This window comes from Williamsia serinedens, from assembly GCF_024171725.1.
GTDB classification, from domain to species: domain Bacteria; phylum Actinomycetota; class Actinomycetes; order Mycobacteriales; family Mycobacteriaceae; genus Williamsia_A; species Williamsia_A serinedens.
The window spans coordinates 1-226,285 of the sequence record NZ_JAMTCG010000006.1 but is presented as its reverse complement, the minus strand read 5'-3'; the positions used below and the strand labels follow the sequence as shown (position 1 = coordinate 226,285).

Here is a 226,285-nt window from a genome sequence, read left to right as displayed (position 1 = left end):
CTCGACGCCGACACCATCTCGCCCGCGGCGAGTGACGTCCTCTCCGACCGCATCACCGTCGTGGAGGGCCGCGTCACCGCCGTCGACCCGGACGCGCATTGCGTCACCTACCGGTCCGAGGACGGGGAGCGGCAGGTCGGCTACTCGTCACTGATCGCCGCGACGGGCGCCTCGCAGTCGTACTTCGGTCGCGACGAGTACGCGCACCGCACGTTCGCGCTGAAGACACGCGACGACGCGGTCCGGCTCCGCGAGCAGCTCGTCCGCAACTTCGCCCGACCCGACGACCGCGCCGCCTCGAACTACGTCATCGTCGGAGCCGGGGCCACCGGCGTGGAACTCGCCGGGGAGATCGCGGGGCTCGCCAAGCGTCACCAGCGTGCTGACGTCACCATCACCCTCGTCGAGGGTGTCGACGACGTGTTGCCCGCGTACGGCGGTCGCCTGAGTCGGTACGCGCGACACTCGCTCGAGAAGGCCGGTGTCGACGGGTGCTGAAGTCGCTCGTGACCGACATCGACGACGGTGTGGTCACGGTCGACATCGAGAAGGGCTCGGCGACCCGTCGCATCACCGCGGACACGGTGATCTGGGCCGCGGGTGTCGCGGCGTCGCCGTTCGCCCAGGTCCTCGCCGACGCGACCGGGTGCAGCACCGACCGCGCCGGGCGTCTGGAGGTCAACCCCGACCTGACCGTCGGTGGGTACGCGGACATCTATGCCATCGGCGACATGACCACGCTGAACGGCTACCCCGGACAGAGCCCGGTGGCCATGCAGGAGGGCCGGCACGCGGCGGACACCATCACCCGCAAGATCGGGCCGGGCACCTCGTTCCGGTACTTCGACAAGGGCAGCATGTCGATCATCGGTCGCGGCAAGGCCGTGCTGCAGACGCCGGTCAACGTCGGCCTGACGGGCCTCCCGGCGTGGGGCGCGTGGCTGGCGGTGCACCTCTACTACCTGTCGGGTGTCGGCAACCGCGTCGACGCCGTCGGGCGGTGGATCGGTGCGTACGGCGCGAATCGCCGGCCCGGCATGGACGCCGCCGAGCGATCCGACGATCGAGAACTCGCGCGCACCGCGAGCTGACGCCCGGTCAACCGCCGAACAGGAGATACAGCCCCAGGAACGTGTAGGCCACCATCGTGAGCATCAGCGCCTGCTGCCCCGTCAGACGATGTCGACGGGGCAGCAGGCGTAGAGACGCGTCGTGGGCGCTGACCACCGCGGCGATATGGCCGCCGACCACGAACACCAGTTTCAGCGTCGATGACACCGTCGGGTGCTCCGTCAGGACGTACTCGGGGTGGATGTCACTCAGCCACAGCACGTTCCACCCGCGGCCGAGCGGATCGCCGAGCTGCGCGATCACAGCCTGACTGCGCTCGACGATGTAGTTCAGATAGTGGGCGAGGATGTACCCCACCACGATCGGGATCAGGGTGTGCGCCATCCGCCCGGGCAACTCGGCACGCTGCGCCCGCGTCACGCCCCCGGTCGCACGGGTCGCGACCCAGAACGTCCCCGCGACCACGCCGATGAAGACGAGCAGCGCGGCCGTGGACACCAGCGTCGCGCCGGCCGATCCCTCCCCGAGGTCGTCGATCCATCGGCGCCACAGGGGGAACGACGAGAAACTGTCGAATGCCGTCGACCCCAACAGCACCGCCATCACGGTCACCATCCCCGGCCGGCGCGGGAGTGTCGTCAGGTGGGCGAGCGGGTTCCCCAACACGACCCGGCGGGTGTCGGGGTCCCGGCGGAACGGAGCCAGGCGTGACGCCACGAGGCTGTAGGTCTCGAACGGGTCGGCGCGGGCGAACCAGCGATCGCCGACGAACCACCAACCGAGCAGCAGCACCCCGACGTACGCCGCGAGCCAGATGCGCACGGCCAGAACGGAGTCCGGGTCAGGGGATGCGAGTTCCAGCCACACGAACGTGAACAACCCCAGGGCGGCGGGCCGGTGGCCCCAGGCGGCGGGGTAGGAGCGTGGGGCTCGTCGCCGGGCCCGCGCGGTGAGGGTCCGCAGCGGCGAGAGAACGCGCCACACGGGCCCGACGAGTACCGACAGGACGACGACGCCCACCCACAGCAGGACGTAGAACACCCCCGGCAGCGGGTTCGACTCGGCGTCGTCGGGTCCGGCGACCGCGGCCACGCCCACCCAGACGGTGACCACCAGGGCGAGGAGTGCGACCGTCCGCCGCACCCCGCGGTTGTCGACCGCGCGGGTCACCCACCGCGGCAGCGCGATCCCGCCCCGGGAGGGGTCGAGCTTGGGTGTCCTCCATGCGAACGCCACGATCGCGAACGACGCGGTGAGCGCCCACGCCCCGCCGATCAACGCGTAGGTGTAGGGCAGAGGGAGGTACTCCGCGCCCAGCCCATGCGCTACGACGGTGGTGTCGCTCATCGTCGGTCGTCGAGGTCGGGATCGGCGTCGGACAGCGTGTCGCGACCACCGCCCCAGTCCTCGAGCGGCAGTTCCTCGCCGTCGTCGTCGCCACGCCGGCGGTCCCGCACGGCGACGGTCACGATGACCCCCACCAGCAACACGGCCGGGACGAACGCGGGCAGTGCCAGCAGCAGCGAGTGCGTCGCGAGGATCACGTGCGCGGCTCGACCGGCTCGGGCTCGGTGTCCCGGGCGCGGACCCCCGCGGCGTCGGCGCGGTTGATCCGCGCGGCGCCCCACGCCAGCGCCGTGATGAGGATGATCGAGCACACCAGCACCACCAGGGACGCGGCGCCGTACAGCCAGCTGGGGTAGTCGAACGTCCTCTCGCGCTGGAGGATCGTGATCTCCTTGACGAACGGTCGGGTCATCTGGGGGTCGGCCGTCACCTCCTGCGCGCCGATGCCGGGATCGGCCGGCAGGTAGATCGGCACGGCGGTCATCGTCGTCCCGTCCTGGACGCGCAGCAGGGTCTTCCACGAGCCGGACGTCGGGAACGACTGCGTCGACCGGTAGAGCCCGGGTCCGATCTTCTCGAGCGGGTCGATGAGCAGCCCGCGGGACTTGTCGAGGCCGCCCTGCCAGGACAGGATCGTCACCCACTCGGGGTCGTCGGAGACGAGGTCGGTGGGGGAGATGGCGACGACGGCCGTGGCGCGGGTCTCGCCGTCCACCGACGCCGCCGGCGTCAGGGTCATCGACGCGCGGGCGTCGGCGGGGACGTCGACGCGCAGGCCGTTCGCGACGGCACCGCCGATGATCAGGACGGTGACCGCCACCGCGACGCCGGCGAGCTTCGGCCGTGGCAGACGGTTCCCGGTGAGGACGATGCCCATCAGGGCGCCGCACACACCCATGCCGACGGCGACGGGGACGGCCATGGCGAGCGCCTCGCCCCACATGCTGCGAGGCCACGGGTAGTGGTAGACGCCGTCGATCCAGAACGACTCCAGCCAGAGGCCGACGGTGCCGATGCCCAGCCCCGCGACAGCGCCGAAGAGGACCGGGCGTCGGATCAGGGGTGTCAGCGCGATGAGTTCGACGACCAGGGCCGGGCCGACGTACAGGGCGAAGAAGTTGATCGGTGCGCCCAGCCCGGGGCCCACGACGAGCGCCACGGCGCCACGGATGAGAGCGGCCGAGACAGCGGCGATCAGCGCGGCACCCGGCCCGAGGGTGATGCGGGCGGCGACGAGAGCGAACGCCGCGGCGCCCGCGATCATCATCGGCTGCAACACCAGTCGGAACTGCTCGACGCCGAAGTCGTACTCGATCTGGAACACCGACAGACCGATGACGAGTCCGCCGAACGCGGTGCAGCGCATCAGCCACACCCCGCGGGAGTCCTTCGGGGCGGCGTCGCCCATCGCCGATCGCCCCTCGCGCTCGAGGAGCAGCAGCGCCATCAACGACATGCCCGCGCCACCGATGAGCATGAGGTGCGTGGGCCCCCACAGGGTGACGTCCTGACCGAAGATGCGGTGCCAGATGTCGTCGAGCGGGAACCCGATGAGTGCGTAGAGCCCGCATCCGGCGAGCAGCACGCCACCGACGGGCGCGTACCACCGGCGGGTGATGCGGATGGCCGCACGTCCGGGCCGCTCGTACGGCAGGAAGATCGACAGCATCCCCGCGATGAAGAGGAAGAACAGGCCCACGAGGATGAAGTAGTGGGCCGGGTTCGCCAGGGGCCCGGCGTCGCGGCCCTTGCCGACGTGCAGGCTGACGTCCCAGAGGAAACCGAACAGGGCGCAGACGATCGTCGAGATGAACATGCCGACGGGCAGCGCCGCCCACCCGGGACGGTTGACGATCCGTCCGGCCCAGGCGCCGAGCCGGGAGAGCCACGTGATCCTGCGGGTGCGGTGGCGCCAGCCGATCCACAGCAGGGCCAACGAGACGACGGCGGCGGCCGCGCTCATACCGAAGACCTGATCGAGCGCCGCGCCGCCGCCTTCGGACCCCGGTGCCGCCAAAACCACACCAACCGACGTTGTCATGGTCTCAGTATTGCCCGGTCACGGCGCCCGAAGGAGGCGTTTCGCGGAGATCGCCCGGTGCGGGCCGGTCTCAGGAGTCGGCGGTGGCGAGCCCCGCGTCGCTGTCCGCCTCGACGCGGGCCGCATGGAAGTCCTTCGACCGGATGAGCAGCGCCGAACACAGCGCCGCCGCCACCGCTATGCACGTCGCGACGAGCAGGATGAGGTCGAGGGCGTCGGCGTATCCGCGACCGGCGCGGTCGGCGACGAGCTCGCGCAACGGCGGGGGCACCGCCGCGATCACCTGTCCGGCGGCACCGTTCGCGACCGCGTCGCCGATGTCCCGTCCCCGCGCGGCCAGCGGTGTCCCGGCGAGGTTCTGCTGGACGTCGGAACTGATCCGTGAGGCGAGCAGGCTGCCGAGAAGCGCGACCCCGGTCGCGATGCCGATCTGCCGGAACGTCGAGTTCATCCCCGACGCCATGCCGGCGCGCGCCTGCTCGACGACGCCGACCGCGGTCGACGCGAGCGGCACGTTGATCAGTCCCGTGCCGATGCCGGCGACGACGAACCCGGGGATGAACTGCGTCCAGCCGCCCGTCGGGTCCGTGCCCCGCATGAGGAGGAGGCCGACGGCCACCAGCAGGAAGCCTGGAGTGATGAGCCACCGGGCGGGGACCTTGTCGGAGAGTCGACCGGCGACCGCCGCCGAGACGAACACCAGGCCGGAGAACGGCAGGAAGTAGAGCCCCGCCTGCAGCGCGGAGTAGCCCATCGTCCCCTGCAGGTAGATGACGATGTACGTCAGCAGGGAGAACATGGCCGCCGAGATGCCCCACGCCGCGATGAGTCCGCCGGTGAAGGTCGGCACCCGGAACAGGGAGGCGTCGACCATCGGTTCGGTGACCATCCGCTCCACCACGGCGAACACGACCAGCAGCACCGCGGCGGCGGCGAGGGATCCGGCGACCTGGAGCGAGCCCCAGCCGTCGGCGTGGCTGCGGATCAGTCCGAAGACCAGGAAAGCCAGTGCGGCGCTGAAGGTCACACATCCGAGCCAGTCGATGCCATGTGTGCCGGGCGCCTTCGACTCGTCCACGCCGACGAGGGTGATGACGAGAGCGACCACGCCGACGGGGATGTTGACGAAGAAGATCCAGTGCCAGGACAGGCCGGTGGTGAGCACGCCGCCGAGTACCGGACCCACGGCCACCGAGACACCGGTGACCGCGCCGAAGACGCCGAACGCGGTGCCGCGTTCGCGGGGCGGGAACGCCTGCGCGAGCAGGGCCAGGGCGGTGGCGAACATGATCGCGCCGCCGACGCCCTGGGCGAGCCGGGCCACGATGAGCGTCAGGATGTTCGGGGCCAGACCGCAGGCGAGCGACCCGACGGTGAACACCACGATCCCGGTCGCGAACACGAGACGTCGGCCGACGATGTCGGCGATGGTCCCCGACGTGAGCAGCAGGGCCGCCAGCGACAGCGCGTAGGCGTCGACGACCCACTGCAGGTCCGACAGGTTCGAGTCGAGGTCGGACTGGATGTCGGGGAGCGCCACGTTCACGATCGTGACGTCGAGCAGGAGCATGAACACCCCTGTGCACACGGCGGTCAGGGTGAGCCACTTCCGGGCCATGGAGCCTCCAGGTCTGAGTACGTGCTCAGGAAACATCGCACATTCTGAGTGGATACTCAAGAATTGACTTCCGGTCGGTATCGTGGCCCCATGGCGCGGCGCGGCAGACCTCCTGCGATAGGGCGTGACGAGGTGGTCGCCGCCGCGCTCGACGTCCTCCGTGAGCGGGGTGTGGCGCGGCTGACCACCCGCGAGGTCGCGTCCCGCGCAGGCGTGTCGGAGGGGTCGATCTTCTACCACTTCACCGATCGACGAGGCCTGCTGGCCGCTGTCTTCTCCGAGGCGTTGCGTCCGTTGTTCGCGTTCAAGAACGACCTGGACCCGGCCGCGGCCCGCGGACTCGACGACGTGCGGGTGGTGCTCGAGGAGTACGCCGTCGCGATGCGCGCGTTCCTGGACGACGCGCTGGAGGTGCTGATCGCGGCGCACGGCGACGCCGCGGTCCGGGACGAGGTGGGTGCGGTGGTCACCGCCAACGACTTCGGCCCCCACCGCGGGGTCGCGGCGATGACGCAGTACTTCGACGGCCTGCGCGAGAGCGGTGTCGTCGGGTCCGACGTCGACACCCACGCCGCGGCCTTCCTGATGGTGAGCGCGACGTTCTTGAGGTCGGCGCAGCCGACGCTCTTCGGCCACTCGACCGGCACCCCGCCGATGCCGGAGGTGATCGACGGCGTGCTGCGACTGCTCGGTGCCGGCGCGGTCAGCCGGTGACGCGTTCGGTGACCGCGTACTTCCGTTCGACCCCGTCCTTGACCGGACGCCACCAGTCCTCGTTGTCGCGGTACCACTCGATCGTCGCGCGCAGGCCGGCGTCGAAGTCGGTGTAGCGGGGACTCCAGCCCAGTTCGGTGCGCAGACGTGTCGAGTCGATCGCGTAGCGCATGTCGTGGCCGGGCCGGTCGGTGACGTGGTCGTAGGCGTCGGCGGGATGTCCGAGGATCGTGAGGATCTTCTCGACGACGGTCTTGTTGTCGGTCTCCCCGTCGGCCCCGATGAGGTAGGTCTGGCCGATCTCGCCGCGCTCGACGATCGTCCAGACGGCGTCGTTGTGGTCGTCGACGTGGATCCAGTCGCGGACGTTGGTGCCGGCGCCGTACAGCTTCGGCCGTGCACCGCTCAGGACGTTCGTGACCTGCCGCGGGATGAACTTCTCGACGTGCTGGTACGGCCCGTAGTTGTTGGAGCAGTTCGACAATGTCGCCGCGACGCCGAACGACCGGACCCAGGCGCGCACCAGGAGGTCGCTGCCGGCCTTCGTCGAGCTGTACGGACTCGACGGGTTGTAGGGCGTCGACTCGGTGAACCGCGCGGGGTCGTCGAGCTCGAGGTCGCCGTACACCTCGTCGGTGCTGATGTGGTGATACCGCGTGCCGTGCCGCCGCACCGCCTCGAGGAGCGTGTACGTGCCGACGAGGTTGGTCTGCACGAACGCCGACGGGTCGGACAGCGAGTTGTCGTTGTGGGACTCGGCGGCGAAGTGGACGACCAGGTCGGCGTCGGCGACGAGACCGTCGACGAGGTCGGCGTCGGCCACGTCGCCGGTGATCACGCGCACGCGGTCGGCGACGGAGGCGAGCGTGTCGGGGTTGGCCGCGTAGGTCATCTTGTCCAGCACCGTGATCCGGACGTCGGGACGCTGATCCACCGATCGCAGCACGAAGTTCGCGCCGATGAACCCGGCTCCGCCGGTGACGAGCACACGCATGCGGCGACAGTACCGGCGCAGGGGGCGTCCTCGCGCGGCCGCGACGTCCTCCGGGCACACGACACGCGGACATCTGTCCGCTGATCTAGGGTGATCGTCATGCGGGGAATCATCCTGGCGGGTGGCACGGGGTCTCGGCTGCATCCGATCACGCTGGGCGTGAGCAAGCAGCTGGTCCCGGTCTACGACAAGCCGATGATCTACTACCCGCTCTCGACGCTGCTGCTCGCCGGCATCCGCGACATCCTGGTGATCACCACCCCGACGGACGCGGCGTCGTTCCAGGCCCTCCTCGGTGACGGCAGTCAGTTCGGCGTCGACATCACCTACACGGTGCAGCCGTCACCGGACGGTCTGGCGCAGGCGTTCGTCCTCGGCGCCGACCACATCGGGAACGACTCCGTGGCTCTGGTGTTGGGCGACAACATCTTCTACGGGCCGGGTCTGGGCAACCAGCTGATGCGGTTCGGCTCGGTCGACGGCGGTGCGATCTTCGCCTACTGGGTCGCGAACCCGTCCGCGTACGGTGTCGTCGACTTCGACGACGAGGGCAAGGCCGTTGCGCTGCAGGAGAAGCCGACGAACCCGCGGTCGAACTACGCGGTGCCCGGCCTCTACTTCTACGACAACGACGTCGTCGGGATCGCGCGTGACCTGAAGCCCAGCGCCCGTGGGGAACTCGAGATCACCGACGTCAACGCGACGTATCTCGCGCAGGGCCGGTTGTCGGTGCACGTGCTGCCACGCGGCACCGCCTGGCTCGACACGGGCACGTTCGCCGACCTGCAGGACGCCGGTGCGTTCGTGCGGACCGTCGAGCAACGGCAGGGGTTGAAGATCGCCGTGCCGGAGGAGATCGCCTGGCGGCGCGGGTTCATCGACGACGACTCCCTGCGGCAGCGTGCGGAGACACTGCGGAAGTCCGGCTACGGCGACTACCTCCTCGGCCTGCTCGAGCGGGGGCGGTGAGGCGTGGAGATCCGCCCGCTGTCGATCGACGGTGCCTGGGAGGTCACCCCGCGCCAGTTCGGTGATCCGCGCGGTGTCTTCCTCGAGGCCTTCAAGGCCGACGCACTGCAGCAGGCGACCGGGCGACGACTCGACCTCGCCCAGGTCAACCTGTCGGTGTCCGCGGCGGGGACGCTGCGGGGTGTGCACTTCGCCGATGTGCCTCCGGGTCAGGCGAAGTACGTCGTGTGCCCACGCGGGGCCGTGCTCGACGTCGTCGTGGACATCCGCGTCGGATCGCCGACGTTCGGGCAATGGGACTCGGTTCTCCTCGACGACACCGACCGGCGGGCGATCTTCCTCTCCGAGGGGTTGGGGCACGCGTTCTGCGCCCTCGAGGACGACAGCACCGTGACCTACCTCTGCTCCACCGGCTACAACCCGAGCGGCGAACACGGGATCCACCCGCTCGACCCCGAGGTCGGGATCACCTGGCCCACGACGGCCCGCGACGGGTCGGCCCTCGAGTTCCGCCTGTCGGAGAAGGACACCGCGGCCCCGACGCTGTCGCAGGCGCGCGAGTCCGGATCGTTACCGACCGCCGAGTCGGTCACGGAATTCTTGCGAAGCATCGCGGTCGACTGAGCTGCTGGCCCGGCCCGCGTCGTGCGTGGCAGGGTGGACGACATGAAGGACGACGTCGAGAGCATCTCCGAGGGATCCGACGGGGACTACAACTACGACCCCGACGACCAGCTGCAACCCGAGGACACCCTCGACGACCGGGGTGTCGACGACATCCTCGACGAGGGGATCTCCCCGCCGGAGAAGCCGAGCCCGGCGACGCGGTACGGGTTGACCGCCGAGGAGCAGCGCGAGGGCGAGTCGCTGGACCAGCACCTCGCCGAGGAGGAGCCGGATCCCGCCACCGAGGTCGCGTTCCACGAGGACACGACGCCGCGGGTGCCGGAGAACGACGACGACATCACCGAGGACATCGACGAGATCGAGGAGTACGACCCGGAGACCGGCGACGACCGCTCGGGCCGACTCGTCGGACCCGACGGCGGGGTGGACCACACCACGCACCAGGAGGTCGCCTCCGACGCCGGGATCGACGCAGGTGCGGCATCTGCGGAAGAGGCTGCGGTGCACACCCTCCCGTCCGACCAGCTGTCCTGACCTCGCGGGGGTGACCCCGCCGACCGTGCCGACATCGCGCGCCGAGCGTGCAGTAGATTCCGCCGAGCGGGCAGAAAATCACCGCCGAGTGTGCACTCGATCCGCCGTAGCGGAACGACTGCACGCTCGGCGTGTCTTTTCTGCACGGCCGACGGGATCTACCGCACGCTGGGCGACCGGTTGTGGCACGCTCGGCGGCCGGTGACCCGTCAGGCGTCGGGAAGATCCGGCAGCGGCGTCGAGTGCAGCCAGGCGTCCCACAACTCCGTCAGCGACAGGTCCGTGTGGCGGGCCGCCACCCCGACGAAGTCGTCGGTGGTGACCGAGCTGTACCGGTACTCGTGCGTCCAGTCGCGCAGCAGGTCGAAGAACGCGTCGTCGCCGATGGTCAGCCGCAGCGCGTGCAGCGTCAGTGCGCCACGCTTGTAGACGCGGTCGTCGAACATCTTCTCGGCGCCGGGATCGGACAGCAGCAGGTCCTGGCGCTGCGACGCGAGCCGCTTGTGGTGTGACCTCGCCAGCGCGTCGGCGGTGTCGTCGCCGGCCCGTTCAGCCCACAACCACTCGCTGTAGCAGGCGAACCCCTCGTGCAGCCAGATGTCGCGCCAGCGGGTGAGGGTCAGGGAGTTGCCGAACCACTGGTGGGCGAGTTCGTGGGCGACCAGTCGCTCCGACCCGCGGCGACCGTCGCAGTGGTTGGCGCCGAACGTCGACATCCCCTGCGCCTCGATCGGGATCTCGAGGTTGTCGTCGGTGACCACGACGGTGTACTCGGGGAAGGGGTAGGGCCCGAACATGTCGCAGAACGCGGTCATCATCTCGCGCTGGCGACCGAAGTCGTGCGCGAACGTGTCGGTGAGTCGCGACGGGAGCACCGCGCAGATCGGTACGGGCTTGCGCGCCAACGACTTCTTCTCGTATGGCCCGATCGAGACGGTCGCGAGGTAGGTGGCCATCGGCTCCACCTGCTCGTACACCCAGGTCGTCATCGCGGCCTTGGTGCGCTTGCGGACGAGCGTGCCGTTCGCGACGGCCGTGTACGGCGACTCGGTGGTGATCGCGATCTGGTACGACGCCTTCGACGCCGGGTGGTCGTCGCAGGGGAACCACGACGCTGCGCCGTTGGGCTGGTTCGCACAGAGCGCACCCTCGGTCAGTTCCTCGAAGCCGACCTCGCCCCACGGCCCGCGGATGGGCCGGGGCGACCCGCCGTACTTGATCTCGACGGTCATGGCCGCACCCGGCGGCAGTGCGTGCGCCGGGGTGATCGACAGCTTCCCCGACCGGTGCGTGTACCGCGACGGGCGGGACCCGTTGACGCTCACCTTCGACACCGACAGGTGGCTCGCCAGGTCGACCGTGAACCGGCCGACGTGCGCGATGGCCGTCGCGGTCAGCGTCGCCGTGCCGGACAGTCGGTTGCTGGCGACCTTGTACTCGAGGTCCAGCTCGTAGCGGCTGACGCGGTAACCGAGGTTGCCGTTGCCGGGCAGGTAGGGGTCGATGCCGTCGGTGGGGTCACCGAGAAGGGGCCCGCCGGTCGTGGCCGAACCATGCTTGTGGGACTTGCCCGGCACCGATCCTCCGCTCGCCGGCCGCGCTGCTGTGGTGCACGACGTTACCCGGCGGTAGTGAGGCTCGCGGGACGGGCGGGGTCGTCGGCGTCGGCCCTGGCGCGTAAACGGACCGCGGACCGGTTAGGCTTCCCTTCGTCGCGACCGCACGGTAGCGTCCCCGGCGGGTCGAGTCCGACCAACCGGACACCGGCACACCACCCCGAGAGGACACCCGCCCCATGGATTCGTCACGGAGTCTCACGTCACTGGTCGCCCGCGTGATCCTCGGGATCATCTTCATCATGCACGGGTGGCAGAAGCTGCACACCAACGGGATCTCGGCCACCGAGAAGGGATTCCGGGCCATGGACGTGCCGTTCCCCGAGTTCAGCGCGCACTACGCCACGTGGGTCGAGTTCGTCGGCGGCATCCTGCTCATCGTCGGCGTGCTGGTCCCGCTCGTCTCGATCCTGCTCATCGTCGACATGGCCGGCGCGATCATCACCGTCCACGCCGACAAGGGCTTCTGGAACAGCGACGGTGGCTACGAGTTCCCGCTCGCCCTCATCGCCGCCCTCGTCGCGGTCGGCCTGGTGAACACCGGCCGGACCGGTGTCGACGGATACCTGCTCAACCGCCGCCGCGCGCGCACCTAGACCGCACCCGCTGAGATCTGCCCCGTGAGGCACTCCCGACGGCGATGAGCCGCGGGGTCGCTTCTCGGGGCAGATCTCGTCTGTGCCGCCGCGTCACCGCCCCGACCAGGGCGCGATGGGATTGCCCTGCCATCGGGTGTGCGCCGGCACGACGTCACCGCGCATCACCAACGACGCCGGACCCACGGTGGCCGACTCGCCGAGCCCCGAGGCCGGGAGTGCGACGCAGTGCGGGCCGAGCGTCGCCCCGGCCGCCACGGTGACGGAGTCCATCGCCATCACGCGGTCGTGGAAGAGGTGTGTCTGCACGACGCAGCCGCGCTGGACGGTGGCGCCGTCGCCGAGCGTCACGAGGTCGGCCTCGGGCAGCCAGTAGGTCTCGCACCAGACGCCCCGACCGATCGTCGCGCCGAGCATGCGCAGCCACAGGTTCAGGATCGGCGTGCCGGTCGCGGCGTTGGCGAACCACGGGGCCGCGACGGTCTCGACGAACGCGTCCGACAGCTCGTTGCGCCACACGAACGAACTCCACAGCGGGTGTTCACCCGCCGAGATGCGCCCGACGACCGCCCATTTGGCGGCCGCGGCGATGCAGCAGGCCGAGGCGCCGGCGACCAGCAGCACCAGTCCGCTGACGAGACCGGCCACCCAGAACGCCGACTGCGACGCGATGTACTGCAGGCCGATCAGGACGAAGAGTCCGAGCCCGAAGCTGATCATCACGGGGATCAGGCGCAGGGTCTCGACGGCGGCGCGCGCCACCTTCAGTCGCCGCGGCGGGTCGAAGGTGCGCGAGCTGTCGGTGTCGGCGACGGCGCGGCGCAGCCGCACGGGCGGGCTGCCGAGCCAACTCGTCCCGGACTTCGCCTTGTCGGGCGTCGCCGACAGCACCGCGACGAGGCTGTTCTTCGGGACCTTGCGCCCCGGGCCGGTCATCCCGGAGTTGCCGAGGAAGGCGCGCTTGCCGATCCGCGCCTCGTCGATGTGCACCCAGCCGCCGCCGAGCTCGTAGGAGGCGACCATCGTGTCGTCGGCGAGGAACGCGCCGTCGCCGACCGAGGTGAACTTCGGGATGACCAGTGCCGTGCTGATCTCGGTGCCCTTGCCGATGTCGGCGCCGAGCAGTCGGAACCAGACCGGCGTGAGCAGGCTCGCATAGAGCGGGAACAGGTAGGTGCGCGCGGAGTCCATGAGGCGTTCGGTGGCCCAGACCTGCCACCCGATCCGCGACCGCACCGGGTGGTACCCCTGCCGCAGACCGATCGACAGCGCCCGCACACCGAGTGCGGTGATCGCCGCGAACACCAGGAGGCTGACGACGGTGGCCGCCGGCAGCAGGATCAGTGCACGCAGGGCGACGTCGCGGAGCCGGTCGGCGTGGATCGCCCAGCTCGCGATGACCCCCAGCCCGGCGGCCAACGCCACCAGCGGCACCCCGGCCAGGACCACCGACGACAGGCCGTACACGGGGACCCACCAGCTCCGACGCGGTGGCCGCTCGGTGGGCCAGTGCGTGGTCGCCTTGCCGATCTTGACCGCGGGCGACCCCGCCCACCGCTGGCGCGCCTTCACCTTGCCGATCACGGCGGACCCGGGGTCGACGACGGCGTCGCGGCCGACGCGCGCGCCGGGCAGCAGTGTCGACCGCGCACCGACGGTGGCGCGTTCGCCGATCTCGATGTCCCCGATGTGCACGACGTCCCCGTCGATCCACCAGCCCGCGAGGTCGACCTCGGGTTCGACGGACGAGCCGTCGCCGAGCGTGAGCATCCCGGTGACCGGCGGGAGGGTGTGCAGGTCGACGCCGTGGCCGATCTCCGCGCCGAGCGCGCGGGCGAAGTAGATCATCCAGGGGGCACCGGCGAGGTTGGCGGCGCCGCTGGCCTCGGTGAGCCGCTCGGCCACCCACAGGCGCAGGTGCACCCCGCCGCCGCGCGGATGCCGACCGGGCCGCACGCCGGCGAGCAGCAGGCGACACCCCGCCACCGCGATGGCCATCCGGCCGACCGGCGTGATGAACACGACGAACGCGACCAGCAGCACCCACCAGTTCACCGAGATCAGCCACGGGACGTCGGTGAGCTGGGCGGCCACGTTGTTCGCGACGCCCAGCCACGTCGCCCACTGCAGACCGGTGAGGGTGGTCAGCGGCACCGACAGCAGGATCTGCGCGATCCCCGCTCGCCTCGGCGTCGGGGTGACGTCGCGGGCCTCGACCGCGCTCGTCTGCGGGCTCGTGTCGTCGAGCATCTCGGCGAGCGCCCCGAGACGGGGGTGGTCGTAGAGGTCGGCGACGGTGACCTCCGGGTAGCGCTCCCGCAGCGCGGTGACGAGCTGGGCCGCGGCCAGCGAGCCGCCACCCTCGGCGAAGAAGTCGACGTCGGCGGCGGCGATCGTCACACCCAGCACAGCGGTCCAGCGGTCGGCGACCCACCGCTCGGTCGCGGTGAGGTCGTCGTCGCCGTCGCCGCCGGCCGGTCCCGGGAGGGGCCAGGGAAGTGCCGCCCGGTCGACCTTGCCCGACGTGCGGGTGGGCAACTCGTCGACAAGGGCGAGTCGGGGGACCATGGCCGCGGGGAGCTGCTCGACGAGTAGATCGTGCGCGGCGTCTACGTCGAAGTCGGGGTCGGTGGAGACCAGGTAACCCACGAGGAGCGAGTTCCCGGCGGCGGTCTTCCGGACCGCGGCGGCCGCGCCGCCGACACCCGGCAGGTGCTGCAGCGCGTTGTCGATCTCGCCGAGTTCGATCCGGCGACCACCCACCTTGACCTGGTCGTCGGCACGCCCGGCGAACACCAGCCCCTCGGGCTCCAGTCGGACGAGGTCGCCGCTGCGGTACGCGCGATCCCACCCCAGCGTCGGCATGGGCGAGTACTTCTCGGCGTCCTTGGCCGGGTCGAGGTAGCGCGCGAGACCGACACCACCTATGACCAGCTCCCCGGTCTCGCCCTCGGCGACGGGCCGGCCGGAGGGATCGACCACGGCGAGGTCCCACCCGTCGAGGGGCAGCCCGATGCGCACCGGTCCCCGCCCGGTCAACGGCGCCGCGCACGCGACGACCGTCGCCTCGGTGGGGCCGTAGGTGTTCCACACCTCGCGGCCGGGCACGGCCAGGCGCTCACCGAGCTCGGGTGGGCACGCCTCGCCGCCGAAGATGAGCAGCCGCACGGCCTCGAGGGCCTCGGCCGGCCACAGCGCTGCCAGCGTCGGGACGGTGGAGACGACGGTGATGTCGCGGGCGACGAGCCACGGTCCGAGGTCCATGCCGCTGCGGACCAGCGAGCGCGGTGCGGGCACGAGACACGCGCCGTGGCGCCAGGCCAACCACATCTCCTCGCACGACGCGTCGAACGCCACCGACAGGCCGGCGAGCACACGGTCGCCGGGGCCGATGGGGTCGTCGCGGAGGAACATCCGTGCCTCGGCGTCGACGAAGGCGGCCGCGTTGCGATGGGTGACCGCAACACCTTTCGGTGTCCCGGTCGATCCCGAGGTGAAGATGACCCAGGCGTCGTCGGCGGGGGTGGGCGCCAGGTCGGAGGTGGCGACGTCCGCCGGGACCACGCGGTCGCGCACCGACTGTGACCGGTGCAGGCCGTTCGCGTCGACGACGGCCGCGACACCGGCCTCGCCGAACACCAGATCGGCGCGCTCGTCGGGGTCGTCGACGTCGACGGGCACGTAGGCGGCGCCCGCGGCGAGCGTCGACAGGATCGACAGGTACAGCGACCGCGACCCCGACGGCATGCGGATGCCGATGCGGTCGCCGCGGGTGATGCCCTGCGCCGCCATCCACGACGCGCCCTCCTCGACCGCCTCGAGGAGTTCGGCGTAGCTCAGGACGGCCTCACCGTCGTCGACCGCGGCGGCCTGCGGATGCGCCTGCGCCGTCTCGCGCAGGACGTCGATCAGTGTCCGCGGCGCCGGTGCCGACGCCGAGGCCAGGAACTGCGGTGGTGCGGGAGGACCGGGCTCCGACGGTGCCGGGTGTCGCGACGGTGTGGCGGTGACGTCCACCGGGGTCCTTTCCGCTGCTCGGCCCGAGGCGCTCGGGCGGGTACGCGCCGTCGAGAAGTTTCCCATCAGGTCGCCGGACGCGCCGACGAGGGCGCGCCGGTCCGCGGGTCCGGGCCACCCGGCCCGCCTCAGGTGATGTGCACAACCAGGGGACGCGACACCCTGACTCGTCACAAAACGTGTGTAGCGGCGACCACATCGGGGCACACTGCGAGGTGAGTACCGGCAGGGGTCTCGAGCTCGACAGGCACTGCCGGCGAGGGTGTCGGCGCCGTCGAGCGCGGGCATCGCCGAGAAGACGGCGCCCGACGCGACTCCTCTGCGTCCGCGGGTGACCGCGAGACACCGGAGGAGGACTCCATGCCGGTGATCACCCATGACAACCCGAGCCGCGGTTCGTACGCCCTGTGGTTCGGCACGCGTCTGTTCATCCGGCCCCTGCTGAAGTACTTCCCGCTCACCACGCAGACGATGCGGTTCCTGTACCTCGCGGACGCGCCCCTGGCGCTCGCACCCAAGCCGAAGGGCGTGGTGGGGGAGGAGATCGAGCTCGCCGGCCGTCCGGCCGAGTACATCGTCCCGTCCGGACCGAGTCGGCGGGACAGCGACACCGCGATCCTGTACCTGCACGGTGGCGCGTTCATCGTCTGCGGGTTGGCGACGCACCGATCGGTCGCGTCCCGCCTGTCGCGGACGACGTCGCTCCCGGTCTTCTCGCTCGCGTATCGGCAGCTGCCGGAGGCGGGGGTCGGCACGTCGGTCAACGACGCCTACATGGCCTATCGCGAACTGATCCTGGAGCGCGGCTACCGCCACGTGGTCGTCGCCGGTGACTCCGCCGGCGGGTTCCTGGCCCCCAAGGTGTCCGAACTCGCCGTCGCCGACGGGCTGCCGGCGCCGGATGCGTTCGTCGGCTTCTCGCCGCTGCTCGACCTCGACCTCGCGTCGAACCCCGACCGCAGCAGCCGCAGCGACGCCTACCTCCCGAAGTCGAAGATGGCGGTGCTGGCGAAGCTGTTCGACCGAGGACCGATCGCGCTGCGCGGCACACGTCGCATCCTCGACCTCCCCACCGAGCACCTGGCGCCGACCCTCATCATCAGCGCGGCCGACGAGATGCTCGAGGCCGACATCATCGAACTGGTGGAGCGGATCGAGGCCGCGGGCGGCATCGCCGTGTGTCATCGGTTCCGGTGGCAGGTCCACGCGTTCCCCGTCCTGAACGGGCGGCACCCCGAGTCGTTGGAGGCGATCGCCATCGCCGGCGGCTTCATCGAGGAGGCGATGCGCTCGGCGAAGGCCGCCGAGTTCGACGCGGCGCGGGGCCACGCGGGCTGACACGCCCCCGGTCGACACCGCCGATGGGATCATGCTGGGGTGCGGTCGCGGCAGAAGATCATCGACGCCACCCTCGAACTGATCGGGTCGGGCGGGTTCGACGCCGCGTCGATCGTCGCGGTCGCGGGTGCGGCCGACGTGTCACGGCAGACCGTCTACTCCATCTTCGGCACCCGAGAGCAGCTCATCTCCGACGCCGTCGCCGACCTGGTGCGCACCGTGTTCGACGAGATGCGCGATGTGCACCCGACACACCCCGGCCCTGCCGGTGAACTGGTCGCCGTCATCGTCCGGGGGCGGGCCGTCGTCCATGCGCATCCGGTCCTCGCTGTTCTGCAGGGGTCGTCCGGTCAGAACCCGCTCCTGGACGCGGGAATGGTCGACCGCGCCCGCCCGGTCGCGCGAGAGATGTTGGCGCCCATGGCTCTCCGTCATCCGGAGTTGTCGGACCGATGGGACGACATCGTCGACATCGCTCTCGCGGCGGGGCTCTTCGCGGTCTTCTTCGAGAGCCCGGACCGGGCCGACGACGACCTCGCGGCGTTCCTGATGCGGTGGATAGGGCCGGCGATGTCCCTCTGGGGCACGTCTCAACGAAATTGACACTCGTGGCCACCACTGTCTAGTTTCTCGCGTGACACAGGTCACGGACGAGACGGGGGTCGACGGTGGGTGCATTCGGGCGCAGGACGTTCATGGCGGGGGTCGGCGCCGCCGCAGGTGCCGTCGCCGTCGCGGGCGTCGCGGGCAGGGCGGTTGCCGAGCCGACGGCTCCGCGCCCGGGACGCATCCCCGTCCGTCGCGAGGAGCACCGGGTCGTCGTGATCGGGTCCGGGTTCGGTGGCGGTGTCACAGCGCTGCGCCTCACCCAGGCGGGGGTCCCCGTGACGATGCTCGAGCGCGGGCGACGGTGGGCAACCGGACCGAACGCGAACACCTTCGCGACGCCGACCGACCCCGACAAGCGGATGCTCTGGTACCGCTCGGCGCCGACGCTCTTCGGCCGGCCTCTCGTGGTCGACCCGTACGTCGGTCTCATCGAGGCGGTCGCGGGCGAGAACATGTCGGCGCTCTGCGCGGCCGGGCTCGGTGGCGGATCGCTGGTCTACCAGGGGATGACGCTGCAGCCGAAGGAGTCGGTGTTCTACACGCAGTTCCCGTCGCGCCTCGACTACGAGGTGCTGGCGCGGACGTACTACCCGCGCGTCGCGTCGATGTTGCGGATCGAGACCGCACCCGACGCGCTGATCGACTCGCCGCAGTACCTGGCGCCCCGCGTCTTCCGCGACCACTGCATCAAGGCCGGGTTGCCGGTGTCGAAGATCCCGATGCCCATCGACTGGAGCTACGCGCTGGCCGAGCTGCGGGGCGAGATGAGGCCCTCGTACACCAACGGCATGGGTGCGATCGGGGTCAACAACGGCGGCAAGCACAGCGTCGACGTCACCTACATCAAGCAGGCCGAGGCCACCGGGAAGCTCGACCTCCGCCTGCAGCACGAGGTCACCGACGTGATCCGCGAGAAGGACGGCCGCTGGACCGTCCGTGCGAACCGCATCTCGTCGTCGGGTCAGGCCCTCGAGACCGTCGAGATGACGACGCGTGCACTGGTGATGGCCGCCGGGACGATGAACACCACCAAGTTGCTGATGCGCGCGCAGGCGCACGACACCGTCCCGGACCTGCCTGCGGGCCTCGGCACCGGGTGGGGCAGCAACGGCGACCGCATCTACACCTGGACCGACTTCGCCGACGCGATGGGCGCGCAGGGTCAGGGCGGGCCGGTCGTGTTCGGCAGCCTCGACTGGGACGGGGACCCCCGCAGGGCCGCGACCGTCATCCAGGCGTCGATCCCGACCCTCGGGACCGACCCGCGGACGACGATGATGGTCGGCTACGGCGTCAGCGACGCCCGTGGGAAGTTCGTGTGGGACCGCGCCCAGGACCAGGCGGTGCTGCGCTGGCCGCGCAACGGTGACCACGTCCTGCAGGACACCCGCATCACCCCGCTGACGAAGCGGATCGCCGGGCCGTCGTCGGTCCTGTTCGACACGTTCGTCCCCTACCCGTCGACGTGGCACCCGCTCGGCGGCGCACCGATGGACGTCGTGTGTGACCTGCAGGGACGCGTCAACGGGCACCGTGGACTCTACGTCCTGGACGGTGCTCTGATGCCGGGCAACACCGCCGCGTGCAACCCGTCCATGACCATCGCGGCGATCGCCGAGTGGGCAATCGACCAGATCATCCCGTCCGACGTCGGGACGGTCTTCTGACCCGTCAGGACGCGGGACGGTCTCCGCTTCGTCGCCGTCGGCGGGCGGCGCGCCGGCAGGCCTGCGAGCAGTAGCGGACCTCGTCCCACTGCCCGCGGGAGTTCCACCGCTTCCGGTTCGTGAACGGTCGCCCGCACACCTCGCACACCTTGGATTCGCGGTCGGCCATCAGCCCATTGTGCCGGGGTTAGTGTGGGTCGAGATGACCACGAGAGGGAGTGACCGCTGATGTCCGCTCAGACGATCGGTGAGCTGTTCGCGTTCGACGACATCCTCGACGCCGACGAGCGGGAGATCCGCGACACCGTGCGCCGCTTCGGCGACGAGAAGCTCCGCCCGCACGTCGGCGAGTGGTTCGAGAAGGCCCACCTTCCCGTGCGTGAGCTGGCCGGGGAACTCGGCGAACTGGGTCTCTTCGGCATGCACCTCACCGGCTACGGCTGCGCGGGGATGTCGGCCACGACCTACGGCCTCGCGTGCCAGGAACTCGAGGCCGTCGACTCCGGTCTGCGCAGCTTCGTGTCCGTCCAGGGCTCGCTGGCGATGTTCGCGATCCACGCCTTCGGCAGCGACGAGCAGAAGGACGAGTGGCTGCCGAAGATGTCGGCCGGTCAGGCCATCGGGTGCTTCGGTCTGACCGAGGCCGACTACGGGTCGAACCCGGGTGGCATGCGCACCAACGCCAAGCGCGACGGCGACGACTGGGTGCTCAACGGCTCGAAGATGTGGATCACCAACGGCTCCGTCGCCGATGTGGCCGTGGTGTGGGCTCGCACGGACCTCGAGGAGGGCCCGCGCGGCATCCGTGGCTTCGTCGTTCCCACGGACACACCGGGATTCAGCGCCCCGGAGATCACCCGCAAGCTGTCGCTGCGTGCGTCGGTCACCTCCGAGCTGGTGCTCGAAGACGTCCGGCTGCCGGCGTCGGCGATGCTCCCGGGTGTGACCGGTCTCAAGGGCCCGCTCAGCTGTCTGAACGAGGCCCGGTTCGGCATCGTCTTCGGCTCGCTGGGCGCCGCACGCGACTGCCTGGAGACCGCGATCTCTTATGCCGCCGACCGCGAGGTCTTCGACAAGCCGCTGTCGGGCTACCAGCTGACGCAGGCGAAGCTCGCCGACATGGCGCTGGAACTGGGCAAGGGCCAACTGTTGGCCGTCCACCTCGGTCGCATCAAGGACCGCGGCGAGATCCGGCCGGAGCAGATCAGCACCGGCAAGCTGAACAACGTCCGCGAGTCCATCGAGATCGCGCGACAGTGCCGAACCATCCTCGGCGCCAACGGCATCACGCTGGAGTACCCGGTGATCCGCCACATCAACAACCTCGAGTCGGTGCTGACCTACGAGGGCACCAGCGAGATGCACCAGCTCACCGTGGGCAAGGCCCTCACCGGGCGCGACGCGTTCCGCTGACGCGCCCGGTGACAGGGATCAGCAGGCCGCCGCGGGCGAGGAGATCCCCAGCAGGGAGTACTTCTTCCCGTACGACGTCGACGGCGAGGTGTGGAAGAACCACGGCACGTAGACCTCGTCCTCGAGCGTCCACGTGGTCGCCCCGACGGTCTGGGTGAAGGTCGACGTGTAGACCGGGTCACCCACCTCGAGGTTCGTCAGGCATCCGTACCCCGACACCGAGGCGCCGGGCACCTGGTTGATCTGGCTGCTGCCGACGAACGGGTCCATCGCCCACTCCGATATCTCGTGCGAGAAGGCCTGCAGGTTGGTGTTCCCGCCCTCGACGTCGCTGTAGCCGAACGTGTAGTTGCCGCTCTGGTCGTGGTACCCGCCGAACCCACTGCCGGTGAAGGAACCGTCGTCGCCGTAGACGTCGGGGGCGACGAACATCGTGAGCTGCGTCGCGGGGTAGCGACCGGAGACGCCGTTCGAGGTCACCGCGTTCTCGATGGTCGTGTCGAGCACACCGTACTCACCACCCACCTGCTTCCACTGACCGGACGGGACCGACACGGAGACAGGTGAACTCACCACGGGGTTGAGGAGAAGGTGGTAGGCGGACCCGACCTTGTTCGCGTTCGCCCGGACGTAGGCGTCGAGGTACTGCGTGGTCTCGCCGGCGGGTTTCGTCGTGGCGTTCGTGAACATCGGGCTGGCGGCGACGGACTTCGCGGCTGCAGTCGCGTCGACGGCGGTCGTGGTGCCGTTCGAGTTCGCCAAGCTGAAGTTCAGCGGGACGATGTTCACGGTGACCGTCGAGGTCGTGTTCGCCGACGGGGCGGCGCCGACGAAGTGTGCTGTGTACGACTTCTTCGTGGTCGCGTCCACGTTCGTCGTCGTGTACGACGGCACGGTCGCTGTGGTCGCCTGCGGTGCGGAACGCGCGGCGTGTCCGCGCCGGATGTCGAGCGTCCCGTCCCGCAACGCGAGCTTCTTGTGGGGGACCGCGGGATCGGCGGGCGCGGCGTGCGCTGCCGATCCGAGCGCGGTGGTGAGCCCGACGGCCAGGGCGCATGCGATCACTGCACCCAGCACACGAGTCGACGATGTCATGGAGTGGGGACCTTTCTCGACGGACCGCGGCGCCGGGTCGGCCACCGCAAGGAGGGTGTCCGTATGTTAGGGGCACTAAATGACTCGGCGTGAGGCATTGTCGGAAAGATCCGCTTTTCGGCGTGATCGGGCATGAGGGGGTTGCCGTGGACGGTGTCGCTAGGGTGGCGCCCATGGAGAAGGGGATGAAGACCCTCGCGAACAGCCTCACCCTGATCGGCTCCGTGGTGCTGATCGGGTGTGTCGGCTACCTCATGGGCGGCTGGTGGGACGACCGCCGCTGGGGATGGGTTGTCATCGGTGCGGTGGTCATCGTCGCGAATCTGGGTGTGGTGGTGGTCCGCCTCAAGCCGACCCCGAAGCCGCGCGACTGGACGATCGACGAGGTGCGCGCCGTGATCGAACCCATCCACGGCGAGGTCGCGCAGATCCGGACCCTGCGCCGCGCGGACAAGGGCCTCAGCCTGGTCCAGGCCGCGACGCTGGTGTCCGAGGCCCGCGGGGACGACGACCGCTGATCACGGCCGCCGCCCCGACACGGCTCAGTTCCCGCGGTCGAGCCCCGCTGCCTTGCACTGGGGGATGACGGCCACGCTGTCCGCGCGACCGGGCTGACCGTCGTCGGCCCGGGCCTGGTCGCTGCGAAACTTCGACGGGCTGGCGTCCTGGAGCTGGGCGTTGGCCGTGGTGGAACTCGCCCCGACGCACGCGTTGGGGTTCGTCGGGAAGGTCGACGGCGCGGCGCCGGCAGGCGCCACGGCGACCAGGGCGGCAGCGGCGCCGGCGACGGCGAACGTGAGGGTGCGGAGACGAGGAGACATCGGTGTCCTTCGTGAGTGGGATGCGCCGATCGGGTGTCCCGATCCGGGTGCACGCACGGTAGGCGCCCACGGCGGTGTGGTCCCGTCGATCCGCGCGCATTCGATCGATGAACGGACACCGCGTCAGTCACCGGAAGGGTCTGATCAGCTCCTGCGCGAGCCACTCGGCGACACCCTCGCGGTACGGAGCACCGAGCCCCAGCACGACGTGGGTGAACCCTGCGTGGATCGCCGCGTCGATCGCGGTCCGGGTGTCGTCCGGGTGATCGAGCGACACACCGAGGTGGATGGACCGCGTCACAGCGGCGGGATCGCGGTCGGCCTCGATGCAGTACCGGTCCAGCAGCCGGCTGCGGGAGATCGCGTCGTCGAGGTCCCCGCCCGGGATGTTCCACAGTTCGGCGTGCTCCGCGGCGATCCGTAGCACCGCCGACGACCGCCCGCCCACCATGATCGGCGGGCCCTGTGCCTGCACGGGTTTCGGGTTCTGGAACGCCCCGGTCACGCGGACCACCTCCCCGGCGACGTCGAACGGTGTGTCCTCGGTCCAGATGCGACGAATCGTCGGGAGACCCTCCCGCAGTGCGGTGATGGCTTCCGGCGTCTCGACGTAGGGGAGGCCGAACGCGTCGTACTCGCGGCGCGCCCACGGGACGCCGGGGCGCGAGCCCACACCGATGCCGAAGTCCAGCCGCCCGTCGGAGACGACGTCGACGGTCGTGGCGATCTTCGCCAGCAGGGCCGGCGGGCGGATCCGGTTGCTGGTGACCAACAGTCCGAGTCGGAGACGACGTGTCTGCGCGGCGAGCGCCGCGAGCAACGTCCATCCCTCGAAGATCGGACCGTCGAGGTCGCCGCCGATCGGCATCAGGTGGTCGAACAGCCAGGCGTGCTCGATCTCCGGGATCGCGTCGGCCTCGGTCCACACCCGTGCGATCTCCGCGTACCCCGCGTTCTGCGGCGGCGTCATGAAGCCGAACGAGACCATGTCAGCGCCTCCGCAGCGAGGCGTCGAGCAGCGACGGCGGGGTGTCGAACTTCTCGTCGGGCGCGAGATCGACACCGGGGGCGACGATCTCGTCGATCGCGTCGAGCACGTCCGCGGACAGCACGGTGTCGGCTGCCGCGAGCTGGGTTCGCAGGTGGTCGATCGTCCGCGGTCCGATGATCGCGCTGGTGATGCCGGGGTGCGCGGTGACGAAGCCCAGGGCCAGCTGGATCAGGGTGAGACCGGAGTCGTCGGCGAGGGCGACCAGCTTCTCGACGGCGTCGACCTTCGCGACGGTGGTGGGGGAGTCGCCGGCGAAGCGGTCGGGGAGAAGGGTCGATCGGCGGGTGGTGATCTCCTGACCGGCGCGGATAGCCCCCGACAGGAAGCCGCCGGCCAACGGGCTCCACGCGAGCACCCCCATGTCGTACTCCTGGGTGACCGGCAGCACGTGGGACTCGATGCCACGCTGCAGGATCGAGTACGGCGGTTGCTCGGTGACGAAGCGTCCGAGGTGGTTCTCGCGGGCCGCCCACTGCGCCTGCACGATCCGGTGGGCGGGATAGGTGGACGAACCGAAGTACCGGATCTTGCCGGCCTGTCGGAGGTCGGTGAGCACCGACAGCGTCTCCTCGTCGCTGGTCGTCGGGTCGGCGCGGTGGATCTGGTACAGGTCGACGTGGTCGACTCCGAGCCGGCGGAGGCTGTTCTCGAGCTCGGTGGTGATCCAGCGGCGCGAGCTGCCCCGGTGGTTGCGCTCGTCGCCCATCGGGTTGAACACCTTCGTGGCGAGCACGATGTCGTCGCGTCGTCCGGCGATCGCCCGCCCGACCATCTCCTCGGACTCGCCCTGGCTGTACATGTCGGCGGTGTCGATGACGTTGATGCCGGCCTCGAGTGCCGCGTCGACGATGGCGGTCGCGTCGTCCTGTGTGGTGCGACCGATGGCGCCGAAGTTCATCGCCCCGAGGGCGAGGGTGCTGACGGTGACGCCGGTGCGGCCGAGGGTGCGGTACTGCATGGTGGTCTCTTCTCCCTGACGTGGTGGATTCCAGACGGTGGGTCTGGCATCCTGGCCGTGAAGCGGAACGGTGTTCCGCTCACGGGACCGACGATACGGAACAGTGTTCCGTTTGACAAGACTCACTGAGAGGACAGGGATGACCGGCGAACCGCCACCGCGCAAGCGAGCCGATGCGCGTCGCAACGCCGACGCTCTCGTCGACGCCGCCGCGGCTGCGTTCGTCGAGTCCGGTGTCGGCGTGCCGGTCCGGGACGTCGCGGCCCGGGCGGGCGTGGGTGTCGGAACCATCTACCGGCACTTCCCGACCCGGACCGACCTGATCGTCGCCGTCTACCGGCATCAGGTGGAGGCGCTCGTGGAGGCCGGTCCGCGGCTGCTGGGCGACAGCCCGTCGCCGCACACGGCACTCGTCCGATGGATCGACCAGTTCGTCGACTTCCTCGTCACCAAACACGGACTCGCCGAGGCGATGCGGTCCGACGACGCCGCGTTCGAGGGCCTGCACTCCTGGTTCCTGGACCGTCTCGTGCCGGTCTGCGACCAGATCCTGCAGGCGGCGGTCGCGACCGGTGACGTCCGCGGCGACGTCGGCGCCATCGAGGTCATGCGCGGGGTCGGCAGCCTGTGCATCGGCGCCGGCACGGACAGCCGCTACGACGCCCGTCGCATGGTCGGTGTCCTGCTCGACGGACTCCGCGTGCGCTGATCGCCGACGATCGGCCCGGAGGTAGGGCAGTATCCCCCTGGGCACACCGGGGCTGTGTCCGTCAGACGAGAGGGACACCCATGGACCGCAGGCGCAGGACGTTCGACCGCCGCACATTCGTGAAGGCGACCGGGATCGGCGCCGCCGCGGCGTACCTGGGCACGAAGCTGTCGCCGTTCGCCTGGGCCGAGCCGGCGGTGTCGCGGGCGGCGTCGATCGCGGGGACCACGCTCGACGTCGTCGGCGTCCCGGCCGCGACCGGGCCCAAGCAGTACCGGAAGCTCGTCGCCGGGGCGGGATGGCCGTTGATCGTGCGGTCCGAGCTCGCGGCGCCGAAGGCCGGTCGCGACGACCGCCGTGTCGGCCTCGCCTCCGTCGTGCAGACCACCGACATCCACATCGTCGACGCCGAGAGCCCGGTCCGCGCCGAGTTCATCCACCTGCAGAACGGCTCGGCGTTCCGGCCCCACGAGAAGCTCGGCCCGCATGGCGCGATCACCCTCGTCGAGCGCATCAACGCCCTGGGGTCGTCGCCGTTCACCGGGCGTCGGTTCGACGCGGTCGTGTCCACCGGCGACAACACCGACAACCACGAGTTCGCCGAGCTCGACTGGTTCCTCACCGTGTTCTCGGGTGGGACGTTCCAGCCGTCGACCGGTGACCCGAACCGGTACGAGGGCGTCCAGGTCTGGGGCTCGACCCTGTACTGGCAGCCGGAGACCGCGGTGGACGACATCTACAAGCAGAAGGGTTTCCCGCAGGTGCCCGGGCTGCTCTCGTCGAGCATCCGGTCGATCGAGAGTCCCGGCCTGAACACCCGGTGGTACAGCGTGTTCGGCAACCACGACGACAGTGTCGAGGGCACGCTCCCCAGCGGCATCGGGTTCATCGACGCGCTGTACACCGGCGACATCAAGCTCGACCTCCCCCAGGACCGACGTCAGATCGACGCCATGGCACGCGTGTTCGGCGTCGACCCGCGCGAGGCCGGGAAGGTGTTCGCCGCGCAGGTCGCGTCCGGGCCGATCCGCAAGGTCACCCCCGACGCCCGCCGCGCGCCGTTCACGCCGCGGCAGTACATGGCCGAGCACTTCCGACCGCGCTACACCGGACCCGGTCCCGTCGGACACGGATTCGCCGCAGATGCACCGCAATCGGGGGTCACGTACTACTCGTTCGAGATCGCGCCCGGCGTGGTCGGGCTGTCGATGGACACGACGAACCACGCCGGGTTCACCGATGGGTCGATCGGGCAGGGTCAGCTCGACTGGATGCAGCGGCTGATCACCACGAATCGGGACACGCTGTTCGTCGCGTTCAGTCACCACACCAGCGACACCATGGAACTGCCGATCCCCGACCCCGAACGGCCCCTGGAGCCGCGACGGACCGGGAAGCAGCTCGTCGACTTCTTCCACCGGTTCCCGAACGTCGTCGCGTGGGTGAACGGGCACACCCACGAGAACAGGATCACCCCGCACGTGGGACCCACTCCGGCGCAGAGCTTCTGGGAGATCAACACCGCGTCGCACATCGACTTCCCGCAGAACGCGCGGATCCTCGAGGTGTGCGACAACAAGGACGGCACGCTGTCGCTGTTCTGCACGCTGATCGAGTCGGCAGCGCCGTACTCGGTCGACTACGCCGACCACTCGATCACCGGCCTGGCGTCGATGTACCGCGAGTTCTCCTACAACGACATCGGATACGAGGCCAAACGCCTCGGCGGAGCCGCCGACCACAACGTCGAACTGCTGCTGGTCAACCCCCGCTGACGCGACCCGGCACCGTCCACGGCCCGCCCGTCGGGCACCCGGAACCGTTCGTCGGGCACCCGGAGCCGTTCGTTGGGCACCCGGAACCGTTCGTTGGGCACCCGGAGCGATCGGTTGGGCGGCTGGACCCGGGAGCACGTCCCACCTGCCCATCAAACGGTTCCTGCTGCCCAACATGCGGTTCCTGCTGCCCAACGAACGGGGCTGAGCGGGTCGGTGGGGCCGAGCGGGTCGGTCGGGCCGAGCGGGTGGACGGGTGGGTGGGTCAGTCCGCGTCGGCGGAATGGGTGTCGGTGATGTGGGTGTCGGGGCGTTCGCCGACGCGCAGGACGCCGATGCGTTCGATACCGCCGGCGAGTGACGCCAGACCGGCGCTCGCCCGCGCCGCCAGACGCGACGGTGCCCGCAGGGCGAGCTGGTCGAGGCCGTCGCGCGACCGGTCGATGACCGTCAGGGGGAGCGCGGCCAGCGCGTTGCCCGGTGGGCGGCGCGCGACGACGGGGTGCGGACGTGTCGGCGCCGTCCGTCGGACCGCGAGCCACACCCATCCGAGCCGACGCAGGTCACGGTCGTCGAGGGCGTCGCGCAACTCGGGGAACAGCGAGTCCTCCTCGTCGCGGACGTCCTGGCGCAGCAGGTCGGTGATCTGCGCGAACAGGTCGTCGTAGGCGATCGAGTCGGGTTCGGTGCGCTCGAGCTCGGTGAACAGTTCGTTGATCTGCTGGTGCTCCCGCTCGATCTCGAGGGTCTGCGCCTCGCCGTCGGGCACGACGCGACGGATGACCGGCCAGAGCACCGATTCCCCGGCGAACGCGTGCGGGAACACCAACCGGCACAGCCGGTTCACGGTCTTCTGCCGCTCCACGCCGTGACTCTCGTGCGCGGCACGGATCAGGTGGTCGAGCTCGACGTGGTCCGTGCGCTGGCGGACGAGGACACTCGTCGGCCCGCCGAGTTCGTCGATCGGCCGGTGGGCGATGGAGGTCATGGGGCACCTGTCTGTCGTGGAGCGGACAGGTGACCGGCTACCCGGCCTGACCGCCGGTCACACCTGCGCGGCGGCGACGGCCGGGGCGTCGGGGTCGTCGGCGAACTGGGTGCGGTAGAGCTCGGCGTAGCGGCCGTTGCGGGCCAGCAGCGACAGGTGCGTCCCACGCTCCACGATCCGACCGGCCTCCAACACCAGGATCTGGTGGGCGGCGCGGACCGTCGACAGGCGGTGTGCGATGACGATCGAGGTGCGTCCGACAAGAGCTTCGGACAACGCCTCCTGCACAGCGGCTTCCGACGTCGAGTCGAGGTGTGCCGTCGCCTCGTCGAGGATCACGACCGACGGCGCCGCGAGGAGCAGTCGTGCGATGGTCAGTCGTTGACGCTCGCCGCCGGACAGGCGGTAGCCGCGCTCGCCGACGACGGTGTCGAGGCCGTCGGGCAGCGACGCGATCAACTCGTCGAGGCGGGCGCGTCGAAGGGCCGCCCAGATCTCGTCGTCCGTCGCGGTCGGGTTGGAGAGCATGAGGTTGGCGCGGACCGTGTCGTGGAAGAGGTGGCCGTCCTGGGTCACCAGACCGACTGCGCGGTGCAGCGACGCCGACGTCACGTCGCGGACGTCGAGGTCGTTCACCCGCACCGCCCCGGCGTCGACGTCGTAGAGCCGGGTCGCGAGCTGCGCGATGGTGGACTTGCCGGCGCCGGAGCTGCCGACGAGGGCGACCATCTCACCGGCCGGCACCTCGAAGGAGATGTCGTGCAACACCTCGACGCCACCGCGTGTGTCGAGCGCGGCGACCTCCTCGAGCGATGCCAGCGACACCTTGTCCGCCGACGGGTAGGCGAAGCGCACCCCGTCGAAGCGCATCGACAGCGGGCCCTGGGGGACCGCGACCGCATCGGGCTTGTCGTCGATGAGCGGGACGAGGTCGGTCACCTCGAAGACGCGCTCGAAACTGACCAGGGCGCTCATGATCTCGACGCGCGCGTTGGCCAGCGCGGTGAGCGGGGCGTACATCCGGGTGAGCAGCAACGCGAGGGAGACCACGGCGCCCGCGTTCAGGTGACCGTCGACGGCGAGCACCCCGCCGAGACCGTAGACCAGGGCGAGCGCCAGCGCGGAGACGAGTGTCAGCGCCGTGACGAAATACGACTGCGACATCGCGCGCGCGACGCCGACGTCGCGGACCTGGGCGGCGCGGTCGGAGAAACGTCGCGACTCCTCGTCGGGCCGGCCGTACAGCTTGACCAGGGTGGCGCCGGGCGCGGAGAAGCGTTCGGTCATCTGCGTCGACATCTGGGCGTTGTACTCGGCGGCCTGGCGCGACAGCGCCGCCATCCGACGGCCCATCAGCCGCGCCGGGACGACGAACACCGGCAGCAGCACCAGCGCGAGAAGCGTGATCTGCCAGGAGATCAGCAGCATCGTCGTGAGGGTCAACGCCAGCGTGACGATGTTCGACACGACGCCGGAGAGGGTGTCGGAGAACGCGCGCTGGGCGCCGATGACGTCGTTGTTCAGCCGACTGACGAGGGCGCCGGTCCGGGTGCGGGTGAAGAACGCGACGGGCATCTTCTGCACGTGGTCGTAGACGGTGCGCCGCAGGTCGAGGATGAGTCCCTCGCCGATCGACGCCGACAGCCACCGTACGACGATCCCGACGCCGGCCTCGGCGAGCGCGACGCCGGCGATGACCAGCGCGAGCCAGGTGATGGTGGCCGTCGAGCCGTGACCGGTGATCTGGTTGACCACTCGGCCGGCGAGGATCGGTGTGACCACCGTGAGGACGGCGGTCAGGACGCTCAGTGCCAGGAACACCGCGATCTTGCGGCGGTGCGGCCGCGCGAAGGCCGCGATCCGCCGCACCGTGGACCGTCGCGTCCCCTTGGGCAGCTTCGACGGTTTCCGGCTGGCGGACAGGCCGCGGTACATCGTGTTGTAGGCGACCGACTCCATGGACATGCAGCCGACTGTAAGCGTTCAAGCGGACATGAAGTCTGGTCCGGACGACGCTGTTCGCGACGGGTGAACACGACGATCGCCGACGGGAATGGCCCCGTCGACCGGGACGTTCTTGTACGCCATGGCAACGATCGGCTCGTCGGACCTCGACGTCTTCCCACTGATGCTCGGCGCGAACACCTTCGGGTGGACCAGCGACGAGGAGGAGTCGCACGCTGTCCTCGACGCGTTCCTCGAGGGCGGCGGCAACGCCATCGACACCGCCGACTCGTACTCCGCCTTCGCCCCGGGCAACCACGGCGGTGAGTCCGAGACGGTCATCGGATCGTGGTTGGCGGCCCGGGGGAACCGCGACGACGTCGTCATCGCCACCAAGGTCAGCCAGCACCCCGACTTCCTCGGGCTCGCGCCGGACACCATCCGGGCTGCGGCCGATGCGTCACTGCAGCGACTGCAGACCGACCACATCGACCTCTACTACGCCCACTACGACCGCCCCGACGACGACACCCCGCTCGTCGACTCGCTCGCGGCCTTCGACGAGCTGATCCGGTCGGGCAAGGTCCGCCACGTCGGCATCTCGAACTTCTCCCCGGAGCGGATCGAGGAGTGGGTGACCATCGCCAGTCGCGAGGGGTTCGCCGCCCCGATCGCGCTGCAGCCGCACTACAACCTCGTGCACCGCAGGTCCTACGAGCCCACCCTGCGCGACCTCGCCCAGAAGCACGACCTGGGCGTCTTCCCGTACTTCGCGCTGGCGTCGGGATTCCTCACCGGCAAGTACCGGACCAGGGAGGATCTCGCCGACACGCCGCGCGAGAAGCTCACCGAGGGCTACTTCTCCGACGCCGGGCTCGAGGTGATCTCCGCGCTCGACGAGATCGCGAACGCCCACGAGACGACCATCGCGACCGTGGCGCTGGCCTGGCTGCTGACCCGGCCCGGCATCGTCGCGCCGATCGCCAGCGTCAGCCGCCTGGACCAGCTCCCGAGCCTCCTGGCGTCGACCTCGCTGCGCCTGCGCGACGACGAGATCGACAGACTCACGACGCTGTCCGACGCCGTCGGTCGGTGACCCGGACTCGCGCGAAGGAGTCACGCTCCCGGGGCCGGTCCCCGACAATGATTTCGTGACAACGTCCATTGTCGACATGCCCTCCGGCCGCGGCGAGATGCTGGCCCGCGTGTTCGCGCGCGGACCCGTGCGTCTCTACGCGGTGGGGATGGTCTCCGCGAACGTCATCGGCGCGTTCATCGTGTTCGGCCTGATCCGGTTCATCCTCCCGTTGCCGATCAACCCGGGCAGCGTCCTGTCGGTCCGGAACTTCGTCACGTTCGGCGCGTTCCTGCCGGTCGCCGTGGTCATCGGCTTCGCCCTCGGGGTCCGCGCGGCCGCACCGACGTTCCCGTGGGTCGTCCGGGGTGGGGTCCCGAGCCAGGTCGAGTACGACACGGTGGTCCGCCTCCCCGCGCGTCAGGTGGTGGTCACCGCGACACTCTGGCTCGTCGGACTCGTCGTGTTCGTGGCGGTCAACGCCATCGCGGGTGGCGGGGCGAGCCTGCTGGTCATCATCGTGCTGGCCGTGGGCCTGGGCGGAACCGCGACGTGCGCGATGGGCTACGTCGTCGCCGAGCGCACCCTCCGCCCGCTCACCGCCGAGGTGATGATCCGCGGCGTCCCCAGTCAGCACACCGCCCCCGGCGTCACGTCGCGACTCATCGCGATGTGGGCGCTGTCGACCGTCGTCCCGCTGCTCGGGTCCGGGTTGATCGCCCTGGGCAGCCTGCTCGACGTCGTCATCCGCCCCGGGGACTCGATCGCGGGTGCCGTCTTCGCGCTGTCGGTGATCTCCCTGTGCGTCGGCGCCGGCGGCATGACGCTCACCGCCCGGTCGGTGGCCGACCCGATCACCCAGATCATCACCGCGATGACCCGCGTCGAGGGCAACGACTACGAGATCCGTGTGCCCGTGTACGACGGCTCGGAGGTGGGCCGACTCCAGACGGGCTTCAACCGGATGGTGGCCACGCTCGGGGAACGCGAACACATCCGCGAGCTGTTCGGCATGCACGTGGGCGACGCGGTCGCCAGCAGGGCGATCGCCGAGGAGCCGACGCTCGGTGGTGAGCTCCGCGAGGTGGGGGTGCTGTTCATCGACGTGGTCGGGTCGACCGCGCTGGCCCAGGAGAAGTCGCCGGAGGACATCGTCACGATGCTCAACGAGTTCTTCGACTGCGTCGTGACGACCGCCAACCGGCACGACGGGTTCGTCAACAAGTTCGAGGGCGACGCCGCGCTGCTCGTGTTCGGCGCTCCGCTGCCCCACGACGACGCCGCCACCGCGGCGCTGCGGACCGCGCGGGAGCTCGCCGAGCAGATGCCGTTCGCCGGGGGACTCGCGGCGGGGATCGGCGTGACCTTCGGCACGTGCCTGGCGGGAAACGTCGGTGCCGCGAACAGGTTCGAGTACACGGTGATCGGCGACCCCGTCAACGAGGCGGCACGGCTCAGCGATCTCGCGAAGACGACCTCACCGCCCGCCATCGCGTCCGCCGACGCGCTGGAGGCGGCGAGGACCGACGAGACGCAACGGTGGTCGCCCGGCGAGTCCGTGCAGCTGCGCGGCCGGTCGACGGTGACGAGGACGGCGTCTCCGCGCTGATCGGACCGATCACAGGAAGCCGATGGGCTTGCGTCCGGGCCCGACCGCCGGGGTCGGGTCCCCGCCGAGCGCTCTATCGATGAGTTCGGCGTAGACGTCGCGGAAGTCGGTGGTGACCTTGAGGTCGCCGTCGTCCAGGTCGGTGAGGCTCGGTTCGTCGCCGTAGAAGCCGCCGTGGACGGGCGCGCCGGCGACCAGTACCGGGCCCGCGGTGCCGTGATCGGTGCCCTCCGACGCGTTCGCCTTCACCCGACGACCGAATTCCGAGTAGGCCATCACCACGACATCGCGACCACGCGGGTCGGCGGCCATCTCGGTCAGGAAGCCCGAGAGCGCCGAGTCGAGTTGTCCGAGCAGTCGCTGCTGCGTCTCGCGTTCGTCCGCGTGCGTGTCGAAGCCGCTGATGCTCACCGAGTAGACCTTCGTCGGCACACCGGCCTTGACGCACGTCGCGACGGTGGCGAGCTGATCGGCCAGCGACGAGCCGCCTCTGCCTTTCGCGCCCTGTGTCCCCGATGCCGTGTGCTTCTGCGTGCCCGCCAGCAGAGGCCCGAACGTCGACGTCATCGTCTTCTCTGCGCGGTAGGACGAGCACACCATCGCCTCGGCGGGCGAGTCGCCGGACTGATCCGCCCCCAGGGAGGTGAGCGTGCCGACCGCCGACGTCGCCAGACCCTGCCCCGAGGTGCTCAGCGCGGCAGCGGTCGTCGTCTCGCCGATGGCCAGCATCGGCAGGACGGGCCCGACGCACACCGCCCGCAAGGGGTCGTCGCCGGTCGCGTCGAGCCAGCGGCCGATCCACCCCGTGTGCACCGCCGACTGCGGTCGGGCGGTCTGCCAGATGTCCATCGACCGGAAGTGGCTGTGATCGGGCTCGGGGTAGCCGACGCCGCGCACGATCGCGAGCGACCCGTTCTGCCACTGCTTCGCCAGGCCGGTCATCGCCGGGTTCAGGCCGAGTCGGTCGTCGAGGTGCAGGACGTCCTGCGGCGCATAGGCGAGCTCGGGTCGGTTGTCGTGATAGGCGTTGTCCGCGTACGGGATCACGGTGTTGATGCCGTCGTTGCCGCCGTACATCGTGACGATCACGACGACCCCGTCGCCGATCGCTCGTGGACGCTCGTGGGCGGCCGAGGTCAGATCCTCCCAGGTGACGGTCGTGACGCCGCCGACGACGCCGAGCGCGGCCAGGACACCGGACCCGAGGAGGAACCGGCGGCGGTCGATGGTGGGTGACTTCATGCGGTGACTCCGATGTGGATGAGACTGCCTCAGACGGCGAGGTGTTCGGGACTGTTGAGTGCCGCGGCGGTGAGTGTCACCGGGTCCGAACGATGCTGCGCGAGAACCCGGGCAGTGCGGTCGGTGAACGACCCGACGCCGAGGAGGTGCGCGGCGGCGTCCACGCGATCGGCCGGTGCCGCGTCGTGGATCGTCGTCACCTGCGGATGAGCCGCCAGGCGCATGGCGGTGGTCCAGCGGGTCTGTGTCCCCGCCGTCGACAACCACGCACGTCCGGCGGGCCAGCCCCCCACACTGGGCGGATGGAAGGGCAACTGCCCCAGGTCCTTCAGGGTCGTGCTCATCGCCGCGAGGTCGGCGGAGGTCGGCTCGGGCGCCAGTGCGCGATGCGCCCCGACCACCCATTCCACGGGGGAGGTGACGATGGAGCCACGGCCGAACTCGGGGTCGGTCACGATCGCCGTGATGAGGGCACGCAGGTCGCGACGCGCACCGTAGGCGTCGAGGAGACGGTTCAGCGTCCCGCTCGAGGGCGGTGTGGCGGAGGCCAGTTGCTGCCACCACCGGGTCGCGACGTACCCGGCGGAACCCGGGTGGTCGAGCACCGCGTCGCAGAACGACGCCGCGTCGAGGTTCCCGGTCACTCCGAGCACCGTCTTGGTTCCCGCGTCGTGCCGGCGGCGGATGAGCTGCGGTCGGCGGTCCGCCGTCACCCGCCACCCGGTGAGTGCGCGAGCACCCTCGCGGACATCGATCTCGGTGTACCCGTTGCCGTGGCCGAGGGCGAAGAGCTCCATGAACTCCCGAGCGAGGTTCTCGTTCGGGGAGCCGGCGACGTTGCGTCCCCCGTCGAGCCACCGCAGCATGGCGGCGTCGGTGAGCATCGCGTAGGCGAGGGGTCGGAAGGTGCCCAGTCCCATCGACCGCAACTTCTCGTTCTGCGCGATCATCGCGGCGGCGTCGTGCACCTTGTCGTTCGACGTCGAGAAGTGGTTGTGCCAGCAGAACGTCAGCTTCTCGGTGGCGGGTCGCTGCGCGAGCACCATCCGCTTCAGCCACCAGGTGGTCGCCGTCTGGTCCTGTGCACGGATCTCGGTGTTGCGGGCCTTCTTCTGTGCGGTGGTCCTGTCGGCGGTCGTCGGGACCGGTGGGAACGACGGTGGGGGTGTCGCCGCCACACCGGGATCGTCGCCGGGTCCGAGGGCGTCGGCGACATGGGCCGCGATGCCGCGGGCGACCGCGGCGTCGACCTCGGCGCCCGTCGCACCGAACCCGAGTCGCCGGACCACCCGTGCGGCGGCTGTCCAGTCGGGGGAGGGGATCACGGAGTCGAGTCTGCGAGCACCCGGACCGTGCGTTCCAGACCGGTGGGCCGATCCTCAGCAGTCCTTCAGACTGCCGTGAGCAGGCCTTCCGCACTCTCAGTCGGTCTTCAGCCGCGCGGCGGGGCGCGTTCCTACCGTGGCCGTCATGACCGAACCGCACGATCCGCAGCAGCCGGCCGACCGGGCCCCGTACGAGGCGCCTGTCGACGAGACCCGCCCCTACGCCTCGCCCGCCGGGCCGCCTCCGCCATTCCCTCCCCAGGGACCCCCGCAGCAGGGCGGACCCGTCGACGGACCCCCTCCGCCGCCCGCCCGCCACGGACTGGTGTCGCGCCGCACCCTCGCGGCGACCGGTGCCGCGGCTCTCGTCGTTGGCGGCGTCGTCGGCGGGCTGATCGGCTGGGCGTCGACCGACACGGCCCAGCCGGTCCGCACCACGGTCGCCGAGACCCAGACGCCGGACAGCACCCACGCGCAGCAGGGCGAACACGCCCGGAAGTCCCGCGGTGTCGCCGGCACCATCACGGCGATCAACGGGTCGACCTGGACCATCCAGACCACCCAGGGGGACCCGTTCACCGTGACCATCGGGTCCGACACGAAGTTCGGAACCGCGAAGGCGCCCGCGCAGGCGTCGGATTTCGCCGTCGGTGACCGCATCGTCGCGACGGGCACGCGGTCCGGCACGACGGTCGAGGCGACCCGGGTGGTCAAGCGTGTGGCCCGCACGGCGCCGAGCAGCGGCGGCGCGTCGACCACGGCGCCGAGCTGACCCCTCGTCCCGGTCGGCCGCTGGCAGAATCGGCGCACGTGGACGAGCCCCGTGCAGGTGGACCGGGCGGCGCCCGCGTCCTCGTGGTCGAGGACTCGACGCCGATCCGGGTCGCGATCGAGACCGCGATGGTCGACGCGGGTCACAGCGTGCTGGCCCGTCCCGACGGTGCCCGACTCGAGCACGACCTCCGGGAGTTCCGTCCCGACGCCGTCCTGCTCGACGTGATGTTGCCGGGTTCCGACGGGTTCGCCCTGCTCGAGATCGTGCGGCGCCGCAGCGACGCGGGGATCCTCATGGTCACCGCACGCGACGCCGTCGCCGACCGGCTGCACGGGCTGACCGAGGGCGCCGACGACTACGTCTCCAAGCCGTTCGAGATGGCCGAGCTCGTCGCCCGCGTCACCGCCGTCCTGCGACGGCGCGGGCGGGTGGCGTCGACGATCCTCGTCGACGACCTCGTCATCGACCCCGAGGCGGCCTCGGTGCGGCGCGGCGGGACACCCATCTCCCTGACCGCCACCGAGTTCCGGGTCCTGGTGTTCCTCGCGGGACGTCGCGGACGTGTCGTCACCAAGACGCAGATCCTCACCGCGGTGTGGGGGTACGAGCACTACGACCCGAACCTCGTCGAGGTCAACATCAGCACCCTGCGCCGCAAGCTCGAGGCCCACGGGCCGCGACTGCTGCACACCGAACGCGGCCTGGGGTACCGCCTCGACAGCGCCGACACCGCAGGCGGTGAGCCCGGGTGAGGTCGGGTGGGTCGTTGCGTCTGCGGGTGACGGCGCTGGCGGCGATCGTGCTGGCGGTGGTCCTCGTCGCGATGGTCGTCATCGGGGTCACGCTGTTCACCACCGCCTCCGACCGCGCGGTCGACGGGTTGCTCACCGACCGCGCCTCGTATGCGCGGCAGATCGCGCGCACCGCGGCCACCCCGCAGGCGCTGCTGTCGCGGGTCGACAACCGCTCGGTCCGAGCGCAGGTGATCCTGGCCGACGGTCGCGTCTACGGCTCCCGGCTCCCCGACGACGACTCCGCGGCGCGACGGGTGATCGAGCTGCGGTCGACGAGGGCGTGGGCGCAGGGCGCACGCCTGGTGCTGGCCGTGGACAGTCGACTGCTCGACGACGTCCAGACCCGACTGCTCTGGGGGATGGTGATCGCCGGGGCCGCCGCGCTGGTGGTCACCGTCGGCCTGCTGTGGGTCGGGATGCGGTTCGCGCTCGCACCGCTCGACGCGATGACCTCGCTGGCGCGGTCGATCGCCCGGGGGCACCGCGGCGAGCGGTTGAGCCCCCGTGACCCGGGCACCGAACTCGGCCGCACCGCGGCGGCCTTCGACGACATGCTCGACTCCCTCGAGGGTGCCGAGGCGCGCGAACGCGGTGCGCAGCAGGCGGTCCGGCAGTTCGTCGCCGACGCCGCGCACGAACTGCGGACACCGATCACCGGGGTGCAGGCGGTCGCCGAGACGCTGCTGCAGGCCGACCGCGACACCCCCGTCGAGGAGCGGGAGCGCCTCACCCTGCTGCTGATCCAGGAGACCCGACGCGCCGGACGGCTCGTCGACGACATGCTCGAGATGGCGCGCATCGACAGCGGGATCACCCTGTCGCCGCAACCCACGGACATCGGGGCGATCGCGCGCGAGCAGGCCGACCGGGTGCGCCTGCTGCACCCGGAGCTGACCCTGACGGTGCAGGGATCCGCGCCACCGGCACTCGCCGACCCGGTTCGGGTCGCGCAGATCGTCGCCAACCTCGTCGACAACGCCTGCCAGGCCACGCCGACGGGCGGCCGGGTGCAGCTGACCGTCGACGCCTCCCCGGGTTGGGTGCACCTCGTCGTCGCCGACTCCGGCGTCGGCATCCCGCCCGCCGACCGCGACCGCGTGTTCGAGCGGATGGTGCGTCTGGACGACTCCCGCGACCGCCGTTCCGGCGGGTCGGGCCTGGGACTGGCCGTGGCGCGGGGACTGGCACGGTCGCACGGTGGCGAGGTGGTGCTGGTGTCGACGGACCCGCCGGGCGCGGTGTTCCGGCTGGACCTGCCGGCGGCGCCGCTGCCCGACGGATCACTCGCTCCGTAGGTCGGGCTACGGTGGAGCTGTCGTGGACGCGGCGGTGGATCGTCGAAGGGCGAGGTGAAGCAATGGCTCAGGAACTCAGGCTCGGATACAAGGCGTCGGCGGAACAGTTCGACCCGCGGGAACTGGTCGAGATCGCTGTCGCTGCCGAGGGGGCGGGCATGGACTCCGTCGCCGTCAGCGACCACTTCCAGCCCTGGCGCCACGAGGGTGGTCACGCCCCGTTCTCGCTGGCCTGGATGGCCGCGGTCGGTGAGCGCACGAAGCGCGTCCAGATCGGCACGTCGGTGATGACCCCGACGTTCCGCTACAACCCCGCCGTCATCGCGCAGGCCTTCGCGTCGATGGCGTGCATGTACCCGAACCGGATCATGCTCGGCGTCGGGACCGGCGAGGCGCTGAACGAGTACGCGACCGGGTTCACCGGCGAGTGGCCGGAGTTCAAGGAGCGGTTCGCCCGCCTGCGCGAGTCCATCCGTCTGATGCGCGAGCTGTGGACCGGCGAGAAGGTCGACTTCGAGGGCGAGTACTACACTACCCAGGGCGCCTACATGTACGACATCCCGGAGAAGCCCGTCCCGGTCTACGTCGCCGCCGGTGGCCCCGTCGTCGCGCGGTACGCCGGGCGACAGGGCGACGGGTTCATCTGCACCTCGGGCAAGGGCATGGAGCTCTACACCGAGAAGCTCATCCCGGCCGTGAAGGAGGGCGCGGAGAAGGCGGAGCGGTCGATCGACGACATCGACCGGATGATCGAGATCAAGATCTCCTACGACCCCGATCCCGAACTGGCGCTGGAGAACACGCGGTTCTGGGCGCCGCTGTCGCTGACGCAGGAGCAGAAGCACAGCGTGAACAGCTCGACGGAGATGGAGCGCCTCGCCGACGAGCTGCCCATCGAGCAGGTCGCCAAGCGGTGGATCGTCGCGTCCGATCCCGACGAGGCAGTCGAGGCCGTGAAGCAGTACACCGACGCGGGCCTGAACCACCTGGTGTTCCACGCGCCGGGCCACGACCAGCAGCGTTTCCTCGACAACTTCGCGAAGGACCTCGAGCCGCGGTTGCGGAAGCTGACCGTCACGAGCGGCTAGGTCGCCGCAGGGATGGTTTCCTGGGTCATGACCGAGTTCGCGATCACCTCCCTCGGTGACCGCGTCGCCTTCGACCACCACGGCAGCGGGGGACCCGCGGTGGTCTTCATCGCGGGCGCAGGTCCGCACCGTGCGGGCGACCCGGGTACCACCGCGACCGCGACGCTGCTCGCGCAGCGGGGTGTCTCGTCGATCGTGTACGACCGTCTCGGTCGCAACGAGAGCCCCGCCGGTGGGGACATCACGCTGGAACGCGAACTGGCGGCCGTCGCCGCGATGATCGACGCGGCCGGGGGATCGGCTGTGCTGTGCGGTCATTCGTCCGGGTGCGCGATCGCGATCGAGGCCGCCCGGGCGGGCCTGCCGGTGACCGGGCTCGTGCTGTGGGAGGCGCCGTTCATGAAAGACGGCGCCGACACCCGCGAGTGGATCGACGAGTTCGAGCGTCGCCTCGACATCGGGGACCGCGACGGGGCGCAGCGCCAGTACATGCGCGACATGCCCGCCGAGTTCATCGAGATGGCTCAGCAGGCCGGCATCTGGGACGGCATCGTGGCGCAGGTGGGCAGTCTCCGCGCCGACGGCCGGTCACTCGTCGCGGTCAGTGCCGAACCACTGGACCGTGTCCTCGCGCCGGTGACGGCGCCGGTGTTGGCGGTCGTGGGCACCGACACCTTCCCCGGCATGCCGGAGGCGGCCGACGCGATCGCCGCTGCCGCCGTCGACGGGCGATCCGAGCGCGTCCCGGGGGCGCAGCACATGTGGGACCCGGAAGCCATGGCGCAGCGGATCGCGCAGTTCGTCGGCAGAGGGTGACCGGACGGGGCGTGATCTGGCAGCCACTGTGCGGTCCGTGTCCGGAACTCGCTTGTCGGCGGCCTGGTCCGTCGGCGAGGCTCGACCCATGACCCGTCGTCTCGACGCGGGGACTCTGCCTGTCCTCGCCGCCGCCGTCACGATGCTGCTCTGGGCGTCGTCGTTCGTCGTCATCCGCTCTGCGGGAGGGCATTTCTCGCCCGGCGGGATGGCGTTCCTGCGACTGGTGGTCGGGACCGCGGTGCTGCTGCTGATCGCCTCCCGCAATCGTCGGCCGTTCCCCCGCGGGCGGTCGCTGCTGTTGGTGGTCGGGTACGGCGTCCTGTGGTTCGGGGCGTACACGGTGCTGCTCAACTGGGCCGAGCGGCATCTCGACGCCGGCACCGCGTCGCTGCTGGTGAACTTCGCCCCGATCCTGGTGGCGGTGACGGCGGGGCTGTTCTTCGGGGAGGGCTTCCCCCGGCCGCTGGTCATCGGCATGGCGATCGCGTTCACCGGTGTGGTCGTCATCGCCGTCGGTGGCAGCGGTGGCGGGAGCAACGACATGCTCGGCATCGGACTCGGACTGGTGACCGCCGTGCTGTACGCGTCGGGTGTCCTGATGCAGAAAGCCGCTCTGCACGAGGTCGATTCGATCACCGCGACCTGGGTGGGTTGTGCCGCGGGCATGCTCGCGACGGTCCCGTTCGCTCCGCTGAGCGTCCAGGAGATCGCCGCGGCGCCCACGTCGGCGGTGCTCGGGGTGGTGTACCTGGGGATCGGTCCCACGGCCATCGCGTTCACGACCTGGGCCTACGCCCTCACCCGCACGGACGCGGGGAAGCTGGCCGCGACGTCGCTGGTGGTCCCGGCCCTGGCGATCGGCCTGTCGTGGCTGACCCTCGGCGAGGTGCCGACGGTGTTCGGGTTCATCGGCGGTGCGCTGTGCCTGGGTGGTGTCGCGATCAGTCGTCGGCGCCCCCGGCAGCGGGGCGGGGAAGCACCCGAGACCGCTGTCGCCGACACACCGCCCCCGGTGCGCGTGCCCGACTAGGGTCGGGCGTGTGCCACACCTGACGCGTGACGACACCGTGTTCGTGCTCCACCTGAACGAGGAGGGGGCGACCGACACCGAGAACGTCCTCGGGCCGCCGCAGGTGGCGCAGATCAACGAGCTCCTCGACGAGGTCCTCGCGTCGGAGGGACCCGCCGCGCTGGTCACGACGGGCGCGGGGAAGTTCTTCTCCACGGGTCTCGACACCGCCTGGGTGCTCGAGCACGTCGACCAGGTCGACGCCTACACCCAGAGCGTCCAGGAGCTGCTCGCCCGGTTGCTGACCTTCCCGATGCCGACCGCGGCCGCCGTGCAGGGGCACGCGTTCGGCGGCGGCGCGCTGGTCGCCATCGCGCACGACCACATGGTGATGCGGGCCGATCGCGGCTACATCTGCATGCCCGGCATCACCATCGGTGCGAGCTACGCGCCGGGGAGCGTGCTGCTCGTGGCCGACCGGCTGCCGGTGCGCCCCGCCCACGAGATGCTCATGACGGGCCGTCGCTACGGCGGAGAACTGGCTCGCGATCTCGGGATCGCCGACGCGGCGGTCGCGGCCGACGAGGTGCTCGCCGCCGCCATCACCTACGGGCGGACCCACCAGAACACCCGTGGCCGCACACTCGGCGAGATCAAGTCCTCGCGCTACGCCTCGACCGTCGCTGCGTTGCGGGCGACGGTCTCCGGTGTCGGCGACCAGGCTGCGATCGCCGGCAGCTGAGCGGTCACCCCTCGGCGAGACGCGTGAGGTTCAGCAGCTGTCGTCGGGCCATGACGAGGTCACCGACCGACACCAGAGGCGCGATCGGACGTCCCCGCGCCATGACGACCTTCAGCAGCAGTCGGGTCGAATCACCCTGGGGAATCAGCTCGTAGGACATCGTCGCGCCCGCGATCTCCCCGGTGAACTCCCTTCCCGGGGCCACGTGCAGCACGCGTCCCATCGGGCGCCCGCCGCACGAGATGAAGTGCTCGCCGACCGTGTAATCGGGTGGTCCGGGGCGACCGCCGCCCGAGGTTGTCGACCCGGTCGCCGATCACCCCACGTTCCCACCAGCGGACGCTCCCAGCCACCTCCCAGCCTCCGCGCAGGGACGATCGAGGCAGAACGGACATCGTGAAGACCTCACCGACCGGCACGTGCCGGTCGCCGTCCTACGGAGGCTTCATGACCACCCTCGTCGACCGGGCCCGCCCGCCCGCCGGATCGGAGCCCGATGGTGGTCGCCATCGGGCTGCCCTCGAGTCGTCCCGACCTGTCCGCTCCCGCGTGCTGACGCGTGCACCGCTGCCGATCCTGCTGGTCGTCACCGCGGTGCTCTATCTCTGGAACCTGTCGATGAACGGGTACGCCAACAGCTTCTACGCGGCCGCCGCGCAGGCCGGTGGGACCAGTTGGAAAGCGTGGTTCTTCGGGTCGCTCGACGCGCAGAACTTCATCACCGTCGACAAACCTCCGGCGTCGCTGTGGGTGACGGGCCTGTCGGTGCGGATCTTCGGGATGAACAGCTGGGCGGTCCTCGCGCCGCAGGCGCTGATGGGCGTCGCCGCCGTGGCGCTGCTCTACGCGACGATCCGTCGCACGATCGCGGACCAGCGGCTCGGCACCATCGCCGCGACCATCGCAGGGGCGGTGCTGGCGTTCACCCCGGCCGCCGCGTTGATGTTCCGATTCAACAACCCCGACGCGCTGCTGGTGCTGCTCATGGTGGCCGCGGGCTACGCCCTCATCCGTGCGGTCACGGCGGGGTCCGGGCGGTGGCTCGCACTCGTCGGCGTCGCACTGGGTTTCGCGTTCCTGACGAAGATGCTGCAGGGCCTGCTGGTGCTGCCCGCGTTCGGTCTCGCCTACCTGCTGCTGGCCAACACCGGATGGCTGCGAAGGCTGGCGCACCTCGTCGTCGCGGCGGTGTCGCTCGTCGTCGCGGCCGGTTGGTGGGTGCTCGTCGTCGCGCTGTGGCCCGCCGGGTCGCGGCCGTACATCGGTGGGTCGACGAACAACACGGTGATGGATCTCGTGCTGGGCTACAACGGGCTCGGGCGCATCCTCGGCGGCAGTGGCAACGGTGGCGGAGGCGGCATGGGCGGCAACGGCGCCGCCGGGTCCAGCTTCGGCGGCTCCACGGGCCTCGACCGGCTGTTCGGCTCGGAGATGGGCAACGAGATCTCCTGGCTGCTCCCGGTCGCACTGTTCGTGCTGGTCTTCGGTCTGTATCTCGTGGTGCGGCAGTTCATCCGCGTGCGGGAGACCGCCCGTCTGGATCGCGGGGAGAAGGCCGGTCTGCTGATGTGGGGCGGCTGGCTCGTCGTGACCGGCCTGATCTTCAGCTACATGAGTGGCACGATCCACCCGTACTACACGGTGGCTCTGGCGCCGGCGATCGGAGCGCTCGTCGGCCTCGGTGCCGCGTTCGCGTGGCGCTTGCGTGACCGTCTCGACGGTCGTCTCGCGCTGGCCGCGATGATCGCGCTCGCGGCCGGATGGTCTGTCGTCCTGCTGTCACGCAACGACTTCGGCCCGACGTGGACTCGGTGGGCGATCGGTGTGGTCGCTGCCGTGTGTGCCCTCGGCGTCGTCGTCGGTGGGCAGATGCGGTGGAAGAAGCTCGTCGCGACCATGGCGATCCTCGGTGCGCTCGTCGGGTTCAGTGCGACAGCGGCGTTCGGGATCGCCACCGCCGCAACCGAGCACACGGGATCGATCCCGACGGCGGTCTCGACGTCGCAGGCGTCCGGCATGGGCGGTCCCGGTGGCGGGATGGGCGGTGGCCCTGGTGGTTCGGGCGGCTCCGCCCAGCGCGGCACGCCGCCGTCGGGTGCCGGTGGTCAGCAGGGTTCGACGCCGACCCAGCAGGGTTCGGCGCAGCAGGGTTCGGCGTCGACGCGGCAGTCGGGTGGCGGTGCCGGCGGGATGGGCATGGGCGGTGCGACGTCGTCGGAACTCACCGCGTTGCTGAAGTCGACGACGACCACGTGGGCTGCGGCCGTGAACGGTTCGCAGTCGGCGTCGGGACTCGAGATCGCGAGCGGCACATCGGTCATGGCCATCGGCGGCTGGAGCGGCGACCCCACACCGACACTGGCGCAGTTCATCCAGTACGTGAAGGACGGGAAGATCGCCTACTACATCGGCAGTGGTAGCGCTGGTGGCCCGGGCGGCAGCAGCTCGAGCGCCACGCAGATCGCGCAGTGGGTCGCCGCGAACTACACCGCGACGACCGTCGGCGGCCAGACGGTGTACGCCCTCACCTGACCCGGCCCGACCCACGGTTCCGGTGCGCGTTCGTGTCGCTCAGCGACACGGGCGGGCACCGGAACCGTCGTCGTGTCAGGGCCGCCAGACCATCAGGTCGTTGTCGTCGGTGAACCCACAGCGTCGGTAGAGCGGAATCGACCGGAGGCTGGGCGACAGGACGACCTTCGCATGACCGCGGTCGATGGCCTCGGCGACGACCGTCCGGACCAGCGCGTCGCCCACGCCGCCACCGCGCGCCTCGGGCCGCACATAGAGGTGGCCGAGGTAACCCCACCGGCCGCCCGCCGCGTCCGACGGCGATGGCATCCGGGTGTACTCGGTCAGGCAGACCATCCCGACGGGGTCCTCGCCCGCCGTCCACACGGTGCGCGTCGGGTCCGCCATCCAGTCGCGGACTGCGGCGACGAACTCGTTGTCGGGCTCGGCGGGCAGCGTGGGGTCCGCGCCGCGGGCCCACTCCCATCGAAGCCCAGCGACGGGCCCGGGATCAGCTGCGACGTTCACGACCACTGGTCGAGGATGCCAGCCGGCACTGTCCGCATCTAACCTTCTGGGCCATGACGGCACGCCGGCTGAGCTCACGAGTCGACCTCTCGACGCGACTCTTCTGGCGAACGGTCGGGACGGAGATCGACCCCGGATCTTCCCGCGACGCTTGGCTGCAAGCCCCCTCGAATCGGCTCGGCGGTGCGGGCGACTCCTGGCTCGACGATCTTGACGCGGCAGGATTCGTCGACGATCCGGGAGCCGGCGGTCTCCTGGCCGACATGGCCGCGCTCGATGGCCCCGGCTTCGTGGCCGCGGACCTCGATGATCTCGTGCGCGACTTCTACGAGCGGACGTCCGCGTGGTCGATGGACGTCTGGTCGCAATGGAATCCGGTGTTCGCACCCGGCGGAGCGTTCGTCACCAGGTTCTTCGGGCGCCGTGTCCGGCAGCTCGCACTGCCCACCTCACCGATGTCGGTGAGCCGGGGGATGACCAGTACTGTCCGGGTCGTCCGTCGGGCCGACGGTTCTCGTCGCGGCGCGGCGTGGCTGCGCACGCTGGTCAGCGACGGAAGCCCCGTGTACAGCGGCTTCTACGGAGTCGAGACCCTGCCGGGGGCCGAGGACGATCAGCCCCATGTCAAGGTCGCGTTCCCGCTCGAGATGGGTTCTGTCCAGGTCTTCCTCCGTCCGTCCGTTGTCGACGGCGGCGCCCTGCGACTGCTGTCGCGCTCTCGCGAGTTCGGTTGCGAAGGCGCATACATCACCGTTTGTTCGGGCGATCGATGGTTCGCGTCGCGGGCTCCGTTGCGCGAGGAGTTCCTGGTCTATCGCGACGACGAGTACACGCTCCGGACGGACCACCGTCTGTCAGTCGGTCCGCTCACCGCCTTGCGACTGCACTACAAGCTGTCTCGGGTCGGAGACAGCTGATCATGTTGTGCACAGGCGCGATCGCGTTCGCCCATCTTTGTCGGTGGTCGAATGTATGTTCGGTGCATGAGTCAGGCGGGGGCCACCTACGACACCTCGGGTGTGGTGGCATCGCTGGCTGCCGACGACAAGAACTCCGCGGCTGAGCTCGTCGAGGTCCTCGCGCATTGCCGGTCGATCACCGCCTCGGCGGATTACCGGATGCTGTGCGCTGCCAGCCTGATTTTCGACGAACGGTGCGAGGACTATCTGATCGAGGTCGCCGAGCGGGATTCCGGTGAACGTGTCTCGGTCGACGAGCTGATGGCCGCGGGGATGGAGCACTTCGCCGGTCGGGATCCGCGGGCCGAGTTCGGGCCCGACGGGATGGAGCGTGCGACCGCCGAAGTCGGTGCCGTCCTCAACGTGCCCGCCGCGAAGGCGCGGGAGATCATCACCGCCGGTGACACCGCCCGCTACCGCTTGGTCTTCACCGGCCAAGCCCTCGCCGTGGGACGCATCGACCTGGCCGGGTTTTTGCTCATCTGCACCCGCACCAAGCTGGTCGTCGACCCAGAGCTGGTGAAAATCCTCGACACCCACATCGCCCAAGCCCTGTTCGACCGGCCACCCCTGTCCCGGGCACGCCTCGGCGCGATGGTGGATGCGATCGTGGCGATGGTCGACCCCGATGCCCTGCTGCGCCGGAAAGAACGCGCTGCCGCCGACCGGGACGTCACCATCCGTCCCGACCGGTTCCAGCCCGGCGCGTCGCGGGTGTCGGCGTCCCTGCCGATCACCGACGCCGCCGCGATCGACGCCCGCCTCACCGCCATGGCCGCTTCCGTGCACTCCGGTGATCCTCGAACCCGCGCGCAGCGCCGCGCCGACGCCCTCACCGCGCTCGCCGCCGGCGTCGACCACCTCACCTGCGGCTGCGCCACCTGCACCGGGCCAACCGACACCGAGATTGATGTCGACGTCGACGCGCCGGTCGACCCTGCGCCCGCCGTCGAGCAGCCTGCGCCGCAGCCGATCGCACCGCCCGTCACGGCGGCGCAGCCCTTCTTCCACATCGTGGTCAACCTGTCGACGGTGCTCGGTCTGGACGACCAGCCCGGCTACCTCGACGGGCGCGGGATCATCGACGCCGACACCATGCGCGCCCTCCTCGCCGACGCCGAGCGCGAATTCCTCCGCCGCGACGACCCCGCCCGCGCCGCGACATCGGCATCGACTTACGTGCCGTCGAAGAAACTGCAGGCCCTCGTCCGCGCCGGCGAACTCTGCTGCACCTTCCCCGGCTGCTCCGCACCCGCGTGGTCAGTCGACCTCGACCACACCGACCCGTTCGACCACCGCGATCCGCACACTGGCGGCGAGACGGTGCGCGAGAACCTGAAACCGCTGTGCCGGTTCCACCACCGCGTCAAGACCTTCGACAAACGATGGCGCGACTACCAGTCACCCCTCGGTGAGGCGTTTTTCCAATCCCCCACCGGCCACATGTTCCTCGGCAACGCCTACACCGCCCTCGACATCTTCCCCGCCCTCGGACCACCTGCGAAACCCCAGAACCACCCCGCCAGAACCACACTCGCCACCCGACGCACACAGAAACGCGCCGCACACCTGCGCGCCGTCGAACGCGCCGACGACGCGAACCCGCCGCCGTTCTGAGCGACTCGGTCAGCGCCGGGCGTTGAGGATCACGTCGCCGATGCCCTCGCCGAGGGGAACCGGCCGGCAGGCGCCGGGGAGAGGGGTGCCGCCGAGGTCGTCGATCACCAGGTTCTGGGCCACGGCGTCGTAGGGCATGCGAAAGTGGCCGGTCATGTCGGCGGGGCAGCGCTCCTGCACGACGACGTCGCGCGCGGCACCGTCGCGCAGGATGCCGCTGGTGGACGGCTGGATCACCTCGTCGACCGCGGTGCGGATGGTCAGGTAGCGGACTCCGCGGACGGTCTCGGTGGGCGTGTTCAGTTCGCGCAGGAACTTCGACCCCGTCACCTGCTGCAGCATCGACGGGTTCACCGGCTTCGGCGACACCAGCCGCGACACACCGGGGATGCGAGTGAGCAACCCCAACCCGTAGAACGTGCTGCCGTGACTCGGCGGGGCGAGCCCGATCCACCGATCGGTGACGGCGGCCGCGCCCAGCTTGTTCACCACGTACCGCCCGACCGTGGCGCCCTGGGAGTACCCGACGACGTCCACACGGTCGGCGCCCGTCCAGGCCCGCACCTGGTCGACGAAGGCCCGGACGGCGGGGGCGCCGAGCCGGATGTCCTCGGTCCCGAAGGTGGTGGCGCCGACGGCTCCGCCGTAGTTGATCGCGTACACACAGAAGCCCTGGCCGGCGAGGGTCGGGGCGAGACCGGAGAAGTCGGCATAGGCGCTCGAGTCGGTGCCGTGCAGCAGGACGACGGGCCGCGGATGCACCGCGGACGGTCGGCAGCCGGGGTCGTTGGTGCCGGCGGGCCGGGCGTCGGGGTGGTCGACCGCGTACTTCCGCACCGCCGAGATCGTCGTGAAGGCGGGCGCCGCCGCCATCGGGACGACCGACACCACGCGGTCGGCCGGTGCGGCTCCGGCCGGCGCGGCGAGCGCACCCAGCACGGCCGCCACCGCGATCGCCGTCGACATTGACGTAGCAAACCGTCGCATCGCTTCAGTGAAACGTGTCGAGCGCCCGCCGGTCGAGAGTACGAACAGTCGATCCGGGCGCGACCGCGTCTCGATCGGGTCACGCCCCTAGGCTGTGGCCATGGGCGCAGACAGTCCCGACGGACTCCCCGGCACGTCGAGCAGCATCTACATCGCGTCACCCGAGGGGGACACCGGCAAGTCGACCATCGCGCTCGGGACGTTGCACCTGCTCGCGGCCACCGGTGGGCGAGTGGGGGTGTTCCGACCCATCTCCCGCGCCGCATCGGGGGAGCGCGACTACATCCTCGAACTCCTCATGGAGCACGACTCGGTGGACCTCTCCTACGACGACTGCATCGGCGTCACCTACGAGCAGGTCCACGCCGACCCCGAGGCCACCCTCGCCGAGATCGTCGACCGCTTCCACGCCGTCGAGGAGCAGTGCGACTCGGTGCTGGTCATCGGTTCGGACTTCACCGACGTCGCGAGCCCGTCGGAACTCAGCTTCAACGCACGGATCGCGGCGAACCTGGGCACCCCCATGCTACTGGCGCTGAAGGCGGCCGACCGCTCCCCCGAGGAGATCGTGTCGCTCGCCGAGGTCTGCCTCGCCGAGGTCCGGGGCGAGCACGCGCAGGCCGTCGCCCTCATCGCGAACCGGTGCGCCCCCGACGACCTCGACACGATCCGCGAGCGACTCGAGGCCACCGGCCTGCCGGCGTGGGCGCTGCCGGAGGACCCCGTGCTCGTCGCGCCCACCATGTCCGAACTCATGGCCGCACTCGACGGGAAGCTCTACAGCGGCGACCCCGAACTGCTCGACCGGGAGGCATTGTCGGTGATGGTCGGCGGCATGACCGCCGAGCACATCCTGGAGCGCCTCACCGACGGCGTCGCCGTCATCGCCCCCGCCGACCGCTCCGACGTGCTCCTCGCGCTGGTGACAGCCAATGCCGCACAGGGGTTCCCGAAGTTGTCGGGCATCATCCTCAACGGCGGCATCACGCCGCACCCGATGATCGAGTCGCTGGTGCAGGGTCTCCGGCCGGCGCTGCCGATCATCACCTGCGATCAGGGCACCTACGAGACCGCCCGCACCGCGGCGCTCGCGCGCGGCCGCGTCGGCGTCGAGTCCGTCCGCAAGATCGACGCCGCGCTCACCCTGATGGAGAACCACGTCGACTCGGAGTCGTTGCTCGACAAGCTGCGCCTGTCCGCGCCGACCGTCGTCACCCCGCAGATGTTCGAGTACCAGCTCGTCGCGCGCGCGAAGTCCGATCGCAAGCGGATCGTCCTGCCCGAGGGCACCGACGACCGGATCCTGCGGGCGTCCGGGCGCCTGCTGCGCCGCGGTGTCGCCGACCTGACCCTGCTCGGCAACGTCGACGACGTCCACTCGCGCGCACAGGAACTCGGTATCGACCTGTCCGACGCGCAGGTCATCGACCCGCAGACGTCGGAGTACCGCGAGCAGTTCGCCCAGACCTACGCCGATCTCCGGTCACACAAAGGCGTCAACCTCGACCGCGCGCACCAGGTCGTCACCGACGTCTCGTACTTCGGGACCCTGATGGTCCACGCGGGGATGGTCGACGGCATGGTGTCCGGCGCCGCGCACACGACGGCACACACGATCCGGCCGGCCTTCGAGATCGTCAAGACCACCGAGGGCGTGTCGACGGTCTCCAGCGTGTTCTTCATGTGCCTGGCCGATCGTGTTCTCGCCTACGGCGACTGCGCAATCGTCCCCGATCCGACCGCCGAACAACTCGCCGACATCGCAATCTCCTCGGCCGCGACGGCGGCCCAGTTCGGCATCGAACCGAGAGTGGCGCTGCTGTCCTACTCGACGGGTGAATCCGGGTCGGGCGCCGACGTCGACAAGGTCGGCGAGGCAACCGAACTCGTGCGCGACCGCGATCCCGACCTGTCGGTGGAGGGTCCCATCCAGTACGACGCCGCCGTCGAACCGAGTGTCGCGAAGAGCAAGATGCCCGACTCCGACGTCGCCGGACGCGCGACCGTCCTCGTGTTCCCGGACCTGAACACCGGCAACAACACCTACAAGGCGGTGCAGCGCAGCGCGGGTGCGGTCGCGATCGGTCCTGTCCTGCAGGGGCTCGCGGCCCCGATCAACGACCTGTCCCGCGGCGCGCTGGTGTCCGACATCGTGAACACGGTCGCCATCACCGCCATCCAGGCGCAGGCGCTGGGGGAGTCGCGGTGAGTGACGCCGTCCTCGTCCTCAACGCAGGGTCGTCGTCCCTGAAGTACCAGCTGGTCGAACCCGACTCGGGAGATCGCATCGCGACGGGCATCGTCGAGCGGATCGGGTCCGACGACGCGTCGGCCAGTCACGAGCAGGGTGGTGCCACGCACGAGACCCACGGTGCCGTCGCCGATCACAAGGCCGCGCTCCACACCGCCCTCGACCTCTTCGCCGAGGCGGGCACCGACCTGCGGTCGACGCGGCTGCTGGCGGTCGGGCACCGGGTCGTCCACGGCGGCAGGCGGTTCAGTCAGCCTGTCGTGCTCGACGACGACGCGGTCGCGGCCATCGACGAGTTGAGCAGTCTCGCGCCGCTGCACAACCCCGTGAACCTCGCAGGGGTCCGCGCGATGCGGGACATCTTCCCCGAGGTGCCGCAGGTCGCCGTCTTCGACACCGCGTTCTTCCACGACCTGCCGGCGCACGCGGCCACCTACGCGATCGACGACGAGATCGCGCAGCGGTACGACATCCGCCGGTACGGGTTCCACGGGACCTCGCACGAATACGTCAGCGGCGCAGCGGCCGACTTCCTCGACAGGCCCGCCGACCAGCTGAACCTCATCGTCCTGCACCTCGGGAACGGGGCGTCGGCGTCGGCGGTCCGCGGAGGGCGCGCGGTGGACACCACCATGGGTCTCACGCCCCTCGAGGGACTCGTGATGGGTACGCGCAGTGGCGATCTCGACCCAGCGATCGTCGCCTACCTCGAACGTGTCGCCGACATGGACGTCGACGCCGTCGACACCATGCTCAACAAAGAGGCCGGCCTGAAGGGTCTGTGCGGGGACAACGACTTCCGGACCATCACAGCCCGCATCGACGACGGGGACGAGCGCGCTCGTCTGGCGTACGACGTCTACATCCACCGCCTGCGTCGGTACATCGGCGCCTACATGGTCGACCTCGGTCGCGTCGACGCGATCGTCTTCACCGCCGGCGTCGGCGAGAACGCGTCGAATGTGCGGGCCGACGCCCTCACGGGCCTCGAGGGGTTCGGCATCGCGGTCGACCCCGAGGCCAACACCGTCCGGTCCCGACAGGCCCGCCGCATCTCGCCGGACGACGCGGCCGTCGCGGTTCTCGTCGTCCCCACCGACGAGGAACTCGCCATCGCCCGCAAGTCCGCGGAGCTCGTCCGAGCCGGGTGACGACGGACGTCCTCGTGCCCGGGAATGCCCGCCGGTCCCGGCGAGGTTGATCCGGACACCGCGGGGTACTCCGTGTCGGTCTGCGTCGGTTCGCCGAACAGGCTGCGGCCGACGGCAGCGGTGGTAGAGATGAGGTGAGCGGCCCGGCCGCTCGCACTCGACGACGAGCGAACGAGGAGAGGCACACCATGGCACTCGACGACAACGACATCACCACCTCGAGCGCGGGCGGCGAAGGCCCGGCCGACGGCGGCTCCAACCCGGGCGGTCACGACGGCGGCGCCGACGGCACCGCGAGCGCGGGCGAGGGCCCGGCCGACGGCGGTTCGAACCCGAACGGTCACGACGGCGGCGCCGACGGCACCGCGTCCGAAGGCGAGGGCCCGGCCGACGGCGGTTCGAACCCGAACGGCCACGACGGCGGCGCCGACGGCACCGCCTGATCGTCGGCACCACCACGAGAGCTGAGAGATGCAGAGGTCGGACACCCTGAGCCGGTGCGTCGCTGTCGATCCCGCGACGTTCGGCAATAGTCACTGGGGTGTCCGGCCTCTTCTCACTCGGGCCGCGGACCTGCCGCGTGACTTCGCCGACCTCCTCTCGACGCAGGCTGTCGACGAGCTCCTGGCCGAACGCGGCGTCCGTGCCCCGTTCATCCGGATGGCCAAAAACGGATCCCTGCTCGCGCGGGACGAGTTCCTCTCCCCGGCCGGCGTCGGTGCCGAGATCGGCGACCAGGTCGACTCCGCGAAGGCACTCGCGGCCTTCGCCGACGGTGCATCGATCGTTCTGCAGGGACTTCACCGGCTGTGGCCGCCGATCATCGACTTCGTCCGCGGTCTGGTCGACGACCTCGGACACCCCGTGCAGGCCAACGCCTACATCACCCCTCCGGGCAGTCGGGGCTTCGACTCCCACCATGACGTGCACGACGTGTTCGTGTTGCAGATCGCCGGGCACAAGCACTGGACGATCCACGAGCCGGTGGTCGAGAGCCCGCTGTCGTCGCAGCCGTGGACCGATCACCGCGAGGCCATCGCCGACCGCGTGGCCGGCGACCCGCACATCGACACCACGCTCGCGCCCGGCGACGCGCTGTACCTCCCCCGCGGATGGCTGCACAGTGCCCGCACCACCGACGAGACGTCGATCCATCTCACCATCGGCGTCCCCGCACTCACCCGCGTCGACGTGGTCCGCGCTGCGGTCGATCGCGTTGCCAGGCAGGTCAGCGACCTGCGGACGTCGCTGCCCATCGGCATCGACCCGACCGACCACGCCACCCTCGAGGCGGAGGCGACGAAGGCGCTGTTGGCGTTCGCCGACGAGCTGCGCGACCGTGCCCACGAGTGGGGTGCCGGTGTCGCGACGGATCTGACCCGCGAGATGGCCACGCGCACACGACCGGTCGCCGTCCGCCCGCTGGCCACGCTGGAGGCCATGGCCGATCCCGCCGCCCAGCGCGTACGTCTGCGGCACGGTCTCATCGCCACGATGTCCGACGACGCCGACCGCGTCCACCTCCACCTCACCGGACGGACCATCTCGTTCCCGGCCATCTGCGCCGAGGCGATCAGGCACCTCGTCGACGGTGGCGACGCCGACGTGGCGTCCCTCCCCGGTCTCGACGACGCCGACTCCGCCGTGCTGATCCGTCGGCTCCTGCGGGAGGCCGTGGTCGTGCCGGTCACCTCCTGAGTCGGTTCCGGTGACCTTCCCCTGCAGCGACCGCTCCCTGTCCGCCGACGAACCCATGTTCGCGACGGCATCGGCCGGCGGTCGATGGCTGCTGCTCGAACTGTGCGGGCCGTGGGGTCCGTCGGCCTTCATCGAGTCGCCGTCGGTGATCGACCCGGCGCTCGGGCTGGCGATCGTCCGCCGCGCCGAGGCCGCGTCCATGCGCATCGTCGCCATCCGTCGTCACGGACGCCGTCCCGGGACACGCCGGTGGCGGTGGTTCATCGCCGACACCCGCCTGGACGAGTCGACCATCGTCGGCGGTGAGGTCGACCGCCCCGAGGCGTACCTCGACATCCCACTCGACGGCGCCGCCGCAGACCCGGTCGAGAGGCCGCTCGTCGCGGTCTGCGCGCACGGCAAACACGACCGCTGTTGCGCGGTCCGCGGACGCGCTGCCACCGCGGCCCTCGCCGCCGCGTTCCCCGAAGAGACCTGGGAGTGCTCGCATCTCGGCGGCGACCGCTTCGCGGCGACGATGCTGGTACTGCCCGAAGGGCTGTCGTACGGACGGGTCGACACCACCGACGCCGTCGAGCTGGTGCGGCTGTACCAGAAGGGTCGGGTCGACGGTCGCCATCTACGGGGCCGGACCTGCCTCACCCACGAGGTGCAGGCCGCGCAGCACTTCGCCCGCGAGCGAACCGGGGACGATCGCATCGACGCGTGGCGGCCGCTGGCCGTCCACGCCGGGGACGGCGTCACCCGGGTGACCCTCGACGGCGGCGACGGTCCGGCGCTCGCGGTGACCGTACGGGCGGAGCTCTCGGCCGAGCCGGTGTACACCATGTGTCGGGCCACGGTGCCGGGGACGGTGCGCCGCTTCGTGTGCGAGTCGGTCGTCGAGGCCTGACCAGCGGAGTCGCACCGAAGTCGTTACCATTGCTCATGTGATATCGGTGCTCAGCGTGCTCACCGCACTCGGACCCGATGTCGCCGACCACTTCGCGGAAACGGTCGAATCGGTCGTCGCGCAGCGACTCCCGGCAGGCGTCGAGCTCGAGTGGATCGTCTGCGTGGACGGTCCGCCGGGGGTGATCGATCTCGAACTGCCCGACGATCCGCGCATCACGGTCGTCCACTCAGGTCGACCGGGCGGACCGGGTCTGTGCCGGAACGTCGCCGCGACCCGTTCCACCGGCTCGGTGCTGCGCAACCTCGACGCCGACGACGTCCTGCTGCCCGGGGCGCTCGCCGCCGACGTCCGGACGCTGAGCGATCCGCGCTACGGCTGGTGCACCTCGGAGGCCCTAGACCTCTTGCCCGACGGGACGACCCGGGCCTTCGCGACGGGCGGGCGTGACCGCGACATCGCCCGAGGTGAGATCGTCGAGCAGTGGCGTCGATCGGAGACGCTCGACGTGCACGTGTGCACCCTGGCCGTGCGGCGCCGATTGTTCTGGGCCGCGGGCGGATACACGGCTCTTCCCCGCAGCGAGGACGTGGCGCTGCTGGCGCGGTTGTCTGCGCAGTGCGTGGGACGTCACCGGTCCGAACCGGGTCTGCTGTACCGCAAGTGGCCGGGCCAGATCACCGCCGTCGACCGGGACGAGTCCAACCGCGCTGTGCGGGAGAGCATCACCGCGGCGCTGTCGTCCTGACCGGGCCGGTGATGGGCAACCGTCCGTCGACGCGAGTGGTTCTGCCTCGACAGGTTCGTCCGAACGTGTGACGCCGTCCGGGCGACGACGGTGTTAGACATGTGCACCGGAATCGCGCGCCTGCCTCCGGGTGTCGATGTGGTTCCAGTGAGGTCCGGTGACGCAAGCAGATCGGCGTCCGAGTTCGGGCGAACTCCTCCTCGATTGGATGACGTGGCGACCGGTCGACCCGTTGCCGCCGGGCGCCGGCGCCGGCGCCGCCGAGTCGGTCTCTCTCGTCAAGGCGTCACCCATCACCCGTGACGCGGTGGTGTCGCCACAGGTCGCGGCGCGCCCCGCGTCTCCCGCGACCAGTCAGTTGCCGGCACCCGGTCGAGACGACACGATGCGCGTGCGACTGATCGCCGTGGTGTCGGTCGCGGTCGTCGTGGTCGCGATCGCGACGGGTGGTTGGTGGCTCTCATCCGAGGCGCCGTGGGGGCAGCATTCGGCCGCGTCGCCGGGCGTGGTCCCGCCCGAGGCGGCCGACGCGGAGGGCGCGTCGTCCTCCAGCGTCGGGACGTGCGGCGCGGGACCTCAGGTCAGGCCGGCGACCATCGCACCGGGCGGGGATGGACTGACCCTGGATGCGACCATGTCGACACCCTGTACCGGTGGGGACATCCTGTCGTCGGACGAGACCGGAGTCGTCGTGACCGAGGGATCCCGACTCGTCGCGGCAGCGTCGTTCGACCTGTCCTCGACGCCGGTGGCCCTGACGGGGACGCCGCGGCAGGTCGAGCTCGTCTTCCCGCCGGGTTCCTACTTCGATCTGCCCGACGCGACCGCCGATCTCCAGTCCGCCGTGGTCGCCGTGACGCAGGTGAGCCCGCGAACCGTGACCTACCTTCCCGCTGCTGACCCGAGCGCCGTGCGACTCACTGCTTCGACACAACTCGCCCCCGCCGGCGTGGACACCGAGTCCAGTGCGGCGGCAGGGCTCGCGGCGCGGGTGGCCGCCGATCGGGACGTCGTCGCTGCACAGGACGAAGGCCGGTGGGTTGCGCAACTGAGCTCGAAACGTGCGGGCCTCGTGGCAGACGGGCGCGTCTGGGACAGCAAGTCCATACTCGCGGAGTTCGCCGAGCTGGCAGCGAGATTCGGCGGTGCCCGACTGCTGCAGAGCGACGAATGGAGCGTCTTCACCTCGCCCGGTCTGCTCGTGACCGTCACCGACCAGTCGTTCCCCGATCCGGCGGCGGCGGTGGGGTGGTGTCGGTCGAACGGTTTCGACCGGGACCACTGCCTCGCGAAGATGATCAGCCGTACCGCCCCCGCGGAGGGCACGACCGTCTACACAGATTGACCGCATCAGATCGTCGTGAAAGGAACCACATGACCACCTCGCTCTCCCGGCCCGAACTGCAGTCCGATGAAGTCGTCCGCTTCGAGCAGCAGTTCACGCCCCGAATGTTTCTGTCGCACATCAAGACCACCGTCGTAGTGACGGATCGGCGCGTCATGGTGCACACACCGCACGTGATCTTCGGATTCATCGAACACGGGTACATCAAGCGCGAGATCCCGCTACGCCACGTCTCGCAGATCTCGTCGGGAACGGCGACGTCCACGTCGCGAATCGTCTACGCCGTGGGCTGTGCCTTGTTCGCGCTCATGTTGTTCAGCGGAGGGTTCGCGAGTGGATTCGGAGGCATCGGAGTGCTCTTCGGTCTGGTCCTGCTCGTCGCGTCGGTCGTGCTGTTCCTGAGTGCGCACGTCAACGGCGTGTTCTTCCGCAGCACCGGAGGTGGGGTGCTCGCGGCGAGTGGGTCGAAGTCGGAGCTGCCGCAGATCGAGCGGGCGGGTGCCGAGATCGGCAAGCTCCTGTTCACCTGAGCCCGTCGGCGATCTAGAACAACGTCCGCGGTCGGATGACGTTGGCGAGGTCGACGAGGCGGAAGCGTTGCTTGCGGTCGACGGTCGACCGGGCGAGGCGGCGCAGCGACGTCTCGAGGCCCTCGCGCAGACCGTGCTCGGTGAACGGGAACCCCAGCAGGCTGATCCCGTCCGAGGCGCGGTCGGGGTGGACGGCCAACCAGCCCAACGCGGTTCCCAGCACCATGATCGACAACCGCGGCTTGCGCGGCTCGGTCTCGGGCATCGCGGCCAACCGGCGCGCCGCCTCCCGGAGCTGATCACCGGTCACGGCCTCCGGTGGGCGGCCGTGCACGAGGGCGAGCACCGCGGTGCACGCGGCGGTGTTGAAGTGGCGACTGGTGGCGGGGACCTCGTCGAGCGCCGCGACGGTGCCCGCGATGTCACCGACGACGAACCGCATGCGGGCCAGTCCGAATGCGGCGGTGACGATGCCGCGATCGGTCTGCCACAGTGTCCAGTACTCGTCACGCGCGATCCGGAACCAGCGGGCCACCTGCGCCTCGCGGTCGGCGAGGTCGCGGGCGTCGTCGCTGGACTCGGCACGCAGCCATCGGCCCATCAGCTCCGCGGTGGCCCCGACGGCGAGCTTGGGCGCGACCTCGCCGGGCATGGCCGCGAGCACCGCACAGAACCGGTCGTGTGCGAGCTGCGCCTCGCCGTTGATCAGGGCGCACAGCCCCAGGTACCACTCGATGCGCCAGGAGTGCTGGTGGTGTCGCGCGGTGATGTCGAGCAGGCCCAGCGCGGTGTCGACGTCTCGGAGCTCGATGTAGGCACGGGCCTCGGCGAGGTCGACCTCGAGGGACGGGTGGTCGTCGGAGGGATCGGTGCCGATCAGCGACGACAGCCCGTCCTGCTTCGCCGAGCGGATGGTGTCGAGCGTCTGGTTCGGCTCCGACAGGGCCGCCGAGGTCAGCAGTCCCGCAGCGGGATCGGACTGGTCGACCAGCGGCACGGGCAGTGCGGCCGCGATGTCGTCGGGGTCGAGGAACGTCTCGGAGTTGACCGGGTCGAAGAAGCCGTCGACCGGACCGAGCATGAGGTCGGTCCCGAACGTGGTGCGCTGCGGGGTGAACACCGCCGACAGCGCGGGACGGGGGACGCCGGTGTGCCGTGCGACGATCTCGCGGAGCACGGTGACCATCTGACCGGTCATCTCGTCCGCCGAGGCGAACCGCTCCTCGGGGTCGGGGTCGGTGGCGCGCAACAGGAGTCGACGGAACGACTCGTTCTCCGCCAGCACCGGTGACTCCTCGGCCGAGGGCAGGCCGTCGAGGTAGCGGCCGTTCTCCATCGGCATGTCGACGGCGAGCACCGCGAGCGTGCGGCCGATGCTGTACACGTCGGTGGCGACCTGAGGCCCGGTGGACACGATCTCGGGTGCCTGGAAACCGGGCGTGCCGTAGAGGTGTCCGTAGCCGTTGACCGCCGAGACGGCACCGAGGTCGATGAGCTTGACCTCCTGCCCGCCGATCATGATGTTCTCCGGCTTGATGTCGTTGAACACCAGACCCGCGGAGTGCAGGTACGACACCGCGGGCATGATCTCGAGGACGTAGGCGATGGCCTCCTCGGGCGGGATCTGTGTCCGTTCGCCCGACTCCCCGCTCGGCGCGGTGAGCGACTTCAGCGTCGCACCGCCGACGTACTCCATCACGATGTAGCCGAAGGTGTTGCCGTGGTCGTCGGTGTGCTCGACGAAGTTGAAGATCTTGACGATGTTCGGGTGCGACACCGCGGCGAGGAACTGTCGCTCGGCGAAGGCCACGGCCTGCGCCTCGCGGTCCTTCGAGTTCAACAGGCCCTTGAGGACGACGGCGCGGTCGGCGACGTTGCGGTCGACGGCGAGGTAGATCCACCCAAGACCACCGTGGGCGATGGCCCCGCGGATCTCGTACTGGTCGGCAACCATGGTGCCCGGTGCCAGACCCGGCACGAAGGAGTACCGCACCCCGCAGTTCGGACACGACCCGGTCAGCGGCAGGTCCTCGGCGGTCAGATCGGTACCGCACTGCCAGCACTTGCGCTTGGACTCGGGGATGACGGGGTTCTCCATCACCGCGTCGTCGGGCTCGATGTCGCGGACCCACGTCACGTCGACGAGCCCGGTGCCGAGTCGACGGCGCTTGCGCGTCACACGGCTGGTCAGTGCCTGTGCGTTCGGCGGCACCCGCGTGCCGGCGTCGTCGGTGGTCTGGTCGGTGTCCGACGCGACGTCGGCGGCGAGGGTGCCGACGTCGGGGACGGCCGCCTGGGTGGCCACGTCGAGATCGGGGACCGCGGCCTGGGTCGCGACGTCGAGGTCGGGGACGGCGGCCTGCGTCGCCACGTCGGCATGGTCGTCGTGTCGCACGCGCTGAGTCACCTCGCTCTCAGTCCCGGTATCGCGGCTGGGGCGGGAAGTAGACCGGCCCCAGGATGGAGAGCCACCGATTGTAGATCTCGTACCACGTCCCGTCCGCGCGGATCTTGTCCAGCACGGCGTTGACGAACCGGACCAGATCGGGTGAATCCTTGTTCATGCCAACGCCGTACGGTTCGTCACCGAGGCTGGCGCCGACCACGTGGACGTAGGGGTCCTGCTCGGCGAGACCGGCCAGGATCGCGTCGTCGGTCGAGACCGCGTCGACCCCGCCCTGCTGCAGCACCACCAGGCAGTCCGCCCACGTCGACACCGTCGACATGCGCACGCTGGGCACCTGCGCCTGCAGCCGGGCGATGGACGTCGTGCCCCGTGCCGCGCACACCCGCTTGTCGGCCAGGTCGGCCGCGGAGGTGATGGTGGAGTTGCGCAGCGCGAGGATGCGCTGGCTCGCCTCGTAGTAGACCGTCGAGAACGCGATCTCCTGTTGACGGTCGCAGGTGATGCTCAGCGTCTTCACGACGACGTCGACGTCACGGTCCTGCAGGGCGGTGATGCGGTCGTCGGAGGTGAGGATCCGGTACTCCACGCGGTTCGGGTCACCGAAGATCGCCCGTGCGATCTCCTTGGCGATGTCGACGTCGAAGCCCTGGATGTCGCCGGTGATGGGGTCGCGGAAGCTGAACAGGTTCGACCCGATGTCGAGGCCGACGATGAGCCGACCGCGCTGGAAGATCTGCTCCATCGTCGACCCCCGGGGCATCTGCCCCACGGGCGGCAGCGGGGTGGGACGCAGGCTCCCGGTGTCGCACGACTGCGAGGTGACCGACTCGCGTGGGGCGTTGGTCACCAGGCCGGGCGGCGTCGGGGTCAGGGCCTCGGCGGTGGGTGGCTCCTCCGGTGGGGCCGGCGCCCGGATGCACGCTGCCGCGGTCACCGCGGTGAGCAGCAGCACCAGCACCGCCAGGACCCTGCTCCGCGCGGTGCGGGACCTCACCGGTACTCCCGGATGCGGGGGATCATCCCGAGCACGGTCACGACGGCGGCGATCACGGCGAGGACGAGGGCGCCGGTCCCGGCGTAACCGATCTCGACGCGCGCGGTGTTGATGTCGTCGCGGAACGTGGTCCGGGTCGACCGGATGCCGTCGATGAGGGATTCGTCGAGCGCGGTGTAGGCCGCGGCCGCGCCGTTGGGTGCCGCGCCGACGGCCATGGCCGTGGCACCGGCGATGTCACCGGAGGACGACATGTCGATCGCGGCCTGGTGGGAGTCCCGCCACGCGCCGAGGGCGCTCTGCGCACGCGCGACGATGGTCCGGTCGGAGTCGTCGCCCACGCGGTCACGGTAGTCGTTCAGCGCGGTGTCTATCTGGGCGAACGCACGCCCGACCTGCCGCTGCAGCGCGTCCTGGTCGCCTCGGCGTGCCAGCGACAGCGTCTCCGACGACCGTGCCTGCTGGGCAAGGATGCGCGCCGACGTGAGCTCCTGCAGAGGCTGGGCGCCGCGCCGCTCGGCGGTGTCGACCGAGGACACCGACAGCAACGAGCCGACCAGGACCCACAGGATCGCGATGACCGTGACGACGATCGCCGCGACGAGACCGAGATTGAACCGGCGTCGGGTACGCCGCGAGAGGTACCGGTGGGTGGCGATCAGCGCTATGAGCACCACCGCGAGCGTGCTGTAGACGAGCCAGGGCGGGTCGGTGAAGCGGTTCTGCGGGTCCGCGAGGGCCGCCGTCCGCGCCGCGTACAGGCGTTCCGCGGCGGGCAGGATCGTCGTCTGCATGAGGTTCGACGCCTCACCGAGATACGCCGACGCGACCGGGTTCGCGAGACGGTTGTTGGTGCGCGCCGACTCGATGAGTCCGGTGTAGACGGGCAGCTCCTCGGCGAGGGTCCCGAGGTCGGTGCGCACCGCGTCGTTCTCCGCAGCGGTCCCGCCCGCGGCCTCGATGAGCGCGCGGGATGCGGTGGCGATCGCGTTCGCGTAGCGGTCGCGCAGCGCAGCGGGCTCCAGACCGCCGGAGATGAACGCCGCGTTCGCCGCGGCGTCGGCGATGGAGAGATTGCTGTAGAGGATCTGCGACGACTCGGCGATCGGTTCGGTGTCGGTGATCGTCTGCCGCAGGGCGGCGGTGCGGGCGTCCAGGGAGACCGACGCGTACCACCCGCTGACCAGCGTGACGAGGACCAGCAGGGCGGTGATGAGGAGCAGCCGCCCCGGGGTGGTGCCGGCCAGGCGACGGACACTTGCCAGCGGCGACCGTGCCTGCTCGCGCGCGAGGGTGAGGAGTTCGCGACGCTCGTCGCGGGTGAGACGCGGTGCCCGGTCGCCGCGTCGTGGGGTCAGGTGGTCCTCGCCGCCACGGGTGAGCCGGGAGCGCAGGAACGCCGCGTCGCCGGTCACTACCGGTACCTCTTTCGTCGCCTCACCACCGCCGCCGGGTCGTGCGTGCGGTTGTGGTCGACTCTAAACCCGCGCGGGGTCATTACCGTGGGTTCGCAGGGCCGCCTGCTGTCGACGGCCCGCGATGGTGAGGGAGGCCGGGCGAGCGTGCGTGGAGACGGAGACGGCTGGGTGTTCGACCCGGACGGGGCCCGCTACTGGGGTCTCCACGGCGCGGCGGGCCTGCTGCTGCGGGCGCCCGTCGACGGCGGCGGTCGGGCGGTGCTTCTGCAGCACCGGGCGCTGTGGTCGCACCAGGGCGGGACGTGGGCGCTGCCGGGTGGGGCCCGCGACAGCCACGAGACCGCCGTCGACACCGCGGTCCGCGAGGCAGGGGAGGAGGCGGGCATCGCCCCCGCGGCGCTCACCGTCCGCGACGAGGTGGTCACGCACACCGCGCCCGGCGGCTGGACCTACACGACGGTGATCGCCGAGGTGCCCGAACCGCTGTCGACGGTCGCCAACGTCGAGTCGACGGAACTGCGATGGGTTGGCGAGGACACCGTCGACACCCTGCCCCTGCACCCCGCCTTCGCCCGCGCCTGGCCGACCCTGCGCGATCGGCTCCGCACGCTGTAGCTCAGGCCGTGCGGTCGAGGGCGTGCAGCAGCGCGATCACCCCGGCCCGGTCCCCGGCGTCGTCGATCCCGAGGCCCCAGGCGCGGCGGCCGTCGCGCTCGACCTCGACGAGCATCGCGGTCTGCGCGCCGATCCGCTGCTGGTGCAGCCCGGTGATCTCCACACAGACCCCGGTCGCGTGGAGCATCGCGGTGACCGCGGCCAGCGGCCCGGTCGCCGTCTCCCGCAGGGACCAGATGCGGTCCGCGGTCGCGATCGTCGCGTGGTACTCGGTGAGGTCGTTGCGGGTGGACGTCGCGTGCCAGCTGCCGAGGCGTGTGCCCCCGTCGGGTGCGTAGGTCGCAGAGAACGACTCCCAGCTGAGGGCGTCGGCGTCGGCGCGGACAGCCCGAGGGAGCAGCCCCGGGAAGTGCGCGGACGCGCAGGGAGCGGTGGTGGACCGGTGGTCGAGAAGTGTGGTCATGACGATGGTCTTCTGTCATCGCGCCGCGGCGCGGGGAGAGGGTGACCGAGTGGAGAGAGAGCGCGCTGACGACCCGCAGACGGGGGGTCGGTCGTGTCAGACCCCGCTGCGGCGGGTTACTACGAGTGCGCGTGTCATGGTGCGATCAGGCTAGACCCGGGTCCGTGCCGTCGGCAAGCACGATCTCCCGTAGTCGCCGCGCCGCGGCCTCGGGATCCTGCGCTGCGGTGATCGCGCGCACCACGACGATCCGCCGGGCGCCGTGGTCGCGCACGGTCGGCGTGCGGTCGGCGTCGATGCCCCCGATCGCGAACCAGGGCAGCCGACGGGCGGTGTCGGCGGCGTGGTCGACGAGATCGAGGCCGGCCGCCGCGCGACCCGGTTTCGTCGGCGTCGCCCAGCACGGTCCGACGCAGAAGTAGTCGATGTCCGGGTCGCTGTCGGCGGCGTCGGCCTGGGGCGCGTCATGGGTCGACCGGCCGATGATCACGTCGGGCCCGACGATCCCGCGCGCGGCCGACGGAGGCAGGTCGTCCTGTCCGAGATGCAGCACGTCGGCGCCTGCCGCGGCGGCGATGTCGGCGCGGTCGTTGACGGCGAGCAGCGCGCCGTGGCGGTCGACGACGTCGCGCATGGTCGCGAGGATCTCGAGTTCCTGCCGGGCCTCCAGCGCACCGGACTCCCGCTCGCCGACGGATCCCTTGTCACGCAGCTGCACGATGTCGACACCGCCGGTCAGCGCGGCGTCCAGGAACTCCACGAGGTCGCCGCGCTCGCGGCGGGCGTCGGTGCACAGGTAGAGCCGGGCGTCGTCAAGTCGTGCGCGGAGGTCCACGGTCAGCCACCGTAGTGGCCGATCGTCGGCGAGTAGGCTGGCGAACCGACACACACGGGGGCTCGGGGAACGGCCGGGCTGAGATCGCGACACCATCCGTCGCCGACCGTCACACCTGATCCGGGTAATGCCGGCGAAGGAAGGTTCTCCACCGCCATGGGTCTCGCTCCATCGTCACCGACGCTCGCCGTCGTGGGTGGCGGCGTCGTCGGGTCCGCGATCGCCTGGCGGGCCGCGCGCGCCGGGTGGCGCACCACCCTCGTCGACGACGGTCGTGCCGCGTCGGGCTCGCAGGTGGCCGCCGGGATGCTGGGCGTGGTCGGGGAGGCGCGCTTCGGCGACGACGAGGCGTTCGCGCTGACCGCCGAGGCATCGCACCGCTGGGCGGAGGCCGTCGAGGATCTCGACGCGCCCGACGTCGTCGTCGCGCGTGACACGGTGCTCGTGGGTGCCGACCGGTCGGATCTCGCCGAGCTGACCGCGGTCGTGGACTGGTCGGCGTCACACGGCGCCGTCGTCGAAACGGTCGCCGGTTCCGACGTGCGTTCGCGAGTACCGGGTCTGGCGGGCGTCCGTCGGGGAGTGCTCGTGCCGGGCGAGGGCGCCGTCGACAACCGGGCGGTCCTCGCGGCGCTGTCGAATGCGTGTGCCGAGGTGGGCGTCCGCGTGTGCCGCCACACCGTCACCGAGTTGTCCGCGCTGGACGCGGACCAGGTCGTCGTCGCGAACGGCGCGTGGCTGCCCGCCCTCGTCCCGTCGACGCCGATACGGATCGAGAAGGGCGAGGTGCTGCGGTTGCGTCGCCCGCCGACGGCGCCGCCCCCGCCGACGGTCGTCGTGCGGGCGCGGTGGCATGGGCGACCGGTCTACGTGGTCCCGCGCCCCGACGGGGTCGTGGTCGGCGCGACGCAGTACGAGGTGTCCGACCGCCACGACACCGCGCCCCGCGCCGGCGGTGTCGGCGACTTGTTGCGCGACGTCACCGACCTCATGCCGGGGCTGGTCGAGTACCGGCTCGACGAGGTCGGGGCGGGTTTCCGGCCGCTCACCCCGGACGGGCTGCCGCTCGTCGGTCGGGTCGACGAGCGGACGGTCGTCGCGGCCGGTCACGGACGTGGCGGCATCCTGCTGGCGCCGCTGACCGCCGACATCGCCGTCGGCATCCTCGACGACCGGCCCGACGAGCGCTGGTCGCAGACCCTCGACCCCGGGAGGTTCGCTTGATCACCGTCACCGTGAACGGCGTCGACCACGACGTCGACGCCGACATCACCGTCACCGGGTTGCTCGCGCGGCTCGACCTGCCGGACCAGGGGGTGGCGGTGGCCGTCGACGGCAGCGTGCGACCGCGGTCCACCTGGGATGACGGCGTCGCCGCCGGCGCCCGCATCGAGGTGCTGACGGCGGTGCAGGGTGGGTGACCCGGCTCGGCCGTTCGTCATCGGCGGTCGGGAGTTCTCGTCGCGCCTGATCATGGGCACCGGCGGCGCCGCCAACCACGACCTGCTGCGGCGCGCGCTGGTCGCGTCGGGGACACAGCTGACGACGGTCGCGATGCGGCGCGCGGGGGAGGGCGGCTCGAGCGGCGTCGTCGACCTGCTGCGGTCTCTGGACATCGAGATCCTGCCCAACACGGCCGGGGTGCGGACCGCCGCCGAGGCGGTGCTCACCGCTCAGCTCGCCCGCGAGGCGCTCGGGACCGACCTGGTGAAGCTGGAGATCGCCGGCGACGACCGGACGCTGCTGCCCGACCCGATCGAGCTGCTCGACGCCGCCGACGACCTCGTCGCCGACGGGTTCACCGTGCTCGCCTACACCAACGACGACCCGATCCTCGCCGCCCGGCTCCAGGACGCGGGGGTCGCGGCGGTGATGCCTCTCGGCTCACCGATCGGGACCGGTCTGGGGATCGCGAACCCGCACAACATCGAGATGATCGTGGCCGCGGCGTCGGTCCCGATCGTGCTCGACGCAGGCATCGGCACGGCCAGTGACGCGGCCCTGGCGATGGAGCTCGGCTGCGACGCGGTGCTGTTGGCGTCGGCGGTCAACCGCGCCGACGACCCGGTGGCGATGGCGACCGCGATGGCGCGCGCGGTCGAGGCCGGGCATCTCGCCCGGCACGCCGGTCGTATCCCGCGTCGCTTCTGGGCGCACGCGTCGTCGCCCGACCTCGACTGGACACCCACGCCCGGCTGACACCGTCGACCGTGCCGGAACCCACCGCCGACCGTGCCGAAAAGCACTGCCGACCGGGCCGAAACCGACCACCGAGCGTGCGCCAGATCCCGCCCAGGGTGCACTCGATGTCGTCGACCGTGCAGTCGACCCATAGCCGCCCGTGGCTCGCCGCGTGCTGTGCACACTCGTCGGCATCCACCGCACGGTGGGCGCGCATCTTCTGCACGGTCGGCGGCTGTTGTCGGCACGGTCGACGTGCAGTTTCGGCACACTCGGCGCATCCACGCGGGGTCGAGCGCGTTCCATCCTTTCGTCCGATGCCCGGCCGGGCGACTGCTGGCATAGTCGCCGCTGTGATCAAGGTGCAAGGACTGACGAAGACGTACGGGGGGACCCGCGCCGTCGACGACCTCACGTTCGAGGTCAAGCCGGGCATGGTCACCGGCTTCCTCGGACCGAATGGCGCGGGCAAGTCGACGACGATGCGGATGATCCTCGGGCTCGACAACCCGACCTCGGGGACGGCGACCATCAACGGTGTCCCCTACCGCGAACTCAGCGACCCGCTCCGTCAGGTCGGTGCGCTGCTCGACGCGAAGTGGGTCCACCCGAACCGGTCCGCCCGATCGCATCTGCGGTGGATGGCCGCCGCGAGTGGGATCGGGACCCAGCGGGTCGACCAGGTGCTCGCCGACGTCGGGCTGACCGCGGTCGCCGGGAAGCGCGCCGGCGGGTTCTCCCTCGGCATGTCGCAGCGTCTCGGTCTCGCGGGGGCGCTGCTGGGCGACCCCGGTGTCCTGCTCTTCGACGAGCCGGTCAACGGCCTCGACCCCGAGGGCATCGTCTGGATCCGCAAGTTCATGAAAGCGCTCGCCGCGCAGGGTCGTACGGTCCTCGTGTCTAGCCACCTGCTGACGGAGATGTCGCTCACCGCGGACCATCTCGTCGTCATCGGCAAGGGTCGACTCATGGCCGACTGCTCCGTCGAGGAGTTCACCAGCCAGGCACAGCGGACGGTCACCGTGCGCAGTCCCCAACTGCCGGAACTGCATCGGATCCTCGAGGCCGAGGGTCTGCGACCGGCACCCAAGTCCGACGGCTCGCCAGTCATGACCGTCCCCGACACCACCACCGACCGCGTCGGAGAGCTGGCCGCGGCGAACAGCATCGTCCTGCACGAACTCTCGGGCAGCGTCGCGTCGCTCGAGGAGGTCTTCATGTCGTTGACCGCGGGCGAGGTCCAGTACTCGGGCACCACCGGCCCGCAGGGAGGCGCACGATGATCAGCCACGCCATCGACGCGGAGCGCATCAAACTGCTCAGCACCCGATCGCCCTACTGGTGCGTCGGCATCGTCGTCGTCCTCGGGATCCTGCTGTCCGTTCTCATCGGTGTCATCGCCGGCAGCGACGCCAGTGGCAGTTCCGACCTGCGTGACCCGTCGGCCTTCTCGATCGGTGTGTCCCAGATCGGCGTGATCGTCCTGATGATCATGGCCGTCCTCGCGGTCACCAGCGAGTTCCGCTTCGGGACCATCCGCACCACGTTCCAGGCGATCCCGCGACGCGAGCTGGTTCTGGGCGCCAAGGCGATCGTCTACGGCGGACTCGCCGGCGTCGTCACGCTGATCCTGGGCATCGTCACCATCGTCCTCGGGACGTCGCTCGCCGGCGACGCGGGATCGGCCATCGACCTCGGCGGGTCCGAGGCGGTCCGCCAGTACTGGGGCATCCCGGTCTACGCCGTCCTCTGTGTCCTCATCGGACTCGGGATCGGCGCGCTCGTGCGGCAGAGCGCCGGCGCGATCGTCATCCTGCTGATCTGGTCGCTGGCGCTCGAGGGGATCATCGGCATCATCCCGAAGGTCGGTCCGGCGGTGAGCCCGTACCTGCCCTTCAACAACGGCGCGCACTTCATCAGCGAGAGTGCCGTCGGCGACAGCATCGACTACCCGTGGGGTCCCTACGGATCGCTGCTGTACTTCGCGTTGTGGGCGGTGCTGATCTTCGGCGCCGGCATCGCGGTCACCCAGCGCCGCGACGCCTGAGGCCGGTGCGGTCGGCGTAGATTCACCCCTGTGGAACTGCTGCCGACCGCACCTCTCGGACAGACACCCGTCCGCGCGATGACCATCGCCGGCACCGACTCCGGCGGTGGTGCCGGCGTCGCCGCCGACCTGCGGACCATGGCTCTCGCGGGGGTGCACGGATGCGTCGCCGTCACCGCGGTCACCGTTCAGAACACGCTGGGCGTGACCGGTGTGCACACCATCCCACCGGAGACGGTGGCCGCCCAGATCCGTGTCGTCGCACAGGACATCGGGCTGAACGCGGTGAAGACCGGCATGCTCGCGACCGGGGCGATCATCGACGCCATCGTCGACGTCGCCGCCGAGGTGGGTATCGGCCGGGACCGTCCGATCCCGCTCGTCGTCGACCCGGTCTGTGCCTCGATGCACGGCGACCGCCTGCTCGCGGTGGAGGCGATGACCGCCCTGCGTGAGCGTCTCATCCCGATCGCGACGGTTGTCACCCCCAACCTCGACGAGGTCGTCCTCATCACCGGCATCGAGGTCGTCGACGACGAGACCCAGCGTGCCGCCGCGGTCGCGCTGCACGAGATGGGTGCGCAGTGGGCGATCGTCAAGGGCGGTCACCTGCGCTCGAGCCCGCGAAGCGCCGACATCCTCTACGACGGAACCGATTTCCTGCGACTCGACTACGAACGGATCGACACACCGCACGACCACGGTGCCGGCGACACCCTCGCGTCGGCGATGACGAGCGCACTCGCGCACGGTATGTCGGTGCCCGACGCCGCCCGCTTCGCCAAGGGCTGGGTCAGCGAGTCGATCCGGTGGTCGTACCCGCTGGGCGCCGGCCACGGACCGGTGAACCCGCTCTGGCGGGTCGCGAACTACTGACCCGCCAGAGCGTGATCGTCAGCCGACGGGCTCGATCGGTAGGTAGACGTTCTTGCCGCTCGCGATGAACTCGTCGGACTTGCGGTCCATCTCGCGGGCGAGCATCGCGTCGATGTCGGCCTGGGTTCGCAGGTCGTTCTCCTCGGCGAACGCACGGACGTCGGCGGAGATGCGCATCGAGCAGAACTTCGGTCCGCACATCGAACAGAAGTGCGCCGTCTTCGCCGGCTCGGCGGGCAACGTCTCGTCGTGGTACTCGACGGCGGTGTCCGGGTCGAGGGCGAGGTTGAACTGGTCGTTCCAGCGGAACTCGAACCGGGCGCAGCTCAGGGCGTCGTCTCGCTCCTGGGCACGGGGATGTCCCTTCGCGAGATCGGCTGCGTGCGCGGCGATCTTGTACGTCACCACGCCGACCTTCACGTCGTCCCGATTCGGCAGGCCCAGGTGTTCCTTCGGGGTCACGTAGCAGAGCATGGCCGTCCCGGCCTGCGCGATCATGGCCGCACCGATCGCCGAGGTGATGTGGTCGTAGGCGGGCGCGATGTCGGTCGCGAGAGGCCCGAGTGTGTAGAACGGCGCCTCCTCACACCACTCCTCCTCGAGCCGCACGTTCTCGGCGATCTTGTGCATCGGGACGTGTCCGGGGCCCTCGATCATCACCTGCACGCCGTGGCTCTTCGCGATGCCGGTCAGCTCGCCGAGCGTCCGCAGCTCGGCGAACTGGGCCTCGTCGTTGGCGTCGGCGATCGACCCCGGGCGCAGCCCGTCGCCGAGCGAGAAGGTGATGTCGTACCGACGGAAGATCTCGCACAGCTCGTCGAAGTGGGTGTACAGGAACGATTCCCGGTGGTGGGCGAGGCACCACGCGGCCATGATCGACCCGCCGCGGGAAACGATGCCCGTGACCCGGTGCGCGGCGAGCGGCACGTACCGCAGGAGCACGCCGGCGTGCACGGTCATGTAGTCGACCCCCTGTTCGGCCTGCTCGATCACCGTGTCGCGGTAGATCTCCCACGTCAGCTTCGTCGGGTCGCCCTTCACCTTCTCCAACGCCTGGTAGATCGGGACGGTCCCGACGGGCACCGGTGAGTTGCGCATGATCCACTCGCGCGTCAGGTGGATGTCGTCGCCGGTGGACAGGTCCATGATGGTGTCGGCGCCCCAGCGCGTCGCCCACACCATCTTCTCGACCTCCTCGGCGACCGACGACGTGACCGCCGAGTTGCCGATGTTGGCGTTGACCTTCACCGCGAACGCCTTGCCGATGATCATGGGTTCGGACTCGGGGTGGTTGTGGTTGGCGGGGATCACCGCGCGGCCCGCGGCGACCTCCGAGCGCACCAGCTCGACGTCCACGCCCTCGCGGGCGGCGACGTACCGCATCTCCGGGGTGACGAGACCGGCTCGCGCCCAGGCCAACTGGGTCGACGCGCCGTCGACGGGATCGGGACGGGTCCACGTGTCACGGGTCCGTGGCAGGCCACCGTCGAGATCGGTGTGCGGTGTGGCGTCGGTGTACGGACCCGACGTGTCGTACAGGTCGAGGTGCTCGCCGTTCGACAGCTCGACCCGGCGGAACGGCACGGACATGCCGTCGACGGACTCGTGGTGCTTGTGGCTCCCTCGGATGGGCCCGGTGGTGATGGACGTGACGGAATCGGTCGTCATCGAGTGCTCCCTACGCCGGCATTACCCGGTCAGGTTCATTCGGTCGGCGGCCGCCTGCCGCCATCTCAGCCCTCGGTCCGTGAGAGCCCCCGTGGAAGGTGTGCAGTTGTCGCGGGGCCGCGTCGGGCCCCGGCGCGAGCGTACGCGCTCGGTGGGGAACCGGTGGGACGTCGCGTGCGTCTGATGGGTGTGACGGTCCGCGACCGGTCTGTGACCGACCCCAGAGAGCTCGACTCGAAGTGGTCACGAATGACCGAACAGTTCCGTAACTACGCCTACGTAGGTGTAGTTCGCGCTACTGTGATCGCTGTCACACCGATGAACGACGACCTCGAGGAGGTGGCGATGCACGTCAGGCGGAAGAAGAGGCCCGAACAGTCGGCGCAGTCGATCCTGCACCAGTTGTCCGAGGTCAGGCACAACGCGGAGCGCGATCGGTTCGAGCTCTACGTGGCGGGGGATCTCGTCGGCGTGCTCGGCTACTCGGTCGAGGACGTGGGCGGACAGAAGGTCCTGACGGTGCTGCACACCGTCCTGTACGACGAGTTCACGGGGCACGGACTGGCGTCGCGGCTGACCACCGGGGTCCTGCAGTACGTCGTGGACTCGGGTGCCCGGGTGCGTCCCGTCTGCACCTTCACCCGGCACTTCCTCACGACCCACCCGTCGTACGCGGCGGTCGCCGTCTGACCGGTCCGAGGGGTGCGGTCGGGGTCGTCGACGACTTCCTCCACGCCCTTGCCGAGGCCGATCTCGATCGCGCCGCACGACTCCTCGACGACGACCTGCTCTACCAGAACGTCGGTCTGCCGAGCATCCGTACGTCCCGCAGGACGATCGCGCTGTTCCGGCGATTCGTCCGTGTCGGTCGTTTCGACGTCGTCGTGCACCGGGCAACCGGGGACCCGACCGGGACGGTCATGAACGAGCGAACCGACCTGGTGGCGTTCGGTCCGTTCGTGATGACCTTCTGGGTGTGTGGTGTCTTCGAGGTCCGCGACGGTCGGATCACGCTGTGGCGCGACTACTTCGACTTCCTGACGATGGCCACGGCCACTGGTCGAGCCGTCCTCGGCGTGGTCGTGCCGTCCCGTCGGCCGGCGCTGCCCGCCGCTCAGTCGACGTCGACGACGACGGGCGCGTGATCGCTGGCGCCCTTGCCCTTGCGCTCCTGTCGGTCGATGGCGGCGTGGGTGACCCGCGCGGCCAACGCCGGTGAGCACAGGGCGAAGTCGATCCGCATGCCCTCGCGACGGGCGAACCGCAGCTGGGTGTAGTCCCAGTAGGTGAACTCCCGGGGCGTGAAGGGCCGGACGACGTCGCTGTACCCCGCGTCGACGACGGCCTGGAACGCCGCGCGCTCCGGCGCCGACGTGTGGGTCTTGTCCGCGAAATACTCGACGTCCCACACGTCGTCGTCGGTCGGCGCGATGTTCCAGTCGCCGGTCAGAGCGATCGGTGCGTCGGGGGCGTCGGCCAGCCAGCCCGTTCCCGCGGCCTGCAGCGCGGCGAGCCACTCGAGCTTGTACGTGTAGTGCGGGTCGTCGAGGGCGCGACCGTTGGGGACGTAGAGGCTCCAGACCCGCACCCCACCGCACGTCGCACCGATGGCGCGTGCCTCCTGCGCCGGTGTCGTCTCGGCGTCGCGCGCCCATCCGGGCTGTCCGGGGAAGTCCGTGGCGACGTCGTCGAGGCCGACCCGCGAGGCGATGGCGACGCCGTTCCACTGGTTGTGACCGACGGTGGCGACGTCGTACCCGGCCGCCAGGAAGGTCATCGTCGGGAACTGGTCGTCGGAGCACTTCGTCTCCTGCATGGCGAGCACGTCGACATCCGAGCGCTCGAGCCAGTCGACCACGCGCTCCGCCCGCGCCCGGATGGAGTTCACGTTCCACGTCGCGATGCGCATGCCCACCGAGGGTAGATGGCCGCACCGGTGGACAGGTCCGACCGTCGGTCGTAGCGTTCGGGGAACCACCACGACGGGAGTCGCATGCCGCTGTACGTGTTCCGTTGCGCGACGTGTCCCGACGTCGACCGCGCCTTCACGATGGCCGCGGTGCCGGACGAGATCGATTGTGCGACATGCGGAGCATCGGCGCGCCGCGTCATCACCACTGTCGCGTCAGGCGCGGATCCGCTGGCCACCCGATTGCTCGACGCGACGGGCGCCACCGCCGATCGGCCGGCTGTCGTGGCGTCGGTCCCCGGCGGCGGCAGGCCCACCCGTCGCGTCACCACCGACCCTCGGCACCGACGGCTGCCGCGGCCCTAGATCGCAGTCCCCGAGTCCACCCACCGACAGGAGTCCCCATGCCCGAGTTGATCTTCCCGCTGGACTCGACACGGTCCTTCACCGATCAGGAGAAGGTGGGCCACAACCGGTGGCACCCGGACATCCCGCCGGCGGTGACGGTGAAGCCCGGCGACGAGTTCCGCGTGCACTGTCGGGAGTGGTTCGACGGGGCGATTGTCAACGACGACTCCGCCGACGACATCCGTGATGCCCCGCTCGATGGTGTGCACGTGCTGTCGGGGCCGATCGCCGTGGAGGGTGCGAAGCCCGGCGACCTGCTGATCGTCGACATCCTCGACCTCGGGCCGATCCCGCAGGAGGACTCGGGGCCGCTGGCCGGCCAGGGATGGGGCTACACGGGGATCTTCCCGACACTGAACGGCGGTGGGTTCCTCACCGAGCAGTTCCCCGACGCGTACAAGGCGATCTGGGACTTCAGCGGTCAGCGGTGCACCTCACGGCACGTCCCGCACGTCGAGTTCACCGGGATCGTCCATCCCGGCCTGATGGGCACGGCGCCGTCGAAGGACCTGCTGTCGACGTGGAACACGCGTGAGGCCGCGCTCATCGCGACCGATCCCGATCGCGTCCCGCCGCTGGCGCTGCCGCCGCTGCCGAAGGACGCCATCCTCGGCGGTCTGACCGGTGACGCGTTCGACGCGGCCGCCGCGGAGGCGGCTCGCACGGCGCCGCCGCGCGAGAACGGCGGCAACCAGGACATCAAGAACCTGACGAAGGGGACGCGGGTCTTCTATCCGGTGTTCGTCGACGGCGCGAACCTCTCCGTCGGCGATCTGCACTTCTCGCAGGGCGACGGTGAGATCACCTTCTGTGGCGCCATCGAGATGGGTGGGTTCATCGACCTGCGGGTCGAGATCATCCCCGACGGGATGGCCACCTACGGGGTGACCGAGAACGCGATCTTCCTGCCCGGCACCACCGATCCGCAGTTCTCGGAGTGGCTCGCCTTCTCCGGGACGTCGGTGACCCTCGACGGCGAACAGCGTTACCTCGACTCGCATCTCGCCTACCAGCGGGCGTGCCTGCACGCGATCGACTACCTCACCAAGTTCGGCTATTCACCCGAGCAGGCGTATCTCCTGCTCGGCGCCGCACCGATCGAGGGTCGACTGTCGGGCGTCGTCGACATCCCCAACGCCTGCGCGACGGTGTACCTGCCGACGGCGATCTTCGACTTCCCCGTGACACCCAGCGCCGCGGGACCGGTCACCATCGATCCGGGGATCGGGGCGCCGCACTCCAGCTTCTGACGCGACGGAGTGCCTAGCGCGGTGGCGCCAGGATGTAGCTCATCCCGGGCGTGTTCGTGGTCCACCACCATCGCGTGCTGAACGGCCCGCCGGGCCCGTTCATGTCCCAGATGTGGACGGCCACACCGTTTCGTGTGCGGACGACGCGGTCGACCCATCCGACGTGGCCGTACGGACTCGCGCCCTGGACGCCGGGTTGGAACACGACCATCGAGTTCGGTTGTGGCGACAGTGATGTCGACCATCCCGTCGCGCGCGCGTTCCGGTACCAGTCCTTGGCGTTGCCGGCGAGCGCCGCGTACCGGCCGCTGTAGGCTCGGAACTGGTTCATCGCGCCCCAGGTGCATTGGCCGGGCATGCCGGTGTTGTAGCCGATCGTCTTGCCGACGGCGCGTGGTGCGGGTGCCGCCGCGGCGACACCGGCTGTGGGCGCGACGCTCTCGGGGGCGACGGCCCCGGCCACGCCGATGACGGCGGTCGCGGCGAGCGCGGCCACCGCCGCGCGTCCTGCTCTCAGGCCCGCGCGATGAAGGGTGTGCACCACGCGGGCCACGATCTCATCTCGGCGGTCCGGCCGCACCCTTTCCCGCGTCTCCGGGTCCGCCGGGGCCACCGTTCCCGGGTTTCTGCTGCTTGTCGTCCTTCTTCTGCTGTCCGGGCGCCTGCTGCGGACCGGCCGGCGCCTGCTGCTGCTGCTGCGTCGGCGTGTCCTCGGCGGTCGTCGTGGTGGTGGTCTCGTCCGTCGTGGTGGTCGTCGTCGGCTCGGGCGTCGTGGTCGGGACCGTGCTGGTCACCGTCGTGACCCCGGCGGGCGTCGGGTTGTCGTCGCCGCGGCACGAGACGCCGATGGACAGGACGATCACGATGAGCGCGAGCAGCGCGGCGACCCCGACGAGGATCCGGGTCCGACGACGTCGTTCGTCGTCCGGGGGACCGGGGTCCGGAGGTCCCGGCTCGGGCGGCCCGGGATCGATCGGCGGAGGCATGCGCAGCGTCATCGCTGTCAGGTTACGACCCGGGCCGGCCATCCCTGCCCGTCCTGGCCATTCCGTTCGTTGGGCGGCAGGAACCGTCTGTTGGGCGGCGGGAGCACCTGTTGCGCGTCCGACGCGGTTCGTGGGGCCACATCAAGCAGCCGTGGAGCTCGACGATGCCCGGTCTGTGGTCACCGCGCAGCATCGTCTGGAAACCGCCGTCGAACTCGGCGACCCACTCGGTGAGGTCGCCGTGTGACCTCGGTCCGACCCTGGCTGTCACCCGCGCGCAGATGTTTGCAGGGACCGGGGACTCATAGACCTTGCTCCCGGCATCGAGCCAGAACGTGGTCGGAGAGAAGACGTCGCCGGCAGCGGGAGCGTCCGGGAACGGCTCGAGATCCTCGAGGAACCAGAGTTCGGTCACGATTCCTCGTCCAGCACCACGGTGATGAACAGGTCGCCGAGTACGTCGTCTGCAGGTGTGTCCGCCGCGACGGAGGACAGCATGGTGAATGCCCCTGACCTTGATGGGGTGGCCACCGCGACGTGGGTGACCACGCCGGTGATCGTGCCGTGCACCGGCTCGGCCGGTGTGACGGCGACCCGGGGGTCGTCGAGGTCGACGGTGATCCGATCGTGCGGGCGGGGGATGGCCTGGCCGAAGTATGTCGCGGGGGCTGACATCCGCGCCGTGGAGCGCGCTCGTCGGAGCGTGGCTCGATGCGCGGCGACCTCGGCGAGGGTGGGTTCGACGAGGTCGAGGTCGGTGAGCGTCGCGACGAGGCCCACCAGCGTGTAGCCGTCGGAGCCGACGAGTGGTTCGCGGAACGTCTCTGACTCTTGGACCTCCCGGCGACGTAATGGCGCGATGTCGTCATCGACATGGCGAAAGGTCTGGACCAGGCCGCTGACGATCCCGGACGCGCGAACCCCGGGAGCATCGTCGGGCTGCCACGTGAGGAGGACCGTGACACCATCGTCGGGGCTCTCGCCATCCCTCATCCAGTAGGCGGACCCACCCTTGACGATCACCAGCCCGCGATTTGCGTCCCATCCCAGAGGGCGCAGGTCGGCGATGCCGTTGCCGGGCTGGGCGATCAGCTGTCCCGAGACCCGGTCATCGATCGCGGGTGGCGTTCGGCAACAACAGTATTCCCAGGGATCGATCTGAACGGTCAACGATGACGTACGAGAGATCACATGACCACCGGAAAGTCGACGAACCGATGCGCGAAGGCCTCGGGTTCCGGTGCACCTGGACGTGAGCATAGACGACATCGCGACGACGCGATGCCGAGTCGGCACGACGAGACGCGGAATCGTGTGACTGCAGTGCCGAAAAATGTTGTGCACAGCTGTCTTTCGTCGGCAACTGTTGTCGGAACCCTTGTGTAGACATGTCCGTATGGAGCTCACCGGCATCGTCGACGCGCGCGAAGCGCTGCGGTCGGTGATGGCTGTGCTCGCCGATTTGCCGGTCGCTGCCGATGAGTCCGAGACGGTCGACCGGATCTCGTTGATGGAGTCGATCAAGGCGGCCTGTGCCGCCGGCCAGGCCGCGGACACGCTGCGTCTGCAGGAGTTGCGGTCGGCAGCCGAGGCGGAGGCCGGGGTGCCGGTCGAGCGGCGGTGTCGGGGGTTGTCGGCGGAGGTGGCGTTGGCTCGGCGGGTGTCCGGCAACGCCGGCAGCCGACACCTCGGATTCGCGCGGGCGATGGGCGAGATGCCCAACACCTTCGCCCGGCTCCGAGAGGGGTCGCTGTCGGAGTGGCGAGCGACCATCCTGGTCCGCGAGACCGGCTACCTGCAGGTCGAAGACCGCCGGGTCGTCGACCAGGCGCTGTGCGCCGACCCGGCGACCCTCGACGGTGTCGGGGACCGGGCGTTGGAGGCGCTGGCCAAGCGGATTGCCTACGCTCGGGATCCGCAGGCCGTGGTGGACCGGAACGCCAGCGCGCCGAAGGACCGCCGGGTGACCATGCGTCCGAAACCCGATGCGATGGTGCAGCTCTCAGCGCTGTTGCCCATGAAGGCAGGTATCGCCGCGTACGCCGCAGTGAAGCAGCATGCGGACGCGCTTGTCGGGGATGGCGACCGGACCCACGCGCAGGTCATGGCCGACACCCTCCTCGAACGACTCACCGGCAAGGCCGCGGTGGAGGACCTGCCCGTCGCGGTCGACGTCGTGATCACCGGTGATGCGCTCGTCGGGTTCTCCGACGCCGCGGCGGACGTTCCCGGTTACGGGCCGATCCCGGCTGACACTGCGCGGTCGCTGATCTCCGACGCCCTCGACGCCGATGCGCTGGTCACGCTGCGTCGGCTGTTCGCGAACCCGGATTCCGGCGCGCTCGTCGCGATGGAATCTCGGGCCAGGATTTTCCCGTCCGGCCTGCGGCGGTTCATCACCCGCCGCGACGTGTCGTGCCGGATGCCCTACTGCGACGCCCCGATCGCCGAGATCGACCACGCCCACCCCCACAACGACGGCGGGCCCACCGACAGCGTGAACGGCAACGGCCTGTGTCGGACCCACAACCGACAGAAAGAGAACTCCGGTTGGCAGGTCACGACCGCCATCACCGACGACGGCACCCACGAAGCCCTGATCCGCACGCCCACCGGCCACGAGCACTTGTCTCGCGCACCGGATTCACCGGGTCATGCCGCGGCGTGAGGGACGTGGATCGGGGTGGTGACGACGTGCATGTCTTCCGCCTCGGCCCACGCCTGCGCGCGGACAGGGTCGACGTGGGTGAGGACCGCGGCGGCCTGGGCTGTCCCGGCGTCGGCGGCGACCACCCGCACGACGGAGAGGTCGCTGTGTGGTCGAGGCTCGAATGGCCCGCGGGGGAGGTGGGCGATGTCCGCGGCGGTGACGACCGCGCACGCCCGGCCGTCGGCGATCTCCGCCGGGGACGGACTCCCGGAATCGAGGAACCAACCCCCGAGAGGCGGGTGCCCTGCGGTCGCACTCACCGACCCGACGGTCACCATCACGCCACATTGCAGACGGTCGGCGACGCGGTGCGCGGCGTGGTCGGCGAGGAAGGCGCGCCCGGTTGCCATCAACTCCAGGCGGACGTCGACGGGGACCTCGAGGATCCCGCCGCCGAGGCGCGGCCGGTGCCACACCGGGACCACGGGGTCGGTGGTCACGACGATGGGCGCCGTGCCGTCGGAGGTGAACCGCAGCCGGGTCAGGAACCGGTCGTCGGGGATCGAGCTGCGCCGGACCGACTGGGTCGCGCCGTCGGTGATGTCGGCGAAATGCAGTGCACGGGTGGCGATCTGTTCGAGCACGGCACTGACGAGGACCGGGGTTCCGGCCGCGGCGTCGACGGCGTGGATCTCCGCGCCCGGGTCGGTGCGATCCACGGTGAGCGCGACGTTGTGCACGTGGCGGGCGACCTCCCGCGTCGCGGAGTCGAGCGCGGCGGGCTCGGTGACCGACACCGCGATGTCGGTTCCGAGACCGGTGAACTGTGCGGTGGCGATCATGGCGGGCTCCTGTGTTCTCGTGGTGGTGACGCCCACGGTGCTCGCCGAACCTGGACACCGACTGTGAGCCGACCGAGAACCGGGTGTGACCGTCAGAGCAGGACGTATCCGTACCCGTGGTGCCGCGCGAAGCCCAGGCGGCGGTAGAGCCGGATCGCGGCGACGTTGTCCTGCTCGACCTGCAGGTAGGTGCGTCTGCAGCCGGTGCCGCGGGCCGCGTGCATCAGGGTGGTGATCACCGCGGACCCGATGCCGCGACCTCGGTGGTCGGGGTGGGTCCACAGACAGGACAACCCGAGCCACGGGGCGGCGGCCTCGGCGGACCGGGTGATCGCGCCGCGACCCGTCGCGACGACCACCCCGTCCACGACCACCGACGCGAACAGCAGCGTGCCGTCCACGACGGACCGCAGGACGTCGACCGCGACCGCGCGGTCCACGACCTCGTCGCGCCGACCGATCACCGTCTCGGACCACGCGTCGGACGGTGTGGGGGAGAGGTCGACGGGTACCGCGACGTGCCGAGGGCCCGCGGGGATGTCGCGGGTCATGGCGACCACCCGTATCTGGGGGACGCCGTCGGCCGGCGTACCCGGAGGCAGGACCCGGTCCGGCACCGTGACGAGGGGTGGGAGGCCGTGGTCGTCGTACCACCGGCGGATCACCGACAGGATCGCGACGTCGGCGCGAGCCCCGAAGCTCAGGGGGACAGCGGAGTTCGCGCGACGCGTGTAGCCGCCACCGGCGCGGAGGAGCCACCCGTCGACGGTCTCCCGGTCGGTGCCCGGCCACCCGTGCGCCGCCGCCGCCTCGAGTTCGCGGATCTCGCTGGTGCGCACAGCCCGGTCCGGCAGGACGCGGACGGCGAGGACGAGATCGCCGGGGACGGTGATCCGCTCGCCGTCCCGGTCGACGACGATCGCGTCGGCGTCGACGGACACCAGGGTGCCGGTGACATCCGATCGCGTCGCGGAGGGGTCCCGGCGCCAGTCACCCGGGGCGCCCTCGCCTTTCGCGTAGCGGACGACCACCCGGTCGCCGGGTGCCCCGACGGTCACTCGTCGGCGTCGTCGGGGTCGTCGTGGCCGAACGGATCGGGGTCCTCGCCCGGCGTCCACGTCAGACCCGGTGTGCCCCAACCGTTGCGCTTGATGGCCTTCTTCGCGGCGCGCGCGTTGCGTCCGATGAGGACGTCGACGTACAGCTTGCCGTCGAGGTGTCCGGTCTCGTGCTGGAGCATCCGCGCGAAGAACCCCGTGCCCTCGACGACGACCTCGGCGCCGGTGCGGTCGACGCCGGTGACGCGCGCCCAGTCGGCGCGACCGGTCGGGAACTGTTCACCCGGCACCGAGAGGCAGCCCTCCTCGTCGTCGTCGGGATCGGGCATGGTCTCGGGGATCTCGGACGTCTCGAGCACCGGGTTGATCACCTCGCCGCGGCGGCGGGTCGACGCACGCGTCTCGCCGGACGGGCAGTCGTAGACGAAGAACCGGCGCCCGACACCCACCTGGTTGGCGGCGAGACCGACACCGTGTGCGGCGTCCATCGTCTCGTACATGTCGTCGATGAGGGCGACCACGTCGGCCGGCGGGCGACCGTCGGCGTCGAGTTCGACCGTCGCCGTGGGCTCGTGCAGCACCGGCTCGCCGACGATGCAGATCGGGAGAATCGCCATGCGGGGGAGATTACTCGGCACATCCGGCGCGTCCGCCCGGCACGGCGCACCCGGGAATCCGCCTCCGACCGTGCTTAGATGATCCGTGAAACACATCGGTGTAACTCGGTCGGGACAGACGTGTCGCGCACCCGGTGTGTCCGCAGTGTGTACCTCGAGGGAGCGAGATGGACGGCGCAACCGCGCGTAGCCAGAAGGGGTCGGCAGGCCAGCCCTCCCCCGCCGACACGACCACACCCCAGAATCCCGACGGCCAACAGGTCGACGCGAACGTCGTCGGCCCGGACGGCCTGACCCGCCGTGAACACGACATCCTCGCCTTCGAGCGGCAGTGGTGGAAGTACGCCGGCGCCAAGGAAGAGGCCATCAAGGAACTCTTCGGGCTCTCCGCGACGCGCTATTACCAGGTGCTCAACGCCCTCGTCGACCGTCCCGAGGCGCTCGCCGTCGACCCGATGCTGGTGAAGCGGCTACGGCGTCTGCGTGCCAGCCGCCAGAAGGCACGTGCGGCGCGTCGTCTCGGCTTCGAGATCACCTGACTCTCTTTGTAGAGTGGCGCCCGTGACGACGCCGGAACGCGACTCCAACCGCCTGCCGCTGCGGGCCGGCGCGATGCTGTTGCTGGCCGTGGCCATCGTCTTCGTCGGCCTGGGCTGGCACTCCGCGGCCACGTCGGACAGCAACCCCGAGGCGCAGCTGCAGGCCGCCGCCGCGTCCTCGTCGGCGACACCGAGCACCACCGCGGCCCCGTCCACGTCGTCGACCGCGTCGTCGACAGGGACCCCCGGCGCGGCGGGGGAGAGCAGTGCCTCCGCGTCGAGCCCGCTGGTCTGCGTCTTCAACGCCGGCACCATCACCGGCCTCGCCGTCGAGGTCACCGACGCCCTGAAGGCCAAGGGCTACCGCACCAGCGCGCCGGGCAACCTGTCGACCTCGAGCATCACCGAGAACACCGTCTTCTACACGCCCTCGCAGCGGACGCAGGCGCAGCAGATCGCGTCCGACCTCGACGGCGGCGCCAGCATCGACGCTCGACCGTCGGCGTTCACACAGTGTCGCGGCGGTATCGCCGTCGTCGTCCTCACGCGCTAGGTGGGTGGCCGGGCGGGGCAGACCCGCCCGATATGATCGCCGGGACACATCCGGCCAGGCCCGGCGCCTGCACGCGAGGGAGAACCACCAGCGATGACGTTCCAGCCGACCCACCGCCGCTTCGCTCGTCGCGTCACCGCGGCCCTGGCCTCGGCTGCTGCCGTGGGTGCCGTCCTCGCCGCCTGCAGCCCGGGAGAGGATCCCTCGTCGACGCCGGGCACCACCCCGCCGGTCATCACCGGTGACCAGGCGCCCGGCGGTCTGGGCGAGGGCGAGTCCGGCAACGGCACGTCCGGGTCCGCCGCGGCCTCCGGCCAGTCCGAGTCGGGCTCGGCGCTCACCGCCTCGCTCATCTCGCCGTCGGGTACGCAGGTCGGGACCGCCCGGTTCACCTCCGCCGGCAGCGGCGTCCGCGTCGACGTGACCGTCACCAGCGGCATCACCCCGGGCTTCCACGGCATGCACATCCACTCGGTCGGCAAGTGCGAGAACAACAGCACCGCCCCGACCGGAGGCGCTCCGGGCGCGTTCCTCTCCGCGGGGGGCCACCTGCAGGTGAACGGTCGGACCGGGCATCCCTCCAGCGGTGACCTCGTCTCCATCCAGGTCGACCAGAACGGCCGCGGCGAGACGGTGACCACCACCGACGCGGTGACCCTGTCCGACATCACCGGCAAGGCGATCATCATCCACTCCGGCCCCGACAACTTCGCCAACATCCCGACCCGCTACGCGCCCGCCCCGGACAGCGAGACCCTCGCGACCGGTGACGCCGGGTCGCGGGTGGCCTGCGGGGTCATCGAGCAGGGGTGACCGCCCCGCCCGCCCCGGACGGACATCCGGTCGAGCGGGACCACATCGAGTTCAGCGGCTCGCCCGCCCCGACGCTGGGGGTGGAGTGGGAGTTCGCCCTCGTCGACAAGGTGACCGGCGAGCTGTCGAACTCGGCGGCGGCGCTGTTCGAGAAGGTCGTCGCCCATGACGACCCGGCCCTGCAGCAGCGCGTCCACCGGGAGCTGCTGCGCAACACCGTCGAACTCGTCACCGGCGTGTGCACGACGACCGGCGAGGCGATCTCCGACCTGCGCGGGACGTTGCGCATCGTGTCGGAGATGGCCGACGAGATCGGGGTCGACCTCTTCGGGGCCGGTACGCACCCCTACGGGGAGTGGTCGACGCAGCAACTGACCGATTCACCCCGCTACGCCGAGCTGATCGAACGCACGCAGTGGTGGGGTCGACAGATGCTCATCTGGGGCGTGCACGTGCACGTCGGCATCGACCGCCAGGAGAAGGTGCTGCCGATCGTCAACGCGCTGTTGGCGTTCTACCCGCACCTGCTGGCGTTGTCGGCGTCGTCGCCGATGTGGTCGGGTACCGACACCGGCTACGCCAGCAACCGCGCCATGATGTTCCAGCAGCTGCCGACGGCCGGCCTGCCGTTCCAGTTCACGACCTGGGAGCAGTTCGAGGCGTTCGTCGCCGACCAGAAGACCACCGGCATCATCGACGACATCAACGAGGTCCGCTGGGACATCCGACCCTCGCCCCGGTTGGGGACGGTCGAGGTCCGGGTCTGCGACGGGGTGTCCTCGCTGACCGAGCTCGGTGCGATCGTCGCGCTGATCCATTGCCTGGTCGTCGATCTCGACGACCAGTTCACCGCCGGCACCCTGCCCCGCGAGATGGCCCCGTGGCTGGTGCAGGAGAACAAGTGGCGCGCCGCCCGCTACGGCCTCGACGCGGTCATCATCACCGACGCCGACTGCTCCGAGCGCCTCGTCACCGACGATCTCGCCGACATCCTCACCCGCCTCGCGCCGACCGCCGCCCGCCTGGGGTGCACCGACGAGCTGGCCTCGGTGTGGTCGATCGTGACGGGCAAGGCGTCGTACCAGCGTCAGCGCGCTGTGCTGGAACGCACCGGCAGCATGTTCGACGTGGTCGCCGCGGTCGTCGCCGAACTCGACCGCGGCTGACCGCGACGAGCGGTCAGGACGACGGGCGCATCGCCTGCTGCTCGAGATCGAGGGCGAGCAGGGCGATGTGCGCCCGCGAGATGCCCTCGGGCAGAGCCAGATCGATCCCCGTCGTCTGCGTGATGCGGCGCAGACGGTAGTCGACGGTGTTCGGGTGGATGTGCATCCGTCGGCCCGTGCCCTTGCGGTTGAGGCCGGTCTCGAGGTGGACGCGCAGCGTCTCGAGCAGCTCGGGATGGTTCTCCAGGGGCGCGAGGGTGGCGGCGAGGTGATCGCGCGCCGGCCCGGGCCGGGTGATCTGGTACTCGATGAGGAGATCCTGCATCTGGTACAGACCCGGCGGGCGACGGATGGCCCGCACCAGGTCCATCAGCTCGTGGGTCTCCTCGGACAGCGTCGGGATGGTGTCGGTGGGTCCGGTCGCCTGGGTGGCGATGATGGGCGCCTCTGCCGTCGCGCTGATCTCCTCGAGCAATGCCGACGTCAGCCGCGGCATGTCGGTGTCGGCCGGGATCAGCACGGTGCCGCCCTTGTTCGACAGCAGCGTGAGCGCGCGGCCGTGGAAGAGCGAGCCGATCGCCGACTGCACGCGACGGAGCTTGCGGCGGGCGGCGATCTTGGTGTTGACGCGCGGGTCGAGCTCGTCGGGGTGCGGCGCGATCGCCATCGACACCACCTGGTAGTTCTGCGCCACCGGGAGTCCGGTCTGCCGCGCGACCGCCGACGCGGTGTGGCCGGCCAGCAGCGCCGACATCAGGGTCTGCGTCGCGGAGTGGTGCTGCCCGGCGACGAGGTGGTGTTCCTCGACGTACGCCGTCGAGACGGCGACGGTGAACGTGTCCAGCAGGCCCATCACCAGCCGGAAGGCGGGGATCAGCTCGGAGAAGTCGTCCGGGGACGCCTGCGCGGCGATGAGGTCGAAACCGACCTTGATGCCCTCGTGGTACGTGTGGATGATCGTGTCGAGCGGCACGCCCTCGCGGGCCCACTGCGCCGCGGCCTCCCGCAGGTGGGCGAGCTGGGCCTCGTCCGGCAGGGTGCCCTGGTCGAGGACGTCGACGGCCATCCGCAGGCACGTCTGCGTCACCGCGGTGACGTCACCGTGCAGCTGCTCGCCCGGAAGCGTGTGGCACGGCGCGACGTTGTCGGCGAAGTGCCCCACCATCTGGGTGGCCAACTTGTTGATGTCCGCCAGCGACCGGGACGCGGGGCGACCCGCGACGGTGATGGTCAGCCCTCCGGTACGTGATTCCTCGGCGCCGCTGTTCGACGTCATGACGTGATGACCCTCCCCGGTCGGTCGTCGCCAGCCATCCCCCACAGCGTGACGCGACGTTTCTGTGACGTGAACCATAACCGATGCTCACGATGGGGCAAAGCGTCCATACGAACACATATCGGTGGGACGCCCGTCGAGGCCGACCTGCTCACGTGTCGCGACCGCGGGGGGCCTGCTGCTCCGCGTCGGCGACCCGCTGCTCCTGGTACGCCAGCCGGCCGATGCGGTGGGCGATGACGGGGGCGGTGATCAGCGCGAACAGCCCGGAGAGCACGAGCATGCCGAAGTCGACGCTGCCCGACAGACGGATCATCGCGGCGAGGAGGACGAGCAGCAGACCGAACGTCTGCGGCTTCGTCGTGGCGTGCATCCGCGTCAGGGTGTCCGGGAACCGCAGGACGCCGATCGCGGCGGTCAGCGCCAGGAGCGCACCGAGCAGGACGAGCACGGCGACGACGACGTCGGTGATCACGCGCGGCCCCCGTCCCTGTCGCTCCTTGTGTCCCGTTTCCGCTCGGGGATGCCGTCGGCCTCGTCGAGCGCGCTGTCGGCGTGACCGGCGGCGGTGATGTCGGTGTCGACGTCCGTGCCGGCCACGGTGTCGTGGCCCTCGCCGGAGGCGTAGGCGGTCTCCTCGCGGGGCGGCAGGACGCGCACGACGTCGTCGCGGACGCGGAAGCGGGCGATGGCCGCCGAGCCGACGAAGCTCAGCAGCGCCAACGCCACGACACCGGGCACGACGGTCGAGTCCAGGCTGTAGGCCGCCCATCCGGCGAGGCTGCACATCGACAGCGCGATGAGCGTGTCGAGCGCCACGAGGCGGTCGAGCGTGCCGGGTCCCGCGAGCACCCGCACCATCGTGATCGCGGCGGCCGCGAGCAACATCGCGGCGGCGGCGACCCAGACGACCGTCATCGGTGATCACCTCCTGCGGGCGGGGTCGGCAACGGACGGTGGAACTCGTCGTCGATGCCGTGGTACGGGCTCGGATGCCACTCGCTGTCACGCTCGAACGCCCGGACGAACAGTCGTTCCACACGGGCCATCTGCGCGTGGAAGTCGCGGACCTTCTTCTGCGACGACACGTCGATCAGGTGCACGTACAGCAGCCGCCGACGGTGGTCGATCTCGACGACCATCGTCCCGGGGACGAGGTTGATGTAGTCGACGGCGAGGGTCAGCACGAGGTCGGACTTGATCGCCACCCGCGCGCGCAGTACCGCGCTGAGCGGGGGCCGACCCGGTCGGATCGCCAACCACGCCACCTCGGCGCTGGAGACGAAGAAGTCGCGGATCAACAGCAGGACCAGCAGCAGCACCGTGCCGGGGTGGATGCGTCCCTCGACGGGCACACGGGGAAGCGGCAGCAGGGTGAGGATGACGACGGCGACCGCGATGCCGCCGAGGATGTTCGCCCAGGAGATGGTGCCCCACAACAGCACCCACACGAAGGTGAGCCAGGCGATGGTCCACAGGCGGACGGCCACCTCGCGGCCGTCGGAGCCGAACCACGTCAGCACGTGCACGTGGTTCTTCACCCACACCCCGGCCCGCGTGGTGTACCAGGCGAAGTACATGAAGCCCACCCGCCACAGGTGGTGCAGCGAGCCGCGGACACGGCCCTTCGTCGGGGTGGGTCCCATCGGTCGGGTCATCGCGGACCTCCCAACACCGCGCTGAGGTAGACGCCGCGATCGCTCAGATCGCCTGCGGCGGTGGAGGCGAAGTCGAAGATCGGTCCCGCCCAGATGGTCAGGGCCACTCCTGCGACGACCATGATCATCGTGGGGACCACCATGCCGACGGGCATGCCGCCGACGTCCGCGCGGTCACCGAACGCGATGTCGCCCTCCTCGTCGACGAGCGCCGACGGGCCGATGTCGGCGAGGTCACCCTCGGGGGCGTCGGCGCGGGGACGCCAGAACGCCTTCGTCCACACGCGCGCCATCACGTACAGGGTGAGCAGGCTCGTGACGACCGACCCTGCGATGAGGACCCACGCCAGCACACTGCCGTCCTGGGTGCCGGCCTCGATGAGCGCGACCTTGCCGATGAAGCCGGAGAACGGCGGGATGCCACCGAGGTTCAGTGCCGGGATGAGGAACAGCCCCGCCAACAGCGGACTCGCGGCGAGACCGCCGAGGCGGCGCAGCGAGGCCGACCCCGCCTGACGTTCGATGAGACCGACGACCAGGAACAGCGTCGTCTGCACCAGGATGTGGTGCGCCACGTAGTAGATCGCGCCGGACAGGCCGAACCTCGACGACAGCGCGACACCGAAGATCATGTACCCGATGTGGCTGACGAGCGTGAACGACAGCAGCCGTTTGATGTCGGCCTGGGCGATCGCACCGAGGATGCCGACGAGCATCGTCAGCAGGCCCGCGATCAGCAGGACGGCGTCCATCGAGCCGCCCGGGAACAGCAGCGTGTGCGCGCGGATGATCGCGTACACACCGACCTTCGTGAGCAGGCCCGCGAACACGGCCGTGACCGGTGCCGGTGCGGTGGGGTACGAGTCGGGCAGCCACGTCGACAGCGGGAACACCGCCGCCTTGATGCCGAAGGCGACCAGCAGCACCGCGAACAGCGCCGTGCGGGTGCCGTCGGGTACGTCCTGCAGCCGTATCGCCATCTCCGCGAGGTTCAGCGTGCCGGTCGCGGCGTACGCGAAGGCGATCCCGGCCAGGAAGATCAACGACGAGACCATCGAGACCATCACGTAGGAGACACCGGCACGCACGCGGTCGGCGCTGGCGCCGAGGGTCAACAGCACGAAGCTCGCGGCGAGGAGCACCTCGAACGAGACGAACAGGTTGAAGAGGTCACCGGCGAGGAACGCGTTGCAGACGCCCGCGGTCAGGGCCAGGTAGGTCGGCAGGAAGATCGAGACCGGCTGTTCGGACGTGCCGTCCCGGATGCCCTGCCCGACGGCGTAGAGGACGACGCAGAGCAACACGATCGTCGAGACGACCAGCATCAGCGCGGACAGCTGATCGACGACGAGCGTGATGCCCAACGGACCGTTGTCGGTGCCGCGGGCGTCCCAGCCCCCGACGTGCAGGGCGTAGGTCCCGTGTCGGTCGGTCAGGTACAGCAGCAGGCACGACGCGACGAACGCGCCGGTGATCGCGACGATGGTGACCGCGCGCTGCACCCGCGGGCTGCGGCCCATCACGAGGGTCAGGGCCGCACCGATCAACGGCAGCAGCGTCGGCAGCACGATCAGCATCGCGAACCACGACCGGTCGACGCTCACTTCTTCTTCTCCTCGTCGAGGAGGGACTCGTCGTCGATGAGGTCGTCGGTGTCGGAGTCCTCGTCGGACGGCATGAGGTCGGCCTCGATCCGACTGCGCTTGCGCTCGCGGATCTCCTCCTCCGACAGGGGGTTCCCCTCGTCGTCGAACATGTCGCCGGCGGTGGTGTCGACGCCGGTGAGCGGGTCGTCGCTGCGGTCGCGGTCGGGCGCACCCGACAGCGACTGCGCGGAGACCTTGCGATCCTCGGGGTCGTCGGGGACGTCGTCGTCGGTGTTGATGGTGAACGAGCGGTAGGCCAGCGACAGGACGAAGGCCGCCACACCCATCGTGATGACGATGGCGGTGAGGACCATGCCCTGCGCCAGCGGGTCGGCGTCGGCGGGGCGGTTGTCCGACGTGCGCCCGTAGATCGGCGGGTTCCCCATGCTCCCGGCCGTGACGATGATCAGCAGGTTCACCGCGTTGCCGACGAGGAGCAGCCCCAGCAGCATCCGGATGAGGCTGCGCTCCAACAACATGTAGACACCGCACGCGGCGACGAGACCCACGACGATCAACAGGCCGAGGTTCACGGGGTTCGGGTCGACGTTCATGCGTTCGTCACCACCTCGGTGGTGTGACCGGCCTGCGCCGTCGTCGCCGTCTCCTCGATGTCGAGGCGGGCGCCGAGACTGCGCAGCACGTCGAGCACGAGGCCGACGACGATGAGGTACACGCCGAGGTCGAAGAACAGCGCCGTGACGAACTTGATGTCGCCCAGCACGGGCAGCGTGATCTCGATGGTCGCCGACGACAACGCCGGCGCGCCGATGACGACCGACGCGATCGCCGTGCCGGCGGCGAAGGCGAGACCGACGCCGAGGATGCGACCGGCGTCGAACGGGATGGTCTCGCCGAGTTCGTACCGACCTCCGGCGAGGTAGCGCAGCACCAGCGCCATGCCCATCGTCAGGCCACCGGCGAAACCGCCGCCGGGGGAGTTGTGGCCCGCGAAGAAGAAGTAGATCGAGAGCACCACCATCGTCGGGAAGATGAGGCGTGTGGTCGCCTCGAGGACCATCGAGCGGTGACGCGGGTCGCGCAGCTCGCTGCCCCGCAGCCAGGTGGTGCGCGCCAACGGCATCGGGGGTTCGGGCGGGGTCGACGACGTGTCGCCGGCGGCGACGCCGTCGGGGTCGGCACCCTGGTGGCGGGCCGCGTCGGCGACGCGCGGTGCGGCGCCGAACCGCCTGTGGCGGAACACCATCGACGCAACACCGGTCGCCGCGACGAGGAGTACCGACACCTCGCCGAGGGTGTCCCAGGCGCGGATGTCGACGAGCAGGACGTTCACCGCGTTGGCGCCGTCGCCGTACTCGTAGGCGGCCTTGGGGAGGTCGACCGCGACGCCCTGGGTGCTGCGGGCGGCCGCGGCGAACAGGCCCATCACGACGAGCAGTCCGCCGAACGCCAGCGCGATCAGCGCGCGCAGCGGTCGGAAGCCGGTGAGGTGTCGCTTCTCCGTCTCCGCCGGCAGCTTCCGCAGCACCAGCACGAAGATGACGAGGCTCAGGGTCTCGACGAGGAACTGGGTGAGGGCGAGGTCGGGCGCGCCGTAGAACGCGAAGATCATGCCGCAGCCGTAGCCGGTGACGCCGACGATCAGGGTCGCGGCGAGACGGTTGCGCAGGATGGTCGCCGCGAGCGCGGCCGCGATCATGATGACGCCGACGACGACCTGGATGGTGGAGTCGAACCCGGCCACCGACAACCGGTTCCGGTTGCCGAGGAACAGGGCGACGAGCGGGGTGACCACCAGCGTCACCATCACCACGCCCTGCGTCACGGGCAGCGAACCGGTCTGCGTCACGCGGGTCAGCGCCAGCGACGCGACGTCCGCGCCGCGCAGCACGGCGTCGTAGATGCGGTCGGCGTTGCCCAGCGGCGGGGTGGTGAACCCGAGTCGGCGACGGCGGGCGCGCAGGACGACGAAGGTCGCGACACCACCGACGATCACCACCGCGGTGAGTCCGAGTGCGGGGGTGAGCCCGTGCCAGAACGCGAGGTGCTCGATCTCGTGACCGTTCGCGGGCAGCGTCACCGCGTAGCGCTCCAGGATGTCGCCGAGCGGCGACGCGAGGAACCCGGCGACGACGCCGGCCACCGCGAGCAGCCCGGCGGGCACGAGGAACGCCGGGGACGGCCGGTGCATGCGCGCCACCGCCGCACTCGGCCGGCTCTGCACCTTGCGCCCGAACCCGCCCCACAGGAATCGGACCGTGTAGGCCATCGTCAGCACCGACCCGACGACCACGACCGCGGTGAGGACACCGCCCTCCCAGCCGCCGACGCCGCGGTACTCCAGCAGGGAGGCCAGTGCGGCCTCCTTGCCGACGAAGCCCATCGTGATCGGCAGACCGGCCATGCTCGCCGACGCGAGCGCGGCGATGATCGCGAGAGCCGGTGCCGCCGAGCCGAGTCGGGCGAGCTTGCGGACGTCGCGGGTACCGGTCTGGTGGTCGATGATGCCGACGACCATGAACAGCGAGGCCTTGAACAGCGCATGCGCGACGAGCATGGCGACCCCGGCCAGCGCGACGTTCGCGTCGCCGACGCCGACCAGGATCATGAGGAAGCCGAGCTGCGAGACGGTGCCGAAGGCGAGGATCAGCTTGAGGTCGAACTCCCGCAGCGACCGCCAGCCGCCCAGGATCATCGTCAGCCCGCCGAGGCCGACGCACAGGATCTGCCAGGCCAGCAGGTGCGAGTAACCCGGCGCCAGCCGTGCGATGAGGAAGATGCCGGCCTTCACCATCGCCGCCGCGTGCAGGTAGGAGCTGACCGGTGTCGGGGCGGCCATCGCGCCGGGCAGCCAGAAGTGGAACGGCACGATCGCCGACTTGCTCAGCGCACCGATCACGATGAGCACGATCGCGACGGTGACCGCGGTGCCCGACGGCGGCGAGGCGATGACGTCGGACAGCAGATAGCTGCCGGCCCGCTCGCCGAGGACGATGATCCCGGCAAGCATCGCCAGTCCGCCCGCGGTGGTGACGAGCAGTGCCTGCGTCGCGGCGCGCCGGGACGTCGCGCGCTGCGCGTAGAAGCCGACGAGCAGGAACGACAGGACGGTGGTCGCCTCCCAGAAGATGTAGAGGACGATCATGTTGTCGCTGACGACGAGACCGAACATGGCCGCGGCGAAGGCCACCATCTCGCCGCCGAAACCGGCGACGCGCCGCTTCACCTCGTCGAAGTACTCCGCGCAGTAGCAGAGGACCAGGGCGCCGACGCCGAGGACGAGCACGGACATGACCGCGCCGAGGGTGTCCATCCGCAGGTCGATGTCCATCCGCAGCGCGGGGACCCAGGAGATCCGCTCGGTCCAGGGGTGATCCTCGGTGGGCCAGCGCATCGCGACGACGACGGTCGCCGCGGCGGGAGCCAGTGCCAGCACGTAGAAACCGCGCCGCCCGAGCCACGTCATGATCGCGGGTGCCAGCCCTGCCGTCACGGCGAGGGCGAGCAGTATCGCGAACACGGGGGGCACCTCGTCTCGTCCGGCGTGGGCGGGGTGTCACGGACCGCGCAGGCCGACGCCGCTGCTCATCCGCGGTGACGACTCTACCGTCCGTGTCCGTTTGCCGAGGTGTCGGCCCGACGCGCCCGGCCGCCTGCCGGTAGGTTGCCTCACCGAACGGAGGGACACCATGCACGCCACATCGACCGCCGCCCCGCGGCACGTCCTCTCGCGCACGACGATCCTGATCGCTGCCGTCGCCGTCGCCGTGTGCGGTCTGCTCGGTGCGTGCGGCTCCGGGTCGGGCTCACCGTCGGAGTCGACCGGTCCGTCGGCGCTGTCGCTGCCGTCGGACTTCCCGAGGTCGGACGTGCCCGTCCTCGACGGGCCGCTCCTGTCCACCGGCGGGACGGCCGACGAGGGCTGGAACCTCACGGTGCAGGGCCCGGCCAACGCGACGACCGCCCTCGACGACGCGGTCGCGGACCTGACGAAGGCGGGCTACGCGGTGCAGCAGCGGACCACCGACGGAGGCAACAAGGTGGTGGTCCTCACCGCCACGAAGTCGGGCACCCGGTACACCGTCGAGGTCGGCGCGGTCGCCGGTGCCGCCGGCGGCGGCAACTCGGTCTTCTACCAGGTGACCCGCGGCTGAGGCCGTTCGCAGCGACCTGACAGGTCGGTGGCAGCACCCGCGGAGTGGGGCTGCGCATCGTGTCGACGGGCGGCGAGAAGCCGCTTGTCCGACAGACCGGGCGCGCCGGGCGCGTCCGCCGACCGATTGGCCACACCATGTCCACCGAGACCTTCCCGTCCCATCCGGCCCCCGCACCGATGGCGCAGCCCGCGTCCGCCGGCTTCGCCGACTCGATGCGACGACGCTCCACCGAGTTCAAGAACGCCCTCATCGCCGGCGGCGTCGGCATCGCGATCGCCTTCATGGCCGCCGGGTTCGGGCTCGGCTACTGGGCGGGCGACGCGGGTTCGTCGTCGTCCACGCCGGGCGTCACACAGATGGGCGGGCAGATGGGCCAGATGGGTGGCGGCCAGATGGGCGGGCCGATGGGCCAGATGGGGCAGGGCCAGACCGGCTCGGGTCAGACCGGGTCGGGTCAGACCGGATCGGGCCGTGTGCCCGGACAGATCCAGCAGGGTCAGACGCAGCAGGGTCAGACGGGGTCGGGTCAGACGGGGTCGGGTACGGCGTCGTCGGCCACGAGCTGACGGCGGCGCCGGGTCGGCGTCAGGGCCGGCCCGGCCGCCGCAGCCCGAGGCGCGCCTGGGACCGGATGGGTCGGGTGCGGTCCCGCCCCCGGGCGGCCCGTCGTTCGGCGCGCCGCTCGGCAGGCGGCTTGTCCCAGGTGTGCGGACGCTTCGCCGCCCACCGGCTGGCCCGCCAGGCGAACGGGATGTGCGCGAGGTAGCCCGCGATGAGCAGCAGCATCAGCAGGTACGGGAACGTCACCAGGAGCGCCGCGGCGATGGCGACGAGGATGAGGATGCCGACGAGGTTGCGGGGTGCGACGGACATGGTCTTGATCGAGACGGTCGGGATGCGGCTCACCGCCAGGCCCGCGGTGATCAGCACCCAGGCCCCGACGACGGGCGTCGACGTCCACCACCCGGTCCCGAACTGCTGCTCACACGCGACGGGCAGCAGCGCGATGATGGCCGACGCCGGCGCCGGCACACCGGTGAAGTAGTCCTTCGTGTACTCGGGCGCGGTCACGTCGTCGTCGAGGATGTTGAACCGCGCGAGCCGTAACACGATGGCGCACACGAAGATCAGGACGATGACCCAGCCGGCGTCCTGTCCCCGCAACAGAAGCAGGTACACGGTGAGCGCCGGCACGACGCCGAAGTTGATGGCGTCGGCGAGGGAGTCGAGCTCGGCGCCGATGCGGGTGGTCGCGTCGAGCAGACGGGCGATCCGGCCGTCCACGCCGTCGAGCAGGGCGGCGGCCGCGATCATCCCGACCGCGAGGTCGACGCGGCCGTCGAGGGCGAAGCGTGCCGCCGACAGACCCGCGCAGATGGCGAGGACGGTGAGACCGGACGGGACGAGGAGCCGGCCGGCGGTCAGGTCGGGGACGCGGCGGTCGCCGCCGGTGCGCCCCGGTCGTCGCAGTCGCGACGACGGCGCGCCCGATCTGCGTCGCGACGCCTCGGGGCGCGCGGCCCGTTGCTGGACCACTAGAGCCTCGCCAGGACGGTCTCTGCACCGACCGCCCGTTGGCCGGGCAGCACCTCCGGCTGGGTCCCGGCGGGCAGGTAGACGTCGACGCGCGACCCGAAGCGGATGAGCCCGTAGGTCTCGCCGAGCCCGACCCGGTCGCCGGGCCGTTTGTCGTTGACGATGCGTCGTGCGAGCAGGCCGGCGATCTGCACGACGCCGACGTCGGTGCCCGCGTCGGTGCGGAGGTGCATGCAGGTGCGCTCGTTCTCCGCGCTCGCCTCGGGCAGGTCCGCGGACAGGAACCGTCCGGGGGTGTGCGTCACCGAGACCACCTCACCGGCGACGGGACTGCGCTGGACGTGGACGTCGAGGATGCTCAGGAACGTCGACACCCGCGGCAGCGGTTCCGCGCCGAGGCCCAGTTCCGGCGGCGGCAGCGCGACGTCGACGAGCGTGATCTCCCCGTCGGCGGGCGCGACGACGGCCCCCGTGGCGGTCGGGGGGACACGGTCGGGGTGGCGGAAGAACGCCGCGCACGCCACGGACGCGGCCAGGGCCGGGGTGCGGATCCAGCGACGATTGCGGCCCGCGAGCGCCAGTGCGGCGGGCGCGGCGACGAAGGGCAGCCCGGCCGGGTGGACCGGCGGCAGTGTGTGTCCGACGAGTTCGACGACGTGGGTGAGCCCGCGGGTGTGGCGCGTCAGCCGGCCGCGATCGCCGGCGGGGGCTCCGGGGACGGCGGAGGCGGTGGGCTTCGGGCGTCGTGCCACGTGCCTCGACCGTCCCTTCCTCGCCGGTGCGCCGGGCCTCGGCGCGGGTTCTCGGACCGCCAGCCTAACGGCTCGTCTGCGGGCGCGCGGAATCGTCGGGCGTCGGGATGCGTGCCCAGTCGTCCAGCAGGAGCACGGCGACGGACTCCCCGGCCGCGATGTCGTCGGCGTCCTCGGGGATGTCGATGAGGGCGTTCGCCGAGGCCAGATAGCGCAGGTGATGCGACGACGGGGGTCCGATCGGGTGGACGCGGAGCACACCGTCGGGTGCGGTCTCGACGACGCCCCGGCGGAACTGGCGTTTGCCGCGTGGTGATCGCAGGTCGTCGGTGAGGGCGGCCGTCGTCCGCGGGCGGTCGCGCGGCAGCGACAGGGCGGCGCGCAGGGGCGGGCGGACGAAGATCTCGAACGACACCTGCGCGCTGACGGGGTTGCCGGGCAGCGTGACGATCGCGACGCTGCGTCCGATCGCGGTGGTGTAGCGGCCGCTGCCCTGCGGCATGCCGGGCTGCATCGCGACCTTGACGAACTCGACGTCGTCGCGGGCGAGCGCGTCCTTCACCACCTCGTAGGCGCCGGCACTGACGCCGCCGGAGGTGAGGACGAGGTCCGGCGGATCGGGAGAGTCGACGACGGCGTCGAGATGCGCGCGGAACTCCTCGACGTCGTCGGGCACGAAGTGCAGGGCCGTGGCGCGACACCCGGCCGCGGTCAGGGCGGCACACAGCATGGCGCCGTTCGATTCGTGGATCTGCCCGTGCTGCAACGGTTGTCCGGCGGCCACGAGCTCGCTGCCGGTCGACAGGACGACGACATGGGGCCGGTCCGGGACGACGACGTCACCGATCCCCAGCGCGGCCAACAGGCCGATCTGCGGCGCGCCGAGCACGGTCCCCGCCGGCAGCGCGAGGTCGCCCGCGGCGATGTCGGAACCGGCACGGCGCACGGACGTCCCTGCGTCGACACCGCGACGGATCGCGACCGTGTCCGTGCCGCCGTCGGTGTACTCGACCTGCACGACGGCGTCCGCGCCGTCGGGCATCGGTGCACCGGTCATGATGCGGTGGGCCGTCCCCGGGGACAACGTCAGCACGTCGGTCCGCCCGGCCGGGATGTCCTGCGCCACCGGCAGACGAGTGGGGGAGTCGTCGGTGGCACCCGCGATGTCCGCGGCACGGACGGCGTACCCGTCCATCGCGGAGTTGTCGAAGCCCGGCAACGAGATCGGTGCGTGGACGTCGTCGACGACCACGCGACCGAGGGCGTCGGGGAGCGCGACCCGCACCGGCGGTCGCGGTGTGATGAGGTCCGCGACGCGACGGGCGTGGTCGGCGACGGGACGCAGCGTCTCGCCGGGCCGCAGCGGGTGGTCGTGTCCGCTCACGCGGACGTGTCCGTCGCCGCCAGACCCCGCAGGAACAGCGCCTCCGTCAGTGCGGTGCGGGCGATCTCGTCGGGATCGACGCTCTCGTCGGCGGCGTGGATGCGGCAGCGGGGCTCCTCGACACCGAGCAGCGCGATCTCGGCGCCGGGGCAGATCTCCGACAACACCGTGCACAGTGGGATGGAGCCACCCTGTCCCGAGCGCACGACCGGACGGTCGTAGGCCTCCTCCATCGCCGCGGTCAGGGCCTGGTACCCCGGGCCGCTGGTGTCGGCGGCGAACGGCGCGCCTGCGGCCTCCGGTTCCACCGTGACGCGCGCGTTCCACGGGATGTGGGCGCGCAGATGGTCTTCCAGCGCGTCGCGGGCCCGAGCGGGGTCGATCCCGGGCGGCACCCGCAGGTTGAGCATCGCCGCGGCGTGCGGGGCGATCGCCGACGCGGCGTTCTGTGTCGACGGCGCGTCGATGCCGATCACCGTCACCGCCGGACGCGCCCACACCATGTCGGCGGGAGGGGCCGACCCGAGGAGGTCGACGCCGTCGAGGACGGTGGCGTCGGCGCGGAACGTGTCCGGATCGTACGGAGCCCCGTCGAAGGTGCCGGTCGCGTCGAGTCCGTCGACCGTGGTGTCCCCGTCGGCGTCTCGCAGGCTCGCCAGTCCCGCGATCAGCGCGGCCAGGGCGTCCGGCGCCGCGCCGCCGAACTGGCCGGAGTGCACCCGGGACGCAAGCGTCTCGACCTTGACCTTGACGTTCACCACGCCCCGCAAGCTGGTGGTGAGCGTCGGTGTCCCGATGCTCACGTTGCCGGTGTCGCAGATGAGGACCACGTCGGCGGCGAAGAGGTCGGGTTGGTCCCGCGCGAGGTGGTCGAGTCCCTCGCCACCGGCCTCCTCGGACCCCTCGACGACGACGCGGATCCCCACCGGGAAGCCTGCCGTGTCGTCGTCGCGGAGGGCGCGCAGCGCGGTGAGGTGTGCGACGACGTTGCCCTTGCAGTCCGCGGCGCCGCGTCCGTACCAGCGCCCGTCGCGCTCGGTGAGCGTGAAGGGTGGGGAGGCCCAGTCGGCGTCGTCGGCGGGCTGCACGTCGTGGTGGGCGTACAGCAGGACCGTCGGCGACCCCTCGGGCCCGGGGTGGTGGCCGATGACGGCGTGACTGCCGTCGACCGTGCAGATCGACGAACACGGCACGCCGGCCTCGGTGAAGGCGTCCACCACCCAGGTCGCCGCGTCCTGGCACGCCTGCTCGCGGCCCGGCGCCCCGTGCACCGAGGGGAACGCGACCAGCTCGGCGAGATCGGTACGGGCGCGCCCCATGAGGTCGTCGACGACCGGTCGCAGCGGCGTCGTGGCGGTGGTGGTGTCGGCCGGATCCGGCGTCGGGGGCATGGGACTCAGCATGCCAGTGACGGGCGCGATGCGGCCCGTACAGGGGGCGACTAGATTCGCGTCATGGTCGGGTTGCTGCTGGACATCGACGGGGTGCTGGTCACCTCGTGGCGCCCGCTGCCCGGTGCGGTGGAGGCCCTCGACGCGCTGGAGCGGCAGGGTGTCCCGCGGATGTTCCTGACCAACACGACCTCGAAGTCGCGGCATCAGATCGCCGAGTCGCTGAGTGCGTGCGGTCTGCGCGTCGGTGCGGAGGAGATCCTGTCGGCCGCGCGTCTGACGGCGGAATTCCTCGGTGCGGAGTACCCGGGGCGTCGGGTGTGGGTGTTGAACAAAGGCCCCATCGCGGAGGACATGTCGGGTGTGGAGATCGTCGACGGGCCGGACGACGCCCCCGAGGTGATCGTGCTGGGCGGTGCGGGCGACGGGTTCACCCACGACGCGATGTCGCGCGTGCTGCAGATGATGTTGGACGGGATCCCGGTCGTCGCGATGCACCGGTCGATGACGTGGTCGACCGACGACGGCATCAAGATCGACACCGGCGTCTACCTCGAGGGTCTGGAGAAGGCTGCGGGGCAGTCGATCCGGGCGATCGGGAAGCCGTCGCCCATCGGGTTCCGGTCGGCGGTCGAGGTGCTCGGCATGGAGCCGACGTCGGTGGTGATGGTCGGTGACGACCTGCACAACGACGTGCTGGGTGCGCAGGCGTCGGCGTTGCGGGGAGTGCTGGTGCGGACGGGGAAGTTCCGCGCCGACGAGCTCGACCGTGTGCTCGCCGACGAGTTCGGTCCCGTCCCGGACCACGTCATCGACTCCGTCGCCGATCTCCCCGACCTCGTCGCGTCCCTGGAGATCTGAGAGTTCGTCGGGAGTCAGCCGCGCTCGGCCGCCGCCTTGATCTTGACGAGGGTCTCGCGCATGCCCTCTTCGAGCTCGGCCTCGAACGAGTCGTTGCCGCCGAAGGCGAGGTCGACGAGCGTCGACGAGACCTTCGTGGTCTTGCCGTTCTTCGCCTCACGACGCTCGGTGAGACGCACGCCGGTGTCGGTCGGGGTGATCTCGAAGCCCCAGACCGTGTGGTTCTCGGCGATCCGGTAGGCGATCTGCTTGTTCGGCTCGAACCGCACGACCTTCGCGGTGGTGGGCCACACCAGCAGACCGCGCTTGTTGACGTTGATGGTCTTGGCGCCGAGCTTGACGGTCCCGCCGCGCACGATCACCTTGCGGCACTGCGGGCTCCACTCGCCCATGCGCTTCAGGTCCGACACGATCGACCACACCTTGTCCGGGGTGGCGGCGATCTCGGTCGACTGTTCGATCAGCGGGGCGGCCATGGTGACTCCTTCGTCGCGGGGCGAGGTGAGTGTAACCAGCGGTACCCGGTACCACACCTCGCCCCCGACGGAGCGTGCGTGCCCCTAGATGAGGGTCAGCATGTCGTGGTCGGCCACCGAGTCCGACAGCACGCGCAGGTGGTCGTCGGCGGTCCCGATGGTGCGCGCGATCGCCGTCAGACGGCTGACGACGTGGCCCACCGGGTACTCCGCGGTCAGGCCGATGCCGCCGTGCAGCTGGATGGTCTCCTGCCCGATCAGCCGCGCCGACTTGCAGATCTGCAGCTTGGCGCGTGAGGCGGTGGCCGGGTCGACGTCGTCGTCGGCCAGCCGCATCGTGGCGTAGGTGCTGATGCTCCGGGCGAGCTCGAGCTCGACGTACATGTTCGCCGCACGGTGCGTGAGCGCCTGGAACGTCTTCAGCGGGACGCCGAACTGCTTGCGCGACTTCAGGTACTCGGTCGTCTGGTCGAGCGCCTGCTCCATGGCGCCGACGGCCTCGGCGCACAGCAGGGTCTGCGTGACGACCTCGGCCTTGGTGATGACCGCGGCGGCGTCGTCGACGGGCAGATGCGTCGCGGCCGCGCCGTCGAAGGTGATGCGCGCGGCCCGACGGCGGTCGTGGGTGCGCAACGGGGTGCGGGTGACCCCCGACGCGTCCGCGTCGACGACGAACAGCGTCGGTGCGCCGTCGAGGGTGGCGGTCACGACGATCTTCCCGGCGACGTCACCGGCGAGGACGGGCACCTTGGTGCCGGTGAGCGTGTGTCCGTCGCCCGACGCGGTGGCCGTGGTCGACAGTGCGGCCGCGGGCCAGCGGTCACCCGGCTCCTCGTGGGCATAGGCGAGCACGAGTTCCCCGCCCGCGACGGCCTCGACGATCTGGCCGCGCAGCGCGTCGTCGGTGGTGGCGGCGATCGCGACGCCCGGGGTGGCCATGCCCGTGATGAACGGCTCGGGTGCGAGCGAACGCCCGAACTCGCCTGCGACGACGGCGGTCTCGGCGAAGCCGGCACCGGCGCCCCCGTCCTCCTCGGAGAACGGGAGTCCGAGGATGCCGATCTCGGCGAGCGAACCCCAGACCTTCTCGCTCCAGCCGCGGTCGGTCTCGGCGACGTCGCGCAGCTTCTCGACGTCGTAGGCGCGCCCGAGCACCTCGCGGGCTGTGTCACGCAGGAGCGTCTGCTCCTCGGTCAGTTCGAAATCCATGGGGGAGTGACCCTCTCGTGTGGTCTCGTGGGGGAAAGGTCGGGTGGGTCGGCGACTAGAGGCCGAGGATGCCCGAGGAGATGATCTGGCGCTGGACCTCCGACGACCCGCCGTAGATCGAGACCTTGCGGGTGTTCAGGTAGGTCGGCATGGCCAGGTGGGCCCACTCGGAGTCGTCGACGGCAGGGTCGAACACCGTGAGCGCGTCGTTGCCGGCGAGGTCGGTCATGAGCTCGGTGACGTCCTGCGTGATCTCGCTGCCGCGCAGCTTGAGCACCGACGACGCCGGGTTCGGCTTCCCACCGGTCTCCGAGGCGATGACCCGCAGCTGGGTGAGTTCGAGTGCGAGCAGCGCGTTCTCGAGCTCGACGAAGCGCGCACGCATGTGCGGGTCGTCGAGAAGGGTGCCGTTCGCGGTGGTGATCGACGCGGCGAGCTCCTTCGCCCGGGCCAGGCGGATCTTGTTGTACGAGACGCGGGCGATGCCGCCACGCTCGTTCGACAGCAGGAACTTGGCGTAGCTCCATCCTTGGTTCTCCTCGCCCACGAGGTTCTCCACGGGCACGCGCACGTCGGTGAACCAGACCTCGTTGACCTCGTGGCCACCGTCGATCAGCTGGATCGGGCGGCGCTCGATGCCCTCTGAGTTCATGTCGATGAGCAGGAAGCTGATCCCGGCCTGCTTCTTCGGGGCATCCGGGTCGGTGCGGACCAGGCAGAAGATCCAGTCGGCGTACTGCGCCAGCGTGGTCCAGGTCTTCTGACCGTTGACGATGTAGTGGTCGCCGTCGCGGACGGCCTTGGTCTTCAGCGACGCGAGGTCGGAGCCGGCCTCGGGCTCGGAGAAGCCCTGGCACCACCAGATGTCGAGGTTGGCCGTCGCCGGCAGGAAGCGGTCCTTGATCTCCTGCGAGCCGAACTGCGCGATGACCGGTCCGACCATCGCGGCGTTGAACGCCAGCGGTTCCGGCACGGCTGCCAGGTTCAGCTGGTCCTGCCAGATGTGGCGCTGCACCGGGGTCCAGTCCTTGCCGCCCACCTCGACGGGCCAGTTCGGGACGGCGATGCCCTCCTCGTTGAGGATGCGCTGGGTGGTGACGATGTCCTCGGGGAACTTGAGGGCGCCCTTGGCGGACCGTTCCCGGATCTCCTTGGGGATCTTCGTGGTGAAGAACGTCCGCATCTCGTCGCGGAAAGCTGCCTCGTCGGGCGTGAGCTGCAGGTGCATACCTCCTTGATACTCCCGGGTAGCTTCCGCCGGAAGCACGACCCCGTATCGGGCCCCGGCGAGAAGGTCGCAGGTCGGCAACGCCCGATCCGGGCATCTCGACCCGGCCGATGCGATGTGATGGGGACAGGGGGCGAGCGAGAGGTGGGTGTCGGGTGTCGTTCGTCCTGGGGTTCGCGCCGTGGATCCTCTTCTGGGTGCTCGTGGGCAACACGGGTTTCGTCGTCGCCGTGGCCTGTGCGACGGCCGGCGCCGTCCTGGCGGTCGCGCTCGGCCGGTCGCGTGACCACCGGTGGCGATCCCTCGACGTGGGGACGGCGGCCGTCTTCGTCGTCCTGCTGATCGTCGCGCTGACCGTCGACGACGCGGTGCTGGAGCGATGGCTGCAGCCGCTGGGCAACCTGGGGTTGTTCCTCGTGGCGCTGGCGGGGGTGCTCGTCGGCCGACCGTTCGTGCGGGAGTACGCCGCGGACGCGGTCGACGAGGCCACCGCCCGGACCGACGGGTTCCGCGCCATCACCCTCGCGATGACCTGGATGTGGGTCGGCGCGTTCGCCGTGATGACGCTGGTGTCGTTCGTGCCACCGCTCGTCGACGGGAGCGCCACCGTCCGTGACGCGGACCGTCCGCTGTCCGTCGTCTGCTACTGGGTCATCCCGTTCGTCGTGCTCGGTCTCGCGGGCGCCGTGTCCGGCGCGTTCCCGCCGTGGTTCGACAAGCAGTCGTCGACGGTGGCCGCGCGGTCCCGGCCGGCGACGCCGGTCGATCAACCTCCGGCCCCGCCGGACATCACCGACGAGTCCATGGCGCTGGACCTGCCCGAGGAGAGTCGTCACGACGACGCGTTCGTCGTCACGGTCACCGGACTCGACCCCGACGCCGACGTCGATCTGGAGTGCGCGGGCGTCGACCTGGTCGGGCGACGGTGGACGTCGTCGGCGCGGTTCCGTGCGTCGACCGACGGGACGGTCGACACCGGCCGCGACGCGCCGCGCGAGGGTGACTGGCCGGTCGCGGACCCCGCCGCGCCGATCTGGGCGATGCGACCCGAGTCCACCGACGACCTCGTCGACGAGATGTTCGTCCCGCCGGCCGAGGCCTGGTCGGTGACCGTCACGATTCGTCGGGACGGACGAGATGTGCTGCGGCGCTCCGTCACCCGATCCCACGGCGACCACGGCGTGCGCGTCGAGGACGTCGACCTCGGTGGCAGGCCGGCCGTCGTCGCCCGGCCTCCCGGCGAGCGCCCGGCCACCGGGTGGCCCGTCGTCCTCTGCTTCGGCGGGTCCGAGGGCGGTGTCGACTCGCAGCGCTCGACGGTCGCGATGCTGGCCTCGCGCGGCCACCTGGCGGTCGCGGGATCGTGGGCCGACGAGCCGACCGCGCCGGACGAGGCGACCGTCGTCGACGTCCCGCTCGAACGGTTCACGCGGGCGCTGACGGAGGCGTGCGCCCTCGACGACGCCAACCCGTTGCAGGTCGTCGCGATCGGGATCTCCCGCGGCGCCGAGGGTCTGCTGGCCGCGGTCGCGCTCGCCGGTTCGGCCATCCGGGACACCGTCCTGTCCGGCCTCGTCCTGGTCAGCCCGTCGTCGGTCAGCTGGCAGGCGGTCGGTCCCGACGGTGACATCCCGGAGACCCCGTCGTGGCGATGGTCGGGCGCGCCCGTGCCCGCGGTGCCCGTCCCGACCGGACGGCTGATGCCGCAGCTGGTGGCGGAGGCGGCGACGGTCCGACGCGACATCGCCCGTCGGCGTCCGAGCCTGCTCCGCCTCTGGCCTGCCTACGCCGCCGGGCTCGATCTCGCCACCGACACCCCTCTCCCCGAGGGTCCGTCACTGGGTGCGGGTGTCCCGGTGCCGGTGCTCTGCATCGCCGGGGCCGACGACGCGCTGTGGCCGTCGGCGCGGATGGCGCACGCCCTGGTCCGCGGTCGGGGTCTCGACGAGGACAGGCTCGTCGTGCTGCCGGGCGCCGGGCACCTGATCCGGTTCGGCGAGTTCCCGACCGCGGCGCAGTGGACCGGCGGCATCGCCTTCGGTGGTGATCGCCTCGGTCAGGCGCTCGGCCAGCGTGCCGCCCGGGAGGCGCTGCTGGCGTTCCTCGCCCGGGTGACGGCCTGACCGGTCAGGCCGCGCACTCCGCGAGCTCGGTCTCGACGTCCTCGGCGGTCTCGTCGGCGCCTGCTCGGCGACCCGTCAGGACGGCCGCCGCGGCGGCGATCACGACGAGACCGACGATGAACAGCGCGTACCCGACCGCGGTCGGGGTGAGGCCGACGTGGGTCGCGAGCAGGCCGGCGACCACGGCCGGGACGCTGAACGCCGTGTAGCTGAGCGCGAACACCGCCGCGAAGACGCGGCCACGATCGCTCGGCGCGGTGGCGGTGGCCATGGTCGTCATGACACCGAGCAGCGTCGTGCCGAAGCCGATGCCCGCGATGACCGACCCCGCGACGTAGAGCGGCGCGGACGTGAGCAGCGTCGCCGCCATCGTGACCAGCACGCCGGCACCCAGCGCGCCGTAGCCGAGAGCGATCGCCACCCGCGACGGCAGCCGCGTCCCGAAAGCGGCGGCGGTCGCCGCGCTCCCGAAGAACGAGCAGAGGATCGCCCCCGCGGCGGCGTGGTTCGTCACGCCCAGCACCTTCGCCGCGATCGACGAGCCCAGCGACAGGTAGAGCCCACCGAGTGCCCACGTCGCCGCCATCGCCGGTGCGGCGGCGAGGAAGGTGGAGCGGACCTCGCCGGGCACGGACATCGACGGCGCCAGCGTCGTCGCGAGGTGTCGCCGGGAGTCGAACCCGTGCAGGGGCGACGTCTCGGGCAGGAACGCGACGGCGACCAGCATGACCGCCAGCGCGGTCCCGACCACGATGTAGACGAGCTCGCGCGGCAACGGTGCGTACTGCACGAGCACGCCGGCCAACACCGAACCGGTGGCCAGCCCGAGCGGTGGGGTGGCGGTGGTGATCATCGAGCCCACGTGCGGTGTCGGCGCGAGGTCGACCAGGGCCGCGCTCGCGGTGCCCGTCAGCGCGCCGGTCGCGAGGCCCTGCAGGATGCGCGCGGTCAGCAGCATGCCCGTGCCGTCGGCCTCGACGAACACGACCATCGCGACGATGAGCAGCACGATCGACGCGGCGAGGACCGGACGTCGGCCGATGTGGTCGGAGATGGACCCGACCGTGAGCAGCGTGCCGACGAGCGCGATCACGTACACCGCGAACACCACCGTCAACGTGAAGGCCGAGAAGCCGAACACCTGCTGGTAGACGGGGTAGAGCGGCGACGGCGCGGCCGAGGACAGCAGGACCGTCGCCGTGGTGACGGCGACCAGCCAGAACGCGACGGGACGCGGCAAGCGGGGCATCTCGACCTCCGGGTCTCACTAAAGCAATGATGTTTGCTTTTCAGAACGGTAGCCCAGCCGCGCCGCTAACGCCAACTCGTTTGCAATAATGGTCGCATGTCCACACCGAACCGTCGAACCCGCCGCCCGGGCGGCCGCAGCGCCCGCGTGCAGGCGGCCGTCTACGCCGCGGTCGGTGAGCTGGTCAGCGAGGGGCACCGCGACTCGGTGACCGTCCCCCAGGTCGCCGAGCGCGCCGGGGTCAACCCGACCAGCGTCTACCGCCGCTGGGGATCGATCGACGCTCTGCTGTCGGAGGTCGCGGTGGCGGCCCTCACCGGGGACGAACCGCTGCCCGACACGGGCACGATCGTCGGCGACCTGCGGGAGTGGGCGTCGATCATCGCAACCGACATCACGCGGCCGCAGCGCATCGTCTACCTCCGCGCGATGGTCGGTGCGCGCGTCGGCACGCCGGGTGCGTGCCCGTGCTGGGACGTCCGTGAACAGCAGGCCGAACTGATGCTGGCCCGTGCGGCCGACCGCGGCGAGACCGTCCCCAGCGTGCGACAGGTGCTCGAGCACGTCATCGCGCCGCTGTACCACCACGTGGTGTTCGGGCTCGACGTCGACGACGAGTACGCCCACCACCTCGTCGACGACGTGCTGGCCATGAGCACGAGGGTTCCCGCCGGCCGCTGATCTCTACTGCCGGACGGGGTGTCGGCTGAGGATCGAGACGCGGTTGTAGGCGTTGATGGTGATCGATACCCAGATGACTGCGGCCACCTGGTCGTCGGTCAGCACCGACCGCGCGTGCTCGTACTCGCGCTCCTGGGTGTCGTGGTCGGGCAGGGTCGTGACCACCTCCGCGAGTCGGAGAGCTGCGCGTTCGACGTCGTCGAACAACTCCGTGTCGCGCCATGCGGGCAACGTCGCGAGACGGTTCGACGTCTCGCCGGCGGCGATCGCGCGGCGGGTGTGCAGATCCAGGCAGAACGCGCACCCGTTGATCTGCGAGACACGGACGTTGATCAGCTCGACGAGTGTGCGCGACAGCTCGGCGGCCTGGGCCGCGTCGGTGACCGCCGTCGCCGCCTGACCGAACGCGCGGTAGACCGCCGGTGACTGCTTGTCGATGTAGACGTGTGGCTGTGTCACGGCGCGCCCCTCGTGTCTCGGGTGGACCTAAACTCGGTGTCCGAACGCACGATAGAGGGCAGGGGTCATGAGCAATCTCGAGGTCGATCCCGTCGTGGAGGACTGCGTGCCCGGGCCGCGCGTCGCGGTCGAGGTGATCACCGCCCGTGAGGTGCCGCTCGGCGGTCCGCGGGCGATGCCGGTGCGCCGCACGCTGCCGCAACGGCAACGGTCGTTGATCGGCGCCTGGTGCTTCATCGACCACTACGGACCCGACGACGTGTCGGCGACCGGCGGGATGGATGTCGCGCCCCACCCGCACACCGGGCTCGCGACCGTCAGTTGGCTGTTCTCCGGCGAGGTGGAGCACCGCGACGCCGCGGGCGTGCACGCGATGGTGCGGCCCGGCGAGATCAACCTGATGACCGCCGGCGCCGGCATCAGCCACTCGGAGGTGTCGACGCCGGACACCACCGTCCTGCACGGCGCACAGCTGTGGCTCGCCCTGCCGGACGCGGTGCGCACCGGCGATCGCGCGTTCCACCACCACGCGCCGGAGGCCGTCGCGGTCGACGGTGGGTCGCTGCGCGTCTTCCTGGGCTCGCTCGCGGGATCGACGTCGCCGGTGCCGACCGCGACCCCGCTCGTCGGCGCCGAACTCGTCGTCGATCCCGGCGCGACCGTCGTCCTCGACGTCGACTCGGCTTTCGAGCACGGTGTCCTCGTCGACAGCGGCGTCATCACCGTCGAGGGCGAGGCGTTGGACCGGGCCGAACTGGGCTACGTCGGCGTCGGGGCGGACCGCATCGCGGTGGAGAACTCCGGCGACGAGCCGGGCCGGGTGCTCGTGCTCGGCGGCGAGCCGTTCGGCGAGGAGATCATCATGTGGTGGAACTTCGTGGGGCGGACGCACGACGAGATCGCCGCGTACCGCGAGGAGTGGGAGGCCGCGGCCGACCGGTTCGGCACCGTCGAGGGCTATGTCGGCCCGAAGCCGCGCATCCCGGCCCCGACGCTGCCCACCACGACACTGCGCCCGCGCGTGAACCCCGACCCGCGCGCCCGACCCCGAGGAGCGGAGTCATGACCGTCGACAAGACCGGCGCCGAGGTCGTCGTCGCCGACGCCCCCGATCGTCAGCGGTTCGAGATCTCCCTCGACGGCGGCGTCGTCGTCGGGTCCGCGCACTATCGGGACCACGCGGGTCGACGCATCTTCTTCCACACCGAGGTCGACGAGGCCTACGGCGGTCGCGGACTCGGCACGATCCTCGTGCGCGAGTCCCTGGACACCATGCGCGCCGCCGGCACCCACGTCGTCCCGGTGTGTCCGTTGTTCAAGGCCTTCGTCGAGAAGCACGACGACTACGCCGACATCGTCGACAAGCCGACCCGCGACGACATCGCGTTCCTCCGGGAGAACACGGGCTGAGCCACGGGGCGACCGTCCACAACCCACACCGATACACCGTGGGGTGGACGTATTGCATGGGCCGGACCCCATCGGTGTGGTCTGTGGACCGGCCCGGGTGACCTTGCACTCACCATGGGCGAGTGCTAGAAAAGGCGTTGGCACTCGCGGACCGTGAGTGCCAGGTCGGGACGGTGAGAGCGGGTCCTGCTGATACCCGGTCGTCCGTCGCGGGCACCGAGTCCGGCCAACGAACTTCAGTGTCACCCCCTATCGGAGGATCACTTCACGATGGCCAAGCAGATTGCGTTCGACGAGGAGGCCCGCCGCGGCCTCGAGCGGGGCCTGAACAGCCTCGCCGACGCGGTGAAGGTGACGTTGGGCCCCAAGGGTCGCAACGTCGTCCTGGAGAAGAAGTGGGGCGCCCCCACGATCACCAACGATGGTGTGTCCATCGCCAAGGAGATCGAGCTGGAGGACCCGTACGAGAAGATCGGCGCCGAGCTCGTCAAGGAGGTCGCGAAGAAGACCGACGACGTCGCGGGCGACGGCACCACCACCGCCACCGTGCTCGCCCAGGCGCTCGTGCGTGAGGGCCTGCGCAACGTCGCGGCCGGCGCGAACCCGCTGGGTCTCAAGCGCGGCATCGAGAAGGCCGTCGAGGCCGTCACCGAGTCGCTGCTGAAGAGCGCCAAGGAGGTCGAGACCAAGGAGCAGATCGCTCAGACCGCGGGCATCTCCGCCGGCGACGCGTCCATCGGCGAGCTCATCGCCGAGGCCATGGACAAGGTCGGCAAGGAAGGCGTCATCACGGTCGAGGAGGCTCAGACCTTCGGCCTGCAGCTCGAGCTCACCGAGGGCATGCGCTTCGACAAGGGCTACATCTCGGGCTACTTCGTCACCGACGCCGACCGCCAGGAGGCCGTCCTCGAGGACCCGTACATCCTGCTCGTCTCGGGCAAGGTGTCGACCGTCAAGGACCTGCTGCCGCTGCTGGAGAAGGTCATCCAGGCCGGCAAGCCGCTGCTGATCATCGCCGAGGACGTCGAGGGCGAGGCCCTGTCGACCCTGGTCGTCAACAAGATCCGCGGCACCTTCAAGTCGGTCGCCGTGAAGGCCCCGGGCTTCGGTGACCGCCGCAAGGCCATGCTCGCCGACATCGCCATCCTCACCGGTGGCGAGGTCATCAGCGAAGAGGTCGGCCTCTCGCTCGAGGGCGCCGGCATCGAGCTGCTCGGCACCGCGCGCAAGGTCGTCGTCACCAAGGACGAGACCACCATCGTCGAGGGCGCCGGTGACTCCGACGCGATCGCCGGTCGCGTGGCCCAGATCCGTGGCGAGATCGAGAACAGCGACTCCGACTACGACCGCGAGAAGCTGCAGGAGCGCCTGGCCAAGCTGGCCGGTGGCGTCGCCGTCATCAAGGCCGGTGCCGCGACCGAGGTCGAGCTCAAGGAGCGCAAGCACCGCATCGAGGACGCCGTCCGCAACGCCAAGGCTGCGGTCGAGGAGGGCATCGTCGCCGGTGGTGGCGTCGCCCTGCTCCAGTCCGAGGCCGCCATCGACGGTCTGTCGCTCGAGGGTGACGAGGCCACGGGTGCCAACATCGTGCGCGTCGCGCTCGAGGCCCCGGCCAAGCAGATCGCCGTCAACGCCGGGCTCGAGCCGGGCGTCGTCGCCGACAAGGTCCGCAACTCGCCGACCGGCACCGGCCTCAACGCCGCCACCGGTTCCTACGAGGACCTGCTGGCCGCCGGCATCAACGACCCGGTGAAGGTCACCCGTTCGGCGCTGCAGAACGCAGCCTCGATCGCGGCGCTGTTCCTCACCACCGAGGCCGTCGTCGCCGACAAGCCGGAGAAGAACCCGGCGCCGGCGATGCCGGGTGGCGACGAGATGGGCGGCATGGGCTTCTGAGCCCGTCCGTCTGACTCACCAGACAACCGGAGGCCGGTCACCGTTCGCGGTGGCCGGCCTTCGGCGTTCAGGGGAGGGGGTCAGGCGGCGCGGCGGATGAGGTCGTCGATGAGGGCCGCGGCACGCTCCCCCGCGCGGGCGTCCATCTGCGCGGCGACCGCTCGCGCCGCCGACGTCCGGCCCAACGCCGACAGCACGGCCTCGTGCACCGCCGTCGGCGTCAGGTCGGCCGGCGACATCCGGATCCCGGCGCCGGTGGCCGCGAACCGCGCGGCGACGTCGTGCTGGTCTCTCCCGAACGGCACCACGACGACGGGGACCCCGCGCGCCACGGCCTTCTGGGTGATGCCGAGTCCACCATGCGTGACGGCGACGACGGCCTTCTCGAGGATCTGATCGTGCGGTCCGTTGCGGAGGACGGTGGCGTTCGGCCCGGCTGTGAAACCTGCCGGATGGGTGTCGCCGCACGTGACGACCACGTGCAGTCCCGTGTCGGCCAGTGCGGTGAGCGTCGTCTGGGCCAACCGGGCGTCGTTCTGGAACTCGGTGGAACAGGTGACCAGCGCCACCGGTCGGTCGATGGCGGCGATGTCCGGGTGTTCGGGGGCCGGTGGCGACCAGAGCGACGGCCCGACGAGGTGCAGGGTGTCCGGCCAGTCCGAGCGCCTGTGTTCGATGGGCGGCCCGACGAAGTTGATCGCGAGAGGGGCGATCCGGACGAGGTCGTCGGAGTGTCGCAGCGGCTCGAGCCCCACCGACTCCCGTGCCTCGTTCATCGGCCGCAGGGACAGCAGATCCCACAGGGCGCGTCCGGCAGCAGCCATGACCTCGTCACGGACCCGGTGACGCCGCCCGGATCCCGGCAGCATGCCGGTGCCCACCATGGGCCCGCGGCCGCTGAACAGGGGCAGGAACGTCGGACACCAGACGACCCACGGGAGACCGGCTCGCTCGGCCGCGAACTGTGCCCCGGCGGCGTTGAAGTCGGCGATCACGATGTCGGGTCGGTGTTCGGCGACGAGCCGCTCGGTCAGCGTGAACTGGGCGGGCAGCCGCGACATCACCTCCGAGACGATGGACCTGACCCGGTCCCGTCTCGACGGGGACCGCCAGTCGTCGAGTTCGGCGTCGTTGAGTTCGGGCGGGAGGGGCTCCGCGGAGAAGCCGAGACCCCTCAGCATCGGGACCTCCGACGCCAGCGTCACGATGTGGATGTCGTGTCCTCGATCGCGCAGCGTCAGCATGGCGTCGGTGATCGGGTAGAGGTGCCCGCGGGCGGGTGACGTGACGACGAGGACGCGAGCAGTCATCGGGTCGGGGCACCGCCCGACGTGCCCGGGCACCGCTCCTGCAGCGCACGGGCGTTCCGCGCCGCGTCGACGATGCGAGGGTCGCCGGGCCAGTCCCGGCCGGCGAACACCGAACAGTACGCACCCGTCGTGACGTGGTCGAGGAACGCAGTCTCGATCCCGGCCTGGGGGTTCGAGGCGACGGGGCCGAGGGTGATCAGGTGGGCCGTGTCCCGCAGGATGGCCCACCACGCGGGTCCGGCGTGGATCGCGTCGTAGCTCCGCCGGATCTCGCGTGGTGGTGCGACGAAGTCGCGGGTCCCACCCACGACCAGCGTGGGGAGCGCGACCGCATCGGTCACCGTGCCGACGGCCGGGCCGATCGCGAGCACGCCGACCACGCGCACCCCGTCCGGGACGGTGAACCCCGACGGTGAATCGATCCCCCGCGCTCGGAGCGCGATGAGGTCCGCCGCGTGCAGTGCATTGGTCGCGCCGAAGGAATGGCCGGCCAGAACGACCGATCGCAGGTCGATCCGACCGAACAGCGGCGACGACCGATCGCGGTCGACCTCGACGGCACGACGCAGGCCGCGGAAGGCGCTGTACGGCACCAGCTCCTCCAGCTGGTACGAGACCGCCACGACGTACCCGTGGCTCGCCCAGTGACGGGCGATCCTGTCGAAGTAGCCGGGGTTCGCCCCGTATCCACCGCTGAAGACGATGAGCGGTCGCGCGCCGACCACCTCGGGGAAGTAGAAGTTCACCCCGGTGCCCGGCCCGGTGCCGATGGGGGCGGCGTCGGTGCACTGCAGTGGGGTGAACACACCGTCGCGGCGCGCCTGGCTGTTCTGCCCGTCCGCACGTGTGCCGACGCACGGGTGAACGGTCGTCGTCGACCGCACCCCGAACGGACCCGGGGCGGCCGCGGCTGCGACGGCGGTCCCTGCAGGTCGCGTTGTGTCGGCGTGGGACGGGGCTGTTGCGCCGAGTGCCACCGCGATCACCGTCGCGACGAGGCAGGCGAGTGTGCGCACAGAAGCTCCCGTGGTCATCGTTCGCGGAGTGACTCCGACGACCGGGGTCCGGCAGGTCACGCTCGGATCGACGTCAGCCGACCGAACGTACGACGTGTGATCGGCACGGGTCAAGAAACTTTCGCGCGCCGAAGCACTCCTGCGCGAACGGTCAGGCGGCGCGACGGGGTGCCGGGGCGGTGATGCCGCGGCGGTCGAGGATGGGACGGACCCCCTCGGCGAAGTGGTACGCCTCCTCGAGGTGCGGGTAGCCCGAGAGGATGAACTCGGAGAACCCGGCGTCGTGGTACTCGCCGATGAGGTCGGCGACCTCGTCGTGGCTGCCGACGAGCGCGGTGCCCGCGCCACCACGGATCAGCCCCACGCCCGCCCACAGGTTCGGGTAGATCTCTAGGGAGTCGGTGGACCCGCCGTGGAGTGCGGCCATGCGGCGCTGCCCCTCCGACTGCGACGACGAGTGCAGACGGTGCGCCTCGGCGATCCGCTCCTGCGGCAGCTCGTCCAGAAGTCGTTGCGCCACAGACCATGCCTCGGCTGACGTGTCGCGGCTGATGGTGTGCAGGCGGATGCCGTACCGGAGCCGACGGCCCTCCGCGTCGGCGAGCGCACGCACGCGGTCGATCTTGGCCTTCGCGTCGGCCGGCGGCTCGCCCCACGTCAGGTACGTCTGCACACGACGGGCCGCCACCGACAACGCCGGCTCCGAGGACCCGCCGAACCAGAACTCCGGCAGCGGATCCGGCGCCTCCGACACCCGCGCGTCGGCCACACGGTAGAACTCGCCCTCGTGGTCGACGGACTCCTGCGTCCAGATCCGGTGGACGAGATCGAGGAACTCGTCGGTCCGGGCGTACCGGCGATCGTGGTCGAGCCAGTCCCCGAAGCGACGCTGCTCGGCGTCGTCGCCACCGGTGACCACGTTGAGCAACAGCCGCCCCTCGGACATCCGCTGCAGCGTGGCCGCCTGCTGCGCCGCGAGGGTGGGGGGCGTCAGCCCAGGACGGAACGCGACGAGGAACTTCAGACGCCGCGTGCTCTGCAGCAACGCCGCGGTCGTCAACCACGCGTCCTCGCACCAGGTCCCGGTCGGCGTCAGCACACCCTCGTAGTCGAGCCGGTCGGCGGCCTGGGCCACCTCGGTGAGGTAGCGCAGGCTCGGTCGCCGGAACCCGGCGGGCTCCACCCGGTGTGACGAGGCATGCGAAGCGCCCACGATGGACCGCCCGTCACCGGCGGTCGGCAGGAACCAGAAGACGCGTGCGCTCATCGGGTGGCCTCCGTGACGGTATCGGCATATCGGGTGTCGACATAGTCGGAGAACGGTTTCCCGCGCGGGATCTGCTTCGCGTCGACGAAGGCGTCGTAGAGTTGCTGCTCCGAGCCGATCACCGTGCTGTCGAGTGCGATCGCGGGCCGGAGGCTGCGGGTCTGGGCGACCGCACCGGCTGCGGGGTCGATCTTCACCGCCGCCGAGTACTTCGCCGCCCACTCCGCAGGGTTTGTCTTCGCCCAGGCCGAGGCCTTCGCGATGCGGCCGACGAGGTCGGCCAGGGCGGTGTTCTTCGCGGGATCGGCCAACGCCTGCTGGGATGCGATCCCGAAGCCGTACCCGTTCGCGACTCCCTCGGCCGTCGTGAGGGTTCGAGCGCCGTTCTGGCGTTGCGCGATCGCGGTGTAGGGATCCCAGATGGCCCAGGCGTCGACCTGCCCGGCGGTGAAGGCGGTCAGCGCGTCGGCGGGCTGCAGGTAGATGAGCTGGACGTCGGCGGGGGAGAGGCCGGCTTTCTTCAGCTGCAGGAGGATGTGTCCGTTGGCCGAACTGCCCTTGGCCACCGCCACCCGCTTGCCCCGCAGGTCCGCGACGGACCGCAGGGGCGACGACGCGGGGACCAGCACCTGGTCGCCGGATGCGTTGTTGGCGTAGGCGCTGACGACCTTGATCCGGGCGTCGGCGGCCGCCCCGAAGATCGGCGGCGTGTTGCCGGTCACCGCGAAATCGATACGTCCCGCGGTGGCCGCCTCGACCTGCGGTGGTCCGGAGGTGAAGGTGGAGAACGAGATCCGGTAGGGCAGGCCGGTGAGCTGGCCGGAGGCCTCGAGCAGCGACTGCGTGCCACCCTTCTGGTCACCGACGTTCAGTGTCACCGCGGACAGGTTGCTCGCGTCGACCGTCGACGGAGGCGCCGACGACCGTGCGTCGGAGTCGCGAGACACACACCCGGCCAGGGCGAGCGCGGTGACGACGACGACGGCGACGGCTCCGATGGGGCGGGACAGGGACGAGCGCAGGGACATTCGAGACTTCCGGTCGTGGGTGAAGGGTCGATCAGTGCACGCCGAGTGCGGCGAGCAGGTGGCCTCGCAGCGAGGCGAAACCCGGGGTCCCGCGGTCGCGGGGGCGGGGGAGGTCGACGTCGACGTGGTCGGTCACCGTGCCGGCGTCGAGGACGAGCACGCGGTCGGCGAGTGCGACGGCCTCGTCGACGTCGTGGGTCACCAGCAACACGCCGAACCCGTGTCGACGCCAGAGGTCGAGCAGCAGCGACTGCATCGTCAACCGGGTGAGCGCGTCGAGCGCACCGAACGGCTCGTCGAGGAGGAGGAGTTCGGGCTCGCCGACCAGAGCTCGTGCGAGAGCAGCACGTTGGGCCTGCCCTCCGGACAGCGTCGCCGGCCAGGCGTCGCGCTTGTCGTCGAGGCCGACCTCGGCCAGCGTCGCGTCGGCGGCCTGCTCTGCGGCACGTCCGGTGACGCCCGACGGGTTGAGGCCGTAGGAGACGTTCTGCCGCACGGTCCGCCACGGGAACAGGCGCGGTTCCTGGAACGCGACCGCCGGTCTGCCCGCGACGCGCGTCTCGCCGCTGTGGTCGTCGGAGAGTCCGGACAGCACACGCAGGATCGTCGACTTCCCCGAGCCGGACCGTCCGACGAGTGCGACGATCTCGCCGCGGTCGACATGAAGGTCGACACCGTCGAGCACCTGGTGATCGCCGTACCACTTGTCGACGCCGACCAGCGAGGCGACCGCGGTGTCCACCGGGGCGCTCACGCGCGCTCCGCCCGGTAGCGCAGGGCCCGTCGTTCCAGGACCCGCACGATGCCGTCGGTGACGATGCCGAGCAGCGCGTAGACGACCAACCCGAAGATGATGGTGTCGACCCGGAGGAAGTCGCGCGCCTGGTTGATGATGAACCCGAGGCCGGCGTCGGCGTTGATCTGCTCGGCGACGATCAAGGACAGCCACGCGATGGCCAGCGACTGCCGGAGCCCGACCAGCAGCTGGGGCGCGATGCTCGGGAGGATGACCCGCGAGAACCGTTGCCGCCACGAGAAACCGAGGACCTGAGCCGTCTCGAGGTGACGGCGGTCGATCTGGCGGATGGCCGAGAAGGTGTTGAGGTACAGCGGGAACGCGACACCGAGCGCGACCAGCAGGATCTTCGGCGTCTCGCCGATGCCGAACCACAGGATGAACAGCGGGATCAGCCCGAGGTGCGGGAGTGCGCGCATCATCTGCAGGGGCGGGTCGACGGTGGCCTCCGCGAGCCGCGACAGCCCGACGAGGGAGCCGAGCACCACGCCGACCACCCCACCGAGGACGAGGCCCTCGGCGACCCGTGTCCCCGACACCACCAGCGCGTCGGTCAGCTCCCCACTGCGCGCGAGATCGACACCGGCGTCGAGGATCAGCGACGGCGCGGGCAGGATCCGTTCGGGGATGAGGCGCAGCGCGCTGCCCAGTTGCCAGAGCACGAGCAGCGCCACGGGCGACAGTGCGCGGACGACGGTCCAGCGTTGGCGCCGCCATCCGTCGGTCCGGCGGCGCACGGCCCTCGGCGGCTCGGGACCGGTGTCGGCGACAGGTAGCGGTGTGTGCGCCGGGGCGATCGAGGTGACCATGCGCGAGGTCCTCCCGGTGTCGGCGGGATGTGCCCGCCCACGGGACGCGGCACACCGCGGCGTCGGGTGACGCCGTCCTCCGACCGTCGTGCACCGGGCGCCGTCCGACGAGGGTTCTCACCACGCTGAGCAGATGTCGGGCGGCCTCGTGCTCCCGCGACCCGAACCCCCTTGTGCGACCGTTGCGACGGTCGCGTCAGGTGGGAACGGTCGCGGGACGTGGTTCAGCCCCGGTCGGTCTTACCCTGCAGACGCTCGATCTCGGCGGACGCCTCGGCCTTGGTGAGGTCGGCGGACAGCGTCTCCCCGGCATCGCGTGCGAGGGTGTCCAGGTAGCTCTTCTGCGCCCCGGTCATGGGTTCGTCGCCGGTGACCCAGTCCTGCGGGTCCTTCTCCGTGGTGTTGCCTGCGTCGGCGCCGAGGACCTCGTCGGTCCCGGACGTCGAACTCGTGTTCGAATCGGTCATGACCCGACGGTACGCCCGATCCGACGCGCCGTCGACCGCCCCGACCGATACGGTGAGCGCCGTGATCCTGCGCCGAGCCCGTGTCGCCGTCATCGCCCCTGTGCTGGCCGTCGTGGCGGGAGTCCTCGCCCCGGTCGCGATCGCGCAGGCGGCTCCCGCCACCTGGGGTCCGTGCCCGGCACTGCACGGCGCGTCGAAGGACACCCTCTGTGCGACGATCCGCGTCCCGAAGGACTACGCGCGTCCGTCCGCCGGGTCGATCGACGTGCTCGTGTCGAAGCTGCCCGCGCGCGGCGAGCGGCGCGGTGTTCTCATCGGCAACCCGGGCGGTCCGGGCGGCGACGCGATCGGGATGTTCTCCCTCCTGACCACGCCTGCGGCGCTGCGGGACTCCTACGACCTCGTCGCGGTGCAGCCGCGCGGTCTCATCGACGCGGGCGAACTCCGTTGCGCGCCACCGTCACCGTCGGATGCCGCGTCCTATCTGGCCGCCGGAGGGGCGCTGCGCGCCGCCTGCGACCGCACCGCCCCCGGCTACGCGCGGACGATCACGACCGCGAACACCGCCCGCGACATCGAGTCGGCGCGAACACAACTAGGTCTCGGCGACCGGGTGGACCTGCTCGGCATCTCCTACGGCACGACGCTGATGTCGACCTACGCGACGCTCTACCCGCAGCACACCGACCGCCTGATCCTCGACTCCGCCGTCGATCCCCGTCTCGAGTGGAACGCACTCCTCACCGCGCAGACACCGGGATACCAGAGGCGCATCACCGACCTGTTCACCTGGATCGCCGACCACGACGACATCTATCGGCTCGGCAGTACGCCGCTGGCGGTCTACCGCTCGTGGAGTCGCGTGGTCACCGCCGAGGCGGGGGTGCCGCCGTCGGTGTCACCGCCGCCCGCGCGGGTGGGTGACGTCCCGCCCGGGCTGCGGTCGCAGGTGCAGGCCTACATCACCGGGCAGAACCTGACCGGTCCTGCCCGCGCCCAGGCCGAGAACTTCCTCGCGAGTCTGGTGACCGGCAAGCGGCAGTCGTCGTCGGCCCTGGTCGGACTCACGAGGGCCGCCGCCCCCGATCGCAACGCGTGGCCGCTCGTCGCGCAGCGGATCGTGGCGGGCCCACAGCGGGCCCGCGCGATGTCCGCCGAGTCGCAAAGGGAGCAGCTGAACTCCGTGGCGATGCAGAACACGATCCTGTGCAACGAGAACGCGGTGCCGGCGAACCCGCTGCTGGCACCGGCGTCGTTGCTCGACACCTTCCTCATCACCGATCCCGTGGGCGGACCGGCCCTGCTGTTCGCGTCGGGGCTCTTCTGCTCGGGCGTCGCGCCGTCGGCGCGCCCGGTCGCGATCACCGGGACCGGGCTGCGGGTGCGGCCACTGCAACTCCAGGCACTCGGTGACCCGCAGACGCCGTACCGTCCGAGCCTCGAGCACCGCGCGCGGATGGGTGCGCAGCTGATCACCGTCGGTGGTGGCGACCACGGCCAGTTCGGGCGGTCGAACCCCGTCGTCGACGCGGCGATCGTCGAATACCTGCGGACCGGCTGGACCTCGGTCACCACGGCCCCGCAGGCACCGATCACGACGTCGCTGCGCTGATGGGATCTCCCGTCACCGTCGACATCTGGTCGGACATCGCGTGTCCGTGGTGCTACCTCGGCAAGCGCCGGTTCGAGGCGGGGCTGGCGCAGTTCGACGGGCGAGACGACGTCGTCGTGACCTACCACAGCTTCGAGCTCGCGCCGGACACCCCGGTCGACTTCGACGGCTCCGAGGTCGATTTCCTGGTGCAGCACAAGGGTCTTCCGTCTGCCCAGGTACGCCAGATGCTCGCGCAGATGACCGAGACGGGTGCGCAGGACGGCGTGCGCTACGACTTCGACGCTCTCCGCCACACCAACACGCGCAAGGCCCACGAGGTGTTGCACCTCGCGAAAGCCGATGGCCTGCAACGCCAACTCGCCGCCCGGCTGTTCGCCGCCTACTTCACCGAGGGCCGGCACCTCGGACGCGACGACGAGCTCGCGGATCTCGCCGCCGAGGTGGGCCTCGACCGCGACGAGGTCCTGATCGCGCTGGAGGAGGGCACCTACGCCGACGCGGTGACCGCCGACATCGAGCAGGCCCGGGCGTACGGGATCACCGGCGTGCCGTTCTTCGTCCTCGACGGCCGCTACGGCATCTCGGGTGCGCAGGCGCCGGAGACCTTCACCTCCGCGCTCGAGCAGGTCCGCGACGAGCGGGACGGGTCGAGGTCGCACGGGTGAGTCGGCCCGCGGCGGGGTAGTCGTCAAGGATGCAGACGTTCCTGCCGTACGCGGACTTCCTCCGGTCGGCACAGGTCCTCGACGTCCCGCGGCTCGGCAAGCAACGCGTCGAGACGGTGCAGGTCGTGCGCTCGCTCGAGCTGTACGACTACGGGTGGTCGACGCATCCGGCGGTCCGGATGTGGCGTGGGTTCACCCCGGGCCTCGTCCGCTACGGACTCGACGTCGCGCAGATCTGGACCGACGGTGGCCGCGCGGACACCACCGCGGCGATGATCGCCGAGTTCGCCCCCGACGTCGTGGGGCGGACGCAGCGGGACATGGCCGACGACGGACTGATGCCGCCCTGGCTCGGGGACGAGCGGCTCCACCTCAGCCATCGCGCTGCCCTGGTGCGCAAGGATCCCGATCGGTATCGACCGCTCTTCGGCGACGACGTCCCCGACGACCTGCCGTATTTCTGGCCGGAGCCTCCTGCTGCGGTCGCGGAGCTGGATGTCCCGCCGGCCTCGCACGTGTGGGTTCTCCGTGCGGAGGACGCGGATGCCTGGTCCGAGTTCCGCCGGCGACGGATCGTCGGCCTCGGCACCGCGTCGGGGATCGACGTCGACGCGGGCGACGGGACCGCGGACGGTCTGCGGGCGCTGCTCCGGGCCCACGACCCGCCACGCAGACCGACCAAGGCGACTCGTGTGCTCGCCGAGTTCGTGTCCGACGTCGAGGTCGGGGACACCGTGGTCGTCCCGCTTCCCGACGAGCCGGACCGGCTCGCGCTCGGGGTCGTCGACGGTCGGTATCGGTTCTCGCGATCCGCGACGACCCGCGTGCCGCATCGACGGCCCGTCGTGTGGTCCGGTGTCGTGGGCCGTGAGGTGATCGAACCGGTTGCGCAGCTGCAGAACCCGCGCACGCTGTTCCCGGTGCGGGGTGGTGTTCGCCTGGCGTTCACCTGACGGGTGATCAGCATGGCTAACATCTCGGCGCGTGAGCATCAGAGCGTGGGTCGTGCCTGCCGTCATCGCGGTCGCCGTGGGTGTGGCCGCTCCCACGGCATCGGCTGCGCCGTCCGCGCCGACGACCATCGAGGCGATCCAGGGGACCGGCTTCACCTCGCCGCTCGCCGGTCGGGCGGTGTCCGGTGTCGAGGGTGTCGTCACGACGGTCCGCACGTCGTCGCCGCGCGGGTTCTGGATCCAGTCGCGCACACCCGATCGCGACGACTCGACGTCGGATGCGGTGTTCGTGGTCACCGACCGGACCGCGCCGACCGTCGCCGTCGGCGACGACGTGACCGTGGGCGGGACGGTCACCGAGTTCCGTTCCGGCGGTGCGTCGTCGGCGAACCTGTCGGTCACCGAGATCACCGCGCCCACCGTCGACACCCGTGCGCGGGGCGTCGCGCTGCCCGCGCCGGTCGTCATCGGGCCGTCGACGGTCCCGAACCGGTTCGCGCCCCCGATCGTCGGTGACGTCGAGACCATCGGCAGGGCGGTGCCGCGACGGTCCGCCCAGGAGTTCTGGGAGGCGCACGAGGGCATGCGCGTGCAGATCCCAACACCGAGGGTGATCGCCCCCAGTAACACCTACGGTGACATCTACGTCACGTCGAAGCCGTTCTCCCAGAACACCTACCGCGGTGGTGCGTTGCTCGCCGGCTACGACCTCCCCACCGGGAGGGTGCACGTCACCGCCCTCGACGGGGCGAAGCCGACCCTGACCGTCGGCGACCGATTCGCCGGGCCGCTCACCGGCGTCGTCGACTGGTCGTCGTTCGGCGGTTTCACCGTCGACGCGCCGTCGCTCCCGCCGGTGGTGCCGGGTGGGTTGGGCCGGACCGTCGCCGGCGCCGCGCTGCCGGGCGAGCTCTCGGTCGCGACGTACAACGTCGAGAACCTCGCGCCCGGTGACAGCGACGCGAAGTACGCGGCGCTCGCGACCGGGGTGGTGCGCAACCTGGCTCGTCCCGACATCGTCGCCGTCGAGGAGGTGCAGGACAACTCGGGTGCCCGCGACGACGGGACCACCGCCGCGGACCGCACCGTCCGTCGTCTCATCGACGCGATCGCCGCCGCCGGTGGGCCGCGGTACGACAGTCGCAGCATCGATCCCGCGAACGACGCCGACGGTGGACAGCCCGGCGGCAACATCCGGACCGTGTTCCTGTTCGACCCGGCGCGCGTCTCCTTCGTCGACCGTGGAGGAGCCGCGACGTCGAGTACGGCGACGACGGTGGTGCGGGGCGCCGGTGGCCGCGCGCAGCTCTCACAGTCGCCCGGACGCATCGATCCGTCGAACACCGCATGGACGACGAGCCGCAAGCCGTTGGTGGGGGAGTTCACGTTCCGGGGCCGCACGGTGTTCGTCATCGGCAACCACTTCGCGTCCAAGGGCGGCGACCAGTCCGCCGACGGACGGTTCCAGCCGCCGGCACGGTCGTCGGAGACGCAGCGCGACGCGCAGGCCCGGATCGAGAACGACTGGGTCCGTGCGGCTCTCGCCGTCGACCCGCGTGCGGCGATCGTGTCCGCGGGTGACTTCAACGACTTCCCGTTCAGTCCGGCACTGCAGACGCTCACGTCGGGCGGCGCGCTGACCGACCTGATCACCACGTTGCCGCGTGACCGCCGGTACACCTACGTGTTCTCGGGTGTCTCGCAGGTCCTCGACCACATCCTGGTCAGCCGGTCCGTGCGTCCGACCGCTCGCTACGAGGTGGTGCACCTCAACGCGGAGTTCCCGGATCAGGTGTCCGATCACGACCCGCAGGTGGTCCGCCTCCGTCCGTGACGCGCGGCGTGTCTCATCGGGCCGCCATCCCGCCCACGAGGATGTCGGCCAGCTGTTCGGCGTAGACGTCGGGATCCACCTCGGGGTGGGCGGTGAGGTAGGCGATCATCGCGTCGATCGCCCCCTGGTAGGTGACGGCCATGACACGGACGTCGGCCGGGGCCATCGACCCCTCGGCGATCCCGCGGGCGAAGAGCTCCTCCTGCAGGCGGTACCCGCGTTCGTAGTCGTCGAGCGACAGCACCTGTGTCCCGTCGGGGGCCAGCATGGTGTGGATGATCTGGTCGAGGGCGCGGAGCTCCGCGGCATGTGTCCTCGTCAGGGACGCGAGGTGGCGCAGCGCCTGTCGCACGACGTCGGTCGCGGGGACGTCGAGATCGAGGCGGCCCACCACCTCCGCCCGCAACTGCTCGTCGAGGTGCTCGGCGGTCCGCCGCATCAGGTCGTCGCGGTCGGTGAAGTACCGCCAGACGAGACCCTTCGCCACCTCGGCGCGGGCGGCGATCTCGGTCGCCGTCGCGGCGGCGAAACCCCGCTCCGCGATCACCGCCACCGCAGCGGCCACGATCTGGGACCGACGCTCCTCGGCACTCAGGCGGACGCGCACCCGGGGAGAGTCACGGACGCGGGAGCCCGACGTCGATCCGGCCATGGCCGTCATTGTCCCGTGCGAGGGCGACACGGACGACCAGCGCCACGGATGCGGCCATCAGGACGGCGATGCCGACCATCTCGACGCGCATCCACGTCGGGACGAAGTCGGGGACCAGGGCCTCGGCGACGTTCACGACCACCAGGACCCCCGAGATGATGCCGACCGCGCGCAGGCTGCCCCGGTTCCCGGCGCGGACGCCGCGGAGGCGTAGCGGGAGGACCAGGGCGAACACGCCGACGACGACCGCGTGTACCCAGGCGTCGGCGGGAGCCTCGCGCGGTGCGACGCCCGACACCACGGCGAGGACGACGATCGTCGCGGCGGCGACCGCGGTGTACGAGTACACGACCCGGTGCAGAGCCGAGAGCGAAGACGTCTTGTTGACCATATGGTCATTATTGTTGACCGAGCGGTCATCAGGCAAGGGGTGTCTCGCCGACTACTGTCGGGCGACGTGGGAACCGCACTGCTGATCGTCGACGTCCAGAACGATTTCGCCGAGGGTGGAGCGCTCGGTGTGACGGGCGGGACCGCCGTCGCGGAGGGCGTCACCGCACTTCTTCGCGACCACCGTGACGACTACGCGGTGGTGATCGCGTCCCGTGACTGGCACGACGCCGACTCCGACAACGGGGGTCACATCGTCCTGGAGGGCAAGCCGGACTTCGTCACCACCTGGCCGCCGCACTGCATCGCGGGCACCCACGGCGCCGACTACCATCCCGCGTTCGACACGTCCTCGGTCGAGGTGGAGATCTACAAGGGCCGCGGTGAGCCCGCGTACTCGGCGTTCGAGGGCGCCACCGACGACGGGACGTCACTCGCGGACGTGTTGCGGCAGAGGGGGATCGACAGGGTCGAGGTCGTCGGTCTCGCCACCGACTACTGCGTCCGTGCGTCGGCGCTCGACGCCCTCGGCGGTGGTGTCGCGGTCCGCGTCCGTCGAGATCTCGTCGCAGGCGTCGCCGAGGAGACCAGCGCCGCGGCGGTCGAGGAGATGGTCGCCGCCGGCGCCGAGTTCGTCTGAGATGTGCGGGGTGCGCTCACGCACCCCGGTACTTGGCGAGGTACTCCTGCTCCGACCGGCTGTTGCGGGCGCGCTCGCGCGCGTCCACGAGTGCGGGGTCGAGTCCGTGCTGCGCCAGACGATGCCGCCGGTACACCCGGTTGAGTGCGATCGAGAAGTAGACGTACGGCATCAGGATCGGCAGCGTCAGCATGGCTTTCACGATCGCGTCGGCGGGCAGGACGAGGAACGGGGTCAGCAGGACCAGGCAGGGGACCGCCCATCGTGCGACCATCCGCGCGCCGGCGCCCCTGCCGGCCAGGTCATGTGTCACCCACCGGGAGTACTGGGGGTCGAGTCGCGCGCCATAGGCATAGGGGATCATGCGCCACAGCGGAGGCCGTGCGGCCCTCATCCGACGATCTCCGCCACGACGAACACCCGGCGGAACGGGAACCAGGTCCGGCCCGGGGCGTGCTCGGGGTACTCGTCGCGCAGGACGGGCGCGAGGTCGGCGCGGAAGGCATCCCATCCCGCGTCGTCGAGGACGTCGCGCACGGGTGTCAGCGCGGTCCCGGTGACCCATTCGAGCACCGCGTCGGGACCCTCGAGCTCCTGGAGATACGTCGTCTCCCACGCATCGACGCGGGCGCCGGCTCGCCGCAGGATCGTCGCGTAACCGACCGGGTCCTCGACCGTCTCGCCGCCGCGCAACTCGAGCCCGCCCAGGCGATCGCGCCACGCCGCCGACGCCGCGAGTGTGCGGATCGCGCGATGGGACGGTGCCTCGAAGTTGCCCGGCACCTGGAACGCCAGCCATGACCCGGGTGCCATGACCTCCGCCCAGCGGGCGATCAGCTCGCGGTGCGTCGGGATCCACTGCAGGGTCGCGTTCGAGACGACCACGTCGACATCGGAGGCGGGCATCCACGTCGCGACGTCGGCGACCTGGGCGTCGAGGCCACGATCGCGTGCGGCCGCGACCATCTCCGGGGACGAGTCCACCGCGACGACGCGCGCGTCCGGCCATCGATCACGGAGGCCGACGGTGAGATTGCCGGGGCCACAACCGAGATCGGCGACCGTTCGCGGAGAGGACGCACCGACCCGGCCGATCAATTCCCCGTACGGCCGGCCGCGGTGGTCGGCGAAGGTCAGGTACTGCGCGGGATCCCACATGTCGCCTCCTCGTCTCACAGTACGCGCGTACTGCTTGTAAACAGTATGCGCGTACTGCTACGGCGTCACAAGGGTCAGGCGGCCAGCGGGGTGATCGACGCGCGGGCGCGGACGTCGCCGTCGACGGTCAGCCAGACGAGCATCCCGGGACCGGTCTCGTGGTCGAACCACTCGGACACGATGCGCACGGTCTCGCCGTAGGTGATCGGCTTGTCGTACTCGATGACCAGCCGATACGGGTGCTCGACGAGGGCTCCCGCCTCCGGGAACACCTCCCGCAGCGCCTGCAGGTAGATCGAGTTGTTGACGTGGTCGAGGCGGTCGGTGTCGGCGTGACGGAGCGCGAACACCGGTCCGTCGTCGGACGTCGGCTGCTGGGAGAGCCAGGCCTTCCAGCGCAGGCGCCGCTCGTCGGTGGTGGTCGCGAGCTTCTCGAAGAAGCGGTCCTCCATGCGTCCCGGCGACTTCGTCTCCATGTTCATGTTGATCCAGAAGCCCTCGGTCTCGATGAGACCGCCCGGCTGACCGTCGATCCCGTCGCCGGTGATCCGTACCCGCATCGAGCACCACCGCGGGGAGATCCCGGCACACCAGCGCCACAGCTGGACCGTGTCGGGCCAGGTGATCGGACGGATCACGTCGACGACGGTGCGCCGCACGATCCAGAACTTGTGCGCCTCGAAGGCGCCGGCGTCCACGAGGTGCTGGGCACCCGCCTCCTGCAGGTACCGGGCGACACCGTCGACGCTGAGACGTTCGTGCTGGTCGATGTCGGCACTCGACAGCGGCCACGAGGTGTGGAACACGTAGCCCTCGGAGGGCAGGTCGACGAGGCGATCGGTGAGAGGCATCGCCCCTCAGTCTGGCAACCGTGTGATCGACGCGTGCGACCGGCACTCGCCGCCCACCGAGATCCAGATCAGGACACCGGTGTCGATCGGCGCGGACGTGATGTGGACCTCCTCGCCGACCATGATCGGGGTGTCGAACTCGACGACGAGCCGGTGCGGCCCGGTGATGAGGTCGGCGACCTCCGGGTAGACCTCGGCGACCATCTGCCAGTAGATGGCGTTGGTGACGTGACCGAAGCGGTCGGTGTCGGTGCGGCGGATCTGGAAGGTCCGGTCCGACTCGGGCGGCATCGGCTCGCGGATCGACGGCTTCCAGCGCAGTCGGGTGTCGTCGGCGGTGGTGGAGAGTCGCTCGATGACGTGGTCGCTCATGCGACCGATCCCGCGGGTCTCGATGTTGATGTTGATCCAGAACCCGACGGTCTCGATCAGGCCGCCACCATTGCCCTCGATGCGGACGCGCATGTCGCACCAGCGGTTCGACAGCGCCGAGCACCAGCGCGACACCGTCACCGTGTTCGGCCAGCTGATCGGCTCGATCATGTCGATGACCGTCCGCCGCGCGATCCAGAACTGGTGGTCGGCCAGTGCCTCACCGTCGGCGAGATGCAGCGCGCCGGCCTCCTGCAGGTACCGCGCCACCGAGTCCGCGCCGAGCACCTCGGCCTCGTTCATGTCGCTGGTGCGGACCGGCCACTGCGTGGTGAAGACGTAACCGTGGTCGGGCTTCGCCTGGAGCTGCTCGGTGAGCGGCATGGATCTCCCGGGTGTCGGCGGGCCGTGATGCCCCTGCGGGCGAACGTACCGGGCCGACGGTCAGGGCAGGAGGACGAACTTGCCGATCGGGTGCGACCGCTGGAGCTCGGTGTGTGCCGTTGTGACGTCGCTCAGCGCGAACGTCCGCGCGATCGGGGTGCGCAGGCGCCCGTCGGCGGCGAGGGCGAGCAGATCGGTCCGTGCGGCGTCGCGCCGGCGGCTGCTCTCGGGGTCGCCGCCTCCGATGCTGCGGAACCCGTCGGATTCCGCGCGCCCGAACGCCGCGATGGTGACGATGCGCGTGCGGTCCTCGACCAGCGCGAGCGAGACGTCGACCGCCTCGTCGGTGCCCACCGCGTCGTAGGCGACGGTCACCCCGTCGGGGGCCAGCTCGCGGACCCGATCGAGCAGACCGTCGCCGTACGCGACCGGCTCGGCACCGATCTCCCGGAGGAACCCGTGGTTCTCCTCCCGCGCGGTCCCGATGACCCGGGCGCCGGCGAGCCGCGCCAACTGCACGACCGCCAGACCCACCGCGCCGCTCGCCCCGTGGACCAGGAGAGTGTCGTCGGCGGTGATCCCGACGACCTCGAGGCCGTCGTGGGCCGTCGTCGCGGTGAGCAGCATGCCCGCCGCGACCTCCCACGACAGGGCCGAGGGCTTCGGTACGACCGCCGACGCCGGCTGCACGCTGCGCGCGGAGTACGTCCCGACGCCGCGGAACACGACGACCTCGTCGCCGACGGCGAGCGGACCGGCCGGGCCGGTGGTGTCGGGTCCGACGGCGACGATCACGCCCGCCCCCTCGTTGCCCAGCCGCATGGGCAGCGTGGACTCGTCGGACCCCATCGCGCCGCTGTACGTCTTGTACTCGACCGGGTTGACCCCGACGGCGTGGAAGTCGACGACCACCTCACCCTGCCCCGGGTCGGTGACATCCAGATCGCGGACGGCGAGGACCTCGGGTCCCCCGAAGGCGGTGGCGACGACGGTTGCGCTCATGTGGCGGACAACACGACCGTCGGGGGTGCTCATTCCGCCGACGGTGGTGCACGCGTGAGGTATCAGTGGTGCACGAGTGGCTTCCGGGGCGTCGGGGGCGGTAGTAGATTGCACAACCATGTCGCGGCGGGGCGGGGATGCAGCATGACCCCCGTGTACCGCGCTGCCCTGGGCGGCGACTTCGAGAAGTTGCACCCGAACATCCAGTGGCGGTACGGCGTCGACTCGACGTCGGGGATAGCCCAGGTGACGAGCGGGATCGTCGAGTCGGTCTACTGCACGTCGAAGCTGACCCCGCCGGTGCTGCGGATGTTCCGACGACGCAACGTCATGCCGACGACCACCAGCCGACTGGTGCCGTTCTTCATGGACAACTACTGCTACCGCGACGAGCGGGGTCGGGAGAACCTCGCCGTGATCCGTCGGTTCGCCTATTCCACCGGCGAGCAGAGACTGCACTCGCTGCTCGTGAACGGCTCCGGCGGTCTCGTCGACTACTTCGGCGACGGACCCGACATGCTCATCCCGCTGAACCCCCGGGTCGGCGAGGGCGGATCCCTGGTGTTGGAGAGCGAGCCGATGCAGATGCTCAGCCGCGGGATGAAGCTGGGCATGCGGGGGCTCTTCTCCACCTCGATGCGCTACGTGGAGGAGTGGGACGACGAGGAGCAACGCTTCCGACTCGACGCCACGGTGCGCAACGTGACCCTCGGCGAGATCATGCATTTCCGCGGGTGGTTCACCGCCGCGGATCAGCCGTGCACCATCCACGACATCCCTGACGAGGCGTGGCCGCTCCGCCTCGAGGACCGCGAGTAGCGCGGTCGCCGTTCCGCACAGCGGCGCGAACCGCACGGGGTAACTTCTCCCCATGGCTGTCCACGGAACCACCGACTTCGACGTCGACGCGCCCGCCTCCGTCATCATGGAGATCCTTCTCGACGTGGAGTCGCTCCCCGACTGGTCGGGTCCGCACAAGAGCGCCGAGATCCTCGAGACCGACGACGACGGTCGACCGAAGAAGGTCAAGCTGCAGGTCAGCATGTCCGGAGTCACCGACAACGAGGTCCTCGAGTACTCCTGGACCGACAACAGCTGCTCCTGGCAGCTCGTCGAGAGCGATCAGCTCAAGGCGCAGAAGGGGAAGTACACCGTCACCGAGAAGTCCGCGGACTCTTGCCATGTCGACTTCGAGCTCGAGGTCGACCTGAAGATCAAGCTGCCCGGCCTCGTCGTGAAGCAGGGTCAGAAGAAGGCCCTCGACACCGCCAAGAAGGGACTGACCGCGGAGGCCGAGCGCCGCTCGTCGTGACCGCGTGCCGGTCGTGACCGGATCGATGCGTGTCCCCACCTCGACGCTGCCGTGACGCGGGTACTGTTCACCTGTCCCTGACGGTGGTCGTCCGTCGGTCGCATCGAGATTCATTGAGGTGGTTCATGTTCGGGCATTCCGGTCAAGCCGTTCGTCGTCGTGTCGCGCTGCGCGCGGCCGTCGTCGGTGTCATCGGCACGGGCGCCATGGGCGTGCTGGGGACCATCGGTGCGGGCGGGGCGTCGGCCGCACCGCTCGTCTGCGACACCGTCGGTGCGAACCAGGTCAACCGGGTGGTCGGCGACGGCTCGTGCGGGGCCAAGTCCGACGCGACCTCGTCGGCGCACGGTGAGGACCGGTCGGGCGCCGGCAGTGCCATCGGTGCCGCCGCGAACCGCGGACATGCCAACGCGTACAACACCGTTCCCGGTGGGGCGGCGCTGGCCGGGGCGAGCAACAACTCGACGGCCTACTCGGTGACGTTCGGCCCCGGTGGCTTCGCGCTGTCCCAGGCACGCAACGGCGGCCTGACCGTCGCGATCGCCGGCATCGGTGGCACCACCTACGCCGGCCCGGACGGCGTGCGCTGCTCGGGTGGCTTCGCGGCCGCCTACGACAGCGTCACCGGCAAGTACTGCATCGGCACCGGCCGGAACTACCTGAACAACAGCGTGCGCTGAGCGCGGCGTTCACCCGCCCGCAACCACCACGTCGCCTGCGCGTCCTACATTCACGCGCGTGAGCGAACTCATCGATGCCCCACGGGCCGACCTCGTCGACCTGAGCCGTTCCGTCGGGCGGGACGAACTCGCCCGCGTCGTCGACCTCGCCGACACGTCCGGGTTCACCGTCGACGACAGCGACGACGACGACCCGCGGCTCATCGTGAGTCGTGACCACGCCGTCGTCGACACCTGGCGTGAGGACTACCCGTACGACGAGCGCATGGCGCGCCACGAGTACGAGACCGAGAAGCGCCTGCTGCAGATCGAACTGCTCAAGCTGCAGAAGTGGTCGAAGGAGACCGGCGCGCGCCACGTCATCCTGTTCGAGGGACGGGACGCGGCGGGCAAGGGCGGCACCATCAAGCGGTTCATGGAGCACCTCAACCCGCGCGGCGCCCGTGTGGTGGCGTTGGAGAAGCCGTCGGAGCGCGAGTCCACCCAGTGGTACTTCCAGCGCTACGTGTCGCACCTGCCCGCCGCCGGCGAACTCGTCCTGTTCGACCGCAGTTGGTACAACCGTGCCGGTGTCGAGCGGGTGATGGGGTTCTGCAGCGACGCCCAGCACGAGCGGTTCATCCGCCAGGTCCCGCTGTTCGAGCAGATGCTCATCGACGACGGCATCCACCTCGTGAAGTTCTGGTTCTCGGTCACCGCACTCGAGCAGCGCACGCGCTTCGCCATCCGTCAGGTCGACCCGGTGCGGCAGTGGAAGCTCTCGCCGATGGACCTCGCGTCGCTCGACAAGTGGGACCGCTACACCGCGGCGAAGGAGGAGATGTTCGCCGCCACCGACACCGACCTCGCCCCGTGGACCGTGGTGAAGAGCAACGACAAGAAGCGGGCGCGCGTCAACGCGATGCGCCACGTCCTGAGCCTCTTCGACTACGACGGCAAGGACGACACGATCGTCGGCACCCCGGACCCGCTGATCGTCGGACGCGCCCGCGACCTGCTGGGGGAATAGGCGGCAGTCCCGGCCCCGGGGCGTTCCGCGGAACGCTCGGATTGTCGGTGCACGTTTGTACGGTGGCGGCATCGGTTCGGGATGAGGGGGACTCATGTCGGTGACGGCGCTGCACGCGGTGGGTTCGATGTTCGACGACACCGCGATGGAGGAATTGAGCGACGCGCAGCTCGGTGAGCGCATCGTGGGGTACGCGGGGCAGATCGCAGCGTTGACGGCGCGGTTCTTCGATCTGCTGGTCGAGTTCGACACCCGCCACGGATGGTCGGGACACGGGATCGCGTCGTGCGCGCACTGGTTGTCGTGGAAGGCGGGGATGTCACAGCGGGCCGCCCAGGATCATCTGCGTGTCGCGCATGCGCTGACCGAGTTGCCCCTGCTGCATTCGGCTTTCGCCCAGGGGACGCTGTCGTACTCGAAGATCCGGGCGTTGACCCGCGTAGCCACTCCCGACCGCGAGGAGGAGTTGCGCAACGTCGCGCTGTCTGCGACGGCGGCACAGGTCGAACGGCTGGTTCGCTCGCTCCGGCACATCGACCGGCGTGACGAGGAACGGGAGTCCGGTGCGGTCGAGTCGCGGGGCCGATGGCGCTGGAACGACGACGGCACGCTGTCGGTGACGATGCGTCTCGCCCCGCTCGACGGGGCACGGTTCCTGGCCGGAGTGACCCGCGCGGAGTACGAACGCACCCGCACGCACACAGACGTCGACCTTCCCGCCGCTACGGACAGCGGTACGCCGCCGATCGATCCGGGCGAGCCCGCGTCGCGCGCCGATCTGTGGCGCGGTGTCCCGTCCGACATCGCCGAGGCAGTGATCGCGATGGCCGACACGGTCGCCGACGCGGTGTCGGTGCCCGAGTTCGTGCCCGGAGCGGAAATCCTCGTCCACTCCACCGAGGACGCCGACGGCAACTCGAGCAATCCTCATCTCGACGGCGGACCTGCCCTCGACGACGGTGAGGTCGACGAGGCGTCGTGCGGTGGATCAGTTCGCCGCGTCACCGACAAGCGAGGTCGCCACGGCGTCGTCCTGCGGTGGGGACGAAAGCGGCGGTTGCCGAGCCGACGTCTGCTGCAGGTCGTGTTCCAGCGAGACCGTGGCTGCCGCCACCCGGGATGCGGGCGGACGCGTCACCTGCACGCCCACCACGTGACGTTCTGGCGCGACGGTGGCACCACCGACCCCGACAACATCGTGCTGCTCTGCTCGACCCATCACCGGGCTCTGCACCGTGGGGAGTTCGGCATCGTCGCGCGCGGGCATCAACTCTTCACGTTCCACACACCCGACGGGTCCCTGCTCCGGGACGCACCGGCGATGACCGCACCCACCGGGTGGAGGCCCGACACCGCAGTCCCCGTCGACGGACTGACCACCGTCAACGGCGGGAAACTCGACCTCGGCTACACCACCGAAGTCCTCTACGCCGCGTGGGCCTGGCGACGTGAACAGGCCGAGCAGGTGGCCGCAGCGTGAGCGTTCCGCGGAACGCCCGCACCGACCTCCTGCGTCGCGTGGGGTGACCGGTCATGATGATGGAGGGTGATCGCGTCGTGTGTCTTGTCGTCGAGCCACCCTCGGGTGCTCGCTGACCACGACGCGGTGGCCCCCTCCATCCTCGAGAGCCCGTCCGGGCGTTCCGCGGAACGCGCTCGGTAGCGTGGGCCGGGTGCGCACGTTCGGTTCCGGTCTCGCCGTCCTCGTCGCGATCGTGGCCATGGTGGTGGCGCTGCCGGCCCTGTGGACCCACGAGCGGATCGTCGACCGGCAGGGGTTCGTCGCGTTCGTCGAGCCGATGGCCCACGATCGGCAGATCCAGGACCTCATCGCCGACGAGCTGACCCGGCAGATCACCGACCAGACGTCGGCGCCGGAGATCCTCGTCGCGCCCGCGACGCAGCGGTACACGCGCAGCGACCTGTTCCCACCGGACTTCGCCGACGTGCTCGGGCAGCAGCACGACTTCCTCTTCACCGAACCGACCACCGACGCCGAGCGGTCGAACGTGCTCGAGCTCGACCTCACCGACATGGTGAACCGGGTGGTGCAGCGGTTCGGACTGCCGTCGTCGATCCGTGTCGACGGCCCGATCCGCATCCCGCTCGGGGAGTCGCAGCGCAGCGGCCTCGAGGCCGGCCGGTACGCGCACACCGGCGACCAGGTCACGCGCACGGGGTGGCTCGCGCTCGCCGTCGCGATCGTCGCGGCGCTGCTCGCGCTGGTGATCGCCCGCCGACGCGGTGTCACGCTCGCGATGCTCGGCGTCGGCGCCGTCATCTCCGGCGCCGTCAGCTGGGGAGCCACCGGCATCCTCCGGGACCGCGCGCTCGACGAGTTCTCCGGCACCGACTCGTCGCCGCGTCAGGTCGCGCGGATCATCCTCGACCGCGCCGGCGACGACCTGCAGCACACCGCGCTGATCACGGGTGGCGTGGGGATCGCGGTCATCGCGGTCGGGGTCCTCTCCTCACTCGTCCTCGAGCGACGTCGCTGACACCGAACCCACCGTCTGCCAGAGGAACTCGTAGGCCAGCGCGGACTTGAACGCCGCCTGGCGGTTGTCCGCGGCGCCACCGTGCCCGCCCTCGATGTTCTCGTAGTACCGCACGTCGTGGCCCAGCTCCTCCAGACGTGCCGTGAACTTGCGCGCGTGCCCGGGGTGGACGCGGTCGTCCCGGGTCGACGTCGTCACCAGCAGTGCGGGGTAGTCGACGTCGGCGCGCACCCGCTGGTACGGCGAGTACTCGCGGATGAACGCCCACTGCTCGGGATCGTCGGGGTCGCCGTACTCGGCCATCCAGGACGCACCGGCGAGCAGCAGGTGGTAGCGGCGCATGTCGAGCAGCGGCACCTGGCACACGATGGCGCCGAACAACTCCGGGTAGCTCGTCGTCATCACGCCCATGAGCAGGCCCCCGTTCGACCCGCCCTGGGCGGCGAGCCGCTCGTGCGTCGTGATGCCGCGGGCGACGAGGTCGCGGGCGACGGCGGCGAAGTCCTCGTACGCGAGATGACGACCGGCCTTCAGTGCCTGGGTGTGCCACTCCGGCCCGTACTCCCCGCCGCCACGGATGTTGGCGACGACGTAGACGCCGCCGCGGGTCACCCAGCTGCGGGCGGCGATGGCCGCGTAGCCCGGCGTCTGCGAGATCTCGAACCCGCCGTAGCCGTAGAGCAGCGTCGGGCCCTGCGCGACGTCGTCGCGACGGACGACGAAGTAGGGGATGGCGGTGCCGTCGTCGGAGGTGGCGAAGAACTGCGACGCGGAGATCCCCTCGGCGTCGAAGAACGCCGGCGTCTGCTTGAGGACCGACACCGGTCCGTGGCTCGTGCCGTGCAGCAGGCTCGGCGGCGTGGTGTAGCTGCTCGCCGACAGGAAGATCTCGTCGCTGTCGTCGGGGTCGGTGTCGATCACCGAGACGGTGGCGAGCTCCGGCAGGCCCGCGATCTCGCCGTGCTCCCAGGTGCCGATGACGAGCGTGTGCAGCTCCGTCTGCACGTCGTGCAGGGTGACGAGGACGAGATGCGTCCCGGTGCACCGCACGTCCTGCAGGCTGGTGTGCGGGTCGGGCGCGAACAGCACGGTGCCGGTCGCGGTGCCGGCGAGGAAGTCGTCGTAGTCGAAGGCGACGAGGGTCCCGGCGGGATACGTGGTGTCGTCGCGATCCCATGCCGACCGGGTGAGGACCAGCAGCCAGTCCTTGCGGATCAACATGTGGCTGTCGTCGGGGACGTCGACGACGACGGGCCCGTCGGGACGGAGCTCCACGGTCTCCTGGTGGAAGAAGTCGACGGCGCGGACGGCGAAATCGCGCTCGTGGCCGGGCGTGTGGTCGTGACTGACCTGCACGGCCACGTCGGAGGTCTCGCCGGCGTAGACGACCTCGGCCGCGGCGAGAGGTGTCGCGCGGCGCCACCTCTTGACCACCCGTGGGTACCCGGAGTCGGTCACCGTCGGCACCCCGTCGTCGTCCACACCGAAGTCGGTGCCGACGAAGACCGTGTCGCGGTCGACCCAGCCGATGTCCGACTTCGCCTCGGGCAGAGTGAATCCCGCGTCGGGCCCGTCGGGATCGACCCAGGTCCGCTCGACGAGGTCGAACTCGCGGACCACCGCCGCGTCGGCGCCGCCGCGGGACAGCGAGATCAGCGCGCGGTCCCAGCTGTGCGGCAGCACGGTCGCGCCCTGCCACACCCAGTTCTCGCCGTCGACCCGCGCGACCTCGTCGAGGTCGATCAGGACGTCCCAGTCGGGGCTGTCGGTGCGATAGGACTCCATCGTGGTGCGACGCCACAGCCCGCGGACGTTCGTCGCGTCGCGCCAGAAGTTGTAGAGGAACTCGCCGCGCCGTCGGACGTAGGGGATCCGCTCGTCGGTGTCGAGCACCTCGAGCGCGCCCGCCTCCAGCTCGGCGAAGCGCTGCGAGCCGGTGAGTGCGTCGACCGTCGGCTGGTTGTGCCGGCGGACCCAGTCGAGGGCGTCCTCGCCGGTCACGTCCTCCAGCCACACGTACGGGTCGTCGCCGGTGTCGGGCGTGGTCGGGGCAGAGGTGCTCGTGTCGGTCACCCGCTCGATTGTGGCAGCGGTGGCGATCAGCGCCCGAAGCGGCGCCGCAGTTCGGGGTCGGCCTCCCACCACAGGCCGGCGGGCGCGGGTCCCGGGGCGGCGCTGTCCGTCGGCTCGACGCCCGCGTCCCGGTCGGCGGCGTCGAGGGCGGCGTCCACCTCGACGGCGACGGACTCCTGCTCCGCGCGGAACCGTCCGAACAGCGCGAGCAGGAACGGCAGCCCGACGACGTCGCCGAGTATCCACAGCACGCCGGCGCCGATGATCTGGTCGGTACGCGGCGACGGACCCCACCCGCGGTCCAGCGCCGCGTAGTACGCGTGGGCGATGTCGGGACCCTGCCACAGGACCACGCCCAGCAGCCCGTCGCCGATGGTCTCGACGAGCGTGATGAGCAAGGACAGCGACTGCGGGCGGCGATGCGGTACCGGGTCGAGCTGGAGTCGGGTGACGAAGTAGCCGAGACCCACGAGCACGAACAGCAGCCGGGTGGCGACGTCGAGGGCATCACCCCGCAGCACCGCGGTGTACCAGGGCGTCAGGTAGAACAGCCACGGGGTGACCAGGATGACCCCCGACGTGACCGCGGGGTGGGTCAGCGCGCGGGCGGCGCGCGAGCCGAGAGCGCGGTCGAACCGGGCGCGACCCGCCGGCGCGCATGCGTCGCGCAGCACGGTCAGCGGCATGCCGAGCGCGAGTCCGAACGGGGCGACCAGCAGCAGCAGCACGACCTGCAGCGCCCGCACCCAGAAGAGCGTGTCGGCGTACGCGCCGACCGAGCTCGCGGTCGCGACGATCCACACCCCGACGCCGAGCAGGCTGAACACCACACCGCGGCCCAGCGTGACCTGCGACCGTCGCCACCCCCACCAGTAGGCGCCCAGTGTGGCAACCGACACCGCCGTGGTGACGAGGTCGAGATGGCCTGTCGTGAGGGCGGTCTCGACGGTCAGCGGGCGGATCACGGACCCGAGTGTGCGCCGGGCGGGAACACGCTCGCCAGCCGCGCGGGGGTTACGCGGTGATTGTCGTGTTCTCCTCGACCAGCGGCACTGTCTCGGGCCGCAGCGGGCAGCGGGTCCTGGTGTAGATGGTCGGCATGCACCGGTTGCAGTGGATGCACTTCGACGTCGTCGACGGGTCGACCTCGATGCGCAGCGGCAGGTCGGGTTCGCGGAGCAGCGCGCGACCCATGGCCACGAAGTCGAACCCCTGCGACAGGGCCAGGTCCATCGACGCCCGGTCGGTCACGCCGCCGAGCAGGATCAGCGGCATCGACACCGCCTCTCGCAGCTGCTGGGCGAGCGGGAGCAGATAGGCGGGGCGGTACGGGTACCTCTTGAGGAAGAACGGCCCGGCCGCCTTCAGCCCCCACCGGAGCACACCGTGGAACGTCGCCGCGAACTCGGCGCGCGGGGCGTCCCCGTGGAACAGGTACATCGGGTTCAGCAGCGAGCTGCCGGCGGTCGGCTCGATCGCGTCGAGGTGGCCGTCGCCCTCGAGCAGCTGCGCCACGGTGCACGCCTCGTCGGGCATCAGTCCGCCGGGCACCCCGTCGTACATGTTCAGCTTCGCCCACACCGCGACGGAGTCGCCCACCTCCTCCCGGACGGCGGCGACCATCTCCCGCGCGAACCGCGCACGGGCGACGACGGACCCGCCGTAGGCGTCCTTCCGGCGGTTCAGCAGCGGGCTGAGGAAGCTGCTCGCGAGGTAGTTGTGGCCGAGGTGGATCTCGAGCGCGTCGAAACCGCTGTCGACGGCGATGCGCGCGCCGTGCCGCGCGGTCCGCATGAGGCCCGCGATCTCCTCGGTGGACGGGCGTCGGCACACCGCCATCGACGACGGCGCGACGCCCATCGGTGCCGGGATGCGCGACGGCGCCAGGGCACGGGCGCGATTCGACAGCGGGTTGGCGACCGGGCCGGCGTGACCGATCTGCGCGGCGACCAGCGCACCCTCGGCGTGGACGGCGTCGGTGAGTCGTCGCAGGCCGGGCGAGGCGTCCTCACGCAGCCAGATCTGGTGGCGGTCGGTGCGGCCCTCGGGGCTGATGGCGAGGTAGGCGACCGTGGTGAGCGCGACGCCACCGGCGGCGATCTCACGGTGGAAGTCGACGAGGTCGTCGGTGACGAGTGCGTCCGGGGTGCGGCCTTCGAACGTGGCGCACTTGATGAGGCGGTTGCGCAGCGTGAGCGGTCCCAGGCGCGCCGGGCTGAAGGGGGAGACGGCCATCCGTCGACGGTAACCCAGGAACGAGAACATGTTCTAGAAACGCACGTCGGGACGGTGTTCGCCCTGCGCGATCCCGACTGCGTGTGGCGGGTGTCGCAACGTAGGCTGAGCGCGTGGCAGAACACTTCGACACAGTTGTCCTCGGCGCAGGTCCGGGTGGGTACGTCGCCGCGATCCGGTGCGCCCAGCTCGGCCAGAAGGTCGCCGTCATCGAGGAGAAGTACTGGGGAGGTGTCTGCCTCAACGTCGGGTGCATCCCGTCGAAGGCGCTGCTGCGCAACGCCGAGCTCGCGCACATCTTCCACACGCAGGCGAAGACCTTCGGGATCTCCGGTGAGGTCTCCTTCGACTTCGGCGCCGCCTTCGACCGCAGCCGCAAGGTGTCGGAGGGGATCGTCAAGGGCGTCCACTTCCTGATGAAGAAGAACAAGATCACCGAGATCGACGGCTACGGCGTGTTCACCGGGCCGAAGGCGATCACGGTGGGCGACGACCGCGAGGTCACGTTCGACAACGTCATCATCGACACCGGCTCCTACGTCAAGCTGCTGCCGGGCGTGGAGCTGTCGGACAACGTCGTCACCTACGAGTCGCAGATCCTCACGCGCGAGCTGCCGGAGTCGATCGTGATCGTCGGTGCCGGCGCCATCGGCATGGAGTTCGGGTACGTCCTGGCCAACTACGGCGTCGACGTGACGATCATCGAGTTCCTCGACCGCGTGCTCCCCAACGAGGACGCCGACTCGTCGAAGGAACTCGCCAAGCAGTACAAGAAGCTCGGCGTGAAGATCCTGACCTCGACCAAGGTGAACAAGGTCGACGACCAGGGGTCGCAGGTCGAGGTGTCCTACACCGACGCCAAGGGCAACGACGACTCGGTCACCGTCGACAAGGTGATGATGAGCGTCGGTTTCGCACCGCGCGTCGAGGGTTTCGGTCTCGACAAGACCGGTGTCGAGCTGACCGAGCGCGGCGCCATCGCGATCGACGAGTTCATGCGCACCAACGTCGACGGCATCTACGCGATCGGTGACGTCACCGCCAAGCTGATGCTCGCCCACGTCGCCGAGGCCCAGGGCGTCGTCGCCGCGGAGACCATCGCCGGCGTCGAGACGATGCCGCTGGGCGACTACCGGATGATGCCGCGCGCCACCTTCTGTCAACCGCAGGTCGCCTCCTTCGGACTCACCGAGCAGCAGGCGAAGGACGAGGGACACGAGGTGAAGGCGACGTCGTTCCCGTTCACCGCGAACGGCAAGGCGCAGGGCCTCGGCGAGCCCGGCGGCTTCGTCAAGCTCATCACCGACACGAAGAACGACGAGCTGCTCGGCGCGCACCTGGTGGGCGACAACGTCTCCGAGATGCTGCCGCAGCTGACGCTCGCGCAGAAGTGGGACCTCACCGCCAAGGAACTGGCCCGGAACGTGCACACGCACCCGACCATGTCCGAGGCCATGCAGGAGACCTTCCACGGCGCGATCGGCCACATGATCAACCTCTGACGCCGGTGATCGACGGGGCCGACCGCGTCCGCGAGTGGACGCCGTCGTTCCCGCTCGACATCCGTCGGACGCTCGCGCTGCACAAGCGCGGCGGTTCCGACCCGACCCATCGGGTCCGCCCCGACGGTTCGATCTGGCGGACGAGTCACACCCCGGACGGGCCGGGCACCCTCGCGATCACGCGGAGGTCGGGGGTGGTCACCGGACACGGCTGGGGGCCCGGCGCCGACTGGCTGTTGGACCACCTGCCGTCGCTGCTCGGCGCCGACGACGACCCCTCGGCCCTCGTCGCGCGTGACCCGGTGGTCGCGCAGCTGGTGCGTCGCGGAGAGCACTCGGGCATCCGGCTCGGTCGTACCGATCGGGTGTGGGAGGCGTTCGTCCCCGCGGTGCTGGAGCAGAAGGTGGTCGGCAAGGAGGCGTGGCGGGCGTGGCGACACCTGGTGCGCCGCTTCGGGGTACCCGCACCCGGCGCACCCGACATGCACGTGTGCCCGCCACAGCACGAGTGGGCGTCGATCCCGTCGTGGGAGTGGCACCTCGCGGGCGCGGAACCCGTGCGGATGCGGACCGTCCGCCGCGGTGTCGCGTTCGACGTGGAACGTCACCACGAGCACCTGCGCACGCTGCACGGGGTGGGTCGATGGACCGAGTCCGAGGTGCGGTGTCGCGCCCTGGGGGATCCCGACGTGGTCCCGGTCGGCGACTACCACGTGTGCAAGACGGTGGGGCAGACGCTGATCGGCCGTCCCGTCGACGACGCCGGGATGTTGGAACTCCTCGAGCCCTACCGCGGGCAGCGGTACCGCGTCGTGCGGCTCATCGAGTTGTACGGGACCCGGCCCGAACGCCACGGTGCCCGGATGTCGATGCGCGACTACCGAGGGTTCTGACGGTCAGCCGATCGGGGATGCGCGAATCGTGATGCCCCGCCCGAACATCCGGCCCAGCGAGAAGCATTCGCGGTCGGGGTCCCAGGCGCGGTTGGCGGGCAGGAGTGTCATCGTGCGGACCAGTGCAAGCGTGTTCACGGCGGTCGCCAGAACGGCCATTCCCCACTTGCCGTGGTGCGCGTAGGTTCGCGGACCGCACGCCGCATACCTGATGAACGATGCCGGGCCCGAGAGCAGTCGTCGGCCGGACACCGTGGCGGTCATCCCGGGGATCAGTACGGTGTCGTGGCCGCGCGCGTGGAGCAGGAGACTACGGTCGAGGTCCTCGAAGAGATCCGGACGATGACTGACGTCGTCCTGGATCTCCTTCCACGCACCCGCCCTGATGACCGAGTTCGCCCCGGACAGCGCGGGCACGCGCAGCGGACCACCGGCCGCCAAGGCTGCTTCGGCCCTCGCCTGAAGACGGTTGTTCCGACGCCGATAGCGGTTCTGGAAGGGGAGGTCGTGCATGACCATGGGCCCCGTACCGGCAACCACCTCGGGGTGGGTGTCCATCACCCGGGTGATCGCTCCGGCCCACCCTGCGTCCAGGATGGTGTCGCAATCGACACTGGCGATGAGATCCTGTGACGCACACGAGAATCCGGTGTACCGAGCGAAGGCGACACCGGCTCGGGGCTCGCTCACGAGGCGGATCCTGTCGTCGTGTTCTGCGGCAGAACGGATGTGATCGGCGGTGTCGTCGGTGCTGTTGTTGTCGACGACGACGATCTCGGCCACGTCAGGGCCTTGGGCGCTGGCGCGTTCGAGGCATGCACGTACTGCGCTCCCCTCGTTGTACGCGGGAATGACAATCGAGATCGGCACAGGCATGACGATAGTCACGTCGGTCATTCGTACAATCGGTCGAACGGTCTACTCCGCGTAGGTTGTTCGAACTACACCTCTATCGCGCACCCGCCGCGTCGTAGGCGAGGATGGCCGACCGCGCCTGGGTGATGGCGCGGGGCTGGCTGAGGTCGAGACCGATCGCGCTGGCCACCCGGGACATGCGGTTGTCGACGGTGTTCGGGTGCACCTCGAGTCGGCGAGCGGTCTCGCGTCGGTTCATCCCGCACGACATGTGGACCCGCAGCGTCTCGAGCAGATCGGCCTGGGAGGTGAGCGGTGCGATGAGCGCGGCGAGGGCGTCGCGCGCAGGGCCGGGACGGGTGATCTGGTACTCGATCACCAGGTCGTCCATCGTGTAGAGCCCCGGCGCGCGGTCGATGGACCGCGCGAGGTCCAGCAACTCGTCGGCCCGCCCCACGAGCTCGGGCACCTCGGAGGCCTCACCGACGACCAGGGTGCACAGCAGCGGCGACCCGATGGCGCGGGTGAGTGCGGTCGTCGTCGAGGCGCCGAACCGGTCGCCCTCGCGGGAGATCGGTGCGACGACGGTCCCGCCGGCCTCGCTGAGGATCGACAACACCGACGAGCCGAGGACGTCGGCGACACCCCGTCGGACGGTGGTCGCGGCCGGACCCCCTCCGTCGGCGTCGAGCACCGCGAGGGACAACACCTGCCAGCGGTCGGAGACGGGCAGGCCGAACTCGGCGGCGCGGCGGATGTCGACCGCGCCGCGGACGGCGGCGCTGACGAACTGCTCGCGCGGTGACCGGTCGGGCGGCGCCTGCTCGAGCGCGGAGGCCTCGGCGTGGATGGCGGAGGCCTCGGCGAGCAGCGACCGACGGACCGCGAGGATCGCCGCCGTGCTCGCGAGCAGCCCGGTGAGGTCGTCGGCCCCCCGGGTGGCCGCGTCGGCGGCGGCGTCGACGGCGGCCCCGATGACCCGGACGGTGGACGACAGGGGCACACCCGCCCGGGACCAGTCGGCGATCGCCCCGCGGATCCGGCGGCAGGACGTGGTGTCGACGAGGTGCGGTCGGCGGAAGGACACGTCGTCGAGGGTGCGGCGCACGGCCACGTCGAGGGTGGTGCGGGCCTGACGCGTCAGGGCGAGCGTCGTGTCCCCGGACCTCGGCGGCCCGCCCGCGACGGCAGCGGCGACGACGGTCCGGACGATCGTGCCGAGGACCTCGTCCCAGTCGCACCGGTCCCGGCACGCGCGCGCGAGCGTCGCGAACTCCGACGGACCACCCCCGGCGGGGTGGACGGAATCGACCTGCATGCTGGACCCCCAACTGGACACGCCCTCCCCGGTGTGCCCGACTCCGATCACAGTACATCTGTTGAGTATCGGAACGGAAGAGTCGTCTCGGCCGGTCTGTCTCAATCGTCGTGCGGAGCGGTGGCGAGGACGTACTGGCCCTGGCCGGTGATCTGTTGTCGCACGTCACGCATGCCCGCCGCGGTCAGGCGGTCGGTGATCTCGTCTCGGCCGAAGATGCGGAACCCGCCCATCCCCAATGCCTGTCGGGCTCCCGGCACCGACGACAGCGTCGTCTGCACCGAGGTGAAGACGGCGACCTCACCACCCGGGGCGACGACACGGACCATCTCGTCGACGACGCGCAGGGGGTCGCCGATCAGGTACAGCGCCGCAAGGCAGCAGACGCTGTCGAAGGAACCGTCGGGGAAGGGGATGTGATGGGCGTCGCCCCGGACGTACACCGCGCGGGGTGCGTCGTTGTCGGCGACGGCGCGGGCGAGCATCGGCGTGGAGAAGTCCAGCCCGACGCAGAAGCCGTCGCCGGTCAGGTCGCGGGCGAACCGGTCGGTGAAGTTCCCGGGCCCGCAGGCGACGTCGAGGACGCGGCGGTCACCGGGGCGCCCGAGGCGGCCGGTGAGCGCCCGCCCCGCGACCAGGGTGGACGTGCCGCCGAGGGAGAACAGGCGGGTGAAGACGGGCCGCCAGGCGCGCTCGTACACCGCGGCGAACACGGAATTCTCCATCAGGCGCTGGCTGGGTGACCGGCCCGACCGTTCCGGTTCGAGCAGGTCGAGGTAGCCGGCGGACTCGTCGCGGACCGGGACGGTCAGCAGGTCGCGGACCGCCTGGCGTACGGCCGGGTCGGTCACCGATCACGCTCGATGCGCAGCGTCGAGATCGTGGTGGCGAGCGAGTCGTAGTTCCCGACGAGCAGCAGCAGCCCGATGCGTTCGCGCTCGGTGAGGTGGCGGCTGAGTGCCTCCCACGTCGGGTCGGAGATGTCGCGGTCGGCGACGAGTTCGTCGACGGCGGTGAGCAGGACCCGCGACCGCTCGGACTCGAGCGCGTCGGGGCCCTTCTGGATCCGCGCGGCGAGGTCGGCGTCGATGCCGGCCCGACGCCCGAGGCGCAGGTGGTGGTCGAGTTCGTACCCGCACTCGCGGAGTGCGGCGACGCGGATGATCACCATCTCCGTGTCGAGGCGGCTCAACGGTCCGAAGGGCATCAGTCGCGCGGAGTGGTGCAACCAGCCGCGGAACAGTCCGCCGGTACGCCCGAGCGTCGAGAAGATGTGCATGTCGGGGACGCCGACCACGCGGGAGGCGATGCGGCAGAAGGCCCAGTTGACCGGACCGAGCTCGCGGAGCCTGCCGGGCGGGATGCGGGGGGTCATCGACGGCCTTTCGGGCTCGCGGGCGAGCCGATCGGTGGAGCGGGGTGGGGTCAGTCGACCAGATAGGGCGAGATGGTGCTGCGGTGCTCCGAGATCTGCAGGGTCGCGCCCAGCGCCGGGAAGGCGCGCTGCGCGCAGTTCGACCGCTCGCACACGCGGCAGCCGGCCCCGATCGGCGTCACCTGTGCCTGCGGTCCGATCTCGAGGCCGTCGGCGTACACGAGCCGGCCGGCGTGCCGGAGCTCGCACCCCAGTCCGATCGCGAACGTCTTGCCCGGCTGTCCGTACCGCGCGGCGCGTCGTTCGACGGTGCGCGCGACCCACAGGTAGTCGCGCCCGTCGGGCATCTGCGCGATCTGCGTGAGGATCTTCCCCGGCGAGGCGAACGTCTCGTAGACGTTCCACAGCGGGCACGTGCCGCCGGACGACGAGAAGTGGAACCCCGTGGCGGACTGTCGTTTCGACATGTTGCCGGCGCGGTCGACGCGGACGAACGAGAACGGCACGCCCCGAAGGTCCGGGCGCTGCAGCGTCGAGAGCCGGTGGCAGATCGTCTCGTAGGACACCTGGTAGAAGGCCGAGAGGCGTTCGATGTCGTAGCGGAAGTCCTCGGCCGCCCCGTGGAACTGCCCGTAGGGCAACACCATCGCCGCCGCGGCGTAGTTGGCGAGACCCAGCCGGGCGAGGCTGCGCGCCTCGTCGCTGGTGAAGTTCCCCTCGTCGGCGAGGCCGTCCATCAGGTCGCCGAACTCGAGGTAGGCGAGCTCGGTCGCCAGCTTGAAGGTGCGTTGGCCGGCGGACAGGTGGCGGGAGATCTCCAGACGCCGGAGCTCCGGGTCGTAGCGGTGCAACAGCGTGTCACCCATGTCGACCCGGCGGACGATGTTGATGCCGTGCACGGTCTCGAGCCGGTCGAAGATCTCGCGGCGGACGTCCCCGGAGTGCATCCGCATGCGGGTGGTCATGTCCTCGGCGGCCGTGTCCAGCTCGTGCAGGTAGTTGTGGCGCCGGTAGAAGAAGTCGCGGACCTCCTCGTGCGGGGCCGTGATCGATCCGCGCATCGATCCGTCGCCCCGGTCGTCGGTGGCGGCGGCGAGCTGGTCGGTGGTGGTGCGGTAGCGCCGGTGCAGGGTGACCATCGCCCGCGCGACGTCCGGGTGCGCCCGCACCACGTCGGCCGCGGCCGAGGCGAGGTCCGCGGACGCCTCGACGTCGGGGTCGAGCAGGACCTCCCGCACCTCGGCCACCAGCCGGACGTCGTCCTGGGAGTCGAAGAACTCCGCGTCGACCCCGAAGGCGTCGCTGATCTTGACCAGCACCGGGTCGGTGAGCGGCCGCGCGTCGTGCTCGATCTGGTTCAGGTACGACGGCGAGATGCCCAGGGTCTGGGCGAGGGCGACCTGCGACAGCCCGCGATCCGACCGGAGCTGACGCACCCGGGATCCGACGAAGGTCCTGCCCACGGGGGCCAGGCTACGTCGCGTCGACGACCCGATTCGTCCGGTCCGCGCGCGGGCCCGGGTGTGACTGTGGCCACTCTCGGGCGGCGCGGGCCGGCTCGGCGCACTCCGATCGCGGTCCGCGGCGTCCGCGCCGGGGTGCACCGGACCCGACCCATCGACGCAGTACGCGCGTACTTTTTGACTGCCGGACCGTGGTTCTTTCACACATCGATCTTCGCAGGTTTTGCAAAAGGGCGCCGCGATGTGGCCGAATGTGGCACTTGCAAGGTGTGGACCAGCACGTTTGGGGTGTGGCACTCTCTGTGCAGGCGCCGCGGACCCGACGTCGGAGGGTTGCGAAACCGAGAACCGTCCACCGGATCGGGGCACCGGGACCACCACCCGGAGTCCGGTCCGACGAGCCGCGGCCGCGCCTGTGAGGAAGCCGCCGACACGACGTCGGCAACGAGAAAAGTGGAGTGCAGATGAGCAACGTCGGCAAGCCGAGGACGGCTGCGGAGATCCAGCAGGACTGGGACACCAACCCCCGCTGGAAGAACGTCAAGCGCGATTACACCGCCGAGCAGGTCGCCGAGCTCCAGGGCTCGGTCGTCGAGGAGCACACCCTCGCCCGCCGCGGCGCGGAGATCCTGTGGGACGGCGTCACCAAGGGTGACGGCAGCTACATCAACGCCCTCGGCGCACTCACCGGCAACCAGGCCGTGCAGCAGGTCCGCGCCGGACTGAAGGCCGTCTACCTCTCGGGGTGGCAGGTCGCCGGTGACGCGAATCTCTCCGGCCACACCTACCCCGACCAGTCGCTGTACCCGGCGAACTCGGTGCCGAACGTGGTGCGTCGCATCAACAACGCCCTGCTGCGCGCCGACGAGATCTCGCGCGTCGAGGGTGACACCTCGATCGACAACTGGCTGGTGCCGATCGTCGCCGACGGCGAGGCCGGCTTCGGTGGCGCGCTGAACGTCTACGAGCTGCAGAAGGCCATGATCGCCGCGGGTGCCGCCGGCACCCACTGGGAGGACCAGCTCGCGTCGGAGAAGAAGTGCGGCCACCTCGGTGGCAAGGTGCTCATCCCGACCCAGCAGCACGTCCGCACCCTGAACTCGGCTCGCCTGGCCGCCGACGTCGCCGGTGTCCCCACCGTCGTCATCGCGCGTACCGACGCCGAGGCCGCGACCCTCATCACCTCCGACGTCGACGACCGCGACAAGCAGTTCGTCACCGGTGAGCGCACCGCCGAGGGCTACTACCACGTGAAGAACGGCATCGAGCCGTGCATCGAGCGTGCGAAGTCCTACGCGCCCTATGCCGACCTCATCTGGATGGAGACCGGCACCCCGGATCTCGAGCTGGCGCGCAAGTTCGCCGAGGCCGTCAAGGCGGAGTACCCGGACCAGCTGCTGTCCTACAACTGCAGCCCGTCCTTCAACTGGAGCAAGCACCTCGACGACTCGACGATCGCGAAGTTCCAGAACGAGCTCGGCGCGATGGGCTTCACCTTCCAGTTCATCACCCTGGCGGGCTTCCACTCGCTCAACTACGGCATGTTCGACCTGGCGTACGGCTACGCCCGCGAGCAGATGACCGCCTTCGTCGACCTGCAGAACCGTGAGTTCAAGGCCGCTGAGGAGCGGGGCTTCACCGCCGTCAAGCACCAGCGTGAGGTCGGTGCGGGCTACTTCGACTCGATCGCCACCACGGTCGACCCGACCAGCTCCACCACCGCGCTGAAGGGCTCCACCGAAGAGGGCCAGTTCCACTGACCTGAACCGGTCGAGGTGACCTGAGACGGACATGGGGTGGGTACGACACTCGTCGTGCCCACCCCGATCCGTATCGGGTCCCGATGTGACAGTCTTGTGTCGCGGCATCGCGCGGCACGGGTAAACCCCAGCAACACAACGATTTCTCGAGTCGAGGAGCCATCCATGGCAAGCGATAAGATCTCGCGGGTCGGCGTCATCGGTGCCGGTCAGATGGGGGCCGGGATCGCCGAGGTGTGCGCCCGTGCCCACACCGACGTCCTGGTCTACGAGTCCACCCGCGAGCTGGCCGCCGCCGGCCGGTCGCGCATCCTGCGGTCCCTCGACCGCGGTGTCAGCAGCGGCAAGCTGACCGAACGCGAGCGTGAGCAGGCGTCCTGGCGACTGCGCTTCACCTCCGATCTCGGTGACTTCGCCGACCGTCAGATGGTGTGCGAGGCCGTCGTCGAGGACGAGGCCGTCAAGACCGCCATCTTCAAGGAGCTCGACAAGGTCGTCACCGACCCGACCGCGGTCCTGGCGTCGAACACCTCGTCGATCCCGATCATGAAGCTGGGCATGGCGACGGAGAACGCGAACCGCGTGGTCGGCATGCACTTCTTCAACCCGGTGCCGGTCCTGCCGCTCGTCGAGCTCATCACCACCCTGATGACCTCGGCCGACGTGACCGCGCGCGCCGAGCAGTTCGCCGCCGACGTCCTGGGCAAGCAGGTGGTCCGCTCCACCGACCGCTCCGGCTTCGTCGTCAACGCACTCCTGGTCCCGTACCTGCTGTCGGCCATCCGCATGGTCGAGAGCGGCTTCGCGACGGTCGAGGACATCGACAAGGCGATGGTGCTCGGCTGTGCCCACCCGATGGGCCCGCTGAAGCTCACCGACCTCGTCGGACTGGACACGGTCAAGGCGATCGCGGACAAGATGTACGAGGAGTTCAAGGAGCCGCTGTACTCGCCGCCGCCGCTGCTGCTGCGCATGGTGGAGGCCGGCCGCCTGGGCAAGAAGGCCGGACATGGGTTCTACCCCTACGCCGACGCCGCCGCTGCGGCACGCTGAGGCGATGACGGTGGCGGGCGAGAGCCCGCCACCGTCGCGGTCGGTGGGTCGACGGGTGGAGCGAGAACAGTTCGCGAGGAAGGTGTGTCGATGACCAGCGCGTCGGATGCGGTCGAGTACGGGTCGTCGATCCTGGGGTATCCCCGGATCGGGGCCCGACGGGAGCTGAAGCGGGCGCTGGAGGACCACTGGCACCGCGGCACGTCGCTCGCCGAGCTGGAGGCGGCCGGGCGTGAGCTGCAGGACGACACGTGGCGTGAGCTCGCGGCCATGGGTCTCGAGCAGGTGCCGGGCAACATCTTCTCGTTCTACGACCACGTCCTCGACGACGCGCTGCTGTTCGGTGCCTTCCCGGAGCGCTTCCGTCCGCTGCAGGACCAGCTCGAGCCGCTCGAGTTCTACTTCGCGATGGCGCGCGGCAAGCCGGACTTCCCGCCGCTGGAGCTGATCAAGTACTTCGGCACGAACTACCACTACCGACAGCCCGAGATCAGTCCCGCCACCACCTTCACGCTGAACGCCGACGCACTGCTCGACGAGCACGCGCGGGCGAAGGCGGAGGGCATCGAGCTGCGGCCCGTCGTGCACGGGCCGCTGAGCCTGCTGCTGCTGTCGAAGGCCGGACCCGACGCACCCGAGGGCTTCGCCCCGCTCGACCGCGTCGACGACCTCGTCGAGGTCTACCTGCAGCTGTTCGACGCGCTGTACAAGCAGGGCGCCAAGTGCGTCCAGCTCGACGAGCCGGCGTTCACCCTCGACCGCACGGTCGAGGAGATCCAGCTCCTGTCGCGGGTCTACGATCGGCTGTCCGGCGTGGCCTCACGTCCGCGGCTGCTGGTCACCGGCCAGTACGGCGACCTCGGGCCGGCCCTCCCGGCGCTCTCCGCGACGCGTGTCGAGGCGATCGGACTCGACCTCATCAGCGCGCCCATGAACCCCGCGCAGCTCGCGGCCATCCCCGGACTCCGGCGCAAGCGCCTCTACGCCGGCGTCATCGACGGTCGCAACGTGTGGAAGGCGGCCAAGGGCGGCAAGCTCGATCTCCTGCTCGCCATCAAGAAGGAGATCCCGGACATCGTCGTGTCGACGTCGTGTTCGCTGATGCACGTCCCCGTCGACAAGCTCATCGAGCCCGACATCCCCGGCGACGTCGCGGACCGACTCTCCTTCGCCAAGCAGAAGGTGGGCGAGGTGGTCGCGCTGGCGAAGGCGGTCACCCACGGCGCCCCCGAGCACTGGTACACCCGACCCACCAAGGTCGACTTCAAGCTGAAACACGATGTCCGTCAACGGGTCGCGAACATCCGTCCCGACCAGCGTGAGCGTGCGCCCTACGAGGAGCGCAAGGTCGCCCAGGACGCCGTGCTCGGTCTGCCGCCGGTGCCGACGTGCACCCTGGGTTCGTTCCCGCAGACCGCCGAGATGCGCAAGGCGCGCTACGACTACGGCCAGGGCCGACTCTCGTGGGACGACTACGCGGGCGAGGTCAAGGCCGAGATCGCCCGGGTGATCGCGCTGCAGGAGGACATCGGGCTCGACGTCCTCGTGCACGGGGAACCCGAACGCAACGACATGATCCAGTACTTCGCGGAGCTGATGGACGGCTACGTGGCCACCCGGATGGGGTGGGTGCAGGTCTACGGATCCCGTTGTGTGCGACCGCCGATCATGTACGGCGACATCAAGCGCACGGGCCCGATGACCGTCGAGTGGATCACCTACGCGCAGTCGCTCACCGACAAGCCCGTCAAGGGGATCCTCACCGGTCCCGTCACGATGCTCGCGCGGTCGTTCGTGCGCCAGGACCAGCCGCTCTACGAGTCGGCAGAGCAGCTCGCGCTCGCCATCCGCGACGAGGTGGCCGACCTCGAACGTGCCGGCATACAGATCATCCAGGTCGACGAGCCGTCGATCCGGGAGCTGCTGCCGCTGCGCGAGCGGGGACGTGAGGGGTACCTCGACTGGGCGGTCGCCGCGTTCAAGCTGGCGGTCGGTGGGGCCAAGCCGGAGACCCAGATCCACACCCACCTCGGGTACTCGAGCATCGCGCAGGTCGTCGAGGCGTTCGACGCCCTCGACGCCGACGTCACCTCGATCGTCGCCACGCGGTCCATCGACTGGGTGCTGGATCAGCTGGTCAACTCGGGCACGCCGATCCAGCGCGGCGTCGGCCCGGGTGTCTACGAGAGCCGCAGCGCTGCGATCCCCGACATCGACGAGATCGACGAGCGCATCCAGCGTGCGGTGCAGGCGATCGACCCGGAACGGTTGTGGGTCAACCCCGACGGTGGCCTCAAGACCCGTCACTACTGGCAGCTCGAGCCGTCGTTGCGCAACATGGTCGCCGCCGCCCGTCGGCAGCGTCGTCGGCTGCTCGCCGCGTCGGAGAACTGAGCCGGGGTCCGCAGCGACCTCACAGCGAGCGTCCAGCCGACACGGCGGGCTGCGCGTCACCGTGGGGTCATGATCGACCGTCTCCTCCGCGTGGTCCGCGCCGCACCCGCGTCGTGTGCGTGGTTGGCGCTGCTGTTGGCGACGACCGTCCTGCAGCACGTCGGCACCACCGAGCAGGTCGCCGCCTGGCTGGAGAACTCGTCGACCGATCTCCGGCACCTCGGGTCCGATCCGGTCACCGTGCTGGTGACCAGTCTCGGATGGCTCGACGGCGCGTGGTGGCTGCCCTACGCGGCCATGTTCGCGATCGTCGTGATCCCGATGGAGCGTCGTCTGGGCGTACGCCGCTGGGCCGCGATGGGTCTGGCCGGCCACCTGATCGGCACGGCGGTGAGCCAGGGCGCGCTGTGGGTGGCGATCGCCCTCGGTCTCACGTCGTCGTCGCAGATGACGATGCGTGACATCGGTGTCAGCTACGCGCTGATGGCGTTCGTCGGTGGCGCGGCGCAGTACGTCTCGCCCCGGCACCGCCGCGCGTTCGTCTCGGTGGTGATCGCCGTGGCCGCGACGGCGCTCGTCGTCGATCCCGGGGTGACGAACCTCGGACATCTCACGGCCCTGGTGACCGGCCTGGTCGTCGGTCCGCTCCTGGTGCCGCGCGCTCAGCTCTCCGCGAGCCGCTTCTTCTCCACGTCGACGTCTAAATCGGGTGCAGGCCATCGCAGGTCGAGGTGGGACAGCGCCTCGATGAGGATCTCGGTGACGGCCAGCCGCGCGAACCACTTGTGGTCGGCGGGGACCACGAACCAGGGCGCCTCGTCGATGTCGGTGCGGTCCAGGACGGCCTGATAGGCCTCCTGGTAGGCCGACCAGTACCGGCGTTCGTCGACGTCGCCGGGGTTGTACTTCCAGTACTTGTCGGGCCGGTCGAGTCGGCGGGCGAGCCGGTCGCGCTGCTCGTCGTGCGAGATGTGCAGGAACACCTTGACCACGGTGGTCTCGGTGCGGACCAGCTCGCGTTCGAACTCGGTGATGGTGTCGTAGCGGGACGCCCAGACGTCGTGGGGGACCAGCTCGTGCACGCGCACGACGAGGACGTCCTCGTAGTGCGAGCGGTCGAACACCCCGATCTGTCCCGCGGCGGGCACCTTCTTCCGGATGCGCCACAGGAAGTGGTGCGCCAGTTCCTCGTCGGTAGGCTTGCCGAACGAGGCGTGGCTGACGCCCTGGGGGTCGACCATGCCCATCACGTGCCGGACGATGCCGCCCTTGCCCGAGGTGTCCATGCCCTGCAGCACGAGCAGCACCGACCGCGGGTCGCCGCTGCGTCCGTGGGCGTACAGACGCTCCTGGAGGTCGGCGAGGACCTCGCCGCGTGCCTTGCGGATCGCCTTTCCCGCGGACTTGCCCCCGTCGAAACCCGGTGTGTCCCGGGGGTCGACGTCGGCGATGGGGCCCATCGCGGACGGCCGCAGAATGTCAACGGACAGGGGTGCGTCGCTGGAGGACATCGGTTCACCCTACTGTCGTGGCCGTCCCGCCGGGCCCGAACAGGCCGCCACCACCGAAGGCGTCGCGGTGGGAGTCGGGTTGTGTCCCATCGTCGTTGGTGATCCCGCGGGCGCGCCCCTCCTCGGCGGAGATCAGCGTCGCGCCGCTGCGGTCGGCGATCGACGGGTCGCGGGCGAGGGCGTCGACGACCCGGCCGACGAACGTCGGGTCCTCGGCGCGGTCGAGCGAGAAGCCCGCGAACTCGGTGAGCCCCGACGCGAGGAGCATGCGTGTGCGGATCAGGCCGAGCCACAGGCTGATCGCGCTCACGCCGGTGCCCCGCAGTTCGACGGCCATGTCGGCGGCCATCTTGTCCAGGCCCGTCTTCGCCACCCCGTAGAGGACGGAGTGCAGGTGTCCCCGTGACCCGAACGACGAGATGTTGACGACCAGACCGCTCCCCGCGGCGACCATCGTCCGCGCCGCGTGCACCGAGGCGACGTAGTGGGCCCGCAGGCCCACGTCGACGAGTGGGCGCCAGTCGGTGACCGGACGTTCCCAGAACGGTGCGTCGAACCCGACAAACCCGTCGGGCGCAGCCCATACGGAGTTCACGAGCAGGTCGAGACGGCCGCTCTCGGCGGCGATCTGCTCGAACACCGCCCTCACGGCGGCGTCGTCGGTGTGATCGCAGGTGACGGGTCGGGCGTCGCCGCCGGTTGCGGTCACCCGGGCCGCGAGTCTGCCGAGGCGATCCTCGGGCGTGGTCCCGCCCCGCCCGGTGAACCACACCGTCCACCCCGCTGCCGCAAGAGCCGTCACGACACCACGGCCCACACCGCCGGCGCCCCCGGTCACCAGGGCGACGCGGGCGATCGGGTCGGTCACCGGTCGACGTCGTCGGGCAGCTGGGCGAACGGCGGTGCCGACACCCCGGTGACGATGTGGCCGCCGAACACGTCCTGCGTCGACACCGTTCCCTCACCGACGCCGTGCGGCGTCTCGACCGACACCGGCGTGCCGTCGGAGATCGCCGCCGTGTCGGCGAGTGCGTCGGCGAGACCCCGGATGCGGCCCTGCCACGCGTAGCGCCCGGCGATCGGGTCGAAGTGACCGACCAGCTGGACCGACACCTCGACCGGTACCCGCCCGTCCACGGTCACGCTCGCCGGACCCGTGTAGCCGCCGGCGTCGTCGTCGCCCATGGCAGCACTGTAGCGAGAGGACGGCCCGCGCCAGGGTCAGGCGGGCGGTGCCGTCGCGTCGGAGGGGAACTGCGGCAGCGGGTGGTCCCGTCGCGCGAACTCCGACGCGGACCCGCCCACCTCGACGATGCCGACGAACGCCGTCCACACGAGCATGGTCAGCTGGTCGACGAGGGCCGACCGCGGGAGGGCCTGGTCCTGCATCCACCAGTGCGTGGCCAGCTGCACCCCACCGACCAGCGCATACGACCACGTCTGGAAGCCGTCGGTGTCGAGGCCGCGATCGCCGAGTCGGGCGTGCATCGCGAACGCGACGACCTCCGCGATGAGCTTCTCCGAGTCGGCGAGGACGCTCGGGCTGGCCGACTTCGAGCTGGTGACGAACTGGTAGATCTCCGGCTCGTCGGAGATCGTCTCGACGTACACCGCGATCACCGTGCGGGTGAGGGTGTACTCGTCGACGTCGTCGACCAGCACCTCGGTCAGCCGGGGCAGCAACACCGTCTCGATGAACCGCACCATCGCCGCGGTGTTGAGGTCGTTCTTGTCGGTGAAGTAGCGGTACAGCACGGTCTTGGAGACGCCGATGTGCGCGGCGATCTCGTCCATGCCCACCTCGGGCCCGTGCTCGCGGACGGCGGCCAACGTGCCGTCCACCAGTTCGGTGCGACGGGCCTCCTTGTGCCGCTGCCACCGTTGTTTGCGTCCGTCGACCAGCCCGCCCTCGGCGGGGTCCGCGGTGGCCCGCAGTGCCGCCTCGAGTCCTTTGGTCGCCGCGGCCGCCGCGGTGATCGCGGCACGGGCCGCCGCGGCGGTGGACTGACGGCTCGGCATCGTCTCAGCGTATCCGTCGCGCGCCGGGTACCCGCCGGTCGACGGTGGTGCCGGGCACACCGGGGGATGGTCGCGCCCGATTCGGGTAAGACTGTGCGGGTGACCTCGACCCCGCTGCAGGACAGACAGGCCGCCCCGTCGGGTATCGCCGGTCTCGGCGGCGACACCGCAGGAGACGCGCAACGGCGTCGCGACCTGCGGAAGATGAAGGTGGTGGCGACGGGCTTCCTCGCCCTCGCCGCGATCGTGTACCTCGTCACCCGCTACCTCGAGTCGCGGGACGGCGCCGACGTCGCGGCGTGGGTCGGCTACGTCCGTGCGGCGTCGGAGGCGGGGATGGTCGGTGCCCTGGCCGACTGGTTCGCGGTGACCGCTCTGTTCAAGCAGCCGCTGGGCCTGCCGATCCCGCACACCGCGTTGATCCGGCGGAAGAAGGACCAGATCGGCGACCAGCTCGGCGACTTCATCGAGCAGAACTTCATGACGCCGTCGGTGATCGAGGGGCAGGTCGAGAAGCTGCAACTGCCGCACCGTGTCTCACGGTGGTTGGCCGACCCCGCCAACGCGCCGCGGATCAGCGACGAGGCGTCGCGGGCGATCGGGCTCGCCGGGGAGATGCTCGCCGACGAGGACGTCGAGGCGTTCATCGTCGCGGGGATGCGGTGGATGGCCGAGCCGCAGTGGGGTCCGCCGGCCGGGCGCGTCCTCGAGCAGCTCATCGCCGAGGAACGCCTCGAACCGCTCATCCAGATGCTGTGTGAGCGCGCGCGGGGATGGGCCGAGGAGAGCCAGCCCCTCATCGACCGCGTCATCGACAAGGACGGCCCGGCATGGGCGCCCAAGTTCGTGAACCTGCTGGTGGGGGAGCGGATCCACCGGGAACTCGTCGAGTACACGGCCAAGATCGCCGCCGACCCCGAGCACGACATCCGCCGTGCCCTGCGCGAGCTGGCGGTGAACTTCGCCCACGACCTGCAGAACGACCCGGAGACCATCGCGAAGGTCGAGGAGATCAAGGACGAGTTCATCGGCCGCGACGAGGTCGCCGGGGCGGCGTCGACCGCGTGGAAGGCGGCGAAGGCCGTCCTCGAGCAGGCCCTCGACGACCCCGACAGCCGTCTGCGTGCCGCGCTCGCCGACGGCGTCATACGCGTGGCCACGCGCATCAGCGCCGACGACGTGCTGCAGGACAAGATGAACATGTGGACCGTCCGGGTGGCCCGGCACGTCTCGCAGAACTACTCCCGCGAGATCATCTCGGTGATCACCGAGACGGTCCGCGGATGGGACGCCGACGACACCAGCCGCAAGATCGAGCTGCAGGTCGGTCGCGATCTCCAGTTCATCCGGATCAACGGCACCGTGGTCGGCTCACTGGCCGGCCTGGCGATCTACACCGTCTCGGTGCTGCTCTTCAGCTGATCCGTCAGCCGGGCCAGGTCGTCGAAGAGGTCGGCGCACAGCGCCTCCGGTGACCGCGCGTCGCCGGCGACCCATCGCGCGAACGCCGTCGTGAACACGGTCACCCCGCTGTGGGCTGCCAGCTGCGCGTCGGTGGCGGGGACACCGCGCGCGACCAGACGGTCGGCGATCACCGTCGCGAGTCGCGCCATCTTGTCCCGTTCGCGCTCCCGCAGTGGGGGTGTCGCGTCGACGACGCCGGCGCGGAGCGAGGCGAACTCCCGTCGCTCGGGTGTGAACCGCCCTGCCCCGCCGACGACCGCGGCCACCACCGCGCCCATGGCGCCGACGTCGGGGGAGAGCGCGTCGATCGGGTCGGTGAACGACGCCTCGAACTCCTCGGACCCCCAGAACAGCACCTCGCGCTTGTCGGCGAAGTGCCGGTAGAAGGTCCGCTCGGTGAGTCCGGCGGCCGCGGCGATGTCCGCGGCGGTGGTCGCGTCGTAGCCACGCTCGACGAAGAGGTCGAGTGCCGCGCCGCGCATCCGCTCGGCCGCGCCGGGTTGCCACCGTGCCATGTCGCCGATCCTAGGTCCCGACATCAGGTGATGACAGAGGCTGACATCGAGCGTACGGTCAGTGATGTCAGCATCAGACATCACTGAGGGAGTTCGAGATGAAGGTCTTCGTCACGGGGGCATCGGGGTGGATCGGGTCGGCCGTCGTGCGGCAGTTGCTGCAGGACGGCCACGCGGTGACCGGGTTGGCCCGGTCCGACGCGTCGATGCGGGCGGTGGAGGACGGCGGCGCGACGCCGCTGCGGGGCGACCTCGACGACCTGGACTCCCTCCGCGGCGGCGCCGATGCCGCGGACGCCGTCGTGCACCTGGCCATGAAGCATGACTGGTCGAACGTGGCGGCATCCTTCGCGGCCGAGCGCGCGGCGGTGGAGTGTTTCGGCGACGCCCTCGCCGGGAGCGGTCGACGTCTGATCATCGCGGGCGGCCTGGCCGCGTTGGCGGAGGGTCGACCGGCGACCGAGGACGACAGGTCCCCGTTCCACGGCCCGGACTCGCCGCGCGGCGGTGCGGAGAACTTCGTGCTCGACCTCGTCGACCGGGACGTGACGCCGATCGTCGTGCGATTCGCGCCGACCGTGCACGGGGTCGGCGACCACGGGTTCATCGCCACGGTCACCGCTGCGGCCCGCCGGCACGGTGTGTCGGGGTACGCCGGTGACGGTGGCAACCGTTGGGCCGCGGTGCACCGCGACGACGCGGCACGCCTGGTCGGGCTCGCCGTCGCCGACGGTGCGGCGGGGGCGATCCTGCACGCCGTGGCCGAGGAGGGGATACCGACCCGGGAGATCGCCGAGGCCGTCGCCGCTGCGGAAGGTGTTCCGGCACGGTCGCTTCCCGCCGACGTCCTGGCCGAGCAGATCGGGCCGTTCGTCGGCGGGTTCTTCGCCCACGTCTACATGGCCGCGTCCAGTGAGGCCACCCGGGCGGCGCTGGGGTGGGAGCCCCGAGGTCGCGGACTGCTCGACGACATCGCCGCGGGCGCCTACGCCTGAGGGGTGGTGGGAGGTCGCGTGATGTGACGTCGGCAACGTGTTAGCAGGAGTGCTTGCATCTGCTAGCACTGCTGTTTACCGTGGTGGACGGAATCGAGAGGAGGAACCGATGGGTTCGGAATCGCACGATCCCGACACGACGTCCGACGATGTCGATGCCGAGGAGCTTGCCAGCCGCGCCGTCGAGGGTGTCGTCAACGCCGCCCAGGACATCGGTTCGTTCATCCGGTCCCAGCGGGAGGCCGCCGAGGTGTCGCTGCGTCAGTTGGCGGAGCGCGCCGGGGTGAGCAACCCGTACCTCAGTCAGATCGAACGAGGGCTGCGCAAGCCCTCCGCCGATGTGCTGGCGCAGATCGCCAAGGGTCTGCGTGTGTCGGCCGAAGTGTTGTACGTGCGGGCCGGCATCCTCGAGGAACGAGCCGCGAGTCCCGTGCGAGACGCACTGCTGGCGGACTCGCAGATCAGTGAGCGGCAGAAGCAGATGCTGCTCGAGATCTACGAGTCGTTCCGCAAGGAGAACGGGTCCGTCGAGACCACAGCATGACGTCCACCGACCTGCCGGGTCGGTCATCACGAGATCAAGCGAGGAGAACCATGAGCAAGAACGAGCGTGGCCTGGCCACCCCGATCTACGCCGCTGTCGGTGCCGGTGACCTGGCTCTGCAGCAGGTCGCCGAGGTGCTCGGGCAGCTGCGCGAGCGCGCCGAGTCGGCCACCGAGACCGCCCAGGCCCGTGTCGAGGAGACGCGCGGTCGCATCGAGGGGACCCGGGAGCGCATCCAGTCGCTGCCCGAGGAGCTCCCCACCAACATCGAGGAGCTTCGGACGAACATCGACGAGCTGCGCACCCGGTTCACCAGCGAGGAGCTGCGGAAGGTCGCCGAGGCCTACATCGAGGTCGCGACGGGGATCTACAACTCGCTCGCCGAGCGCGGCGAGGAGACCGTCGAGCGTCTGCGTCAGCAGCCGGAGTTCCAGGAGAACGTCTCCCGCGCGGAGAAGGCCTACAACGACGCCGTCGACCTGACCGAGGACGCCCTGGGCACCATCTCGTCGCAGACCCGCGCCGTCGGTGAGCGTGCCGCCAAGCTCGCGAACCTGGCGTCGGGCAAGGTGTCCGGTGCCGCCGGCACCGTCGAGGCGAAGGCGCGCGGATCGAAGGACTCGCCCGCCGCGAAGCTCGAGGACCTGAAGGAGCCGGCCAAGAAGACCCCGGCCAAGAAGGCCCCGGCCAAGAAGTCGCCCGCCAAGAAGGCCACGGCCAAGAAGTCGACGCCGGCCAAGAAGACCCCGGCGAAGAAGGCCCCGGCCAAGAAGTCGGCGAACTGATCGCCGTCTGATCGACCGACACACACCGCGCCCCCGGCTGACGCCGGGGGCGCGGTGCGTTCGGCGTCCGCCGGTGTGCGCGGGTGTCCGATTACGCTGACATCGTGAACGTCGTGCAGTTCCTCGCCTACGGGCAGAACATCATCGTCCTGATCCTGACCATCGTGGGCGGTGCCGCGGCGTTGCTGGCGCTCGTGCACGCCGCCACGCAACGGCCCGACGCGTTCCCCGCCGTGGACCGCCAGTCGAAGGTCATCTGGGTGTCGATCCTCGTGGTCGGATCGCTGTTCATCTGGTTCTTCGGTCTGCTCAGCTTCCTCGGGATCATCGGCATCGTCGCGGTGCTGATCTACCTGGTCGACGTCCGTCCGCGCGTCGACAGCATCCAGAACAAGCGCTGGTTCCGGAAGGTCTGACGAACCCCCGGCGGCCGTCGGGGCCGTCGCGGACCGAGACAACGCATGTTGTCGCATAACCTTGACAACGGTCAGTGTCACAGTGCATCGTGGAACGGTAGATGGCGCACGTCACACCGGGTGCGCCAGCCCGCGAAGGAGCGCCGACATGACCGTCGCCGTGGAGCCGCAGAGCCCCCGTCAGAAGCTGAACGACCGTGAGGACGTCGCCCGTCGACTGCTCGCGTCGGCGGCCCGCAAGTCCTACGACCCGCTGATCGAGGTCGACTGGGAGGCCCCCGTCGACCACTCGACGCTGTACGGGATGACGCCGGAATGGTGCAGCCTCTACGGCACCGAGCTGTGGGACTCGATGACGCAGGAGCAGCGCATCACGCTCACCGAGCACGAGGCCGCGAGCATCAGCGCGACCGGCATCTGGTTCGAGATCATCCTCATGCAGATGCTCATCCGCGACGCGTACAAGCAGGACCCGGCGTCCCCGCACTTCCAGTTCGCGCTCACCGAGATCGCCGACGAGTGCCGGCACTCGACGATGTTCGCCAAGGCCGCCGAGCACTTCGGCATCCCGAATTACCGCCGTCCGTGGTGGGTGGAACTGCTGACACGGCCGTTCAAGGCGCTGGCGTCCGGGTCGTTGGCGTTCGGCGGCACGCTCGCCGCCGAGGAGATCCTCGACATGATGCAGCGCGACTTCATGAAAGACGACCGGGTGCAGCCGATCACGCGCACGGTCAGCAGGATCCACGTCCTCGAGGAGGCGCGGCACATCCGTTTCGCGCGCGAGGAGACCAAGCGGATCGCCGCCGAGCTCAACCCGGTCCGGCGTGCGATGACCCGCCTGACGCTCGCGATCACCGTCTACATGGTCGTCTTCTGCCTGGTGAACCCGAAGGTGTACGAGGCCGCCGGGCTCGACCGGCGTGAGGCGGTGCGTGCCGCCCGTCGCAACACCTTCTACAACGACCGCAAGCGCAACGGCTGCGCGAAGACGATCGAGTTCCTCGACGAGTGCGGACTCGTCGGCGGGCCCGGCGCCTGGTTGCTGCGCCGCGGTTCGATCATGTGACCTGTCATTCCGACGGTCACGGGTGCGGGGCACCTGCACCGATAGACTCGTCCGGTGGCCGAGTACCGGATCAACGAACTCGCGGAGGTGTCGGGCGTCAGCGTCCGGAACATCCGCGTGTACCAGGACCGCGGGCTGCTGCCACCGCCCAAGATCAAGGGTCGCACCGGCTGGTACTCCACCGAACACCTCGTCCGTCTGAATCTGATCTCCCGTCTGCTCGAGCGTGGGTACACCTTCGCGACGATCAGCGAGTTGCTCCTCGCCGCGCACTACGGGATGAAGGTGGAGCACGTCCTGCACGGCGAGCCGCGGGGCGGCCGCTGGCGCACGTTCAAACGTGCCGCGACGATCACGCTGACCGAACTGCGCAAGACGCTCGGCGCGGACGAGAAGACCATCGCGATGAGTCAGAAGCTGGGTCTGCTCGCCAAGGAGGGCGCCCAGTACGCGGTGAAGAGTCCCGAACTCCTCGAGGGTGCCGAGGTGCTGGTGAAGGCCGGCATCGACCTGGAACCGTTGCTGCGCAAGTGGGAACGGATCCAGCACGACATCGAGGACATCGCCGACAACTTCGTCGCGATCATCACCGACAAGTACTTCGGCGACGACGGGCGTCTCCTGGACATGGAGGAGACCGAGGTCGCGAAGGTCGCCCACCTCATCGGAGCGGTGCGGCCCATGGCCCACGAGATCGTGGACAGCCAGTTCCGTCGTGCCCTCGACGCGAAGATCTCGTCGGCGATCGGGGAGGCCTCGGAGATCCTCGAGGCCGACACCCAGACCTGACGACCCAGCATGCCCCGATGCCCGGGGACCCAGGAAAGCGGAGGACTCGATGAGGCGTTCCACGCGGCACGCGGTGGAGGGTGTGGCGATCGGCGGTGGCCTCGCCGCCGTGGCGAGCACGGCGGCGGTCGGGACCATCCTGGGTGCGCTGCTGCGGACGGCGATGACGTCGCCGCCGCCCGTCGACGACGGACCCGACGCGCTGCTCGACACGCCGGCGGTCGCGCCCGACATCATCCCGGTGCGATCGGTCGCCGACGGCAACCCGATCCACGTCGAGGCGTACGGACCACCCGACGGCGAGGTGCTCGTCCTCGCCCACGGGTGGACCTGCTCGACGAAGCACTGGTACGCCCAGATCAACGCGTTCTCCGACCACTACCGCGTCGTGGCCTACGACCAGCGCGGCCACGGCCGGACGCCGCTCGGGAAGACCCGGCTGTCCACGAAGCTCCTCGGGGCGGACCTGGAGTCCGTGGTGACGGCGGTGACCGATGACGGGCGACGTGCCCTCGTGGCCGGGCACAGCATGGGCGGGATGTCGGTGATGGCCTGGGCCAAGGACTTTCCCGGGTCCGTGTCGTCGCGTGCCCGCGCGGTCGTGCTCACCTCGACCGCCGCGGTCGAGATCATCCAGAACCTCGCCGTCGTCCCCGAGGGGCTGCCGCGGTACACCAAGCCGTTCGAACGCGCCGTCGGCCGGCTGGTCGCGACGGCCCCGATCCCGCTGCCGCACACCACCGCATCGCCGCGGGTCGCGCAGTACATCGCGCTGAACACGCAGTCGCGCCTCGCGCACGTCGAGTTCTGCGACCACATGGTCAGCGAGTGTCCCGCCCGCGCACGGGCCCGATGGGGCGCGGCGATGCTGGACCTCGACGTCTGGCAGGGCGTGCTCAACCTCGACGTCCCCACGGCCGTCGTCGTCGGCACCGACGACCGCCTCACCCCGCGTAAGCACTCCGACGCGATCGTGGCTCAGCTCGAGAAGCAGGACGTCCTGCTGGAGTACCTCGTGCTGCCGCACACCGGGCACATGGCCAACATCGAGGAGCACGACGCCTACAACCGGCTGCTCACCGATGTCCTGGACCGGACGAAGGATCGCGCCACCCGCGTGTGAGCCGGGTTCCCGACTCAGTCGTCGGGGAAGCCCGCGAGGACGTCGCGGCTGCGCGAGAGGCCGAGTCGGGTGGCTCCGGCGGCGACGAGATCGGCTGCGGCCTCGGCGGTCCGGATCCCGCCCGATGCCTTGATCCCGACCGAGGCCGGCACGGCTGCGCGCATCACCTCGACCGCCTGCACGCTCGCACCACCTGCGGGGTGGAAACCGGTCGAGGTCTTCACCAGCGACGCACCCGCCTGTGCCGCACGACGACTCGTCTCGGCGACGGCCTCGGGGCCGACGGCGGCCAGCAGGGCCGCCGACTCGATGATCACCTTGAGGACGACGTCGGCGCCGATGGCCTCACGGACGGTCAGCACGTCGGCGAACACCTCGTCGTAGAGCCCGGCGACGGCCGCGCCGACGTCGATCACCATGTCGATCTCGCGGGCGCCGGAGTCCACGGCCAACCGGGCCTCGGATGCCTTCACGAGCGAATGGTGTTTGCCCGACGGGAATCCCGCGACGACGCACGGTGTCACCGCGCCGGTGTCGATGGGCAGCATCGACGGGGAGAGGCACACGGCGTACACGCCGAGGTCGACGGCCTCGGCGACGCAGGCGAGTGCGTCGTCGCGCGTGGCCTCGGGGGCGAGCAGGGTGTGGTCGACCATCGCGGCGACCTGTCGGCGGGTGAGAGTCACCCACCGAGGATGTCATGCGCCGACGGTCACCGGTTCCGGGTGCTCCACGGGTCGACGCAGCGTCGCCTCCGGTTCCCCGGGACGCAAGAACGCCGTCGCCACCGCCGAGATCGCTCCTGTCGCCGCGAGATACGCCGCGGCGCGCCACGGGCTGCCGTCGCCCGCGTGGATCAGGGCGGTGAGGATCAGCGGGGTCAGCCCCGAGGCGTACACGCCGGCCACGTTGTAGATGAACGAGATGCCCGTGTAGCGCACCTGGGTCGGGTAGAGCAGCGCGTAGAGCGTGCCCTGCGCGCCGTAGAACCACCCGTGGACGAACCCGAAGACGATGACCAACCCGACGGCGAACCACACGATGTCCGCCGTCGAGAAGAGCGCGAACACGGGGAACACGGCCACCCCGTACAGCGCGACGCCACTGGCGAAGATCCATGTCGGCGGGATGCGGTCGGCCATGCGTCCCGACAGCGGGATCACCGCGGCCATGACCGCGCAGGCCAGGGTGACGGCCCAGAGCACCGGCACCTTCGCCATGCCGAGCGTGCCGGTCGCGTAGGTGATCGCGAAGACGCCCCACGTGTTGAACGCCGCGCCCTCGGCCCACCGGGACAGCAGGCCCAGGATCGTCGGTCGGCGCAGGGTGCGGTCGCTCAGCAGCGTCGTGATGGGCGTCCGGACGGTCACCTCCGCCGCCTCCGCGGCGCGGAACGACGGCGTCTCCTCGACGGCGAGCCGCACGACGAACCCGACGATCACGAGGACGAGGCTCACCCCGAACGCGATGCGCCATCCCCACGCGAGGAAGTCGGCCGCGTCGAGGGTGGTCTGCAGGACCGCGAACACTGCGGTCCCCAGCCCGAGCCCGAGCGGCAGGCCGATCTGCGGGATCGACCCGAAGAACCCGGTGCGACCCCGGGGACCGTGTTCGACGGCCATCAAGACCGCGCCGGCCCACTCACCGCCGAGCGCGAATCCCTGCACGATGCGCAGGACCAACAGCAGGATCGGCGCGAGGACCCCGACCTGCGCGGCGGTCGGGAGAACGGCCATCGACGCGGTCGCGAGCCCCATCAGCAGCATCGTGACGGCGAGCGTGCGCTTGCGGCCGATCCGGTCCCCGACGTGTCCGAACACGATCCCGCCGATGGGCCGGACGAGGAACCCGACGGCGAACGTCGCGAGCGACAGCATGGTCCCGACGTAGGAGTCGGTGTCGGGGAAGAAGAGGGTGTTGAACACCAGCGACGCGGCGGTCGCGTAGAGGAAGAAGTCGTACCACTCGATGGTGGTTCCGAGCAGCGCCGACGCGATCACGAGGCGCAGGTGTCGGGTGTCGGTGGCGTCCACGCCGACCTGCGGGGCGGACGCGTGGGCACTGTCGTGTGTGGACACGACGGCCGACGCTACGAGCGTCGCTCACCGGAGGTCGAGGGTTGCGCCCGCGCTGGGCGCAAGGGTGTCAGATGCGGCCGCGGTGCAGCGGGTTCTCGTAGAGCATCGTGTGCACGCCCGACAGCACGATGCCGACGACGACCGTCGCGGCACTCGTGGCCAGGATCCAGTGGTCGACCGGGAAGGACCACTGACCGACGTGACCGTCCACCGCGGAGGCGCCGAACAGCGTCACCACGAAGACGGCGACCGCTGCGTAGATCACCCCCGCATAGCCGAGAATCGCCAGCGCAGTGGGGTTGTGTGCGTCGTTCCTCATCGTCTGCCACCTCGTGTCAGCACGTCGGTCGGTCACGGTCCCGCAGCCACGGTCGGCGGCTGCCGGGAGTGCCGAGCCTAACGCGGCAACCTGAGCATCGGGTCAGAATTCGTCGCGGGCGCGTTCCTGTTCCAACAGTTCGTCGAGATCCTTCAGCCGGTTCATGGTGGCCACCGACCGCGCGGTCCGGTTGTTGGCCTTCAGCATGTTCTGGTGGCGGTGGGTGAACTGCCAGTAACCCGCGGTGAAGGGACATGCGTTCTCCCCGACACGCACCTTCGGGTTGTAGGCGCAGTCGCCGCAGTAGTCCGACATCGTGTTGATGTAGGCGCCCCCCGACGTGTACGGCTTGGTCGCCATCCGCCCACCGTCGGCGTGCTGGCTCATGCCGATGACGTTGACGGGCATGACCCAGTCGAACCCGTCGACGAAGTTGGCGCGGAACCACTCGGTCAGCTCGGCGGGGTCGTAGCCGCGTTGCAGGGCGTGGCTGCCGAGGATCATCAGGCGCGGGATGTGATGCACCCAGCCACGGTCGCGGACGCCGGCCAACACGTCGGAGAGGCACCGGGCGGTGACGGCGTCGGCGTCGAGGTCGGTGAACCAGTCCGGCAGGCGGGTGTGCGCCTTCAGTTCGTTCTTCTTCATGTAGCCGGGGCCGAAATGCCAGTACAGGTGCCAGATGAACTCGCGCCACCCGATGATCTGCCGGATGAAGCCCTCGGCCGCCGCCATGTCGACGGAGCCGTCGCGGGCCGCGGACTCGGCGGCGTGCACGACGTCGAGCGGGTCGAGCAGCGACAGGTTCAGCGGCACCGACAGCAGCGAGTGCGACATCGTCCAGTCGCCGCCCATCATGGCGTCCTCCCACCGTCCGAACGTCGCCAGACGGTGGTCGAGGAACGTGCGCAGCGCCTTCTGCGCCTCGTCGCCGGTGACGGCGAACTGGCGTGGCCCGTCGACCCCGGTGAAGCGCACGTCGGGCCGGTCGTCGACGAGGGCGTCGAGGTCGGCACGGACCTCCTCGTCGATGTCGTCCTCCTCCGGCCACCAGGGAGGGTCGACGCCGAGGGTCTCTCGCTTCGGCGGGCTGTCCCGGTTCTCCGCGTCGTAGTTCCACTTCCCGCCGGCCGGCGACGTGCCGTCCATGAGGATGTCGAAGCGACGGCGCTGGTCCCGGTAGAAGTTCTCCATCCGGAAGTTCTCGCCCTCGCCGGCCCAGGTCTCGAAGTCCTTCCGCGACAGCGCGAAGGTCGGGTTGGGCAGGATCTCCGACACCAGTCCCTCGTCGTGCAGGGCGTGCACGAAGCGCGAGGCTGCCCGCGACGACGGTTCGTGCACCACGACGGGCCGTCCGAACTCGACGAGCGCGTCGCGGTAGCCCTCGGCCTGCCAGAACTCGGCGCGGTCGCCGAGTTCGGCGGCGAGGTGACGCATCCCCGACAGGACGAGGTGCGCCTTCTGCCGATGTCCGCCGCGACGCGCCAGCGCCGCGGTCGACTCGATCAGCAGGACCTGCCGGTCCTTGTGGTCGTCGCAGGAGTGGATGTGCGGACCGAGCTGGTCGGCGAACAGCCACAGCGGGTCGGGACCCGACGCCCCGGATTTCTTCGTGCCTGACTTCTTCGTCGCCGTCATAGAACAGAGCAAGTGCTCTGCTGCGACCCGGTGTTCCCGGTGGCGCCGAGGGAGTCCTGGTCCAGTGCGACGTTCGAGCCGCGGACGGCGAAGTCGACACCCTGCGACGTGACCGACAGCTTCTGGAACTGCAGCTCGTCGAACAGCGGCGGGAACAGCGACTTCGAGACACCGTCGACGATGGTCTGCGCGAACCCCGACGGCACACCGAACACGAACGCACTGGCCTTGACCACCTGGAACTCGAGCTTGCCGTTCGTGACGACCGGCTTGATCTCGGTGCTGACCGGGACGGGGATGATCGCGACGGTGACCGTCGCGTCGATCGTCATGGTGCCCGTGGACGGGTTGCCGGTGACGTTCGACAGGGTGAACCCGCCGAACAGTCCGCCCAGACCCGACGAGTCGCCGGATGTCGAGTCCCCCGACGACTGGCCGCTCTGACCGCTCGCGGCACCCTGCTTGCTCAACGCGACGATCCGCGAGAACGGCACGCTGCCCGTCGCGGCGAGAGACCCCAGCGTCGAGCCGTCAGAACGGCCGGTGATGTCGTCGGCACGTCCGTGCAGCTCGATGGCCTGCCCGTTGTCCCCGGACGAGTCGACCTGGACGTAGGGCACCTTCTTGGTGGCGTACTGCACCAGCATGGGCTGCTTGCTCAGCGACACCGACGTCGACGAGCCCGTCAGGCTCGAGAACGACTTCTGCAGGCAGTCCTTCGTCGCGTTCCGCAGGTACAACTCGCTGCCCACGCCGGCGATGACCAGCACGAGCAGCACGACGAGCGTGCTGACGCCCACGATCATGGCCACCCTCCGGCGAGGGCGGCGTGGACGCGCGTCGGGACCGGGCCGGGCGTCGGCGACGGGCTGGGCATCGGAGTACGGGTACGACGACGTGTCGAACGGACGGGTCTGCGACCAGGCCTGCGGCGACTGCTGCGGCTGGGGGATCCGCTCGGTGTTCGGTGCCGACGGATCGGACTCGGGATGCGAAGGATCACTGGGTTGGGTCATCGGGGTCGATTGTGCCTGCCGTCCGGGCGGCACAGATGAGACTTCGGTGAGGGTTCGGTGAGAGACGCGGCCGTCACCCGACGGGGAGGGACCCTCTCACAGACGCGCGTTGTCGAGGACTGCGATGTCCCGACGGGCGCGCTGCACGGGTTCGAGGTCCAGGTCGTGCACACCGAGATGCTCGGCGTCATCGTATTCGACCAGCACCCGGCCGTACGGGTCGGCGACGGTGGAGTGCCCCACACCGGTCGGGGCGGTGCTGTCGGCGACGGCGGGGTCGGCGGGCAGGGGCTGACCGACCCCGACGACGACGGTGGAGCTGTCGAGCGCGCGTGCGCGGGTGAGGACCTGCCATTGCTCGACCTTGCCCGGGCCCGACCCCCATGACGTCGGGACGACGACGACCTGCGCGCCCTCGCGGGCGAGTCGGGTGAACAGGCCCGGGAAGCGGATGTCGTAGCAGGTCGCGAGCCCGACGGTCACCTCGGCGACGGTGATCGTGCGGGTCGTCTCGCCCGGCGCCACGGTGTCGGACTCGCGGAAGCCGTAGGCGTCGTAGAGGTGGATCTTGTCGTAGCCCGTCGACGACCCGTCGGGGCCGGCCGCGATCAGGGTGTTCACCACGCGACGTCGCCCGGCGTGCTCGTCACCCGGGGTGAACATCCCCGCCACGACGGTGACGCCGGCCTCGACCGCCGCGGCACGGACGCCGTCGGCCCACGGACCGTCGAGGGGTTCGGCGACCGGGCCGAGCGGCACCCCGAAGCGGCACATCATTGCCTCGGGGAAGACGACGAGGTCGGCCCCGCCGTCGGCCGCCTCGCGGGTCCGCACCCGGACGGTCTCGAGGTTGACGGCCGGGTCGGTGCCCGCCGCGACCTGCGCCATCGCCACTCGCATGGGGTCGAGCCTAGTTTCCGGCCGGGTCGACCACGGACCACGGGACCGTGAGGGTGTTGTCGTGTTCGCGCCGCCGCGGACGCTCGCAGGGGATGCCGGAGGCGGCGAGGGCCTCGCGCGCCCGCAGCCACCGGAACCGTGGGCCGTACGGGGCCCAGGCGGCCGCCGCGTCCCAGCACCGGTCGGCCGCGGCGAGAAGCTCACCGATCGGCTCGCCGGGGACGTTGTGGTGGATGAGCGCCTTGACGAGCCGTTCGGCGACGTCGGACGGCCGGTCGGTGTGGGCGGGATCCCAGGCCAGGGTGAGCGTGCGGGGGCCGGCGGCGTCGAGGAGGACCCACGTGCAGCGGCGACCGATCTCGTCGCATGTGCCCTCGACGATCAGCCCGCCCGCCGCGAGCGCCGCCTGCATCCGGGCCCACGACGGGCCGACCTGCGACTCGTCGTACTGGCGGAGCACGTTGAACGCCCGCACGAGATGGGGTCGCAGGCCGGCGAGCTCGAAACCGCCGCGGGCGAACCGCACGCCGTCCCGGTCGTCGACGACGCGGTCGGGGTCGATCTCCAACCCGACGGTCGCGACCCCGGGGACGACGGCGCGCAGACGTCGGTGCAGGTCGACCGCGGTGTCGGGGCGGTCGCCGTACCCGAGGTCGACGACGAGCGGCCGGCCGGCGGACCGCAGGACGTCGACGATCTCCGCGCGGGCGGCGATCCACCTGTCGACGCGTCGGAGACGACCGACGTTCGTCGTGCCCCGGGTGATCTGACCGTCGACACCGCGACGGTCACCCGGCTGCACGGTCGACCTCAGGCGTTGGCGGCGATCCAGTCGGCCGTGAACTCGGCCTCGCCGCGGAACAGGTCGACGAGGTTCACCAGGATCAGCTGCTCGAGCTTGCCGTTGACGAACGGCACGTAGACCTTGACCTCGGTCGTCCGACGCAGCGTCGACCCCGACTCCGTCGGGAACAACTCCTGCACGCCGGTGAGGCTGCCGGGACCGGCGGGGATGCCGGCGGTGTAGGTGCCCTCGGTCTTCTCGGGGTGGAACGGGCCCAGCTTCTCGGTGCGGGTGATCACCATGTCCTTCTTGATCACCGCGCTCGCGATCGACGGGAGGTCCGATCGGGGCAGGGTCTGCACCAGCACCAGGTCGATGCCGTTCTCGTCGACGACGAACTTGTCGACGTCGGACTGCGGGGTGAGCTTGCGGAACTCGACCATCTGGTCGTCCCAGAACTGCCGGGACGACAGAGCCTGGTAGACCGTCTCGGCCGGGTGCTCATACCGGGCCGAGTAGCTGAGACGACGCGCCATGGCGCTCACGCTACCCGGGGGTGGTCAGCCCTTCTCGTCGTCCCACGCAACGGTGAAGTCGCGCTCGGCGTCGAACAGCGTCAGCATGTTCTGGCTGATCAGCTTCTCGATCTTGCCGCCGACCAACGGGATTCGGACGGTCACCGACCCGTCGAACTCGGCCACCGTCGTCCCACCGTCCTCGCGTAGCGAGAACGACCCCTCGGTGGTGGCGGGCGTCCCGGGCACGGTCGCGTGGAACGTGCCCTGCGCGGCCGTGTCGGACGAGAACGTCCAGCTCATCGTGCGCTCGATCGCGAGATCGCCGCTGACCAGCGACGTCACCACCGACGGCAGCTTGTCCGACGGGATGCGCTGGGTGAGTTCGACGGTGACCTGGTCGCCGCTGACGTCGACGGACTTCACCTCCCCGGGGGACTTCTCGACGCTCGCGGCGAGGGCCTCCCAGTACGCGCGGTCGCTCACCGCGGCGCGCACGCGGTCGAGACTCAGGGGATAGGTGACCGGGTGCTGCAGCTTCGTCGCCATGATCTGCAGACGTTACCGTTGGCCCATGTCCGGGGTGTTGCTGTCGTCGTTGACGACGATGCGCGTCGGCGGACCCGCCCGCGGCCTGGTGACACCGTCCTCGGCCGACGAGCTCGTCGACACCCTCGGTCGCCTCGACGCCGCGGGCGAACCCGTCCTTGTCATCGGGGGCGGTTCCAACCTGCTCGTCGGCGACGACGGGGTCGACGCGACGGTCGTGAAGGTCTCCCACGCCGACGTCGCGGTCCAGACGCTGCCCGACGGCGGTGTGCGGATGACCGTGGGTGCCGGTGCCGACTGGGATGCGACGGTGGCCGATGCGGTGGCCCGTGGTCTCGGGGGGCTCGAATGCCTGTCGGGCATACCGGGATCCGTCGGCGCGACGCCCGTGCAGAACGTCGGGGCGTACGGCGTCGAGATCGCCGACGTCCTCGACGGCGTCGAACTGCTCGACCGCACGACGGGCGAGCGATCGTGGGTCGCGCCGTCCGCGCTGGGCCTGGGGTACCGGACCAGTGCCCTCAAACACCGGGACGAACGCATCGTGCTCACCGTCGCGTTTCGCCTCACCGACGACGGCGTCAGCGCTCCGATCCGCTACCGCGAGCTCGCCGGCGTGCTCGGCGTCGAGATGGGGGAGCGTGCCCCGGTGGCCGACGCGCGGGAGGCCGTGCTGGCGCTGCGCCGCGGCAAGGGGATGGTGCTCGACGCCGACGACCCCGACACGTGGAGCTCCGGGTCGTTCTTCACGAACCCGGTCGTGCCCGAGGCAGACCTCCCCGCCGTCGAGGACGCGGTCCGCGCCCGGACCGGCTCGGCGGACATGCCGCGCTATCCCGCGGACGGCGGGGTCAAGCTGTCGGCGGGCTGGCTGATCGAGAAGGCCGGGTTCTCCCGCGGCTTCCCGGGCGCCGACGCCGCGGCCCGGCTGTCGACGAAACACACGTTGGCCCTCACGAACCGCGGGGCGGCGTCGGCCGAGGACATCGTCGCGCTCGCCCGACGCGTACGCGACGGTGTCGAGGACGCCTTCGGCGTCCGACTGCACCCCGAACCGGTGCTGGTCGGCTGCTCCGTGTGACCGATCGGCCCTGTGAGGCGTGTCTCCCGCGGCGCCACCACCTGCGACGCCGGTCGGGGGCACCCCGAACTCCCGGTATCCTCGGCGAACATGACTGCCGCTTCCCGTGCACAGATGACCAGGCGCGGCGCACTCGCCGCACTCGCCGTCGGCGCCGCGGGTGTCGCCGCCGCAGCCTGCTCCACCGGCGACAAGAGCTCGACGACCGGCGCCGCCGCGTCGAAGAGCGCCGAGCCGACGGCCAAGCTCACCTTCACCCCCGCCCTGGACGACAAGGACGCGCCGAGCCCGACGGCGACCTTCTCGGTCACGGTCGAGAAGGGCCAGCTCAACCCGGACGTGAAGCTGACCAACCAGCGGGGGACCGTCGTCACCGGTGCGCTCTCGGAGGACCGCACCACCTACACGATCTCCGAGCCCCTGGGCTACGGCGGCACGTACACGTGGTCGGGCACGGCCATCGGCGAGGACCGCAAGACCGTCCCGGTGCAGGGGTCGTTCACGACGCTGAACCCGCAGCAGCAGATCAACGTCGTCATCAACATCGCCGACGGCCAGGAGGTCGGCATCGCGGCGCCGCTGATCCTCAAGTTCGACTCCACCGTCACCGACAAGAAGGCCGTCGAGAAGGCCCTGACGGTGAAGACCACCCCCGAGACCGAGGGCAGCTGGGCCTGGCTGCCGGAGGACAACGGCTCGCGTGCCCACTGGCGGACGAAGGAGTACTTCGCCCCGGGCACGAAGGTGTCGATGGTCGGCAAGCTCTACGGCCTCGACCACGGCGACGGCGCCTACGGTGCCGCCGACGTCACCTCCGACTTCACGATCGGCCGGTCGCAGATCGTCAAGGCCGACGCGACCTCGTTCAAGATCGACGTCGTCCGCGACGGATCCGTGCTGATGACGCTCCCGTGCAGTTACGGCAGCGGTGACCTCGACCGCAACGTGACGCGGTCGGGCATCCACGTCGTCAGCGAGAAGCACGAGGACTTCTACATGTCGAACCCCGCCGCTGGGTACTTCAACATCCGCGAGCGGTTCGCGGTGCGCATCTCCAACAACGGCGAGTTCATCCACGCCAACCCGGAGACCACCGGCGTGCAGGGGTCGTCGAACGTCACCAACGGCTGCATCAACCTGTCGCTGGACAACGCGCAGCGCTACTTCGAGACGGCGATCTACGGCGACCCGGTCGAGGTGACGAACACCCGGATCGAGCTGTCGCAGGCCGACGGCGACATCTACGACTGGACGATCAGCTGGGACGACTGGAAGTCGATGTCAGCGCTGGAGGGTGAGGTCACGCAGTCGTCTGCGCCGGCCACCCCGTCGGGTGCCCCGCAGCTGTCGGGGATCTCGACGACGACCCCGCAGCCGGCCACGCAGGGCCCGACGGGCTGAGACCTAGCCCGTCCGGACGTTGCGGCGGGCGCTGGCCTGATCGCGCGGCTTCAGCACGATCTGATCAAGGTTGACGTGCGGCGGTCGTGACGCGACGAAGCCGATGACCTCGGCGACGTCGTCGGCGGTCAGCGGCGTGAGGCCGTCGTACACGGCGTCGGCCTTCTCCTGATCGCCGTCGAACCGGACGAGCGAGAACTCCGTCTCGACCATGCCCGGGGCGATCTCGGTGAGGCGAATAGGCTTACCCAGCAACTCGAATCGCAGGGTGCGGTGCAGCACGCCCTGCGCGTGCTTGGCCGAGGTGTAGCCGGCGCCGTTGTCGTACGCCTCGAGCGCCGCGATCGACGTGATCGTCACGACGAGCCCGTCGCCGGACGCCTCCAGCGCGGGGAGCAGGGCGCGGGTCAGCCGCAGCGTGCCGAGCACGTTCGTCTCCCACATCCAGCGCCAGTCGTCGAGGTCGGCCTCGGCGACGGTCGCCAGCCCCTTCGCGCCGCCTGCGTTGTTCACCAGCACGTCGACGCGGTCGAGTCCGTCGCAGAAGGCGGCGACGGACGCGTCGTCGGTGACGTCGAGCGAGCGGGCGGTCGCGCCGATCTCCGCGGCCAGGCTCTCCAGTCGGTCGGTGCGGCGGGCGCCGATCACGACGTGGAAACCCTGCGCCGCAAGGGTTCTCGCGGTCGCGGCGCCGATGCCGGAACTGGCGCCGGTGACGACGGCGACGCGACGGTCGGGGGAGGAGGTGTCGGTGCTCACGCCGACCGAGTTTACGGATCGTCGCGCGCGGCACTACGGTTGCGCTCAGGGTGGACGCCGTGCAGCAGTCGGGGAGTCACGCCGAACCGATCCGCTCGCCCAGGAGGCTCTCGTGTCCGACGTGACCACCCCGCCCCGCGAGGTCTCCGCCATGCTCGACCTCACCGTGGAGGCGGCCACGGAGCTCGAACTGCAGATCGCGGTCGCGAAGCTGCCCGGGCTCGAGGTGGAGGAGTCGCTCTCCATCACCGTCGACGGCTCCCACGTCACGCCGACGGAGATCGTCGCGGAGTGCGGGACACGGATCCATCGGTTCTCGGTCGACTCGGGCACGGTGCTGGTGCACTACTCGGCGTCGGTGACCTCGCCCGCCGATCCGGTCCCGGTGGAGGTCGGAGACAGCTCGGTCTACCTGCGCCCCAGTCGCTATGCGGAGGCGGACAAGTTCTTCGGGTACGTCTCGGGCGAGTTCGACCTCGACGACGACCCGGCGGACCTGCTGCAGCAGGTGACCCGGTTCGTCGCCCGACGGCTCAGCTACCTGCCCGGGTCCAGCGATCCGATCGACGGCGCCGCGGACACCCTCCTCGCCGGTGCCGGGGTCTGCCGCGACTACGCGCACCTCGTCGTCGCCCTGCTGCGGGCTCTGAACATCCCCGCCCGGCTCGTCGCGGTCTACGCACCGGGCTGCGACCCGATGGACTTCCACGCCGTCGCCGAGGCGATCATCGACGACCGGTGGGTCGTCGTCGACGCGACCGGTCTCGCGCCGCGGCAGAGCCTGGTGCGCATCGCGACCGGTCGCGACGCCGCCGACACCGCCTTCCTCGACAACCACCGCGGCACCATCACGATGAACGGCCAGCAGGTGATCGCCACCGTCTCCGGTGACCTGCCGATCGACGACGGCAAGCAGCAGATCAGCATCGGCTGATCCGCGCCGATCTCACGAACCCGCGCCGATCTCGTGAATCCGCGGCGGTTGTGCGTTCCCGCGGCGTGCTCGCGAATCCGCGCGATGCTCGGCGCGGATTCGCTGACGGGGCGCGGACCTAGGCCGGAATCGGGATGTCGACGCTGAGGTACGTCGACTCCCTAGGTCGCTCACCACCGTGCGGCCGATCGACACCGCGATCATCAGATCCGTCGTAACGCCGCGGTAGCCGTTCGGCTCGAACATCACCACCGAGGATCCGACCTGGAGGAGGCCCGCTCCGCCACCGATTTCGCTGAAGATGTCCATCCCTCGGTCCTCGAGGGTCTCGTAGTCGCATTCGTCGACGACCCTCGCGGATGGGACGAGGGCCAAGAACTCGTCGATGGACAAGTCGGTCACGATCGTCAGGCAGTAGGCCTCGAACATGTAGCGGTTGAGTTCGAAGTCCATCCGCCAGTCGGAGTCGTGGAGATCAGGCGGCTCGGGGGTCGTCACCGATCGAACGTACAGGGGGCGTCGGTCCGGGTCCGTCGGATCGGCCCCGTTCCCGCGCCGACTCGGCGTTCCCGCTTCACGCACGGCGCGGGTTCACGAGGACGACGCGGGAACGCGAACTGGCCGCGGGTTCAGGCGCCGAGGAGCGCGGCGCAGCGGAGCAAGCCGATGTGGCTGTAGGCCTGCGGGTGGTTGCCCAGCGACCGCTCGGCGACCGGGTCGTATTCCTCCGACAGCAACCCGGTCGGGCCGGCGGCCTTCACGAGCTGGTCGAACAGCGCCTCGGCGTCGGACCGACGGCCGATGAGCAGATACGCCTCGACCAGCCACGCCGCGCACAGGTGGAAACCGCCCTCGCCGCCGGGCAGGCCGTCGTCGTGGTGGTAGCGGTACACCGTTGCGCCGCTGCGGAGTTCGGCCTCGGTGGCCTCGACGGTCTGGGTGAACCGAGGGTCGTCCGGCGAGATCAACCCGGCCAGACCGATGAACAGGGTGGCCGCGTCGAGGTCGGTGCCGTCGTAGGCCGCGGTGAATGACTTCACCGTCGGGTTCCACCCCTGGTCGAGGACCTGTGCCGCGATGACGTCGCGCAGGACCGGCCACCCGGGCTCGATCTCGCGGCCGAACCGTTCACCGATCGCGATCGCACGGTCGACGGTCATCCAGCACATGACCTTCGAGTACACGTGATGGCGCGGGTTGCCGCGGATCTCCCAGATGCCGTGGTCGGGCTCGAACCACCGACGCTCCACCGCCCACACCATGTTGGCGACGAGATCCCAGTCGGCGTCGGTCAGCGGGGTCTCGGTGCCACCGGCGGAGCGCGCCTCGGCCAGGTGACCGATGAGGTCGACGATGGGACCGAACACGTCGAGCTGGACCTGCTGGTTCGCGGCGTTGCCGACGCGGACCGGCCGCGACCCGGCGTATCCGGGCAGCGAGTCGATGATGGCCTCGGGCGGCAGGCCCCCGCCGTGCAGCGTGTACAGGGGGTGCAGCCACTCGGGTCCGCTGATGGTCCCGAGCACGCGGTAGAGCCACGTCAGGTAGCCCTCGGCCTCGTGCAGCGACCCCACCGACACCAGCGCCGACGCGGTGAGCGCGGCGTCGCGGAGCCAGCAGTAGCGGTAGTCCCAGTTGCGGACGCCGCCGATCTCCTCCGGCAGTGACGTCGTCGCCGCGGCCATGATCGAGCCGGAGTCGGCGTGGACGAGGCCTTTGAGGGTCAGCGCCGACCGCTTCATCAGGTCGGGCTTGCGGGGTGGCAGGACAAGGCCGTCGGCCCATGACCGCCAGTGCTCCTCGGCGATCGCGCGGCGCTGCGCCTCCGTGCGCTCCTCCTCGCCGATGTAGTCGGTGCCGCAGCGCAACTCGAAGACGATCGGCCCCGACGAGGGGTCCACGACGGCCGTCGCGCGCTGGTAGAAGCGTTCGGTGTCGACGCGCCACACCACACCCGGCGCGCGCAGCACGATGGGGTCGTTGGAGCCGTAGACGCGCAGCCCGTCCTCGACCGGCTCGATTTGCACGCTGGTCTGGCCGAACTCGGGACGCGGCGCGAACTCGACGAGCGCGGGCGCCGACCCGGTGACGACGCGGATGAGGTCGGTGCGGCCCGGTGCGACGTCATGGGGGAGGTAGTCGATCACCTCGAGACCGGCCCAGCGGGTCGCCACGGTCATGGTGCCGTCGACGTAGCGCTGGCTCTGCGGGAGCGGGGCGCGGCGGTCGCCCTCGACGTGCGGTCGGATGCCGAACTCGCCGGCGTCGACGGTGCCCAGCAGGCTGGCGAACAGCGCGGCGGCGTCGGGTTCGGGGTGGCACATCCAGCAGACCTTGGCATCCGGGGTCACCAGTGCGACGGTGCGCGGCGACGCCAGCATCGTCAGCCGCTCGATGGGGGCGGCGTTCTCGCCCCGCAGCCACGCCCGCCGCTCCTCGTACAGGAACGCCAACGCGGTCGCGACGTGGTCGGTGTCGGGGACGCGGTAGGTCGCGAGGGTGTCACCGTCGCCGACCTTCACACCGAAATCGGGGCCGTGCAGACGCCGGAAGGCCTTCTCGTCGGTGACGTCGTCGCCGAAGAAGATGGCCGCGCCCGCGCCGGCCTGGTGGCGCAGGATGTCGAGCGCCTGCCCCTTGTCGGTGCGGATGACCGCGAGCTCGATGACCGCCTTGCCCTCGGTGACCTGCACGCCGTCCCAGGTGGCCGGGCCGGTGCGGACGCGGTGCAGCGCGGCCTCGGCGTCGACCTCGTCGGCGTTGCGGACGTGCATCGCGGTGCTGGCCGGCTTGGTCTCGACGGTCACGCCGTCGTAGTCGACCGCGATGGCCTGCAGTTCGCCGACGACGGTGCTCAGCAGTTCCTGCGCCTCGGGGCCGATCTCGTGGACGAAGCCGATGTCGAACTCGCTGCCGTGGCTGCCGACCAGGTGGACCTCGGCGGGCAGGCGGGACAGCGTCGCCAGATCGCGCAGGGCGCGGCCGGAGATGACGGCCGCTGTGGTCGAGTCGAGGTCGGCGATGGCGCGCATCGCGCGGACCGAATCCGGGTTGGGCCGTGCGTCTTCGGGGCGCGAGACGATCGGTGCCATGCACCCGTCGTAGTCGGAGGCGACGAGCAGTCGCGGAGTGCGCGCGATGTCCTTGAGCGCTCGGCGCAGCTCGGGTGCAAGATCCTGGGCACTCACCGGGTGAAGTCTAGGGCCGACATCGTGAACGGTCCCAATCAGTCACCGATCTCGCAGAAGCTGTTCAGTCGTCCTCGCGCGGGTCGCCGTCCTCGCCGACGAGGTCGATGCCGCGGTTCTCGCTCGTGGTGGTCTCGTTCACCGTGGCCAGGGTGTCGAGGAAGCTCTGCGCCCACCGGCTGACGTCGTGCGCGAGGACCTGACGACGGAGCGCCCGCATACGGCGACGACCCTCGTCGGGCGTCTGCGAGACCGCGCTGACGATCGCGTCCTTCACGCCGTCGAGGTCGTACGGGTTGGCCTGGTACGCCGACCGCAGTTCGGCGGCGGCACCGGTGAACTCGCTGAGCACCAGTGCGCCCCCGAGGTCGCTGCGGCAGGCGACGTACTCCTTCGCGACGAGGTTCATGCCGTCGCGCAGCGGGGTGACCAGCATGACGTCGGCGGCGACGAAGAAGGCGATGAGCTCGTCGCGGTCGACGGGACGGTGCAGGTACTGCACCACCTGGTGCGCGACCTCGCCGTGGGTGCCGTTGATGTTGCCGACGAGCTGCTCGATGCCGGCCCGCATGCGGATGTAGCTGTCGACGCGTTCGCGGCTCGGGGTGGCGAGCTGGATCATCACCGTCTCGCGGGGGTCGACGCGTCCCTCGGCCAACAGCTCCGACAGTGCCTTGAGGCGGACGTCGATGCCCTTGGTGTAGTCGAGGCGGTCGACGCCCAACATGATGGTCCTCGGGTTCCCCAGCTCGCGCCGCAGCTCGGCGGCGCGGTCGCGGATCTTCTTCGACTTCGAGATCGCGTCGAGTGCGCCGGAGTCGATGGAGATCGGGAACGCACCCACCCGGACGTGGCGGAAACCGACCTGGACCACACCGAACTTGGCCCGGACACCGACGGTCCCCTTCGACGTCGCCTGGCCGGCGAGGCGACGCGCGAGGTACAGGAAGTTCTGCGCACCGCCGGGGAGGTGGAAGCCGATGAGGTCGGCGCCGAGCAGGCCCTCGACGATCTCGGTGCGCCACGGCAGCTGCATGAACAGTTCCACGGGCGGGAACGGGATGTGCAGGAAGAACCCGATGCGCAGGTCGGGCCGGAGCATCCGCAGCATCTTCGGCACCAGCTGCAGCTGGTAGTCCTGGATCCACACCATCGCGCCGTGCGACGCGATCTCCGACGCCGCCTCGGCGAACCGCCGGTTGACCTCGACGTAGGCGTTCCACCACTCGCGGTGGTACTCGGGTTTGACGAGGACGTCGTGGTAGAGCGGCCACAGCGTCGCGTTGGAGAAGCCCTCGTAGTACTCGTTGATCTCCTGCGCCGAGAGCGGCACGGACACCAACTGCAGGCCGTCGACGACGGGGTTGTCGGCGGAGTCGGGGACACCGGACCAGCCGACCCACGCGCCGGTACGCGACCGCAGGATCGGTTCCAGTGCGGTCACCAGACCGCCGGGGCTCCGCTTCCACCGCACGGTGCCGTCGGGGAGGGTCTCCTTGTCGACGGGGAGTCGGTTGGCGACGACGACGAAGTCGGCCGTCTCGGCGATCTCCGCGGGGACGTCAGCGCTGCGGTCGGTCTGATCCTCGCCGGTCGCGGTCACTGATCAGTTGTCGTCGAGTGCGATACCGAGCATCGACAGGAGCATCCGGCACTCCTCGGCATCGGTCGCGTAGGTGGCGACGACGCGACGTGCGGCGTTCGCCGTCTCGTCGGCGACGGCACCGAGGTCCTCGTCGCCGAGTTCGGTCTTGTCGCTGGTCTTCGCAGGCATGGGTGTCACTTTACTCGGTCGCGGGGGACGCCCGGCGACCGACGGTGCCGCTGCGACAGCGGTCGCGGCGGGGCCGCGCTCCAGGCCCGCGGGGGCTCGACCGGCGGTGGGGGATCGGCTGCCGCCTCCGCCTCCAGACGCTCACGGATGCCGCTGAGCGCACCGGTGTGCACCTCGATGAGGTGGTCGGTGTCGAGCACGCGCGCGGTCTCGTCGGGCTGCTGCGTCTCGGGGTCGAGACGGGTGAACCGCTTCGGCCGCAACGCCGACCGCGCACCGAACAGGGCGCGTGTCCGGCGGGTCGGGATGCGGGGCCGACGCAGGGTGCGGGCCATGAACTCACCGAAGGTGACGCCGGCCGCCAGCGCGGCGCCCGTCCCGAGTGCGGCGGCGAGGGCGGTGAACCCGTCGAGGGTCTGGTCGTTGAGGACGCCGTACAGGCCGCGGTAGATGGCGAGACCGGGCAGCAGCGGCGTGATGCCGGCGACCGCGACGACCAGCGGTGGCGTCAGCGCGCGACGGGCCAGCAGACCACCGAGGAACCCGACCGCGACGGCCGCGACGCCCGAGGCGATGACGCTCCCGATCCCGACGATCGCGCCGAGGACGACGACCGCGGTGCCGAGGATCCCGGCGAAGAACGCGACCGGCAGCGCGCGGCGCTCGGCGTAGCTGGCGAGCGCGAAGGCCGCCGCCGCGATGCCGCCACCGGTGATCTGGGCGGGTGCGTCGGAGATGCCCAGGGAGGTGGTGCTGGTGATCGTGGGCAGGATGATGCCCGTCGCCTCGAGCAGTCGGAGCGCGATGCTGACGCCGGTGATGATGCCGCCGGTCATGATGAGCAGTTCGAAGAAGCGTGCGACACCGGTGATGGGGGCGCCGGTGATCGCGTCCTGCACCGAACCCACCAGAGACAGTCCCGACAGCAGCACCGTCACACCGGCGGCGATGACCAGGGTCGGCGCGACCGCGACCCCGAGACTCTCGGAGAACCGGAACACGACGGCCGCCGGGATCACGGCGATGAACCCACCGGTCACCTGCTGGAAGAAGATCGGTGTGCCGTAGGAGTTCAGGACGCGGTTCACCCGGTCGATGACGGCGGTGGTGAGGAAGGCGACCACTGCGACCCACGCGCCACCGCCGAAGGCGACGGCGAGGGACGCGGCCAGCATCGACCATGCGGCCGTCGCGATCCACCGCTTGTAGGGGTGGGGTGCGGCGACGATCTCGTCGATGACGGCGTGCGCCTCCGACGGCGTGACCGCGAGGCCGCGGATCTTGCGGATCAGACGATCGACCTGGGCGAGGCGGGTGAAGTCGAGCGAGCGGTAGTGCACAGTGCGCATCGCGGTCACCGGTGGCAGCGCGGAGCCGCGGCGGGCGCTCACCACGATCGTGTTGTACGTGACGTCGACCTCGCACCGCTCGACGCCGAACATGCCTGCGACGAAACGGATCTGGGTCTGCGTGTCGATCGCACCCGTGCCGGAGTCGAGGAGGACCGAGCCGACCTTGATGGCCAGGTCGAGCACCTCGGTGACCGCGGCGTCGTCGGTGAGGTCGACCGGCTTGCGGGGGGAGAGCGCGGAGGTGAGCGGCTCGATCGTGTCGATCGTGGCCCGGCGGGATCCGGCCAGGGGTCGCATCATCCGGCCGATATACTCACGCACGAAAACCTCGCCTCCCTAGCTCAGTGGTAGAGCACTCGCCTTGTAAGCGAGCGGTCGTCGGTTCAATCCCGACGGGGGGCTCTCATCGAGCGGCCCCGCCGTTCCCGCGCACACCGTATGGCCCGACGCGCCACGGGCGAAACCCACCGAGCTCAACGGTTCGGGGACCCGCCCGGGTTCCTGTCGCGAGCGATCGGACGCCGTGATCTGCTTCACCGTTCCCGGCGCTGTTAGGCGTCCGAGTGTCGCCCGTCGCGCTGCTCCTCGGCGACGAGTTCCTTTGTCCGGACGAGCCGTAGCGCGGTCACCAGCACCACGCCACCGGCGATGTTCAGCAGCACGGTGTACCAGAACCACGACAGCCAGTCGCCGTAGCCGACGTCGGCGCCGGACAGCACGGCGCCGAAGATCAGCAGCGAGTCGAGCACCGAGTGGAACAGCTGCAGACCTGCGAGCAGGAAGGCTGCGCCGACGCAGGCGGCCAGCTTCGCCGGCATCGACTCCGTGCCCTGCTGCATCCGGGTCAGCAGGGTCATCGTGCTGCCGCCGAGGATCGCCAGACAGACCGACTGCCAACCCAGCGGGGCGTCGACGAAGTGGTGCGCCGACTCCGACAGCACCGACGACCACTCGGGGAACGCGTGCACGACGATCAGCATCACCACCCACCCGCCGACGAGGTTCGCGGCCAACGTCCCCACCCACAGCTTGGCGAGGTCGCGGAGGCGGCCGTCGCGCGCGACGACGGCGGCGACGGGCATGAGGAAGTCTTCGGTGAACAGCTCGCTGTGCGCGAGGAGGATCGCGATCAGCCCTATGGAGAAGGCCAGTCCGGCGAGCAGGTGGTTGCCGGTCTCGTGCAGCACCGCGAGCAGCGCCATCACGCCGATGCCGACCTCGATGCCGCCGAACAGGCCGGTGATGAGCACGGTCCGCGTCGTGCGGTGCAGGCGTTCGGCGCCCTCGGTGACGATCGTGGAGAAGCTGCGTTCGAGCTCGTTCTCCAGCGGTCCGTCGTTGCTGCCGACCTCGCGTCGGGTCCGGTCGTCGCTCATCGTCGCTGCCTCACCCGCTGAGGCTACGGACCGCGGGAGGGGGCTCGGCAAGTCGTGCGGGCGGTCAGCCCAGCGTGAACGGATCCCGGGTGCCGCCGGTGAGCTCGATGTAGACCGACTTGGTCTCCAAGTACTCCTCGACCGCGGCCGCACCGTTCTCGCGGCCGATGCCCGAGAGTCCGTAGCCGCCGAACGGCATGTTCGGCGCGACGACGCGGTAGGCGTTCACCCACACCGTGCCGGCCTTGATCGCGGCGACCATCCGGTGGGCGCGGTGGACGTCCTTGGTCCACACCGCGCCCGCGAGACCGTAGGGGGTGTCGTTGGCGAGGCGGATCGCCTCGTCCTCGTCGCGGAAGGTGTAAGCGGTGAGCACCGGCCCGAACACCTCCTCGCGCGCGATGGTGGCGTCGTGCTCTGCGACGACGACCGTGGGCTTCACGAAGAGCCCGCCGAGGTCGTCGTTCGGTTCGCCGCCGGTGGCGATGGTCCAGCCCTCGTCGCGGGCACCCTGCAGGTAGCCGAGCACCTTGTCGTACTGCGGCTGGTTGGCGACCGGACCCATCTCCGTGTCGGCCTGGGTGGGGTCGCCCTGCAGTATCGTCTCCGCCCGCGCCACGACCTTCGCGACGAGTTCGTCGCGGACCGACTCGTGCACGATCAGCCGCGACCCGGCCATGCAGGTCTGTCCGGTCGCGGCGAACACACCGGCGACCAGACCGTTGGCGGCGGCGTCGAGGTCGGCGTCGGCGAACACCACCTGGGGTGACTTGCCGCCGAGCTCGAGGGTGACCCGGTTGATGTTGGCGACGGCGGCCTGCGCCACCTTCGCCCCGGTGGCGGTGGACCCGGTGAAGGCGACCTTGTCGATCCCCGTGTGCGACGCGAGCGCCTCGCCGGTCGAGCGATCCCACCCGGTGACGACGTTGAGCACACCGGCGGGCAGCCCGGCCTCGTGCAGCACCTCGGCGAACGCGATCGTCGACGCGGGCGCGTGCTCCGACGGCTTCACGACACAGGTGCACCCGGCGGCGAGCAACGGGGCGAGCTTGAAGGTGAGCAGCAGCAGCGGGCTGTTCCACGGCGTGATCGCGCCGACGACACCGATCGGCTCGCGCAGGGTGTAGCCGAAGTAGGTCTGGGGTGCGAGTTGCGGGACGGTGCGGCCCTCGAGCTTGTCGGCGAGGCCGGAGAAGTAGGAGTACCAGGCGCCCAGGCCGTTCAACTGGCCACGCATCTCACGCAGCAGCTTGCCGGAGTCGTTGACCTCGAGCAGGGCCAGCCGCTCGGCGTTGTCGGTGATGGCGTCGGCCAGTCGCCGCATGACCCGCGCCCGGCCGAACCCGCCGAGCTCGCGCCACTCACCCTCGAACGCGGTCCGCGACGACGCGACGGCTCGGTCCACGTCCTCCGGTCCGCCGTCGGCGATCGTCGCCCACGGTTCTCCGGCGTAGGGGTTCTGCGACTCGAAGGTCCGGCCCGACAGGGCGTCGACCTGCTTCCCGTCGATGAACATCCCGAAGTGCTGCAGGTCGGTGGCGGTACCCGGCGCGATCGTCATGACTCGACGCTACGAGTGCGCATGGCGCCGCTCTATCCGATCGCTGCCCGCGAGCGTCCGCTGCCCGCAGCGCGTCAGCTGTGCAGCGTGACGCTGGGCAGCTCGCCGAACTGCTCGCGGTACTGCTGCGCGAAGCGGCTCTGGTGGAAGAACCCCCACCGCATCGCGATGTCGGTGACGCGGGTGCGCTGGGCGTCGGCGTGCAGGAGGTCCGAGCGCACGCGGCCCAGTCGGATCCGGCGCACATAGGCCATCGGCGTCTCGCCGAGCTGGTCGGCGAAGGCGGCGTGCAGCGTCCGCACACTCACACAGGCGATGCGCGCCAACGACTCCGGCGTGAGTTCGGTGTCGGCGTGCTCCTCGATGTGACGGATCACCGGGGCCAGCCGCCCGAGCCTCACCGAGTCCTCACGGCCGTGCAGCGCGTCGGTGTACTGGTGCCGACCGGCCTGCAGCAGCGCGGTCAGCACGTACGACTCCAGCTGCCGCCGAGCCAGGGGCAGGTCGCGCACCCCGCCGGGACGGTCGAGTTCCAGGGCGAGGAACTGCACCGACCGCAGCAGCGTCTGTCCGGCGGGCGTGGTGAGGTCGAGGCCGAAGTCGAAGTCGACGACCTCGGTGACCGGCCGACCCAGAAGGCTCGACAGGTGCGACTCGAGCGCGCCGCGCGAGACCTTGAGGATGAGCTGCTCCGCGTCCGGTGACCATCGCACGGTGTTCGCCTGCTCCGGGTTCAGCACCAGACCGCGCGCCCCGGCCGGCGTGTGCTCGGTCCCGCCGTCGTGGCGCCGCGCCCAGGTCTCCCCGGTCATCTGCAGGTTGACGTGATACCACTGCTGCGCCGCGGGCATCCGCAGCTCGGTCTCGGCCTGGTAGGTCAGGTATCCCAGCGTGAGCACCTGGTCGCTGACGGCGTTGAGCCGCATGTCCAGCGTCTCGGACGCACCGACCAGGTCGTGCGGCAGGTAGACACGCGTGACGGCGTCGCGCGCCTCCTCCAGGCTGCGGGTGGCCATGACCTGGTCCGCGCCGAGGTACTCCCGATACATTGCTGACGTTCCCCCTCAGGTGACCCCGATCACACTACCGGGGCACGCCTGCGGTACCGGATCGGACCAGCTCAGGCGGGTCAGCCGAGCGGTGCGTCACCTCCGTCGAGGCCCAGCTCGCGCCGCAGCCAGTCGTTGTCGGCGCCGAGGTCGGGGCCGGGATGGGTCAGCGGCAGCGACGCCTCGCCCAGCAGGGGGACGACCCCGGGGAACGCGACCTGTCGCTGTTCGCCGTCGATGTCCACGGGCAACTCCTGCACCATGGCCCGTGCGCGGTACTGCTCGTCGGTGACGATGTCGGCCGCGCGGTAGATCGGGCCGGCCGGGACCGACGCGTCGTCGAGGCGCTGCAACACCTCGGTGCGCGGCATCGTCCGCGTCCACGCCTCGATGGCGGCGTCGAGTTCGTCGCGGCGCGCCCACCGTCCGGCGTTGCCGGCGAGGTCGGGGTCGTCGGCGAGGTCGTCGCGGCCGACGGTCCGCATGAGCCGCACGAAGATCGAGTCGCCGTTCCCGGCGATCACGACCGATGCCCCGTCGGCACAGGAGTAGGCGTTCGACGGCGCGATGCCCTCCATGCGCCCGCCGGTGCGCTGTCGTTCGACGCCGAACGCGGAGTGATCGGGGACGAGCGACTCCATCATCGAGAACACGGCCTCGTGCAGCGCGACGTCGATGTGGCGCTGCTGCGGTGTGACGACGTCGGCGCCGGCGGCGCGTCGTCGCTCCCGGTCGAAGAGCGACATCGTGACGCCGAACGCGGCGTAGAGCCCGGCGATGGAGTCGCCGATCGAGACACCCACGCGCGCCGGCGGGCGGTCCGGGTCGCCGACGAGTTCGCGCATCCCGCCGAACCCCTCTGCGACGGCGGCGAACCCGGGGCGCTGCGACATCGGACCCGTCTGGCCGAACGCCGACACCCGTGCGACCACGAGTTCCGGGTTCGCCTCGGCGAGGACCTCGGGAGTCAGGCCCCAGCGGTCGAGGGTGCCCGGACGGAAGTTCTCGAGCAGCGCGTCGGCCGAGGCCACCAGCGACAGGACCACCGCGCGACCCTCGTCGGTGCGCAGGTCGATCTCGACCGAGCGCTTGCCGCGGTTGATGGTGCGGTAGAGCAGCGACGTGTCGCCGGCATGGAGCCGCCACACGCGGAGCTCGTCACCGGTCCGAGGACGTTCGACCTTGACGACCTCGGCGCCGAAGTCGGCCAACAGCCGTCCGGCCGTCGGCGCGGCGATGTAGTTGCCGAGTTCGACGACGCGCAGCCCGGCCAGCGGACGCAGCGGGTCGAGGACGTCGGGGTCGAGATCTCGGGTCGGGTCCACGTGGTCGAGCGTGCCGGAGCCGGACGGGGACGCCGTAGCCGTCGGCTGCACCGTCGTGACCGATGCGCGCAGACTGTCGCCGCAGCTCTGGTGTCCGACGACGGGCCGCGGGCAGGCTGCCGGGCATGGATTACGCCGAGGCCCAGGCCGCCTTCTTCACCCCGCGTGAGGGGGAGGTGCGGCCGTTGGGCTTCACCAGCCCCGCCCGCACCCTGCGCGATGCGCTGGAGCCGATCGCCACCGTCTGCTTCTGGAGTGAGCCCGCGTACGACGCGTACGCCGCACTCGGTCTCGACTTCCTGCAGGGCTACGTCTACAGCCGGTCGTGCGTGCTGGGCGATGCGGAACCGTCCGTCGCCGCAGCGGCGTTCGGGGTGTTCGAACCGGGTCTGGTCAGCGGGGTGCTCGCCGACGCACGCGGCGTCGCTGACCTCGCCGCGATCCGCGCGGCGAAGGAGTCGGGCGCGGTGGCCGCCCTGCGCGCGGTGCTGGGCGACGACGCCGACGCGCCGGAGGTCGCCGAGATCGCGACCATCCTCCGTCGCGGGTGTGACGCCGCGGACCCGACCGGCCGCGCGCTGCACGCGGGACTCACGGCGCTGCCCTGGCCCGAGGACCCGGTGGGCCAGGTGTGGCACGCCGCGACGATCCTGCGCGAACATCGCGGCGACGGCCACCTCGCCGCGCTCGTCGCCGCGGGGATCGACGGGGTGGCCGCCAACCATCTCACCGAACTGTGGGTCGGCTGGGATCCGCTGGCCTACACGGCGTCCCGCGCATGGTCCGACGAAGCGATGGCCGGAGCCGGTGCCGCCCTCGCCGACCGGGGATGGCTGGCCGACGGGAGGCTCACCCCGGCCGGCGAGGAGGCTCGTCACGACCTGGAGGAGGCCACCGACCGCTCCGTCGCCCCGGCGATCGCGGCGATCGGTGGCGACCTCGACCGCGTCGTCGGGTACCTCGAGCCGTGGGGCGAGCGTCTCGTCGCCCGCGGCTGGTTCCCGCCCGACCCGTACAAGCGGGCCGCCGGGTGACGGTCGCGGTCAGGGGTTGACGATCACCTTGATCGCACCGTCCTGCTTCGACGACGCCACGCGGAACGCCTCGGCGACGTCGTCGAGCGAGAAGCGGTGCGTCACGACCGGATCGAGGTCCAGACGTCCGGTGCGGACCAGTTCGAGCGCGCGCTCGTACTGACCGCGACCGCCGTTGCCGCCGACGCCGAACACCGTCAGCGTCTTGGCCATGATCGGGATGACGGGCAGCGGCGGGAGGTCGTTGGCCCAGCCGATGTGGGCGACCTTGCCCTCCTTGCGCACCAGGTCGAGCACCATCGCCGACGACGCCGGGAAACCGGACGTCTCGATGACGATGTCGGCACCGACGCCGTCGGTGAGCTCGAGGATGCGTTTCTTCGCGTCGACCTGCGTGACGTCGAGGCAGTCGCTGGCGCCGTAGGCCCGGGACACCGTGAACGGCGCCTCGCGCGCGTCGGTGACGATCAGCCGCCCGGCGCCCGACAGCGCGCACAACCGGGTCAGTGCGAGACCGATCGGCCCCTGTCCCAGGACGACGACCGTCTCGCCGAGCAGGATGCGCAGGCGGTCGACGGTGTTGAGTCCCACCGCGATCGGCTCGAGGAGCGATGCCTGCCACGCCTCGACGCCGTCGGGGCGCGGGATCAGGTTGACCACCGGGACGGCGATGCGTTCGGTCATGCAGCCGTCGGACCACAGGCCGATGAGCTTCTTCTTCTTGCAGTCGAACGGCTTGTCCTGCGCGCACTCCAGGCAGTCGCCGCACGGCAGTGACGGCTTCACGGCGACGGCCTGGTCCATCCAGGTCGTGTCGACGCCGTCACCGATCGCGACAACCCGGCCGGAGAAGTCGTGGCCGGGCACACGCGGGAACGGCGTGTCGATCCGGCCGTCGTACTGGTGGGAGTCGGTGCCGCACAACGACGCCGACTCGACCTGCACGACCGCCCAGCCGGGCTTCGCCGCCGGTTCGGGGCGCTCCTGCAGCTCGACCTGCTCGATGCCGACCAGCACCGCCGCCTTCACGCGACGACCCCGACGGCGAGCTCGCGGTCGCGCATGATCTCGAATGCCTGGTCGACGTGCCCGGCGGCGTGGCCGATGATCAGCGGCGACCACTCCTCGATGGTCATCGTCCCGAGGTCGGGGATGGTCACCGTGCGGGCCAGCACGTCGGGTCCGACCGCGCCGGCGGCCGTGGACATGGTGCGGCGGGTGCTCGCCAGCTGTCGTCGGGCGAGCTCGACCGTCGGCTGCGGGTAGCCGAGGAGGTCGTGGCCGACCTCCTCGCGGAAGATGAAGTCCAGGTCGGGGTCGTTCTCGACGCGCTTCAGGTCGCCGAGCCACAGGATCGTGCACATCGAGATGTGCGAGACCACCTGCGCCACCGTCCAGCCGCCGTCCCGGTGCGCGCGGTGCAGGTCACCATCGCTCAGCGCTGCCAGTGCATGGTCCAACTGCTTGAACCTCTCGTCGGCCTCGGACAACGCCGTGGCGATCGTCGCCGGCACCTGCTGCTCGCTCATCGTCGGGCTCCCTCACGTGTGACATGGATGCTGTGAGCCTGCTGCGCCCCGGGGACGCGGCGCTATCCCGCGGCTGCGACCCGCTGTCCGATCCGTGCGACACCGTGGGCGTCGGGGGCGCGTCGTAGGGTGAGGCCATGTCGCACGTCCGTGTCGCCGCGTCGGGATCCCTCTACGCGGGCGGGTGGTCGCACACCGCCACCGCGGCGCCCGGATCGGTGATCTTCACCGCCGGCGCCGCACCGATCGACACCGACGGTGCGACCGTCGCGCCCGGGGACGTGCAGGCGCAGGCGCGGCAGTGCATGGCCAACCTCGAGGTTGCGCTGCGCGATGCCGGAGCGGCCCTCACCGACGTCGCGAAGGTGACGGTCTACGTCGCCGAGGGTCTGCAGGCCGATCTCGTCGTCGCGTGGGACGCCGTGGTCGAGGCCTTCGGTGACCACAAGCCCGTCGGGACCCTGCTCGGTGTCACCGTTCTCGCACACGACGACCAATTGGTCGAGATCGAGGCGGTCGCGGCCACCCCGCCGGCCTGATGTCCGCCGCGCGGCCCCGCGTCGACATCGCGCAGCGCCGCGCCCGGGTGCTGCGCCGGCACCATCTGGTGCGCGGGACGCGGCTGTCCGCCGACGACTCCTCCGGACCCGAGGCCGTCGTCCGGCTCGCCGGGGACATCGTCGCCCTGCACGCCACGTGCCCGCCGACGGTGTTCCTCGCCGCCTGGGCCCGCATCGACGGCATCACCCCGGCCGACGTCGAGCACGCGCTCTACGCCGACCGGTCGCTGGTCCGTCACCTCTGCATGCGACGTACCGCGTTCGTGCTCGACCGCGACACGCTCGCCGACGCGGTGCACGCCGTCGGCCCGCGGGTCGCGGCGTCGGAACGCACCAACATGTTGCGGGACCTGCGGCGCAGTCCTGACTTCGACGACCCCGAGGCGTGGATCGACACCGCCGCCACGGCCGTCCGCGACCACCTCGCGGACGGCTCCGACGCGACGTCGGCCGAACTGCGCGAAAGACTCCCGCAGCTCGACGGCCGGGTGTCGGTGGGTGGCGACAAGAGCTGGGGCGGGTCCATCCCCATGGGACCGCGCGTGTTGAACATGATGAGTGCCGCAGGGCAGATCGTCCGCGGGGTCAACACCGGTGGCTGGCACGTGTCACGGCCACGGTGGTCGGCGATGGAGCACTGGCTCGGTGGCCCGATCCCCGACGGCACCGTCGCCGACGGCCACGCGGCGCTCGTCCGCAGGTGGTTGCGTGCCTTCGGGCCGGGTACCGAGACGGACATCGTGTGGTGGCTCGGGTCGACGAAAGCCGCTGTGCGCGAGGCGCTCGCGACGGTCGGGGCGGTCGAGGTGGACGTCGAGACCGGACCGGGGGAGTGGGCGGTCGGGTATCTCCTCCCCGACGACCTCGAACCGGTCGAGCCCGTCGACCGCGACGGGTTCCTGCTGCCCGAACTCGACCCGACGACGATGGGATGGAAGCAGCGCGACTGGTACCTCGCCCCGCACGGTGAGCACCTGTTCGACCGCAACGGCAACGGCGGCCAGACGGTGTGGTGGGACGGTCACATCGTCGGAGGGTGGTACCGCGAGGTGGACGGCGGTGTGGGACTGCACCTGCTGGAGACGATCCCCCGGCGCGCGGCCGCCGGGCTCCGTCGTCGGGCTGAGGAGATGGCCGCATGGCTCGGCCCGGTGAAGGCCACCCCGGGCTACCCGGCGCCGTTCATGAAGACCGTGTCGCGGTGACGGCGTCGGTCGGGTGCCACGTCGTCGACACCGTCCTGGGGCCCTGCGGTGTCGCCTGGGACGGGGAGGGTCGCGTGACCGCGGTGGCCCTGCCCGACCGGGACGCCGCGGCCGTCGTCTCCCACCTGGACGTGCCGGTCGCGGACCCGCCGGACGGCATCGTCGACGTCGCCGATCGCATGTCCGCCCTGCTGGCCGGACAGGACGTCGACCTGCTCGACGTGGTGGTCGCCGACGACGACCTGCCCGACTTCGACCGGCGCGTGTACGACGTGCTGCGCGCCATCCCGCGCGGGGCGGTGCTCACCTACGGCGAGGTCGCGGCCAGGGTCGGGGCTCCGGGAGCGGCGCAGGCCGTCGGCCGGGCGCTCGGACGCAACCCCTTCCCGATCGTCGTGCCGTGTCACCGGGTGCTCGGTGCGGGCACCGAGATCGGCGGGTTCTCCGCGCCGGGCGGTGTCGCGACCAAGAGATCGATACTGGCCGCGGAGGGTGTCGCCGGGTTCGGCGAGCCGACGTTGTTCTGACCGGCCGCACCGCATGCGACCCTGGTGAGGGTTCACAGGAACCATGCAGGTTCCTCGCAGGCTCGGCCCAGCGCGACGGCGGAAGGTGGCAGCATGTCTGATTCCGGTGCCCGGGTCCTCGTCGTCGACGACGAGCCCAACATCCTCGAGCTGTTGTCGGTGTCGCTCAAGTTCCAGAACTTCGACGTCGCGACGGCGGCGAACGGGCCCGCCGCGATCGACAAGGCACGATCCTTCCGACCCGACGCCCTCGTGCTCGACGTGATGATGCCCGGGATGGACGGGTTCGGGCTACTGCGTCGCCTGCGCGCCGACGGCGTCGACGCCCCCGCGCTGTTCCTCACCGCGCGGGACTCGATGGAGGACAAGATCACCGGACTCACCATCGGCGGCGACGACTACGTCACCAAGCCGTTCAGCCTCGAAGAGGTCGTGGCCCGACTGCGGGTGATATTGCGGCGCAGCGGATTCGGCGAGAAGGAGCCCGAGCCGAGCCGGATCACGTTCGCCGACATCGAGCTCGACGACGACACCCACGAGGTGTGGAAGAACGGCGAACTGGTCGCGCTCTCGCCGACCGAGTTCACTCTGCTGCGCTACTTCATGATCAACGCCGGCACGGTGCTGTCGAAGCCGCGCATCCTGGACCACGTGTGGAACTACGACTTCGGCGGTGAGGTCAACGTCGTCGAGTCGTACGTCTCCTACCTGCGCCGGAAGGTCGACACCGGGGAGAAGCGCCTCATCCACACCCTGCGGGGTGTGGGGTACGTGATGCGCGAGCCGCGGTGACCGCTCCTGCGCTCATCGCGCCGGGCACGTCCGGCGAGACCCGACGTCGTCGGGGCATCCCGCTGCGGGTGTCGTTGGTCGCGCTCATGGTGGTGGTGCTCGCCGTCGGACTCCTCGTCTCCGGGGTGTCGGTGACGTCGGCGATGGAGAACCGTCTCGTCGACCGCACCGACAACGCGCTGATGGGTGCGGCCGACGGCTGGGCCCGGCCCCGCGGAAACGACCGCCTCGGCCCGCCTCAGGACGAGCGTCGCCCACCGTCGCCGTACTGGATCCAGGTGATCCGGCCCGACGGCGGAGAGTTCACCGTCAACGACGTCGGTGGGACGCCCGCACTCGGCGACATCGACCGGTTGCGGACCTCACCGCAGACCGTCGGATCGGCGGACGGCTCGTCCACGCAGTGGCGGGTGGTGAAGACGGTCAACGAGTACGGCACCTCGATCGTCGCGGTGAAGCTCACCGACGTCGTCGACACCGTGCAGCGCCTCATCTGGCTGCAGCTCGGGATCGGGCTCGCGGTGATGGTCGTGGTCGGCGGCCTGGGGTACGTCCTCGTCCGCACCAGCCTGCGGCCGCTGCGTCGCGTCGAGGAGACCGCGGAACAGATCGCCGGGGGCGACCTGGACCACCGCGTCCCCGAGTCCGCCCCGAACACCGAGGTCGGCAGCCTCGCGATGTCGCTGAACGCGATGCTGCACCAGATCCAGACGGCGTTCGCGAAGACGGCGGCGTCGGAGGAGCAGGCCCGGGCCTCGGAGGATCTGATGCGCCGGTTCGTCGCCGACGCCAGTCACGAACTTCGCACCCCGTTGACGTCGATCCGAGGGTTCTCCGAGCTCTACCGGCAGGGCGCGATGACCGACACCGACCAGTTGATGTCGCGGATCGAGCACGAGGCGAGTCGGATGGGACTGCTCGTCGAGGAACTGCTGATGCTCGCGCGGCTCGACGCCCAGCGACCGCTCGAGCGAGCACCGGTCGATCTGCTCTCGCTGGCGTCCGACGCGGTGCACAGCGCGCGCGCGACGGCGCCCCGGCGCGAGATCTCGGTCGAGATCATCGACGGTCCCGGTGTCCCGATGGTGGTCGGGGACGCGCCGCGACTCACCCAGGTGCTCAGCAACCTGCTGACGAACGCGATCCGGCACACGCCCGACGAGGCGTCCATCGTCACGCGCGTCGGCACCGAGGAGTCGTGGGCGCTGATCGAGGTCGTCGACACCGGTCCGGGGCTGAGCCCCGAGGACCGCAGCCGTGTCTTCGAACGCTTCTACCGCGGCGACTCGTCACGCTTCCGGGGCGGTGCGCCCGGCGGCAGCGGCCTCGGACTGTCGATCGTCGCGGCCATCGTCGACGCACACGGTGGCCGCGTCGGCGTCGAGGACACCCCCGGCGGCGGGGCGACCTTCTGGGTCCGCATCCCGCGCACCGACTGAGGCGACCGGTCGCGCCGTTACGATCGGCGCATGGCATCGGTCTTCACCATGATCATCAACGGGGACATCCCCGGACGGTTCGTGTGGAAGGACGACACCGCCGTCGCCTTCCTGACGATCAACCCCGTCACCCCCGGTCACGTGCTGGTGGTGCCCCGCGAGGAGATCGATCATTGGGAGCAGGTCGACACCGGCGTGTTCGCGCACCTCACGACGGTCGCGCAGACCATCGGCCGGGCCACCCGCGATGCCTTCGACGCGCCCCGGATGGGCCTGCTCATCGCCGGCCTCGAGGTGCCGCACCTGCACATCCACGTCTTCCCGGCCCACTCGCTGGAGACGTTCGACCTGGCGAACGCGGAGAAGGACCCCGATCCCGCCGCGCTCGACGAGGCCGCCGAGAAGATCCGCGCGGCCCTGCGCGCCGCCGGCGAGGACGCCCACACCGCCGACTGAGACCCGGCGACCGTGCGATCTGTCCGAGATCCGCGTCCTGGCGTGGGTCCGTGGTCACCGTGACCCCCGCGCGTCGTCTCGGCGCGGGAATCGGACAGCGATGACCGGATCGACGCCGCCGGGAGCGCTCACAGGAATCTGACAGTCTGCGCGCAGAGGCACGTCAGCGGCGGGAACGAGAGTCTCTGGCATGACAGCAGAGACCATCGACCGGTCAGCCGGGGCGTCGCGTCCCGACGGAGCCGGCGCCCCCGCGATGACGGTCGTCCACGACCGCACCCCGAGGACCCCGGCGCTCGACGTCGTGGTCCCGGTCTACAACGAGGAGGCCGACCTCGCGTCGTGCGTGGAGCGCCTCGCCGAGCACCTCAGGACGCGCGTCCCGTACTCGGCCCGCATCACGATCGCCGACAACGCCAGCACCGACGCCACGCTCGCGGTGGCGGTCGAGCTCGCGCAGACCATGGACTGCGTCCGCGTCGTCCATCTCGACCAGAAGGGCCGGGGTCGCGCCCTGAACGCGACGTGGACCGCCAGTGACGCCACCGTCGTCGCCTACTGCGATGTCGATCTGTCCACCGACCTCAACGCACTCATGCCGCTGGTCGCCCCGCTGCTGTCCGGGCACTCGGACGTGGCCATCGGGTCGCGGCTGTCCCGCTCGTCGCGGGTGGTCCGCGGCGCCAAGCGCGAGTTCATCTCCCGCAGCTACAACCTGATCCTGCGCACCACGATGGGTGCGAAGTTCTCCGACGCCCAGTGCGGCTTCAAGGCGATGCGCGGCGACGTCGCGAAGGCGTTGCTGCCCTACGTGGCCGACACCGGCTGGTTCTTCGACACCGAGGTGCTCGTGCTCGCCGAGCGTGTCGGCCTGCGCATCGCGGAGGTGCCCGTCGACTGGGTCGACGACCCGAACTCCAAGGTCGACATCGTCGACACCGCGGTCAAGGACCTGCAGGGCTGCTGGCGCGTCGGACGCGCCCTCGCGAAGGGTGACCTCCCCGTGGCCGACCTCCGACGCACGCTGGGACGCAACCGGTTCGACGACCCGCAGGTGGCCGGCGTGCCGCGCGGGATGGTCGGGCAGCTCGTCCGCTTCGCCGTGATCGGCGTGATCTCCACGATCGCGTTCGCGGTGCTGTACCTGCTGCTCCACCCGGTGATGGGCGCGCAGGCCGCGAACTTCGTCGCGCTGCTCGTCACGGCCGTCGGCAACACCGCGGCCAACCGTGCCTTCACCTTCGGTGTGAAGGGGCGTGACGGCGCCGCCCGTCACCACCTGCAGGGTTTCGTGGTGTTCGTCTTCGGCTGGGCACTCACGTCCGGGTCACTGTGGATCCTCGAGACGACGGCACCCGGTGCGTCGAAGCACGTGCAGCTCGCCGTCCTCATCATCGCCAACCTCGTCGCCACCCTCACCCGGTTCGTGGCCCTGCGCTGGGTGTTCCGGGAGAACGGCGACGACGACGTCCCCGCCGGAGCGACACCGTGACCGACACCCTCGACACCACCCGCATCGACGCCCCGCAGCCGACCCCGGCTGCGGGGCGCCGCCTCGCCCGACCGGACCGGTGGGGCCTCGGTGCCCTGCTCACGGGTACGGCGATCCTGTACCTGTGGAACCTGTCCGCGAACGGCTGGGGCAACTCGTTCTACGCGGCCGCGATCCAGGCCGGCTCGGTCTCGTGGAAGGCGTGGTTCTTCGGCTCGTCCGACGCCGCGAACTCGATCACCGTCGACAAACCCCCGATGTCCCTGTGGATCCCGGGCATCGCGGTCCGCATCTTCGGTCTGAACTCCTGGTCGGTCCTGGTGCCGCAGGCGCTGATGGGCGTGGCGTCCGTCGCCCTGCTGTACGTCATCGTCCGCCGGTACGCGGGCTGGCAGGCCGGCCTGCTCGCCGGGCTCGCGCTCGCCCTGACGCCCGTGGCGGCGTTGATGTTCCGGTTCGACAACCCCGACGCGTTGCTCGTACTCCTGATGCTGGCCGCGGTGTGGGCGACGATGCGGGGTATCGAGGACGGCCGCATCCGGTGGATGGTGCTGACCGGCGTGTTCGTCGGGTTCGGGTTCCTCACCAAGCAGTTGCAGGTGTTCCTCGTCATCCCGCCGCTCGCCCTCACCTACCTCGCGTTCGGGCAGCACACCTGGGTCAAGCGCATCGGCCATCTGCTCGCCGCCGGGCTGGCGCTCGTCGTGGCTGCCGGCTGGTGGGTTCTCGCCGTCACGCTGTGGCCGAAGGACTCGCGCCCGTACATCGGCGGGTCGCAGCACAACTCGATCCTCGAGTTGACGTTCGGCTACAACGGATTCGGGCGCCTCACCGGCAACGAGACCGGGAGCACGCTGCCGGGCGGAGGCGGCAACCGGGCCGCGTTCAGCGAGTTCGCCCGCGCCGCGGGCTTCCCCGCCGGAGGTCTTGGAGGCGGTCGGGGTGGCGGCATGTGGGGTGAGACCGGCTTCTGGCGGATGTTCCAGCCCGAACAGGGCGGCCAGATCGCCTGGTTGATCCCCGCCGCGATCATCCTCGGTGTCGCGGCCCTGGTCATCTGCGGCCGCGCCGCCCGCACCGACCTCCGTCGCGCACTGCTCGTCGTGATGCTCCTGTGGCTGGTCGTGACCTACCTGACCTTCAGCTTCATGTCGGGCATCTTCCACGCGTACTACACCGTGGCGCTGGCACCGGCGGTCGCCGGCGTCGTCGGCGCCGCCGGATGGATGTGTTGGCAGGAGCGACGACGCGTCTGGGCCAGGATCGTGCTGGCCGCGTCGGTCGTCGCGACGGGGGTCATGGCCTACGTCCTGCTCGACCGGTCCGCGGACTTCGTGCCGTGGCTGCGATGGGTGGTCCTCGTCGGCGCCATCGTCGCCGCGATCGCCGTACTGCTCACACGGATTCCGCGGGTCGCCGCCATCGGTGCTGCGCTCGCCGTGATCCTCGGGCTCGCCGGCCCCGCCGCCTATGCGATCGACACCGTGTCGACGTCGGTGAGCGGGTCGATCATCAGCGCCGGACCCCGGGTCGCCGGTGGCTTCGGCCCCGGTGGGCACGGTGGTCCGGGCCGGTTCGGCCAGCGCGGGCAGTTCGGTCAGCCCGGCCAGTTCGGCGGGCAGCAAGGGCAGTTCGGGGGGCAGCAAGGGCAGTTCGGTCAGCCGGGCCAGTTCGGGCAACCCGGTCAGCCCGGCCGGCTGAGCGGCCAGACGGGTCCGGGCGGCCAGAACGCGGCCAACCCGTTCGCGGCGTTCGCCGAGGCGATGGGTGGTGGCATGGGTGGTCCCGGCGGCGGTCTCCTGGAGGGATCGCGACCGTCGGCCGAACTCACCGCGCTGCTCGAACGCGACGCCGACCGCTACACCTGGGTCGCGGCGGCCGTGGGGTCGAACTCGGCGTCCGGCTATCAGCTGGCGACGCAGGACCCGGTCATGCCGATCGGCGGCTTCAACGGCAGCGACCCGTCGCCCACACTCGCGCAGTTCCAGCAGTACGTGCGAGAGGGCAAGATCCACTGGTTCATCGGTGGCGGTGGTGGTTTCGGCGGCGGCATGAACGCCCGCGGCACCGCGTCCGACATCCGGTCGTGGGTCGAGGCGAACTACACACCGCGCACGGTCGGGTCGGTCACCCTGTACGACCTCACCGACCCGAAGTAAAACCCGCCGTCGGGACGGTGCTCCCGGCCAGCAGGATCGAGGCGATCAGTTCCGGGTTGTCGGTCATGGGGACGTGGCCGACACCCGGGACCGTGATGACGCGCGCCTGTGGGAAGTGGTCGCGCACCCGATGTCGTTGCCGCGCGGGCAGGATCAGGTCGCGCGTGCCCCAGGCGACGGTGACCGGCACCGACGGATCGGTGACGGACGGTAAGACGAACTGCGCGTCGATGCCGTCGTCGAGTGCGGTGTTGGTGCGCAACGAGTTCAGGTCGACGACGGCGTTCTCGTACGAGACGTGGCTGGGGTGGGCGAAGAACGGTGCGAGGGACGGGTAGCGCACCAGTCGGCTGCGGAACAGCGACGGTGCGCGCTCACCCATCGTCGACGCCGCCGCGCGGAGGGCCGTGAAGCGTCCGATCGCGCGGGACTGCTCACCGTGACCGCGCCAGAACCCGGCCGGCGACAACGCCGTCGCCGTCGCTACCTCACCCCGCGCGGCGAGACACAGCGCGAGGTACCCGCCGAGCGAGTTCCCCGCGACATGCGCGGGGCCGCTGCCGTCCCCGACCTGCTGCACGAACGCGCTCAGCTCGTCGAGCATCATCGCGATCCGCTCGCTGCCGGGCTGGTCGAAGTCGTCGGATTCGCCGTGCCCCGGCAGGTCGACGACGACCACCCGGCGATACGGCGCCAGGAGATCGGCCACCACTGACCACGCCTGGCGGCGGTGGATCACCCCGTGCACGAGGACGAGCGTCGGACCGTCACCGATGACGTCGTGGCGTAGCTGCATGCGCGGAACCCTAGCCGCGCGGGTCGGTTCAGCCGGTGACCGGTGCGTGGGTCAGGCCGAGGTTGTCGCGCAACGTCGTGCCCTCCCACTCCGTGCGGTAGACGCCCTTCTCCTGCAGCAGTGGGATGACGTCGTCGGCGAACCGGTCGAGCCCACCGGGGGTGATGTGCGGGACGAGGATGAACCCGTCGGAGACGTCGTCCTGCACGAAGCGGTCGATGGTGTCGGCGACGGTCTGCGGCGACCCGACGAAGTTCTGCCGACTCGTCACCTCGACGATCAGTTCCCGGGTGGTCAGGTTCTTCGCCTCGGCGATCGCACGCCACTCGCGTGCCACCTCGATCGGGTCGCGATGGTGACGCACGCTCGCGCGGCCGCGGGCCACGGTGTTCTCACCGGGCACCGGGTCGACCGTGGGCAGCGGCCCGTCGGGGTCGTGGTCGGACAGGTCGCGGTTCCACATCTGTTCGAGGAACGCGATCGCCGTCGCGCCGCTGACCTGCTGCAGCCGCACCTCGTGGGCGATGTCGGCGGCCTCGGCGTCGGTGTCGCCGAGCACGAAGGTCGCGGCCGGGAGGATCAGCAGGTCCTCGGGGCGCCGCCCGAACCCGGGGAGGCGGCCCTTCACGTCGGCGAAGAAGGCACGGCCCTCGTCGTAGGTGGCGTGGCGCGAGAAGATCGCGTCGGCGCGCTGCGCCGCGAAGTCGCGCCCGGCGTCGGAGTCACCCGCCTGGAAGATCACCGGCCGGCCCTGCGGGCTGCGCGGCACCGGGAACTGGCCGGCGATGTCGAACTGGGAGTCGGTGTGCGAGAACGAGCCGACGTCCGGGCGGGCCAGGAACCGACCCGACTGCTTGTCGGCGACGATGTCGTCGTCGCGCCACGAGTCCCACAGCTCGGTGGCGACCTGCAGGAACTGCTGTGCGCGCGTGTACCGCTCGCTCTGCGGGAGGTACCCACCACGGCGGAAGTTCTCCCCGGTGAACTCGTCCCACGACGTCACCACGTTCCACGCCGCACGCCCGTCGCTGAGGTGGTCCAGCGTCGCGAACTGTCGTGCCACCTCGAGGGGCTCGTTGAACGTCGAGTTGATGGTGCCCGCCAGGCCCAGGTGCGTCGTCACCGCCGCGAGCGCGGAGAGGATCGCGAACGTGTCCGGGCGGCCGACGACGTCGAGGTCGTAGATCTTCCCGTTCTGCTCCCGCAGTCGGAGTCCCTCGGCGAGGAACAGGAAGTCCATCTTCGCCCGCTCCGCGGTCTGCGCGAAGTGGACGAACGACGAGAAGTCGATGTGGCTGCCCGCGGCGGGGTCGCTCCACACCGTGGTGTTGTTGACGCCCGGGAAGTGGGCCGCCAGGTGCACCTGCTTGGTCATGCCGACGCGCCTCCTGTCGTCGCGTAGCGGTTGGCGGGGTGGGGGTCCAGTCCGAACCGTTCCTGCAGTGACGATTCGGCGTACTCGTCCCGGAACAGTCCGCGGCGGCGCAGCTCCGGCACGAGATCGTCGGCGATGCGCGTGAGGTCGTCGGGAAGACGTGCGGGACGGAGGCGCACGCCGGAGATCCCGTCGACCGCGGTCAGTTCGGCGATGCGGTCGGCGACGTCGGCGGCGGTGCCGACGACGATCTCGGCGTCGGAGCGGACAGGGGACCCGAAACGGTCGTCGAGACGAGCGAGACGGTCCTGCGCCGCGGTGGTGGTGTCACCGAGCACGACGAGCAGGTCGACGAGAACCCGCACCGGATCGCTCCGGTCGGCCGCACGGTGCGCGGCGTCGACGGCCGCGACGATGTCGGCCGCCTCGTCGAGGTCACGCGGTGTGATGAACCCGATGTCGGCGGATTCGCCGATGAACTCGAACGGCACCGCCTGGTGGCCGAGCGCCGCGATCACGGGCTGGCCCTGCGGGGACCGTGGGGTGATGGACGGCCCGCGCACAGAGAACCACGGACCCTCGAAGTCGATGTAGTGCAGCTTGTCGCGGTCGACGAACCGTCCGGTGGCGACGTCGCGGATCTCGGCGTCGTCCTCCCACGAATCCCAGAGCCGGCGCAGCACCTCCGCGTAGTCGTGGGCCTCGCGGAACAGGTCGCCGACGAGGGCGCCGTTCGCGGGGTCCGTGGGATCCGACGCCGATCCCTCGGGGAATGTCCGACGCCCGAACAGCGCCGCCTCGTGCGGCCGGGCAGACACCTGCAGTCGCACCCCGGCGCGACCGCTGCTCACGTGGTCGAGCGTCGCGATCGCCTTCGACGTGTGGAACGGCTCGGTGTGCGTCACCACCGCCGTCGGCAGGAACCCGATGTGCGACGTCGTCGGCGCGAGGCGATTGGCCAGCAGGACAGCGTCGAGGTGGCCCGACACCAGGTCGGTGCGAGGCTCCAGGTCACGCCGCTTCGTCGGTCGCAGACCGAACGAGTCCTCGATGGTCACCGCGTCGATCGCAGCGCGTTCGGCGGTCGCGACGAGGTCCACCCAGTAGCGGGCGCCGAACAGTTCGTCCGGACGTGCGGTCTCCTCGCGCCAGGCCGCCGGGTGCCAGCCGGCACCCTCCAGGGCCACCACGAGGTGGATGTGGTCAGTCGAATCGGTCACCGGGACTCCTCGTCGTCACTCCTCGATGCGAACCACGACGGTGGCACAGCTGATCCCACGGACGGGACATGCGATCACGGTGACCGGAACCCGGGCGCGACGACGCCGATGCGCGCTAGACATGATCAGGTGACCTCTGCCCCACCCCTGCCGTTGTCCGTGCTGGACCTCTCGCCGATCCCCGAGGGTGGGACCGCGGCCCAGGCCCTTCGGACGACCGTCGACCTGGCCGTCGCAGCCGAGCAGTGGGGCTACCGACGTTACTGGCTGGCCGAGCACCACTTCGCCGCCGTCGCGGGAGCGTCGCCCGCCACGCTCGTCGGTCTGGTGGCCGCGAACACCTCGACCATCCGCGTGGGGTCCGCGGCTGTGCTGATCGGGTTCACCACGCCGGTCGCCGCCGTCGAGGCCTTCGCCACCATCGACGCCCTGCACCCCGGCCGTCTCGACCTCGGGCTGGGGCGGTCGGTGCAACGGCGCGCCGAGTCCACGGGGCCGAAGGCCCCGAAGCCGCCGTCGGGGCCGCCGGAGGAGGACCGCGTCGTCGACGGTCTGCTGATCCCGGCGCCGTTCCCGATCCCGAAGGAACTGCTCGGGTCGCCGACCATCGCCGCGTCCACCGAGGCGCTCGTGTTCCCCGGCTCGCAGATCCCCGACTTCGACGATGCCGTCGACGCCGTGCTGGCGATGTTCGACGGCACCTATGCGGTCACGCCGCCGAACTCGGACACCCCGGCGCCGCTGCGGTCCTGGCAGGCCGCCGAGGCCGACGTCGCCGTGTGGGTGCTCGGCAGCAGCGGTGGCCAGAGCGCCCGGGTGGCGGGGGAGCGGGGCCTGCCGTTCGTCGCGGCGTACCACATCGTCCCGTCCGGGGCGCTCGACGCGGTCGAGGCCTACCGCGCCGCGTTCCGGCCGTCGGAACACCTGTCGGAGCCGTACGTGATCGCGTCGGCGGATGTGGTCGTCGCCGACGACGACGAGACCGCCCGCGACCTCGCCGCAGGTTTCGGCAGCTGGGTGTACGACATCCGCACCGGGCGCGGCGCGCAGCCGTATCCCGCTGCAGCACAACCGCTCACCGATGATCAGTTGGCGGTGGTGTCCGACCGGACGCGCACCCAGATCGTCGGGTCGCCGGACACCGTCGTCGACGGTCTGCAGACCCTCGCCCGGGGTCTCGGTGCCGACGAACTCGTCGTCACCAGCATCACCCACGACGAGCGCGACCGCTTCCGCTCCTACGAACTCCTCGCGAAGGCCTGGGGCCTGCCGGCCTGACCGCCTCACTGCCTACTGCCTACTGCCTACTGCCCCGAGCGTGCACCAGATCCCGTCGCACGTGCAGTACTTCCCATCGACCGTGCACACGACACCGCCCGCGACGATTGCTCGTCGCGGGCGGTGTGCGTGAGGGGAGAGCTCAGGCCGGGACCGGCTCCGCGCGCGTGAAGTCGCCTGCGGGACTGAACTTCGCCAGGACGTCCTCGGCGGGCTCGCCGGCGACGGCGGAGATGAAGCCGAGGATGTCGTCGCGGGTCTTCAAGGTCAGCAACGGGTTCGGGTCCGACAGCAGCCCGAACAGCGCCGACGCGATGTCGGTGTTGACCGCGGCCGCGGGGAACGCGAGCTCGAGGTGCTCCGCGTAGTCGGGGTGTCCGAGGAACAGGCGCGTGACCTCGACGGCCGCGTGTCCGCGCAGCTCCCAGAACTCCTCGAACCGCTCCGACAGCCAGTCCGCGGTGAACGGGCCGTCGTGCGCGGCAGCCGCTCTCACCAGCTCGGACACCTGCACCAGTGCGTTCTGCGCGCCCTGGCCCGCGACGGGATCGACGGCGATGGCCGTGTCACCGATCGCCGCGACGACGTGACCGCTCGCGGTGGTGGCCGTCGCATTGCGGACGACCGGCGTGACCGCGCCCTTCGCCCATGACTTCTCGTCGGACTCGACGATCTCGAGCTTCTCGACCTCGGGGAGGTCGTGCGGGAAGTAGTCGCGGTAGAGATCGAGCACGATCTGTCGCGCCGACTCGCGGTCGGTCGCGCCGGCGAATCGGTCGACCCACTGGCCCTCGGGCTTCGCGAAACCGAGGAACGCCCAGGTGACGCCCTCGTCCTTGTGGAGGTACGGACCGAGCCACGCCTCGCCGTTGTCGGCGTCGAGGTTGTAGAGGTCGTGCTTGCCACCCTCGCGGTTGCGGTAGGCGAACACGTCCTCGCCCTGGTCGAGTCCCTTCAGGACGATCTGGAGCAGGTGGCGCTGCGGCCGGTCGTACACGGTTCGGGACTCGTCGACGCCGAAGAGCTGCGCGAGACCACCCTTGCCGGTCGCGACGAGCGTCAGGTCGTGCGACCCGGCGATCTCGTCGAGCACCGTCGGGTCGACGGACCGCACCTCGAACCTGCCGCCGCGCTCCAGGAACCGGCCGAGCCGGTCGTCGGAGCGCAGACGGACGTCGACGGCCTGCGTGTCGTAGTGGAAGTCGGGGTTGAACTCCAACACCTGGGCGCGGTCGGCGCCGTCCCCGGCGTACAGCCGCGCACTGATCCCGCTGGTGTTCCCGACGGAGTACAGGTCCTCGATGATGGAGGCGTCGTAGTCCTTCGACTTGCCGAAGAGGACGGCCGTGCCGGTCGGCGGGACGTCGTCACGCAGCGACCTCCGGTCGCGGTCGCTGTACAGCGTGACGTCGAACCCGGCGTCGACGAGGCCGAGAGCCGCTGTGGTCCCGGCGATCCCGGCGCCGATCACCGCGGCGGATCGGGTGGTGGATGCCATGTGTGTTCTCCTGCCCAAGAAAGTGAACTGACGCCGCCCACGGTGTCGCGGTGCGGGGCCGGGCAGAAGGGTTTGGCGTCCGATGAACGCAAGGCGGCCCGCCGGCGACGAAAATCCCTTTGTGGTGCTCAGGGCCGCGCCGATAGCGTCGTCCGCGCACCGTCGGACGACGGTGTCCCGTCGTGTGAGGAAAGACCATGCTCCCGCTGTCCGAGGCCGAGATCCGGTCGTCGTTCGTCAACTGTTCCAAGGGCGACGCCAAGCGCATGTCGGTCCCGTCGGATCTCGACTCCCTCGACTGGGACGCGCTCGACTTCCTCGGCTGGTCCGACGCCACCTTCGCGGGGCGCTCCTACGTCGTGGTTCCCGGCGACGACGGCGTGACAGGCGTCGCTCTGCGGCACGCATCCGGCTCCTCGCGACGCGCCCAGATGTGCACCATCTGTCAGACCACCCACCCGTCGGGCGGTGTCGCGCTCATGACGGCCGCGAAGGCCGGGGCCGCGGGCCGCAAGGGCGACTCGGTCGGCGCCTACATCTGCTCCGACCTCGCCTGCCCGGCCTACGCGCGGGGGACTCGGACACCGTCGCTGGGCAAGCAGTACCGCGACGACCTCGACGTCGACAGCAAGATCGCCCGGGTCCGGGAGAACATCGCGGCCTTCGTCGCACGCGTCGTCGCCTGATGCTGCGATCACGCTGACGCCAACCCTGGTGCCACCCGTCCGGCCGCGCCAGGGTGGTCGGCATGTCCTGGTCCCGCTGGTCGCGCGTGTGGCGGTGGCGGCGGTCGTTCCGCCTCGACACGGCAGCGCTGTGCGCCGCCGCGTCGACGTGCCACCCCGAGGCTCCCTCCGCCGCGGTCTGATCCGCGCCGCGCGGTCGTCCGCTATACGGTCACCCGGGGGCTCGGCCCCCGATCGTCGACGCGACGTCTTTGACCGGGAGGACCCATGACCGCTGGAACCGTGCCCTCGGTGGCGCACCGGATCCGTCGCATGACCGGCCGCGATCACCACGAGGACGGTCGGACGGCGTCGGACCTGGAACTGTTCTTCGACCTGACGTTCGTCGTGGCGTTCTCCGTCGCCGGCGTGCAGGTGGCGGAGTACCTCGCCGAGGGGCACTACCGCACAGCGGTCGCAGGATTCCTCTTCTCCTCGTTCGCGACGATCTGGGCCTGGATCAACTTCTCCTGGTTCGCCTCCGCCTTCGACACCGACGACTGGGTGTTCCGCGTGGTGACGATGGTGCAGATGGGCGGGGTGCTCGTCCTGTCGCTGGGCATCGCGCCGGTGTTCGAGTCGCTGGACTCCGGGGACCACCTCGACAACCGCGTCCTGGTGCTCGGGTACGTCGTGATGCGTGTGGCGATGCTGGTGCAGTGGCTGCGGGCCGCGTCGCAGAGTGAGCAGTACCGCCGCACCTGCCTGACGTACGCCGCCGCGATCCTCGTCGCCCAGGTCGGATGGGTGGTCGTCATCGTCCTCGAGATGTCGTTGCTCCCGACCGCGATCGCGACCGTCGTGCTGGTGGGCGTCGAGCTGGCAGGGCCGTTCGTGGCCGAACGGCGCATGCCGACCCCGTGGCACCCGCACCACATCGCCGAGCGGTACGGACTGCTCGCGATCATCACCCTGGGGGAGGGGATCGTCGGGACGGCGGTCGCGCTGCAGTCGGTGATCGCGGAGCAGGGCTGGACCGTCGAGACGGCTGTGCTGGGCCTCGCGGGGGTGGCGATCACGTTCTCGCTGTGGTGGATCTACTTTGTCGTGCCCGCCGGGGACGCGCTGGAGGCCGACCGGTCCAAGTGCTTCGCCTGGGGGTACTCGCACATCCTGGTGTTCATGGCGATCGCGGCCGTCGGTGCCGGACTGCACGTCGCGGCCCTGTACCTCGAACACCACGCGGACATCGGGGCCGAGGTGGCCGTGGCGGCGGTGGCCGTGCCCCTGGCCGTCTACTTCGTGATGCTCACCCTCACGTACTCGTACCTGGTCGAGTTCGACGTCCTCAACGCCGCGCTGACACTGGCCGGGCTGGTGATCCTCGGCGTGGCCGTCGCGGCCGCGGCCGCCGGGATGTCGGTGGTGTGGGCGCTGGTCGTCGCGGCCGTCGCGCCGGTCGGGATCGTCGCCGTCGACGAGGCGGTCGGGACCCGGCACCGCGCCGAGGCCCTCCTGCGCCTGCGGTCGGGGTAGGCCCCGGGACGCGACGGTAGAGTCCACCCCCGTGCGAGTTCTGGTGATCGGATCCGGTGGACGCGAACACGCCCTGCTCCTGGGCCTGACGGCCGACCCCGGCGTCGACGACCTGCACGTCGCGCCCGGCAATGCCGGTACCCGCTCGATCGCCACCAACCATCCCGTCGACGTCGCCTCGTCGGACGCCGTGGTCGCCCTCGCCCGCGAGATCGGCGCCGACCTCGTGGTCGTCGGGCCGGAGGTCCCCCTGGTGCTCGGCGTCGCCGACGCGTTGCGGGAGGCGGGGATCGCGACGTTCGGTCCGAGCGCAGCCGCCGCGCGGATCGAGGGCTCGAAGGCGTTCGCCAAGGACGTGATGGCCGCTGCGGGCGTACGGACCGCGCACAGCGAGATCGTCGACAACCCAGCACATCTCGACGCGGCGCTCGACCGCTTCGGCCCGACGTGGGTCGTCAAGGACGACGGACTCGCCGCCGGCAAGGGGGTCGTCGTCTCGGCCGATCGAGCCGCCGCCCGCGCGCACGCCGCCGACCTGCTCGAAGCTGGTCACCCGGTACTGCTGGAATCGTTCCTCGACGGCCCCGAGGTGTCGCTGTTCTGCCTCGTCGACGGCACCGACGTCGTCCCGCTCCTGCCCGCGCAGGACCACAAGCGCGTCGGCGACGGGGACCAGGGCCCGAACACCGGAGGCATGGGCGCCTACACGCCGCTGCCGTGGCTGCCCGAGGCCATGGTCCAGCGGATCGTCGACGACGTCGTCGAGCCCGTCGCGCGCGAGATGAGTTCTCGCGGTTGCCCGTTCAGCGGTCTGCTGTACGCCGGCCTGGCGATCGGGGCCGACGGGCCCGCGGTCGTCGAGTTCAACTGTCGCTTCGGCGATCCCGAGACGCAGGCCGTGCTGGCGCTGCTCGAGTCACCGCTCGGTGAGGCGCTGGACGCCACGGCCACCGGCCGTCTCGCCGAGCTCGGCCCCCTGCGCTGGCGCGAGGGATCCGCGGTCACCGTCGTCGTCGCCGCGGAGAACTACCCCGGCACCCCGCGGACGGGTGACACGATCACCGGCGCCGACGTCGACGGTGTGCTGCACGCGGGGACGAAGGTCGACGCGGACGGGTCGGTCGTGTCGTCGGGTGGTCGGGTGCTGGCGGTCGTCGGCGTCGGCGACGACCTCGCCGCGGCCCGCGCGCAGGCCTACGACCGCGTCGCCGGGATCCGTCTCGCCGGCTCGCACCACCGCACCGACATCGGTCTGGCCGCCCTCGAAGGCCGTATCACCATCCCCTGACGTCGGGAACCGCCCAGTCGACGTCCGTAACCGCCCAGTCGACGTCCGTTACCGCCCACTCGACGTCCGTTACCGCCCACTCGACGTCGGGAACCGCCGTCTGTTGGGCAGCAGGAACGATCTGTTGGGCAGCAGGAACGATCCGTTGGGCAGTGGGAACGAGGTCAGGCGGCGAGGTTGCGGCCGAGGAAGGCCATCTGGTCGGGCAGGACGCTGCGCCAGAACCGGTTGTTGTGGCCGCCCGGTGAGGTCGAGAACGCCGCGGGCGGGTGCAGTCCCGCCATCCACTGCCGCGTGTACAGGTAGAACTGGTCGCTCGCGCCGATGTCGATGAGCAGCGGGATCTGCGCGAACGCACCCTGCTGGCCGAACAGGGAGTTGGCGCGGTAGTCCTCGGGACTGTCGAACGCCCGCGGCGGGAACGTCCGCGGGTCGCCCCACAGCGCGGGCGAGCTCGCCGCGATCGCCGCCACGCGACGCGGGCCGAGGATCGCGCCGAGACGCAGCGCCCCGTAGCCGCCCATCGACCACCCGTACAGGCCGATCCGCTCGGTCGAGAGCCCCAGGGTGGGGTTCGACGCGAGCATGGGCAGGAACTCGTCGACGACCATCGCCGCGGCATCGGTCCCGTCGAGCCGCGGGTGGTAGTAGTTCCGACCGGTGTCCGGGGCGGCCAGCGCGAACGGCGCCGTGCCGGCCGCGACCGACTGCGCCAGGTAGCGGTGCATCTGCAGGCTGGAGATGAACGCGGTCTTCTCGTCGGTGTTCAGCGCGTGCAGCACGACGACGACCGGCAGCGTCCCGACGACGCCCGGTGGCCGGGCGACGATCCAGCGCGTCTCGCGACCCAGCATCTTCGTCGAGCGGAAACTGCCGGTGATCAGCTCCGGGTCACCCGGTCGCGAGGTCGTGGTCGGCGTGGACTCCGGCGACACCTCGTCCTGCGTGCGCGTCTGCGCCTGACGGCGCGGGGTCCCGTCGTCGTCGCGGCTGCACGCACCGAGCGCGAGCAGGGCGCCGATCCCGGCGCCCGCACCCAGGACGGTGCGTCGGTCGACTGCGCGCATACCCCTCTTCCGGCAGGATCCGACGACGTCCTGCGGGGCGTCGTCGAACGGCTCGTGACGAGTCCAGAGGATACCGGCTCTCGCCTACAGTGCGACCCATGGCCTTCCCGCGTCCCGGCCCGCTCGCGCCCGCGCCGTCCGCCCGCTCCGACATCGCGATGTTCCACGTCATGGACGTGCTCGCCGCCGGTGCGGCACGCCGTGACGCGGGCCTCGAGGTGGTCTCGTTGGCGGCCGGACAACCGTCGACGCCGGCGCCGGAACCGGTGCGGCGCGCGGTCCGGGAGGCGATCGACGCCGACCTGCTGGGCTACACCGAGTCGTCGGGCACGGCCGCCATCCGCGGCGCGATCGCCGGTCACCATCGCCGTCGGTACGGACTCGACGTCAACGCGTCGGACGTCATCGTCACCACGGGGTCGTCGGGCGCGTTCACCCTGATCTTCCTGGCCGCGTTCTCGCCCGGCGATCGCGTCGTGCTGCTGCGCCCGGGATATCCCGCCTACCGCAACGCGCTGAGCGCGCTGGGATGCGAGGTCGTCGAACTCGACTGCGGGGCGGAGGCGGACTACCGGCTGACCGTCGACATGCTCGACGCGCTCGGCGAACCGCCGGCGGGCCTCATCGTCGCCAGCCCCGCCAACCCGACGGGCACGATCATCCCGCCCGACGACCTCGCCGCGCTGGCGCGGTGGTGCGAGGACCGCGGCACCCTGCTCATCTCCGACGAGATCTACCACGGCATCGAGCACCCGGGAGCGCCGGCGACGTCGTGCGCATGGTCCACCTCGCGGGAGGCCGTGGTCATGGGGTCGATGTCGAAGTACTTCTGCATGACCGGGTGGCGGCTCGGGTGGATGCTGGTGCCGCAGCGGTACCGGCGTGCCGTCGAACGCCTCACCGCGAACCTCACCATCTGCCCGCCGACGCTGTCGCAGATCGCCGCGGTGGCCGCGTTCGACGACGTGTCGCTCGCCGAGTGCGACGCCCACGTGGCCCGCTACACCGCGAACCGGGATGCGCTGATCGCCGGGCTCGCCGACCTCGGGGTCACCGAGATCGCCCCTCCCGACGGCGCGTTCTACCTCTACGCCGACGTCGGCCACGTCACCGACGACAGCCTCGCCTGGTGCCGGCAGGTGCTCGCATCCACCGGTGTCGCGATCGCCCCGGGAGTCGATTTCGACACCGTGCGTGGCTCGCGCACCATCCGTCTCAGCTTCGCTGGCGACCGCTCCGACATCGCCCGGGGACTCGAACTGCTCGCGCCGGTGCTGACGCGGGGCTGACCGCTCCGGCGTGGCCGGGGCCAACACGCCGCCGAAGGTCATCAGACCTGCGAAAACGCGTCGCCGGTGACCCGCGGTTTGGCAGCATGTCCCCCATGACGTCAGCAGCGACTCCCAAGGGTCTGCGACGTCGTGCCCGTCTCATCGCGGCGGCCGGAGATCTGCTGGTGGAGGGCGGGTTTGACGCCGTCCGTCACCGCGCCGTCGCCGATCGCGCGGGGTTGCCGCTCGCCTCGACCACGTACTACTTCGAGTCGCTCGAGGATCTCGTCGTCGAGGCGGTGTCCCACGTCTGTCACGACGACATGGACGCGATCCGCGACCGCACCTCGCATCTCACCCGACGTCGGCGCGGCTGCGAGGCCACGGCCGAGGCCCTCGCCGACGTCTTCGTCGGCGACGACCGCGAGCTGCTCACCACCCGCTGCGAGACCGTCGTTCTGGCACAACGGTTCCCACGTCTACGCCCGCTGTTGGTCAACCGGGGCAAGCTGCTCGGCGAGCTGCACCACGAGGTGCTGGAGAAGTCGGGCCGGACGGTGGCGACCGCGTCCATCGCCCAGCTGATGGCGGTCGAGGAGGGTGCGGTGGTCCGTGCCCTGTCGGACTCGGTCGACGACGTGCACGCCGCGACCTACGAGGCGCTGACCCACGTCGTCGACGCGCTCGCACCCAGCGGTCGCTGACCCGGTCGCGATTGGGGTGCCCGGCCCGCGGCGGGGCAGAATGAGCCGCGTGTCTGACAAGCCGCGCATCACCGATGTCCTGGCCGGGCGCTACGCCTCGGCCGAGCTGGTGACCCTGTGGTCGCCCGAGCACAAGATCGTCCTCGAGCGGCGGCTGTGGATCGCGGTGCTCACCGCCCAGCGTGACCTCGGCGTCGACGTCCCCGACGGGGTCATCGAGGACTACGAGCGCGTCGTCGACGACGTCGACCTCGCCTCCATCGCCGAGCGGGAGCGCGTCACCCGTCACGACGTGAAGGCGCGCATCGAGGAGTTCAACGCGCTCGCCGGCCACGAACACATCCACAAGGGGATGACGAGCCGCGACCTCACCGAGAACGTCGAGCAGCTGCAGATCCTGCGCTCGCTCGAGCATGTGCACGCCCACGGTGTCGCGGTGGCCGCCCGCCTCGCCGACCGCGCCGCCCAGTACTCGTCGATCGTGATGGCCGGTCGCAGCCACAACGTCGCCGCCCAGGCGACGACGCTCGGCAAGCGGTTCGCGTCCGCTGTCGACGAACTGCTCATCGCGCTCACCCGGCTGCGCGAACTGATCGGCCGGTATCCGCTGCGCGGCATCAAGGGTCCGATGGGCACGTCGCAGGACATGCTCGACCTGTTCGACGGCGACACCGAGAAGCTGGCGTCGCTGGAGTCGAGAGTGGCTGCGCACCTGGGCTTCTCGCGATCTCTGACGTCGGTCGGTCAGGTGTACCCGCGATCGCTCGACCACGACGTGGTGTCCGCGCTGGTGCAGGTGGCCGCCGGTCCGTCGTCGATGGCGCACACCATCCGGCTGATGGCCGGCCACGAGCTGGTCACCGAGGGCTTCCAACCGGGTCAGGTCGGCAGTTCGGCCATGCCGCACAAGATGAACACGCGCAGCTGCGAGCGGGTGAACGGATTGGCCGTGGTGCTGCGGGGATACGCGTCGATGACCGCGGAGCTCGCTGGGGCGCAATGGAACGAGGGCGACGTGTTCTGCTCGGTGGTGCGCCGCGTCGCCCTGCCCGACGCGTTCTTCGCCGTCGATGGGCTGATGGAGACGTTCCTGACGGTCCTCGCCGAGTTCGGTGCCTACCCGGCGGTGATCGCGAACGAACTGGACCGCTACCTGCCGTTCCTCGCGACCACGAAGGTGCTCATCGCCGCGGTGCGCGCCGGCGTCGGACGCGAGACCGCGCACGAGGCGATCAAGGAGAACGCCGTGGCCGTCGCGCTGGCGATGCGCGAGGAGGGCCGCGAACCGGACCTTCTCGACCGCCTCGCCGCCGACGACCGCCTCCCGCTCGACCGTGCGGCCCTCGACGCAGCGCTGGCGGACAAGCACGCCTTCATCGGAGCCGCCGAGCAGCAGGTGGCCGACGTCGTCGCCGCCGTCGGGCGGCTCGCCGCCCAGTACCCCGACGCCGCGCGCTACACCCCCGCGCCGATCCTGTAGCTCACGCTCGCGAGTCGTCTCCGACGATCGGTGATCGGTGGCAATGCGCGCACTTCTGCCACGCCTCGCCGTGCCCGGCATGTGCACCGGCGGCCTACTCACCTTCCCGCGCCGAGTTCGGCGCGGATTCGCCCGCTCGCCGCGGAGTCGTGGGTGGGCCGGGGAACCTGCGCCGTTCTCGCGAACCCGCGCCGTTCTCGCGAACCCGCGTTCAGTGGACGAACCCGCGCCGAGTTCGGCGCGGATTCGCCCGCTCGCCGCGGAGTCTCGTCGACGTGGATCCGAACCGCCCCGGCCGACGTGCGTCAGATCCCCGCGCGCTCGGCGATCCCCGCGACGAACTGCGCCTGCCCGATGTGCAGGGTGATGTCGTTGAGGACGCTGACCAGCCGGACGCCGGCGGTCACCGGCGGATCCCAGTTCTCGTCGACGATGCGCTCGACCTCGTCGGGCGTGAGGGTGCGGATGTAGTCGAGCGCGGCCTGGTGCACGGCGTGGAAGTAGCCGGCGAGCAGGTCGCCGTCGCCGGGCACGGCGGCCACCTCGTCGCTGCTCTGGCCGTAGCCGGTCGCCCAGTCGTCGAACGGGAGGTCGAAGCGGTCACGCCACTGTGGCCACTGCTGCTCCCCGCCGGTCAGGCCGGTCACGTGGTCGTCCAGAACGCGCGCGGAGTGCCAGATCAGCCAGGCGATGGTGTTGGCGTCGGCGTCGACGCGGTGGGTGAGGACGGCGGCGGAAGCACCGTCGGTGAGCGAGGCAACGGCGTCGTCGGCGCGGGTGAAGGCATCGACGAGGACGTCGTGCAGGGCGGTGTCGGTGTCGGTCACGGGGACTCCTCGGGTCGGCAGGGGACCCCCGGTGCAACGTACGACGGTGCGGGCGCGCATTCCCCGCAGATCAGGACGTGCGCGTCTCTCCGTGCCCGAGGTCGCGGTCGGGGAACGCGGCGTCGCGGACGCGGCGCTTCAGCTCGGCGGCGTCGGGGAAGCCGCCGTCCACGGAGCGGTCCCACACCGGGCTGCCGTCGACCTCGACGGTGAAGACGCCGCCGGTGTCGGGCACGAGGGTGAGCGACCCCAGCTCGGTGCCGAACGTCGACAGCAGCTCCGCCGACATCCAGTTCGCCCGCAGCAGCCAGTTGCACAGCGTGCAGTAGCGGATGCGCACGGCGGGTGGGGACACCTCGGGCGTCGTCATGCGTGACGAGGGTAGGCGCGGTGGTCGCGGTCCGCGCACCACTAGCCTTGGGCCATGCGTCCCACCCTCGAGTCCTATCGCCATGTGGCGTCGGGCAAGGTCCGCGAGCTGTACGAGATCGACGCCGACACGCTGCTCATGGTGTCGACGGATCGCATCTCCGCCTACGACCACGTGCTCGACAGCCTCATCCCCGACAAGGGGCGCGTCCTGACCGCGATGTCGTTCTTCTGGTTCGAGACGCTCGGCATCGCCAACCACCTCGTCGGCGGACCCGACGACCCGCGGATCCCGGCCGCCGAGCTCGGGCGGTCGATGGTGGTGCGCAAACTGCCGATGCTGCCGGTGGAATGCGTCGCCCGCGGCTACCTCACCGGGTCAGGTCTGCTCGACTACCGCGCGACCGGATCGGTGTGTGGGATCTCGCTGCCGCCGGGCCTGCAGGAGGCCTCGCGCCTGCCCATGCCGATCTTCACCCCGGCGAGCAAGGCCGCGATCGGCGACCACGACGAGAACATCGACTTCGCCGGTGTCGTCGAGCGGGTGGGCGAGCCGACCGCCCGCGCGCTCCGCGACGCCACCCTCGACATCTACATGCGCGGCGCGGAACTCGCGGCGAGCCGCGGGATCATCCTCGCCGACACCAAGTTCGAGTTCGGTCTCGCACCGGACGGGTCGCTGGTGCTCGCCGACGAGGTGCTCACGCCGGACTCGTCGCGGTACTGGGACGCGGGGATCCACACGCCGGGTGTCGTGCAGCCGAGCTTCGACAAGCAGATCGTGCGCAACTGGTTGACGGGACCCGAGTCGGGTTGGGACAGAACAGGTCCCGTGCCACCGCCACCGCTGCCGGGTGATGTGGTCGCGCGGACGCGCGCCCGGTACGTCGAGGCGTACGAGACGATCTCGGGCCGGTCGTTCGCGCAGTGGCCGGGAGGTGCGCTGTGACCGAGCGACCCGCGGTGCCGACCGCGAAGACGGTCCCGACGACCCGCGAACACCACGGCGACGTGGTCGTCGACGAGTACGAGTGGTTGCGCGACAAGGACGATCCCGAGGTCATCGCCTACCTCGAGGCGCAGAACGCGCTGACCGAGGCCGACACCGCCGAACTCGCCGACCTGCGGTCGACCATCGTCGGCGAGATCAAGGCGCGCACCAAGGAGACCGACATGTCGGTCCCGGTGCGCCGGGGCCGCTTCTGGTACTACTCGCGCACCGTCGAGGGCAAGCAGTACGGGATCAGCTGCCGCTGCCCGATCCGCGGCGACGACGACTGGGATCCGCCGACCGTCGGGGACGACCCGCTCGACGGCGAGACCGTCCTGCTCGACTCCAACGTCGAGGCGGAGGGCACCGACTTCTACTCGCTGGGCTCGTTCTCGGTCAGCGACGACGGCGCCCTGCTGGCCTACGGCGTCGACGTCGTCGGCGACGAGCGGTACACGCTGCGGTTCAAGGACCTCACCTCCGGCGAGCTGCTCTCCGACACCGTCGAGAACACCGCTCCCGGGGCGACGTGGTCGGCCGACGGGCGGCACGTCTTCTATCTCACCGTCGACGACGCGTGGCGCCCGGACACGGTGTGGCGCCACGACATCGGGGCCGGGACCGACGACGTGCGGGTGTTCCACGAGCCCGACGAGCGGTTCTGGGTCGGCATGGGGACCACACGGAGCGATCGGTACCTGGTGATCGCGCTCGGGTCGAAGATCACGTCCGAGGTGCACGTCCTCGACGCGTCCGACCCGACCGGCGAGTTCCGGGTCGTCTGGCCGCGTCGTGACGGCATCGAGTACGACGTCGAGCACGCCGTGATCGGGGGCGAGGACCGGTTCCTGATCACCCACAACGAGAACGCCGAGAACTTCGAGGTGCTCTCCGCACCCGTCGACGACCCGACGGCGACGCGGGTGGTGGTCCCCCACGACACGGAGCGTCGGATCGAGGGCGTCGACGCGTTCGCGGACCGCCTGGTGCTCAGCTACCGGCGGGCGGCGACGCCGCGGATCGCCGTCGCCGACCTCGCCGGAGTCGGCGTCGACGACGAGATCGCCTTCGACGAGATCGAGTTCGACCAGGAGATCTCGTCCGCGGGCCTCGCCTCGAACCCGGAGTGGACCGCGCCGCGACTGCGTATCGGGTACACGAGTTTCATCGAGCCGTCGGAGGTGTTCGACCTCGACCTGCGCACCGGCGAGCGGATCCTGTTGCGGCGTCAGCCCGTCCTCGGCGGGTACGACCCCGCCGACTACGAGCAGCGGCGCGAATGGGTGACCGCCCGCGACGGGACGCAGGTGCCGCTGTCGGTGATCTCGAGGCGGGGCGTCGAACGTCCTGCTCCGACGCTGCTGTACGGCTATGGCTCGTACGAGGCGAGCATGGACCCGGCGTTCTCCATCGCGCGGTTGTCGCTGCTGGACCGGGGCGTCGTGTTCGTCGTCGCCCACATCCGCGGTGGCGGCGAGATGGGTCGTCACTGGTACGAGAACGGCAAGACGCTCACCAAGAAGAACACCTTCACCGACTTCGTCGACGCCGCACAGCATCTCGTCGACACGGGCGCGACCACGCCCTCGCAGCTGGTGGGGGAGGGCGGCTCCGCGGGCGGGCTGTTGATCGGTGCGGTCGCGAACATGGCGCCGGAGTTGTTCAGCGGGATCCTGGCCGTCGTGCCGTTCGTCGACCCGCTGACGTCGATCCTCGACCCGTCGCTGCCGCTGACCGTCATCGAGTGGGACGAGTGGGGCAATCCGCTCGAGGACCCCGAGGTGTACGCGTACATGAAGAGTTACTCGCCGTACGAGAACGTCGAGGCGAAGGCGTACCCGTCGATCCTGGCGCTCACCTCGCTCAACGACACGCGCGTCATGTACACCGAGGCGGCGAAGTGGGTCGCGCGGTTGCAGGCGAACACCACCTCCGACGCCCCGATCCTGCTGAAGACCGAGATGACCGCCGGCCACGGCGGTGTGAGCGGTCGCTACAAGCAGTGGGAAGAGGTCGCGTTCGAGCACGCCTGGGTCCTCCGCCAGACCAAGGCCCTCTGACCGGCACCTCGACGCTCACCCCGCCCCAAGCCGGGTGTCATGCCGTCTGTTGGGCGGTTGGGACCGTCTGTTGGGCAGTCGGGACGCACGTTGTCGCGCCGGGTGTGCTCCTACCGCCCAACGAACGGCTTCAACTGCCCAACAGGCGGCCGGAGACGACGACGGGCCCCGGCGTGTGCCAGGGCCCGTCGTCGACTGCGGGTGTGTCAGTGCATCATCACCGGGGCGGCGGGCTCGCCGTCCGGGCTCGCGACGGCGATCTTCTTGCGGGGCAGGAAGAAGGCCGGCACGAGGCAGATCGCGATGAGCACGACGGCGACGACGAACGTGTCGCCGAAGGCGCCCGCGGCGGCGGACGGGGTCGGCGGCACCAGCGACTTCAGGTTGCTGGCCAGGATCACCGAGATCACCGCGGTACCGATCGAGGCGGCCGTCTGCTGGACGACGTTCACCAGCGTCGAGCCGTCGGCCACACTCTCGGCCTTCAGCGTCGCGAGCGCCGCCGACATCATCGGCATCATCGACATGCCCATGCCGAGACCCTGGACGAACAGCGCCCCGCCGAGCAGCCAGTAGGACGTGTCGGAGCCGAGGAACATGAACGCGCCCAGCCCGATCGCGATGAGCACGATGCCGGTGAGCACGAACTTGCCGGGACCGATCTTGTCGGTCATGCGGCCCGCGATCGGCATGGTGATCATCGCGCCGATGCCCTGCGGGGCGACTAGCAGACCGGCCATGAGCGTCGACTCGCCGCGGACGCCGATGAAGTACTGCGGGAACAGCAGTGACGCACCGAAGAACGCGATCAGGAAGAACGTGAACGTGATGATCGTGATGCTCAGGGTGCGGTTCGTGAACAGCCGCAGGTCGAGGAGCGGCTTCTTGCCGCGCAGTGCGTGCGTGATGAACGCGACGATGAGCACGGCGCCGATCGCCATGGGGATCAACACCTTCGCCGCGAGGAAGGTGCCGGCCTCGTTCGACGACGACACACCGAACAGGAACACCGCGAGACCCGGCGACAGCAGCAACAGTCCGACGAAGTCGAACGACGGCCGCGACTTCTCCTCGTCACCGGGCAGGATCCACGCCGAGTAGAGGATGGCGAGGATGCCGATCGGGACGTTGATGAGGAAGATCCAGTGCCACGAGACGTACTCGATGAGCACGCCACCGAGGATCGGGCCGGCGATCGGCCCCAGCAGCATCGGGATGCCGAGGACGGCCATGATCGAGCCGACGCGTTCCGGGCCCGCGGCGCGAGTCAGGATCATCATGCCGACGGGCATCAGCATGCCGCCGCCTGCGCCCTGCAGCATGCGGAACGCGACCAGCGAGCCGATGTTCCACGCGAAGGCGCAGAGCACCGAGCCGATCACGAACAGCACGAGCGAGGTCATGTAGACGTTCTTGGTGCCGAACCGCGCGGTCGCCCAGCTGGAGAGCGGGATGACCGCGGCGAGCGCGAGCGTGTAGCCCGTCGCCGTCCACGCGGCGTTGGCCGCGGAGGTCGAGAAGACCTGCTGGAAGGTGTTCTGGGCGACGGCCACGACCGTGGTGTCGAGGATGGACATGATCGCACCCAGCACGACGACGGCCGCGACCTTCAGGGTGCGGGCGTCGAGGCCGGGCGCCGAGTCGGCGGCGGGCGTCGACGGGGCTTGCGTGGTTGTCATCGTGTCGCTTTCTGACGTCGGTGTACGAACACCGGATCGGGATCGGCGAGATAGTCCCCGGTGACTATCGAGTGCAGGACCTGATGGAGGTCGTCGCGGAGTGCAGCGGGCAGACGGTCCAGGAAATTCCGGAACTCGTCCTCCTTGCGGTCGAGATGCTCGGTGACCCTGTGGTGCCCCTCGTCGGTGAGCGACACACGCTTGACCCGGCGGTCGGACGGGTCCTCCCGACGGTCGACGAGTCCCATCCCGACCAGCTTGTCGACGTTCCGACCGGTCGCCGCGACAGACAGGTGCAGGATCTCGGCCAGTTCGGCGAGCGAGAGCGCCCGCGCCCGACCGGCCAGCACCATCAGGGTGCGGAAGTGGGCGAACGAGATGTCGCTCGTCGCGAGCCCGTCGATCGCGTCGACCTCGGCGGTCGTGAGCAGACGACTGAGGAACTCGCTGAGGACGTCGAACGTCGCCTCGGTCGTCACCTCACCCGTCGTGTGCACGGGAAAAAGCTAACCCGCACGCAACTATCGACGCCAGCGCAAGTGACTGTGCCATCGGTCACGTGACGCCAGCCTGTGAGACCGCGATCACTCGGTGAGCGATGTTCGGCGCACGCATGCCCGTGGCTACGCTCGTCGCCATGACCAGCATCAGCGACATCCCCGTGAAGACCCTGCGCGGCGAGGACGCGACCCTCGGCCAGTTCGACGGACCCGTCCTCGTCGTCAACGTCGCGAGCAAGTGCGGCCTCACCCCGCAGTACACGGGCCTGGAGAAGATCGCCGAGGACTACCGCGATCGCGGGCTCACCGTCGTCGGCGTCCCCTGCAACCAGTTCATGGGTCAGGAACCGGGCACGGCCGAGGAGATCGAGACCTTCTGCTCGACGACCTACGGGGTCACCTTCCCGCTGCTGGAGAAGACCGAGGTCAACGGCGAGAACCGGCACCCGCTGTACGCCGAGCTGACCAAGACCGCCGACGCCGACGGCGAGGCCGGTGACGTGCAGTGGAACTTCGAGAAGTTCCTCGTCGACGCCGACGGGACCGTCGTGCGTCGGTTCCGGCCGCGGACCGAGCCCGACGCCCCCGAGGTCATCGAGGCGATCGAGGGCGTCCTGACCCGCTGACGCCCGGCGTTCGGCGCCCGTACACGTCGTCGCCACCGTCGCCTCACCTGCGGCGACCACACTCCACGGCATGGCCGGCCGACTGTATGTCTCCGTCTCGGGCATCCGCGCCGAGACGCTCGCCGATGTGCGCGTCCTCGTCGACGACCTCGCCGCCCGCGAGGTCCCCGTCTCGCTGCTGGTGTCGCCGCGACTCAAGCACGGCTACCGACTGCACGAGGACGCGGCCACGGTCGACTGGCTGCGCGAACGCCGCTCCGGCGACGACGCCGTGGTCCTGCACGGCTACGACCAGGCCCCGACGAAGCGCCGCCGCGGGGAGTTCGCCGTGATCGACGCCCACGAGGCCGGTCTCCGTCTGGCCGCGGCCGACCGCGTGCTGGAGACCTGCGGGCTGCGCACCCGCCTGTTCGCCGCGCCCCGCTGGACCGCCTCCCCGGGCGCCCTCACCGCCCTGCCGCGCGCCGGGTTCCGGGTCAACCTGGGCTTCACGGGATGGGACGACCTGGTCACGGGTTCGAGCACCCGGGCGCGCGTGCTGGGGTTCGGCGACGGGTTCCGCGTCGACCCCTGGTGGTGCCGCATGGTGGTCGCGGCGACCAACCGCACCGCGCGGCGCGGCGGGCACGTCCGTTTGTCGATCGCCGGGAAGCACCTCGCCACCCCGCTCGCGCGCCAGACCCTGCTCGACTGCGTCGACCTCACCCGCCACCACGAGCTGACGCCGGCCACCTATCGCGAGCTGACCCTCACCCGCGCAGGTCACACCGCCGCCTGACCCCTCACCGGGACGCGGGCGGGCGACCGTCGGCCGGTAGAGTGACCGCTGATCCCCGGTCGGCCGTGACGTGCACCGATGCCCGCGGGCCCTGGGATGACGAGTGACGAACGGGAGTGTGTCCATGGCGCGTGTTGTGGTCGACGTGATGCCCAAGGCGGAGATCCTCGACCCGCAGGGGCAGGCGATCGTCGGGGCGCTGGGGCGCCTCGGGTTCTCCGGGATCGCCGACGTTCGGCAGGGCAAGCGGTTCGAGCTCGACCTCGACGGCGACGTCGACGACGTCACCCTCGAGCGCATCGCCTCGGAGTTGTTGGCCAACACCGTCATCGAGGACTTCGTCGTGAGCCGGGTCGACTCGTGACCGCCCGCATCGGCGTCATCACCTTCCCCGGGACGCTCGACGACATCGACGCGAGCCGCGCGGTCCGCCTGGCCGGGGCGGAACCGGTCGAGCTGTGGCACGCCGACGCCGACCTGCAGGGTGTCGACGCGGTCGTCGTGCCCGGTGGGTTCTCCTACGGCGACTACCTGCGCGCCGGGGCCATCGCCCGCTTCGCCCCGATGATGGGCGCCGTCGTGCAAGCAGCCACCCGAGGCACCCCGATCCTGGGTATCTGCAACGGTTTCCAGGTGCTGTGTGAGGCCGGTCTGCTCCCCGGTGCGTTGACCCGCAACATCGGTCTGCACTTCGTGTGCCGCGACCAGTGGCTCGAGGTCGTCTCGACCGACACCGCGTGGAGCAGCCGGTTCGAGCAGGGCGCCGAGATCCTCATCCCGCTGAAGTCCGGGGAGGGTCGCTACGTCGCGTCCGACGAGGTGCTCGCCGAACTCGAGGGGGAGGGCCGCGTGGTGTTCCGCTACGCCGGCGACAACCCGAACGGCTCGCTGAACGCGATCGCCGGGATCGCCAGCGCCGACAAGCGGATCGTCGGGCTGATGCCGCACCCCGAACACGCCACCGAGCCGCTGACCGGCCCGAGCGACGACGGCCTCGGACTGTTCTACTCGGCCCTCGACGCAGTGCTCGCCACCGCCTGAGCACGATCCCCATCCGATGATCACCAGCACAGCCGACGCGGACGGGCTCTGTCGGTTCGTCGACGCGTCGCCGTCACCGTTCCACGTCTGCGCGACCGTCGCCGACACCCTGCGTGATGCAGGGTGGACCGAGCTGCACGAGACCGACGCCTGGGCCGGGATCGGTTCCGCGGGACGGTTCTTCGTCGTCCGCGGCGGGTCGGTGATCGCGTGGGACGCGCGGGGCGGGGGAAGCACCTTCCGCATCGTGGGCGGCCACACCGACAGTCCCAACCTGCGGGTCAAGCAGCATCCGGAGTACGTGTCGGCCGGTCTGGCGATGGTCGGTCTCGAACCGTACGGCGGCGCGTGGCTGAACTCCTGGCTCGACCGCGACCTCGGGGTGTCCGGGCGTCTCGCGGTACGCGGACCCGACGGCATCCGCCAGATCCCCCTGCGCATCGACGACCCCGTGCTGCGCGTGCCCCAGCTGGCCATCCACCTGTCCGAGGACCGCAAGGGCGTCTCCCTCGACCCGCAGCGACATGTCAACGCGCTGTGGGGGATCCCGGGTGGTGCCGGCTTCCTCGAGACCGTCGCCGACCGCGCCGGTGTCGTCGTCGACGACGTCCTGGGGTGGGAACTCATGACCCACGATCTCGCACCGAGCGCGGTGGTCGGGGCCGAGCGTGACCTCGTCAGCGCACCGCGCCTCGACAACCAGGGGACCTGTTACGCGGGCCTGCGGGCACTGCTCGACGCGGGCGAGCGCACGTCGTCGTCGGGCGCGACGAGGGTGCTCGCGCTGTTCGACCACGAGGAGGTCGGCAGCGGCTCGGATCGCGGTGCGGCGTCGGACTTCCTGATCACCGTCCTCGAGCGGATCGTGATGGCCCGCGGCGACGATCGGGACGCGTTCCTCGCCGCGATGGCCGGCAGTGTCTGCGCCTCCGGCGACATGGCGCATGCGACGCACCCGAACTACCCCGAGCGGCACGAGCCCTCGCACACCATCGCGGTCAACGGCGGTCCGGTGCTCAAGGTGAACCAGAACCTGCGCTACGCCAGCGACGCGACGGGGGAGGCCGTCTTCGCGATCGCGTGTCAGGACGCGGGAGTTCCCCTGCAGCGCTACGTCCATCGCGCGGACCTGCCCTGTGGCTCCACCATCGGCCCCATCACCGCGACGCGCACCGGCTTGTCGACGGTCGACGTCGGTGCGCCGCAGCTCGCCATGCACAGTGCGCGGGAGGTCATGGGAGCCCGCGACGTCACCAGTTATTCCGCTGCGTTGCAGGCGTTTTTGGCCCCGGCCTGACCCTGCGACCTAGGGCTTCGCCGCCCGACCCACGAGGAACCCCTCCGCCTGGGTGAAGAGCCAGGCGAGAGCGTCGGGGTCGTCGGGCAGCGTGATCTGCTCGTAGCCGGCGAGCAGGTACATCGCCCACTTGGCGAAGAGCTCCGCACCCCGCCGGTCGCCCATGATGGACTCGGCCGACTCGACCAGCACCTCGAACCGCGACTCGTCCACCCGCTGCTGGACCTCGCGCACATCCGGGTCGAGGCTGCTCCAGGTCCGGATCGCCGCCTCGGCGTGATACGGCAGCGACAGGGCGATGCCGCGCAGGATGTCGATCCGCCGGCGGGGGTCCTCCTCGGCACGCACGTGGCGGATGAGTGCGGTGTTGCTCTCGCTCTCCCAGTGCGCGATGAGCTCCGTCGTGTACGTGCCCCAGTTCGCGAAGAAGTGATAGAAGGACCCCGACGTCACGCCGAGCCGTCGGCACACCTCGGCCAGTTTGAGTCCGCCGTAACCCAGGTCCGCCAGGATCGACAGACCCGTCTCGAGATACGCGAGGCGTGTCGTCGTGGCGGGCATCCTCCCAGCCTAGGGGTAGGACTGTGCCGTCACGGTCATGTCGCCCGTTCGGGCCACGCAGTCGCCGATGGTCGCGAACGCCTCCGACACAGCGTGCAGCGCCTCAACACGATCGTCGTCGGTGAGGTGGGCGGGGCCGTAGGTGAGGACCGGCGGCAGGACCCGATATCCCACGAACTCGAGCACGCCGCGGTGTATCGGGTAGAGGAAGTCCTCGATGGCTCCGAAGGCCCCTCCTCGCGCGAACGACGCGGGCGGACCCCCTGTCGTGACGGACAGGACTGCCTGACGGCCGGCGAAGGCGGCCGCCTCGAACAGTCCGAGGTCACCGCCGAACGTCGCGCCCACCACGAACACGCGGTCGATCCAGCCCTTGAGGATGGCGGGGACGGAGAACCACCACAGTGGGAACGAGAGCACGAGCAGGTCCGCGGCCAGGAGACGGTCGAGGTCGTGGCGGACATCGGACGCGAGCGTGCCGGCCGCGACCGCGCGCATCTGTTCGGCCTGCGGCTTGAACGGGTCTGTCGCAGCGGGGAACTCGTGTCGGTCGAGCACGGGCTGCCACCGATCGGCGTGGAGGTCGATGCGGTCGACGATCAGCCCACGGTTTGCGAGAGCGGCGGCGGCGGCGTCGGCCTGGGCGGAGCTGAACGACGAGGGTTCGGGGTGGGCGTGCACGAGCAGGGCGCGTCGAGGGGAGGTCACCCCAAGATCATATCGATGTTTCGCGATATGTCGATCAGAGATCGTGCAGCGCCTTCTCGAGTGAGCGCAACCGCTCCTCGCTTCGTCGGTAGTGGGTCCACTTCCCCACGCGTGTGGACTCCACCAGCCCGGCCTTCTCGAGCGTCGCCATGTACGTCGACACCGTCGACTGCGCGAGTCCCGCCTTGGCCTGGATGTGGGTGACGCAGACGCCGACGACATCACGGTCGGCGACGGGTTCGTACTCGGCGAAGGCGTCGTGGGGATCGTCGAGCCAGCGGACGATCTGCAGGCGCACCGGGTTCGCCAACGCCTTGAGCGCGCCGAGCAGGGCGTCGTCGTCGAGTGCGGTCTCGTCCGCGCCGGTCGCCATGGTCCCCACGATAGAGCGACGCCCACTGCGGCATGGTTGCCATAACATGACTTATGTTACTGTGACCCACGTCATGGTCGACGACGAATGTGACCCCGAGGAGGACCCGGTGGCGACCAGAGAGGCAGCAGGATTCGCGACGGCGGAGGAGGTGCGTCGCTACATCGGCGGGATCTTCGAGACCGCCTTCGCCGACCCCGAGCTCGGACCGAAGCTCGCCGCGGTGGGCATCGTGCTCGCCGTCGAGTGCACCGAGCCCGACGCGCGGCTCGTCATCGACACCGGTTCGGGCACCGTGCACGACGACGGCCCCGACGCCCCGGCGGCGACCGCGACCATGGCGATGTCGTCGGCCGTGAGCAACGCGTACTGGCAGGGGAAGGTGAACCTCCCGATGGCCATGGCGCGCAAGCGCATCACCGTCTCGGGCGAGATCGGCACGCTGCTCAAACTCGCCCCGCTGTCGAAGAAGTTGTTCCCCGTCTACGTCGAGCGCCTGCGCGCCGACGGCCGCGACGACCTCGTCGTCGCCTGAGGAGGCCCCGCATGAGTGCACCGTCCGTCGACCGGACCTTCCATCCCGACTCCATCTCGCCGCTGTCGTTCTGGGCCGCGTCGGCCGACGAGCGCGAGGCGACGTTCGCGCGGCTGCGTGCCGAGGCGCCGGTGAGCTGGCACCGGCCCGTCGAGGGCGGTCTCATGGTGCCCGAGCAGCCGGGTGTGTGGGCGGTGTCGCGCCACGCCGACATCACCTACGTCAGCAAGCATCCCGAGCTGTTCACCTCCGCTCAGGGCGTGATGTTCGAGGAGGTGCCCGAGGACATGCTCGAGGCGTCGATGTCGTTCCTCGCGATGGACGGCAAGCGGCACACCTCGCTCCGCCGGCTGGTCAGTGCGGCCTTCACGCCGCGTCGTGTCGCGGCCATCGCCGAGCAGATCCACCGACAGGGCGTCGCGATCGTCGACGACCTGCTCGACCAGCCCGAGGGCGACTTCGTCTCCACGGTCAGCAAGCGACTGCCCATGTGGACGATCTACGAGATGATGGGTCTGCCGGCCGAGCAGCGTGAGATCGGCGCCCACCACGCCGACGGACTCGTCTCCTGGAACGACCCCGACGTGGCCGCGGGTCGGGAGCCGGGCGAGATCCTCGCCGAATCGCTTGTCACCCTGCTGGGTCTCGCGCTCGACCTCGCGGACGCACGTCGCTCGCACCCCGAGGACGACCTCATGACCGCGTTGGTGGAGGCCGAGGTCGACGGCGAGAAGCTCACCGACGACGAGATCGCCGCGTTCTTCGTGTTGCTGTCCGTGGCGGGCAACGACACGACGCGCAACACCATCAGCCTCACCGCGAAGGTGTTGCAGGACAACCCCGATCAACGGCAGCTCCTCGTCGACGACCTCGACGGCGTGATGCCCACGGCGGTCGAGGAGTTCGTGCGGTTCGCCACCCCGGTGATGACGTTCCGCCGGACCGCCCTGGTGGACACCGAGCTCGGTGGACAGCAGATCCGGGCGGGGGAGTGGGTGTTGCTGCTGTACCCGTCGGGCAACCGCGACGAGACCGTCTTCGACGACCCGCATCGGTTCGACCTCCTGCGGTCGCCGAACCCGCACCTGGGCTTCGGCGGCGGCGGACCGCACTACTGCATGGGCGCCTTCCTGGCCAAGACGCAGTTGCGGGAACTGTTCGGGCAGTTGATCACCCGGGCACCCGGTCTGACGCTCGGTGAGCCCGAGCCCCTCGTCGGCAACTTCGTCCACGCCGTACGGGCCATGCCGTACACCCTTCGCTGACCCCGGACCTCCAGGAGAGACACCCATGAGCGACCTCACCGACCGCACCTATGTCGTCACCGGCACCGCATCCGGCATCGGGCAGGCGGTCGCGCGTCGACTGCTCGCCGCCGGCGCGCAGGTCCACGGTCTCGACCGCAAACCACCGACCGCCGAACTGACCAGCCACACCGAGGTCGACCTCGCCGACCCGTCGAGCATCGACGCCGCCGTCGCCGCCCTGCCCGTCGGTGACGTCGACGGTCTGATCAACGTGGCCGGGATCCCCGGCACCGCGCCCGGGGACCAGGTGTTCGCCGTCAACGCCCTCGCCGTGCGCCATCTGACGGGCGCCCTGGTGGGCCGCATCCGACGCGGCGGGTCCGTCGTGGTGGTGTCCTCGATCGCCGGTGCGATGTGGCCGGCGCGGCTCGAGCAGATCCGCGCGGTGCTCGCGACCGCGTCGTTCGCCGACGGGGCACGGTGGTTCGCGGAGAACCCGCAGGAGGGCAACGCCTACACCTTCTCCAAGGAGGTCGCGACGGTCTACGCGCTGTCGATGGCGGTGCCGCTCGTCGAGCACGGCATCCGCATCAACGCCGTGATGCCCGGGCCGGTGGAGACGCCGATTCTGCCCGACTTCGAGGCGTCGATGGGCAAGGATGTGCTCGACGGGGTCCGTGCCCTGCTGGGTCGCCACGCGCAGCCCGAGGACATCGCCGACGCCGTCCTGCTGTGCGTCGGGGACGACGCGCGCTGGGTCAACGGCACCGCGCTCGTCGTCGACGGTGGTCTCACCGGCGGCGTCCTGAGCGGGGTCGTCCCGGCGCCCGAGATCTGACCCGGCGCCGACGCGAGAGAAGAGGAACACCATGGCTGCACCCACCACCGACCCCACCGCCCTCGACGGCGACCGCGTCGACCCCGACCTGCTCGCCGAGCTGCGGCGGTATCACTCGACCGGGGTCACCCGCGACATCGCGTGGCGAACCGGTCAGTTGTCGGCACTCGAGCGCATGCTCGACGAGCGCGAGGACGAGATCGTCGCCGCGCTCGACGCCGACCTCGGCCGTGCGGGCTTCGACGCCTGGCTCGGCGACGTCGCGTCGACGAAGGGCGAGGCGACCTTCGCCCGCAAGAACCTCAAGAAGTGGATGAAGCGCCAGAAGCAGTCGATGCCCCTGGCGCAGCTACCCGCGCGGGGCTGGGTGCAGTACGAGCCGCTCGGCGTCGTGCTCGTCATCGGCCCCTGGAACTACCCCGTGTACCTCACGCTCGGGCCCCTGGTCGCGGCGATCGCGGCGGGCAACTGCGCGGTGCTCAAGCCCTCCGAGCTGGCGCCGGCGTCGTCGGCGGTGCTGGCGCGGCTCGTGCCGCAGTACCTCGACGCCCGTGCCTTCCGCGTCGTCGAGGGCGCAGCGCAGGTCACCCAGGATCTGCTCGCTCTCGGGTTCGACCACGCGGTGTTCACCGGTGGCACCGAGGTCGGCAAGAAGATCATGGCCGCTGCGGCGCCCACCCTGACCCCGATCACCCTGGAGCTCGGTGGCAAGAGCCCGGTCTACGTCGCCGCCGACGCCGATCTCGACGTCACGGCCCGTCGCATCGCCTGGACGAAGCTGCTCAACTCCGGGCAGACCTGCATCGCGCCGGACTACGTCCTCGCGGACCCGTCCGTCGTCGACAGCCTGGTCACGAAGATCGGCGAGACGATCGCCGAGTTCCGCGCCGACAAGACCGAGCCGACAGTGCAGATAGTCAACGACCGCCAGTTCGAGCGATTGGCGTCCTACCTGCAGGAGACCACGGGCCGCGTGGCCCTCGGCGGCGGGATCGACCGCGACCACGGCCGCATCGAGCCGACGATCGTCGTCGACCCCGACCCGGCCGACGCACTGATGGAGAACGAGATCTTCGGGCCCATCCTGCCGGTGCTGACGATCGACTCACCCGACGCGGCGATCGCGTTCGTCAACGGCCGACCCAAGCCGCTGGCGAGTTACGTGTTCACGTCGTCGAAGGCGCTGGCGCAGCGCATGATCGACTCCATCCCGTCGGGCGGTGCCGTGGTGAACCACATCGCGATGCACTGCCTCATCCCGCAGCTGCCCTTCGGTGGCGTCGGGGCCAGCGGCATGGGTGCCTATCACGGGAAGTGGGGGTTCGAGGCGCTCAGTCACCGCAAGGCGGTGCTGGCCAAGCCGGCGAAGCCGGACCTGTCCCTGATCTACCCGCCCTACAGCGACCGCGCGGTGAAGCTGCTCCGCCGGATGCTCTGACGGAGGTTGCTGATGCACGTGACGATCGACCGCGACGTGTGCTGCGCGTCGGGCAACTGCGAGATGGCCGCGCCGAACGTCTTCGAGCTCGCTGACTCCGGAGAGGTGCAGGCGGACGACACCGCCGTCGAGGCGAACGTCGACACCGTGCGTCGGGCGATCGCCGAGTGCCCGACGCAGGCGATCACGCTGCACGAGTAGCTCGTCCGGCACACTCGAGGGATGGAGTCCTCGACGGTGCGTGCCGGTGTCCTCGACGTCGCGGTGGAGCGCCACGGTGACCGTGACGGTCGGAGCGTGGTCCTGCTGCACGGGTTCCCGTACAGCGCACGGGGATACGACGACGTCGTACGGTTGCTCGTCGACACCGGTCACGACGTCGTCGTCCCGCACCTGCGTGGGTACGGCGGGACGCGGTTCGTCGACGACGCCACGATGCGATCGGGACAGCAGGCGGCGCTCGGGCATGATCTGCGCGCGCTGATCGAGGCGCTCGATCTCGACCGGCCGGTCGTCGTCGGCTACGACTGGGGCGGCCGCGCGGCGTGCGTCGTCGCCGCTCTGTGGCCCGAGCTGGTGTCGGGGCTCGTCAGCGTGTCGGGATACCTGGTCCAGGACATCGCCTCCGCCGCCGTCACCCCGGTCGCACCGCATCTCGAGAAGCGCTACTGGTACCAGTGGTACCTGCACTCCGAGCGCGGCCGCGCCGGACTGGCCGAGCACCGCGAGGAGTTCGCGCAGATCCTGTGGACCGAGTGGTCACCGACGTGGCGCTTCGGGGACTCCGAGTTCGCGGCGAGCGCTGCCGATCTGCACAACCCCGACTTCGTCGACGTGTCCGTGCACTCCTACCGGCATCGCTACGGACTGGTCGACGGCGACCCGGCCTACGAGGACACCGAACGCGCGCTCGCGCAGGCCCCGGTGATCGCCGTGCCGACCGTCGTCGTCGACCCCACCGAGGACACCGTCGCCGCCTTGTACGGTCGCCCCGACCACGCAGCGCACGTCACCGATCTCCGCGCGGTCCGCGAGGTGGCCTGCGGTCACAACCCGCCGCAGGAACTCCCCGGCCAGTTCGTCGACGCGATCCGCATCCTCACGGCGTAGCTGTAGCCGGCTGGCGACTCCCCGAGCGATGCTCCTATAAGAGTCAAGCCGCGAGCGGGACGGGTGTTGCGGCGATGTGGTGGTAGATCTCGCGGGCTACGTAGCGTTTGAGGCAGCGGGTGATCTCTCGTCGGGTTTTGCCTTCGGTGGTGCGTCGGGCGAGGTAGGCGCGGGTGCGTTCATCGGTGCGCAGTCGGGTGGTGACGATGGTGTGCAAAGCCCGGTTGGCTTGCCGGTTGCCGCCGCGGTTGAGGCGGTACCGGGTGCGGGTGCCTGAGGAGGCGTGGATCGGGGCTGCTCCGCAGAGGTGGGCGAATTTCGCGGGGCT

Annotated in this window: 221 protein-coding genes, 1 tRNA gene and 3 pseudogenes (1 of these 225 cut by a window edge); 116 read left to right on the top strand and 109 right to left on the bottom strand. The window is 70.4% G+C overall.

Translation table 11 applies throughout. From position 1 onward, the window contains the following. Positions 1-498: the 3' portion of an NAD(P)/FAD-dependent oxidoreductase gene (locus LX12_RS16950; RefSeq protein ID WP_253655755.1), read on the top strand. It extends 171 nt beyond the left edge of the window; the window shows 498 of its 669 coding nt (coding positions 172-669); its start codon lies off the left edge, out of view; it ends in the stop codon at positions 496-498. Next, the gene (locus tag LX12_RS16945; protein WP_253655754.1) at positions 492-1,091 is read left to right on the top strand and encodes an NAD(P)/FAD-dependent oxidoreductase; all 600 of its coding nucleotides are present in this window, start codon (positions 492-494) and stop codon (positions 1,089-1,091) included. Before LX12_RS16950 ends, LX12_RS16945 begins: the two co-directional genes overlap by 7 nt. 7 nt (positions 1,092-1,098) lie before the next feature. Here LX12_RS16945 and LX12_RS16940 read toward each other — a convergent pair whose 3' ends face one another. The 4 genes from LX12_RS16940 to LX12_RS16925 form a co-directional block, all read right to left on the bottom strand. Further along, complete coding sequence (locus tag LX12_RS16940; protein WP_253655753.1) at positions 1,099-2,418, bottom strand: hypothetical protein; 1,320 nt, start codon at positions 2,416-2,418, stop codon at positions 1,099-1,101. Next, entirely contained in the window at positions 2,415-2,615 is a 201-nt protein-coding gene (locus tag LX12_RS16935; protein WP_253655752.1) for a hypothetical protein, read from the bottom strand. The genes LX12_RS16940 and LX12_RS16935 overlap by 4 nt, the downstream gene beginning before the upstream one ends. Then, positions 2,612-4,459, bottom strand: a complete 1,848-nt coding sequence (locus LX12_RS16930; protein WP_253655751.1) for a hypothetical protein — start codon at positions 4,457-4,459, stop codon at positions 2,612-2,614. Before LX12_RS16930 ends, LX12_RS16935 begins: the two co-directional genes overlap by 4 nt. Positions 4,460-4,529: 70 nt before the next feature. Further along, entirely contained in the window at positions 4,530-6,077 is a 1,548-nt protein-coding gene (locus LX12_RS16925) for an MFS transporter (RefSeq protein WP_253655750.1), read from the bottom strand. Positions 6,078-6,167: 90 nt separating this feature from the next. Between LX12_RS16925 and LX12_RS16920 the strand changes: the two genes are divergently transcribed. Next, complete coding sequence (locus LX12_RS16920) at positions 6,168-6,791, top strand: TetR/AcrR family transcriptional regulator (RefSeq protein ID WP_253655749.1); 624 nt, start codon at positions 6,168-6,170, stop codon at positions 6,789-6,791. On the opposite strand, the gene rfbB is transcribed toward LX12_RS16920, so the two are convergent. Beyond that, positions 6,781-7,785 (bottom strand): dTDP-glucose 4,6-dehydratase, encoded by a 1,005-nt coding sequence (rfbB, locus tag LX12_RS16915; RefSeq protein WP_253655748.1) that lies wholly within the window; start codon positions 7,783-7,785, stop codon positions 6,781-6,783. The genes LX12_RS16920 and rfbB overlap by 11 nt on opposite strands. Positions 7,786-7,884: 99 nt before the next feature. Here rfbB and rfbA point away from each other — a divergent pair, with 99 nt between their 5' ends. The 3 genes from rfbA to LX12_RS16900 are packed head-to-tail and all read left to right on the top strand — an operon-like array spanning position 7,885 to position 9,915. Next, complete coding sequence (gene rfbA, locus LX12_RS16910; protein ID WP_253655747.1) at positions 7,885-8,754, top strand: glucose-1-phosphate thymidylyltransferase RfbA; 870 nt, start codon at positions 7,885-7,887, stop codon at positions 8,752-8,754. Between the two features lie 3 nt (positions 8,755-8,757). Next, the gene (locus LX12_RS16905; protein ID WP_253655746.1) at positions 8,758-9,378 is read left to right on the top strand and encodes a dTDP-4-dehydrorhamnose 3,5-epimerase family protein; all 621 of its coding nucleotides are present in this window, start codon (positions 8,758-8,760) and stop codon (positions 9,376-9,378) included. A gap of 42 nt (positions 9,379-9,420) precedes the next feature. Then, positions 9,421-9,915 carry a DUF5709 domain-containing protein gene (locus tag LX12_RS16900; RefSeq protein ID WP_253655745.1) on the top strand — a complete coding sequence of 165 codons (495 nt, stop codon included), beginning with the start codon at positions 9,421-9,423 and terminating at the stop codon, positions 9,913-9,915. Positions 9,916-10,124: 209 nt separating this feature from the next. Here LX12_RS16900 and LX12_RS16895 read toward each other — a convergent pair whose 3' ends face one another. After that, positions 10,125-11,492: a M1 family metallopeptidase gene (locus LX12_RS16895; RefSeq protein WP_253655744.1), complete on the bottom strand. Its 1,368-nt coding sequence runs from the start codon at positions 11,490-11,492 to the stop codon at positions 10,125-10,127. Positions 11,493-11,710: 218 nt separating this feature from the next. Between LX12_RS16895 and LX12_RS16890 the strand changes: the two genes are divergently transcribed. Further along, on the top strand, positions 11,711-12,127 hold the full coding sequence (locus LX12_RS16890; protein WP_253655743.1) for a DoxX family protein: 417 nt from the start codon (positions 11,711-11,713) through the stop codon (positions 12,125-12,127). A 93-nt stretch (positions 12,128-12,220) separates the two neighbouring features. Here LX12_RS16890 and LX12_RS16885 read toward each other — a convergent pair whose 3' ends face one another. Continuing rightward, positions 12,221-16,210: a Pls/PosA family non-ribosomal peptide synthetase gene (locus LX12_RS16885; RefSeq protein ID WP_253655742.1), complete on the bottom strand. Its 3,990-nt coding sequence runs from the start codon at positions 16,208-16,210 to the stop codon at positions 12,221-12,223. A gap of 294 nt (positions 16,211-16,504) precedes the next feature. Here LX12_RS16885 and LX12_RS16880 point away from each other — a divergent pair, with 294 nt between their 5' ends. The 3 genes from LX12_RS16880 to LX12_RS16870 all read left to right on the top strand — a co-directional run bounded on the left by LX12_RS16880 (position 16,505) and on the right by LX12_RS16870 (position 19,758). After that, positions 16,505-17,482 carry an alpha/beta hydrolase gene (locus tag LX12_RS16880; RefSeq protein ID WP_253655741.1) on the top strand — a complete coding sequence of 326 codons (978 nt, stop codon included), beginning with the start codon at positions 16,505-16,507 and terminating at the stop codon, positions 17,480-17,482. Positions 17,483-17,521: 39 nt separating this feature from the next. Then, positions 17,522-18,085: a TetR/AcrR family transcriptional regulator gene (locus LX12_RS16875; protein WP_253655740.1), complete on the top strand. Its 564-nt coding sequence runs from the start codon at positions 17,522-17,524 to the stop codon at positions 18,083-18,085. A 65-nt stretch (positions 18,086-18,150) separates the two neighbouring features. Then, entirely contained in the window at positions 18,151-19,758 is a 1,608-nt protein-coding gene (locus LX12_RS16870; protein WP_253655739.1) for a GMC oxidoreductase, read from the top strand. Between the two features lie 4 nt (positions 19,759-19,762). Here the strand turns inward: LX12_RS16870 and LX12_RS16865 are convergent, their stop codons facing one another. Further along, positions 19,763-19,927, bottom strand: coding sequence for a DUF2256 domain-containing protein (locus LX12_RS16865; protein WP_253655738.1), 165 nt, complete (start codon positions 19,925-19,927; stop codon positions 19,763-19,765). A gap of 59 nt (positions 19,928-19,986) precedes the next feature. Between LX12_RS16865 and LX12_RS16860 the strand changes: the two genes are divergently transcribed. Next, a complete protein-coding gene (locus LX12_RS16860) occupies positions 19,987-21,171 on the top strand; it encodes an acyl-CoA dehydrogenase family protein (protein WP_253655737.1) in 1,185 nt (394 codons plus the stop codon). Positions 21,172-21,189: 18 nt separating this feature from the next. Here LX12_RS16860 and LX12_RS16855 read toward each other — a convergent pair whose 3' ends face one another. Further along, positions 21,190-22,266, bottom strand: coding sequence for a hypothetical protein (locus LX12_RS16855; protein ID WP_253655736.1), 1,077 nt, complete (start codon positions 22,264-22,266; stop codon positions 21,190-21,192). Between the two features lie 173 nt (positions 22,267-22,439). On the opposite strand from LX12_RS16855, the gene LX12_RS16850 reads away from it, so the two are divergent. Beyond that, positions 22,440-22,784: a hypothetical protein gene (locus LX12_RS16850; RefSeq protein ID WP_253655735.1), complete on the top strand. Its 345-nt coding sequence runs from the start codon at positions 22,440-22,442 to the stop codon at positions 22,782-22,784. Between the two features lie 24 nt (positions 22,785-22,808). Here LX12_RS16850 and LX12_RS16845 read toward each other — a convergent pair whose 3' ends face one another. The 3 genes from LX12_RS16845 to LX12_RS16835 all read right to left on the bottom strand — a co-directional run bounded on the left by LX12_RS16845 (position 22,809) and on the right by LX12_RS16835 (position 25,096). Further along, positions 22,809-23,087: a hypothetical protein gene (locus LX12_RS16845; RefSeq protein ID WP_253655734.1), complete on the bottom strand. Its 279-nt coding sequence runs from the start codon at positions 23,085-23,087 to the stop codon at positions 22,809-22,811. A gap of 127 nt (positions 23,088-23,214) precedes the next feature. After that, positions 23,215-24,075, bottom strand: a complete 861-nt coding sequence (locus LX12_RS16840) for an LLM class flavin-dependent oxidoreductase (protein ID WP_253655733.1) — start codon at positions 24,073-24,075, stop codon at positions 23,215-23,217. Position 24,076: 1 nt separating this feature from the next. Beyond that, a complete protein-coding gene (locus LX12_RS16835; RefSeq protein ID WP_253655732.1) occupies positions 24,077-25,096 on the bottom strand; it encodes an aldo/keto reductase in 1,020 nt (339 codons plus the stop codon). Between the two features lie 139 nt (positions 25,097-25,235). Between LX12_RS16835 and LX12_RS16830 the strand changes: the two genes are divergently transcribed. Both LX12_RS16830 and LX12_RS16825 read left to right on the top strand, forming a co-directional pair. Then, positions 25,236-25,805: a TetR/AcrR family transcriptional regulator gene (locus LX12_RS16830; RefSeq protein WP_253655731.1), complete on the top strand. Its 570-nt coding sequence runs from the start codon at positions 25,236-25,238 to the stop codon at positions 25,803-25,805. An 80-nt stretch (positions 25,806-25,885) separates the two neighbouring features. Continuing rightward, entirely contained in the window at positions 25,886-27,580 is a 1,695-nt protein-coding gene (locus tag LX12_RS16825) for a TIGR03767 family metallophosphoesterase (protein WP_253655730.1), read from the top strand. Positions 27,581-27,845: 265 nt separating this feature from the next. Here LX12_RS16825 and LX12_RS16820 read toward each other — a convergent pair whose 3' ends face one another. After that, positions 27,846-28,568, bottom strand: coding sequence for a hemerythrin domain-containing protein (locus LX12_RS16820; protein WP_253655729.1), 723 nt, complete (start codon positions 28,566-28,568; stop codon positions 27,846-27,848). 57 nt (positions 28,569-28,625) lie between these two features. Continuing rightward, positions 28,626-30,533: an ABC transporter ATP-binding protein gene (locus tag LX12_RS16815; RefSeq protein ID WP_253655728.1), complete on the bottom strand. Its 1,908-nt coding sequence runs from the start codon at positions 30,531-30,533 to the stop codon at positions 28,626-28,628. 121 nt (positions 30,534-30,654) lie between these two features. Here LX12_RS16815 and LX12_RS16810 point away from each other — a divergent pair, with 121 nt between their 5' ends. Further along, positions 30,655-31,608: an aldo/keto reductase gene (locus LX12_RS16810; protein ID WP_253655727.1), complete on the top strand. Its 954-nt coding sequence runs from the start codon at positions 30,655-30,657 to the stop codon at positions 31,606-31,608. Positions 31,609-31,663: 55 nt separating this feature from the next. After that, positions 31,664-33,196 (top strand): adenylate/guanylate cyclase domain-containing protein, encoded by a 1,533-nt coding sequence (locus LX12_RS22300; RefSeq protein WP_253655726.1) that lies wholly within the window; start codon positions 31,664-31,666, stop codon positions 33,194-33,196. A 9-nt stretch (positions 33,197-33,205) separates the two neighbouring features. On the opposite strand, the gene LX12_RS16800 is transcribed toward LX12_RS22300, so the two are convergent. Together LX12_RS16800 and LX12_RS16795 are read right to left on the bottom strand one after the other, a co-directional pair. Further along, complete coding sequence (locus LX12_RS16800) at positions 33,206-34,438, bottom strand: DUF1501 domain-containing protein (protein ID WP_253655725.1); 1,233 nt, start codon at positions 34,436-34,438, stop codon at positions 33,206-33,208. A gap of 29 nt (positions 34,439-34,467) precedes the next feature. Further along, positions 34,468-35,763, bottom strand: a complete 1,296-nt coding sequence (locus LX12_RS16795) for a DUF1800 domain-containing protein (protein ID WP_253655724.1) — start codon at positions 35,761-35,763, stop codon at positions 34,468-34,470. A 145-nt stretch (positions 35,764-35,908) separates the two neighbouring features. On the opposite strand from LX12_RS16795, the gene LX12_RS16790 reads away from it, so the two are divergent. The 7 genes from LX12_RS16790 (at position 35,909) to LX12_RS16760 (ending at position 42,285) form a co-directional block, all read left to right on the top strand. Further along, positions 35,909-36,535 carry a DUF5666 domain-containing protein gene (locus LX12_RS16790; RefSeq protein WP_253655723.1) on the top strand — a complete coding sequence of 209 codons (627 nt, stop codon included), beginning with the start codon at positions 35,909-35,911 and terminating at the stop codon, positions 36,533-36,535. Positions 36,536-36,573: 38 nt separating this feature from the next. Next, positions 36,574-37,290 carry a response regulator transcription factor gene (locus LX12_RS16785; RefSeq protein ID WP_253655722.1) on the top strand — a complete coding sequence of 239 codons (717 nt, stop codon included), beginning with the start codon at positions 36,574-36,576 and terminating at the stop codon, positions 37,288-37,290. Beyond that, positions 37,287-38,627: a sensor histidine kinase gene (locus tag LX12_RS16780; RefSeq protein WP_253655721.1), complete on the top strand. Its 1,341-nt coding sequence runs from the start codon at positions 37,287-37,289 to the stop codon at positions 38,625-38,627. The genes LX12_RS16785 and LX12_RS16780 overlap by 4 nt, the downstream gene beginning before the upstream one ends. A gap of 62 nt (positions 38,628-38,689) precedes the next feature. After that, positions 38,690-39,715 carry a glucose-6-phosphate dehydrogenase (coenzyme-F420) gene (gene fgd / locus LX12_RS16775; protein WP_253655720.1) on the top strand — a complete coding sequence of 342 codons (1,026 nt, stop codon included), beginning with the start codon at positions 38,690-38,692 and terminating at the stop codon, positions 39,713-39,715. A gap of 27 nt (positions 39,716-39,742) precedes the next feature. Continuing rightward, positions 39,743-40,531 (top strand): alpha/beta fold hydrolase, encoded by a 789-nt coding sequence (locus tag LX12_RS16770; RefSeq protein WP_253655719.1) that lies wholly within the window; start codon positions 39,743-39,745, stop codon positions 40,529-40,531. Between the two features lie 88 nt (positions 40,532-40,619). Then, positions 40,620-41,564 (top strand): DMT family transporter, encoded by a 945-nt coding sequence (locus tag LX12_RS16765; RefSeq protein ID WP_253655718.1) that lies wholly within the window; start codon positions 40,620-40,622, stop codon positions 41,562-41,564. A 10-nt stretch (positions 41,565-41,574) separates the two neighbouring features. Next, on the top strand, positions 41,575-42,285 hold the full coding sequence (locus tag LX12_RS16760; protein ID WP_253655717.1) for an enoyl-CoA hydratase/isomerase family protein: 711 nt from the start codon (positions 41,575-41,577) through the stop codon (positions 42,283-42,285). 4 nt (positions 42,286-42,289) lie between these two features. Here LX12_RS16760 and LX12_RS16755 read toward each other — a convergent pair whose 3' ends face one another. Further along, positions 42,290-42,508, bottom strand: coding sequence for a hypothetical protein (locus tag LX12_RS16755; RefSeq protein WP_253655716.1), 219 nt, complete (start codon positions 42,506-42,508; stop codon positions 42,290-42,292). A gap of 224 nt (positions 42,509-42,732) precedes the next feature. Here LX12_RS16755 and LX12_RS16750 point away from each other — a divergent pair, with 224 nt between their 5' ends. Beyond that, entirely contained in the window at positions 42,733-44,817 is a 2,085-nt protein-coding gene (locus LX12_RS16750) for an ArnT family glycosyltransferase (protein ID WP_253655715.1), read from the top strand. A gap of 75 nt (positions 44,818-44,892) precedes the next feature. On the opposite strand, the gene LX12_RS16745 is transcribed toward LX12_RS16750, so the two are convergent. Beyond that, positions 44,893-45,324, bottom strand: a complete 432-nt coding sequence (locus LX12_RS16745; protein WP_253655714.1) for a GNAT family N-acetyltransferase — start codon at positions 45,322-45,324, stop codon at positions 44,893-44,895. Between the two features lie 53 nt (positions 45,325-45,377). Here LX12_RS16745 and LX12_RS16740 point away from each other — a divergent pair, with 53 nt between their 5' ends. Further along, positions 45,378-46,241 (top strand): hypothetical protein, encoded by an 864-nt coding sequence (locus tag LX12_RS16740; RefSeq protein WP_253655713.1) that lies wholly within the window; start codon positions 45,378-45,380, stop codon positions 46,239-46,241. 66 nt (positions 46,242-46,307) lie between these two features. Further along, positions 46,308-47,900, top strand: coding sequence for an HNH endonuclease signature motif containing protein (locus LX12_RS16735; protein WP_253655712.1), 1,593 nt, complete (start codon positions 46,308-46,310; stop codon positions 47,898-47,900). A gap of 9 nt (positions 47,901-47,909) precedes the next feature. Here the strand turns inward: LX12_RS16735 and LX12_RS16730 are convergent, their stop codons facing one another. Beyond that, on the bottom strand, positions 47,910-48,866 hold the full coding sequence (locus LX12_RS16730) for an esterase/lipase family protein (RefSeq protein WP_253655711.1): 957 nt from the start codon (positions 48,864-48,866) through the stop codon (positions 47,910-47,912). Positions 48,867-48,987: 121 nt separating this feature from the next. On the opposite strand from LX12_RS16730, the gene pta reads away from it, so the two are divergent. The 8 genes from pta to LX12_RS16690 all read left to right on the top strand — a co-directional run bounded on the left by pta (position 48,988) and on the right by LX12_RS16690 (position 57,502). Further along, the gene (pta, locus tag LX12_RS16725; RefSeq protein ID WP_253655710.1) at positions 48,988-51,096 is read left to right on the top strand and encodes a phosphate acetyltransferase; all 2,109 of its coding nucleotides are present in this window, start codon (positions 48,988-48,990) and stop codon (positions 51,094-51,096) included. Next, on the top strand, positions 51,093-52,289 hold the full coding sequence (locus LX12_RS16720) for an acetate kinase (protein ID WP_253655709.1): 1,197 nt from the start codon (positions 51,093-51,095) through the stop codon (positions 52,287-52,289). Before pta ends, LX12_RS16720 begins: the two co-directional genes overlap by 4 nt. Positions 52,290-52,477: 188 nt before the next feature. Then, a complete protein-coding gene (locus tag LX12_RS16715; RefSeq protein WP_253655708.1) occupies positions 52,478-52,732 on the top strand; it encodes a BatC protein in 255 nt (84 codons plus the stop codon). Positions 52,733-52,760: 28 nt separating this feature from the next. Next, positions 52,761-53,987, top strand: coding sequence for a cupin domain-containing protein (locus LX12_RS16710; RefSeq protein ID WP_253655707.1), 1,227 nt, complete (start codon positions 52,761-52,763; stop codon positions 53,985-53,987). A gap of 55 nt (positions 53,988-54,042) precedes the next feature. Continuing rightward, complete coding sequence (locus LX12_RS16705; protein ID WP_253655965.1) at positions 54,043-54,879, top strand: ferredoxin family protein; 837 nt, start codon at positions 54,043-54,045, stop codon at positions 54,877-54,879. A gap of 37 nt (positions 54,880-54,916) precedes the next feature. Next, entirely contained in the window at positions 54,917-55,627 is a 711-nt protein-coding gene (locus LX12_RS16700; protein ID WP_253655706.1) for a glycosyltransferase family 2 protein, read from the top strand. A gap of 157 nt (positions 55,628-55,784) precedes the next feature. Continuing rightward, positions 55,785-56,972, top strand: a complete 1,188-nt coding sequence (locus LX12_RS16695) for a hypothetical protein (protein WP_253655705.1) — start codon at positions 55,785-55,787, stop codon at positions 56,970-56,972. A gap of 29 nt (positions 56,973-57,001) precedes the next feature. Beyond that, positions 57,002-57,502: a hypothetical protein gene (locus tag LX12_RS16690; protein WP_253655704.1), complete on the top strand. Its 501-nt coding sequence runs from the start codon at positions 57,002-57,004 to the stop codon at positions 57,500-57,502. A 13-nt stretch (positions 57,503-57,515) separates the two neighbouring features. Here LX12_RS16690 and LX12_RS16685 read toward each other — a convergent pair whose 3' ends face one another. The 3 genes from LX12_RS16685 to LX12_RS16675 are packed head-to-tail and all read right to left on the bottom strand — an operon-like array spanning position 57,516 to position 62,318. After that, positions 57,516-59,897 carry a serine/threonine-protein kinase gene (locus LX12_RS16685; RefSeq protein WP_308214028.1) on the bottom strand — a complete coding sequence of 794 codons (2,382 nt, stop codon included), beginning with the start codon at positions 59,895-59,897 and terminating at the stop codon, positions 57,516-57,518. A 19-nt stretch (positions 59,898-59,916) separates the two neighbouring features. Next, complete coding sequence (locus LX12_RS16680) at positions 59,917-60,903, bottom strand: glutamate ABC transporter substrate-binding protein (protein WP_253655702.1); 987 nt, start codon at positions 60,901-60,903, stop codon at positions 59,917-59,919. Next, on the bottom strand, positions 60,900-62,318 hold the full coding sequence (locus tag LX12_RS16675; RefSeq protein ID WP_253655701.1) for a GlnX family signal transduction membrane protein: 1,419 nt from the start codon (positions 62,316-62,318) through the stop codon (positions 60,900-60,902). Before LX12_RS16675 ends, LX12_RS16680 begins: the two co-directional genes overlap by 4 nt. A 147-nt stretch (positions 62,319-62,465) precedes the next feature. Between LX12_RS16675 and LX12_RS16670 the strand changes: the two genes are divergently transcribed. Further along, complete coding sequence (locus LX12_RS16670) at positions 62,466-62,936, top strand: NUDIX hydrolase (RefSeq protein WP_253655700.1); 471 nt, start codon at positions 62,466-62,468, stop codon at positions 62,934-62,936. A gap of 1 nt (position 62,937) precedes the next feature. Here LX12_RS16670 and LX12_RS16665 read toward each other — a convergent pair whose 3' ends face one another. Further along, positions 62,938-63,399: a 2-isopropylmalate synthase gene (locus LX12_RS16665; protein ID WP_253655699.1), complete on the bottom strand. Its 462-nt coding sequence runs from the start codon at positions 63,397-63,399 to the stop codon at positions 62,938-62,940. Positions 63,400-63,544: 145 nt separating this feature from the next. Beyond that, on the bottom strand, positions 63,545-64,234 hold the full coding sequence (gene thiE / locus LX12_RS16660) for a thiamine phosphate synthase (protein ID WP_253655698.1): 690 nt from the start codon (positions 64,232-64,234) through the stop codon (positions 63,545-63,547). 156 nt (positions 64,235-64,390) lie between these two features. Here thiE and thiO point away from each other — a divergent pair, with 156 nt between their 5' ends. From thiO to thiD, 6 genes are all read left to right on the top strand, one after another. Beyond that, a complete protein-coding gene (thiO, locus tag LX12_RS16655; protein WP_253655697.1) occupies positions 64,391-65,458 on the top strand; it encodes a glycine oxidase ThiO in 1,068 nt (355 codons plus the stop codon). After that, a complete protein-coding gene (thiS, locus tag LX12_RS16650; RefSeq protein WP_301284721.1) occupies positions 65,455-65,655 on the top strand; it encodes a sulfur carrier protein ThiS in 201 nt (66 codons plus the stop codon). The genes thiO and thiS overlap by 4 nt, the downstream gene beginning before the upstream one ends. Next, positions 65,648-66,433, top strand: a complete 786-nt coding sequence (locus tag LX12_RS16645) for a thiazole synthase (RefSeq protein ID WP_308214027.1) — start codon at positions 65,648-65,650, stop codon at positions 66,431-66,433. Before thiS ends, LX12_RS16645 begins: the two co-directional genes overlap by 8 nt. A gap of 335 nt (positions 66,434-66,768) precedes the next feature. Further along, entirely contained in the window at positions 66,769-67,698 is a 930-nt protein-coding gene (locus LX12_RS16640; RefSeq protein ID WP_253655696.1) for an ATP-binding cassette domain-containing protein, read from the top strand. Then, positions 67,695-68,462 (top strand): ABC transporter permease, encoded by a 768-nt coding sequence (locus LX12_RS16635; protein WP_253655695.1) that lies wholly within the window; start codon positions 67,695-67,697, stop codon positions 68,460-68,462. Before LX12_RS16640 ends, LX12_RS16635 begins: the two co-directional genes overlap by 4 nt. Before the next feature lie 30 nt (positions 68,463-68,492). Beyond that, entirely contained in the window at positions 68,493-69,338 is an 846-nt protein-coding gene (gene thiD / locus LX12_RS16630; RefSeq protein ID WP_253655694.1) for a bifunctional hydroxymethylpyrimidine kinase/phosphomethylpyrimidine kinase, read from the top strand. A gap of 18 nt (positions 69,339-69,356) precedes the next feature. Here the strand turns inward: thiD and thiC are convergent, their stop codons facing one another. Further along, the gene (thiC, locus tag LX12_RS16625) at positions 69,357-71,006 is read right to left on the bottom strand and encodes a phosphomethylpyrimidine synthase ThiC (protein WP_253655693.1); all 1,650 of its coding nucleotides are present in this window, start codon (positions 71,004-71,006) and stop codon (positions 69,357-69,359) included. Between the two features lie 345 nt (positions 71,007-71,351). On the opposite strand from thiC, the gene LX12_RS16620 reads away from it, so the two are divergent. Both LX12_RS16620 and LX12_RS16615 read left to right on the top strand, forming a co-directional pair. After that, positions 71,352-71,696 (top strand): GNAT family N-acetyltransferase, encoded by a 345-nt coding sequence (locus LX12_RS16620; RefSeq protein WP_253655962.1) that lies wholly within the window; start codon positions 71,352-71,354, stop codon positions 71,694-71,696. Continuing rightward, positions 71,693-72,151: a limonene-1,2-epoxide hydrolase family protein gene (locus LX12_RS16615; protein ID WP_253655961.1), complete on the top strand. Its 459-nt coding sequence runs from the start codon at positions 71,693-71,695 to the stop codon at positions 72,149-72,151. The genes LX12_RS16620 and LX12_RS16615 overlap by 4 nt, the downstream gene beginning before the upstream one ends. Here LX12_RS16615 and LX12_RS16610 read toward each other — a convergent pair. Then, the gene (locus tag LX12_RS16610) at positions 72,121-72,915 is read right to left on the bottom strand and encodes an exodeoxyribonuclease III (protein WP_253655692.1); all 795 of its coding nucleotides are present in this window, start codon (positions 72,913-72,915) and stop codon (positions 72,121-72,123) included. The genes LX12_RS16615 and LX12_RS16610 overlap by 31 nt on opposite strands. Before the next feature lie 84 nt (positions 72,916-72,999). Here LX12_RS16610 and LX12_RS16605 point away from each other — a divergent pair, with 84 nt between their 5' ends. Then, the gene (locus LX12_RS16605) at positions 73,000-73,281 is read left to right on the top strand and encodes an FmdB family zinc ribbon protein (protein WP_253655691.1); all 282 of its coding nucleotides are present in this window, start codon (positions 73,000-73,002) and stop codon (positions 73,279-73,281) included. Between the two features lie 38 nt (positions 73,282-73,319). Further along, the gene (gene fmdA, locus LX12_RS16600; RefSeq protein ID WP_253655690.1) at positions 73,320-74,573 is read left to right on the top strand and encodes a formamidase; all 1,254 of its coding nucleotides are present in this window, start codon (positions 73,320-73,322) and stop codon (positions 74,571-74,573) included. Positions 74,574-74,586: 13 nt separating this feature from the next. Here fmdA and LX12_RS22295 read toward each other — a convergent pair whose 3' ends face one another. The 3 genes from LX12_RS22295 to LX12_RS16585 form a co-directional block, all read right to left on the bottom strand. Further along, a complete protein-coding gene (locus LX12_RS22295; protein ID WP_253655689.1) occupies positions 74,587-75,126 on the bottom strand; it encodes a CHAP domain-containing protein in 540 nt (179 codons plus the stop codon). A gap of 4 nt (positions 75,127-75,130) precedes the next feature. Beyond that, the gene (locus LX12_RS16590; RefSeq protein ID WP_253655688.1) at positions 75,131-75,571 is read right to left on the bottom strand and encodes a hypothetical protein; all 441 of its coding nucleotides are present in this window, start codon (positions 75,569-75,571) and stop codon (positions 75,131-75,133) included. 399 nt (positions 75,572-75,970) lie between these two features. Beyond that, on the bottom strand, positions 75,971-76,966 hold the full coding sequence (locus LX12_RS16585; protein WP_253655687.1) for a hypothetical protein: 996 nt from the start codon (positions 76,964-76,966) through the stop codon (positions 75,971-75,973). On the opposite strand from LX12_RS16585, the gene LX12_RS16580 reads away from it, so the two are divergent. Then, positions 76,956-78,227 carry an HNH endonuclease signature motif containing protein gene (locus tag LX12_RS16580; protein ID WP_253655686.1) on the top strand — a complete coding sequence of 424 codons (1,272 nt, stop codon included), beginning with the start codon at positions 76,956-76,958 and terminating at the stop codon, positions 78,225-78,227. The two genes, LX12_RS16585 and LX12_RS16580, sit on opposite strands and share 11 nt — an antisense overlap. Here the strand turns inward: LX12_RS16580 and LX12_RS16575 are convergent. From LX12_RS16575 to LX12_RS16565, 3 genes are all read right to left on the bottom strand, one after another. Continuing rightward, positions 78,212-79,051: an FAD:protein FMN transferase gene (locus tag LX12_RS16575; protein ID WP_253655685.1), complete on the bottom strand. Its 840-nt coding sequence runs from the start codon at positions 79,049-79,051 to the stop codon at positions 78,212-78,214. The two genes, LX12_RS16580 and LX12_RS16575, sit on opposite strands and share 16 nt — an antisense overlap. Before the next feature lie 92 nt (positions 79,052-79,143). Then, positions 79,144-80,109, bottom strand: a complete 966-nt coding sequence (locus LX12_RS22290; RefSeq protein WP_253655684.1) for an N-acetylglutamate synthase, CG3035 family — start codon at positions 80,107-80,109, stop codon at positions 79,144-79,146. Next, positions 80,106-80,726 (bottom strand): peptide deformylase, encoded by a 621-nt coding sequence (locus tag LX12_RS16565; RefSeq protein WP_253655683.1) that lies wholly within the window; start codon positions 80,724-80,726, stop codon positions 80,106-80,108. The genes LX12_RS22290 and LX12_RS16565 overlap by 4 nt, the downstream gene beginning before the upstream one ends. Before the next feature lie 167 nt (positions 80,727-80,893). Between LX12_RS16565 and napA the strand changes: the two genes are divergently transcribed. The 4 genes from napA (at position 80,894) to LX12_RS16545 (ending at position 83,797) form a co-directional block, all read left to right on the top strand. Continuing rightward, a complete protein-coding gene (gene napA, locus LX12_RS16560) occupies positions 80,894-81,265 on the top strand; it encodes a nucleoid-associated protein NapA (protein WP_253655682.1) in 372 nt (123 codons plus the stop codon). Positions 81,266-81,287: 22 nt separating this feature from the next. After that, positions 81,288-81,818 carry a LytR C-terminal domain-containing protein gene (locus tag LX12_RS16555; RefSeq protein ID WP_308214026.1) on the top strand — a complete coding sequence of 177 codons (531 nt, stop codon included), beginning with the start codon at positions 81,288-81,290 and terminating at the stop codon, positions 81,816-81,818. Positions 81,819-81,911: 93 nt separating this feature from the next. Beyond that, the gene (gene sodC / locus LX12_RS16550; protein WP_253655681.1) at positions 81,912-82,631 is read left to right on the top strand and encodes a superoxide dismutase[Cu-Zn]; all 720 of its coding nucleotides are present in this window, start codon (positions 81,912-81,914) and stop codon (positions 82,629-82,631) included. Beyond that, the gene (locus LX12_RS16545; protein WP_253655680.1) at positions 82,628-83,797 is read left to right on the top strand and encodes a glutamate--cysteine ligase; all 1,170 of its coding nucleotides are present in this window, start codon (positions 82,628-82,630) and stop codon (positions 83,795-83,797) included. Before sodC ends, LX12_RS16545 begins: the two co-directional genes overlap by 4 nt. 13 nt (positions 83,798-83,810) lie before the next feature. Here LX12_RS16545 and LX12_RS16540 read toward each other — a convergent pair whose 3' ends face one another. From LX12_RS16540 to LX12_RS16510, 7 genes and pseudogenes are all read right to left on the bottom strand, one after another. Beyond that, entirely contained in the window at positions 83,811-85,073 is a 1,263-nt protein-coding gene (locus tag LX12_RS16540) for a PucR family transcriptional regulator (protein WP_253655679.1), read from the bottom strand. Between the two features lie 151 nt (positions 85,074-85,224). Beyond that, positions 85,225-85,548 carry a monovalent cation/H(+) antiporter subunit G gene (mnhG, locus tag LX12_RS16535; RefSeq protein ID WP_253655678.1) on the bottom strand — a complete coding sequence of 108 codons (324 nt, stop codon included), beginning with the start codon at positions 85,546-85,548 and terminating at the stop codon, positions 85,225-85,227. A gap of 188 nt (positions 85,549-85,736) precedes the next feature. Next, positions 85,737-85,991, bottom strand: a pseudogene (locus LX12_RS16530) (monovalent cation/H+ antiporter complex subunit F); the annotation flags it as partial. Next, positions 85,988-86,731, bottom strand: a complete 744-nt coding sequence (locus tag LX12_RS16525) for a Na+/H+ antiporter subunit E (protein WP_253655677.1) — start codon at positions 86,729-86,731, stop codon at positions 85,988-85,990. The pseudogene LX12_RS16530 and the gene LX12_RS16525, both read right to left, overlap by 4 nt. Then, positions 86,728-88,308, bottom strand: a complete 1,581-nt coding sequence (locus LX12_RS16520; RefSeq protein ID WP_301284747.1) for a Na+/H+ antiporter subunit D — start codon at positions 88,306-88,308, stop codon at positions 86,728-86,730. The genes LX12_RS16525 and LX12_RS16520 overlap by 4 nt, the downstream gene beginning before the upstream one ends. 23 nt (positions 88,309-88,331) lie before the next feature. Next, positions 88,332-88,931: a Na(+)/H(+) antiporter subunit C gene (locus LX12_RS16515; protein ID WP_253655675.1), complete on the bottom strand. Its 600-nt coding sequence runs from the start codon at positions 88,929-88,931 to the stop codon at positions 88,332-88,334. Continuing rightward, complete coding sequence (locus LX12_RS16510; RefSeq protein ID WP_253655674.1) at positions 88,928-91,858, bottom strand: Na+/H+ antiporter subunit A; 2,931 nt, start codon at positions 91,856-91,858, stop codon at positions 88,928-88,930. Before LX12_RS16510 ends, LX12_RS16515 begins: the two co-directional genes overlap by 4 nt. A gap of 169 nt (positions 91,859-92,027) precedes the next feature. On the opposite strand from LX12_RS16510, the gene LX12_RS16505 reads away from it, so the two are divergent. Together LX12_RS16505 and LX12_RS16500 are read left to right on the top strand one after the other, a co-directional pair. Next, positions 92,028-92,492 (top strand): hypothetical protein, encoded by a 465-nt coding sequence (locus LX12_RS16505; RefSeq protein WP_253655673.1) that lies wholly within the window; start codon positions 92,028-92,030, stop codon positions 92,490-92,492. Positions 92,493-92,629: 137 nt separating this feature from the next. Continuing rightward, positions 92,630-93,061: a hypothetical protein gene (locus LX12_RS16500; protein ID WP_253655672.1), complete on the top strand. Its 432-nt coding sequence runs from the start codon at positions 92,630-92,632 to the stop codon at positions 93,059-93,061. Positions 93,062-93,080: 19 nt separating this feature from the next. On the opposite strand, the gene LX12_RS16495 is transcribed toward LX12_RS16500, so the two are convergent. The 4 genes from LX12_RS16495 to LX12_RS16480 all read right to left on the bottom strand — a co-directional run bounded on the left by LX12_RS16495 (position 93,081) and on the right by LX12_RS16480 (position 97,558). Then, complete coding sequence (locus LX12_RS16495; RefSeq protein WP_372505066.1) at positions 93,081-94,031, bottom strand: CDP-alcohol phosphatidyltransferase family protein; 951 nt, start codon at positions 94,029-94,031, stop codon at positions 93,081-93,083. Next, positions 94,031-94,783, bottom strand: a complete 753-nt coding sequence (locus LX12_RS16490) for a phosphatidylserine decarboxylase (protein WP_372505065.1) — start codon at positions 94,781-94,783, stop codon at positions 94,031-94,033. Before LX12_RS16490 ends, LX12_RS16495 begins: the two co-directional genes overlap by 1 nt. Positions 94,784-94,847: 64 nt before the next feature. Continuing rightward, positions 94,848-96,128 carry a molybdopterin molybdotransferase MoeA gene (moeA, locus tag LX12_RS16485; protein WP_253655957.1) on the bottom strand — a complete coding sequence of 427 codons (1,281 nt, stop codon included), beginning with the start codon at positions 96,126-96,128 and terminating at the stop codon, positions 94,848-94,850. A 35-nt stretch (positions 96,129-96,163) separates the two neighbouring features. Continuing rightward, positions 96,164-97,558 carry a dipeptidase gene (locus LX12_RS16480; RefSeq protein ID WP_301284720.1) on the bottom strand — a complete coding sequence of 465 codons (1,395 nt, stop codon included), beginning with the start codon at positions 97,556-97,558 and terminating at the stop codon, positions 96,164-96,166. Positions 97,559-97,621: 63 nt separating this feature from the next. On the opposite strand from LX12_RS16480, the gene LX12_RS16475 reads away from it, so the two are divergent. Further along, positions 97,622-98,419 carry an HAD-IIA family hydrolase gene (locus LX12_RS16475; protein WP_253655671.1) on the top strand — a complete coding sequence of 266 codons (798 nt, stop codon included), beginning with the start codon at positions 97,622-97,624 and terminating at the stop codon, positions 98,417-98,419. A gap of 14 nt (positions 98,420-98,433) precedes the next feature. Here LX12_RS16475 and LX12_RS16470 read toward each other — a convergent pair whose 3' ends face one another. From LX12_RS16470 to LX12_RS16460, 3 genes are all read right to left on the bottom strand, one after another. Next, positions 98,434-98,895 carry an SRPBCC family protein gene (locus LX12_RS16470; RefSeq protein ID WP_253655670.1) on the bottom strand — a complete coding sequence of 154 codons (462 nt, stop codon included), beginning with the start codon at positions 98,893-98,895 and terminating at the stop codon, positions 98,434-98,436. A gap of 84 nt (positions 98,896-98,979) precedes the next feature. After that, positions 98,980-100,104: an acyl-CoA dehydrogenase family protein gene (locus LX12_RS16465; RefSeq protein WP_253655669.1), complete on the bottom strand. Its 1,125-nt coding sequence runs from the start codon at positions 100,102-100,104 to the stop codon at positions 98,980-98,982. A gap of 55 nt (positions 100,105-100,159) precedes the next feature. Then, complete coding sequence (locus tag LX12_RS16460) at positions 100,160-101,332, bottom strand: acyl-CoA dehydrogenase family protein (protein ID WP_253655668.1); 1,173 nt, start codon at positions 101,330-101,332, stop codon at positions 100,160-100,162. 155 nt (positions 101,333-101,487) lie between these two features. Here LX12_RS16460 and LX12_RS16455 point away from each other — a divergent pair, with 155 nt between their 5' ends. Further along, entirely contained in the window at positions 101,488-103,455 is a 1,968-nt protein-coding gene (locus LX12_RS16455) for an acyl-CoA thioesterase/BAAT N-terminal domain-containing protein (RefSeq protein WP_253655667.1), read from the top strand. A gap of 4 nt (positions 103,456-103,459) precedes the next feature. Here LX12_RS16455 and LX12_RS16450 read toward each other — a convergent pair whose 3' ends face one another. Next, a complete protein-coding gene (locus LX12_RS16450) occupies positions 103,460-104,704 on the bottom strand; it encodes an MFS transporter (RefSeq protein ID WP_253655666.1) in 1,245 nt (414 codons plus the stop codon). Between the two features lie 96 nt (positions 104,705-104,800). Here LX12_RS16450 and LX12_RS16445 point away from each other — a divergent pair, with 96 nt between their 5' ends. Next, on the top strand, positions 104,801-105,385 hold the full coding sequence (locus LX12_RS16445; protein ID WP_253655665.1) for a TetR/AcrR family transcriptional regulator: 585 nt from the start codon (positions 104,801-104,803) through the stop codon (positions 105,383-105,385). Positions 105,386-105,388: 3 nt separating this feature from the next. On the opposite strand, the gene LX12_RS16440 is transcribed toward LX12_RS16445, so the two are convergent. Next, complete coding sequence (locus LX12_RS16440) at positions 105,389-105,844, bottom strand: carboxymuconolactone decarboxylase family protein (RefSeq protein WP_253655664.1); 456 nt, start codon at positions 105,842-105,844, stop codon at positions 105,389-105,391. 67 nt (positions 105,845-105,911) lie between these two features. On the opposite strand from LX12_RS16440, the gene LX12_RS16435 reads away from it, so the two are divergent. The 3 genes from LX12_RS16435 (at position 105,912) to groL (ending at position 109,150) form a co-directional block, all read left to right on the top strand. Beyond that, complete coding sequence (locus tag LX12_RS16435; RefSeq protein ID WP_253655663.1) at positions 105,912-106,910, top strand: pirin family protein; 999 nt, start codon at positions 105,912-105,914, stop codon at positions 106,908-106,910. Next, positions 106,907-107,254, top strand: a complete 348-nt coding sequence (locus tag LX12_RS16430) for a GNAT family N-acetyltransferase (RefSeq protein ID WP_253655662.1) — start codon at positions 106,907-106,909, stop codon at positions 107,252-107,254. Before LX12_RS16435 ends, LX12_RS16430 begins: the two co-directional genes overlap by 4 nt. Positions 107,255-107,524: 270 nt before the next feature. Next, the gene (gene groL / locus LX12_RS16425; protein ID WP_253655661.1) at positions 107,525-109,150 is read left to right on the top strand and encodes a chaperonin GroEL; all 1,626 of its coding nucleotides are present in this window, start codon (positions 107,525-107,527) and stop codon (positions 109,148-109,150) included. 80 nt (positions 109,151-109,230) lie between these two features. Here groL and LX12_RS16420 read toward each other — a convergent pair whose 3' ends face one another. The 7 genes from LX12_RS16420 to LX12_RS16390 all read right to left on the bottom strand — a co-directional run bounded on the left by LX12_RS16420 (position 109,231) and on the right by LX12_RS16390 (position 115,843). Next, positions 109,231-110,460, bottom strand: coding sequence for a glycosyltransferase (locus LX12_RS16420; protein ID WP_253655660.1), 1,230 nt, complete (start codon positions 110,458-110,460; stop codon positions 109,231-109,233). Continuing rightward, positions 110,457-111,476, bottom strand: coding sequence for an alpha/beta hydrolase family protein (locus tag LX12_RS16415; protein WP_253655659.1), 1,020 nt, complete (start codon positions 111,474-111,476; stop codon positions 110,457-110,459). Before LX12_RS16415 ends, LX12_RS16420 begins: the two co-directional genes overlap by 4 nt. A 151-nt stretch (positions 111,477-111,627) precedes the next feature. Beyond that, positions 111,628-112,743, bottom strand: a complete 1,116-nt coding sequence (locus LX12_RS16410; protein ID WP_253655658.1) for an LLM class flavin-dependent oxidoreductase — start codon at positions 112,741-112,743, stop codon at positions 111,628-111,630. Next, a complete protein-coding gene (locus LX12_RS16405) occupies positions 112,740-113,771 on the bottom strand; it encodes an ABC transporter substrate-binding protein (RefSeq protein ID WP_253655657.1) in 1,032 nt (343 codons plus the stop codon). Before LX12_RS16405 ends, LX12_RS16410 begins: the two co-directional genes overlap by 4 nt. A 31-nt stretch (positions 113,772-113,802) precedes the next feature. Then, entirely contained in the window at positions 113,803-114,525 is a 723-nt protein-coding gene (locus tag LX12_RS16400) for an ABC transporter ATP-binding protein (RefSeq protein WP_253655656.1), read from the bottom strand. After that, positions 114,522-115,376 carry an ABC transporter permease gene (locus LX12_RS16395; RefSeq protein WP_253655655.1) on the bottom strand — a complete coding sequence of 285 codons (855 nt, stop codon included), beginning with the start codon at positions 115,374-115,376 and terminating at the stop codon, positions 114,522-114,524. The genes LX12_RS16400 and LX12_RS16395 overlap by 4 nt, the downstream gene beginning before the upstream one ends. Positions 115,377-115,600: 224 nt before the next feature. Then, the gene (locus LX12_RS16390; RefSeq protein WP_253655654.1) at positions 115,601-115,843 is read right to left on the bottom strand and encodes a DUF3072 domain-containing protein; all 243 of its coding nucleotides are present in this window, start codon (positions 115,841-115,843) and stop codon (positions 115,601-115,603) included. Positions 115,844-115,904: 61 nt separating this feature from the next. Here LX12_RS16390 and LX12_RS16385 point away from each other — a divergent pair, with 61 nt between their 5' ends. Genes LX12_RS16385 through LX12_RS16370 form a run of 4 tightly spaced genes read left to right on the top strand, consistent with a single transcriptional unit; the run spans position 115,905 to position 120,910 of the window. Further along, on the top strand, positions 115,905-117,455 hold the full coding sequence (locus tag LX12_RS16385; protein ID WP_253655653.1) for an alpha/beta fold hydrolase: 1,551 nt from the start codon (positions 115,905-115,907) through the stop codon (positions 117,453-117,455). Then, complete coding sequence (locus tag LX12_RS16380; protein ID WP_253655652.1) at positions 117,455-118,123, top strand: DsbA family oxidoreductase; 669 nt, start codon at positions 117,455-117,457, stop codon at positions 118,121-118,123. The genes LX12_RS16385 and LX12_RS16380 overlap by 1 nt, the downstream gene beginning before the upstream one ends. 29 nt (positions 118,124-118,152) lie before the next feature. Next, positions 118,153-119,076 (top strand): MSMEG_6728 family protein, encoded by a 924-nt coding sequence (locus LX12_RS16375; protein WP_253655651.1) that lies wholly within the window; start codon positions 118,153-118,155, stop codon positions 119,074-119,076. Positions 119,077-119,107: 31 nt separating this feature from the next. Then, positions 119,108-120,910 (top strand): DUF8508 domain-containing protein, encoded by a 1,803-nt coding sequence (locus LX12_RS16370; RefSeq protein ID WP_253655650.1) that lies wholly within the window; start codon positions 119,108-119,110, stop codon positions 120,908-120,910. A 13-nt stretch (positions 120,911-120,923) separates the two neighbouring features. On the opposite strand, the gene LX12_RS16365 is transcribed toward LX12_RS16370, so the two are convergent. Continuing rightward, complete coding sequence (locus LX12_RS16365; RefSeq protein WP_253655649.1) at positions 120,924-121,562, bottom strand: TetR/AcrR family transcriptional regulator; 639 nt, start codon at positions 121,560-121,562, stop codon at positions 120,924-120,926. Beyond that, positions 121,528-121,953, bottom strand: coding sequence for a hypothetical protein (locus LX12_RS16360; protein WP_253655648.1), 426 nt, complete (start codon positions 121,951-121,953; stop codon positions 121,528-121,530). The genes LX12_RS16365 and LX12_RS16360 overlap by 35 nt, the downstream gene beginning before the upstream one ends. 66 nt (positions 121,954-122,019) lie before the next feature. On the opposite strand from LX12_RS16360, the gene LX12_RS16355 reads away from it, so the two are divergent. Next, on the top strand, positions 122,020-122,592 hold the full coding sequence (locus tag LX12_RS16355; protein WP_253655647.1) for an isochorismatase family protein: 573 nt from the start codon (positions 122,020-122,022) through the stop codon (positions 122,590-122,592). Positions 122,593-122,608: 16 nt separating this feature from the next. Here the strand turns inward: LX12_RS16355 and LX12_RS16350 are convergent, their stop codons facing one another. From LX12_RS16350 to LX12_RS16330, 5 genes are all read right to left on the bottom strand, one after another. Further along, positions 122,609-122,986, bottom strand: coding sequence for a DUF5313 family protein (locus tag LX12_RS16350; protein ID WP_253655646.1), 378 nt, complete (start codon positions 122,984-122,986; stop codon positions 122,609-122,611). Further along, the gene (locus tag LX12_RS16345; RefSeq protein ID WP_253655645.1) at positions 122,983-123,750 is read right to left on the bottom strand and encodes a trans-aconitate 2-methyltransferase; all 768 of its coding nucleotides are present in this window, start codon (positions 123,748-123,750) and stop codon (positions 122,983-122,985) included. Before LX12_RS16345 ends, LX12_RS16350 begins: the two co-directional genes overlap by 4 nt. Positions 123,751-123,824: 74 nt before the next feature. After that, positions 123,825-124,601, bottom strand: a complete 777-nt coding sequence (locus LX12_RS16340) for an acyl-[acyl-carrier-protein] thioesterase (RefSeq protein WP_253655644.1) — start codon at positions 124,599-124,601, stop codon at positions 123,825-123,827. Between the two features lie 6 nt (positions 124,602-124,607). Next, a complete protein-coding gene (locus tag LX12_RS16335) occupies positions 124,608-125,357 on the bottom strand; it encodes an acyl-[acyl-carrier-protein] thioesterase (RefSeq protein WP_253655643.1) in 750 nt (249 codons plus the stop codon). A 60-nt stretch (positions 125,358-125,417) separates the two neighbouring features. Next, complete coding sequence (locus LX12_RS16330) at positions 125,418-126,359, bottom strand: NADP-dependent oxidoreductase (RefSeq protein ID WP_253655642.1); 942 nt, start codon at positions 126,357-126,359, stop codon at positions 125,418-125,420. 144 nt (positions 126,360-126,503) lie between these two features. On the opposite strand from LX12_RS16330, the gene LX12_RS16325 reads away from it, so the two are divergent. The 6 genes from LX12_RS16325 to LX12_RS16300 all read left to right on the top strand — a co-directional run bounded on the left by LX12_RS16325 (position 126,504) and on the right by LX12_RS16300 (position 131,858). Next, the gene (locus LX12_RS16325; RefSeq protein WP_253655641.1) at positions 126,504-127,178 is read left to right on the top strand and encodes a DUF4166 domain-containing protein; all 675 of its coding nucleotides are present in this window, start codon (positions 126,504-126,506) and stop codon (positions 127,176-127,178) included. Between the two features lie 52 nt (positions 127,179-127,230). Beyond that, positions 127,231-127,671 carry an SRPBCC family protein gene (locus LX12_RS16320; protein WP_253655640.1) on the top strand — a complete coding sequence of 147 codons (441 nt, stop codon included), beginning with the start codon at positions 127,231-127,233 and terminating at the stop codon, positions 127,669-127,671. 125 nt (positions 127,672-127,796) lie between these two features. Then, the gene (locus LX12_RS16315) at positions 127,797-128,351 is read left to right on the top strand and encodes a DUF6764 family protein (protein WP_253655639.1); all 555 of its coding nucleotides are present in this window, start codon (positions 127,797-127,799) and stop codon (positions 128,349-128,351) included. Between the two features lie 100 nt (positions 128,352-128,451). Then, on the top strand, positions 128,452-129,360 hold the full coding sequence (gene ppk2, locus LX12_RS16310) for a polyphosphate kinase 2 (protein WP_301284741.1): 909 nt from the start codon (positions 128,452-128,454) through the stop codon (positions 129,358-129,360). A gap of 127 nt (positions 129,361-129,487) precedes the next feature. Further along, positions 129,488-130,840 carry an HNH endonuclease signature motif containing protein gene (locus LX12_RS16305; RefSeq protein WP_253655637.1) on the top strand — a complete coding sequence of 451 codons (1,353 nt, stop codon included), beginning with the start codon at positions 129,488-129,490 and terminating at the stop codon, positions 130,838-130,840. Between the two features lie 193 nt (positions 130,841-131,033). Further along, positions 131,034-131,858, top strand: coding sequence for a hypothetical protein (locus tag LX12_RS16300; protein ID WP_253655636.1), 825 nt, complete (start codon positions 131,034-131,036; stop codon positions 131,856-131,858). Here the strand turns inward: LX12_RS16300 and LX12_RS16295 are convergent. From LX12_RS16295 to LX12_RS16285, 3 genes are read right to left on the bottom strand one after another with little or no spacing between them, the layout of a single operon-like run. Then, positions 131,832-133,931, bottom strand: a complete 2,100-nt coding sequence (locus LX12_RS16295) for a prolyl oligopeptidase family serine peptidase (protein WP_253655635.1) — start codon at positions 133,929-133,931, stop codon at positions 131,832-131,834. The two genes, LX12_RS16300 and LX12_RS16295, sit on opposite strands and share 27 nt — an antisense overlap. Before the next feature lie 26 nt (positions 133,932-133,957). Beyond that, a complete protein-coding gene (locus tag LX12_RS16290) occupies positions 133,958-134,896 on the bottom strand; it encodes a cytochrome c oxidase assembly protein (RefSeq protein ID WP_253655634.1) in 939 nt (312 codons plus the stop codon). Positions 134,897-134,945: 49 nt separating this feature from the next. Continuing rightward, on the bottom strand, positions 134,946-136,166 hold the full coding sequence (locus LX12_RS16285) for an NADH:flavin oxidoreductase (protein ID WP_253655633.1): 1,221 nt from the start codon (positions 136,164-136,166) through the stop codon (positions 134,946-134,948). Positions 136,167-136,279: 113 nt separating this feature from the next. Between LX12_RS16285 and lpdA the strand changes: the two genes are divergently transcribed. Next, on the top strand, positions 136,280-137,668 hold the full coding sequence (gene lpdA, locus LX12_RS16280; RefSeq protein WP_253655632.1) for a dihydrolipoyl dehydrogenase: 1,389 nt from the start codon (positions 136,280-136,282) through the stop codon (positions 137,666-137,668). 8 nt (positions 137,669-137,676) lie between these two features. Continuing rightward, positions 137,677-138,561, top strand: coding sequence for a DNA-3-methyladenine glycosylase family protein (locus LX12_RS16275; protein WP_253655955.1), 885 nt, complete (start codon positions 137,677-137,679; stop codon positions 138,559-138,561). 3 nt (positions 138,562-138,564) lie between these two features. Here the strand turns inward: LX12_RS16275 and LX12_RS16270 are convergent, their stop codons facing one another. From LX12_RS16270 to ramB, 5 genes are all read right to left on the bottom strand, one after another. Beyond that, on the bottom strand, positions 138,565-139,458 hold the full coding sequence (locus tag LX12_RS16270) for a glycosyltransferase family 2 protein (RefSeq protein ID WP_253655631.1): 894 nt from the start codon (positions 139,456-139,458) through the stop codon (positions 138,565-138,567). A gap of 52 nt (positions 139,459-139,510) precedes the next feature. After that, positions 139,511-140,734 (bottom strand): PucR family transcriptional regulator, encoded by a 1,224-nt coding sequence (locus tag LX12_RS16265; RefSeq protein WP_253655630.1) that lies wholly within the window; start codon positions 140,732-140,734, stop codon positions 139,511-139,513. A 101-nt stretch (positions 140,735-140,835) separates the two neighbouring features. After that, entirely contained in the window at positions 140,836-141,459 is a 624-nt protein-coding gene (locus LX12_RS16260; RefSeq protein WP_253655954.1) for a class I SAM-dependent methyltransferase, read from the bottom strand. Between the two features lie 122 nt (positions 141,460-141,581). Continuing rightward, positions 141,582-142,109 carry a carboxymuconolactone decarboxylase family protein gene (locus LX12_RS16255; RefSeq protein WP_253655629.1) on the bottom strand — a complete coding sequence of 176 codons (528 nt, stop codon included), beginning with the start codon at positions 142,107-142,109 and terminating at the stop codon, positions 141,582-141,584. 50 nt (positions 142,110-142,159) lie between these two features. Then, a complete protein-coding gene (ramB, locus tag LX12_RS16250; protein ID WP_253655628.1) occupies positions 142,160-143,572 on the bottom strand; it encodes an acetate metabolism transcriptional regulator RamB in 1,413 nt (470 codons plus the stop codon). 464 nt (positions 143,573-144,036) lie between these two features. On the opposite strand from ramB, the gene aceA reads away from it, so the two are divergent. The 4 genes and pseudogenes from aceA to LX12_RS22285 all read left to right on the top strand — a co-directional run. Then, on the top strand, positions 144,037-145,332 hold the full coding sequence (gene aceA, locus LX12_RS16245; RefSeq protein ID WP_253655627.1) for an isocitrate lyase: 1,296 nt from the start codon (positions 144,037-144,039) through the stop codon (positions 145,330-145,332). A gap of 165 nt (positions 145,333-145,497) precedes the next feature. Then, positions 145,498-146,385: a 3-hydroxybutyryl-CoA dehydrogenase gene (locus tag LX12_RS16240; protein ID WP_253655626.1), complete on the top strand. Its 888-nt coding sequence runs from the start codon at positions 145,498-145,500 to the stop codon at positions 146,383-146,385. A 90-nt stretch (positions 146,386-146,475) separates the two neighbouring features. Then, positions 146,476-148,779, top strand: a complete 2,304-nt coding sequence (gene metE / locus LX12_RS16235) for a 5-methyltetrahydropteroyltriglutamate--homocysteine S-methyltransferase (RefSeq protein ID WP_253655625.1) — start codon at positions 146,476-146,478, stop codon at positions 148,777-148,779. Between the two features lie 69 nt (positions 148,780-148,848). Then, a pseudogene (locus tag LX12_RS22285) lies at positions 148,849-149,427 on the top strand (rhomboid-like protein); the annotation flags it as partial. Positions 149,428-149,441: 14 nt separating this feature from the next. Here the strand turns inward: LX12_RS22285 and LX12_RS16230 are convergent. Genes LX12_RS16230 through LX12_RS16215 form a run of 4 tightly spaced genes read right to left on the bottom strand, consistent with a single transcriptional unit; the run spans position 149,442 to position 152,309 of the window. Beyond that, on the bottom strand, positions 149,442-150,290 hold the full coding sequence (locus LX12_RS16230) for a PPK2 family polyphosphate kinase (RefSeq protein ID WP_253655624.1): 849 nt from the start codon (positions 150,288-150,290) through the stop codon (positions 149,442-149,444). Positions 150,291-150,294: 4 nt separating this feature from the next. Beyond that, the gene (locus LX12_RS16225) at positions 150,295-151,146 is read right to left on the bottom strand and encodes an SDR family NAD(P)-dependent oxidoreductase (RefSeq protein WP_253655953.1); all 852 of its coding nucleotides are present in this window, start codon (positions 151,144-151,146) and stop codon (positions 150,295-150,297) included. A gap of 8 nt (positions 151,147-151,154) precedes the next feature. Continuing rightward, on the bottom strand, positions 151,155-151,475 hold the full coding sequence (locus tag LX12_RS16220) for a DUF4873 domain-containing protein (protein WP_253655623.1): 321 nt from the start codon (positions 151,473-151,475) through the stop codon (positions 151,155-151,157). 36 nt (positions 151,476-151,511) lie between these two features. Beyond that, positions 151,512-152,309, bottom strand: coding sequence for a TetR/AcrR family transcriptional regulator (locus LX12_RS16215; RefSeq protein ID WP_253655622.1), 798 nt, complete (start codon positions 152,307-152,309; stop codon positions 151,512-151,514). 66 nt (positions 152,310-152,375) lie between these two features. Here LX12_RS16215 and LX12_RS16210 point away from each other — a divergent pair, with 66 nt between their 5' ends. Then, positions 152,376-153,731 carry a DUF445 domain-containing protein gene (locus LX12_RS16210; protein ID WP_372505062.1) on the top strand — a complete coding sequence of 452 codons (1,356 nt, stop codon included), beginning with the start codon at positions 152,376-152,378 and terminating at the stop codon, positions 153,729-153,731. Here the strand turns inward: LX12_RS16210 and LX12_RS16205 are convergent. Further along, complete coding sequence (locus LX12_RS16205; protein WP_253655621.1) at positions 153,701-154,288, bottom strand: TetR/AcrR family transcriptional regulator; 588 nt, start codon at positions 154,286-154,288, stop codon at positions 153,701-153,703. The genes LX12_RS16210 and LX12_RS16205 overlap by 31 nt on opposite strands. A 98-nt stretch (positions 154,289-154,386) precedes the next feature. Between LX12_RS16205 and LX12_RS16200 the strand changes: the two genes are divergently transcribed. From LX12_RS16200 to LX12_RS16170, 7 genes are all read left to right on the top strand, one after another. After that, complete coding sequence (locus LX12_RS16200) at positions 154,387-155,283, top strand: NAD-dependent epimerase/dehydratase family protein (protein WP_253655620.1); 897 nt, start codon at positions 154,387-154,389, stop codon at positions 155,281-155,283. A 109-nt stretch (positions 155,284-155,392) separates the two neighbouring features. Continuing rightward, on the top strand, positions 155,393-155,827 hold the full coding sequence (locus tag LX12_RS16195; protein ID WP_253655619.1) for a helix-turn-helix domain-containing protein: 435 nt from the start codon (positions 155,393-155,395) through the stop codon (positions 155,825-155,827). Between the two features lie 50 nt (positions 155,828-155,877). Continuing rightward, a complete protein-coding gene (locus LX12_RS16190) occupies positions 155,878-156,612 on the top strand; it encodes a heparin-binding hemagglutinin (protein WP_253655618.1) in 735 nt (244 codons plus the stop codon). A gap of 104 nt (positions 156,613-156,716) precedes the next feature. After that, a complete protein-coding gene (locus LX12_RS16185; protein WP_253655617.1) occupies positions 156,717-157,028 on the top strand; it encodes a DUF2516 family protein in 312 nt (103 codons plus the stop codon). Positions 157,029-157,176: 148 nt separating this feature from the next. After that, positions 157,177-158,097 carry an AurF N-oxygenase family protein gene (locus LX12_RS16180; RefSeq protein ID WP_253655616.1) on the top strand — a complete coding sequence of 307 codons (921 nt, stop codon included), beginning with the start codon at positions 157,177-157,179 and terminating at the stop codon, positions 158,095-158,097. 54 nt (positions 158,098-158,151) lie between these two features. Continuing rightward, positions 158,152-158,886, top strand: a complete 735-nt coding sequence (locus tag LX12_RS16175; RefSeq protein ID WP_253655615.1) for a MerR family transcriptional regulator — start codon at positions 158,152-158,154, stop codon at positions 158,884-158,886. Between the two features lie 49 nt (positions 158,887-158,935). Further along, complete coding sequence (locus LX12_RS16170) at positions 158,936-160,009, top strand: alpha/beta fold hydrolase (protein ID WP_253655614.1); 1,074 nt, start codon at positions 158,936-158,938, stop codon at positions 160,007-160,009. 14 nt (positions 160,010-160,023) lie between these two features. Here the strand turns inward: LX12_RS16170 and deoC are convergent, their stop codons facing one another. From deoC to LX12_RS16125, 9 genes are all read right to left on the bottom strand, one after another. Next, positions 160,024-160,665 carry a deoxyribose-phosphate aldolase gene (gene deoC / locus LX12_RS16165; RefSeq protein ID WP_253655951.1) on the bottom strand — a complete coding sequence of 214 codons (642 nt, stop codon included), beginning with the start codon at positions 160,663-160,665 and terminating at the stop codon, positions 160,024-160,026. Positions 160,666-160,707: 42 nt separating this feature from the next. After that, a complete protein-coding gene (locus tag LX12_RS16160) occupies positions 160,708-162,087 on the bottom strand; it encodes an MFS transporter (RefSeq protein WP_304051930.1) in 1,380 nt (459 codons plus the stop codon). A 67-nt stretch (positions 162,088-162,154) separates the two neighbouring features. Beyond that, entirely contained in the window at positions 162,155-162,406 is a 252-nt protein-coding gene (locus tag LX12_RS16155; RefSeq protein ID WP_253655613.1) for a hypothetical protein, read from the bottom strand. A gap of 102 nt (positions 162,407-162,508) precedes the next feature. Beyond that, positions 162,509-164,044, bottom strand: coding sequence for a cryptochrome/photolyase family protein (locus LX12_RS16150; RefSeq protein WP_253655612.1), 1,536 nt, complete (start codon positions 164,042-164,044; stop codon positions 162,509-162,511). Continuing rightward, complete coding sequence (locus LX12_RS16145; protein WP_253655611.1) at positions 164,041-165,060, bottom strand: LmeA family phospholipid-binding protein; 1,020 nt, start codon at positions 165,058-165,060, stop codon at positions 164,041-164,043. The genes LX12_RS16150 and LX12_RS16145 overlap by 4 nt, the downstream gene beginning before the upstream one ends. 96 nt (positions 165,061-165,156) lie before the next feature. Continuing rightward, on the bottom strand, positions 165,157-165,960 hold the full coding sequence (locus tag LX12_RS16140) for a carbon-nitrogen hydrolase family protein (protein WP_253655610.1): 804 nt from the start codon (positions 165,958-165,960) through the stop codon (positions 165,157-165,159). A gap of 10 nt (positions 165,961-165,970) precedes the next feature. Then, complete coding sequence (locus LX12_RS16135; RefSeq protein ID WP_253655609.1) at positions 165,971-166,762, bottom strand: class I SAM-dependent methyltransferase; 792 nt, start codon at positions 166,760-166,762, stop codon at positions 165,971-165,973. An 8-nt stretch (positions 166,763-166,770) separates the two neighbouring features. Further along, complete coding sequence (locus tag LX12_RS16130) at positions 166,771-167,280, bottom strand: DUF2505 domain-containing protein (RefSeq protein WP_253655608.1); 510 nt, start codon at positions 167,278-167,280, stop codon at positions 166,771-166,773. 24 nt (positions 167,281-167,304) lie between these two features. Further along, positions 167,305-167,808 (bottom strand): DUF2505 domain-containing protein, encoded by a 504-nt coding sequence (locus LX12_RS16125; protein WP_253655607.1) that lies wholly within the window; start codon positions 167,806-167,808, stop codon positions 167,305-167,307. Between the two features lie 25 nt (positions 167,809-167,833). Between LX12_RS16125 and LX12_RS16120 the strand changes: the two genes are divergently transcribed. Continuing rightward, a complete protein-coding gene (locus tag LX12_RS16120) occupies positions 167,834-168,889 on the top strand; it encodes a UDP-N-acetylmuramate dehydrogenase (RefSeq protein ID WP_253655606.1) in 1,056 nt (351 codons plus the stop codon). A 114-nt stretch (positions 168,890-169,003) separates the two neighbouring features. Then, positions 169,004-170,290, top strand: coding sequence for a L,D-transpeptidase (locus tag LX12_RS16115; RefSeq protein WP_253655605.1), 1,287 nt, complete (start codon positions 169,004-169,006; stop codon positions 170,288-170,290). 3 nt (positions 170,291-170,293) lie between these two features. Here LX12_RS16115 and LX12_RS16110 read toward each other — a convergent pair whose 3' ends face one another. Then, complete coding sequence (locus LX12_RS16110; RefSeq protein ID WP_253655604.1) at positions 170,294-171,049, bottom strand: SDR family NAD(P)-dependent oxidoreductase; 756 nt, start codon at positions 171,047-171,049, stop codon at positions 170,294-170,296. Between the two features lie 151 nt (positions 171,050-171,200). Between LX12_RS16110 and LX12_RS16105 the strand changes: the two genes are divergently transcribed. After that, entirely contained in the window at positions 171,201-171,983 is a 783-nt protein-coding gene (locus LX12_RS16105) for a transglutaminase-like domain-containing protein (protein WP_253655949.1), read from the top strand. Positions 171,984-171,995: 12 nt separating this feature from the next. On the opposite strand, the gene LX12_RS16100 is transcribed toward LX12_RS16105, so the two are convergent. The 5 genes and pseudogenes from LX12_RS16100 to LX12_RS16080 form a co-directional block, all read right to left on the bottom strand. Continuing rightward, a complete protein-coding gene (locus LX12_RS16100) occupies positions 171,996-172,481 on the bottom strand; it encodes a DUF6461 domain-containing protein (RefSeq protein ID WP_253655603.1) in 486 nt (161 codons plus the stop codon). Between the two features lie 131 nt (positions 172,482-172,612). Next, entirely contained in the window at positions 172,613-175,171 is a 2,559-nt protein-coding gene (gene otsB, locus LX12_RS16095) for a trehalose-phosphatase (protein ID WP_253655602.1), read from the bottom strand. A 64-nt stretch (positions 175,172-175,235) separates the two neighbouring features. Further along, positions 175,236-176,720 (bottom strand): alpha,alpha-trehalose-phosphate synthase (UDP-forming), encoded by a 1,485-nt coding sequence (locus tag LX12_RS16090; RefSeq protein WP_253655948.1) that lies wholly within the window; start codon positions 176,718-176,720, stop codon positions 175,236-175,238. A 57-nt stretch (positions 176,721-176,777) separates the two neighbouring features. Beyond that, entirely contained in the window at positions 176,778-176,945 is a 168-nt protein-coding gene (locus tag LX12_RS16085; RefSeq protein ID WP_253655601.1) for a hypothetical protein, read from the bottom strand. A gap of 248 nt (positions 176,946-177,193) precedes the next feature. Next, positions 177,194-178,618, bottom strand: a pseudogene (locus tag LX12_RS16080) (threonine/serine exporter family protein); the annotation flags it as partial. A 9-nt stretch (positions 178,619-178,627) separates the two neighbouring features. Between LX12_RS16080 and LX12_RS16075 the strand changes: the two are divergent. Next, positions 178,628-178,699, top strand: a tRNA-Thr gene (locus LX12_RS16075). Between the two features lie 149 nt (positions 178,700-178,848). Here LX12_RS16075 and LX12_RS16070 read toward each other — a convergent pair. The 4 genes from LX12_RS16070 to LX12_RS16055 all read right to left on the bottom strand — a co-directional run bounded on the left by LX12_RS16070 (position 178,849) and on the right by LX12_RS16055 (position 183,608). Beyond that, positions 178,849-179,673, bottom strand: a complete 825-nt coding sequence (locus LX12_RS16070; protein WP_253655599.1) for a formate/nitrite transporter family protein — start codon at positions 179,671-179,673, stop codon at positions 178,849-178,851. Between the two features lie 64 nt (positions 179,674-179,737). Continuing rightward, the gene (locus LX12_RS16065) at positions 179,738-181,234 is read right to left on the bottom strand and encodes an aldehyde dehydrogenase (RefSeq protein WP_372505060.1); all 1,497 of its coding nucleotides are present in this window, start codon (positions 181,232-181,234) and stop codon (positions 179,738-179,740) included. A gap of 74 nt (positions 181,235-181,308) precedes the next feature. Next, on the bottom strand, positions 181,309-182,250 hold the full coding sequence (locus tag LX12_RS16060) for an AraC family transcriptional regulator (protein WP_253655598.1): 942 nt from the start codon (positions 182,248-182,250) through the stop codon (positions 181,309-181,311). 113 nt (positions 182,251-182,363) lie between these two features. After that, positions 182,364-183,608, bottom strand: coding sequence for a CaiB/BaiF CoA transferase family protein (locus LX12_RS16055; protein WP_253655597.1), 1,245 nt, complete (start codon positions 183,606-183,608; stop codon positions 182,364-182,366). Between the two features lie 125 nt (positions 183,609-183,733). Between LX12_RS16055 and LX12_RS16050 the strand changes: the two genes are divergently transcribed. Continuing rightward, on the top strand, positions 183,734-184,642 hold the full coding sequence (locus LX12_RS16050; RefSeq protein ID WP_253655596.1) for an SCO6745 family protein: 909 nt from the start codon (positions 183,734-183,736) through the stop codon (positions 184,640-184,642). A 9-nt stretch (positions 184,643-184,651) separates the two neighbouring features. On the opposite strand, the gene LX12_RS16045 is transcribed toward LX12_RS16050, so the two are convergent. Both LX12_RS16045 and LX12_RS16040 read right to left on the bottom strand, forming a co-directional pair. After that, positions 184,652-185,671, bottom strand: coding sequence for a zinc-dependent alcohol dehydrogenase (locus tag LX12_RS16045; protein ID WP_253655595.1), 1,020 nt, complete (start codon positions 185,669-185,671; stop codon positions 184,652-184,654). Beyond that, positions 185,668-186,171 carry a DinB family protein gene (locus tag LX12_RS16040; RefSeq protein ID WP_253655594.1) on the bottom strand — a complete coding sequence of 168 codons (504 nt, stop codon included), beginning with the start codon at positions 186,169-186,171 and terminating at the stop codon, positions 185,668-185,670. The genes LX12_RS16045 and LX12_RS16040 overlap by 4 nt, the downstream gene beginning before the upstream one ends. Positions 186,172-186,308: 137 nt before the next feature. Between LX12_RS16040 and LX12_RS16035 the strand changes: the two genes are divergently transcribed. The 8 genes from LX12_RS16035 to LX12_RS16000 all read left to right on the top strand — a co-directional run bounded on the left by LX12_RS16035 (position 186,309) and on the right by LX12_RS16000 (position 194,801). Continuing rightward, on the top strand, positions 186,309-186,710 hold the full coding sequence (locus tag LX12_RS16035) for a RidA family protein (RefSeq protein ID WP_253655593.1): 402 nt from the start codon (positions 186,309-186,311) through the stop codon (positions 186,708-186,710). After that, a complete protein-coding gene (locus tag LX12_RS16030; protein WP_253655592.1) occupies positions 186,710-187,936 on the top strand; it encodes a winged helix DNA-binding domain-containing protein in 1,227 nt (408 codons plus the stop codon). Before LX12_RS16035 ends, LX12_RS16030 begins: the two co-directional genes overlap by 1 nt. Continuing rightward, on the top strand, positions 187,933-188,463 hold the full coding sequence (locus LX12_RS16025; protein WP_253655591.1) for a methylated-DNA--[protein]-cysteine S-methyltransferase: 531 nt from the start codon (positions 187,933-187,935) through the stop codon (positions 188,461-188,463). Before LX12_RS16030 ends, LX12_RS16025 begins: the two co-directional genes overlap by 4 nt. 93 nt (positions 188,464-188,556) lie before the next feature. Further along, the gene (locus tag LX12_RS16020; protein WP_253655590.1) at positions 188,557-189,255 is read left to right on the top strand and encodes a response regulator transcription factor; all 699 of its coding nucleotides are present in this window, start codon (positions 188,557-188,559) and stop codon (positions 189,253-189,255) included. An 86-nt stretch (positions 189,256-189,341) separates the two neighbouring features. Beyond that, positions 189,342-190,694, top strand: coding sequence for a sensor histidine kinase (locus LX12_RS16015; protein ID WP_253655946.1), 1,353 nt, complete (start codon positions 189,342-189,344; stop codon positions 190,692-190,694). Between the two features lie 30 nt (positions 190,695-190,724). Then, the gene (locus tag LX12_RS16010; RefSeq protein WP_253655589.1) at positions 190,725-191,150 is read left to right on the top strand and encodes an HIT family protein; all 426 of its coding nucleotides are present in this window, start codon (positions 190,725-190,727) and stop codon (positions 191,148-191,150) included. 190 nt (positions 191,151-191,340) lie between these two features. Next, positions 191,341-192,642: a bifunctional glycosyltransferase family 2/GtrA family protein gene (locus LX12_RS16005; protein WP_372505058.1), complete on the top strand. Its 1,302-nt coding sequence runs from the start codon at positions 191,341-191,343 to the stop codon at positions 192,640-192,642. Beyond that, on the top strand, positions 192,639-194,801 hold the full coding sequence (locus tag LX12_RS16000) for an ArnT family glycosyltransferase (RefSeq protein ID WP_253655588.1): 2,163 nt from the start codon (positions 192,639-192,641) through the stop codon (positions 194,799-194,801). Before LX12_RS16005 ends, LX12_RS16000 begins: the two co-directional genes overlap by 4 nt. Here the strand turns inward: LX12_RS16000 and LX12_RS15995 are convergent. From LX12_RS15995 to LX12_RS15985, 3 genes are read right to left on the bottom strand one after another with little or no spacing between them, the layout of a single operon-like run. Then, positions 194,785-195,597 (bottom strand): alpha/beta fold hydrolase, encoded by an 813-nt coding sequence (locus tag LX12_RS15995; RefSeq protein WP_253655587.1) that lies wholly within the window; start codon positions 195,595-195,597, stop codon positions 194,785-194,787. The two genes, LX12_RS16000 and LX12_RS15995, sit on opposite strands and share 17 nt — an antisense overlap. A gap of 28 nt (positions 195,598-195,625) precedes the next feature. Next, positions 195,626-196,972, bottom strand: a complete 1,347-nt coding sequence (locus LX12_RS15990; RefSeq protein WP_253655586.1) for an NtaA/DmoA family FMN-dependent monooxygenase — start codon at positions 196,970-196,972, stop codon at positions 195,626-195,628. Beyond that, positions 196,969-198,192, bottom strand: coding sequence for an LLM class flavin-dependent oxidoreductase (locus LX12_RS15985; RefSeq protein ID WP_253655585.1), 1,224 nt, complete (start codon positions 198,190-198,192; stop codon positions 196,969-196,971). The genes LX12_RS15990 and LX12_RS15985 overlap by 4 nt, the downstream gene beginning before the upstream one ends. Positions 198,193-198,321: 129 nt before the next feature. Between LX12_RS15985 and LX12_RS15980 the strand changes: the two genes are divergently transcribed. Next, positions 198,322-199,470: an LLM class flavin-dependent oxidoreductase gene (locus LX12_RS15980; protein ID WP_253655584.1), complete on the top strand. Its 1,149-nt coding sequence runs from the start codon at positions 198,322-198,324 to the stop codon at positions 199,468-199,470. A gap of 142 nt (positions 199,471-199,612) precedes the next feature. Here the strand turns inward: LX12_RS15980 and LX12_RS15975 are convergent, their stop codons facing one another. Continuing rightward, a complete protein-coding gene (locus LX12_RS15975; RefSeq protein WP_253655583.1) occupies positions 199,613-200,968 on the bottom strand; it encodes a styrene monooxygenase/indole monooxygenase family protein in 1,356 nt (451 codons plus the stop codon). Positions 200,969-201,165: 197 nt separating this feature from the next. Between LX12_RS15975 and LX12_RS15970 the strand changes: the two genes are divergently transcribed. From LX12_RS15970 to purD, 3 genes are all read left to right on the top strand, one after another. After that, positions 201,166-201,654, top strand: a complete 489-nt coding sequence (locus tag LX12_RS15970; RefSeq protein WP_253655582.1) for an FBP domain-containing protein — start codon at positions 201,166-201,168, stop codon at positions 201,652-201,654. 267 nt (positions 201,655-201,921) lie between these two features. Beyond that, positions 201,922-203,169 carry a low temperature requirement protein A gene (locus tag LX12_RS15965; RefSeq protein WP_253655581.1) on the top strand — a complete coding sequence of 416 codons (1,248 nt, stop codon included), beginning with the start codon at positions 201,922-201,924 and terminating at the stop codon, positions 203,167-203,169. Positions 203,170-203,200: 31 nt separating this feature from the next. After that, positions 203,201-204,457 (top strand): phosphoribosylamine--glycine ligase, encoded by a 1,257-nt coding sequence (gene purD / locus LX12_RS15960; protein WP_253655580.1) that lies wholly within the window; start codon positions 203,201-203,203, stop codon positions 204,455-204,457. Between the two features lie 164 nt (positions 204,458-204,621). On the opposite strand, the gene LX12_RS15955 is transcribed toward purD, so the two are convergent. Continuing rightward, positions 204,622-205,524 (bottom strand): alpha/beta hydrolase-fold protein, encoded by a 903-nt coding sequence (locus LX12_RS15955; protein ID WP_253655579.1) that lies wholly within the window; start codon positions 205,522-205,524, stop codon positions 204,622-204,624. Positions 205,525-205,622: 98 nt separating this feature from the next. On the opposite strand from LX12_RS15955, the gene LX12_RS15950 reads away from it, so the two are divergent. The 3 genes from LX12_RS15950 to purB all read left to right on the top strand — a co-directional run bounded on the left by LX12_RS15950 (position 205,623) and on the right by purB (position 208,979). Further along, on the top strand, positions 205,623-206,813 hold the full coding sequence (locus LX12_RS15950) for an aminotransferase class I/II-fold pyridoxal phosphate-dependent enzyme (protein WP_253655578.1): 1,191 nt from the start codon (positions 205,623-205,625) through the stop codon (positions 206,811-206,813). A gap of 95 nt (positions 206,814-206,908) precedes the next feature. After that, positions 206,909-207,499 carry a TetR/AcrR family transcriptional regulator gene (locus tag LX12_RS15945; protein ID WP_308214025.1) on the top strand — a complete coding sequence of 197 codons (591 nt, stop codon included), beginning with the start codon at positions 206,909-206,911 and terminating at the stop codon, positions 207,497-207,499. A 49-nt stretch (positions 207,500-207,548) separates the two neighbouring features. Continuing rightward, the gene (gene purB / locus LX12_RS15940) at positions 207,549-208,979 is read left to right on the top strand and encodes an adenylosuccinate lyase (RefSeq protein WP_372505057.1); all 1,431 of its coding nucleotides are present in this window, start codon (positions 207,549-207,551) and stop codon (positions 208,977-208,979) included. A gap of 305 nt (positions 208,980-209,284) precedes the next feature. Here the strand turns inward: purB and LX12_RS15935 are convergent, their stop codons facing one another. Both LX12_RS15935 and LX12_RS15930 read right to left on the bottom strand, forming a co-directional pair. Next, entirely contained in the window at positions 209,285-209,806 is a 522-nt protein-coding gene (locus tag LX12_RS15935) for a mycothiol transferase (protein WP_253655575.1), read from the bottom strand. A gap of 70 nt (positions 209,807-209,876) precedes the next feature. Next, entirely contained in the window at positions 209,877-210,176 is a 300-nt protein-coding gene (locus LX12_RS15930) for an Rdx family protein (protein ID WP_301284716.1), read from the bottom strand. 54 nt (positions 210,177-210,230) lie between these two features. Here LX12_RS15930 and LX12_RS15925 point away from each other — a divergent pair, with 54 nt between their 5' ends. Together LX12_RS15925 and LX12_RS15920 are read left to right on the top strand one after the other, a co-directional pair. After that, positions 210,231-211,124 carry a phosphoribosylaminoimidazolesuccinocarboxamide synthase gene (locus tag LX12_RS15925; RefSeq protein ID WP_253655574.1) on the top strand — a complete coding sequence of 298 codons (894 nt, stop codon included), beginning with the start codon at positions 210,231-210,233 and terminating at the stop codon, positions 211,122-211,124. Continuing rightward, positions 211,121-213,226, top strand: a complete 2,106-nt coding sequence (locus tag LX12_RS15920) for a S9 family peptidase (RefSeq protein ID WP_253655573.1) — start codon at positions 211,121-211,123, stop codon at positions 213,224-213,226. The genes LX12_RS15925 and LX12_RS15920 overlap by 4 nt, the downstream gene beginning before the upstream one ends. Positions 213,227-213,432: 206 nt before the next feature. Here the strand turns inward: LX12_RS15920 and LX12_RS15915 are convergent, their stop codons facing one another. Beyond that, complete coding sequence (locus LX12_RS15915; protein ID WP_253655572.1) at positions 213,433-214,905, bottom strand: DHA2 family efflux MFS transporter permease subunit; 1,473 nt, start codon at positions 214,903-214,905, stop codon at positions 213,433-213,435. Beyond that, a complete protein-coding gene (locus LX12_RS15910; RefSeq protein ID WP_253655571.1) occupies positions 214,902-215,402 on the bottom strand; it encodes a MarR family winged helix-turn-helix transcriptional regulator in 501 nt (166 codons plus the stop codon). The genes LX12_RS15915 and LX12_RS15910 overlap by 4 nt, the downstream gene beginning before the upstream one ends. Positions 215,403-215,542: 140 nt before the next feature. Between LX12_RS15910 and LX12_RS15905 the strand changes: the two genes are divergently transcribed. The 5 genes from LX12_RS15905 to LX12_RS15885 all read left to right on the top strand — a co-directional run bounded on the left by LX12_RS15905 (position 215,543) and on the right by LX12_RS15885 (position 219,147). Then, the gene (locus tag LX12_RS15905; RefSeq protein ID WP_253655570.1) at positions 215,543-216,031 is read left to right on the top strand and encodes a glutathione peroxidase; all 489 of its coding nucleotides are present in this window, start codon (positions 215,543-215,545) and stop codon (positions 216,029-216,031) included. A gap of 70 nt (positions 216,032-216,101) precedes the next feature. Beyond that, complete coding sequence (locus LX12_RS15900) at positions 216,102-216,809, top strand: DUF2334 domain-containing protein (protein WP_253655569.1); 708 nt, start codon at positions 216,102-216,104, stop codon at positions 216,807-216,809. Between the two features lie 124 nt (positions 216,810-216,933). Then, a complete protein-coding gene (purS, locus tag LX12_RS15895) occupies positions 216,934-217,173 on the top strand; it encodes a phosphoribosylformylglycinamidine synthase subunit PurS (RefSeq protein ID WP_253655568.1) in 240 nt (79 codons plus the stop codon). Further along, entirely contained in the window at positions 217,170-217,850 is a 681-nt protein-coding gene (purQ, locus tag LX12_RS15890; RefSeq protein ID WP_253655567.1) for a phosphoribosylformylglycinamidine synthase subunit PurQ, read from the top strand. Before purS ends, purQ begins: the two co-directional genes overlap by 4 nt. Before the next feature lie 16 nt (positions 217,851-217,866). Further along, on the top strand, positions 217,867-219,147 hold the full coding sequence (locus LX12_RS15885) for a M18 family aminopeptidase (RefSeq protein WP_253655566.1): 1,281 nt from the start codon (positions 217,867-217,869) through the stop codon (positions 219,145-219,147). 9 nt (positions 219,148-219,156) lie between these two features. Here LX12_RS15885 and LX12_RS15880 read toward each other — a convergent pair whose 3' ends face one another. From LX12_RS15880 to LX12_RS15870, 3 genes are read right to left on the bottom strand one after another with little or no spacing between them, the layout of a single operon-like run. Continuing rightward, complete coding sequence (locus LX12_RS15880) at positions 219,157-219,708, bottom strand: TetR/AcrR family transcriptional regulator (RefSeq protein ID WP_253655565.1); 552 nt, start codon at positions 219,706-219,708, stop codon at positions 219,157-219,159. A 9-nt stretch (positions 219,709-219,717) separates the two neighbouring features. Next, on the bottom strand, positions 219,718-220,416 hold the full coding sequence (locus LX12_RS15875) for an NAD(P)H-dependent oxidoreductase (RefSeq protein ID WP_253655564.1): 699 nt from the start codon (positions 220,414-220,416) through the stop codon (positions 219,718-219,720). Between the two features lie 34 nt (positions 220,417-220,450). Continuing rightward, positions 220,451-220,789: an ArsR/SmtB family transcription factor gene (locus LX12_RS15870; RefSeq protein ID WP_253655563.1), complete on the bottom strand. Its 339-nt coding sequence runs from the start codon at positions 220,787-220,789 to the stop codon at positions 220,451-220,453. A 109-nt stretch (positions 220,790-220,898) separates the two neighbouring features. Here LX12_RS15870 and LX12_RS15865 point away from each other — a divergent pair, with 109 nt between their 5' ends. From LX12_RS15865 to LX12_RS15840, 6 genes are read left to right on the top strand one after another with little or no spacing between them, the layout of a single operon-like run. Further along, positions 220,899-221,324, top strand: coding sequence for an SCP2 sterol-binding domain-containing protein (locus tag LX12_RS15865; protein WP_253655562.1), 426 nt, complete (start codon positions 220,899-220,901; stop codon positions 221,322-221,324). A gap of 11 nt (positions 221,325-221,335) precedes the next feature. Then, positions 221,336-222,589, top strand: coding sequence for a cytochrome P450 (locus LX12_RS15860; RefSeq protein ID WP_253655561.1), 1,254 nt, complete (start codon positions 221,336-221,338; stop codon positions 222,587-222,589). Positions 222,590-222,614: 25 nt separating this feature from the next. Then, a complete protein-coding gene (locus LX12_RS15855; protein WP_253655560.1) occupies positions 222,615-223,409 on the top strand; it encodes a coniferyl-alcohol dehydrogenase in 795 nt (264 codons plus the stop codon). 31 nt (positions 223,410-223,440) lie between these two features. Continuing rightward, positions 223,441-224,847, top strand: coding sequence for an aldehyde dehydrogenase family protein (locus LX12_RS15850; RefSeq protein ID WP_253655559.1), 1,407 nt, complete (start codon positions 223,441-223,443; stop codon positions 224,845-224,847). A 12-nt stretch (positions 224,848-224,859) separates the two neighbouring features. Then, on the top strand, positions 224,860-225,048 hold the full coding sequence (locus LX12_RS15845; protein ID WP_253655558.1) for a ferredoxin: 189 nt from the start codon (positions 224,860-224,862) through the stop codon (positions 225,046-225,048). A gap of 21 nt (positions 225,049-225,069) precedes the next feature. Next, on the top strand, positions 225,070-225,957 hold the full coding sequence (locus LX12_RS15840; protein ID WP_253655557.1) for an alpha/beta fold hydrolase: 888 nt from the start codon (positions 225,070-225,072) through the stop codon (positions 225,955-225,957). A gap of 43 nt (positions 225,958-226,000) precedes the next feature. On the opposite strand, the gene LX12_RS15835 is transcribed toward LX12_RS15840, so the two are convergent. After that, positions 226,001-226,285 (bottom strand): transposase (locus LX12_RS15835; RefSeq protein ID WP_253655556.1); only part of this gene is annotated, 285 nt, incomplete at its 5' end.

Bases quoted from the DNA above. Each gene is read 5' to 3' on its own strand.
- LX12_RS16940 (WP_253655753.1), bottom strand. From the start codon at position 2,418: ATGAGCGACACCACCGTCGTAGCGCATGGGCTGGGCGCGGAGTACCTC.
- LX12_RS16930 (WP_253655751.1), bottom strand. From the start codon at position 4,459: ATGACAACGTCGGTTGGTGTGGTTTTGGCGGCACCGGGGTCCGAAGGC.
- LX12_RS16925 (WP_253655750.1), bottom strand. From the start codon at position 6,077: ATGGCCCGGAAGTGGCTCACCCTGACCGCCGTGTGCACAGGGGTGTTC.
- LX12_RS16920 (WP_253655749.1), top strand. From the start codon at position 6,168: ATGGCGCGGCGCGGCAGACCTCCTGCGATAGGGCGTGACGAGGTGGTC.
- rfbB (WP_253655748.1), bottom strand. From the start codon at position 7,785: ATGCGTGTGCTCGTCACCGGCGGAGCCGGGTTCATCGGCGCGAACTTC.
- rfbA (WP_253655747.1), top strand. From the start codon at position 7,885: ATGCGGGGAATCATCCTGGCGGGTGGCACGGGGTCTCGGCTGCATCCG.
- LX12_RS16900 (WP_253655745.1), top strand. From the start codon at position 9,421: ATGAAGGACGACGTCGAGAGCATCTCCGAGGGATCCGACGGGGACTAC.
- LX12_RS16890 (WP_253655743.1), top strand. From the start codon at position 11,711: ATGGATTCGTCACGGAGTCTCACGTCACTGGTCGCCCGCGTGATCCTC.
- LX12_RS16885 (WP_253655742.1), bottom strand. From the start codon at position 16,210: ATGGGAAACTTCTCGACGGCGCGTACCCGCCCGAGCGCCTCGGGCCGA.
- LX12_RS16880 (WP_253655741.1), top strand. From the start codon at position 16,505: ATGCCGGTGATCACCCATGACAACCCGAGCCGCGGTTCGTACGCCCTG.
- LX12_RS16865 (WP_253655738.1), bottom strand. From the start codon at position 19,927: ATGGCCGACCGCGAATCCAAGGTGTGCGAGGTGTGCGGGCGACCGTTC.
- LX12_RS16860 (WP_253655737.1), top strand. From the start codon at position 19,987: ATGTCCGCTCAGACGATCGGTGAGCTGTTCGCGTTCGACGACATCCTC.
- LX12_RS16855 (WP_253655736.1), bottom strand. From the start codon at position 22,266: ATGACATCGTCGACTCGTGTGCTGGGTGCAGTGATCGCATGCGCCCTG.
- LX12_RS16850 (WP_253655735.1), top strand. From the start codon at position 22,440: ATGGAGAAGGGGATGAAGACCCTCGCGAACAGCCTCACCCTGATCGGC.
- LX12_RS16845 (WP_253655734.1), bottom strand. From the start codon at position 23,087: ATGTCTCCTCGTCTCCGCACCCTCACGTTCGCCGTCGCCGGCGCCGCT.
- LX12_RS16840 (WP_253655733.1), bottom strand. From the start codon at position 24,075: ATGGTCTCGTTCGGCTTCATGACGCCGCCGCAGAACGCGGGGTACGCG.
- LX12_RS16835 (WP_253655732.1), bottom strand. From the start codon at position 25,096: ATGCAGTACCGCACCCTCGGCCGCACCGGCGTCACCGTCAGCACCCTC.
- LX12_RS16830 (WP_253655731.1), top strand. From the start codon at position 25,236: ATGACCGGCGAACCGCCACCGCGCAAGCGAGCCGATGCGCGTCGCAAC.
- LX12_RS16825 (WP_253655730.1), top strand. From the start codon at position 25,886: ATGGACCGCAGGCGCAGGACGTTCGACCGCCGCACATTCGTGAAGGCG.
- LX12_RS16820 (WP_253655729.1), bottom strand. From the start codon at position 28,568: ATGACCTCCATCGCCCACCGGCCGATCGACGAACTCGGCGGGCCGACG.
- LX12_RS16815 (WP_253655728.1), bottom strand. From the start codon at position 30,533: ATGTCCATGGAGTCGGTCGCCTACAACACGATGTACCGCGGCCTGTCC.
- LX12_RS16810 (WP_253655727.1), top strand. From the start codon at position 30,655: ATGGCAACGATCGGCTCGTCGGACCTCGACGTCTTCCCACTGATGCTC.
- LX12_RS16800 (WP_253655725.1), bottom strand. From the start codon at position 34,438: ATGAAGTCACCCACCATCGACCGCCGCCGGTTCCTCCTCGGGTCCGGT.
- LX12_RS16790 (WP_253655723.1), top strand. From the start codon at position 35,909: ATGACCGAACCGCACGATCCGCAGCAGCCGGCCGACCGGGCCCCGTAC.
- fgd (WP_253655720.1), top strand. From the start codon at position 38,690: ATGGCTCAGGAACTCAGGCTCGGATACAAGGCGTCGGCGGAACAGTTC.
- LX12_RS16770 (WP_253655719.1), top strand. From the start codon at position 39,743: ATGACCGAGTTCGCGATCACCTCCCTCGGTGACCGCGTCGCCTTCGAC.
- LX12_RS16765 (WP_253655718.1), top strand. From the start codon at position 40,620: ATGACCCGTCGTCTCGACGCGGGGACTCTGCCTGTCCTCGCCGCCGCC.
- LX12_RS16755 (WP_253655716.1), bottom strand. From the start codon at position 42,508: ATGGGACGCGTGCTGCACGTGGCCCCGGGAAGGGAGTTCACCGGGGAG.
- LX12_RS16750 (WP_253655715.1), top strand. From the start codon at position 42,733: ATGACCACCCTCGTCGACCGGGCCCGCCCGCCCGCCGGATCGGAGCCC.
- LX12_RS16740 (WP_253655713.1), top strand. From the start codon at position 45,378: ATGACGGCACGCCGGCTGAGCTCACGAGTCGACCTCTCGACGCGACTC.
- LX12_RS16735 (WP_253655712.1), top strand. From the start codon at position 46,308: ATGAGTCAGGCGGGGGCCACCTACGACACCTCGGGTGTGGTGGCATCG.
- LX12_RS16730 (WP_253655711.1), bottom strand. From the start codon at position 48,866: ATGTCGACGGCGATCGCGGTGGCGGCCGTGCTGGGTGCGCTCGCCGCG.
- pta (WP_253655710.1), top strand. From the start codon at position 48,988: ATGGGCGCAGACAGTCCCGACGGACTCCCCGGCACGTCGAGCAGCATC.
- LX12_RS16715 (WP_253655708.1), top strand. From the start codon at position 52,478: ATGGCACTCGACGACAACGACATCACCACCTCGAGCGCGGGCGGCGAA.
- LX12_RS16710 (WP_253655707.1), top strand. From the start codon at position 52,761: ATGCAGAGGTCGGACACCCTGAGCCGGTGCGTCGCTGTCGATCCCGCG.
- LX12_RS16705 (WP_253655965.1), top strand. From the start codon at position 54,043: ATGTTCGCGACGGCATCGGCCGGCGGTCGATGGCTGCTGCTCGAACTG.
- LX12_RS16690 (WP_253655704.1), top strand. From the start codon at position 57,002: ATGACCACCTCGCTCTCCCGGCCCGAACTGCAGTCCGATGAAGTCGTC.
- LX12_RS16665 (WP_253655699.1), bottom strand. From the start codon at position 63,399: ATGACCACACTTCTCGACCACCGGTCCACCACCGCTCCCTGCGCGTCC.
- thiO (WP_253655697.1), top strand. From the start codon at position 64,391: ATGGGTCTCGCTCCATCGTCACCGACGCTCGCCGTCGTGGGTGGCGGC.
- LX12_RS16635 (WP_253655695.1), top strand. From the start codon at position 67,695: ATGATCAGCCACGCCATCGACGCGGAGCGCATCAAACTGCTCAGCACC.
- thiC (WP_253655693.1), bottom strand. From the start codon at position 71,006: ATGACGACCGATTCCGTCACGTCCATCACCACCGGGCCCATCCGAGGG.
- LX12_RS16620 (WP_253655962.1), top strand. From the start codon at position 71,352: ATGCACGTCAGGCGGAAGAAGAGGCCCGAACAGTCGGCGCAGTCGATC.
- LX12_RS16610 (WP_253655692.1), bottom strand. From the start codon at position 72,915: ATGCGCATCGCGACGTGGAACGTGAACTCCATCCGGGCGCGGGCGGAG.
- LX12_RS16605 (WP_253655691.1), top strand. From the start codon at position 73,000: ATGCCGCTGTACGTGTTCCGTTGCGCGACGTGTCCCGACGTCGACCGC.
- fmdA (WP_253655690.1), top strand. From the start codon at position 73,320: ATGCCCGAGTTGATCTTCCCGCTGGACTCGACACGGTCCTTCACCGAT.
- LX12_RS16590 (WP_253655688.1), bottom strand. From the start codon at position 75,571: ATGACGCTGCGCATGCCTCCGCCGATCGATCCCGGGCCGCCCGAGCCG.
- LX12_RS16580 (WP_253655686.1), top strand. From the start codon at position 76,956: ATGGAGCTCACCGGCATCGTCGACGCGCGCGAAGCGCTGCGGTCGGTG.
- LX12_RS16575 (WP_253655685.1), bottom strand. From the start codon at position 79,051: ATGATCGCCACCGCACAGTTCACCGGTCTCGGAACCGACATCGCGGTG.
- LX12_RS16565 (WP_253655683.1), bottom strand. From the start codon at position 80,726: ATGGCGATTCTCCCGATCTGCATCGTCGGCGAGCCGGTGCTGCACGAG.
- napA (WP_253655682.1), top strand. From the start codon at position 80,894: ATGGACGGCGCAACCGCGCGTAGCCAGAAGGGGTCGGCAGGCCAGCCC.
- sodC (WP_253655681.1), top strand. From the start codon at position 81,912: ATGACGTTCCAGCCGACCCACCGCCGCTTCGCTCGTCGCGTCACCGCG.
- LX12_RS16540 (WP_253655679.1), bottom strand. From the start codon at position 85,073: ATGACGTCGAACAGCGGCGCCGAGGAATCACGTACCGGAGGGCTGACC.
- LX12_RS16525 (WP_253655677.1), bottom strand. From the start codon at position 86,731: ATGACCCGACCGATGGGACCCACCCCGACGAAGGGCCGTGTCCGCGGC.
- LX12_RS16520 (WP_301284747.1), bottom strand. From the start codon at position 88,308: ATGCTGATCGTGCTGCCGACGCTGCTGCCGTTGATCGGTGCGGCCCTG.
- LX12_RS16515 (WP_253655675.1), bottom strand. From the start codon at position 88,931: ATGAACGTCGACCCGAACCCCGTGAACCTCGGCCTGTTGATCGTCGTG.
- LX12_RS16505 (WP_253655673.1), top strand. From the start codon at position 92,028: ATGCACGCCACATCGACCGCCGCCCCGCGGCACGTCCTCTCGCGCACG.
- LX12_RS16500 (WP_253655672.1), top strand. From the start codon at position 92,630: ATGTCCACCGAGACCTTCCCGTCCCATCCGGCCCCCGCACCGATGGCG.
- LX12_RS16480 (WP_301284720.1), bottom strand. From the start codon at position 97,558: ATGCCCCCGACGCCGGATCCGGCCGACACCACCACCGCCACGACGCCG.
- LX12_RS16475 (WP_253655671.1), top strand. From the start codon at position 97,622: ATGGTCGGGTTGCTGCTGGACATCGACGGGGTGCTGGTCACCTCGTGG.
- LX12_RS16470 (WP_253655670.1), bottom strand. From the start codon at position 98,895: ATGGCCGCCCCGCTGATCGAACAGTCGACCGAGATCGCCGCCACCCCG.
- LX12_RS16465 (WP_253655669.1), bottom strand. From the start codon at position 100,104: ATGGATTTCGAACTGACCGAGGAGCAGACGCTCCTGCGTGACACAGCC.
- LX12_RS16460 (WP_253655668.1), bottom strand. From the start codon at position 101,332: ATGCACCTGCAGCTCACGCCCGACGAGGCAGCTTTCCGCGACGAGATG.
- LX12_RS16450 (WP_253655666.1), bottom strand. From the start codon at position 104,704: ATGCCCCGCTTGCCGCGTCCCGTCGCGTTCTGGCTGGTCGCCGTCACC.
- LX12_RS16445 (WP_253655665.1), top strand. From the start codon at position 104,801: ATGTCCACACCGAACCGTCGAACCCGCCGCCCGGGCGGCCGCAGCGCC.
- LX12_RS16435 (WP_253655663.1), top strand. From the start codon at position 105,912: ATGAGCAATCTCGAGGTCGATCCCGTCGTGGAGGACTGCGTGCCCGGG.
- LX12_RS16430 (WP_253655662.1), top strand. From the start codon at position 106,907: ATGACCGTCGACAAGACCGGCGCCGAGGTCGTCGTCGCCGACGCCCCC.
- groL (WP_253655661.1), top strand. From the start codon at position 107,525: ATGGCCAAGCAGATTGCGTTCGACGAGGAGGCCCGCCGCGGCCTCGAG.
- LX12_RS16420 (WP_253655660.1), bottom strand. From the start codon at position 110,460: ATGACTGCTCGCGTCCTCGTCGTCACGTCACCCGCCCGCGGGCACCTC.
- LX12_RS16410 (WP_253655658.1), bottom strand. From the start codon at position 112,743: ATGAGCGCACGCGTCTTCTGGTTCCTGCCGACCGCCGGTGACGGGCGG.
- LX12_RS16405 (WP_253655657.1), bottom strand. From the start codon at position 113,771: ATGTCCCTGCGCTCGTCCCTGTCCCGCCCCATCGGAGCCGTCGCCGTC.
- LX12_RS16395 (WP_253655655.1), bottom strand. From the start codon at position 115,376: ATGGTCACCTCGATCGCCCCGGCGCACACACCGCTACCTGTCGCCGAC.
- LX12_RS16390 (WP_253655654.1), bottom strand. From the start codon at position 115,843: ATGACCGATTCGAACACGAGTTCGACGTCCGGGACCGACGAGGTCCTC.
- LX12_RS16380 (WP_253655652.1), top strand. From the start codon at position 117,455: ATGGGATCTCCCGTCACCGTCGACATCTGGTCGGACATCGCGTGTCCG.
- LX12_RS16375 (WP_253655651.1), top strand. From the start codon at position 118,153: ATGCAGACGTTCCTGCCGTACGCGGACTTCCTCCGGTCGGCACAGGTC.
- LX12_RS16365 (WP_253655649.1), bottom strand. From the start codon at position 121,562: ATGGCCGGATCGACGTCGGGCTCCCGCGTCCGTGACTCTCCCCGGGTG.
- LX12_RS16360 (WP_253655648.1), bottom strand. From the start codon at position 121,953: ATGGTCAACAAGACGTCTTCGCTCTCGGCTCTGCACCGGGTCGTGTAC.
- LX12_RS16350 (WP_253655646.1), bottom strand. From the start codon at position 122,986: ATGAGGGCCGCACGGCCTCCGCTGTGGCGCATGATCCCCTATGCCTAT.
- LX12_RS16345 (WP_253655645.1), bottom strand. From the start codon at position 123,750: ATGTGGGATCCCGCGCAGTACCTGACCTTCGCCGACCACCGCGGCCGG.
- LX12_RS16340 (WP_253655644.1), bottom strand. From the start codon at position 124,601: ATGCCTCTCACCGATCGCCTCGTCGACCTGCCCTCCGAGGGCTACGTG.
- LX12_RS16335 (WP_253655643.1), bottom strand. From the start codon at position 125,357: ATGCCGCTCACCGAGCAGCTCCAGGCGAAGCCCGACCACGGTTACGTC.
- LX12_RS16330 (WP_253655642.1), bottom strand. From the start codon at position 126,359: ATGAGCGCAACCGTCGTCGCCACCGCCTTCGGGGGACCCGAGGTCCTC.
- LX12_RS16325 (WP_253655641.1), top strand. From the start codon at position 126,504: ATGACCCCCGTGTACCGCGCTGCCCTGGGCGGCGACTTCGAGAAGTTG.
- LX12_RS16320 (WP_253655640.1), top strand. From the start codon at position 127,231: ATGGCTGTCCACGGAACCACCGACTTCGACGTCGACGCGCCCGCCTCC.
- LX12_RS16315 (WP_253655639.1), top strand. From the start codon at position 127,797: ATGTTCGGGCATTCCGGTCAAGCCGTTCGTCGTCGTGTCGCGCTGCGC.
- LX12_RS16305 (WP_253655637.1), top strand. From the start codon at position 129,488: ATGTTCGACGACACCGCGATGGAGGAATTGAGCGACGCGCAGCTCGGT.
- LX12_RS16285 (WP_253655633.1), bottom strand. From the start codon at position 136,166: ATGGCCGTCTCCCCCTTCAGCCCGGCGCGCCTGGGACCGCTCACGCTG.
- LX12_RS16270 (WP_253655631.1), bottom strand. From the start codon at position 139,458: ATGACCGACGTGACTATCGTCATGCCTGTGCCGATCTCGATTGTCATT.
- LX12_RS16265 (WP_253655630.1), bottom strand. From the start codon at position 140,734: ATGCAGGTCGATTCCGTCCACCCCGCCGGGGGTGGTCCGTCGGAGTTC.
- LX12_RS16260 (WP_253655954.1), bottom strand. From the start codon at position 141,459: ATGGAGAATTCCGTGTTCGCCGCGGTGTACGAGCGCGCCTGGCGGCCC.
- LX12_RS16255 (WP_253655629.1), bottom strand. From the start codon at position 142,109: ATGACCCCCCGCATCCCGCCCGGCAGGCTCCGCGAGCTCGGTCCGGTC.
- aceA (WP_253655627.1), top strand. From the start codon at position 144,037: ATGAGCAACGTCGGCAAGCCGAGGACGGCTGCGGAGATCCAGCAGGAC.
- LX12_RS16240 (WP_253655626.1), top strand. From the start codon at position 145,498: ATGGCAAGCGATAAGATCTCGCGGGTCGGCGTCATCGGTGCCGGTCAG.
- metE (WP_253655625.1), top strand. From the start codon at position 146,476: ATGACCAGCGCGTCGGATGCGGTCGAGTACGGGTCGTCGATCCTGGGG.
- LX12_RS16230 (WP_253655624.1), bottom strand. From the start codon at position 150,290: ATGTCCTCCAGCGACGCACCCCTGTCCGTTGACATTCTGCGGCCGTCC.
- LX12_RS16220 (WP_253655623.1), bottom strand. From the start codon at position 151,475: ATGGGCGACGACGACGCCGGCGGCTACACGGGTCCGGCGAGCGTGACC.
- LX12_RS16215 (WP_253655622.1), bottom strand. From the start codon at position 152,309: ATGCCGAGCCGTCAGTCCACCGCCGCGGCGGCCCGTGCCGCGATCACC.
- LX12_RS16210 (WP_372505062.1), top strand. From the start codon at position 152,376: ATGGTCGCGCCCGATTCGGGTAAGACTGTGCGGGTGACCTCGACCCCG.
- LX12_RS16205 (WP_253655621.1), bottom strand. From the start codon at position 154,288: ATGGCACGGTGGCAACCCGGCGCGGCCGAGCGGATGCGCGGCGCGGCA.
- LX12_RS16200 (WP_253655620.1), top strand. From the start codon at position 154,387: ATGAAGGTCTTCGTCACGGGGGCATCGGGGTGGATCGGGTCGGCCGTC.
- LX12_RS16195 (WP_253655619.1), top strand. From the start codon at position 155,393: ATGGGTTCGGAATCGCACGATCCCGACACGACGTCCGACGATGTCGAT.
- LX12_RS16190 (WP_253655618.1), top strand. From the start codon at position 155,878: ATGAGCAAGAACGAGCGTGGCCTGGCCACCCCGATCTACGCCGCTGTC.
- LX12_RS16180 (WP_253655616.1), top strand. From the start codon at position 157,177: ATGACCGTCGCCGTGGAGCCGCAGAGCCCCCGTCAGAAGCTGAACGAC.
- LX12_RS16170 (WP_253655614.1), top strand. From the start codon at position 158,936: ATGAGGCGTTCCACGCGGCACGCGGTGGAGGGTGTGGCGATCGGCGGT.
- deoC (WP_253655951.1), bottom strand. From the start codon at position 160,665: ATGGTCGACCACACCCTGCTCGCCCCCGAGGCCACGCGCGACGACGCA.
- LX12_RS16155 (WP_253655613.1), bottom strand. From the start codon at position 162,406: ATGAGGAACGACGCACACAACCCCACTGCGCTGGCGATTCTCGGCTAT.
- LX12_RS16150 (WP_253655612.1), bottom strand. From the start codon at position 164,044: ATGACGGCGACGAAGAAGTCAGGCACGAAGAAATCCGGGGCGTCGGGT.
- LX12_RS16145 (WP_253655611.1), bottom strand. From the start codon at position 165,060: ATGACCCAACCCAGTGATCCTTCGCATCCCGAGTCCGATCCGTCGGCA.
- LX12_RS16140 (WP_253655610.1), bottom strand. From the start codon at position 165,960: ATGCGAGTGGCGATGGCGCAGGTCGCGGCGGGCACCGACCCGGCCGTC.
- LX12_RS16130 (WP_253655608.1), bottom strand. From the start codon at position 167,280: ATGGCGCGTCGTCTCAGCTACTCGGCCCGGTATGAGCACCCGGCCGAG.
- LX12_RS16125 (WP_253655607.1), bottom strand. From the start codon at position 167,808: ATGGCGACGAAGCTGCAGCACCCGGTCACCTATCCCCTGAGTCTCGAC.
- LX12_RS16120 (WP_253655606.1), top strand. From the start codon at position 167,834: ATGTCCGGGGTGTTGCTGTCGTCGTTGACGACGATGCGCGTCGGCGGA.
- LX12_RS16115 (WP_253655605.1), top strand. From the start codon at position 169,004: ATGACCAGGCGCGGCGCACTCGCCGCACTCGCCGTCGGCGCCGCGGGT.
- LX12_RS16105 (WP_253655949.1), top strand. From the start codon at position 171,201: ATGCTCGACCTCACCGTGGAGGCGGCCACGGAGCTCGAACTGCAGATC.
- LX12_RS16085 (WP_253655601.1), bottom strand. From the start codon at position 176,945: ATGCCTGCGAAGACCAGCGACAAGACCGAACTCGGCGACGAGGACCTC.
- LX12_RS16070 (WP_253655599.1), bottom strand. From the start codon at position 179,673: ATGAGCGACGACCGGACCCGACGCGAGGTCGGCAGCAACGACGGACCG.
- LX12_RS16065 (WP_372505060.1), bottom strand. From the start codon at position 181,234: ATGACGATCGCGCCGGGTACCGCCACCGACCTGCAGCACTTCGGGATG.
- LX12_RS16060 (WP_253655598.1), bottom strand. From the start codon at position 182,250: ATGGCCACCCGCAGCCTGGAGGAGGCGCGCGACGCCGTCACGCGTGTC.
- LX12_RS16050 (WP_253655596.1), top strand. From the start codon at position 183,734: ATGGATTACGCCGAGGCCCAGGCCGCCTTCTTCACCCCGCGTGAGGGG.
- LX12_RS16040 (WP_253655594.1), bottom strand. From the start codon at position 186,171: ATGAGCGAGCAGCAGGTGCCGGCGACGATCGCCACGGCGTTGTCCGAG.
- LX12_RS16035 (WP_253655593.1), top strand. From the start codon at position 186,309: ATGTCGCACGTCCGTGTCGCCGCGTCGGGATCCCTCTACGCGGGCGGG.
- LX12_RS16030 (WP_253655592.1), top strand. From the start codon at position 186,710: ATGTCCGCCGCGCGGCCCCGCGTCGACATCGCGCAGCGCCGCGCCCGG.
- LX12_RS16020 (WP_253655590.1), top strand. From the start codon at position 188,557: ATGTCTGATTCCGGTGCCCGGGTCCTCGTCGTCGACGACGAGCCCAAC.
- LX12_RS16015 (WP_253655946.1), top strand. From the start codon at position 189,342: ATGGTGGTGGTGCTCGCCGTCGGACTCCTCGTCTCCGGGGTGTCGGTG.
- LX12_RS16010 (WP_253655589.1), top strand. From the start codon at position 190,725: ATGGCATCGGTCTTCACCATGATCATCAACGGGGACATCCCCGGACGG.
- LX12_RS16005 (WP_372505058.1), top strand. From the start codon at position 191,341: ATGACAGCAGAGACCATCGACCGGTCAGCCGGGGCGTCGCGTCCCGAC.
- LX12_RS15995 (WP_253655587.1), bottom strand. From the start codon at position 195,597: ATGCAGCTACGCCACGACGTCATCGGTGACGGTCCGACGCTCGTCCTC.
- LX12_RS15990 (WP_253655586.1), bottom strand. From the start codon at position 196,972: ATGACCAAGCAGGTGCACCTGGCGGCCCACTTCCCGGGCGTCAACAAC.
- LX12_RS15975 (WP_253655583.1), bottom strand. From the start codon at position 200,968: ATGGCATCCACCACCCGATCCGCCGCGGTGATCGGCGCCGGGATCGCC.
- LX12_RS15970 (WP_253655582.1), top strand. From the start codon at position 201,166: ATGCTCCCGCTGTCCGAGGCCGAGATCCGGTCGTCGTTCGTCAACTGT.
- LX12_RS15965 (WP_253655581.1), top strand. From the start codon at position 201,922: ATGACCGCTGGAACCGTGCCCTCGGTGGCGCACCGGATCCGTCGCATG.
- LX12_RS15955 (WP_253655579.1), bottom strand. From the start codon at position 205,524: ATGCGCGCAGTCGACCGACGCACCGTCCTGGGTGCGGGCGCCGGGATC.
- LX12_RS15950 (WP_253655578.1), top strand. From the start codon at position 205,623: ATGGCCTTCCCGCGTCCCGGCCCGCTCGCGCCCGCGCCGTCCGCCCGC.
- LX12_RS15945 (WP_308214025.1), top strand. From the start codon at position 206,909: ATGACGTCAGCAGCGACTCCCAAGGGTCTGCGACGTCGTGCCCGTCTC.
- LX12_RS15930 (WP_301284716.1), bottom strand. From the start codon at position 210,176: ATGACGACGCCCGAGGTGTCCCCACCCGCCGTGCGCATCCGCTACTGC.
- LX12_RS15925 (WP_253655574.1), top strand. From the start codon at position 210,231: ATGCGTCCCACCCTCGAGTCCTATCGCCATGTGGCGTCGGGCAAGGTC.
- LX12_RS15915 (WP_253655572.1), bottom strand. From the start codon at position 214,905: ATGACAACCACGCAAGCCCCGTCGACGCCCGCCGCCGACTCGGCGCCC.
- LX12_RS15905 (WP_253655570.1), top strand. From the start codon at position 215,543: ATGACCAGCATCAGCGACATCCCCGTGAAGACCCTGCGCGGCGAGGAC.
- LX12_RS15900 (WP_253655569.1), top strand. From the start codon at position 216,102: ATGGCCGGCCGACTGTATGTCTCCGTCTCGGGCATCCGCGCCGAGACG.
- purS (WP_253655568.1), top strand. From the start codon at position 216,934: ATGGCGCGTGTTGTGGTCGACGTGATGCCCAAGGCGGAGATCCTCGAC.
- LX12_RS15885 (WP_253655566.1), top strand. From the start codon at position 217,867: ATGATCACCAGCACAGCCGACGCGGACGGGCTCTGTCGGTTCGTCGAC.
- LX12_RS15880 (WP_253655565.1), bottom strand. From the start codon at position 219,708: ATGCCCGCCACGACGACACGCCTCGCGTATCTCGAGACGGGTCTGTCG.
- LX12_RS15870 (WP_253655563.1), bottom strand. From the start codon at position 220,789: ATGGCGACCGGCGCGGACGAGACCGCACTCGACGACGACGCCCTGCTC.
- LX12_RS15860 (WP_253655561.1), top strand. From the start codon at position 221,336: ATGAGTGCACCGTCCGTCGACCGGACCTTCCATCCCGACTCCATCTCG.
- LX12_RS15855 (WP_253655560.1), top strand. From the start codon at position 222,615: ATGAGCGACCTCACCGACCGCACCTATGTCGTCACCGGCACCGCATCC.
- LX12_RS15850 (WP_253655559.1), top strand. From the start codon at position 223,441: ATGGCTGCACCCACCACCGACCCCACCGCCCTCGACGGCGACCGCGTC.
- LX12_RS15845 (WP_253655558.1), top strand. From the start codon at position 224,860: ATGCACGTGACGATCGACCGCGACGTGTGCTGCGCGTCGGGCAACTGC.
- LX12_RS15840 (WP_253655557.1), top strand. From the start codon at position 225,070: ATGGAGTCCTCGACGGTGCGTGCCGGTGTCCTCGACGTCGCGGTGGAG.